The following is a 227,347-nucleotide window of genomic DNA, read 5'->3' as shown; positions in this document are numbered from 1 at the left end:
GTCGTACCGGCTGAGCAGCAACGACGCGAGCCCGGCCCGGGCCGCCTGACCGCCGGAGAGCCCGGTCGTCGGGTGGTCCAGGTCGACGGCGAGCCCCAGGTCGGCGCTCACCTGCTCGGCGCGTTCGTCCAGGTCCGCGCCGCCCAGGGCGAGCCAGCGCTCCAGCGCGTCGCCGTACGCGTCGTCGGCGCCCGCCGCCCCGGCGGTCAGTGCCTCGGTCGCCGCGTCCAACGCCGCCTGCGCGGCGGTCACCCCGGTCCGGCGGGCCAGGAAGTCCCGTACCGTCTCGCCCGGTCGCCGTTCCGGCTCCTGCGGCAGGTGGCCGACGCTCGCTGTGGGCGGGCTGAGCCGCACGCTGCCGGCCTCGACCGGCAACAACCCGGCGAGGGTACGCAGCAGCGTCGACTTGCCGGCCCCGTTCGGCCCGACCAGCCCAACCACGTCGCCGGGGGCGACCACCAGGTCCAATCCGGCGAAGAGGGGGCGGTCGCCGTGCCCGGCGGCCAGGTCCTTGACGATCATCGTGGCGCTCATCAGGACGGCAGCCTATCCGGCCGCCCGCATACCACCGGCTCCCAGCGGGCAGACTCAACGACGTGGTGACCACACTGGCGATCGACTGTGGCGGCGGGGGCATCAAGGCGTCCGTGCTCGACGAGGCGGGAACGATGCGGGCCCGGCCGTTGCGAGTGCCGACCCCGTACCCGTTGCCGCCTGCGCTGTTTGTCCGGACCCTGGTGGATCTGGGCGGTCGCCTGCCGACGGCGGACCGGCTCACGGTCGGCGTACCCGGGATGATCCGGCACGGTGTGGTGGTGAGCACGCCGCACTACGTGACCCGCAGCGGCCCCCGCAGCCGGGTCGACCCGGACCTGCAAGCCGAGTGGTCCGGCTGGGACGCGCGCGGCGCGCTGGCCGACGCGTTCGGGGTGCCGGCGCTGGTGCTCAACGACGCCGAGGTGCACGGCGCCGGAGTGGTCGCCGGCACCGGCTGCGAGCTGGTGCTGACCCTGGGGACGGGGCTGGGCAGCGCGCTCTTCGACGGCGGAGTGCTCGCACCGCACCTGGAGCTGTCGCACGCGCCGGTGCGCTGGGGCACCACCTACGACACGTACGTCGGCGAGCCGGAACGGCGGCGGCTCGGCGACGCCTTCTGGTCCCGTCGGATCCGGCAGGTGGTGGACGGGCTCCGCCCGGTGTTCCGCTGGGACCGGCTCTACCTGGGCGGGGGCAACTCCCGACTGATCCGGCCCGAGCAGCTGGCCCGGATGGGCGACGACGTGGTGGTGGTGCCGAACACCGCCGGAATCGTCGGTGGCGTCCGTGCCTGGGAACTCTCCGTCGGACGCCGGGACGCCCGCACCTGACCGGATCTCGTCTGATCTCGCCCCCGGGAACAGTCGCCAAACTCCCGGTGTTGTGCCAGCGTCGGAACAGGTGACGGTGCGACCCGAGGAGGTGGCAGATGGATCTTCTGGCGGACTACCGGCGGGCGACCATGTTCTTCGAAACCGGTGACCCCAGCGGGGCAGCCCGACTGCTGGAGCCGATCATCGACGCCGAACCCGGCAACGCGGCGGTACGGCAGTTGCTGGCCCGGGCGTACTTCCAGTCGGCCCAGCTCAACCGGGCCGAGGAGCATCTGCGCGAGCTGGTCGAACGGGACCCGAGCGACCACTACGCGCACCACGTGCTCGGTCGGACGCTTGAGCGGCTGAACCGGCACACCGACGCGCTGCGGCACCTGCGGATCGCCGCAGCGATGTACGCGGCCAACGACGACTACCGGGCCGCGCTGGAACGGGTGGAGACCCGCCTCGGCGGCCGGCGCTGAGCCTGACCCGGTGACAAGTGCGGGGGCGGTCCTTCGGGGCCGCCCCTTCGTCGTCTGGCGGGCGACCTGTCGGACGTGCCTAGGATGGCGACATGGGACCTGACCGGCCGGGGGCTGCGGCATGAAGCTCAAGCTGGACCTGCACGAGATCTTCAACAAGGGCCAGGACATCGACCGGGCGTTGCGCGGGATCATGGACGAGGCGGTGGCGAAGAAGGCCACCCTCGTCGAGATCATCCCCGGCAAGGGGTCCGGCCAGCTCAAGAAGCGTGTGCTGCGGTTCCTCGACCAGAAGGACGTCAAGCAGCTCTACCACCGGGTGGAGAAGGATTCGAAGAACTTCGGCCGCCTCTTCGTCCACTTCCGCTGGAAGTAATGACGGGACCGCCGTCCGCGACAGAGGTCGGATACTGGGCGGGTGACGGAGGAGCAGGTTACCGAGTCGACGCGGTGGACGATTCACGGTGAGCGGGTGGTGGATGGCAGCCGGCGGGCGCGGTTGAGCATCGCCGACGTCGAACTGCCGGATGGGGTCCGTTTCGAGCAGTACGTGATCCGGGCACCCCGGTCTGCCATGGTCGCGGTGCTTGACGAGCAGGAGCGCCTGCTGCTGATGCGGCGGCACCGGTTCGTGTTCGACCGGTGGGTGTGGGAGCTGCCTGGGGGTTACGTCGACGACGGTGAGCGGCCGGCGATATGTGCGGTCCGGGAGGTCGAGGAGGAGACCGGATGGCGTCCTGGTGCCGTGGAGCCGATGCTGTCGTTCCAGCCGTGGGTGGCGACCGCGGACGCGGAGAATCTGTTGTTCCTTGCGCGCGACGCGGTACATATTGGTTCGCCGGTGGACGTCAACGAGGCCGAGCGGGTGGCCTGGATGCCGTTGGCGGAAGCGCGGGATCTCGTGTCCCGGGGTGAGATCGTGGGATCTGGCACGGTGATCGCGGTGTTGGAGCTGGTAGCGCGCAAAGCCCGAGGTGAGCTGTAGTCAGCGGCGTTGACCGAGGGTCACGTCGACGCGGTTGATGAAGTGTCTGACGGCTGGCCGGCGGCGGTGCACTGTGAGGTCGGCTTGCAGGTCGCGTAGGTATCGGACGGCTCGGGCCGACCGCAGTTGAGAGGTCAGCGTGAGCGCATTGGTCCCGATGGCGCTGGCGCGATCGGGCTCGCCGCGGTGGGCGTGAATGGAGGCGAGGAGGGTGAGGTTGAAGGCCTTCCCGCGTACGTAGCGTTCGTCCATTTGCAGTGAGCGGACGGTGAAGCGTTCGGCCTGCTGGTGGTGGCCGAGGGCATGGAAGCAGTGGCCGAACTTGGCTGACAGGTATGCCTCGTCGAAGTAGCCGAGCCATTGCGGGTCGCTGCTGCGGTCGGCCCGGTCGAGAGTCTGTTCTGCCTGGTGCAGTGCAGTGGTGCAGGCGCGTTCGTCGCGCGCGGCGGCGTGGGCATGGGCTTCCATGACCAGCGCCTCGGCGGTCAGCACCGCGAGGCCGGCGCGTTGTGCCGTACGCCGGGCGGCGCGGGCGAGATCGACGCCGGTCGCATTGTGACCGAGGTAGGTGGCTTGGTGGCTCATCGCGGCGAGGATTTCGGCGCCGAGCCCAGCATCGTCGGCCGCTCGGGCGAGGTTGAGGGCGTGGGTGAGATAGCGCTGGGCGATGCCGTGTTCGGCCGTGTCGTATGCCTGCCAGCCGGCGAGCTGAGTCAGCTCGGCGACGGCTGCGAGTAGCTTTCGGCCGGTCTCCGGATCGTAGTGGCCCTTGGTCAGCAGGGGCGTGACCTCGTGGTTGAGGTAACGGGCGAGGGTTTCGCGGGAGTGGCCGCCACCGTGCTGGTTGTCGAGTCGCCGGTAGGTGGAGGTCATCTCGCGGATGGTGTCGATGTCGGGCTGACCGACTGATCGGTGACCTTTCTGTGTGACGGGTTGTGTGGTGGGGGCGGTGAACCAGCGCAGCGCGGGCAGGGTGTAGCCAGCGGAGCTGAACATTGTCTGACGGAGGATGTCTCGGCGGTTCACGTCGCCTTCCCACAGCTGCGTGGCGGCGCGGATGTCCTCGCGCCAGGATCGGTCGTTTGGCACATCACCCCGCGGGCTGCCTGGGGTGGGGCGACGTGCTTGACGGCGCGGTGCAAGGCCGAGCGACATCCGGGTCTCGTCGGGCATGCCGCAGCCGTCGGCGATCCGCTCCAGCACGTCGATGGAGGTCACCTTCCGGCCGGCGATCACCCGGCTGACGTAGCCCTGTTCCAGGCCGACCACCGCCCCGATACGCGTCTGACTCGCCCCCGTGTGCCGGGCAAGCAGCCGAAACAGAGTCCCGATGTCGCGGACACGTACAGCGGTCCTGACGTCCTCCCGCGCCCAGAAGCCGTCCGGAGTCCGAAGCTGGTCGAGCAACACAACCGCTCCCGCCGTCGTCGAGTGACTACGCATCGTGCTCAACCTGGAGCCTAGGTCCGGTGCCTGTGCAGGTCGAGCCTGCTCATGTCACCGTGACATGGCTAGCGGACATGGCCTCAGGACCGCAGCCGGCGGGACGGTCTTGGGCATGTTGTTCGATGTCGATAACCCACCGATCGAGCCGCCTGACGGCTGCCGCCACCGGCTGCTGTGGCGTCTGTGCCGAGCACTGTGGCAAGACCACCGCCCCGACCGAGCCAGCCACTACGCCATCGTCGGCTGCGTGCACGACGACCAGCTCGTGCCGTGTCGCCTGGCACGCCTTGCCGTAAAAGGTCTGCGAACCGCTAGCGGCGAGCAGGCCGTCGCGTCGCCGCTGTGGCTCGATGTTGCCCGGAGCCGCATCGCCAGGGGCGACATCAACCTCGCCGCCGCGCTGGCGGAGGCACGCTGGCACCGTCGCCGTGCAGGCCTGACGGGCTGAGGATGGCTGCCATTTACGGCCTAGAGGCCCTCATCGACCATGCCCAGGCTCAAGTCGACGCTGCCGACGAACTCCTGACCCGCCACGACGAGGTCGGCCTCGACCTGTGCCGGTGCGGCCGGCCCCACCCCTGCCCGGAGCGACTGCGGTGGCTCCAGAGGCGGGCGCACTTCGTACACCTTGTCGGCGACCCACGGTGACCACCCACGGCCCGGTGATGCCGATCTGGACCTGCGGAGGCTGCAACGCGCCTTGGCCCTGTCGGACCCGACAGCATGAACTACGCGCTGAGTACGAGGGCGCATCCGTTTCTCTGGCGCTCTACATGAGCGCTCAACTGGTCTGCGCCTCGCGGGACCTGACCTGGGTGCCGGCAGGGGTCCTGCACCTTCGCTTCCTCGGTTGGACCCGATGAGCATCCTCCGGCGGGGCGACGAAAAGTTCCACTACAGCGATGGCTCCCACAAATGGATTCCGCCGGGCCCGGAGTACGACCAAGCGGTCTGGGACGAACAGGTCCGCCAGCACAAGCAAGCCCACCTGAGAAACGAGCACCCGAAGGTACGCCTCCAGCGTCTCGTCTGAGCCCAGTGATTGTGCAACTCGTGCCAGCAGGAACGGACCGAGATGCGCCCGAACAGGCGGATGGCCTTGAGAGCTACAGCGCAACTCGGATCGGCGCACTCCGCGACATAGGCCACGACCCCAGACGGCCTGGCTGCCTGGCGCTGGCTGCCGCCCCTGCATGTGGGTTTCGATCGATGCCGGGTCTCAGGATCTGCGTGACAGATCGGTCTCAAGACGTGGGTGACAAGCCCGGATACATGATCTAGAGGTCCTGAGTCCAGACGCCCGCCGGATGGTCGTCGGGGCGGTTCCAGAGCTGAGGCTGACGTCGATGGAGTTGCGCGTCATTGTCGCTGTCCCAATGAAAGCGGCCCTGCCGATCGGGCCAGACGACTTGCAGGAAGGGAATGGGCGGCCGGCGGTAGAAGGCGATGGCACGACCGAAGAATGCCTTGTACCAGCGGTAGTCGATCGACTTGAGATGGACCTGGTATCCCTTGATGGCATCGTCGCGTGCCTGCTCGGCCTCCAGCGCGACGCCGTCGCTTGCCCTGTCTCCCAGTTCGTTGAGGCTCATCTGCGATAGCTCAACATCCAGGCCGAAGATGGCGAGTTCCGGCATCCGGTGCGTGTGCCAGAGTCCTATCGTGTAGGCCCAGCCAGGTCCCTTGTCGTCCTCAGGAATCGTCGTGACGCCCCAGCCGTGCTGCTGGACGTGCCTGATCGTGGTCAGTTCCATCGGGTGCCGATCGCCGGAGTCGCCGTAGTCGTGGCAGAGGATGCAGCGGCAGAGCGACCCGACTTGATTCACGCCGCGATCGTACGGGCTGCCCTCGTGGCACAGGTGTCATGAACGTCCTGATGCCAATCTGTCACGCAGGCCCCGAGACCGGGACAATCGCCGATCAAGTTGCCTGGTCTCGGATGATGTTTGACGGAACGGCGTCGGAGGATCCTTGACGCCAGATCGTGATCGATTAGGTCTACTGCCTATGGTCGATGGTAGGGCTGGTTACCCGCGTGAGGCGGAAGGGCTAGCGTGTTCGTGTGCCTGAGGAACCCGACGAATATTTTCTGATGCACGAGGAGCCGGTGTTGGCCAGTCTGGTCGAGCTGTCCGGCGTCGAGATTCTGTGGTGCGACGACTTCTACGATGGAGCGATCGACGGGCTGGCCCGGTGGGATGGACGAGAATTCTGGTTTGCGGGGGTCTATCCACTGGACCATCGCCCCCGGCGCTATGTCCTGCATGAGATCAGGGCCGTGGACGTCGAGGCGGCGTCAGCGCTGCACCGTCAGCTGGGCGCATACGCTGAGGCATCCCGCCACGGACGCTTGGACTCGACACAAAAGAGAGCGTGGGGCCAGGTGTGGGCGAGCCGGCCGGATTATCGCGGTGCCCCGGCTGTTGGGTGGTTCGCCGCCTAGCCTCAGGCTCAAGGTTCAGCCAGTGGTGCTGATGTTCGACGGTGGGCGTGGTGGCCGGTGGTGGGATCGGGGAGGCGGGTCGGGCGTCGCGGATGCGGCCGCAGGCGGTGGGCGGCAAGGGGCAGCGCAGGGTGCGGCGCAGCTGCGCCCGATTTGGCCGACTACGGTCCTGCCCTAGATCAATACCGCTGAAAACAGCAGCGCCTTGTCGATGGTGCGTAGGTGCGACACGGGCGGCGACAGGTCATGACGCGGCATCATCGGCAGGCGTTGGGGGTACAAACCGTCGATGCGTCTACATCCCGGTGAGACCGAGGCCGTTGGCTGGCGGCTGGTGACCTTGTTCGACGCCGTCCGGCAGCTACGCGACGCATCACCGGATGTCACCGGACGCCCGCGGGTGATCGCGATCGACGGCCGGGGTGGTGCAGGTAAAACGACCCTGGCTGAGAGGCTGTGCAAGGTGGAGCCCAACTCCGCCATCGTGCACACCGACGACGTCGCCTGGAATCACGCCTACTTCGACTGGGGCGGCGTGCTCGCCGAGCACATCCTGCAACCCCTGCACCGAGGGGAGTCGGTGAACTTCCGTCCCGATGCCTGGATCAGCCACGACCGAGCCGGATCGATCACCATCCCTGCCGGCGCTGACTTCGTCTGGGTCGAGGGCACCGGCGTCATCCGGGACGAACTCGGCCCGTGGTTGGACGCCTCGGTGTACCTACAGGGTGATCTTGATGAGCAAGAGCGCTTACTCGTCGCTCGCGACGGCGACTCTTCCGAACAGCAGGAGCACGTGACGAACTGGCTGCGGGAGGAACTGCCCTTCATGCTGCGAGAACGACCGTGGTCCCGAGCCACCCTGATCGTCGCCGGCCCTCCGCGGATTGACCACGACCCGGACACCGAACTCGTCGTAGCCGCGCCGATTCGATGAAGCTCGCGGCCATGGAGCGTTACCGGGTCCAGACAGGTTCCGAAGCTCGATTGCCGGTGGCCGGAAAGCCATACTCGGCGCGCTGCGGCCCGTCCTGCCAGCGGTAGAGGTCGCGCAGCAGGGAAATCTCGGCGCCGTGATGGATCAGCTCCCTGTTGATGTGCAGGACGATGCCCTCCATCGGAAACTGCTCGGGGCCCACAGTGGGCGGATTCTCCAGGTCAACGTCCGAGAGCTCGCGGACCCCCGTGTTCCACCTCCCATACATCTCGTCGAGCTGTCTCAGCGCCTCGTCAGCGGTCCCCGCGTAGGCGAACGTCTGGGAGTCGACGTCCTGGCCGCCGAAGTGCCATCCGACCCGATAGCCCAGGCAGGAGACGATGATGTGCGCCAGCCGCCAGGCAATCGTGGTCACCGGCGCCGGAACCGGGTCAGGGGACGCGAAGTCCATCGTCCATCCCCCCGAACCTGCCGACATCGGTGCGGCCGACGTGCCACGTGGGCGGATGCTCCAGCAGCCGCGCACCGGCTCCCAGAAGTACTCCTCATCGGCAAGACCGTCCAGCCGCGGCCGCAGGTTCTTGTGCCAGTGCCGGTCCAGCTGGTCCGCAATTCGCTCGCTCCTTGTCATCTCCCGCACGTTACCTACAGCGGGGCTGGTTCATGGCCCCGGGCGCATCAGGCCGCTATGCCGTCGTGTGCGTCGACGGTGGCCGTTGGCCCGTAGGGTGTCCTGATGTCGACGGTGAACCTGCGGCGATCGGCGCGTGCGGTCGTCGTCGATGAGGACGACAAGGTTCTGCTGCTCCGACTCGCCATTCCCGATCCGACTGGCACGATCGCCGTTTGGATCACTCCCGGGGGTGGCGTCGAAGACGGTGAGACGCCACTGGCCGCCCTGCGGCGGGAGCTGCGCGAAGAGGTCGGTCTTGCTCTCGATGTCGACCCGCCTCAGGTCTGGCGCCAGGAGATAGTCGCCGCCGGCTTCGCACCCAGCCACGATGGCGTCGTGAACGACTACTTCCTCGTTCGCACCGCGTCGTTCACGCCACGCGGTGCGATGAGCGATGAGGAGCTCGCCGCCGAGCACGTCATCGGCTGGCGTTGGTGGTCGCTGTCGGAGATCAGGGAACACCGCGGACCGGAACTGTTCTCGCCACGGGACCTCGCCACACCGTTGGCCGCATTGATCGGTGACGGAGTACCAACCCAACCCGTCGCGCTCGGCCTGTGAACCCACACCCCTGCCGGACGTAGCGCCCGGCGAGTGCGATCGATCCATGATCATGTGATGAAAAGTAGGTTCGAGGAGCGAGTTTGACCTACTTCTCATCACATGATCACCGCGCAGCCGAAGCGCTGCGGAAGCGCTGCGTCAGCCCGTGAGGGCGTCGGCGCGGGTGCCGTGGCCGGCGGGGCGTCGGGACCAGCACTGTGGGCGCTGCCGGACGGCGAGCTCCAGAGCCTGATGGTCGGACTCGATCATTTCCCGGGCTATTCGACGCGCCATTTCCAGGCGGTCGACGTGCATGTCAAGATCCGTCGGGCCGGCGCCTGCCATCTCGAACTCCTTGTCAGCGTTCGAACTAGTCGCATCATGCGTCACGCCGAGAATCGTCACCATTCCCCGATCGGTGGAAAGCTTCCGCCGTACGGTTCGGTGTCGCGTACCCCGGTTGCGCCGATGGTAGCGGTGGCCGCGCCAACTCGCCCGGAACTGCGGATACCTCGCCTTGCCTGCGGTTTGTACATTGCACGGTGCGCGGATCGGGGGGCGCGACAAGTCCGGTGAGGGATCTTCGTTACGGGAGGACCGCCGTGCAGCATTCGAGCACTACCGATCCCTTTTTCGTCGCCGTCGAATCCGAGTCGATCACCCGGGCGGATGTCGCCGGGCTCATCGCGGGGCGGCTTGCGGCCGTCCGGGTGCCGCGATTGCTCTCCGCGGCCCGCTGTCACGCGATCACCGCCGCCCTCGCCAACGCGCCGATGGACCGCTACGACGAGAGCCGGGTCTTTCCCGTCGTCGCCAAGTTCGGCCCGGCCATCAACGATCACCGGTCCGCCGGTGAACTCCGCGAGGACTACTGGGACGCGGCCCGCGCGGCCGAGAAGAGCTGGTCAACGCTGGGTCTGTCGGACTCTCCCCGGGCGCTGTGCCTGGCCGCGTTCGGAGGCGCCTGGCCGGACGTCGCACCCGGGCGGCGGCAGGGTCGGGAGATGCACGTCGGCATCGTCCGCGAGATCAACGCGGGGCTCCAGGTGCACTTCGACGACGCGGTCCGGGAGTACGCGGGTCGGTTGCTCGACAGCGAGGTGGTGGCGCAGTTGGCGTTCAACATCTACATCCGGGTGCCGCCGGCCGGTGGGGAGACCGTGCTGTGGCGGCGGCGCTGGCAGCCGGACGACGAGCCGCTGCGGATCCCCGGCGGGTACGGCTTCCAGGAGGCGGTGGGCGCCGACACGCAGTCGTTGACGCTGCGCCCCACGCTCGGGGAGGGCTTCCTGTTTGATCCGCGGCACTACCACACGGTGCGTCCCGCGTCGGATGGCCGACGGATCTCCATAGGATGTTTCGTCGGGCTCACCGACGATGGTCGACTGGCCCTCTGGTCGTAGTGAAGGGCGTTCCCCATGGTGGACAGAAGCGACGTCGAGGCGGCCGCAGCCCTCGTCGAGGGGCGGGTCCGGGAAACCCCGGTCATCGCCGTCGACGGTGCCGATCTGGGTGTGCCCGGGCAGCTCAGCCTCAAGTTGGAGTTGCACCAGCACACCGGCTCGTTCAAGCCGCGTGGCGCGTTCAACCGGATGCTCCAGGGTTCGTTGCCCTCGGCCGGGGTGATCGCCGCGTCGGGTGGCAACCACGGCCTCGCCGTCGCGTACGCGGCCCGGTCGCTGGGCGTGCCGGCGGAGGTCTTCGTGCCGGTCACCGCCTCACCGGTGAAGGTGCAGCGGTTGGCCGGGTTGGGCGCCCAGGTGCGCCAGGTGGGCCAGCACTACGCCGAGGCGTTGGCGGCGAGCACCCAGCGGGCCGGGGAGACCGGCGCGCTCGTCGTGCACGCGTACGACCAGCCGGAGGTGGTGGCCGGTCAGGGCACCGTCGGCCGGGAGCTGGAGCGGCAGGTGGACGGGATCGACACAGTGCTGGTGGCGGTCGGTGGCGGCGGGTTGGTCTCCGGTATCGCCAGTTGGTTCGGTGGGTCGGTACGCGTCGTCGCTGTCGAACCCGAGCAGATCCCCACCCTGCACTCGGCCCTCAAGGCGGGCCGGCCGGTCGACATCGAGGTGGGTGGCATCGCCACCGATTCGTTGGGTGCCCGGCGGATCGGCGAGATCGCCTTCGACACCGCCCGCCGCACCGAGGTGGTGTCCGTACTGGTTCGCGACGAGGACCTGGTGCGGGCGCGCCGGTTGCTCTGGTCGGAGCTGCGGGTGGCGGCCGAGTTGGGTGGTGCCGCCGCGTTGGCCGCGCTGGTCGGCGGCGCGTACGTGCCGCAGCCGGGGGAGCGGGTAGCCGTGATCATCTGCGGTGGCAACACCGACCCGAGCGACCTGGGCCCGGCCGCGCCGCACTGACCGTTCAGTCGCCGTTCCGCAGCCGGCGCAGCGCGTGCTCCACCTGGAGGGTGTCCAGGTGTGTGTCGCCGAGGAGCCGCCGGCGGTCGGCCAGCAACTGCTCGTACACCTCGATCGCCGCGTCGACCTGCTCCTCCAGCAGCAGCACCAGTCCCAGGGTGGACCGGATGGCGAGCACCTCGCTGCGGTCGGCGTGCCGGGGTTCCACTGTGGCCAGGGTGGCCCGCAGTTCGGCCTCCGCCTCGGCGAGCCGGCCCTGCGCCTGCATGCAGCGGGCCAGCGTGTGCCGGGCCTGCCAGGTCTCCGGTTGGTTGAGCGGCCACAACCGGTAGCGGACCTCCAGGATGGCGTGCAGCATCTCCTCTGCCTCGGGTGCCCGTTGCTGGGCGAGCACCGCCAGGGCCAGGCTGTGCCGCACGATCATGGTGTCCCAGTGTTCCGGGCCGCGTACCTGGTCCTCGGCGGCGACGATCTGACGCAGCTCCAACTCGGCCTCCGGCCACTGGCGCTGCGCCATGATCGCCTTGGTGAGCTTGTGTCGGCTGGCGAGGGTGTCGGCGTCGTCGCTGCCCAGCACCCTGGTGCGGTCCGCGATGACCTCGCGGAGCACCCGGTCGGCCATCTCCGGCTGGTTGCGCTCCAACCAGGTGCGGCCCAGCTCGTGGCGCAGCGCCAGCACCTGCGGCCGGTCCAGGTCGTGGTCGTACGCGGCGCAACCGCGCACGATCGGGTCGAGGATGTCGAAGGCCGAGCCGGGTAGGCCGACCGCGATGAGGTAGCGGGCGGTGAGCCGGGTCAGCTCCAGCGCCCGGCGTACCGTCTCGGGGTCGTGCTTGTGTTTCTGCGGCACGAGGTATTCCCGCACGGCCTCGACCAGGTGTGGCACCAGCACGTCCCAGTTGGTCCAGGCCGCCGAGTCGTCCGGGTTCTGCCCCTCGGTGGCGGCGAGCAGCAGCTTCATGACCAGCCCGTGGTATTCGGCGATCTGCTCACGCACCTCGTCGCGGTCGCGGAACATCGCGTGCACGAGTGGGTGCAGCGAGAGCACGTGCGCGAACGCGGGGTCGGTGACCTCCTCGTGGACGTCGAAGTCGACAAGTGCCAGGTTGCCGATGCCCTCCAGCACCTTCACCCGCTGCCGGCTGGTGAGCCCCTTGAAGAGCGGTGACCCGGCCAGGATGGCCGGCTTGAGCACCACCTCGTAGGGCACCGGGGAGGTGCTCAGGCAGGCCAGCACGTGGAGCAGTGGTCGGCTCTGTTGGAGCTGGCGGCGGGCCAGCAGGTCCAGTGAGATGTCGTCGACCTCGCGGACGATCTCCAGGCCGAGGGACTCGTCGAGGTCGACGTCGGCGGCGTCGCGCGGTGAGCGGAACCGACGCTGCACCGCCGTGCGGTAGTCGGCGAAGGTGGTGATGGTGGACGAGCCCTGCCAGACCGGGCTGGCGTTCACCGACCGCAGGTAGTTGCCGGCGGCGCGCAGGGCGAGGGGTAGCCCGCCCAGCTCGCGGGCGAGTTCCCGGGCGTCGGCCAGGCCCCCGGCCTGGGCGCCGGCCCGGTCGATCAGCACCTGCGCGCCGGCGTCGGCGTCGAGCGGGCGCACCTGGTGCAGCACCGACCAGGTGCCCCAGGTGGACCGGTTGCCGTCCCGGCTGGTCACGATGACCATGCCGTCATCGGCCTCCGGGCTGCGCAGCCAGCCGGTGCCGTCGGCGAGCACTCCGTCGGTGGGGCCCAGGCTGGCGGGCTCGTCCGCACTGTCGAAGATCAACAGCCAGGGTTGCGCGGCCTGGTTGAGGTAGCGCCACACCAGGTCGGTGGCGCTGATCATCCCGGCCCAGGCCTGGTCGACCTGGGTTTCCGACGCGCCGAGTTGGCTGACCACCTCCCGCATCCCGGAGTTGAGCCGCCCAGCCTGCACCCACCACACCGTCCGGCCGTCAGCCCGGGCGCGGCGGGCGATCTCCAGCGCGACGTGGCTCTTGCCGGAGCCACCCATGCCACACAGGATGTGCACCGAAGGGCGGCCCCCGGCGGTTTCCCCCGGTTGGACGATCTCGTCGATCAGGTCGTCGCGCCCGTGCAGCGGGCTGTCCAGTCGCCCGAGCGGTGGATCGACGGAGACACGACTCGGCCGGTCGTACGCGGGCCGGGGCGCGCCGGCATCCTCGGGTGGAACGTCCGCAGTCAATGCGGTCCCCCTTTGGTGGCGAATTTCGCAATGGGGCCGGCGGCGAAAGATCCTGTCCATCTGATGGACAGTCGGAGGGATTGCCACCCGCACCATGTCGACCGCAAGCGTATCCATCCCCGTACTGGGTTGCACACTCTCCGTTTAGGCCGCCGGGCTGACCGGAATCGGTGCCGGAATTCCCAATTCGCGGCTGATTCCAGCCGATCCGCCGGGCGCGGCACTCGACAGGTGCATCCACGATGGACCTATGAACTGGTCGCCAATCCAGGACGTCATCGACTGGGGTTCCGTGCCGGACTGGTTCGGCGCGGTCGGCTCGATCGCCAGCGTGCTCTTCGTCTATCTCGGATTGCGGCGGGAGATTCGCGCCCGTCGTAGCGACGACCTGCGGATCCGGGCCACCCAGGCCCGGTTGGTGTCGGCGGTGGCCGAGATCCGCGGCACCTCGGTGCTGCGGGTCGCCGTGGCCAACGAGAGTGACGCCCCGGTGCTGGACGTGGTGGCGCTGGCTCGACTGGTCCCGCCCGACGATCCGGACGCCCCGCCGGTCGGGTTGGCCCCGGCGAAACAGGTCCGTCGGATTCCTGGTCGCGATGTGCACGACCTCTTCGTCACCGTCGCGGCGGAGCACCGGCTCCGCCCGGGCGACACCGTTCTGGTGGACCTCACCTTCACCGATCACGACGGTAATCGCTGGCACCGGGTCGGTACCGGCCAACCGGAGCCGGTGGGCTGACCGGAAAGGGTGGTCCGGCGGAAGAACGCTCCCGCCGGACCACCCCGTTTCACCTCAGAGGGGATAGGTGCGCGCGACCGCCAACATCTCCGAGCTGTGCGACCCGACGACGCCGACAGCCGGCGGCCGGGGGCGGAAGCCGGGCAGCGCGTCCAATCCGTCACTGGCGTCCATCGCCCGCAGCGCGACCTGCCCGGCGATCGGGCGCACTGTCAACGTGACCTCGACGCCCTCCGCCGGCGGGGCGTGGAACACCAGCCCGAAGCCCCACTTCCCGGCGCGGGGCTCCACCGGCACCGACCGCCCCGCCACGTCGGCGCGCAGCACGGTGGCGGTCGACGTGTCGACGTGCAGGGTGGCGAGCCGGGCCGCCCGCTGTGGGGTGAGCCGCAGCCGCAGTGTGCGTTCGCCACCCGCGGTGGCGTCGGCCACCACCTCCAGCTTCGGCGCCGGCAGGTTCGCCGACTGCGCCGGGCCGGCCCGCAGCTCGCCGTCGCCGAGGCCGGGGAAGTCGTCGCCGACGTCGGTGACCCCGTCCACGTACCCGTCCGTCCACGGCTGCGGGTCGCTCTCGTGGCTGAGCCAACGGGCCTGGCCGGTGCCGGCGTCCATGGCGTACATCAGGTGGGTGGGCGCGGGGTGGGCGGCGTCGAAGCGGTCGACACCCAGGCCGACCCCGGCGAGCACCACCGCCGCGACGGCGGCGGCACCGGCCGGAAGCACCGCGAGCCGCCGGGCCCGCAGCGCGAGCAGGCCACGCTGGCCGCCGGCCTGCGGGTGCAGCAGGTCGACCACCGGCAGGGCGACCAGGCCGAGCAGCACCGCGACCAGCGCGGCCACGCCGCCCATGGCCATCCCCAGCGCGGGGAAGAGCAGCACCACTGTGGGCAACAGGATGACCACACCGACGGCCGCGGCGGCCGTCACCGCCACCACCGGCCACGGCCCGGTCTGCCGGGTACGCAGTGCGACCAGCCCGCCGAGGGCGCCGGCCAGCGCCGGCACTGTGGTGAGGTACGCCCCACCCGGCACTGCCACGGCGAGCAGCACCCCGAGCACTGCCAGCCAGGCCAGCCCGCCGACGGCGAGCGCGGCCGGGCCGATCCGGCGGCGGGTCAGCGCGTACCAGGTGAACACGATGGCGGTGGCGAGCGCCAGGACGGCCAGTCGGTACCAGATCGGCCGGTACGGGTCGAGCAGCTCCGCGTACCCCGGTCGGATCGTGGTGATGGCCAGCCAGAGCAGTTGGGCGGCGACCGGCGCGGCGACGATCGGCACCAGGGCCAGCGCGAAGCCGGCGGCCAGCCGGCCGGTGCTGGTCCGGCCGCTGCGGCGGGTCAGCCAGCCCAGGGCGGCCACCAGGGCCACCGCGAGCAGGGCCAGCGGCACCGTGAGCCAGCCCGGGTAGCGGACCAGCCCGCCGGGGACGGGGAAGTAGGTGGCGTCGTGCCCCGAGCGCAGGTCGGTCAGGTCGGTGCCACCGAACTCCCGGGCCAGGCCCAGCGCGTTGTCACCGTGCTGCTGGAGGCTGCCCCGGTCCATGGCTGCCGGAGTGTCCAACGGCGTGTGGTAGATCGCCCCGCCGTCGATGTACGCCGAGTTCAGCCCGACGAACTTCTCATCGAGGAAGGCGGTGAAATCGGTGTCGTTGGGCAGCGCGCGGTAGATCTCCACAGCGAACGAGGTGCCGACCGGGTGGGGGGCGGCCCGGCCGAAGATGTCCACCAGCTTCGCGTTGTTCCGGGACGTCTCGAACATGATCACCGGGCCGGTGGAGCCCCGCGCCTCCAGGTTGAGCACCACACCGCCGTCGGCGGCCAGCGGGTGGCTGGCGGCGAACGCGGCAGCGCCGCAGAGGCACGCCTCCTCGGCGTCGGTGAGCACGAAGACGATGTCGTTGCGGGGCCGGGGGCCGGTGGTCAGCGCGCGGGCCACCTCCAGGATGGTCGACGTGCCGGCCGCGTCGTCGTTGCCGCCCGGCCCGGTCTGTACCGAGTCGTAGTGGGAGACCAGGAAGACCCGGCCCGTCGAGTCGGTGCCGGGCAGCCGGGCCACCACGTTGCGGACCCGGGCCACTGTCGCCCCGCCCGCCGCCCCGCTGAGCTGACCGGCCTCCGGAGCCACAGTGTCCTGCACCTCGGTCTCCAGGCCCAGCCCCCGCAGCTGCTGCTCAAGGTGCGCGCGGACCTGCTCGTTGGCCGGGCTGCCAGCGACGTGCGGCCGGGCGGCGATCACCTGGACGTCCTGGTACGCCCGGCCGGCGCTGAACTCGTCCGCTGGCGCGTCGGCCGGCTTCGGAGCCGGGGTGCGCAGGTCGAGCAGGCTGCCGGCGCCGACAGCGGCCAGCGCGACCAGCGCCGCCGCGGCCGCCACGAGCCGCCGACGCGGCCGGGTCAGCGCGCGGTGGGCCGGGGGTACGCCCGGAATCGGACGGGGTGGCGTGCCCGTCGCGGCCGGGGTGGTGGGTGCGCCCACGGGGACTCCTCGGGGGGTGGTGGGGCCTGGGGTGGGATCATCCTGCCCGTCGGCGGCCGCGGACGGGATGGCCGGTAGGCCTGGGGTCCACCAGCCGCCCGGTTTGTCATCGGGCGGGCAGTGATGCGGCCCATCCCCGCCCGCGCCGCAGGCATCGTGTTGTGTGCGACCGTTGTCTAATACAGGATCAGCAGGGCACTCGGAAGGAGCCCGACATCACCAGCGAACTCCCGCGTCTCGCGGCGGTGACCCGGCCGCACCGGGGGACCGGCTCGGCCGGCTCCCCAGTCGTGCCGTATCCGCACGGTGGCCTGGCGCGGCATGCCAACCTGCCGCCGGGTGAGCGGCTGCGGGTGCTGCTGGTGGAGGACGACGAGGGCGACGCCTTCCTGGTCGGTGAGCTGCTCGCCGAGACGAACTCGATGATCGACCTGCTGGTCGCCACCAGCCTCCGGGAGGCGCGGCAGCGGATCGGCGGCGTCGACTGCGTCCTGCTCGATCTGGGCCTGCCCGACGCGCAGGGGCTGGACGGGCTGCGCCAGGTGTTGGAGATGTCCAGCGGTGCCGCGGTCTGTGTGCTGACCGGCCGCACGGACGAGCACCTGGGCGTGGTGGCGGTCGCCGAGGGTGCCCAGGACTACCTGGTCAAGGGCCAGGTCGACGGGGTGCTGCTGACCCGGGCGCTGCGTTACGCCGTGGAGCGTAAGCGGGCCGACGAGAACGCCCGCCGGCTGCGCGAGGTCGAGCTGCGCCAGGCCGAGTCGGCCCGACTCGAACGCGGTCTGCTGCCCCAACCGCTGATGACGACCGACCAGGTGGCGGTGCACACCTTCTACCGGCCCGGCCGGCACGCCGCGCTGATCGGCGGGGACTTCTTCGACGTGGTGCAGACCCATCCGGACCGCCTCGACCTGATCGTCGGCGACGTCTGTGGGCACGGGGTGGACGAGGCCGCGCTCGGGGTCGAGCTGCGGGTGGCCTGGCGGGCCCTGGTGCTCGCCCGGGTGCCGGACGACGAGGTGCTGCCCGCCCTGGAGCAGGTGCTGATGAGCGAGCGCCGTCTTCAGGAGATCTTCGCGACGGTGGCCACCATCAGACTGGACCTGGACGCCAACCGGGCCACCGTCCGCCTGGCCGGGCACCCGCCACCGCTGCTGCTCTCCGGCGGTCGGGTCGTCCCGGTGCCCGCGCCCGGCGGCCTGCTGCTGGGCGTACGACCGCGCCGGCCGATCGCCTACGACCTGGAGTTCGACACCGATGACTGGTCCCTGTTGATGTACACCGACGGCCTGATCGAGGGGCGGGTGGGCGCCGGCAACGAGCGGCTCGACGTGCCGGGCCTCAGCGGGTTGCTGGACGAGCCGGCGAACCGTTCGGTGTCGCTGCCCGAACTGCCGGCCTGGCTGGTCGGGCGGGCCGAGCGGCTCAACGGTGGCCCGCTCGCCGACGACGTGGCCATGCTGCTGGTCAGCCGGGGTGGTGGCCGGTGAAGCCGGTAATCGGCGGCTGGAGTCTGCGCCGCCGGGTGATCACTCTGCTCACCGTCGTGGGCGTGTTGCTGATCGGCCTGGCCGCCGCGGAGGCGGCGATGGCCGCCCGCAACCGCACCCAGATCGACGCCGTGCTGAACCAGACCGGCCCGTTGCGGGTGCAGTCGCAGGAACTGCTCAACGCGCTGCTCGACCAGGAGACGGCGATCCGGGGGTACGCGGTCAGCGGCGATCCGGCCGACCTCAGCCCTTACCGGGAGGGGTTGGAGCAGGAGAAGACCGTCGTCGCCTCGATGCGGACGCTGCTCGACGACTATCCACAGATCGGCCAGGAGCTGCGGATCGTCGAGGAACAGACGGCGCAGTGGCGGCAGTCGGTGGCGGAACCGGTGATCACCACCACCGAGCAGAGTGGCACCAGGGCCGGCCAGGCGTTGGTCACCGAAGCGGCCCGGCAGCAGTTCGACCAGGTGCGGTCGGCGGTGAACGACCTCCAGGAGGAGATCCTGACCGCCCGGGAGCAGGCCGCCTCCAACGTGCGCACCAGCAGCAACATCCTGGTCGTCCTTCTGATCGTCGCCGCGCTGGTGGTGGTCGTCGCCGGGGCGCTGCTGCTGCTCTCCCTGGACCGGATGGTCATCCGACCCCTGATCGGGCTCGCCGACCAGGTGCGCGAGGTCGCCGAGGGCGACTACCAGCACGGCATCGCCACCACCGGCCCACCGGAGTTCGTCCGGCTCGGCGAGGACGTGGACGCGATGCGGCAGAAGATCGCCGCCGACCTGGCCGAGGTCCGGGCCGCCCGCGAGCGCATCGAGTGGGTCAACAGTCAGCTCCAGAAGCAGGCCGAGGAGCTGACCCGGTCCAACCGTGACCTGGAGCAGTTCGCGTACGTGGCCTCACACGACCTGCAGGAACCGCTGCGTAAGGTCGCCAGTTTCTGCCAGCTGCTCCAGCGCCGTTACGCCGGGCAGCTCGACGAGCGGGCCGACCAGTACATCGCCTTCGCGGTGGACGGCGCGCAACGGATGCAACGCCTGATCAACGACCTGCTCGCGTTCTCCCGGATCGGGCGGCTCACCACCGGCTTCGTCGAGGTCGACCTCAACAAGGTGATGGGCGACGTGGCCGGCCAGACCGAGGCCGCCCGGCAGTACGCGGACGCCGAGTTGACCTGGACCGAGCTGCCGGTGATCTCGGGTGAGGAACCGCTGCTCACCAACCTGCTGGCAAACCTGGTCAGCAACTCGATCAAGTTCCGCCGTCCGGACGTTCCGTCGAAGGTGCACGTCTCGGCCCGGTTGGTGGGCTCCGAGTGGGAGATCACCTGCCAGGACAACGGCATCGGGATCGAGCCGGAGTTCGCCGACAAGATCTTCGTGATCTTCCAGCGGCTGCACTCGAAGGACGCGTACCCGGGCACCGGCATCGGGCTGGCGATCGTCAAGAAGATCGTCGAGTACCACGGCGGTCGCGTCTGGGTGGACACCGACGTGCCGGAGGGCACCGCGATCCGGTTCACCCTGCCGGCGCTTCCCCAGGACGTCGAGGCGGCTGCCGCCGCCGATCCCGCGGATGAGCCGAACGCCCCGACCGTTGGCGACCCGACGCCCTCGACCGAGGCGCCAGCGGCGCTGGAGGAGCAGGCCGACGGGGCGGACCAGCCGGACCGGGCCGACGAGAGGCCGGAAAGCGGTAGAACGGGTGACATGAGGGAGACGGTGGGATGACCGCGCCGGCGGATGGCAAGAGCCCGATCGAGGTCCTGCTCGTGGAGGACGACCCGGGTGACGTGCTGATGACCCAGGAGGCGTTCGAGGAACACAAGCTGCGTAACCGGCTGACCGTCGTCTCCGACGGGGCCGAGGCGCTCGCCTACCTGCGACGGGAGGGCCAGTACGCCGACGCGGTGGCGCCCGACCTGATCCTGCTCGACCTCAACCTGCCCCGCCGCGACGGCCGGGAGGTGCTGGAAGAGATCAAGAAGGACGAGAACCTGCGCCGGATCCCGGTGGTGGTGCTCACCACCTCCCAGGCCGACGAGGACATTCTGCGCAGCTACCAGCTGCACGCCAACGCCTACGTGACCAAGCCGGTGGACTTCGAGCGCTTCATCTCGGTGGTCCGTCAGATTGACGAGTTCTTCGTCAGCGTGGTCAAGCTGCCGCCGCGTGGCTGACACGCTGCTGGACGACGTCGGCGACCTGCTCTGGGAGGCCGCCGAGCAGGTCGTGCTGCCACTGTTCCGCAAGCTCGACGACGACGACGTGTCGGAGAAGGCGCCCGGCGAGGTGGTGACCGTCGCCGACCGCCGGGCCGAGGAACTGCTCTCGGCGGGGTTGCGACGGTTGCGGCCGGGCTCGATGGTGGTCGGCGAGGAGGGTGTCGCCGACGATCCGGGGTTGCTGCGGCACCTGCGCGACGGCGGGGACGTCTGGCTCGTCGACCCCGTCGACGGCACCGCCAACTTCGCCGCCGGTCGCCGGCCGTTCGCCCTGATGGTGTCGCTGTTGAGCGACGGGCGGCCGACCGCCGGCTGGATCCTCGACCCGCTCGCCGACACTCTCGCCGCCGGCTCGGCGGACGAGGGCACCCTGCTCAACGGTCGTCCGGTGGACGGCGCCGGTTCGGTGCCGCCGCTCGGCGAGCTGCGCGGCGTGGCGATGACCCGGTTCCTGCCGCCGGAGACCCGCGACCGGGTCCGCGCCGGCGGTCGGCGACTCGGTGAGCTGCTGCCCGGCCAGCACTGCGCAGGTCGGGAATACCTGGACATCCTCACCGGCGAGCAGCAGTTCGCCCTGTTCTGGCGCACCCTGCCCTGGGACCACGCCCCGGGCGCCGTGCTGGTCCGGGCCGCCGGTGGTGTCGCCCGCCGGTTCGACGGCGTCGACTACCACCCCGCCGACGAGGGCCACGGTCTGCTCGTCGCGGCCAACGAGCAGGTCTGGGCCGAGGTGCGCGACGCTCTGCTCAGCACCTGATCAGCGCGCTGAGCGACCGGGTTGGGACGCTCCGTCGACATCGGGGCAGCCCGAGGGTCATGGGGGTGGTCACCGGCCCGCAGTCCGGTATCGTGACCGGCGGTCTCCGCCAGCAGGCCGCCGACCGGCGCCGAAGTGCAATGTTCCTCGGGGGCCGGCGGTCGACGGAAGGACGCTTTCGTGCCCAGGACCAGGCTCAGCCCGCGGCTCGGTCGCCGCGCTCTGTTCGCCCTGCTCGCCGCAGTCGCGCTGGTGCTCGGCGGTGCCGCCGTGCCGGCGTACGCGGAGCCTGGCGAGGGGGGCAGCAAGAAGCTGCAGGACGCGCTGGAGCTGACCGCCAAGGGGCACATCGAGGCCAAGGCCAAACTCGACAACTCCAAGCGTCGCCAGACCGCGCTGACCGGCGAGCTGACGACGCTGGAGGGTCGGCTGGTCGGGCTCACCAGCCAGGTGGGCGAGGTGGCCGCCCAGTCGTACCGGGTTGGTCGGCTGAGCGCGGTCTCGATGCTGCTCAACACCGCCACGCCGGAGGCGTTCCTGCAACGCGCTGGCGACCTCGACCTGATGGCCCAACGGGACAGCAAGCGGCTGCGTGATCTCACCGAGGCCCGGCAGCAGGCGCAGCAGGCAAAGGTCGCCATCGACGCCGAGGTCCGCGAGCAGCAGAAGCAACTCGCCGTGATGGCGAAGAAGAAGAAAGAGGCCGAGGCGGCGCTCGCCGAGGTCAGTTCGGGCGGCAGCAACGGCTTCAGCGGTGGCAACTCCTCCTCGGCGAAGCCGGCGCCGCGTAACTCCGACGGGTCCTGGCCGTCGGAATCCTGCTCGGTGAACGACCCGACCACCTCCGGCTGCATCACCCCGCGCACGTTCCACGCGCTCAAGCAGACCCAGGCGGCCGGCTACAAGCGGCACGTCTCCTGCCACCGCAGCGGCGGTGGCGGCGAGCACCCGAAGGGCCGGGCCTGCGACTTCGCCGCTGCCACCAACGGCTTCGAGGATCGCAACGCGACCGGCGGCGACAAGGCGTACGGGGACAGCCTGGCCGCCTGGCACGTCCGCAACGCCGACCGGCTGGGCGTGCTCTACGTGATCTGGTACCGGCAGATCTGGCATCCCGGCACCGGTTGGCGCTCGTACAGTGGGAGCGGCAGTCCCGCCGCGACGCACACGAACCATGTTCATCTCTCGATGTACTGACCCGAAGCACCAGCTTCGCTGCGTACCATCGCGACGATGAGTTCCCCACCGTCCGACGTAGCGGCCCTGCCTGCGCCCCCGGCCCCGCCCGTGCCGATCACCGGCCGGGCGCTGCCCAACGGCCTGGCCGCCTTCCTGGTCTTCTTCTCCAGCGGTGCCGTGCTGGTGCTGGAGACCGTCGCCCTGCGCCTGGTCGGCCCGTACGTCGGGGTGACCCTCCAGGTGACCAGCTCGGTGATCGGCATCGCGCTGGCCGCCATCGCGTACGGGGCGTGGTTCGGCGGCTGGCTGGCCGACCGACGCAACCCGCGGGGTCTGCTGGCGCCGGCGTTGGTGCTGGCCGGCATCGCCACAGCGGTCACCCTGCCCGTCGTCCGGTACGCCGGTGAGGTGCTGCGCGGCGGTGCGGCCAGCGGCATCCTGCTGCTCGTCGCGCTGGCGGTGTTCGTGCCGGCCGCGCTGTTGGCCGCTGTCACCCCGTTGGTAGTGAAACTCCAGCTCGCCGACCTGCGTCGTACCGGCCAGGTGGTCGGTCGACTCTCCGGGATCGGCACCCTGGGCGGCATCACGGCAACCCTGCTCACCGGGTTCGTGCTGGTCGCCGCCCTGCGCAGCACCGTCATCCTGCTGACCCTGGCGGTCGCGCTCGGGCTGGTCGGCCTCGGCCTCGGCTGGTACCTGCGCCGGCAGGAGCCCACCGAACTGCCCGGTCCGGCTCGGGCCCGGGCCGCACTGGCAGTGCTCGGCCTGGCCGGGGCGGGGCTGACCACAGTGGCACCCAACCCGTGCGACATCGAGACGGCGTACCACTGCGCCCGGGTCACCTCGGACCCCGCCCGGCCCAGCGGGCGGACGCTGCTGCTCAACTCTGCCCAGCACTCGTACGTGGACCTCGCCGACCCGAAGCACCTGGAGTACGGGTACACGAAGTGGATCGGCGCGGTCGCCGACGTCGCCGCGCCGGCCGGTCGGCGGGTGGACGCGCTGCACCTGGGCGGCGGCGGGTTCACAGTGCCGCGTTACCTGACCGCCACCCGCCCCGGCACCGACAACCTGGTGTTCGAGATCGACGGCGGGCTGGTCGAGCTGGGCGAGCAGGAGCTGGACGTACGGCCGGGGCCGGAGCTTCGGGCGGTGGTGGGTGACGCACGGATGCTGGTGGCCGGTGAGCCGACCGACAGTCGTGACCTGGTGGTCGGTGACGCGTTCGGGCATCTTGTGGTGCCCTGGCACCTGGCCACCCGGGAGATGGCAGCCGACGTCCGGCGGGTGACCCGCCCCGGCGGCGTGTACGTGCAGAACGTCATCGACTACCCGCCGCTGCGGTTCATCCGCGCCGAGTTGGCCACGGTGGCCGCCGAGTTCGGGCACGTCGCGTTGATCGCGCCCCCGGAGGCGCTCGCCGAGGAGCAGGGCTCCAACTTCCTCATCGTCGGCTCCGACGCGCCGCTGCCGTTGGAGGCCGTTCGGGCCCGGCTGGCCGAGGTGGACCCGAAGGTCAGCCTGCTCTCCGGCGCGGCGCTGACGGACTTCGTCGGTGGGGCGATGGTGTTGACCGACGACTACGCCCCGGTGGACCAACTGCTGGCCACCGCCTGATCGGGTGACAATCGTGACCGATTCCGATACTCCAGGTGTAGGCCGGTTGATCCTGGGCAACAACGGTCACCATGGGTGGTGGGGACCGAAACGGCGCGCAGTTGCTCGATGAGCGGTACCGGCTGATCGAGCAGCTCGGCGCGGGTGGCATGTCGGTGGTCTGGCGTGGCTACGACGAGGTGCTCGGCCGCCAGGTCGCGGTGAAGGTGCTGGCGTCCCGGCTGGCCAGCGACCGAGCCTTCCGCCACCGCATCCGGATCGAGGCGCAGGCCGCCGCGCGGCTCTGCCACCCCAACATCACCAACGTGTACGACTACGGCGAGTCCGAGCAGGTCGGGCTGACCGTGCCGTACGTGGTGATGGAGCTGGTCGACGGCGCTTCGCTGGCCAGCCGGTTGGGCCGGGAGAGCCGGCTGCCGTGGCGGGAGGCGGTGACCATCGGCGCCGAGGTCAGCTCGGCGCTGGCCACCGCGCACGCCCGAGGTGTGGTGCACCGCGATGTCACCCCGGGCAACGTCATGCTCACCTCGACCGGGGTCAAGGTGGTCGACTTCGGCATCTCCGCGCTCGTCGGGGAGAGCGAGAAGGGGCCGGACGGCGCGCTGTTGGGCACTCCCGCGTACCTCGCCCCGGAGCGGCTGGACAACGGCCAGGTCTCCCCGGCCACCGACGTGTACGCCGTGGGGCTGCTGCTCTACCGGATGCTCACCGGCCGACTGCCGTGGCAGGCCAACACCACCACCCAGATGCTGCGTGCCCACATGTACAGCGACCCGGATCCGATGCCGGAGGTGCCGGGGCTGCCCGACGAGGTGACCGACCTGGTGCGGCGCTGCCTGGCCAAGCAACCCGCAGACCGGCCGGCGACCGCCGAGGTGGCCCGGACCCTCGCCGACGCGGCGGGGATGCTGGCGGCGGTGCCGGTCTCCCCGGCCGGAGGGCCGCTGGACGCGGCCGCGCTCGCCAGCGCGGGCACCACGATCCTGCCCTGGTCGGCGGAGACCGACGCGTTGCCGATCTCCCGTACCCGCCAACGGGACCGGAGGGTGCGCCAGCGGGTGAGCCGTCGTCGGCGTGTCGAGGCCGGGGTGGCCGCCGTGGGGCTGATCGCGGTCACCGGGGCGATGTGGGGATTCACCTCGCGCAGCCCGGCCAGCGGCGGCGACCGGCCGACGACCGAGGCCCGGATGGGTCTGCCGGCGGCGGCGCCCTGCGAGGTGGCGTACGCGCTGCGCACCGACTCCGGCACCGAGTTCGCCGCCGAGCTGACCCTCACCAACACCAGTGGCCGTGAGCTGCGGGACTGGACGATGAGCTTCACCTTCCCCGGGCAGCAGAAGGTGACGAAGGCGGAGCCCGCGCCGGTGCACCAGCAGGGGAGCACTGTGCTCGTCCGGCCGGCGGCCCAGCGCACCACGCTGGCGCCCGGTGCGGCCGAGAAGGTGACCCTCACGGGTAGGTACAGCGGGGCGAACCCGTTGCCTGTCGAGTTCCGGCTCGGCGAGGCGACCTGCGGGGTTCGGGTGTCCGGGGTGGCCGGCAGCGTGCCGTCCACGGCCCCGCCGAGCAAGGCCGCCACGACGAAGGCGCCGCCCAAGGCCGCGAAGGGGCCCAGCGGCTCCGGTTCGGGTGGCGGTGCGTCGAAGGCCAAGCCGCCGAAGCCTCCCAAGGCTCCCGCGAAGGCCAAGGCCGCGGGTGGTGGTCCGGGAAAAGCGGCAAGGTGACCAAGGGGCCGGGTGGTCACCGGAAGAAGTAGGCAGGCCACACCGAGGCCGGTCGGCGTGCGGCGGGTCAGCGCATGCCGGCGAATCGCTGCACCTGGTCGATCCCACCCTCGACGATGACCACCCCACCCCGGGGGAGTGCGATGTCGTCGGACGCGTACCGGAAGCGCTCGCCCGGCAGCTTGGCGCCGATCACGCGAATCCCGTAGCGCTCCTCCGGTCGCAGGTCGACCAGGGTGCGGCCGACCAGGGACTCCGGCACCCGGACGGTGGCGATCGCGAAGTCGTCGTCGAACTCGATGAAATCGAGCAACCGGCTCACGATCAGGTGCGCGACACGGTCCCCGGTCTCCGCCTCCGGGAAGATCACGTGATGCGCGCCCACCGACGCCAGGATCTTGGCGTGCTTCTGCGACGTCGCCCGCGCCCAGATCTGGGGCACACCCAGCTCGACCAGCGCCAACACGGTGAGGACACTCGCCTCCACCGAGGCCCCGATGGCCACCACCGCCCGCCCGAAACTGGTGATGCCCAGTTGCCGCAGCGCCCCATCCTCGGTCGCGTCGGCCTGAACCACACGGTCGAGCTGCGCCGACCAGCGCTGCACCTTCGCCGGGCTGCGGTCGATCGCCAACACCTCGCGGTTCATCCGGGTCAGCGACCCGGCCAGGTGACAACCGAATCGACCCAACCCGATCACCACGATGCCGCCGCTGTCCGCCCGTCTAGCCGACACCTCGGCCCTCCCTGCTTCCAAGGGCGGGTCTCCGACGCGCGGGCCGCCCGACACGTCCGAAACACGCCCTAGCCGACAATGGGTTGCTCCTGGGGATAGCGGTAGAGCCGGCGCCGGGTGTTCAGGGCGATCGCCGACCCCAGGGTGAGCGTCCCGACCCGGCCGATGAACATCAGCACGGTCAGCGCCAGTTGGCCGCCGGCCGGCAGTTCGGCGGCCAGACCGATGGTCAGACCGGTGGTGCTGAACGCCGAGGTGATCTCGAACAGGGCCGCGACGAAGCGGACGCCCTCGGTGAGCAGCAGCAACAGCATGGTTCCGGCCGCCACCAACGCGACACTCAGCAGCGCCACGGTGACCGCCTGCCGCTGGCTCGCGGTGGCCACCCGCCGGTGCCCGATCGTCACGTCGGGCTCACCCCGCAGCTCCGCCCAGATGGTGAACGCCAGCAGGAAGAACGTGGAGACCTTGATGCCCCCGGCCGTGCTGGCGCTGCCGCCGCCGATGAACATCAGCACGATCAGCAGGGGGTAGCTCTCCTCCTGAAGGGCGGCGATGTTCAGGACGCTGTAGCCGCCGGTGCGGCTCAGCGCGATCTGGGTGAACGACGCGAGGATCTTGCCGGGTACGTCGTACTGGCCGATCGTGCTCGCGTTGGTCCACTCGGCGGTGAGCAGGCCAACGAAGCCGATCACCAGCAGCACCACGCTGCCCCAGATGGTCAACTTCGTCGCCACCGCCCAGTGCACCGGCTGACGCCACTCGCGTACGGCCTCGAACAGCGCGGGAAACCCGAGCCCGCCGATGATCGCGCCGATCGCCAGCGGCAGCGACACCCACGGGTCACGGCTGAAGGCCAGCAGACCGTCGGTGTAGAGCGCGAAGCCACCGTTGTTGAACCCCTGTACGGCGTGGAAGGCACCGGACCAGAGGGCCCGCCCGAACGGATAGTCGTAGGCCAGCCAGAGCCGACCGGCGATCAGCACTGTCATCACCGCCTCGCAGGCGAAGACGGTCAGCGCGATCCGGCGGAGCAACCGGCCGACGTCACCGATGCCGAACTCCGCCGTCTCGGCCTGCACCAGCAACCGGTTGCGCAGCCCGAGCTGACTGGAGACCACCAGGATGACCAACGCCGCGACGGTGAGGATGCCGAGGCCGCCGAGCTGGGTGAGCAGGGTGATCACCACCAGTCCCCAGCCGGACCAGTAGTTCGGCGTGTCGGTGATCGCCATGCCGGTGACCGACACGGCCGAGGTGGCGGTGAAGAGCGCCGTGACCACGGGTGGGCGTACGTGTTCGACGGTCGCCCAGCGCGCCATGAGCAACCCGGTCCCGAGCAGGATCGGCACCAGGAACGCGAACGGCACCAGCCGCACGGGATTGCGGAAAAACCGGCGCACCAGACAATCTTCCTGGCCGCCCGCCACCCTGGAGGGGGAACGGGCATTCCGGAGATTCATCTGCCGGCCAGCCATCGACCAACTCCTGGCAAATCGCGGGCGGTCTGCTTACCCGGACCAACCGATGACAGGAGACGGCGTTGCGACGTACCCTCTCGACCCTCGGCGTGGCCGGCGTTCTGCTCGCCGCCGCCGTGGCCCTGCCGACCATCGCGGCCGCCGAACCGGCTACGAACGCTGACCACTCCCGGGCCAACGACCGACCAATCGTGATCGGTCACCGGGGCGCCAGCGGCTACCGCCCGGAGCACACGCTGGAGGCGTACCGGTTGGCGATCCGGATGGGTGCCGACTACATCGAGCCGGACCTTGTCTCCACCTCCGACGGCGTGCTGGTCGCCCGGCACGAGAACGAGATCTCCGGCACCACCGACGTGTCGACCCGCCCGGAGTTCGCATCCCGCAAGGCGACGAAGACCATCGACGGCGTCGCGGTGACCGGTTGGTTCACCGAGGACTTCACCCTCGCCGAGCTGAAGACGCTGCGGGCCAAGGAGCGGCTACCGCAGGTACGCGTGGCGAACACCGCCTTCGACGGCCGCTTCGAGGTGCCCACCCTCCAGGAAGTCATCGACCTGGCCCGGACCGAGGGGCGGGCACGGGGCCGCACCATCGGCATCTACCCGGAGACCAAGCACCCGAGCTACTTCGCCTCGATCAAACTGCCGTTGGAGGAGCCACTGCTCCGGGTGCTGCGGCAGAACAAGCTGGACCGGAAGAACTCGCCGGTCTTCATCCAGTCGTTCGAGACGGCCAACCTGCGTCGCCTGAGCCGGCTGACCGACGTGAAGCTGGTCCAACTGCTCGACGCGACCGGCCGCCCCTACGACTTCACCGTCGCCGGTGACGCCCGCACCTACCAGGATCTGGTCACGCCGGCCGGGCTGAAGTGGATCGCCGGGTACGCCGACGGCATCGGCGCGAACAAGAACCTGCTCGTCCCCCGGAACGCCGCCGGCGCCCTGCTCGCCCCCACCACAGTGGTACGCGACGCACACCGGGAGCACCTGCTCGTGCACTCGTGGACGTTCCGCGCCGAGAACCAGTTCCTTCCGGTGGACTTCCGGATCGGCACCGACCCGAACGCGCGCGGCGACATCACCGCCGAGTACGAACTCTTCCTCGGTCTGGGCCTCGACGGTGTCTTCAGCGACCACCCGGACACTGCCGTCGCCACCCTCGCCGGCCGCTGACCCACACTCGGCCCGGAGCTGATCCGCTCCGAGCCGACCACCGGGCCGACCATGCCCGGCCCACACGCTGGCCCGTCGTCCGTCACCCGGACGACGGGCCAGCGGCACGTCCGGGCGGGTCCGCCCCGCAAGATCACAGGATGACGGCCGCTCCTAGCGCGCCGTCCGCCGCAAGATCGTGCTCGATCCAGGAAGTAGTGGTGTCGTGCGCGGGGCGAGGCCCCTACATCCAGGATCGAGCACGATCTCGAGACCAAACCGCCGACTCGAAGGTGTTAAGGCAGCAACATCACCGTTGTTGCTGCTTCGACTCGCTCCGAGGCAGCAACAACGGTGAAGTTGCGGCGATCTTCGCCCGCTGCGGTCGGACGGGGAGTGCTACCGGCCGGGGTGTTCGGCGACGTAGGTGCCGCGGCCGGGCTGACCGGTAATCAGCTCGCGGTCGTGCAGCAGAGAGAGCGCCCGGGAGGCCGTGTTCATGTGCACGGCGTAAGCCTCGGCGAGTTCCCGGGTGGAGGGCAGCTTGTCGCCCGGCTTCAGGTCGCCGCTCTTGATCTTCGCGGCGATCTCATTGGCGATGCGGCGATATGGGGCTTCTGCTGTGGGCATGGTGAGGACTCCGGTCGGTTCGGCGTCCTCGATCATGCCGGCCTACACCAGTTACTGCAACAGGCTGTGGTGTCGCTGCTTCGAAGGGTCGACCTACACAAGCATTTGGGGTAGGTTGCTGATGTCCGGCTCCGGTTGGTTCGGCAAACCCTCGGGGGCGGGCGTGAGGTGGGCTCCGCGTTCGTACCGCCGCCGATGAGGGCTGCGGGCGTGGGGCCGGGCGGTCTGGTGGGCGTCCCCTACCCGCACACCGGACCGCCCACCAGATCGACGAGTCGAGGGTGATGGCTGTGCGCATGGAAAGAGAGCGTTTCGTGGTGCACCTGCCGGTGGTCGCGGTAGACCTGCCGGGGGCGCTGCGGTTCGCTCGGGTGATCACTCGGGCGCTGGGCTTCCTCGCCGACGTCGATCGGGCGGAGACGACGGTGTCCGAGGAGGACGCTCAGTGCGTACGTCATCGGGTCTTCTGCGACAGCTTGCTCGATGGTCGTCGGCGCTGCCCGCGCGCGGCGGCCCACGACGGACCCTGCGGGTGACCGAACCGGGCGAATGGCGCGGAGAGACACACGGCTCGGGTGGTCCGTGGGGGTTCGGGCCATCGAGGGCGTGGGCTCCCGGCTGGTAGTGCGGCCCGTTGTAACCCTCGGCCACCTCATTCCTGTTACTTGTGTGTTTCCGCCACATAGCTCGTGGGTGACGTCACTTCTAGCGTGAGCCGTCACGAAGAAGTTCTCTCCCTCTGAGTCCTCATGTGGAGTCGCAATGACGGTCCGGACGACGCGGCGGGCGTTCCTCTCCGCCGCCACGATGATGGCCGCGGCGCTGGCCGCCACGGCCTGTGGCAGCCCGCAGGACACCGCCACCGGCGGCGGCGACAGCGCCGCGCCGGTCAAGGTCGGCCTGGTGTACTCCCAGTCGGGAGCCCTGGCCAGCTACGGAAAGCAGTACATCGAGGGGTTCAAGGCGGGGCTGGACTTCGCCACCCAGGGCACCGGCAAGGTCGGTGACCGCAAGATCGAGCTGACCGAGGTCGACGACGCGGGCGATCCGGCCAAGGCGGTCTCCGCGGCGAAGGACCTGATCGGCAAGGGCACGAAGATCATCGCCGGCTCCACCGCCTCCGGTGTGGCGCTCCAGGTCGCGCCGATCGCGGCGCAGAACAAGGTCCTGTTCATCTCCGGCCCGGCCGCCACGGACGCGGTGACCGGCGCGAACAAGTACACCTTCCGCTCCGGTCGGCAGTCCTACCAGGATGTGGTGACCGCCAAGTCGTTCATCGGCGACCCGACAGGCAAGAAGGTGGTGGTCTTCGCCCAGGACGGCGCGTTCGGCGACGCCAATGAGGCGGCCGTCAAGGCCGTCATCGGCACCGCGGGCGCGACAGTGAGCAGTGTCCGGGCCCCGGCCAGCGCCACCGAGTTCACCCCGTTCGCCAGCCAGATCAAGGCCGCCAAGCCGGACCTGCTCTTCGTGGCGTGGGCGGGCACTACCGCCCCGGCCATGTGGCAGACCCTCGACCAGCAGGGCGTCCTCTCGTCCACCACTGTCGTCACCGGCCTGGACATCCGCGCCTCGTGGCCGACCTTCGGTGCTGCCGGCGCGAAGATCTCCTTCCTGTCGCACTACTTCGACGGTGCCAGCGACACCGAGGCCAGCAAGGCGCTGAAGGCCACTGTCAACACCATCGACCTGTTCCACCCGGACGGCTTCGCCGCCGCCCAGATGGTGGTCCGCGCCGCGCAGGAGGGTGGGGACGACGTCGACAAGATGGTCACCGCACTGGAGGGCTGGAGCTTCGACGGGGTCAAGGGCAAGATGACCATCCGGGCCGCCGACCACGCGCTGCTCCAGCCGATGTTCCAGGCCAAGCTGACCGGCAGCGGCACCGCGTTCACGGCGACCGCGCAGAAGAGCCTCACCGGTGACGAGACCGCGCCGCCGGCCGTGGCCATGAAGGGCTGACCATGCTCGCCACCCGCGGTCTGACCTGGCGGATCGGTGAGGTCGCCATCGTCGACAGCGTCTACCTCGACCTGGCGCCCGGGGAGTTCCTGGGCGTCATCGGGCCGAACGGCGCCGGTAAGACCTCACTGTTCAACCTGATCACCGGCCTGCGCCGGGCCACCGAGGGCCGGATCGTTCTGGACGGGCAGGACATCGGGGCGCTTCCGCCGCACCGGCGGGCCCGCCTCGGTCTGGGCCGTACCTTCCAGGCGTCCTCGGTCTTCGGCTCGCTGAGCGTGCGGGAGAACGTCCGGCTCGCCGTGCAGGCGCACCGCGGGGGCTCGATGGCGCTGTGGCGGCGGGCGGCGGCCGACCGGGAGGTCGCCGCCGCCGCCGACGCGGCGCTCGACCGGGTCGGTCTCGCCCACCGGGGTACGGCCCTCGCCGGCACCCTGGCCCACGGCGAGAAGCGCAAGTTGGAGATCGCCCTGCTGCTCGCCGGTGAACCGCGGGTGATGCTGCTGGACGAGCCGATGGCCGGGGTCAGCGCCGAGGACGTACCGGACCTGGTGGCGGTCATCAAGTCGTTGACCGGCGACAGCGGCCGGGCTGTGCTGATGGTCGAACACCACATGGACGTCATCCTGGAGTTGGCCGACCGCATCGCCGTCATGCACCACGGCGCGCTGCTGGCCTGCGACACCCCGGAGACGGTCATGGCCAACCCCACGGTGCAAGAGGCCTACCTGGGGGAGTCGCTGTGAGCGCGAGGAGTGAGCCGGGTTTGCGAGCCCCGCAGTCGCGAACGGAGGCAGCCCCGATGGAACCAGTTCTCAGTGTGGAGGAGTTGTCGGTCCGGATCTCCGGGCTGCACATCCTCCAGGGGGTGTCCTTCACTGTCGCCCCGACCGGCGTGACAGTCCTGCTCGGTCGCAACGGCGTCGGCAAGACCACCACGCTGCGCGCGATCGTCGGCCTCACCCCACCCGCCGGGGAGGTCCGCGGCACCATCCGGATGGGCGCGCAGAGCCTGCTGGCCCGGCCGACGCACCGGCTGGTCCGCGGCGGGCTCGGCTACGTGCCCGAGGACCGCTGCGTGTTCGCCGGGCTCACCGTCGCGGAGAACCTGCGGCTCGCCGAGCGGCGCGGCACCAGCCCGGCGTACGACAAGGTCTTCGCGCTCTTTCCGGAGTTGGACCGGCGCGGACGGCAACGGGCCGGTTCGCTCTCCGGCGGGCAGCAGCAGATGCTCGCGATCGGTCGGGTGCTGCTCAACGACAACCGGCTGCTGCTCGTCGACGAGCCGACCAAGGGGTTGGCGCCGAAGGTGGTGACCGAGGTGGCCGAGGTGTTGGAACGGGTCGCGGAGTCGGTGCCGGTGCTGCTGGTCGAGCAGAACCTGGCCGTCGTACGCCGACTGGCCCGCGACGCGGTCGTGCTGGCCGCCGGCAAGGTGGCCTGGACCGGCGACGCCCGTGAGCTGCTGTTGGAGACCGCGTTGACGAAGTCGCTGCTCGGGGTCGGCTCGGCGGAGGTGTCTCACTGATGGGGACCGTGATCCTGTTGGCGCTGACCGGGCTCGGCCTGGCGGCGCTGTACTTCCTGGTCGCCTCGGGCCTGTCCCTGGTCTTCGGCCTGGCCGACGTGCTCAACTTCGCGCACGGGCTGTTCCTCGGCGTCGGCGCGTACGGCACCTGGTGGGCGGCGGGCAACCTGCCGGGCGCCGGCCCGGACGGGTTGGGCTTCGTGTTCGCTGTCGCCTTCGGGGTCGCCGCCGGCACGCTGGTCGCGATCCTGGTCGAGCTGGTGCTGATCCGCCCGTTGTACTCCCGCACCATCGAGCAGGTGCTGGTCACCGTCGGGCTCTCGCTGGCCGGGGTGGCGTTGCTCCAGGCCACCTGGGGTGCGGACGCCCGGCCGTTCCCGCGTCCGGACTGGACCCGGCAGGTGACCGGGATCCTCGGCGCGCAGGTGCCCAACGGTGGTCTGCTGCTGATCATCGCGGCGGTGCTGGTGCTCGGCGCGATCCTGGCGTTCCTGCGCTGGACCCGGTACGGCCTGGTGATCCGGGCCGGGGTGGAGAACCGGGAGATGGTGACCGCGCTGGGCATCGACGTCCGCAAGGCGTTCACTCTGGTCTTCGCGATCGGTGGGGCGGCTGCCGCGCTCGCCGGCGCGCTCGGCGGGGTCTACTTCGGCACCGTCTCGCCCGGGCAGGGCGGCTCGCTGCTGATCTTCGCGTTCATCGTGGTGGTGATCGGCGGGATGGGCTCGGTGGTCGGCTCCGCGTACGCGGCGGTCGTGGTCGGGCTGGTGCAGCAGTTCGTCAACTACTACGGCACGTCCGGGCTGGGCGACATCTGCGTGGTCGGGCTGCTGGCCGTGGTGCTGCTGCTGCGCCCGCAGGGCATCGCCGGAAAGGTGGCAACGGCATGACGGTGATCGACGCGCCTCGCGCGCAGGTGCCCGACGAACTGAGCCCGCAGCGGGGGCGGTGGCACCGGGTCCGCCCGTTCCTGCCGCTGGTCGCGCTCGTCGTGCTGGCGATCCTGCCGTACTCGACGATCTCCCTGCCGGGGATCTTCGAGGGGCCGGTCAACTCGCCCGGCACCCTGCAACTGCTCGCCATCTGCCTGATCTTCGGCGGGTTGGCGGCCGGATACGACCTGCTCTTCGGCCGGACCGGGATGCTCTCCTTCGGGCACGCGTTGTACTTCGCCGCCGGTGTCTACGGCACCGACATCCTGGTCACCCGGGCCGGTCTGCCGCTGTGGCAGGCGGCGCTGCTGACCATCACCGGCGGCACCATCCTGGCGGCGCTGCTCGGCGCGGTGGCGCTGCGGACTGTGGGCATCGCGTTCGCCATGGTCACGTTGGCCTTCGCCCAGGTGGGCGCGATCCTGGTGGCCCGGGACTTCGGCGGCCTCACCGGTGGTGAGGAGGGCCTGCCGCTGGACGTGTCCGGGCTGCCCGCCGGGCTGGTGGGGGTGACCAACACGGTCAACCTGTACTGGTTGGCGCTGGCGTACCTGACCCTTGTGGTCTTCGTGGTGCACCGGGTGAGCGGGTCACCGACCGGTCGGGTGCTCGCCGGGCTGCGCGACGACGAGCGGCGGATCGGCGTGCTCGGGCTGGACCCGTACCGCTACAAGCTGGTGGCGTTCACCCTGGCCGGTGGCCTGGCGTCGGCGGGCGGGGTGGTCTACGTCCTGATCGTCGGTGGCGCGTCGCCGCACATCACGTCCTCCGAGCTGACCCTGTCGCTGCTGGTCATGGTGGTGCTCGGCGGGCCGGGCACCCGGTGGGGTCCGGTGCTCGGTGGTGTCCTCTACATGTACCTGGACCACCGGCTCACCGCCTTCGGCACGAGCGACGCGGTGGACAACCTGCCGGCCTTCCTCAGCCGTCCGCTGAGCCAGCCGCTGTTCGTACTGGGCACTGTCTTCATCCTGGCCGTCTACTTCTTCCCCGGAGGCCTGACCAGCCTGGCCCCCCGCCTGTCCCACCTGACCCGCGCCCTCCGCCCCCGCTCCCCCCGCTGACCCCGACCCCACCACCCCGTCGATGTCGACGGGGTGGTGGGGTCGGGGGGCGCGGCTCCCCGTGTGGCCGCGACCCCCTGGTGGTCAGCTGTTGAGCATGTCGTAGGCCACCTTTGGCGCCTCCTGCGCCGCGCTCCCGGTCGGCGCGGCGAGCTTTGGCGCCGAGCCGTAGTCGGCGTACTTCACCAGGTAGGTCCAGGCCTTCGCCTTGCCGGCGGCGGGGATGGCCAGGGTGAGCGAGGCGAGGTTGCCGTCGGGGCCGACGACGGCCGTGAACGGAACCTGCCCGGCCGCCGCACCCAGGGCCGCCACCTCCTCCTCGCCGACAGCCTCGCCAGCCTGGCCCTTGGTCAGGTCGACGACCCCGGTGTACGTCTTGTCGTCCTTCGCCTCGACCGAGGTGGCGGCCTCGATGATCGGGCCGGCGTTGCCGACGTCAGCACCGTCGTACGTCGGCGCGGTTTCCCCATCGGTCAGCTTGGCGCGGTCCAGTTCCATCCAGCGGCTTGGCAGCTTCGGCAGCCCGGTCAGCCCTTCGGTGCCGGTGAACTTGACCTTCACCCAGAGCTTCTCCTTGACCAGGAGGAACGACATCCGGGTGGTGAAGCCGTGCTCCGGGTCCTTGTACGCGGCAGTGAGGTCCATGCCCTTCGCGGCCGGGTCCACGACACCTGAGATGTCCGAGTCGGAGTCCTTTCCGGTGAACCGGAATGCTCCCTCGGTGCCGTCCGGCACCGCGGCGAGCAGCGCCTCCTTCGGCGTGGGGGTTGGGCTCGGGCTGCCGCCAGCGGCGGGACCGGACCCGTCCGGGCCGCAGCCGGCCAGCAGCGTGGTCGCGGCGATGACGCCAACCAGGGTGCTGACGGTTCGCCGGATGGTGCCGGTGTGGCCGGTTCCGTTCGTCATCACAGAATCTCTTTCCTTGACGGTGCTTGGCTCTTGCCGGGAGAGATGCTGCCGGGCGGTACGGCGGGACCACTGCCGATATGCTGCGGTCCGACGGCGGTGCACTCACGGGGCGCCGGCAGTGGGGTGTCAGGAGCGGAAACTCGCATGTCAGGTGAGCTGCGCTTCGAGGTTCTCGGGCCCCAGCGGGCCTGGCACGGCGACCGGGATCTCGACCTGGGGGCCGGCAAGCAGCGGGCCGTCCTGGCCGTGCTCCTGCTCTCCGGCGGCCGTCCGGTCACCACCACGCAGATCGTGGACGCCGTGTGGCCCGAGGAGCCGCCGGCCAACGGTGCGAACGTGGTGCAGAAATATGTCGCCGGGCTGCGTCGGGTGCTGGAGCCCGAGCGCACTCCGCGTAGCCCCGGTCAGGTGCTGACGCTCACCGACGCCGGTTACCAGCTCCGGGTCGGGCCGGACGCCGTCGACGCCATCAGATTCGAGCGGGGGATCCGTCGGGCCGAGCGGCTCCGCGCCGAGGATCGGGTGGCCGAGGCGGTGACCGAGCTGAAGACCACACTGGAGTTGTGGAAGGGCGAGCCGTTCAGCGGCTTCGCCGGGCCGTTCTTCGACTCCGCCCGACAGCGTTGGCTGGAGCTGCGGGCCACCGCGCTGGAGAGCTGGGCCGACCTGGAGCTACGTCTGGGCGGGCACGGAGAGATGGTCGGTGAGCTGCGCGAGTTGACCGCCGAGTTCCCGCTGCGGGAGCGGCTGCGACACCAGTTGATGCTGGCGCTGCATCGCAGCGGGCGGCAGGCCGAGGCGCTGGCCGAGTACCGGGACTTTCGCGGCCTGTTGCGCGACGAGTACGGCATCGAGCCGGGTGATGCTCTCCAGGACCTGCACCGCCGCGTCCTGCGGGCCGATCCGGCGCTACTGCCGCCCACTGCCGTGTCACTGCCGTCGACGACCGTCGAACCAGCCAGGCCCAGCTCCGGACCACCGGCCCCCGCCCGACCACCCACCGCCGGGCCACCCGCCGGGTTGCCGACGACAGTTCCCGCGCGACCGGATGAACCGTTGACCAGGGGACTACCGCCGCCGTCGACAGCGGAAGCCGCGGCCGTGCCGCCGCAGGCCGGCCCACCACCCGTCAGCTCGCCACCGCTGTCGACTCACGCCCCGGAGCCAAGCCCGGCGTACGGCCCCCCGCCGAACCTGTCGACCCTGGTGACCGCGCCGCCACCCCTGGATGGCGCGAAGCGCGCCAGGATGTCGCCGCCACGCTGGGCGAGCAGGGTTGCCACGATCGTCGGTACGGCACTCGTCCTGCTCTCCGGCGGCTGCCTCACCTGGGTCGTGATCCTCGCGTACGCGGTCTGGCGGCGTAGCTGGCGGCTCGCCATCGCCGGCGTCGGCTACCTGGTCCTGATCACCATCGAGGTGAACCTGCTCAACATCGAGGACCCGGAGGCCGAGGTTCCGGGCGTCACCGCGTTCTCGTTCTTCGGCCTGGCGCTGATCACCTGGGTTGTCGGGGCGGTGCACGTGATCCTGCTCAGTCGCGGCCTCTGGGCGGCGATCACCGGCAGCCAGCGGACGAACGCGGACGATCGGGTCGACGTCGAGCGGCGCGTCCGGCGGGAGCACGCCCGCTACCTGCTGTACCACTACCCGGCGGCGCGTGGTGAGCTCAGCATCGGCCGACCCGACCTGGCCCGGAGCTTCGACGACGGCGGCCTGATCGATGTCAACGCCGTCCCGGAGCAGGTGCTCGCCACACTGCCCGGCCTGACCGAGCACCAGTGCCGGCAGATCGTGGTGGACCGTTGGATGCGCGGCCCGTACGCCTCGATGGAAGAGTTCGCGGGTCGTTGTCTGCTACCTCCGAACACCACCGAACCGCTCCGTGAGCTGCTGGTCTTCCTGCCCCCGACGTCGGTGCCCGTCGCGGAGCAGCCGCCACCGGTCGGATCGTGACCGGAACCTCTCGCGCAGTCCGGGGCGTTGACGCACGGCGCTGGTAGAAATGCCGGGTGGAGACAGCAGAGCGGGCAGGCGTACGGGAGCGGGCCGAGGCGGTGCTGCGCCGGCTGGCCGGTGACCACGCCCGGCTGCGCGAGGACCAGTGGCGCGCCATCGAGGCACTGGTCGTCGACCGGCGGCGGGTGCTCTGCGTCCAGCGCACCGGTTGGGGCAAGTCGGCTGTCTACTTCGTGGCCACCGCCCTGCTCCGGGACCGTGAGCAGGGCCACCAGGCCGGGCCGACGGTCATCGTGTCGCCGCTGCTGGCGTTGATGCGCAACCAGGTCGAGGCGGCCGCTCGGGCCGGCATCCGGGCCCGCACGATCAACTCGGCGAACCTCGACGAGTGGGACGAGATCACCGCCGAGATCCAGACCGGCGCTGTGGACGTGCTGCTGATCAGCCCGGAACGCCTCAACAACCCGGACTTCCGCGACGGCGTCCTGCCGAAGTTGGCCGCCACCACCGGCCTGCTGGTGGTCGACGAGGCGCACTGCGTCTCCGACTGGGGGCACGATTTCCGGCCGGACTACCGGCGGCTGCGGACGTTCCTCGCCGAACTGCCCGAGCGCACCCCCGTGCTGGCGACCACCGCCACCGCCAACGCGCGGGTCACCCAGGACGTCGCCGAGCAGCTCGGCGACGCCCTCATCCTGCGCGGCACCCTGGACCGCGAGTCGCTGCGCCTCGGGGTGCTCGACCTGCCCAGCCCGGCGCACCGGCTGGCCTGGCTCGCCGACCACCTGGACCAGCTGCCCGGCTCAGGCATCGTCTACACGCTGACAGTGGCGGCAGCGGGCGAGACGGCCGAGTTCCTGCGCTCCCGGGGCTACCCGGTCGCCTCGTACAGCGGGCAGTCCGACGACGCCGACCGGCGGGCCGCCGAACAGGACCTGCTCGACAACAAGATCAAGGCGTTGGTCGCCACCAGCGCCCTCGGCATGGGCTTCGACAAGCCTGACCTGGGCTTCGTCGTCCACCTCGGCGCGCCACCCTCGCCGATCGCGTACTACCAGCAGGTCGGCCGCGCCGGCCGCGCCGTCGAGCACGCCGAGGTGCTGCTGCTGCCCGGCGTCGAGGACGCCGCGATCTGGCGCTACTTCGCCTCGCTGGCGTTCCCACCGGAGCAGCAGGTCCGGGCCGTGCTGGCAGCCCTGCACACCGACCGCCCGCTCTCCACCCAGGCACTCGAACCCCTCGTCGACCTGCGCCGGGCCCGGCTGGAGCTGATGCTCAAGGTGCTCGACGTGGACGGCGCGGTCCGCCGGGTGCGCGGTGGGTGGCTCGCCACCGGCGAGCCGTGGGTCTACGACGAGGCCCGGTTGCGCCGCGTCGCCGAGGCGCGCACCGTCGAGCAACAGGCCATGCGGGAGTACGCGACCACGTCCGACTGCCGGATGCGGTATCTACGGGAACGCCTGGACGACACCGAGGCGGTCGACTGCGGCCGGTGCGACAGGTGCGCCGACCCTCTCTTCGCCGCCGACGTGTCGACGGCCGCGCTCGCCGCCGCGCAGGCCTTCCTGGGCCGACCCGGCGTGGAGATCGCGCCGAAGAAGCTCTGGCCGACCGGGCTCGACGCGGTGGGCGTACCCCTCAAGGGCCGGATCGCCCCCGCGGACCAGGCGCTGCCGGGCCGGGCCGTCGGGCGGCTCTCCGACCTGGGTTGGGGTGGCCGGCTGCGTGCTCTCGTCGGCCCGGAAGCGCCGGACGCGCCGCTGCCCGACGACGTCGCCGGCGCGGTCGTGGAGGTGCTGAAGGCGTGGGCGCACGGCGACGACCCGTGGCCCCGCCGGCCGGTGGCGGTGGTCGCTGTCGGTTCCCGGAGTCGGCCCCGGCTGCTCGGCTCGCTCGCCGAGCGGATCGCCACAGTGGGCCGGCTGCCGCTGTTGGGTGAGGTCGCCGCATCCGGCCCCGGAGGCCCGGCCGGGCCGCGCGGCAACAGCGCCCAACGGGTACGCGCGCTGCACGACGCCTTCACCGTGCCGGCCGACCTGGCCGATGCGCTGGCCGGGCTGGACGGCCCGGTGCTGCTCGTCGACGACCTGATCGACTCGGGCTGGACGATGACGCTGGTGGCCCGGGCCCTACGCCGGGCCGGCGCGACGGACGTGCTCCCGCTCGCCCTCGCCGTGGCTGGCTGACCCGCCGCCGTCGCGCCGGTCGCGTGGCCGTTCGGGTCTGCGCCGTCGTCCGTGCTTGGTCCCGGTGCTGCGGCGCGGGTTGCGGCGGTCGGGTGGGAAAGTTCCCGGGCGGCGTCGAGTGCGACAGGCGCCACGCTGTCCGGGCGTCGGCCTGACGCGGCCGGACGCGGCGGTACCGTGGGCGGCATGACCGACCACCAGCCCGTCCGCCGCCCGTACCCCGGCGCGGACCTGACCGCCGGCGACGAGGCCGGCCAGGCGCTGGGCGTCGGTCGTGGCTGACGAGGTTCCCGCCGGGCCGGACAAGAGCACTCTCCGGCTGGCGCTGGTGGTCGGCGGGCTGGTGCTGGCGGTGCTGCTCGGCTTCGGCCTCGGCCGGCTGAACGCCAACGGTGCCGCCACCGGCAGTCCGTCGTTGGCCGCCGAGCACACCGACCCGCCGGGCGTCGCGCCGCACAACCACAGCTCCGCCACGGCCACCGATCAGGGCGCGGCCACCGAGCCGGGCGGTCTGGCGGTCAGCGCGGCCGGGTTCACCCTGGCCCCCCTGGCCACCGAGTTCGAGGCGGGTCGTCCCGGTCAACTCCGCTTCCAGGTGCGCGACGCGCAGCGCCGGCCGGTCACCCGGTTCGCCATCGTGCACGACAAGCCGCTGCACCTCATCGTCGTCCGGCGGGACCTGACCGGTTACCAGCACCTGCACCCGAGCATGGCGGCGGACGGCACCTGGTCGGTTGCGTTGACCCTCGCGCAGCCCGGCCTCTGGCGCGCGTACGCCGACTTCACTGTGGTCGCCGACAACGGCGCGCAAACCGCGGTGACCCTCGGCACGGACCTGGTGGCGCCCGGTGACTACCAGCCCAGCCCGCTGCCCGGGCCGGCCACCTCGACGACCGTGGACGGCTTCAGCGTCGGCTACCAGGGCACCCCGCAGGCCGGGGCGACAGTGCCGCTGACTTTCCGTGTCGACGGCGCTGGCGGTGCCGCCCCGCTGGAGCGGTACCTCGGGGCGTACGGGCACCTGGTGGCGTTGCGCGAGGGCGACCTCGGCTACCTGCACGTGCACCCGGAGACCGAGCTGGTGGACGGTCAGATCAAGTTCTGGTTGACCACTCCCGGTCCGGGCCGCTACCGCCTCTACCTCGACTTCCAGGTGAACGCCGAGGTCCGAACGGCGGAATTCACCCTCACCGTCCCCTAGGCTCGACCCCCATCCCTCCCGTTGATCATGAAGTTATTGCCACCCGCCGCAGCGTGTCGGGGCAATAACTTCATGATCAACGGCGCTTGAGCGGGAGTGGGAGCGGGAGCGGGACGGGGTTAGCCGGCTCGGCGGATGGGGCGGCGGGCCAGGTAGCGGAGCAGGTCGCGGATGTGGTGTTTCTCCTCGGCGGGGACCGTCGGGTCGGCCAGCCGGTCCAGGATGGCCCGGACGTCGGCCTCGACCGGGCCGTCGTCGTGGCGTCGGCGGGGCGTGGGACCGGCGTCGGGTAGCCCGAGCGCGCGGAACGCGGCGGCGACCGGCAGATCCAGTGCGGCGCAGAAGCCGCGCACCTTGGCCAACTCGGGGTAGTCGTGCCAATCGCCGGCCAGCCAGCGGAACACGGTGGAGCGACCCACGCCCGTGTGCGAGGCAAGATCAGTCACGGTCCAGCCACGTTCGTCACGAGCGTCATCGATGGCGCGCCGGACGAAGCGGGCGAAGGCCATCTGCGGTGATACGTCGGCGGATCCCATCCCTGTGTGTCTTCCCCTCCCGCCGGAGCACCGGGACGATGCGCCTTCCGAGGGTAGTACGCCCAGGGCCGGAAACAATTGACTGACCGCACAAACTGTCCCGTGGGTGAGACTTTTCTCTGGAAGCGTTTGTGCAGAACGAAAATTGCATCGAGCGATCATCATCGTTCTTCTATAAGCTCGGTGCCCGTCCCGACCTGGGGTCTGTCGCCTGCCGCGTCCGACCGGACCACCGCCGAGGAGCACCATGGCCGATTCGAGCCGCCCCCAGCCGTACCAGCCCGGTGCGGTGAGCCTCTTCTTCGTCGCCAAGGCCGGCGTCTTCGCGGCCGCGTTCTGGATCTGGTTGCTGGTCCTGGTGCTGCGCGCCGACTCCGCGACCGGCCTCCAGGTGCTGGCCGCCACTGGCACCATCACCACCACCCTGGTCGCGGTCCTGCTCGGTGCCCGGATGGCGTTGCAACACAACGCCGCCATCCGGCACGCCGAGGTGAAGAAGCTGCTTGTGGACATCTCCTGGAACGCCTTCGCGGCCGCCGGGAACGCCGAGACCGGGGGCAAGGTCGTACCATTCCCGACCGTCCCGGGCGACGCCCAGCGGCCCGGTGCCGAGCGGGTGTCGGTCCTCGACCGCGGTGTCAGCGAGCGCAACGGTGGCCGGGACCGCCGACGCTAGCCAGCTAGGAGGCGGGCGTCTCTCCGGCGGCCAGCAGGGCCTCCAGCCGGGGGGTGACCTGCCACTGGTCCACCAACTCGCGGTACTCCGCGCGCTGCGGTCCGGTCGCCTCGGCGCCGGTACGACGTGCGCGGATCAGCAGGTTGCGCGGTGTGTGCTGCGAGTCCACGAACTCCACCACCTCGGCCCGGTAGCCGTGCACCCGCAGCAGCCCGGCGCGCAGGGCGTCGGTGAGTACGTCGGCGAAGCGCTCGCGCAGGATGCCCTGCCGGGTCAGCAGCTCGTACGGGCCCGGGGCGGGGTGGGCGCGGAGCTGCTTCGCCAGATCGTGGTGGCAGCACGGCGCGGCCAGCACCCAGCGGGCCTCCCAACGCACCGCGCGGGCCAGCGCCTCGTCGGTGGCGGTGTCGCAGGCGTGCAGTGCCAGCACCAGGTCGGGGGCGGGGTCGACGACGGCGTCGGCGATCGTCCCGGCCACGAAGCTGACCTGGTCGGCCCAGCCCAGCCGCTGCGCCAGCTCGGTGTTGCGCCGCCGCTGGTCCTCTCGGACGTCCACGCCGATCAGCTGGACGTCGAGCCCCCGACCCGTCAGGTAGCGGTACGCGGCGAACGTCAGGTACGCGTTGCCGCAGCCCAGGTCGACCACCCGTAGCGGACCGGTCAGGTCGTCGGGCAGGGTCGCGGCCAGGGCCCGCAGGAACGCGTCCACCTGGCGGCGCTTGGCCGCCGAGCCGCCAATCTCGGCGAAGATCGGGTCACCGGGGTCGAGCAGGTATTCCTTGGCCCGGTCGTTTCCGCTGGGCGTCGCCGCCGGTCGGGACGTCGCGGCCCGGTGCACCTGCGCTTCGCCCGACTTGGTCACCCGCAGCTGGAGCGTCGCGTCGGCCGTCTCGACGTGCCAGTTGCCGAACGGCTCGGCGAGCAGTTCGTCGATCGCCGCTGTGGCCTCGGGACCGGAGGCGACGTTGCGGGTGTACGGGCGAGCGCCGTCGGACGTGGTGATCTGCATCCGAGGCCCGGCCTTGAGCGTCACCGGCCGCAGTTCGGCCCGCTCAACGGTGGGGCGGCGGCCGCGTCGACGTCCGGCGGCGACCGCCCGGGTCAGCGCGGGGTCGAGCAGCAGCGCCCGAACCTCGGTCAGGGCGGCGTCCAGTGGTTGCGGCATCGTTCCATCTTCGGCAGGTGGGGTGGGAGAAGGGAAACATCCCCCGCACCGCGCGAGGCGGTGCGGGGGATGTCAGGTGTGGCTGGTGGTCAGTCGGCTGTCGCCTCGGCCGGCGTACCCGCACCGGAACCGCCACCACGGCGGCGTCGGCGGCGGCGCGGCTTGGACGCCTCGCCGTCGGACGCGGCGGCCGGCTCGGCGGGGGCGTCGGCGGAGATCACCGCTGTCGCCTCGCCCGGGACCACCTCGCCGGCCCGGCGGCGACGCCGGCGGCGCGGGGTACGGCTGCCTTCGTCGGCGGCGTCGCCCGCAGGTGCCTCGGCGACGGCCGGCGTGCCGGCGTCGGAGCGGTCGCGGCGGCCATCGCTTCGACCACGGCGCTCGCCGCGGCCCTCGCCACGGCTCTCACCGCGTCGGGGGCCCCGACCACCGCTGTCGCCCCGACGGGAGCGGGTCGTTCCACCCAGATCCTCTTCGATCTCGGCGGACAGCCCGGCCCGGGTGCGCTCGGCCGTGGGCAGCGTGCCGCTGACGTCGGTGGAGATGTGCAGGTCGGTGTAGAGGTGCGGCGACGTGTGGTACGTCTCCGGCGGCTCCGGCATCTCCAGACCGAGGGTCTTGTCGATGATCCGCCAGCGCGGCATGTCGTCCCAGTCGACGAAGGTCACCGCGACACCCGTCGCGCCGGCCCGGCCGGTACGACCGATCCGGTGGGTGTAGGTGTCCTGGTCTTCCGGGCAGTCGTAGTTGATGACGTGGGTGACGCCGGTGACGTCCAGCCCGCGAGCCGCCACGTCGGTGGCGACCAGAATGTCGATCTTGCCGGCCCGGAAGGCCCGCAGAGCCCGCTCACGGGCGCCCTGGCCGAGGTCACCGTGCACCGCGGCGACCGCGAACCCGCGGAAGTCGAGGTCCTCGGCGACCCGGTCGGCGGCCCGCTTGGTCCGCGTGAAGATCATGGTCAGGCCACGCCCCTCCGCCTGGAGGATGCGCGCCACCACCTCGACCTTGTTCATCGAGTGGGTGCGGTAGACCAGCTGCTGGGTCTGCGGGGACGGGCCGGTCTCGGCGGTGTGCCCGGCGTGGATCGTCATCGGCTGGCGCAGGAAGCGCCGCGACAGGGTGACGATCGGATCCGGCATGGTGGCCGAGAAGAGCATCGTCTGCCGGTCTTCCGGCAGCATCGCCAGGATCTTCTCGACGTCGTCGAGGAAGCCCAGGTCGAGCATCCGGTCGGCCTCGTCGAGGACGAGTGCGTGCACCCGGTCCAGACGGAGGTGCTTCTGCTTCTGCAGGTCCATCAGGCGGCCGGGAGTGCCGACCAGGATCTCGACGCCCTTGCGCAGCGCGTCGATCTGCGGCTCGTACGCCACGCCGCCGTAGATCGGCAGCACCCGGACGCCACGCGTCCGGCCGGCGGCGGCCAGATCCTTGGCGACCTGGATGCCCAGCTCACGGGTGGGGACGACGACCAGCGCCTGAGGGACACCGTCGCTGCCCTCGCCCGGGGCGAAGACGCGGTCGAGCAGCGGTACGCCGAAGCCGAGGGTCTTGCCGGTGCCGGTGGGCGCCTGACCGATCAGGTCGACGCCGCGCAGCGCGATCGGGATCGCGTACTCCTGGATGGCGAAGGCGCGGGTGATGCCGGCCGAGGCCAGGGCCTCGACGGTCTCGGCGCGGGCGCCGAGTGCGGCGAACGTGGGGGCCTCCGGTCGAACCGGGGCGATGGGGGCCAGTTCCTGGCCGTCCAACAAATCTTGAGTCAGGTCGCTCATGTGGATGTGGGGGTGCCCTCTCGTGGGTGCGCCCGTCATGTCCTCAGGGCGCGTTCGGTATGACGCGGGCCACACGGTCGGCGGCAGATTGCCGAGCCGGACCGGGCCGCACGCGCGCCGCGGGCTGAGCTTCGATCAGATCGGCGCCCACGGCAACTGCTCCATGTTACCTGAACAGGCATGCCCCCGTCCCGATTCCCGGTCGGCCACCCGCCACGCGGGGCAAGTAAATGTGACCCACGCCACTTATTGCATGTCCGTCGAGTGGGGCTGGGGTGCGACGTGCGCGGGACGCGCCCGAGGGTCGGCGCGCGGTAACCTGCCGCTCGTGTCTGATTTCGCCGTCGCTGACCTGTTGGGTCTCGTCGCCTTCGGCGAGCTGCTCGCCTTCGAGCGGATGGCCGGGGACGCCCGGCTCGCTCCCGACCTGCGCCGCCGGGCCGCGCTGAACGAGATGGCCGCGGCCGAGATCGCCAACTACCGGCGCCTCGCCGACCGGCTCACCGTGCTGGGCGTACCGCCGGAGGATGCGATGGCGCCCTATGTCGAGCCGGTGCAGGCGTACCACGACTCGACCGAGCCACGGGACTGGGCGGAAGTGGTCACCAAGGCGTACGTCGGCGACGCGATCACCGACGACTTCGTTCGCGAGATCGCCGATGCGCTGGAGGAACCGGACCGGGCGTTGGTGCTGGACGTCCTGCACGACTCCCGGTACGCGGACTTCGCCGCGGCGGAGATCCGGGTGGCCGTCGCTGACGACCCCCGGGTGGCTGGTCGGCTCTCGATGTGGGCCCGGAGGCTGGTCGGAGAGGCGTTGTCCCAGGCCGGCCGCGTCGCCGCCGAGCGGGCCACCCTCACCGCGCTGATCGCGCGGGACGGCCGGGTCGACGTGCCTGGGCTGTTCGGCCGGCTCACCACCGCGCACACCGCGCGGATGGCCGCCGCCGGGCTGAACAACTGACCGCCCGGCTGGTCGGGCCGGTGCCGGCCTGCGGCAGGTGGGCCGAGTGCCGACCTGCCGCGATGGCCGGACCGGTCAGCGGACGGTGAACCCGACCGCCCGGGACGACGCCTCGGCGATCTCGACGTAGGCGACCTTCTCGATCGGAACGATGACCCGCCGGCCCTTCTCGTCGGTCAGGGACAGCGTGCCGCCGTTGCCGGCGAAGGCGTCGGTCACGATCTGCTCGATCTCGGCCGGCGACTGCGCGCTGTCCAGTACCAGCTCGCGCGGCGCGTACTGCACGCCGATCTTGACCTCCACTGTGCCTCCTCAACTGGGGCGAAAGAACCGCCCTGCGAAGGCTATCCGATCACGGGGTCGGCGGTCAGGCTGACTCACCTTGCAGCGGGAAGCTCGCGATGCCCCGCCACGACAGCGCGGCCACCAACGCCTCGGCCTCGGCCTTCGGCACCTGCCGGCCGCCGGCCAGCCAGAACTGCGCTGCCGTCTCCGCCGCGCCGACCAGCCCGGAGGCCAGCAACTCGGCGTGCGCCCGGCTCACCCCGGTGTCGGAGATGATGGTGTCGGTGATCGCCGCGATGCAGCCCTGCTCGACCCGCTCCACCCGCTGCCGCACCGCCGGGTCGTTGCGCAGATCCGACTCGAAGACGAGCCGGAACGCCTCGCTCTCGTGGTCGACGAAGTCGAAGTACGCCCGCACCGACGCGCTGACCCGCTCCTTGTTGTCGCTGGTGCCGCGCATCGCGTCCTGCACCTGAGCGACGATGGCGTCACAGTGCGTGTCGAGCAGCGCCAGGTAGAGATCCATCTTTCCGGGAAAGTGTTGGTAGAGCACCGGCTTCGAGACCCCGGCCCGCTCGGCGATGTCGTCCATCGCGGCGGCGTGGTAGCCCTGCGCGACGAACACCTCCTGCGCCGCAGCGAGAAGCTGCTTACGACGCGCGGAGCGGGGCAGGCGGGTGGGCCGGCCGGCGGTCTGTGCACCGTTCCCCGCAGCGGTCATGGGATCCTCCGAGTTCTCCGTACGAGCCGGCATTTTCCCCCCAGACCGGGCGAGGCCCGTGACCTCGGTCGTGGAAATGGCCCGCCGCTGTAACTTATCGCCACTCTCGGCACACGGTAGCCTCAGCGGGGGCGACCAAGGAGCGCGCGGTGAGTGAAACAGGGCAACCCGGAGCCGCCACCCCGGGAGAGCACGGTGACGGAACGGGTCAGCACGACGACCCGAGCCGTTCCGTCAGCGGGTGGGCACCTCCGGCGGGTGGGTGGCCCCGAGCCGCCGACCGTGAGGACGCCCGGGACGAGGCGCCGCGCTGGCAGCCCGACCCCGCGTCGGGCTGGCGGACCTCCTCGACACGGCACGGCGACCTGCCATCGCCGCTGGTCGGGCGGTCGGGCGACCCGGAGTCGCCGGCCCGCACCAACGGCCACCACGTCAACGGCACGCACCACCCGGATGACGTCAACGGCGTCCCGCACCCCGGTCTCGAACCGCCCGTGGGACGCACCACCCCGGTGAGCGCACCGCCGGGGCTACCCGCCGAGGGTCGCCCCGGGGCGGCCAGCGACCGGCTCGTGGTGCCCGCCCAACGTCCCGCCCCGCCAGCGGAGCAGGGTGCCGCCGAGCCCGACCCGGGCCCCGCCCCACAGTCCACCGTCGATCCGGCCGCCGCGCACCGTGCCCGCTGGGCCGAGCCCGGGTTGCCCACCTCGGCCCCACCGGCCGTCCAGGTGCCGCCGGTCGGCACCGCGGCGTCGGGCTTCGAGGTGCCGCCCGGCTTCCACGCGCCGACCGGCGAGCGGTTGGCCGCCGACGAGAACCCGACCGCACCGCGCGACTGGCGCGACCCGCTCGCACCCGAGCACGCGGCGACCTCGGGGCGCACCCCGGGCCCGGCCGGGCCCGCCGACGACGGTGAGCCCGGTCGCGCTGCCGAGGGTTCGCGCCCGGCAGAGACACACCGCACCGGGGACGCGCACCGGGCCGGTGACACGCACCGTGCCGGGGAGTCGCCGGCCATCGAGCCCGACTGGTCGGGGCCGAGCTGGAACCGTCCCAGTTGGGGAGGCGGGTGGGCCCCGCCCTGGTCCCGTCAGGACGATGAGCCGGCTGGGCCGGCAGCACGGGACGAGTCGGCACCGGGCTGGGTCGCCGAGCCCAACCAGCCGTACGAGCCGGTGCGCGCCGAGGTGCCCCGCCCGTACGAGCCGGTGCGCGCCGATCCGCCCCGGGCGTACGAACCCGGCCGGGGCGAGTCCGAGCCCGCGCCGGAGCGCAACGCCGAACCGACCAGCGCACCGCCCGCCGACCGGCCGTCCTGGGCCGGTGGTGCGACGCCGACCAGTGGCCCGCCCAGCGGCCGGCCGTCCTGGGCGGGGTCTGGGGCGACCGGCGCACCAGCCGACCGTCCGTCCTGGGTTGGCGGGGGCGACCCCGACCCCGCCAGCCCGTCGCCCGCGCGGCCGTCCTGGGCCGGGGGATCCGATCCGACGCCGCCCAGCGTGCCGCCGGCGCGGCCGTCCTGGGCTGGCGGGTCCGAGGCGGCGACAAGCGTGCCGCCGGTACGACCGTCCTGGGCTGGCGGGTCCGAACCGCCCGCGACCAGCGCGGCGCCGACGCGGCCGTCCTGGGCCGGCGGTTCCGATCCGGCGCCGATCAGTCCGGCGCCGCCCAGCTCCCCGCCGATGCGACCCTCCTGGGCCGCCAGCCCGGCACCGGCTGACCCGCCGGCATCGGCCGAGGCGACACCCCTGGCACCCGCAGGGCCGCCCCCGGCACCGGCCGGGCCACCTCCCACGCTGACCGACGCGCCACCGGCTCCGGCAGGCCCGTCGCTGGTGACGGAGCGACCGTCCTGGACCAGTGCTTCGCCCACGGCGAGCAGCAGTTCCCGGGCCGAGCGGCCGGACTGGTCCGAGGGCCGGCTCCCCGCCACCCCGGTCGAGCGCCCGTCCTGGCCGGCCAGCCGGTCGGCCAGCGCCGGTGGGGGTGACGGCGGCGAGACGCCCGGCCGGTCCCGGCCCGAGAGCCGGCCGATCGCACCGTTCCGGCTCCGGCCGGCGACACCCGAGCCGGGTCCGTCACCCGTCGAGTCATCCCAGCCGGCCGCGCCGGCCAACGAGTCACCATCGAATGACGTCACCCCGTCATCCACCGCGGCGGTCCCGCCCGCCGCCATGAACGGTCCCGGCCGCCGCGATCAACCCGCACCGACGTCCGCCTCGTCCTACGCGGCGCGCCGATCCGCCCCCGACCCGACGTCGCCGGTCGAGGATGGCCGGCAGTCGGCCCCGAGCGCCGTGGTGTTGCCGCAGCGCGTCCCCGCGGAACCGGACGTGCCCGTCGTGCCGGAGCCGCCAGCCGTGGAGCCGCCCGCCGAAACCCCGGAACTCGCCCGCATCGCCACCCACCTGCGTCGGGACGACGAGCCAGCCCCGCTGCGCGAGCGCCCCGAGGGGTTCGATGTCAACGCCATCCTGGACGCCGTCCGGGAGGTGGCCGGTGTCCGCGACGCGGCCCTGCGCCGTACACCGGCCGGGGCGCACAGCCTGCGACTGGACCTGGCCGACGGCGCCGACCCGGCCGAGGTGAGCCGGCAGGTCGCCCGGCTCCTCCAGGAGCGGATGGGGTTGGCCGCGGCCCCGCAGAACGTGCCCGGCCTGCCCACCACGCCACCTCCGCCGGTTCGCCGTCGCGCAGCCGACCGTCCCGCCGAGCGGCGTACCCCGGAAACTCGGAACGCGGCTTCGCGCGAGCCCGGCGAGGTTCGGGCGGCCGAACCGCCGACTGTCGTCCGCCCGCCCGGCGGCCGGGTCGAGGCCCCGCAGGCCGGCCCGGAGCAGCGGACCGGCCCGGACCCGACGCGCCGCCGGCGCACGAACGCTCCGCACCGGGGTCGCGCCACGGTGGAGGAACCCGGATCGGTCTCGTCCGCGCCGGCCGGCGCCGCGACCGGTAGCCCGGCGACGCTCGGCACGTCGTACTCCGGTGGTCAGGTGACCACGACGGAGTCGGCGCCGTCCCGGCCGCTGGAGACCGGCGGCACGCCGGGGCCTCGGGTGGTGATCGACCACGTGCAGGTCAGCACCTTCGGCCTGGACGCGAACGTGGAGGTCCGGCTGCTGGCCGGGGGCGACAGCGCCTCCGGGTACGCCACCGGGCCGGCGGTGGACGGCTACGTGCTGCGGCTCTGCGCGGTGGCGGCGGCGGCAGCGGTGGACGAGTTGCTGCGCGGCGCCGAGAACGCCGAGCGGGGGCGCTGCTTCGTCGAACACGCGGCCGTGGTGCCGTTCGGCAATTGCGAGGTGGCCACCGTGGTGGCGCTGCTGGTCTGTGAGGGTTGGGTCGAGCAGCTCGCCGGGTCGGCCCTGGTCGCGGGTGATCCGCGTCAGGCGGTGGTCCGGGCGACGCTGGCGGCGGTCAACCGTCGGCTGGAGGCGCTGCTGTCCTGAGTGGTTCGAGGCAGACTGGAGCGATGAGACGCGCCACTCTCTGGCCGGACCACCTGCTCCCCGACGACCGCGTTCCGCCGCCGTGGCCGGGCCGGGAGGTCCGCCTCGACGGCCGGGTCACGTACGTCCGGGACACCCCGGCCACCGCCGCTGGCGCGGAGCCGGCGCTGTACGTGCACGGGTTGGGCGGGTCGTCGCAGAACTGGACCGACCTGGCCGGGCTGCTCGCCGACCGGCTGGACGGTCAGGCCATCGACCTGCCCGGCTTCGGCCGGAGCGAGCCCGGCCCGCGCTACACGATTCCGGCCTTCGCGGATCTTGTCGTCCGCTGGATCGAGCATTCCGGTCGAGGCCCGGTGCACCTGTTCGGCAACTCGCTGGGCGGGTCGGTCGCGGTCCAGGTCGCCGGGCTCCGGCCGGATCTGGTCCGCACCCTCACCCTGATCTCCCCGGCGCTGCCGTTCCTGGATTTCCGGCGCTCGTTGCAGGGGCGGATGCTGCCGGTGCTCGCCATTCCCCGAGGTGAGCGGCTGGTCGCCCGGCACCTCACCCAGCTCGCGCCCGAGGTGATGGCCCAGCAGGTGCTGGAGGCGTGCGTCGCCGACCTCAGCCGGATCTGCGATCAGCGCCGGGCCGAGGCGCTGGAGGAGATCCGGGTGCGGTACGAGGCCGAGCACTACGCCGCCGCGTACGTCCGGACGTTCCGTGGGCTGGTCTCCAGCTTCCTGCGTTCGTACCTGCCCGGGCCGGGGTCGCTGTGGCGCCTCGCCGAGGCGGTACGCGCACCGACCCTGGTGGTGGGCGGTCTGCAGGACCGTCTGGTCGACGTGCGGGTCGCGCCGCAGACCGCCCGGGTCATTCCGGACAGCCGATTGATGATGCTCAAGGGCGTCGGCCACGTGGCGCAGTTGGAGGTTCCCCGGCTGGTTGCCCGCGCGGTGGTCGGCCTGCTCGCCGAAACGGAGGACGCCGCGGGGCGGTCTGATCTGGCAGGCTGACGTGGATGCCCAGCTCAGCCCGCCATCCTGCTCGCCGTCGGCGACGTTTCGCGCTGCTCGCCCAACTGGTGGCGGTGGTGGTGGCCGTCGGCGCGGCGGTGACCGTGATCGCCGAGGGGCCGGGTGGGCATCCCGGCGCCGACCGGTTGGCCGCCGAGGAGATCGGCCCGCCGCCGCTGGTAGCCGGGCCGCTGCCGCCGTCGGCTGAGCCCTCGCCCTCCGACCCGGTTCCGTCCAGCCGGCCCCCGGTGTTGCGGGTGCCCGGTGCGGTTCCGAGCGCCGGTACGGGAGGGTTCGGTTACGACGCCCGCTCCGGCCCGGTGCTGGGTCGGGCGGGTGAGCTGCGGCGTTACCGGGTCGCTGTGGAGTCGGGCAGTGCTGAGGATGCCGGCGAGTTCGCCGAGGCGGTTCAGGCGGCGCTCGCCGGGCCGGGCAGTTGGGTCGACAGCGGTCGGCTGCGGCTCCAGCAGGTGCCGGGGGCCGCGCCTCGTGACTTCACCGTCTACCTGGCCACCGCCCGCACCGCGGGTCGGATGTGTGCCAGGGGCGGGGTGGACATCCGGATCAACGGTCGGCCGTACACGTCCTGTCGGGCGCCCGGCCAGGTGATCATCAATCTGGATCGGTGGCGGTTGTCGGTGCCGCACTTCGTCTCGGCCGGTGTGCCGTTGACGGTCTACCGGACGTACGTGGTCAACCACGAGGTGGGTCACCAGCTTGGGCATCGGCATGAGCGCTGCCCCGGTGCGGGCCGGCCGGCGCCGGTGATGATGCAGCAGACGCTCTTCCTCAGTGGGTGCCGGGTCAATCCGTGGCCGTACCTGAACGGGCGGCGGTACACCGGCCCCGCCCTGTGAGCCGGCCGGTCCGACACGCCCACCATTGAGCCCTCATCAGGCGTCTTGCAGCAAAAGCGAAAAAACGGAGAAATGCCCGAATAATCTGGCAGGCTTGATGCCATGACGCCGTCGTCCCCTTACGGCCCGCCCCGGCCGCCCGGCCACCGGTCGGTACTGCGGGCTGTGCGTCCCGCGTTCGTCCGGATGCACCGGCGCCGGCGCCGCACCATGCTGCTCGGCCTGCTGGTCCTTGCCGCCGCCATCGGGGTGACGGTGAGCCGGGGCGGCGAGCCGTCAGCCGAGCCTCCGGCCACCACCCAGGGCGGAATGGGCCACGGAGGTGGCGTGGCCGCTCACCCGGCGCCCACCGGCTACCCGTCGGTCGGCGCGGGACGCTTCACCGCCGCCGACGGCGAGACTCCCGTGCACGGCACGGACGGGCCGCTGCACCGGTACCGGGTCGTCGTCGAACGCGGCGCCGGCCAGGACGCCGACGTGTTCGCCGCCACGGTGGACGAGGTGCTGGCCGACCCGCGCAGTTGGATCGCGTCCGACGAGCTGCGGGTGCAACGGGTGGCCGACGCCGGGGCCGCCGACTTCACCATCTACCTGGCCACCCCGGTCACGTCCGAGCAGATGTGCGCCGAGGGCGGCCTGACCACCGAGCGCTACACCTCCTGTCGCCTGCCCGGTCAGGTCATCATCAACCTGGCCCGCTGGATGGAGGCCGTCCCCGACTACGGCGCCTCGCTGGACACCTACCGGACCTACGTCATCAACCACGAGGTGGGCCACGAGTTCGGCGAGGACCACGAGGCGTGCCCCGGCCCGGGGGAGCCCGCCCCGGTGATGCAGCAGCAGACGTACGGCCTGCAAGGGTGCGTCGCCAACGCCTGGCCCTACCTCGACGGCCGTCGCTACGCGGGGGACATCGTCCCCTGATCGGCCGGGTCGTCGGTTATTCCCGCTCCCGCATACCGGACCACGTGTCGTCCCTCATGGCCGAGGGGGGCTCCCGCGAGCAACAATGGCGCGGTTCACACCGCCGATCCCGGGGAGTCCACCGTGTCGTTGCCCCCGCTCGTCGAGCCCGCCGCCGAGCTGACCGTAGACGAGATCCGCCGCTACTCACGCCACTTGATCATTCCGGACGTCGGGGTGACCGGCCAGAAGCGGCTGAAGAACGCCCGGGTGCTCTGTGTCGGCGCCGGTGGCCTAGGGTCGCCCGCCCTGATGTACCTCGCCGCGGCCGGGGTCGGCACGCTCGGCATCATCGACTTCGACACCGTCGACGAGTCCAACCTCCAGCGCCAGATCATCCACGGCGTCTCCGACATCGGCCGATCCAAGGCCGAGTCCGCCGCCGCGTCGATCCGCGAGATCAACCCCCTGGTCAACGTGGAGATCCACAACACCGCTCTGGACCGGGAGAACGTCCGCGAGATCTTCGCCCAGTACGACCTGATCGTCGACGGCACCGACAACTTCGCCACCCGCTACATGGTCAACGACGCGGCGGTGCTGCTGGGTAAGCCGTACGTCTGGGGCTCGATCTACCGCTTCGACGGCCAGGCGTCGGTGTTCTGGGCCGAGCACGGCCCCTGCTACCGCTGCCTCTACCCGGAGCCGCCGCCGCCCGGCATGGTCCCCTCCTGCGCCGAGGGTGGCGTGCTCGGTGTGCTCTGCGCGTCGATCGGCTCGATCCAGGTGAACGAGGCGATCAAGCTGCTCACCGGCATCGGTGAGCCGCTGGTCGGCCGCCTGATGGTCTACGACGCCCTGGAGATGGAATACCGCAAGATCAAGGTCCGCAAGGACCCGAACTGCGCGCTCTGCGGCGACAACCCGACGGTCACCGACCTGCTGGAAGACTACGAGGACTTCTGCGGCGCGGTCTCCGAGGAGGCCCAGGAGGCGACGCTCGACTCGACCATCACCGCGCTGGAGCTCAAGGAGTGGCAGGACGCCGGCAAGGACATCTTCCTCGTCGACGTGCGCGAGCCGGCCGAGTACGAGATCGTCCAGATCCCCGGCGCCACCCTGATCCCCAAGGGCGACATCATCTCCGGCGAGGCCCTCGCGAAGCTGCCGCAGGACCGGCAGATCGTGCTGCACTGCAAGTCCGGCGTCCGCTCGGCGGAGGCACTCGCCGCGCTCAAGGCGGCCGGCTTCAAGGACGCCGTGCACGTGCAGGGCGGCGTGCTCTCCTGGATCAAGCAGATCGACCCGTCGCTGCCCGCGTACTGACGATCGAGCCGGGGCGGCCCACAAGGCCGCCCCGGCCGGACTGGCAAGCTTCACGCCGCCGCCCCGGCGAATCGACGCAGATGACGCCGAGCGGTCGTCCGGCGGGAGCGACGCAGCCATTCCGGGCTGGCCGATTCCCTGAGGCGGCATCGCGTCTGCGCAGGTAGCGTCTCCGCCGTGGTCGACTTGGAAGCCGCGATCGGGTTCGTCGTGGCGCACGGGGATGCGGTGGAACGCGCCCGCCTCTCCTGGCTCCGCAACGGCACCCCCGTGCCCGCCGAGTTGCTCGAGACGGCCGAGGTCGGCCAGTCACCGGACGGCGGTTGGCCGGCCACCTGGGGCGGTGAGATCGCCTCGATCGACGCCACCTGTTTCCGGCTCGCCGAGCTGGACGACCTGGGTGCGCTCGGCCGCCCCGCCGCCCGCCGTGCCCTGGACTGGCTGGCGTCCCGGCAGCAGGCCGACGGCGGTTGGGAAGAGGACGCGTCGCTGGCCGACTCGGCGCCCGAGTGGGCCCGGCCCGGCGACCCGGAGGCCGGGTTCCTCGTGTCGGCGAACGCCGGTTTCTGGCTCACCGTCGCCGGCCTGGACGCGCGGGCCTCGGGTCCGCTCGACCACCGGGTGGGTGGGGCGTACGCCGGGGTGGTGCAGGCGGCGGCCCACTCGCTCGCCGCGCGGCTGCGCCCGGACGGCAGTTGGCCGTCGTACCTCGCCGCGGGCTGGTTGAGCGCGGCAGTGCTGCACCGGCAGGAGATGTTCCAGGAGTCGGCGCGGATCCAGGTGGTGCTCGCCGAGCGGATGCCGAAGATGTCCCCGGGGGACGTGGCGTGGCTGGCGGCCACGCTGCGCCGCGCCGGTGTCGACCCACAGGACTGGATCATGGTGCGGGCGCTGCGCCGGCTGACCGAGACCCAGCGCAGCGACGGCGGCTGGGAGAGCGACGACGGCCACCAGTTCGACGTGCACGCCACGCTGGCCGCGATCCGGGCGGCCCGCCCCACCCCACCGGGCTGAGCCCCGCGCCCCGCCCTCAGGCGGCGATCTTGCAGTTTCTGTCGCGGGTTTACGTCGAATGCCCCTTATGCCGGGGCAGTAAGTGCAAGATCGCGGGAGGGGGTAGGGCCGGTCTCTAGCGCACGTGCCCGTCTCCGGTGACTACGTACTTCGTGCTGGTCAGCTCGGGAAGGCCCATCGGGCCGCGGGCGTGCAGCTTCTGGGTGGAGATGCCGATCTCCGCGCCGAAGCCGAACTCGCCGCCGTCGGTGAACCGGGTCGAGGCGTTCACCATCACCGCCGCCGCGTCCACCCGCGCCACGAACTCGCGGGCAGCGCTCTGCGAGTCGGTGAGGATCGCCTCGGTGTGCCCGGTGCCGAAGCGTCGGATGTGCGCGACAGCCGCGTCCAGCGAGTCGACCACGGCCACCGAGATGTCCGCGGAGAGGTACTCGGTGGCGTAGTCCTCCTCGGTTGCAGGGACAACGGCGGCGGAGTAGGCGGCCACCTCGGGTGAGCCGTGCACCGTCACCCCCGCCTCGGCGAAGGCAGCCAGCACCGGCGGCAGGAACGCGTCGGCGATGCCCGCGTGCACCAGCAGCGACTCGGCGGTGTTGCAGGTGGACAGGCGCTGGGTCTTGGCGTTCAGGGTCACAGCGACGGCCTTGGCCAGGTCGGCGGCAGCATCGACGTAGACGTGGCAGTTGCCCACCCCGGTCTCGATCACCGGCACCGTCGACTCCTCGACCACGGTGCGGATCAGCGACGCCCCACCGCGCGGAATGAGCACGTCGACGAGACCCCGGGCGCGCATCAGCTCCTTTACCGAGTCACGGGAGCTGGCGTCGAGTAACTGCACCGCGTCGGCGGGCAGACCGGCCCCGGCGACCGCGTCGCGCAGCACCGCTACCAGCGCGGCGTTCGAGTGCGCGGCCGACGACGACCCGCGCAGCAGCGCCGCGTTGCCGGACTTGAGGCAGATCCCGGCGGCGTCCACTGTCACGTTGGGCCGCGCCTCGTAGATGATGCCGACCACCCCGAACGGCACCCGGATCTGACGCAGCTCCAGGCCGTTGGGCAGGGTGGACCCGCGGACCACCTCGCCGACCGGGTCGGGCAACGCGGCCATCTCGCGCAGCGCGTCGGCGATGCCGGCCACCCGGCCCGCGTCGAGCGCGAGCCGGTCCAGCACGGCCGCGCTCAGCCCGGCCTCGCGGCCGGCCGCCAGGTCCGCCTCGTTCGCGGTCAGGATCTCCGGGGTACGCGCCACCAGCGCCTCGGCCATCGCCACCAGCGCGGCGTCCTTGACCGTACGCGTGGCCACGGCCAACTCGGCGGCGGCGTCCCGTGCCCGTCGCGCCTGCTCGGTCACGCTCATCATCGACTCCTTAGAGCAGCACCAGGTCGTCGCGGTGGACGACCTCTCGTTCGTACGCCGGGCCGAGCGCCGCGGCGAGTTCGGACGTGGAGCGGCCGAGCAGCCCGGGCAACTCCACCGCGTCGTAGTTGACCAGCCCTCGGGCGACCGAGGCGCCGGCGGTGTCCACCAGGTCCACCGGGTCGCCGGCCGTGAACGTGCCGTCCACTGCGGTGATGCCGGCCGGGAGCAGCGACTTGCGCCGTCCGACGACGGCGGCGACCGCGCCCGGGTCGAGGTGCAGTCGCCCCCGGGGTGAGGTGGCGTGGGCCAGCCAGAACAGCCGGGCCGTCGGGCGTTGCCGCTGGGGGTGGAAGAGCGTGCCGACCGGTTCGCCGGCCAGCGCCTGCGTGGCCAGGTCGGCGGCGGTGAGTACCACCGGGATGCCGAAGCCGGTGGCGATCCGGGCGGCTTCGACCTTGGTCACCATGCCGCCGGTGCCGACGCCGGACCGGCCGGCCCCGCCGATGGTGATGCCGGCGAGGTCCGCGTCGTCGCGCACCTCGGCGATCCGGGTCGAGTCGGGTTTGGTGGGGTCGCCGGTCCAGAGGGCGTCCACGTCGGAGAGGAGCACCAGCAGGTCGGCGTGCACCAGCGCGGCCACCAGGGCGGCCAGCCGGTCGTTGTCGCCGAACCGGATCTCCTGGGTGGCGACCGTGTCGTTCTCGTTGACGATCGGCACGGCCCGCAGGTCGAGCAGTTTGCGCAGCGTCCGGTACGCGTTGCGGTAGTGCGCCCGCCGGGTCACGTCGTCGACGGTGAGCAGCACCTGCCCGACAGTGCGGCCGTGTCGGGCGAAGCTGGCCGCGTACCGGCCGATCAACAGCCCCTGCCCGACGCTGGCGGCGGCCTGCTGGGTGGCCAGGTCGCGCGGGCGTCGGGACAGCCCGAGTGGGGCGAGCCCGGCGGCGATGGCGCCGGAGGAGACCAGCACCACCTCGCGTCCTTCGGCGGTGAGCCGACCGAGGGTGTCGACGAGCGTGTCGACGCGCTCGTCGGCCAACCCGCCGGTGGCGGTGGTCAACGAGGAGGATCCGATCTTGACGACGACCCGCCGGGCCGTCGTGACTGCGTCGCGCACCCGACCATTCTGCGTGGTCACGGCCGCACCGCCCGGCGGCGTTCCCATATGGTGGCGGATTGTGACTCCTGACGAGTACGTCGAGGCGGTGCTCGACCTGGTGGAGCGGATCCCGGAGGGTCGGGTCATGTCGTACGGCGGGGTGGCCGACGCGTTGTCCGAGCGTTCGGGACGCGCCTCGGCCCGGTTGGTCGGCAACATCATGGCCCGGCACGGCGGCTCGGTGCCCTGGCATCGGGTGGTGACGGCGAGTGGTCGGCTGCCACCGGGGCACGAGCGGGAGGCGCGGGCCCGACTGCGGGCCGAGGGGGTGCCACTGCGCGGCGAGGGTGTGGACATCGCGGCGGCGGGTTGGTCGCCTGATGAGGGGATGTGACCTCCGTCCTAACGTGAGTAACATTCGGCCCCATGAAAACGCCGCCGGGCGCCGGCTCGTCAGCCACCGGCTCGCTGCCCCGCTCGGTGCACGCCGGATACGCGCTCGGTTCACTGGCGACCGGAGCGTTCGGCACAGTGCCCGGCCTGCTGCTGCTGCCGTACCTGACCGACACCCTGGGCGTGGCCGCAGGGCTGGCCGCCCTGCTGGTGTTGCTGCCCAAGGCATGGGACGTGCTGGTCAACCCGGTCGCCGGGCGGATCTCCGACCGCACCCGGTCACGGTGGGGCGCCCGCCGGCCGTACCTGCTCGTCGCCGGCCTCGCGCTCGCCGTCCTGTTCGCGTCGATCTTCGCCGCGCCGTTCGGTAGCGGCCCGGCCGCCGTGGCGTACGTGGCGTTCGCCTTCCTCGCCACCGCCACCGCGTTCGCCTTCTTCCAGGTGCCGTACGTGGCGATGCCGGCGGAGCTGACCGGCGACTACGCCGAGCGAACCCGGTTGATGACCTGGCGGATCGCGGTGCTGGCGCTGGCCATCCTGGTCTCCGGCGCGGTCGCGCCGCTGGTGGTGAGCGCCGGTGGTGACGGCGTGACCGGGCACCGCTGGATGGGCCTGTTCGTGGCGGCGCTGATCGCGCTCGGCGCCCTCGGCGCGTTCCTGGGCACCCGGTCGGCGCCGACCGGCACTGTGGGCGAGAGCGAGCCGACCCTGCGCGCCCAACTCGCCGTGGCCGGCGCCAACCGCCCGTTCCGGGCACTGCTGATCTGCTTCGTGGTGCAGTCCGCCGGGGTGGCGACGATCCTGGCCGGGGTCAACTACTTCGCGGGGCAGATCCTGCGCGACGAGGAGAGCGGGCCGACACTGCTCTTCGTCTGCTTCGTCGGGCCGGCGCTGCTGGTGATGCCGATCTGGACCCGGATCGGCGCCCGGCTGGGCAAACGGACCGCGCTGGTCGTCGCCTCGCTGATCCTCGCCGTCGGTGCGTTCGCCCTGGTCGCCGCGCCGGTGCTGCCGGCGGTCGCCGTCTATCTGATGGTCGCGCTGCTCGGCGTGGGGTACGCAGGGCAGCAGGTCTTCGCACTGGCGATGTTGCCGGACTGCATCGCGCACGAGACGGCGCGCACCGGTCGACGGCAGGCGGGCGTCTTCACCGGGCTGTGGACCGCCGGGGAGACCTTCGGCCTGGCGCTCGGCCCGGGCATCTACGGGCTGGTGCTTCAGCTCTCCGGTTACGTGTCGTCCGACACCGGCTCGGCGGCGGCCCAGTCCGACACGGCGAGACTGGGCGTCCTTCTCGGCTTCACGCTGATCCCGGCCCTGCTGATCGCCCCTCCGGTCCTCCTGCTCCGCCAGTACACCCTCACCGCCCAAGCCCTGACCGACGCCACGCCCGACGGACGGGTCGATCATGGAGTTGTGGTGGGGGACGAAAGCCGTTGACCGTCACGAGAAGGGCACCATAATTCCATGATCGACGAGAACAGGGTTCTACCTTCCGGGGTTGCCGCTGACGTTGCGCTTGCCGAGGTTCGAGGGCTTCGCGCGGGGGACCGGCCTACGCACGGGGGACGGCTGTTCGCGTACGTCTACGACCCGGCGGTGCCAGGGCTGGACGAGCTGACCGCCGCCGCCCACCGGGAGAGCGCGCACGTCAACGGGTTGGACCCGACCGCGTTCCCGTCCCTGCTGGCCATGGAGAACGCGCTGGTCGGCGCCGCCGGCCGGGTGCTGGGCGCCGGCCCGGGCACCACCGCCCCGGACGTCGTCGGCAGCGTCACCAGCGGCGGCACCGAGTCGCTGATCCTCGCCGTCAAGACCGCCCGGGACGCCCACCCGGAGATCGCCGCGCCCCGGATCGTGGTGCCGTCGAGCGCGCACGCCGCGTTCGCCAAGGCGGCGCACTACCTGCGGGTGGCGCTTGACGTCGTGCCGGTCTCCCAGGACACGCTGCGCCCCGACCCGGCCGCGATGGCCGCCGCGATCGGCCCGGAGACGGTGCTGGTCGCCTGCTCCGCGCCGTCGTACGCGCACGGGGTGGTGGACCCAGTCGCGGAGATCGCCGCCGCCGCGGCCGAGGCCGGGGTGCGCTGCCACGTGGACGCCTGCTTCGGCGGCTGGACCCTGCCGTACCTGCGCCGCCTCGGGGAGCCGGTGCCGCCGTTCGACTTCGCGGTGCCCGGGGTCACCTCCATCTCGGTCGACCTGCACAAGTACGCGTACGCGCCGAAGGGGGTGTCGGTGCTGCTGCACCGCGACGCCGCCCTGCGCGCCCCGCAGTACTTCGCGTACGCCGACTGGCCCGGCTACACGATGATCAACCCGGTGATCGCGTCCACCCGCTCGGGCGGTCCGATCGCCGCCGCGTACGCCACGGTGCGGCACCTCGGCGACGACGGTTACCTGCGGCTGGCCGCCGTCACCCGGGACGCCGTCGCCGGTCTGGCCGACGCGGTCCGCGCCGTCGACGGGCTGCGCCTGATGGCCGAGCCGGAGTCGACTGTCGTCTGCTTCACCGCCACCGCTGGCGGCCCCGACCTGTTCGTCCTGGTCGACGAGCTGACCGCGCGGGGCTGGCACACCCAACCCCAGCTGTCGTACGCCGGTCTGCCCGCCAGCGTGCACCTCACGGTGACCGCCGCTGTCGCGCCCCGGGTCGCCGAGTTCGGGCCGGACCTGGCCGAGGCGGTGGCCGCCGCCCTGGCCGCCGGCCCGGTGCGGCTGCCCGCCGAGCTGGCGGCCCTGGTCGGCGCACTGACCCCCGAGGCGCTGACCCCGGAACTGGTGCTGGGCCTGGCTGCCGCGCTGGGTCTCGGTAGCGGTTCGGGCACCGGGCCGCTGCCGGAGCGCATGGCACTGGTGAACACGCTGCTCGACGTCGCACCACCTTCCCTGCGCGAGCGGTTGTTGGTCGAGTTCGTCGGTCTGCTGCAACGACCCGCGTGGGGTTCGGACGGCTGAACCACTCTGGGAGAGGGCCGGTACCTCGTCCGATCAGCCGTAGTAGTGGGTGATGGTGGCGAAGTTGTCGTTCCGATCACGCTCCATCAGGCTGCCCCCGTCCGCAGCGGAGACGAGAAGTTCGATGGTCGCCTTGCCGCTGGCCAACGGCATTCCCTGCCCCCGGCGCAATTGAAGGTTGAGACGGATGTCAGCGTGCGGTGCCAGCCGCCCCAGGGTGCACTGGTATGGCGCTCGCGCCTCGAGCATGTTCTCGCGACACCGTTCCCAGCCATCCCCGAACGGCCGCAACTGCCATGGCAGGCCGAACGACAGCACGGCATTGGGCACTTCGCCCGCGCTGGCGTTGCGTACCCGGACCTGGATCGTGCCCGCGAAACTGTCGCCCGGTTCCCTACTGAGCGCCAGGTTCGAGGAGCTGACTGACACGTCGGCGGCGTACGGGTTGGGACCGAAGCTCGTCGGCCCCTCCACCTGCCGGAACCGCTCGCCGTCCCACCTGTACCCGCGCCACTGTCGCTGCGACTGCTCAAGCGGCCAGCCAACTCCCGGCGCCCGGTCGGCCATCGCCACCCGGATCACCCCGTCAGCGGCCCGCACCTGCAGCCCGATCAGCCACTCGGGAGTCGGGTCGGCGGTGGCGGCCACCCGGCCGAGCGTGACGACCCGGCCGGCGGCGTCTCGGTCGAAGGCGACCACCTGCGCCGGCCCACGAGTGCCGAACAGGCAGCGCACCAGGACGACGGTCTCCGTCGCCCCGTCCCGATCGACGTCCCCGTACGCCAGCTCGACGAGCAGGTTGGCGTCGTCACCTACCGGGTCACCGCTGAGCCGGATCCCACGGGAGTGACACTGCTTGCCGTCCGGGCGGTCCGGCAGGTCGTCCCAGCTCGGCAGGTCGACGGTGGCGGCGAGCAACTCGGCGCGTTCGATCCGTCCGTCCGGTGCCGCCGGGGAAGGGGAGGCGCTGGGCGTCGGCGACGGGGACTCGGACGGGGTCGGTGAAGCCGTCGTCGACGTCGCAGGCGGTCCCGGGTTCCGGCGCAGCCCGGCCTCCCCGGCCACCGGCACGGCCACCGCCACCACCAGCGCCGCGGCCACCGCCACCGCGGTGCGCCGCCGTCGGCGACGGACCGTCTGTCGGACCGAGGCTGGCCCGTCCGGCGCGATGGCCGGAAGCAATGCCGTCCGATACGCGGCGAACTCCGCGTCGAGCTGGACTTCGTCGAACTCAGCCATGGTCGGTCACCTCATTCCGCGGAGCCAGCTGGGCCGCCAGCGCGGCACGGCCCCGATGCAACCAGGACTTCACCGTGCCCTCCGGCACGTCTTCCTGCTGGGCGATCTCGGTGACAGAGAGGTCCGCGAGGTGGTGCAACACCACCACACGTCGATGGTTCGGCGGCAGTGCCGCCAGTGCCCGCGCCAACACGACCCGGTCCGGGCCGGGGCCGGGCACGTGCTCCTCCCGCTGACGTCGCAGGTATGCCTGGGCGGTCCGCAGCCGGCGCCAGCGGCTGGTGGCCAGGTTCCAGGCGACCCGCCGCACCCAGGCGACCGGGTCGTCGTAACGCGATACCTTCGCCCACCGGGCGAAGGCCCGGCAGAACGCCTCCTGAACCAGATCCTGAGCCTGGTTCAGGTCGCCGCAGTACGCGGCGAGCTGAATGGTCAGCGACCGAAAGTGAGCGTGGTACAGCTGATCGAAGTCGACGCTGTCGGTAGACGGCCGACCGGCCTGGCGGGCCAGGTCCTCTGGTGGAGGCTTGTCGAGCCTCGATTCGGTGCTCACCCTCACCTGGGTCCTCCCCGTCTCCGTCGCCCTCCCTCGTCGGGGCGACGCCGCTCGTTCGCCACACGTGGGAAAGCCGGATCAGGTTGCGGTCCTCCCGCAACGGTTCGGTGAACGCCCGATGAAGCCCGTGGCACCAGGCCCGGCCGGAAGTGCCGGCCGGGCCTGATCGGCGGGGTCAGGAAACCACCCGCACATCCACGTGGTTGTCGCGGTAGGTCAGGTCCATCCAGTGCCGGTCCTGGTCGTCGAAGTGCACGACCCGGACGCTGGGCTGGTCCAGCGACGTCGGATCTACCAGCAGGTGGAACGTGTAGGCCCGGCGCTCCCCGGACCGTAGGCCGGCCGTGCGGCAGCTGGCCCCCGACTCGTCGCCTTCCCGCCACGGCACGCAGATCGACGAGTCGGCCCTGATCAACGCGCCGATGAGGCTCAGTTCGGCGAAGCCGATGTGCGCCACGTCCACCGGCCCCTTGTTCGTCACGGTCACCGTCAGGGTGCCCGGACGCTTCCCGTCCGCGTCGGCCGGCCCGAGCACCAGGTCGCCGCCGGACAGCACCAGGTCGGTCAGCCGGGGGTCCCTGCCGAAGGACCTCGGCCCGTCGCTCTGGGTGAAACCGTCGCCGGTCCACCGGTACGTCCGCCACTGCTTCTGTGCCCAGTAGCTCCGCATCGAGCAGCAGGGCTGGATGTCCGCCACCTGTGCCCGTACCTTGCCGTCCTCCGTGACGTCGGCGTCCGTGATGTCGTCGAGCCCTTCGGCGGTGCCGACGACCCGGCCCATGGTCACGATTCGGCCGCGCCCGTCGCGGTCGAACGCCACGAGTTGCTTCGCCGAGGCCTCGCCGAACCGGCAGGTGACCAGGGCGACCGTCTCGGTCGCGCCATCGCCGTCCAGATCGGTGTAACCCAGGTCCAGGTCTGCCAGTGTCGGCACATCCTGGTTGCGCGCCGGAGGCTGCAACCGCACGTTCGAGGTGGCGCAACCCCTCGCGTACGAGGACCAGGCCGGTAGGAGAACGGGGGCGGCCAGCAACTGCGCCCGGCTGATCCGACCGTCCGGTGCGGCCGGGCTCGTGGACGTGGTGGTGCTGGGCGTGAGCGGGGTGGACGGCGTCGGTGCGGGAGCACTCGGCGGCGGCGTGGACGGCTCGCCGGTCTGCGCCGGCACCGGCACCGACCCGTCATCGCGCAGCGCGGCGTTGGCGACGATCGGTGCGACAGCCAGGACGATCGCCGTCACGGCCACCGCCACCGCCCTCGCCCGCCGCCGCCACCGAAGGGTTCGCCGGGCCTGGTCCGGTCCCGGACCCGCGATAGTGGAAACCGTCTCGGCGCGGTAAGCGGCGAACCGCTCCCGCAGCCGCGGGTCGATGTCAGACATTGCCCACCTCCTCGATGCTCTCGTCGAGCAGCCCCGCCAGCGCCAGCCGGCCGCGGTGCAGCCAGGACTTGACAGTGCCCTCGGCCACTCCCTCCTGGCTCGCGATCTCGTGGACCGGCAGGTCGGCGAGGTAGTGCAGGACGACAGCCCGCCGGTGGTTGGCGGGCAGTTGGGCCAGCGCGGCGTCGATCGCCACCCGATCGGGCGTCGGACCCGCCATCGTGACCTCCGTCCGGCGTTGCCGCAGCAGGTGGTTGCGCGCGGTCCGGAGCCGCCGCCAGCGGCTCCGGGCGAGGTTCCAGGCGACCTGACGGACCCAGGCGACCGGATCGTCGTACCGGGCCAACCGGTCCCAGCGTGCCAGCGCACGGCAGAACGCCTCCTGCGCGAGGTCCTGGGCCTGCGAGAGATCTCCGATGTACGCGCCGAGCTGGGTGGTCACGTTGCGGAAGTGCGCGTGGTAGAAGTCGTCGAAACTGATCGTCGCCGCGTCGTCAGTGGTCACCGCCGCTGTCGCACCCGGCGGCTCGTTGGCGCGGGCTCCCGTCATCGCTGTCACTGCCCCTCCCCGTTCGCCGTCGGGCCTCTGCCCGAGGCGGTCGTCACACGTGCCAGTCGGCAGGGGGTCGCCGTCCCGCCGCCGGGTCGGAACCGGTGCCAGCCGTGGCAGCCCGGTGGGGGTGAGATGCGAGGTCGGGGGCGTACGCCCCGCCTGGCGTCGCCGGCCGGACCCCCGTGCCGGCCGGCGACGCACCGCCCGGTCAGCTGTCGTCGGAAGCGGTCACTGTGACCCGGACGGTGTTGTCGGCCGGCGCGGCGTCGGCCACCTCGCCGGCGCCGTACCGGGTGCTCAGGACCAGGTCGACGGATCCCAGGTCACCGGCGACGGTGCCGGGCGACGTACGGAACAGCACCGCGAAGGTGCGCTCCTCTCCGGCGGCCATCCGTCCACCGGGGACCTCGAAGAACCCGCCGAAGCTCGGCGAGTCCTGCGGGTCGGTGCCGGCGATCTCCAACCCGGCGGGCACTGTCGCCTGCACCGCCAGGTAGTCGTGTGCAGCGTCGCCCGCATAACGAACGGTCACCGGCAGCCGGCCCGCGTACGTCCCGTCGGCCTGCCGGGTCACTGTGAGCGCGTCAGCTCCGGCGGCCAGCGAGGCGTTCGCCGAGGGGTCCTGGACGTACGGTCGCGGGTGCCGCAGTGATCCGTTGGTGGCCCGGAACAGGGTGGTGAAGTCCTTACCGGCAGCCACCTGCTGGGTGCGCCCGGGCATGACCTCGACCCGCCCACCCGCGGCGGACATCGCGTACGGGCGCGGCGCGGTCCGCACCGTGAAGGCGACTTCGAGGCTGCGCCGCTCGCCCGGCTCGAGGTCCGGTCCGTCCACCGAACAGGCGAAGACCCGCAGGTTGTCCACCGGGTCGGCCTGGATGCAGGCGCCGTTGGGCACCAACCCGTCGAAGGAGCCGGCGACCGGCTCGGTGACCAGGACGGTGTAGTAGTCGGCGGCCCGGCTGCGGTTGGTGATGGTCACCGGCAGGGTGCCCCGGTAGCCGTTCCCGGTGGGCTCCAGGACCAGCCGGCCCGCCGAGATGGCGGCCGGTGCGCCGGTCGACGCCAGCGCGGCGGTGCCCGGCAGCGTGGCCACCAGGGCCAGCGTCGAGCCCAACAGCACACCTGCGCGGAGCTTGATACGAGTGTTCATGGAACGGTCCTCCCGTGGTCCCCGTTGTCGACGGCCGTGCTCGGCGCGCCATACCCCGTTAGAAGCCCCGAACGGGCCTCGGGGTTGCAGCCGGACGTTGTGGTTGACTGTCGGGAGGGGGACAGGAGGGGGTCGTCGTGCAGCTGCCGGCAGTGCTCGGTGAGCCGATCCGGTTCGTGCTGAACTGGGGGCGCCGCTACTCGCTCTGGGTGTTCAACTTCGGCCTGGCCTGCTGCGCCATCGAGTTCATCGCCACCAGCATGGGTCGGCACGACTTCATCCGGCTCGGCGTGATCCCGTTCGCCCACGGCCCCCGCCAGGCCGACCTGATGGTGGTCTCCGGCACGGTGACCGACAAGATGGCCCCGGCGATCAAGCGGCTCTACGACCAGATGCCCGAGCCGAAGTACGTCATCTCGTTCGGCGCCTGCTCCAACTGCGGCGGCCCCTACTGGGATTCGTACTCGGTGACCAAGGGTGTCGACCAGCTCATCCCGGTCGACGTGTACGTGCCCGGCTGCCCGCCCCGGCCAGAGGCCCTGCTGCACGGCATCCTGCGCCTCCAGGAGAAGATCGCCGCCGAGCAGTCCGGCATCGGCGGTGTGCCACAGCGGGACGTGCTGGCCGCGCCGCTGGACGCCCCGCCCCGCGAGGCCGCCGCCCCCCGCTCGGTCGACTCGCTCAGCGCCCCGCCGGTGCGCCCGCCCGCCGCGACCTGAGGTCACGCCCGTCAGGACGGGGCCGTCGCGCAGCATGATCGATGGATGGTCGGTTCGCCACCCCCTCCTGGACCGGCCGCACTAGCCTGCGCACTATGAGCAGCTCAGTGGACCAGCGGTCCACCCACATCGTCGACGTGCTCACCGAGGAGTTCGGCGCGTCGATGGCGATCGACCCGGCCGCCTTCCGCCGCAAGTTCCGCAAGATGGCGGCTTCCCCGTTCGCCTTCTACCGGGGCAGCGCCGCGCTCTTCTACGCCGACCAGCGCGGCGACTTCGCCGACGACCGGTTCGCCGACGAGCGGACCAGCCGGGTGTGGATCCACGGGGACCTGCACGCGGAGAACTTCGGCACCTACATGAACGCCTCCGGGCAGCTGGTGTTCAACGTCAACGACTTCGACGAGGCGTACGTCGGGCCGTTCACCTGGGACCTGCGCCGGCTCGCGGCCAGCGTGGCGCTGCTCGGCTACGGCAAGGCGCTCTCCGACACGGCGATCGGGGAGCTGGTGGCCGGGTTCGCCCGGTCGTACCTGACCGAGCTGCGGGCCATCGCCGCCGGCGGTGACGACGCGATCGGTTCGATCACCCTGGACAACGCCGACGGGGTGCTGCGCCGGGTGCTCCAACGGGCCCGACTCAACACCCGCGTCGACCTGCTGGCCACGCAGACCACCATCGACAACTACGAGCGACGCTTCTCCATCGGCGACGGGGTCTTCGAGATCGACGACGCCACCCGGGACCTGGTCAGCGCCGCCTTCCAGGACTACCTGGGCACCCTGCCGACCGCGTCGACGCAGCTGCGCCCGGTGGCCGCGCGGATCAAGGACGTGGTGCTGCGCAAGGGGGTGGGCATCGGCTCGGCCGGGCTGCCGTCGTACAACCTGCTGCTGGAGGGGCACACCCAGGCACTGGAGAACGACGTCGTCATCTACATGAAGCAGGCGCAGGTGCCAGCCGTGGCGCGGTACGTCACCGACGAGACGGTCCGCGGCTACTTCCAGCACCAGGGGCACCGGACCGCCGAATCGCAGCGGGCGTTGCAGGCGCACGCCGACCCGTGGTTGGGCTTCACCGAGCTGAACGGGACCGGGCAGCTCGTCGCCGAGGTCTCCCCGTACGCCGCCGACCTGGACTGGTCGGACGTGAACGAGCCGGAGGAGCTGACCGGGGTTCTCGTCGACCTTGGCCGGGCGGTGGCCCGGATGCACTCGGTCGCCGACGACGAATCCAGTCACGACCTCGTGGACTACTCCACCGAGGAGGCGATCGTCGCGGCGGTGGATTCCGACGAGCCGGCCTTCGTCACCCACCTGGTGGACTTCGCCCACGCGTACGGGGTGCGCGCCCGCCAGGACCACCAGCTCTTCGTCGACCTGTTCCGCAACGGTCGGCTGCCGGGGATCTGACCGGGCGCGGCGTCGCTCAGGACGCGAACTCCAGCACCACCTTGATGTCGTCCGGCCCCGGGGTGTACGCGTCGGCGTACCGGTTCACCGGCACCCGCCGGGTGATCAGCGACTCGAGCCAGACCTGGTCGGCGCGGGCGAGGGCCTGTGCCGCCATGTTCCAGTGCCGCCGGTTGGCGTTCACCGAGCCGAACACCACGTTGTTCTCCAGCACCAGCGCCCGGTTGAGAGCCCCGGCGTCGAAGTCGATGGTGCGGCCACCGCTGGACACCCCGGCCAGGCAGACGATCCCGGTCGGGCCCGCCTTGCACATGACGTCGAGGACCACAGTCGGCGCGCCGGTGCACTCGATGACCACGTCCGGCTCGAAGGGCAGGTCGTTGACCGGCACCGCGTGGTAGGTGGCGCCGAGCCCGGCGACCAGTTCCGGCTTCGGCCCGTCGGTGGCCCGGTCCAGCACGTGCACGGAGAGCCCGCGTTGGGCGCCGAGCAACGCGGCCAGCAGCCCGATCGGCCCGGCCCCGGTCACCAGGACCGTCTGCGGCTGCCACTCGGCCCGGTGCCCGATCCGCTCGATGTGGTCCCACGCCTTCGCCACCACACTTGTCGGCTCCAACAGCACGCCGACCTGGGCCAGCGCCGGGTCGAGCGCAACCGCGAACCGCGGCTCGACCCGCCAGCGGTCGCGGGCGAACCCGGGTAGCGCCTTGATGCCGTGTTCGGTGTACTGACCGTTGCGGCACATGTCCCACTCGCCGACAGCGCAGTTGGGGCAGGGCACCGGGTCGGGATGCCGGACGATCCCGGCCACCAGATCACCGGGTTGCAGGGTGCCGCTCGCGTCCTCGATCACCCGGCCCAGTGACTCGTGGCCGATGACCAGGCGGTCGGCACCCGGCGGCGCCTCGCCATACTCCCCGGCGATGATCTCGTGGTCGGTGCCGCAGATTCCCACCGCCAACGCCTCGACGAGGACAGAGCCCTCCTCGGCAGCCGGCTCGGGCTGATCCTCGACGAGGCTCAGCGAGTTGGCGACCCCAGGTCTCACCGTCACAGCGCGCACGCCCCTCATCTTTCCCCGCCGCAGCGCGCGCCGCGCCCAAAGTCGGCAGATCGCCTGGCATCGACGGCGGGCAGGCGTGGACCGGGCCGGCACCAGGGCCTGTTTCATAAGAACTGGCCGGCCTGCGGCGGGCCCGGACGACGACCGGCGGCGTTGCGGTTTCGTCCGGATACGACACCGGTATCCGGACGAAACCGCGCCTTGCCGGATCGCCGCCCGGACTCCGCCTCGGCTCGACCGCCCTTATTAAACAGGCCCTAGGATCAGCGGCATGACTCCCGAAGAGGTCGGCGCTCGACTGGTCGCGCTGCTCGCGCCGGTTGAGGCGACCCCGTCGGTCTCCGGCGGGCAACGGTTCGCCCGGGCCACAGTCGACGTGCCGCCCGCGAGTTGGCTGACCGCGGTCACCGCCGCCCGTGACGACACCGAGCTGGCCTGCGACTTCTTCGACTGGCTCTCCGCAGTCGACGAGTTGGCCGAGGGCTTCGACGTGGTGGCGCACCTCTGGTCGACGCGACTGCGCCACGGCCTGCTGCTGCGCACCCGGTTGCCGCGCGAAGCGCCCACCGTCGCCTCGGTCGTCGACGTCTACCCCGGGGCCGCCTGGCACGAGCGGGAGACGCACGAGATGTTCGGCATCGACTTCGCCGGGCACGGGGAACTGCTGCCGCTGCTGCTGCCCCCGGAGTTCGAGGGCCACCCGCTGCGTAAGGAGTTCGTGCTCGCCTCCCGCGTGGCCAAGCCCTGGCCGGGTGCGAAGGAGCCGGGCGAGTCCGAGGCCGGCGGCGGGCGTCGACCGATCCGCCCGCCGGGCGTTCCCGCTCCGGGCGAGTGGGGGCCCACGCCCACCCCGGCTGGTGCCGGTGGGGTGGGGGAGGGCCCGCGCGGCGGCACTCCGGCCAGACCGGCCCGTGAGCGTCCGGCGCGGCCCGCCCCGGGGACCCGTCCGGCGCGTACACCCCGGCCTGCCGGCGCCGCCGACGGCCCGACCCCCGCCGACCAGCCCGCGCCCGACGCAGGCCCGGCCGCCGAGTCTGTGCCCGCGCCGGGCATCGGCCAGGCCGACCAGTCCGCGCGCGGCGCGGCCGGGTCAGACACGCCTGGCGCAGGCCCGGCCGCGCCGGGCGGCGAGCCGATCGCGGACCCGCCGGGCCGCGCTGGCCGGAGCGACCACGACGGGGGTACGGCCTGATGCCGCTCTGGGTGGAGTTGGTGCTCCGGATCGGCGGCGTGGTGGTCGCGTTCCTCACCCTGCCGTTGCTCGTCGGTCAGGCCGAGCACAAGGTGATGGCGCACATGCAGGGCCGGCTCGGCCCGATGTACGCGGGTGGTTTCCACGGCTGGGCGCAGCTGGTGGCCGACGGGGTCAAGTTCGTGCAGAAGGAGGACATCACGCCGCGCGAGGCGGACCGGGCGGTGTTCCGGCTGGCCCCGGCGGTGGCGCTGGTGCCCTACCTGCTGGTGCTGCTGGTCATTCCGCTCGGTCCGAACGACCTGGTCGGGCAGCCGTTGGACATCGGCCTCTTCTTCGTGCTGGCCGTGGTCGGCGTCGGGGTGGTGGCGGTGCTGATGTCGGCGTGGGCGTCGGCCAACAAGTACAGCCTGCTGGGCGGGCTGCGCGGGGCGGCCCAGTTGCTCGGTTACGAGCTGCCGCTGGTGCTGGCCGCCGCGTCGGTGGCGATGGCGGCCGGCACGCTCAGCCTGTCGGGCATCGTCGAGGCGTGGCAGCCGTGGTGGCTGCTCTGGCAGGCACCCGCGATGATCATCTTCTTCGTCGCCGGGCTGGCCGAGATCCGTCGGCCCCCATTCGACATGCCGGTGGCCGACTCGGAGCTGGTCTTCGGCTACATGACCGAATACACCGGTCTGCGGTTCGCGTTCTTCCTGCTCGCCGAGTACGTCGGGATCGTGGTGATCGCCGCGCTGACCACTGTGCTGTTCCTCGGCGGTTGGCAGGGCCCGTTCGCCGACGACCAGCTGGGCTGGCTCTGGACGCTGCTCAAGATCTTCGCGGTGTCCTTCGTGATCATCTGGCTCCGGGTGTCCTACCCCCGGCTACGCGAGGACCAACTGCAACGCCTCTGCTGGCTGGTCCTCGTGCCCGCATCCCTGGCCCAACTGGTCCTCACCGCAGCAGTCCGCATAGCCCTGTAGAACCCCCAACCTCCCGCGTCGATCTTGCACTTCCTGTCCCGGCAAAAGCGACTGAACGCGGCATTCCGGCGTCAGAATGTGCAAGATCGACGGCGCAAGCGGCGGGTAGGTGCCCCCGGGGTCAGCGCAGCGGGGTGTGTTCCGGGTCCACCGGCTCGGCCGGGGGTGGGGGCGGGGTGCCGTCGCCGAAGGGGCGGCCACCGAGCGCTTCCCGGCCGTGCGGGATGAGCCAGTTGGACAGGTCGGGGCCGAGCGGAACGATCCCGGTCGGGTTGATGTCGCGGTGCACCTCGTAGTAGTGCCGCTTGATGTGGTCGAAGTCGATGGTGTCGCCGAACCCGGGAGTCTGGAACAGGTCCCGGGCGTACGCCCACAGCACCGGCATCTCGCTCAGCTTCTGCCTGTTGCACTTGAAGTGCCCGTGGTAGACCGGATCGAAGCGGACCAGCGTGGTGAACAGCCGCACATCGGCCTCGGTGATGGTGTCACCCACCAGGTAACGCTGGTCGGTCAACCGCTCGGTGAGCCAGTCCAGCCGGTCGAAGAGCTGGTGGTACGCCTTGTCGTACGCCTCCTGGCTGCCCGCGAACCCGCACCGGTAGACGCCGTTGTTGACGTCCCGGAACACCACTGCGTTGACCTCGTCGATCTGCTCCCGCAGGTGCGCGGGGTAGAGCTGCGGGGCACCCTCGCGGTGGTACGCCCGCCACTGCGTGGACAGGTCCAGGCTCATCTGCGCGTAGTCGTTGGTCACCACCTGCCCGGTCGGCACGTCCACGATCGCCGGCACTGTGATGCCGCGCTCGTAGCCGGGGAAGCGCTTGAAGTACGCCTCCTGGATGCGCTCGATGCCGAGCACCGGGTCCCGGCCGTCCGGGTCGAGGTCGAAGGTCCAGCTCCGGGCGTCGTGGGTCGGGCCGGCCACCGCCATCGAGATGGCGTCCTCCAGACCGAGCAACCGCCGCACGATGATCAGTCGGTTGGCCCACGGGCAGGCCCGGCTGACCGCCAGCCGGTACCGGCCCGGCTCGACCGGATATCCGTCGCGCCCGTCCTCGGTGATCCGGGTGGCGATGTACCGCTGGTCGCGGGTGAACTCGCCGCCCGGCTCGACGTACTTGCCGCCTTTTTCCTCGCCCACGTCGCCCTCCCGGTCTGGTCTGTGTCTCTACCCAATCCTCGCGGATCTACGGCGCACAGTGGTCCCGGATACCCTGCCGGCATGACGGATGTGGAGGCGGCGGCCCGGCGGTTCATCGCCGATGTGTGGAATGCCCGCCGGGAGGAGTCGGCGTACGAGCTGGTCGCCGAGGAGTGCCCGGGGCTGGGCGGCACCGGGCCGGAGGCGACGTTGGCCTGGCACCGTGAGCGCCGGGCGGCCTTCCCGGACCTGCGCTACAAGATCGTTGACGTGGTCGCGGCCGGCGAGCGGGTGGCAGTGCACTGGCGGGCCGCCGGCACCCACGTCGGGCAGTTCGGGCCGGTGCCGCCGACCGGGCAGGTGGTCAGCTACTCGGGGGCGACGTTCCTGCGCTTCGACGCTGCGGGCCGGATCGTCGAGGTGTGGAGCTGCAACGAGCTGTTCCAGTTGCTGCAACAACTCGGCGTCGAGATGCTCCCCCCGGCAGTCGTCAGCGGACCCGGGGCGTGATCCGACTGATCGGCAGATTGATCGGAAAGGGCTCGCCGGTGTCGACGAACTTCGTCCACCGCCCGGTCTCGGTGTAGACCTCGTTCACCGCGTCGATCCGGTAGGTCACGACCTCAAGCGCACCCTCCGTCTCGATCCGCCAGTAGAAGGGGATGCCGGCCTGGGCGTACAGCGCCGGCTTCAACACCCGGTCAATCGAGCGGGTGCTCGGTGAGACGATCTCGATGGCGAGCACCACCTCGTGCGGTTCGTACTTCGACGGCTCGCGGGCGGCGGCGACCGACGTGGTCACCAGAACGTCGGGGATGAACGAGCGGGTGCGGTTGATACGCACCGCTACCGCCTGGGTCACGTCGTAGCCGTCGGGGCACTCTTCGTCGAGCGCGGCACCAAGACGCATCGCGATGGTCTGGTGGGTGCGGGTGGGGGAGGGGGACATCAGCAGCACTCCATCGAGCAGTTCCCGGCGACGGCCATCCTCGGGCAGCGCATCCAGATCGTCAGTCGTCCACTCGCTCTCGGGCGGGTAGTCGCTCTGCAGCGCGGCGGTCATGGCAGGTCCTTCCAGGTGCGTTCGTTCTCCCCACGGCCACGGTACCGCCCCCGACCTGTGGGTGGTGGTCGCGCGCGCCGTGGCCACAGGGCAGGATGGTCGACATGAGCGACCCCAGCGAGCGCGGTGACACCGGCGAACGCGGCCTTCCCGGCGCGGGCCTGGTGAAAGGGCTGGCGGTCACCCTCAAGACGATGACCAGCCGTTCGACCACCCAGCAGTACCCGGACACGGCCCCCGACCTGCCGCCGCGCTCGCGCGGTGTGATCGCCCTGTCGGAGGAGAACTGCACGGTCTGCATGCTCTGCGCCCGCGAGTGTCCGGACTGGTGCATCTACATCGACTCGCACAAGGAGGAGGTGGCGGTGCCCGGCGCAGCCCGCCCCCGCCAGCGCAACGTGCTCGACAAGTTCGACATCGACTTCTCGCTCTGCATGTACTGCGGCATCTGCATCGAGGTCTGCCCGTTCGACGCGCTCTACTGGTCACCGGAGTTCGAGTACGCCGAGTACGACATCAAGGACCTGCTGCACGACAAGGACCACCTCGGTCAGTGGATGGCCACCGTTCCGCCGCCGCCCGCGCACGACCCGAACGGCGAGCCGGCCAAGGAGGAGACGTCCGCCGCGCGTAAGGCGGCCGCCGCACGTCCCGTTCCGCCAGCGGTACGCCCCGACGCCGACCAGGACCCGGCGTCGTGACCGCCCGAGCCGGAGGGGTGGCCCGGTGACCGGGGCGGATGTGCTGCTGCTCGCCCTCGGCGCGGTGGCGGTCGGTGCCGGCGTGTTGGTGGTGACCACGAAGCACCTGGTCCGGGCCGGGCTCTACCTGGTGGTGTGCCTGGGCGCGTTGGCCGGTGACTTCCTGGTGCTCAGCGCCGAGCTGGTGGCCTGGGTGCAGGTGTTGATCTACGTGGGCGCGGTGGTGGTCCTGCTGCTGTTCGCGATGATGCTGACCCGGGCCCCGATCGGTGTCTCCGACGACCTGGACCGGCCGGGCTGGCCAGCCGCGCTGATCGGTGGCGGCGCCGGGCTGGGGCTGACCGCCCTGCTCGTCGACGCGTACCGCTGGAGCACCGTCACGCTGCCCAGCGCCGGCACCGCCGAGCGGTTGGGTGAGCAGATCTTCCAATCCTGGGTGCTGCCGTTCGAGGTGCTCTCGGTGCTGCTGCTCTCCGCCCTGGTGGGCGCGATCGTGCTGTCCCGGCCGGACATCGGCCGAGCCGCCCCGCACCGCGACGGCACGGCAGGCGACCTGGTCGACAGTGAGCCCGGGGGGCGTCGGTGAGGCCGGTCATCCCGTACGTCACCGCCGCGCTGCTGTTCGGCCTCGGCGTGTACGGCGTACTGCGCCGCCGCAACGCGGTGCTGGTGCTGATGTCGGTCGAGTTGATGCTCAACGCGGTCAACCTGATCCTGGTCACCGCGGACACCACAGCCCGCGCCGTGCTCCCGCACTCGGGGCAGGTGTTCGCGCTGTTCGTCATCGTCCTCGCCGCCGCCGAGATCGGGGTGGGGCTGGCGATCGTCCTCCAGCTCTACCGGCTGCGGGCGACGGTCGCCGTGGATGACGTGCCGCTGACCGAGTCGCCGGATGCCATCGGCGGGCGTGAGCCGGCCGTGGTGGACTCGGAGGCGGGCCGGTGAGCGGGTTCCTCGGGGCGCTGCTGCCCGCCGTACCCCTGGTCGCCGGGCTCCTCGGCCTGTTGCTGCCACCGGCCCCTCGGCGCGACAGCGCGACCGGCGGCGACCGGGCCCGGACGATCGCCGTGACGCTCGGCGTCACCGGCGCGGCCGGCGCGTTGGCGCTGGCCGTCGCGCTGCTGCTCACCGTCGACGGGCCGACGGAGACGTCGAGCACCTGGGTCGACTTCGGCGGTCTGGTGGTGACCCTCGGCGTACGGCTGGACGGCGCCGCCGCGCTTGTCGCGGTGGCGGTCACCACGGTCGCCCTGGCCGTGCAGGTCTACTCGATCGGCTACCTGCGGCGCGGTCCACACGACGACGTCGACGTGGACCACCGTTACCCGCCCTACGCCGCCCAGATCAGCCTCTTCACCGGTGCCATGCTGCTGGTGGTGGTCGCCGGTGACCTGATCATGCTGTTGGTCGGCTGGGAGGTGATGGGCCTCTGCTCGTACCTTCTGATCGCCCACGACCGCCGACTGGCCGGCGCCCCCGCCGCCGCCATGAAGGCGTTCCTGGTGACCCGGGTCGGTGACGTCGGGTTCCTGCTCGGCATCGCGCTGCTGGGTGTGTCGACGGGCAGCTTCCGCATCGCCGACGTGCTCGCCCACGACCACTCCGGCGCCACGTTGACCGCCGCCGGCCTGCTGCTGCTCGCCGGTGTGGCCGGCAAGAGCGCCCAGTTCCCGCTGCACACCTGGCTGCCGGACGCGATGGCCGGCCCGACCCCGATCTCCGCGCTGATCCACGCCGCGACGATGGTCGCCGCCGGGGTGTACGCGGTGGCCCGGCTCTACCCGCTGTTCACGGCCGCGCCGGTGACGCTGACAGTGCTGGGGGTGCTCGGCGCGATCACGCTGCTGCTCGGCGCGCTCGCCGCCACCGCCCAGGACGACATCAAGCGGGTGCTGGCCTGGTCGACGGTGTCCCAGTTGGGTTACATGACCGGCGCGCTGGCGGTCGGCTCACCGTCGGCGGCACTGTTCCACCTGCTCACCCACGCCGCCTTCAAGGCGCTGCTGTTCCTCGCCGCCGGCGCGGTGATCCACGCCGTGGGCACCACACTGATGTCGGAGATGGGCGGGCTGCGACGCAGCATGCCGGTGACGTTCTGGTGCACTGTGGTGGGCCTGGGCGCGCTGGCCGGGGTGCCACCGTTGGCCGGCTTCTGGAGCAAGGACGGCGTACTCACTGTCGCCGAGTCGGCCGCCCTGGAGGGCACCGGCCCGGCCCCGTCCTGGGTGGGCTGGATCGTCTGGATCGCCGGGCTGGTCGGTGTGGCGGTCACCGCCTGGTACGCGGGCCGGCTGCTGCTGCGCGCCTTCTTCGGCGCCCCGCGCCTGCCGCTGGTTCAGCCGCACGACCCACCGGCGGTGCTGCGCTGGCCGGTGTTGCTGCTGGCCGTGCCGGCCGCACTGCTCGGTCTGGCCGGGTTCGTCGGGGCGTTCGCCGACCGCCTGCGGTTCCCCACCGTCCCGGTGGCGGGCTCCGAGGACGGCCTGGTCCACCTGGGGCCGGGGGTGCTGCTGCCGCTGGCGTTCCTGCTGCTCGGCGCCGCGCTGGTGACTCTGGGCTGGCGGCGTGACAGGGCCGCCGACCCGGCGGCCGCGCTGGGTCCGCTGCGGCCGGTCTTCGCCCGCGCGTTCCGGCTCGACGACGTCCAGCACACAGTCGTGGTACGCCCCGTCCGCGCGCTCGCCCGCGCCGCGCGCACCGGCGACGAGGTGGTGGTGGACGGCGCGGTCGAGGGCAGCGGGCGAGCGACGTCCGGTCTGGGCGCGGGGCTGGCCACGCTGCACCGCGCGGCGCTGCCCCGGGCCGCCGCCGGCGTACTGGCCGGCGCGCTGCTGATCGGCCTGGCCGCCGCCCTGATCGGAGGAGTCTGATGAGCCTCGGCCAGGTGTTGCTGGTCGCTGTCCTGGCGCTGCCGGCGCTGGGTGCGGTCGCGGTGGCGGCGACGCCCCGGGACCGGGCGGCCCGGTTGGTCGGCACGATCGCGGCGGCGTTGACCCTGCTGGCGGCGGTGCCGCTGGTGTTCGGCGGTCGAGGCTGGGTCGCCTGGTCGGCCGGCGCCCCGGCGGTGCGCCCGTGGCACCAACTGGATCTGCCCTGGGTGCCCGGTCTGGAGTTGCGCTTCCACCTCGGCGTCGACGGCATCTCCTGGCCGCTCGTGGTGTTGACCGCGCTGCTCACGTTGCTCTGCTGCGCGTACACGATGTGGCGGGTTCCGGACGGCGGCAGCGGCCGGGCGCTCGTCGCGCTGCTGTTGGTGGTCGAGGTGGGCATCCTGGGCACCTTCCTCGCCCTGGACCTGGTGCTGTTCTTCCTCTTCTTCGAGGTCGTCCTGCTGCCGATGTACGCGATCATCGCCGGCTGGGGTGGCGCGGACCGGCGTCGGGCGGCCCGGAAGTTCGCCCTCTACACGCTGTTCGGCTCGGTGCTGCTGCTGGTCGGCGTGTACGTGGTGGTGGCCGCCGCGGGCACCGCCGACCTGGTGACGCTGACCGGTGGCGCGGGGATGTCCCGGGGCACCCAGTTGGCCGCGTTCACACTGCTCGCGGTGGCGTTCGCTGTGAAGAGCCCGCTGTGGCCGTTGCACTCCTGGCTGCCCGACGCGCACACCCAGGCACCCACTGTGGGCAGTGTCGTGTTGGCCGGTGTGCTGCTCAAGATGGGCACGTACGGCCTGATCCGGGTCGCGGTGGGGGTGGCGCCGGAGGGCGCCCACTGGGCGGCGCCGGTGCTCGGCGTGCTGGCGGTCGCCGCGATCCTGATCGGTTCGCTGGTCTGCCTGGCCCAGTCGGAGGTGAAGCGGCTCATCGCGTACTCCAGCGTGGGGCACATGGGCTTCGTGCTCCTGGGCGTCGCCACGCTGACCGCCACCGGCATCCAGGCGGCGTTGATCGGCAACGTCGCACACGGCGTGATCACCGGCCTGCTGTTCTTCCTGGCCGGGGCCGTGAAGGACCGTACCGGCACGGGCACCCTCGCCGAGCTGTCCGGGCTGCGGGAGACCGCGCCCCGGCTGGCGGGCCTGCTCGCGTTCGCGGCGATCGCGTCGCTGGGCCTGCCCGGGCTGGCCGGCTTCTGGGGCGAGGCGTTCGCGGTGATCGCCGCCGTGCAGGTCGGCGGCCCGCTCTGGACCACCCTCGGGGTGCTGGCGGCGGTCGGCGGGGCGCTCACCGCCGCGTACTTCCTGCGGTTGCTGCGCCAGGTAACCCACAACCGGCCGAGCCCGGCGGTTGGGCAGGTCGGCCCCGGGCTGGCCGGTGCGGAGCTGACCGCGTGGGTGCCGCTGGTGCTGCTCGCGTTGGCCATCGGGCTGGCGCCGACGCTGGTCCTCGGCGTCGCCGAGGCTCCCGTCGACGCCCTGATCGGTGTGGTCAAACCATGAACGTCGTGCAGAGCGTGGACAGCGTCGCGTTGCTGCCGGCCTATCTGGCCGCCGGCACTGCCGTACTCGTGCTCATCACCGATCTGGTCGTGGCCCGACCGCGGGCCACCATCGCGGTGGCCGCGCTCGGCGCGCTCGGCACCGCCGTCGGTACCGCGCTGGTCGGGGCGGGCGCCGAACGGCGGACGTTCTGCGTGGGCGCCGACTGCTCCTGGATCTTCGGTGGTCGCGCGGCCCTGGTCGGGGTGGTGGTCGCGCTGCTCACCCTTGGCGTGCTCGGGCTGTCGGTGCCGGCGCTGCGGGCTGGTCGGTCTCCGGTCGGGGAGTACGCCTTCCTGCTGGCCTGCTCGATGACCGGCGGCGTGGTGCTCGGCGCGGCCGGCGACCTGATCACGTTGATCGTGGCCCTGGAGACGCTGACCCTGCCGCTGTACGTGCTGGTCGGCCTGCGCCGGGGGAGCCTCGCGAGCGCCGAGGCGGCGGTGACCTTCTTCGTGGTCAGCGTGGTGGCGACCACGCTGACCCTGCTCGGCGCGGCGCTGCTGTACGCGGTGACCGGTGGGCTGCACCTGGACCGGCTCGGCACGTTGCTCGCCGAACAGCCCGAGCTGCGGGACCTGCCGTTGACCACCGCCGCGGTGGCGGTGCTGCTGGTCGGGTTGGCGTTCAAGGTGGCGGCGGTGCCGTTCCACGCCTGGGCGCCGGCCACCTACGACGGCGCGCCACTGCCGGTGGCCGCGTACCTGTCCACCGCGTCGAAGCTGGGCGGCCTGGTCGCTCTGCTCGCCGTGGTGCAGCGGGCGCTACCGGCGGACCAGACCGGTCCGGTGCTCGCCCTGCTGGCCGTGCTCACCATGACCGTCGGCAACCTGGTAGCCCTGCGTCAACGGCGGACCGTCCGGCTGCTCGCCTGGTCGTCCGTCGCGCAGGCCGGGTACATCCTCGCCCCGCTGGGAGCGTTGGCGCTGGCCGCCGGACGCACGGACGAGGCACGGTCCGCCGCGTACGCGGCCGCCGTGGCGTACGCCGTCTTCTTCGTGGTGTTGGAGCTGGCCGCCTTCGCCGGACTGACGGCCCTGCGGCCGCCGGGTGCGGACGGCGGCACGCTTGACGACCTGCGCGGGGCGGCCCGGCGGCACCCCTGGCGGGCAGCGGCGTTCGGTCTCGCGCTGGTGGGTCTGGCTGGTCTGCCGCCCGGGCTGGCCGGCCTGTTCGCGAAGGTGACGGTGGTCCGGGCGCTGCTGGACGGCGGCGCGGCCTGGCTGGCGCTGGTGGTGGCGCTGAACGCCGTGATCGGCCTTGCCTACTACCTGCGGGTGACGGCCGCGCTCTGGGCGCCGCCGACGACGCCCGGTCCGGCCGCGGCGCTCGCCGGCGACGGAGCGTCGGGCGTACCCGTGGTGGGTGTGGTGGGTGTGGTGCTGGCGGTGGCGACGGTGGCCGCCGTGGTGCTCGGCGTCGCCCCGCAGTTGGTGCTTGACCTGGCCGCCCGCTGACCCCACCCGGCTCCGGTCTCAGTCAACTCTCAGCGTTGAGACGGATGGTTGGCGGGTACGGGGTTGTTACACCGGTCAGCGGATCCCGGCGATCCGTGCACCGAAGGAGACATCGTGCACCACAACCGTCTGAAGACCGCAGCGCTGCTCGGCCTGCTCAGCGCCCTGATCCTGGCGGTGGGCTACTGGTTCGGCGGCAGCGGCGGCCTGGTCATCGCCGTCGTCGTGTCTCTGGTCATGAACGGCGTCACCTACTTCTACTCCGACAAGCTCGCACTGCGCTCGATGGGGGCGCAACCGGTCACCGAGGCGCAGTTCCCCGAGTTGTACCGGATGGTCCGGGAGTTGGCCACCGACGCCCGGCAGCCGATGCCGCGGCTCTACGTCAGCCCGACCTCGCAGCCCAACGCGTTCGCCACCGGTCGCAACCCGCAGCACGCGGCCGTCTGCGTGACCCAGGGCATCACCGAGATCCTCGACTACCGTGAGCTGCGCGGCGTGATCGGGCACGAGTTGTCCCACGTCTACAACCGGGACATCCTGATCTCCAGCGTGGCGGCCGGCCTGGCCAGCATCATCACCCTGCTGGCGAACCTCGCCTTCTTCATCCCGCTGGGTGGCGGGGACGACGAGGACCGACCCAACCCGGCTGTGCTGCTGCTCACTCTGATCCTGGGCCCGATCGCGGCCACGGTGATCCAGTTGGCGATCAGCCGGAGCCGCGAGTTCCAGGCGGACGCCTCCGGCGCCGAGCTGAGCCGCGACCCGCTGGCCCTGGCCAGCGCGCTCCGCAAGATCGACGCGGTGGCCCGACGTCGGCCGTTGCCGGCCCAGGGCCAACTCACCAGCACCGCCCACCTCATGATCGCCAACCCATTCCGGGGCGGCGGCATGGCGGCGCTCTTCTCCACCCACCCGAAGATGGAGGACCGCGTCGCCCGGCTGGAGCAGATGGCCCGCAACGCCGGGCCGGTGCAGTTCCAGCGCTGACCCGTTCCCACCTCCACCCGCGTCCCATGTGGGCGCGGGTGGAGTCACGTCCGGGGGTGCCCGGGCGTCACTGCGGGGAGACCGGCAACCGGTCCGGGCGGGTCAGCAGCACGACGACCAGCAGGACGACGCCCGCCGTCAGGTACGCGGCGGCGGGCGAGACCGCCGCGGCCACGCCACCCAGCAGGAAGATCCCGCACCCCGAGGCGACGATGTTGGCCGCCACGATGGTCGCCTCGACCTGCCCCATCCGTTCCGGAGGGGCCAACCGGGCGAAGGTCGCCTGCGCCCCGATCAGCCAGCCACCGCCCGCGCCGATGAACGCGTTGCCCACCGCCAGCGCCCACAGCGGCGCATCCACCGCGACCAGGACGCCGGCCAGCAGCAGGGCGCCGGCCAGCGCGGCGGCCACTGCCACCTGACCGGCCACCCGACCCAACCAGCGGGACCGGGCCACCAACAGGACGAAGAACGCGCCTCCCAACGCCGAGGCCGCCAGCACGACAGGACGCCAGGCGCCGCGCGCGAGTTCCGGGGCGAGGGTCTCCGGCAGCGCGCCGGAGAGCACCGTGGCCAGGGTGAGCAGAGCGACGCTGCGGAGCACGGGATGGCCGGCGATGATGCGTACACCCGCGGTCGCCGGCGGACGCGGTCCCCGCCGACGGTGCGGATGCCTCGGCAGCCCGGCCAGGACGATCGCGGCGATCAGGAACGAGACGAGATCGATCAGGAGCGCCACCCGGGCTCCGAGGGCCACGGTCAGGCTGGCGCCGGCGAGCAGACCGATCACCTGACCCGCCTGGTTGGCGAAGGCGGAGAGACCGAACAGCGGCAGCCGCAGCGGGGCGTCCACCGCCTCGGCGGCGACCGCCACGTTGACGCTCGCGTAGGCGGCCCGCACCGCCCCGAGCAGGCCGGCCGCCACGATCGCCGGCACCGGCTGGGGGACCGCCGCGGGCACGGCGATCAGCACGGCGCCGGCCACCGACAGCCAGACCAGGAGGGTACGCCGGGCCGGAACGTCCAACCAGCCGCTGAAGACGGTCGCGACCAGCAGGGCGGGCAGGGTACGGGCGGCGTAGACGGCGGCCGGGCCGAGCACGGAGTTCGTCTGGTCGAAGGCCAGCAGCAGCAGGGCCGCCAACCCGACGAAGTCACCCAGCTCCGAGATGCCCCGGGCGATGACCAGTCGGGAGGCGACCGGATGCCGGAACAGGGCCCGGTAGCCGGGCCGCTCGTCGGTGTTGGACATCAATTCGACTGGTCCGGTTCCGCCACCCCGATTGGTTGGTAGGTGGCGTTCTCCCGGACCCGGCGGGCCTGTTCCTGCCGGTAGCTGCCTTGGATCTCCGGGTCCTGGCGGCGACGGCGCAGGGCCACGAAGTCCGACCAGACGTCCTCCGGCCACGCCGCCAACCCCTGCCCGGTGGTCAACTCGGCGTGGCGGAACGCCTCCAGCGTCGAACGGTGCACCGGCTGCAGGCACATGAGCGGGATGTTCCGGTAGAAGCGCACCACCTGCCCAGCCTCGGTCAGTCGCAGGATGGTGGGCAGGAGCGAGGTGTACCAGTCGGTCTCCACCACCCCCTCATAGAGCTGCAGGCCGCGCTGGACGGGCCAGTTCGGCACCCCGCGGGCGAGCAGACACCAACCCGGGGACGTACGGGCCACCACGCCGGTGACCAACTCGATCGTGTTGGCGGCGCGCGGGTCGGCATCGAGGAACGGGATGCTGGCGCCGTACCGGTCGAAGATGTCCAGGTCGCCCCGGAACTGCTCCGGTGCCGCCGCCAACTGGGCGGCCGCGTCCGGCAGCTTGCCGTCGTACCCGCCGGCGAGGGAACGCCAGCCTGTCGGCTCGTTCTCCTCCAGCAGGGTCCACTCGGTGTCCTGCCCGTCCCACCGGAGCGCGAAGTCGGCCGGCGGGTAGACGTACCAGCCGAACCCGGAGCCGGCGGCGACCGGCGGGCAGCGTTGCACGGCCCGCGCCGGCAGGGAGCCGCGCAGACTGGGCGAGGCGGCTTCGGTGGCCCGGGCGTCACCGTACAGCGAATAGATCTCGACCCGCAGCGGTGCGTTGGCAGTCCCGGTCATCGGACCTCCTGGCTTTCGTGCGGCCTCAGCGCATGGATCCAATTCGATCAACAACTTACTCGTTTCGACCGTTCCGGTCAGCCCCGCCAGCAGCGCCACTGTGAGCGGCCCGACCATCCGCGGTGCCGACCTCGGGGTTAGGGTCGAAAGAGCTTCTACCCGTTACCTGTCCCAGAGCCGGAGGTGTCCGTGACCGCACTGCGCCAGTACCTGGGCGTCTGGCGGATCCCCGGCGCGCCCATGCTGCTGGTCACCGGCATCATCGGGCGGCTCGGCATCGGCATGACCCCGCTGGCGCTGCTCCTGGTGGTCGAGCAGGTGACCGGGCGGTACTCACTGGCCGCCATCGCGGGCGGGATCTACGCCCTCGCCGGCGCCGCGCTCAGCCCGATAGCCGGACGGATCGCCGACCGGGTCGGCCCCAGCCCCGTCCTGCTGCTCACCGCCGTGGCCCACCCGCTGGCGCTCATCGGGTTGCTGCTGGCCAGCCGCTCCGGCGACGACGCTCTCCCCGTCATCTACCTCGCCGCGGGTGTGGCCGGTGCCACCTACCCGCCGCTCACCGCCGCCATCCGAGGCGCCTGGAACGACCTGACCAGCCCCAACTCCGGCCGATACCCGCTCCGCAACACCGCCCTGGCTGCCGAGACCACGCTGTTCGAAATCGTCTTCGTGCTCGGCCCGCTGCTCGTCGCCGGCTTCGTCCTCGTCGCCGACGCAGCCGCCGCGCTGATCGGCGCCGCAGTGGTCACCCTGGTCGGCACGACCGCCGTGGCCCTCGGCCGGGTCATGCGCGGCTGGCGCCCACACCCGCGGGAACACCATGCCCGCGGGCTCGGCCCGCTGCGGGTCCCCGGCTTCCCAGCCCTGCTGATCTGCGTGGCCGGTCTGGGCATCGCGTTCGGGGCCGCCGGGGTGATCGTGCCGGCGTTCGCCAGCGACCACGCCACCGACGACCCGGAGAGCCTCGCCGGCCTGCTGCTCGCCGTCTGGGGGGTCGGCAGCGCCATCGGTGGGCTCTGGTTCGGCGTCCGCAAGCCGGCACCGAACATGACCCGGCAGTTCGCCCTGCTGCTCGGCGCGCTGGCCGCCACCTTCGCCGTCTTCGCGGTGATGCCCACCCCACTTGCGCTGGGTGTCGCACTGGTCGCCGGCGGAGCCACCATCGCGCCCGCGCTGACCCTGGAGAACACCCTGGTCGGCCGGATCGCCCCCACCGGCATGTTGAACGAGGCGTACACCTGGGTGGTCACCGTCGCGGTGGCGTCGAGCGCCGCCGGCGGCTCGGTGGCCGGCGTGATCGTGGACCACGCCGGCGGCGTCCGCTGGGCGTTCCTGTTCGCCGGGGCGGCAGTCGCCGTCGGGGCCGCGGTCGCCGCCCTACCCGCCGGGCCCATCGCCCGCGCGGAAACCACAGCGGTACGCGCCGAACACCCCGTCACCGTCTGACCGCGCGCTTTGGTCGGGTTGTGCTTGATCGACTCGGGTTTCTGAATGCCGCGGTGTCCCGGTCGCCCGGATGCCCCGACTTCCAGGAGCCCGAGTCGATCTCAGCCGGGCGGGTGAGAGCGGTGACGATCTCAGTAGGATGCGCCAATGTCTCGGCCAGTGATCTTCGATCTCTTCCATACCCTGGTTCACGGTGCCGATGACGAGCGTGACCGGGTAGTTGGCGAGATGGCGCTCGTGGTCGGGGTGGCTCCGGCCGCGCTGGTCGCTGCGTACCACGCCACCTGGCGTGACCGGCTGGTCCGGTGGGACGTGGAGGAGACCGTCCGCATTCTCGCCGGACGCCTCGGCGGCACGCCAACCGACGAGCAGGTGACACAGGCCGGTGGGCATCGGCGGGCCCTCGCGCGCCGGGTGCTGGGCACTGTCTCGACCGCCACCCTGGACGTGCTCGACGCGCTGCGCGACGACGGGCATCCGCTGGCCCTCATCAGCAACGCCACCTCGGAGACCGCCGAAGCATGGCCGCAGAGTCCGCTTGCCCGCTGCTTCGACGTCGCGGTCTTCTCCTGCGACGTCGGGCTGGCCAAGCCCAACCCGGCGATCTACCGCATTGCCGCCCAGCGGTTGGGCATCGCGCCGGCAGAGTGCGTCTTCGTCGGTGACGGCGCAGACGGCGAGCTCGCCGGCGCGGCAGCGGTCGGCATGACCGTGTTTCGTACCACTGAGCACAACGACACCGACCCGAGCTGGGGCGGACGTGCGTTCGCCACCCTTGACGACCTGCCCGCCCTGCTGCACGAGTCGGCCGGTCTACGTTCCGCTTCAACGTCCGACGGTCGGGCCGGGTGGCCTACTGAGTGACGACGGCCGCGACCGGGGCCGCCTTACCTGTAGTTGTTGAACTGGAGGGCTACGCCGAAGTCCTCGCCCTTGAGCAGCGAGATGACAGCCTGAAGGTCGTCGCGCTTCTTGCCGGTGACGCGCAGCTGGTCACCCTGGATCTGCGCCTGCACGCCCTTGGGGCCCTCGTCGCGGATCTTCTTGCTGATGGCCTTGGCCTTGTCCGTCTCGATGCCCTGGATCACCTTGCAGTCGATCTTGAAGATTTTGCCCGACGGGCGCGGCTCCCCAGCATCCAGCGACTTCAGCGAGATGTTCCGCTTGACGAGCTTCTCCTTGAACACGTCCAGCGCGGCGCGGACGCGCTCCTCGGTCTCCGCCTGGAGGCCGATCGCCTCCTCACCAGACCAGGAGATCTCAGCGCCGGTGCCGCGGAAGTCGAACCGCGTCGCAAGCTCCTTCTCCGCCTGCCGAAGGGCGTTGTCGACCTCCTGACGGTCAACCTTGCTCACGATGTCGAACGACGGGTTCGCTGCCATGTTTCTGCTCCTGCTGTCCGGCGGTCTGGGCCTGCCGTCGGCCGCCGACCAGCGGCACGACCCCCTGACGGTACCCGGTTGCGTCGGTACCGGGGGAAGCCGCTATTCTTGCTTCCGCCGCCGCGTTGCGACGCGGTGGGGTGCCCTGGCGGGTTGCCCGAGCGGCCAATGGGAGCGGACTGTAAATCCGTCGCGAAAGCTTCAGAGGTTCGAATCCTCTACCCGCCACCAGGTGCAGACGCGGCCCCTGACCAGCAGAGATGCTGATCGGGGGCCGCTGTCGTTTGTCTGGCCGAGTCCGGCTGAGTCCAGCCGTTGACGACTGGTTGTGGGCAGATGGTGGGCAGGTCGATCTTGCCTCTCAGGGCTTCTCTGACTCTGCGGATGCTCTTGCCTCGGAGAGTTCCGGCCTGGCGTGAGCAGCACCTGGAGCGACCGGCTGAGGCTGCCGTGGGCTTACCTGGCTGCGTGGTTAGCCCGAGGGCAAGCCAGTCCTGGGGTTGGACTGGCGCGGCAGTCGGAAGCCCTGGCCCTCGATCAGGTCGATCTGCCGGCTTCCGTACTGCTTGGCCTGGTCGTCCTGTGTCTGGATCAGTGGAGTTCGGGGCGGCGGTCCGGCGGCAGTCGGTGGCTTTCCGTCCCGGCGCCGGAGGCGACCGGGGCGGCTTGCCGCCGGCCGGCTCACCGCCCGCGTCGCGCGGAGCGCGGCGCCTTGATCCAGAACAGAAGAAGTCGGCAGCAGCGTGGGGGTGGCACGTGGGGGTGGCACGTGAGGGCGGTAGTGCCGGACGGATGTGAGCCAGCCCGTCTCGGATCACGGAGACCAGGATCTCCCCGATGGCTGCCAGCCGCGCACCCTCGACCCAGGCGGCCTAGATCATCGCGTGGGTGGCTGAGTGCGGTTGCCGTCCGTACGGGCGCTCCGGCCCTGACTGATGGCGATGTTCTCAGCGGTCGCAAGCTATGACGCCCAAGTGGTCGGACTGCATTTCTCAACCGCAAGTACTGGCCTGCCCGGGTTGCGGGAAGCGATCGGCAGGGCGGCAGTTGGCCCCAGACGTCTCACCGCTCTCGCATCTGCATCGCACGTAGCTTGCAGGGTTATCTCACACCACCCGCTGGCACGGAAGTAGACAGGGGGCAAGTCGGGACGGGATGGCCGGGACCGGACGGTAGTGTTGCGGCGTGACAGCGATGGTGACCAGCGCCCCAACCGCCAGCCCGGCTAGCACCCGGGAATGGCTGCTAGAGCGGTCAAAGCGGGACTTTGTGCCGATAAGACGCGTCTTCGTGCAGCGTCCTCCCGGGGTGGAACCGCGGGAGGGCCCACTCGCCGAGTTCGTCCGCCGGAGACAGAAGCGGGCGCTGTTGGCATACCTCATTATTTCGGCAGGTATCAGTGCCGAACATCCGGAGGCCGGTTGGAGCGTCACGCTCCCCAGCGGGGCTTGGGCCAGGCTGATGGATACGACACTCGCAGCTCAGCCGGCGTCGGCACTCACTGCCGTCTCAAAGACTCTGACATGGCTGGAGCGGCGAGAGCTGATTGCCCGCCAGCGAGTTGGACGCTCTCGCCAGGTCCGGGTAACTCGCCTCCATGAGGACGGCAGCGGCGACCCGTACACACGTCCGGGCACCGGCGGCAACCGAGACCCGTACATCAAGCTGCCCCACGAGTTCTGGCTGAAGGATTGGAGCAGCCGCCTGTCGCTGCCCGCGATTGCGATGCTGCTGGTCGCCAGCGCCGAGAAGCCGGGCTTCGAGCTGCCGACCGAGCGGGTGCCGGGCTGGTACGGCTGGTCAGCCGACACAGCCGAGGACGGGTTCCGCGAGCTGCGAGAGGCCGGACTTCTGCACGTGGAGACGAGACGGATGGAAGCTCCCCAGAGTCACACCGGCTGGGCCATGGTCAACCGGTACACGCTCGAATCGCCCTTCTCGCACCGGTCACAGCCGACCCCGCCGAAGTCGCCGAAGCGAAAGGCCGCCAAAAAGGTGCCGGCTGGCGGGAAGAGATCGAGCCCGAAGACGGTCGTCACGAAGAAGTCTCGCCGGACCTCCAGCGGCGGTGCCTGATGCACGTCTTCGTGGACGAGTCCCGGCGCGCCCGGTACATGGTCGCTGCCGCGATAGTCCCCATGGCCGACCTGGCGGGCATGCGAGCCACCCTGAAAGGGCTGAGGCTCCCCGGCCAGCACCGGATCCACTTCCGGACAGAGTCCGACCCGCGCCGTCGACGAATCCTGAGCCAGGTAGTCCAGATGTCTCCAACAGTGTGGATCTTCGAAGCTCCGGGCCCAGACGAAGCGGCGCGAGCGACCTGTATCACCGCGCTGGTGGAGGAGTTGACCGTCTTGCGGCCGCAGCATCTGATACTCGAGAGCCGTAACGACCACTGCGACCGTGTTGATCGGCGGATCATCCGAGCGGCACTGGCGAAGAACGGCCACGAGGTTCAGTACCGGCACCTCGCAGGTCGGCAGGAGCCGCTGCTCTGGATCCCAGACGCCGTCGCCTGGGCACACGGTGCCGGGGGCGACTGGTCTCGCCGCGCTCGGCCGTTGGTCGCGAGGACGCTAATTTTGCAGTGACGAACGACACCGTAGGAGACGCGAAACCCGGATGCCCACCGTCCGGTGGGGATCCGGGTCCACTTCCGCAGGCTACTGCCGTTGGCATGCACATAATTACACGTCGGTGGCGGACTCGACAGGCACCCCTTTTCTCGCCTGACCGGTGAGCCTGCTCGCGCAGCCCTCCAGGAGGCTTCGGTCACGGCCCAGCCCTTGCCTTCGCCGCCCTGACCGCTAACGCTAACCCCGGTACCCGCCTGCGAGCCGTCAATGTCATCGTGGAGCCGACCGGGTAGCAGTTCCCGACCTGCCGATCGCCATGAAGCGGCTGCTGACGGCTCTGTGGCAGGCCGTGAACGTCAGCGGTGAGTCGGGGATGGACGACGTCCTGTGGCTTGCCGCTTCCCCCAGCACGGGAACAGGCCGGGGCCTAGGTGTGAATCCATCGAGGGATGTGGATAGAAGCTTCCGAGGGCGCGTCGCCGCTGCCTTGCGCAAGCTCAGAGTGCTGGCCCCGAAGGTCAGGTGTGTAGCCTGTCCCCGGTACCTCTCCAGGACCCTCCACCCGATAAGGTCCCAAGACAGTACCCGAAGCGGGCGAGGGGCAAGGGTGGATTACGACCTTTACGATTACCAAGAGCAGGCTAAGCAGGTCGTGGTCCGCGCCCTCATGTCGATGACGCGCGCATACGAGGCTGACCCTACCGACACCGGTGCCGTCGTTTTGGCGGCGCCCACCGGTGCTGGTAAGACGGTGATCGCTACGGCCGTGATTGAGGCTGCGCTCGATGGGGATCCCACCACACCAGGAATCGACGACTCGACATTCCTGTGGGTTACGGATGACCCGTCGCTGAACAACCAGACGCTAAACAAGATGTTCGCCGCATCCTCCGCCCTGTCAATCAACCGGCTACGGACGATTGAGAACGACTTCGATCAAGAGACGCTCGACCCGGGAAGGGTCTACTTCCTCAATATTCAGAAGCTGAGCGCGAACGCGACCCTGTCAAAGGGTGGCGGCGCGTACGGTCGCCAATGGTCGCTGTGGGACACCATCTCGAACACAGTCAAGCAGCGGCCGTACGGATTTGTTGTCGTCGTCGACGAGGCGCACAGGGGCATGGGCACGGCCCGCACCACTCGCGACACCATCGTGTCGCAAATCATCGGTGGTGGTACGACTAACCGCCCGGCGGTGCCTGTCGTGTGGGGAATCTCCGCCACCCCGAAACGGTTCCGCGACCAGATGAACGACCGCGACAGAACAGTGAAGTCCCACACGATCCCGATTGAAGACGTTCGTTCGTCCGGCCTGCTAAAGGACCAGATCGTCCTGGGACATACCCGCGGCGTGGACGCCGCCGAGACGACCCTTGTCAGGCACGCGGTTGCGAAGGTTCTCGACTACGAGGCCCGCTGGAACGCGTACTGCAATCGAACAGGCGAACCTCGAGTGAACCCGGTCCTCGTCGTCCAAGTCGAGGACAAGCCGAACTCGAAGAGCCTCGGTGAGGTTGTGGATACGATTCTCTCGGAATGGCCCGGCATCACTCCGGTGAACATCGTCCACGTCTTCGGAAACCATTCGACCGTGAAGGCCGGAGGACACGACATTCGTTGGTGCCCACCCGAAGACGTGCAGGATCGTCAGAGTGTCAGAGTGGTCCTCTGCATGACGGCGATCACGACTGGTTGGGACTGCCCTAGGGCCGAAGTCCTCGTGTCGATGCGTGTGGCGCAGGATCAGGGCCTCATTACTCAGATCATGGGTCGCATGGTCCGTACACCTCTGGCACGGCGAGTCGAGTCGGACGTTACTCTCAACGCGGTCCATTGCATTTTGCCGAAGTTCAACGAGGCAGCCGTTGACGCGATTGCGGTGCAGTTCGAGCAGGGCGACGAGGGAATCGCGGGTGGCACCGAGATCATCACGGACGAGGTGCAACTCATCCGCAACCCCGAGTTCACCGGCGCCGGTCCTGTGTCGAAGCCACCCAACGACCTGGACGGGCCAGTTGACGCGTCCGATGACTTGGACACGTCCTGGTTCGGGCCCGATAAGCCCACACAAGGTGCGCCCACCACGAGCCCGTCGCACGTCCCGTACCGCCCCGACCGGCGATCGTCGCAGACTGGCCCGGACTTGTGGGAAGGCAGTGAACCGGACCCCGAGCCCGACGCGGTGGATGCGTCGGCAAGCGCCAACGTATTCGCCTTGCTGGAGTCCCTCCCGTCGTACACGATCCCGAGCCGGTGCCCTGGGTCTGCAATTTCCCGCGCCTTTCGTCTCGCTGCACTGCTGGCTCAAAAGTACGACGGAAAAGCGCTTGAGCCCGCTGCACGGAAGCTCGTCCTAAACGCCTTTCTTGGCGAAATAGATACGTTCCGCGCTGATTTGGATGCGAAGGGCGAACTCGCTGACCGCGTCGCTAAGGTTGCAAACACTCGTCTGTACGAACGGTCCGTGACTTATGGCTCGCCGACGATGTTCCCCGAGGGGGAAACCGAATCCGATCTTGCCTTGGACGACCGCGGCATTCGCATTCTCATGGCACGCGCCCGCCGCGCTCTCCCCGAAGGTCTCGTCGATGCGTACGTCGAGCGGATGGCCCCGAACGACGACGACGTGACCGACGCGATGATCCTTGCGATCGCGTTAGCGCAGGACGCAGCCCTGCCGGAGAAGGTGGAAGCCCGCGCCGCCAATCTGGTCACCTCGTGGCTGCAGCAGTACCACTCGGCCATCACTCGGCTTCCCGAGACCGCCCGCGAGGATTTCGACCGGGTCCGCCGCCAGTCGAGCCGGCCAGAGGCCACAACGTTTCGTATTCCCCCACGTGCCAGTGGCGACGCCCGTGGCGGCCTATGGGACAAGCATGTCCTGTCCGATGCCGACGGCAAGTACCGCGCGGACCTAAGGCCCCTAGAGCGACACGTACTGCTCACTGAACTCGATCACGGTGCTGTCGCTTGGTACCGCAACCCAGCTAACAGGGCGAAGAACGCCCTCGTCATTCCGTGGCAAAAGTGGGACGGATGGCACGGACTATACGTGGATTTCTTATTCGTCCATTATGTCGGAGGGCAAGCCCGCCCATCAATTATCGATCCGCATGGCGCCTTCATGGCGGATGCGGTCGGGAAGCTCAAGGGCCTGGCCGACTACATTGGCAAGCACCCAGGTGTGTACCACCGAGTCCAGGTGGTTGACCTGATTAACGGTAAGTATCGCCTGCTTGACCTGCTTGACCCTGCCGTCAGGAGCGCCGTCGCTGATAGCAATGCCGACGATGCGGGGGAACTGTACGCCGAGCTTGGGCATGACTACTGAAGGGGCGGGATAAATGGCACATATCGACAACCTTGTCGCGAGCATCGCCGACCCGGCCCTCCGAGAAGCCCTCCAGGCCGAGATCCGCAAACTCGCAGGAAACCGTCAGCTCGGGCTCGTGTTCAACGAGCACAAGCCCGAGTCCGTGCTGCTCTACGGGCAGACGCGCGTCCGCAAAGGCGACAAGGTCCAAGTCATGGCCGACGGCTCCCGTGATCGGACAAGAGTCGACGACACGGGCATCTGGAGGGTCGCCGCGATCAGTGGTGATACGGCCACCCTTGTACACAAGGCAGACCCAGCTCAGCTGCGTCAGGTGCCGCGCGAAAGGTGCGTCGTTACCCGTGAATTCGGCGACCCCGTCTTTCCGGGTCTCCGCTCCACTGGCAAGGTCGAACGAGGTGGCGACAAGACCTACCACACCGTTATTAACGGAGAGAACTTCCACGTATTGCAGGCACTTCAGTATCCGTATGCCGGCAAGGTGGACGCGATCTACATCGACCCGCCCTATAACACGGGTGCGCGGGACTGGAAATACAACAATGACTACGTGGACGACATGGACCCGTACCGTCATTCCAAATGGCTTAGCTTCATGCAGAAACGCCTAGAACTCGCTAAAGAGTTGCTCAACCCCGAGTCGTCGGTCCTGATTGTCACCATCGACGAGAAGGAGGTGAACAGACTTGGGATGCTCTTAGACCAGGTCTTCCCGCGAGTTACTAAACAGCTGATCACGATCGTCATCAACCCCAACGGAAGCGCGAGGCGCAACGAACTAGCACGCGTGGAGGAGTACGCCTACTTCCTCTCCATCGGAAATGTCGCACCGTCGAGTATTGGAGTAGATACTCTGGCCGACGCGCCGGCCAATTCCTCGAATAACGAGCCAGTTCGTTGGGAGCGGCTACTGCGTGGTGGCGACACTGCCCGGCGAGCGGATCGCCCTAACCTCTTCTACCCGGTATTCGTGGACGTACAAGCCAGGAAGATCGTCGAAGTCGGCGATCCACTTGCCGCAACGACTCCGCGAGCGTCGGTAGAATCCCGCCCCGGGTGCGTAGCGGTGTGGCCTCTCCGGACCAACGGCGATGAAGGGCGCTGGCGCGTCTCGGCTTCGACCCTCCGTTCCTTGCTCGAACAAGGGCACGCCAGGCTTGGCGCGTATGACGCTAGGGCGGATCGCTGGTCTGTGCTCTATCTCGGCAGGGCCCAGATCCGCCGAATCCAAGAAGGTGAGCTGCTCGTTGTCGGTCGGGATGACCAAGGCGCTGTCGTCGTGGAACGAGGGGATCAGCAGCAGGTCCGTCCTAGCCCCAAAACTGTCTGGAACCTTAACCGCCACCGCGCTGGCGAGTTCGGCAGTAGCCTGCTGAGGCGACTGCTTCCCGACCGCTCCTTTCCATTCCCGAAGAGCCTCTATGCAGTGGAGGACTGCCTGCGCATGGCCGTGGCGGAGAAGCCGGAGGCGCTGGTGGTCGACTTTTTTGCCGGTTCTGGCACTACCACTCATGCCCTCATGCGCTTGAACAAGCAGGATGGCGGTAAGAGGCGATCCATATCGGTAACCAACAACGAAGTATCGCCGGAGGAGGCTACCTCATTGCGGGCAGCCGGACACTTCCCGGGCGACCCGGAATGGGAAGCCCTTGGCATCTGCGAATACATCACGGTACCGCGCATTACCGCAGCTGTTACGGGAATGACTAGCGCGGGTGAAGCCGTCAAGGGTGAGTACAAATTCGTAGACGAGTTCCCGATGGCTGAGGGTCTTGCCGAGAACGTGGAATTTTTCGAACTTACCTACGAGGACCCGAACCTCGTGTCGCTGGGCCGCAAGTTCCAGGCTGTCGCACCACTGCTGTGGCTAATGGCGTGCGCGCAGGGCGAGCGGATCGACTCCGTTGCCGACGCCGGTTGGGCGGTGCCCGACGACGCCGTGTACGGTGTGCTGTTTGCGCCCGAGGTGTGGTCCGACTTCGTGGAGGCGGTCAACGCGCGAGCGGGAACCAGCAATCCTCTTACGCACGCGTTCGTTGTGACGGACTCGGAGACTGAGTACCGACAAATAATTGCGAAGCTCCCAAGCGGCATTGTTTCGCAGCAACTGTATCGCGATTATCTGCGCAACTTTGAGATCAACGCAGGGCGCTGAGACGACCGCGCTGAGCGATGTGGAGAGATGTTCGGCCGCACTGGCGACCGGCGGCGAGAAGCCGACAGCCTGCGTAACTCGGGCGTTCGCGTACAACCCTATGCGGCCGACCGGCCCTCCTGGGGGCGGGTCGCAGCCTGGACCGCCATGTCAAGCCGACCTTGATCCAAGTTCGGACGCTGGCTCGGGCGGGTGGTCTACTCGGCTTGCTCTAGTCGCTGGCGGGCTGGACGCGCCACCGCAACCTCTACGAACCGTGACCGGGCGGCGAGCCCGGCCGTCCTGGAGCCTTGCCCCGCCGGAGGCGCAGCAGACGCGAGATTGTCCGGTCGCAAGCTAGACCGACGCGGCCGGCGTGCGCTCCCTTACGGCTGGCGGGCTCGTGCCCGCGCGGCCCGGTCGGCTGCCGGCCCACGACGCCGCCGGTCAACGGTCTGTCGTTCTGCGTTGGCCCTCTGGGCTTCCCAGTTGTCCGCCAGCCGTCAGGCGTGAGGGCCGCAGAGCGACAGCAGCAGCGCCCGGCGCGCGCCCAGGCGGTGCGGCGCGTGCGACCCGTTACGGGCCGCCTCGAGAACGTATTGAAGGTGCGAACTGTTCTATCGCTCTGTCTGAAGGAGTCGGTAGGTTCTGACGACTGTTCCGACGGCTCCGTTTGCCCGGGTGAGGCTTTGTTGTTCCACCAGGGCTGCACCCACCTCGACAGCGAAAAGGGCTGCAAGCTCTGCGTCAGCGGCGACCTGACGCTGTTGCGTTTCCGTCTCGGAACCCTCGTCTAGCCCACACACGTGCCGGCGCGGCGTTGCATAGGTTCCGCGGCCGTGTTCGGTAGCCACCAAGCCTGCCTCGCGTAACGCGGCTATTGCCTGACGAACCGTGCCGCGCGCTGCGTCGAATTCCGCGGTCAGTGCGCTCTCAGCCGGCAGGAGGGCTCCGGGAGGGATGACGCCACTCTCGATGCGCTCTCTTAACTCTTCGGCGATGGCGCGGTAGCGGGGCTGTCCGTAGTGCGGGGTGGGCACCCGCTCACCGTACCTGGCACTTGTCTTACCAAGTGCCAACCAAGTGACCTGTTTCAGCATCTAGACAACTCGTCCACTTTTAGATACGTTTCCTGGTGTGCAGCTGGGGTGACGGCCCGTATCAGGGGTGGTTTCGCGCCCGCCCTGGTCGCACCTGATGCGCGGCGTCCTGTCGGACCGGTTGCGGTAGCCGCGCGTACAAGTTGGCTCGGCGATACCCGACCCGTCCGGTCGGACGGTGCGCCGTGCCTTCATCCGGGCCGGTGGCCGGCCGCATTCCCCCTGCGGCTGGCCACCGGTCCCCGTCTACCTGTGGAGGTGCGATGTCCGGCTCTCATCGTCGGCACCATTGGCTCTCGTCCTGGTGGCCTCGGAGACGCCCATCTGCCCGGAGTACCAGCAGCAACGGTCGGTCGAGTCCTCGCGCGGCTTCTACAACCTCCTCGCCTCGGTGGTCGACGGGCGCCACCCGTGAATTGCCTGTGCTCCGGTATGCGCCCTTGATGACGCAAGCCCAGCTTTTCCGAGGCAACGGCGGGCGGTGGCCGCGATGAGTCGTACGAACAAGCCGGCTGCCGTCACGAGCCACCCGGACTGGTGCGCCCCGGATCGCTGCGGCTACCTGGTGCCGCCGGTGATGACGCATATGGCCCGTCGTCATCGCGGCCCAATGCAGAGGGCCGGCGACAGCCGAGCGGGCGGGCTCGTCGTCACGTATCTCATCAGCAGTGAGGCTCTGGCCGGTCCCATGGTCGGTGTTCATGTGACGTGCCGCGCCGGGAACGCCTGGGCGGAGTTGTCGTTGCCGCAGGCAGCCCAACTGGTCGAGCAACTTCGCGGATCGCTGGCCCAGGCCACCGGTCAGCAGGGGGCCGGCGATGAGTGAGGGTGCTGCCACCCCAGAGAGGCCGTCGCCGTCGTCAATCGCGCCGGTCGTGTGCCCGGTCTGGTGTCGAGGCTGTGGACCGAACGACCCGATGCACCGCGGGCTTCTCTCCACCATCGGACGGGAGCGGACCGGCTGGGTCACCGTCCAACTGATCGTCGACCGGTTCGCCCGCCGGGACCTGGCCGTGAAGCTCGACGCGACCCGATACGGCGCGACGCAGACCGTGCTTCTGTCGTCCGCACAGGTGGACCGGCTCATCGACGAGCTGGTGTACGCCCAGCTGGAGATGCTGACACCGGCAGAAGGCGGCGAGCAGGCCGGAGAGACGCGGTGAACGTCAATACCCGTCGGGGCTCAGCCGTTCCTCGTACTCCTGGCCTGCGCCCTGCGGGGTCACCGCGAGCAGTGGTGGCGGTGCCTCCGGTTCCCGAGCGGCCTGCCGGCGGGACCACCTGGCAGACGTTGGAACGTCTAGGGGGTACGGTGACCGGTGTGCAAGGCCGGGACTGGCGCCCTCGCTACCTGCAACTCGCGGAAGAGTTGCGGGCGAAGATTGTGAGTGGCGAACTGGCTCCCGGCACCCTGATGCCCAGCGAGACCGAGCTGGCCGACACCTCGGGCCTGTCGCGCACGAGCGTCCGCAACGCCATCCGGCAGCTCCGGGAATGGGGCTTGGTCCGCGCGGAGCAGGGTCGCGGCACCTACGTTCGGGCACCCCGCCAGCGGGTACGCCGTCGCAACACCGAGCGGTACCAGTGGGAGAAGGATCGCGTCCTGCTCGACGAGGACGAGCGGCTGAAGACTGGCGCCACCGAGCACGACACCGGCCTGACCGTCGACGACCTGAAGTTCCACGCCGAATACTCCCGGGTGGAGGCAGATGCGGAGATGGCGGCGGCCTTGCAGGTCGAGCCGGGTACTTCGCTGCTGCGTCGGGTCTACTGGACGTCCTCACGGCACGAGAACGCGCCGCTAACCGTGTCGTACTCCTACCTGCCCTACGACCTGGTGGCCGCGAACCCCGACCTGCTCGACGCGGGCAAGGAACCGTGGCCGGGCGGCACACAGCACCAGCTCTACACGCTCGGCATCGAGCTGGACCGGATCGACGACGAGATTCGGGCCCGCCCACCGTCGCCCGATGAGGCCGAACTGCTGGACATCGACCCTGGGGTCTCCGTACTCACCGTGCGGAAGACCTCGACCGACACCACCGGCCGGGTCGTTGAGGTCGCCGACGTGGTGATGCCGGGGGATCGCACCGAGCTTGTCTACTCCCATCACTTGCTAAGGTGGCCAACTTGACGCAGGTCGTCTCGGTCATCACTCCGGTCCACCCGCCCAGCATCGAGTACCTGCCTGGCGCCTACGAGTCGTTGGCCAAGCAGGAGATGCCTGACGGCTGGGACTGGGAATTGCTCGTCCAGGAGGACGGGCAGACCGGCGCCCTGGTCGACGCGCTGCCCGACGATCCTCGGATCAGTTTGGGCACCGGCCGTCCCGGCGGGCCTGGTGTTGCCCGTACCCTCGCTCTTTCCCGCGTCTCCGGGCAGCTCATCAAGGTGCTGGACGCCGACGACCAGCTGACCCCCGGTGTGCTCGCCCGGGACATCGCCGCGTTCACCGCGCACCCGCAGATCGGCTGGACCACCTCGCGGGTACTCGACCTGCTCCCCGACGGGTCGACCGCCGGATGGGACAAGGATCCGGCCGGCGGAGTAATCGACCGTGGTGCGGTCCTGACGTTCTGGAAGGCCAACGACTACCGGGCCTCGGTGCACCCCGCGACCCTGTGCCTGCGGCGGGATCTCGTCTTCGCCCTGGGCGGCTGGATGGCCCTGCCCGCCTCCGAGGACACCGGCCTCTTGCTCGCCGCCAACGCGGTCATGCCGGGCTACTTCACCGGGGAGTACGGCCTGCTCTACCGCAAGTGGCCCGGCCAGGTCACCAGCCAGGCCGCACACCGGGAACCAGCCGAGTACCTGGCACGGATGCGGATCATCGAGGCCCGAGCCAACGCCCTGACCTCGATGATCCCAAACGGCTTTGACGGCACCGCTACGGCGTAGCCTCGTGCCCCGGCATCCCGTGGGTACGCCGCCGCTCCTTCATCTCCGCCTCGAAGATGTGCCGCCGGCCGCCGGCCAGCTTCTCCCGCGCGTCCCGCTCGATCTCCTGGAACGCGGCGTAGTAGCCGTCGTCGAACTCCTCCACGATCTGGAACGTCCACCGCCCGGGTAGCACGTTGCGCCCCAACAGCTCGTGCTCGACTCGGTCGGCCATCTCGTCGTGCCCGGCCTCGCGGAGCAGCTTCACCACCCGGTCAAGGGTGAGATCTGCGCCGCCGACGAGCTGGTGCGCCGAGTACAGGTGACCACGCACGCGGTGGATTGTCTCCAACGCTTTGCTCAGTTCGCCCAACGCCTCGATCGTCTTGTTGTCTAGCCCGTCAGGCCTTGAATGCTTCTCGTCAACTGCGGGAAGCTCTGGATGGGATGCCATAAGGTGCTTATACCCCCATCCAGAGCTTCCAGCCTACTTGTGGATCTGGTCAAGAGCAGGATGCGCTCGCGTCATGCCTGGTTGCCAACGCGAGCTGCTATGCATCCACCAATTCTTGCAGATAAGACGACCTTGAAACGAATCCTGATAATGATGACTATGGTCAGGACCGCCAGGCCGCCTGTTGGAAGGCTGACCATAAGGTCGAGGGCGAAGCGAATAATGGAAATTAGGAATGTGTCCCAGTTGCTTAGAAAGTAGGGCATAGTAATTACGGATCTCCTTGATGTGATCTTCGGGAAACGCGGACATGCGTCCGTCGATGCGTAAAGCCTAGCCTCGGAAGAGAGCTGGTGACAACGGTGGCGCAAGCCCGCTCAGGGGGAGGTAGAGGGCTGGAGGAGGGCTTGGAATAGGGGGGTGCCGGTCAATTCATTCCAGGGCCTTGTACTTCAATTAATTTTGAAATCCCACGCTTTCTCTATTAAGCGCGTGGCTCGATGCAGTTTCCGGGACTTGTAATTAGGACTTAACGGACTGCCCGTCTCGGCCGCGGGCGACCTCGCAGGCGCCGAGGTGGCGGCGGGTGGATGCCTCTGGGCTGCTGCGCCTGGTCGCTGGCCGCGCATCGGCCAGCACCTCGCTGTGCGGCACTACGGCACTCGGGCCTACCAGCATTCGCCTCACTGCGGTTGTTGACTTGTCTGCCAAGTGCCGTCTAACTTGGACGCAACTTGGCAGACAAGTTAACAAGTTGGAGGTTGAGCGATGGCTCTGCGTGGCGGCACGAGGTTCGCGGTGCGGTGTGAGGACGTGTTCCCGGCGGGGTGCGCGCTGGTGCCCGAGTCTCTGGGCGAGGTCGAGGACTACGACGAGAAGACCGGTCGGCGTAGCCCGGCGAAGGACAAGTTGACCGGCCAGCGGGTGTGGCAGGTCCGGGTGATGGACCTGGATCCGGAGCTGGGGAAGCGGTCGCGGGAGACGACGGTGAAGATCTCGGCGGACTACCAGCCGGTGCCGCCGACGGGTGGCCTGTTCGAGGCGGTGGAGTTTGACGGCATGACCGTCACGCCGTACGTGGGCAACAACGGTCGGATGGCGTATTCGCTGCGGGCGACCGGGATGCGTGCCCCGGCGGGCGTGGCGACGAAGGCGGCGCAGTAGCCGCATTTGGTGGGGGCGGGGCTGTCAGGTCTTGGCGGACGGCAGCCCCGCCCTCTGTCTCTTTCCCCTGCTCTGTTGAGAGAGGTAGTGACATGTCCAAGCGTATGCCTGCCGTCCTGCGGCGGCCCACAGTGGCGGGTGGGCGATGATCCGCCGGCCGCGGGGTGAGGTCGTGATGACCACCGCCGGGGACCTGATGGTGATCCGCCCACGCAGGCTGGAGCTGCCGGTCTGGCTGATCGCGCTCGGCCTGGTGCTGCGGTGGATGTGGCGGGGCCTGTGGTGGTGTCTTCGTCACCCGGTTGCCGTCGGCCTGGTCGTGGTCGGGGTGAGCCTCTTCCGCGAGTTCGGTCGGGCCGGCGTGATCGTGCCCGTGGTCCTGGCCGCTGCCGTGTCGGCGCTGTGGCGGTGGCGGCACCAGTCGTCCTGGTGGACCTGGTGCGCAGGCCCGATCCTCGGCCGGTTCCGCCAACTCTTCGTCTACCGGCGGGCCTGGCGCGAGGCCATGACGCTCTGCGGTCTGGCCAAGGTCTACGACCATCGCACCGTCCTGCCGGAGCTGCTGCGGGTCCGCTCGGATCAGGCGCTCGACGTGCTGACCATCCGCATGGTCCGCGGCCAGACACCGGAGGAGTTCCAGAAGGCAACGGCGAACCTGGCGTACGCCTTCGGCCGGCGGCACGCCCGGGTCTACTCCGAGCGACCCGATGACCCGCCGATCCGGTCGGGCTACTGGGCGCTGGTCCTGGGCGCGGTGGACCGGCTGCGGTTCCGGGACCGGCCGTCGGTGGTCTACCTGGTGGTGGTCCGCACGGATGCGCTGCGCACCCTGGTCGACCCGTTCGACGTCCCGTCGGTGCCCGACTTCACCGCGCTACCTCTGGCGCGGCGGGAGGACCTGCGGCACTGGTGCCTGCACCTGCTCGCCACACACGTCCTCATCGGCGGCGCCACCCGCTCCGGTAAAGGCTCGGTGCTGTGGTCGCTGGTCCGGGTTCTCGCTGGTGGGATCTCGTCCGGGCTGGTCCGGCTCTGGGTGATCGATCCCAAGGGCGGCATGGAGTTCGCGATGGGCCGGCCGTTGTTCGCCCGGTTCGCCTGTAAGTCGTTCGAGGCCATGGCCGACCTGCTCGACGAGGCCGTGACTGTGATGCGGGAGCGGCAGACCCGCCTTGCCGGCGCGGTGCGGGTGCACACTCCGACCCTGGTTGACCCCCTGGTCGTGGTCGTCATCGACGAGATGGCGGCACTGACCGCGTACCTCCAGGACGTCGACCTCCGCAAGCGCATCGCCGGCTCACTCGGGCTGCTGCTGTCGCAGGGGGCCGGCGTCGGCGTCCTCGTGGTGGCCGCGTTGCAGGACCCCCGCAAGGAGGTGCTGCCGTTCCGGGACCTGTTCCCGACCCGGATTGCGCTCGGCCTGACCGAGGCCACTCAGGTCGACCTCGTGTTGGGCGACGGTGCCCGCAACCGGGGTGCCCTCGCCGACCAGATGCCCCGCTGGGCCAAGGGCGTCGGCTACGTGATCCTCGACGGCACCCCCGAGCCGGCCCGGGTCCGCTTCTCCTACATCTCCGACGACCACATCCGGGAGCTGGCCGCCGAGTACCCGGCACCGGCCGACGCGGCGGACATCCTCGCCCAGGTCGGCCGGGAAACCGCCACCGAACCGGCCCGGCCGCCTCTGCCCCGGCAGCGTCGCGGACCACTGCTGCCCGACTCGCTGCTGAACATCCTCGACCGGGACACCGACGGCGGTGAGCCGCGGTGACCGCCCCGATCGACGGCCGCACCTTCTACCGGCTCCGCGCACCCGGCACCGACGGCGCTACCAGCACGGCCGTGTCCGTGCGCGTCGACCCCGCCCGGCCCGACGCGTACCCGGTCTATCTCGCCGTCGGTGGCGGCCGGCGCCGCATGTACCTGACCCCCGACGAGGCATGGGCGCTGTGGCGCTGCCTCTCCGAAGCGGTGGCCTCCCTCGGCGAGCCGCCCGACCACATCCGTACCCGCGTCGCCCCGGCCCGGAGGTAACCGATGTCCCTCAAGAGCTTCTTCCTCGGCACCCACCGCCTCAAGCCGCTGCACATCGAACTCAACGGCTCCCCGGACCGCCTCGCCGGTGCCCTGCACGGCCTGGCGCACATGGTCAACCGCCGCCGCGACCTCAACGGTCAACAGATCTGCATCACCCTGACCGTCCGCGACACCAGGGGCGGCCGATGATCCGCGAACGCGCCGAGTCCGGCGTCCGGGTGCTGATCCTGCTCGCCATCGGCACCATGGCCGGCGCCGCTGCCTTTACCCACGTCCATGACCTGACCGTCGCTCACGGGCAGCCCGACTGGATCGGCTGGGCCAACGCCGTAGCCGTCGAGCTGATGGCCATCTACCTCGGCCTGGAAATCCGTGCCCGCCGTCGCACCGGTCGACCCGTCGGCCTGGTCGGCGTCCTCCTGATCGCGTTCGCGCTGCTTTCCCTCGCCGCCCAGGTCGCCGAAGCCGAACCCTCCGTCTGGGGCTGGATCGTCGCGGCCGTGCCGTCGCTGGCCTTCCTCGCCTTGGTGAAGGTCGTCCTGTCCAGCGAACCCAGCACCATGCAGGCGCCCGAGCCCGATCAGCCGCAGAGCGATTGGTACGACGAACCGCAGCCTGTCGAACCCGCGCCGCCGGCTCCGGTGATGCCGCCGGCACCAGCCGCGGTGCTGCCTCCGGTTGGCGTTGTCCAGCACAACCGGCCCCAGGTCGTCGGGATCATTCGATGACGGCTCCGACCCTGCCCGGTCTCGAACCCGCCCCGACCCCGGTTGCTCCTCGGCCGGGGTCGCGGGCGGCCCGCATGGCGCTACCCCGTTCGATCGACGTGCTCAGGGACATCGCCATCGAGTACGGCGTCTGCGTCCGCCCGCTCGCGATGCGCCGCACCGACCTCGACACCGGCTTGACCGAGGTCATTGACCTGCCCTGCGGCGCGACCCGTGAGGACAAGTGCCCGCCGTGCGCCAAGAAGAATCGCCGGCTACGGCAGGCCCAGATCCGAGAGGGCTGGCACCGCGATGACGAGCCGCTACCTGGCCCGGAACCCGCAACCGAGGCGCAGAAGTCCCTGATCCTGTTCCGCGCACACCTGGAGTTCGCCCGCGACGAGGCGGTGAGGGCGGCCCAGTGGGACCAGGTGAGCGACCTCGACGAGGCGATCCGCGAGGTAGAGGAAGCCATCGCCGCTGAGGGCCTGCGCGGGCGCGTCGGACCACCGCACACCAGCGACGACGAGGACCAGGACGACGAGCCCGGCCAGCGACGCAAGCGCTCCACCAAACGGCGCCAAGATGCCCCCGAACTGCCCCGGCGCAAGGTCGAGCGCCGCACCGTCGGCAAGACCTACACCGCCCCGGACGGCTCCACCTACCAACCGTCGATGTGGCTGACCCTCACCCTCGACTCGTACGGCCCGGTCCGCCCCGACGGCACCCCCGTCAACCCGGCCAGGTACGACTACCGCCGCGCAGCCTGGGACGCCGTGCACTTCCCCCGGCTGCTCGACCGGTTCTGGCAGAACCTCCGAAGGTGCGAGGGCTGGAACGTCCAGTACGCCGGCTGCGTCGAGCCGCAACGCCGTCTCGCCCCGCACGCCCACTTCGCCATCCGGGGCACCATCCCCCGGGACGTACTCCGCACCGTGGCGGCGGCGACCTACCACCAGGTGTGGTGGCCCTCGGTCGACGTCCAGCGCTACACCCTCGACCGGCTCCCGCTCTGGGACGAGCAGGCGGCGGCCTGGGTCGACCCCGACTCCCGCTACCTGCTGACCACCTGGACCGAAGCCCTCGACGCCATCGACGACAACCCGGACGCAGAGGCGGTGCACGTCGTGCGCTTCGGCGCCCAGGTCGACGCCCGCGGCGTCATGCCCGGCACCGAGGACGCCGAACGAACCATCCGGTACGTCACGAAATACATCACCAAGCACACCGGCGACTGCCACAAGGCAACCACCGACCGGCAACGCAAGCACCTCGACCGGCTCTGGCAGCAACTCCAGGTCACTCCCTGCACCGACCGGTGCGCCAACTGGCTGCTCTACGGCGTCCAGCCGAAAAAGGCCCACGCCAAGCTCAAGCCCGGCCGGTGCAAGGGCAAAGTCCACCAGCGCGACACCCTCGGCATCGGCGGCCGGCGCATCCTCATCTCCCGCGACTGGTCTGGCAAGACCCTCGCCGACCACAAGCACGACGCGCGGGCCTGGGTCCGGGCACTGCTCGGCGTCACCACCGACGGCACGCAGCTCGTCGACGACCAGGGCGACACGGCCGAGCGGGTCCGCCACGCCTGGGAACTCGCCCGACCCGACGACCCGGACGTCGGCCCGATGACCCACCGGCTCATGCGGTCGATCAGCGAACGCGCCCGCTGGCGATCCGAACTACTCGCCGCCAAGGACCGGGCCGCGCAGGAGTCTCCAGATCTTTCGGCAACTCAGCACAGCGCACAGCACGACGGGGAGGAAACGCAGTGAACGAGGAGTTGTTGACCGTGCCGGAAGTGCTCGCCGAGCTGCGCGTACCGCGCTCGACCTGGTTCTACTGGCGGCAGACCGGCAAGGGGCCGCGGGTGATCAAGCTCCCGAACGGGCAACTGCGGGTCCGCCGGTCGGCGCTCGGTCGGTGGCTCGGCGACCTGGAGCAGGACGCCGCATGAAGAGCTACGAAGTCCAGATCTGGGAGATCGGCAAGCGCGCTGACCGGAAGGCTCGGCCGTGGCGGGTCCGCTGGGCGGTGAGCGGCCAACGCTTCGAGGACATGTTCCGTACCAAGGCCCTGGCGCACTCGTTCCGCGCCGAGCTGGTCCAGGCGGCCAACGCGGGGGAGCCCTTCGACCCGGCCACCGGCCGCCCGGTCTCCGAGGCCAGAACCAAGAACCCCACCACCTGGTACGCCCACACCCGCGCGTACGTCGAGATGAAGTGGCCCCGGGCGGCTGCCAAGACCCGGCGCTCGATCGTCGAAGCGCTGACCTCGATCACGGTGACACTGACCCGCCCGGCGAAGCGGGGCCGGCCGACTGACGCCCTGCTCCGTGAAGCGCTGTACCTCTACGGCCTCAACCCACGCCGCTGGTCCGACGAGATCCCCGCCGAACACGCGGCGGCGCTCGCCTGGCTGGAAACGGCGTCGCTCCCGGTCGTCGAGCTGGACTCGCCCGCGGTGGTCCGCCGAGTCCTGGACAGCCTGTGCGTACGCCTCGACGGCAAGCCCGCAGCTGCCTCCACCGTCCAGCGGAAACGGGCCACCTTCTACAACGTGCTCGGGTACGCGGTCGAGCTGGAGCTGATCGCCTCTAACCCGGTCGACCGGGTCCAGTGGACCGCCCCCGAGGTGGCGCAGTCCATCGACCGGCGGGTGGTGGCGAACCCGGCCCAGGTCGCCACGCTGCTGGAGGCGGTGAAATCTCTCGGCAAACGCGCCGACAAGGTCACCGCGTTCTTCGGCTGTCTCTACTACGCGGGGATGCGACCCTCGGAAGCCGCGGACCTACGGCGCGAAGACTGCGACCTTGCCGGCCGGTGCGCCGACTGCGGGGCGGACTTCGACGACCTGGCGGCGGTGAAGCCTTCCCGGTCCTGCGACCACGAGAAGATCGAATATCGCTGGGGCCGCCTGGTGCTCGCCGGCACCTCGCCGCGCGCCGGGTCGCACTGGACCGATGATGGCGGTTCCCACGAGCGGCGCGGACTCAAGCACCGGGGGAGGGCTGAGACTCGTACGGTCCCGATCCCGCCCCGGCTCGTCGAGCTGCTGTGCGCGCACGTCGAGAATCACGGGGTTGGCCCAGACGGTCGATTCTTCCGGGGCCTGCACGGTGGGCCGCTGTCCGAGTCGGTCTACGACCGGTGGTGGAAGCTCGCCCGCGAGAAGGCGCTGACCGAATCGCAGGTCGCCTCGCCACTCGTCCGGCGACCCTACGACCTGCGGCACGCGGCAGCCTCGCTCTGGCTGAATGCCGGCGTCCCGCCGACCGAGGTCGCCCGGCGCCTGGGCCACGGCGTCGCCGTCCTGCTCCGCGTCTACGCCAACTGCATCGACGGCGGCGACGACACCATGAACGACAAGATCGGCGACGCACTCGGATAAGCAATTCCGTTTACCGCTTACGCGTCAAATTGAAGGAAAGACCGTTTTATCCGCTAGCGGCATAGACCTGCCATGTCGTAGCCTAGTTCATTCTCCTGTCCTGCTCGGTGGTTGTGGGTGATTTGGTGTCTGGCCTGAGTGAAGGTTTCGAGCAGTACCTTGTTCCAGATACCGATGAGATCAAGGCGGGTATCACCAGGGGCCTCGTTGTGCTGGATAGCAATGTCTTGCTTGAGCTGTATCGCTTTGCTGCCCCGGCAAGGTCAGAGCTTTTCGAGGTGTTGGAGAAGATCGGTGAGAGAATTTGGATACCCCACCAGGTTCGCGTTGAGTTTCACCGGAACCGGCTCAAGGTCATGTCAAGCCAGGAGGAAAGCTACCAGGAAGTCTTGAAGGCTATCGGCGAGGTGCGCCAATCGCAAAACTCGGTGGTTGCGAGGATTCGTGAACTAGCCAAGCGGGTGCTCCTCCCTGAGGAAGCACGTGACGAATTGGTTCAGCTAGTGTCACGAGGGCTGGATGACGCTGAACGTGTAATGACTCAGCTGCGCGCCGCTCATTCCTCCCCTGGTGGGTTTGCCAAGGACCCGATTCTTCAGAGGCTCCAAAGTCTATTCGAGGGCCGGGTTGGTGAGCCGCTTGATGAGGGAGAATTGTCCGTCGCTCGGGAGGAGGCGTTGAGGCGTGTCGAGGCGCAGGAGCCGCCTGGCTATAAAGACGGTGGCAAAGAAGACCCCACTGGTGACTATCTAGTCTGGTATCAAACGCTGAAGGAAGCAGCCATGCGGAACCAACCGCTGCTGTTCGTGACCAGAGATGCGAAGGAGGACTGGTTTCTCCGGCTAAAGGGTCAGACCATCTGTGGCCATCCAGACCTCATCGCTGAGGCACGGGACGTCGCGGGCGTACCTGCAATAATTATGCAAACACAATCATTACTCCACCATGCGCGGGCCTTCCTTGATACAGACGTCAGTGAGGAAACCATCCGTCAGGCGGAGAGTGCTGCAGCGCAGGCATCGAGGGATGCTAGCCGGACTTTTCTCGTCAAGGAATCGTTGCTGGAGACGATGACCGATATTGCCTCTCGCCAAGCGGAAGACCTGCGATCGGAGAGTGAGCGCCTTCAGAGGTCGATCGATCGGATGGTATATGAGCTTGATGCCCGAGACCAAGAAGGAAAAATAAGAGACTTCCGTGAACGTCGCCTCAGCGACCTGCGTTCGCAGGCGGAGGAGGTGGCCGTGGAGCTTGCGGATCTCCAGGCAGCGGTAGACATGCTACGAGCTAAGGATTATTCAACGATCAGGGACTCGGCTCGCTTGAGTTGGCGCGGGCGTCCTTCTAGGACGAGGATGTTGTCCCTTGCGAAATCTGCGATGCGTCAAGTCGAAATGCTCCAGGACTGGGCGCTGCGGCCCAGCAGTCCGGCCTCTGAAGAAGCTACCGAAGTAAGTGTTGGCGCGATGCGCGTGGGATCTCGGGTCTCTCACGACGAGCACGGTGAGGCGAGGGTAGCGGATATCCGGCAAACAAATGAGGAGAACTCTGAGGTGCAGGTAGAGCTGCTGCTTCCCGACGGCACCACGACGTGGGTCAGATTCAGCGAGCTGCGAGTCGATGGACTTCCCGGCCTGGAGTAAGAGAGCCGTATCCGCGGGCGCAGAGTGCTGTGGTGGGCAGACTCATGGAGTGTGGGCAGATGGTGGGCGGTCGAGCGGCTGGTTTGTGGCAAGGAGGTCGGAACGCCACTTCAGAGCATCTGAGCCAGAGGAGATCACGGACGCCCTGTAAATCCGTCGCGAAAGCTTCAGAGGTTCGAATCCTCTACCCGCCACCAGGTGCAGACACGGCCCCTGACCAGCAGAGATGCTGATCGGGGGCCGTTTTCGTTTGTCCGGCCGGGTTCGGCCGTTGACGCCTGGTTCTGGGCAGAAGGCGGGCGGGTCGGCCATGCTCCTGCCGGTCGACGTCGAGTGGCCGATCGCAGGTTCCTGGATTCGGCTTCGGAGTCGGATCCCTCCGGGCCTGGATCGTCGACGGAGCGGCAGGATGGCCCGGTGGAGCGAGACACCCTGATCGTCCTTCTCGGCGCTGAGGACGGCGACGTCTACAGGTCATGTCGCGACGCTCTGCGAGCGGGCTACGACTTCAAGGTCTTCGACGGGGCGGCACCGGTTGGGGCTCTGATCACCACCTACCGGCGTCGAGAGCGTCACACCCGTATGCGCGGCATCCGGACGCTCGGGTTCGTCCAGGCGGTGGATCGGCTGGTCTCGGCCGAAGAACTGGGAGAGTTGCTGATCGGTCAGGTTGGCGGCGCCGGGACGACCTGGTTCTACCAACTCTTCTTCGCACCTGACGGCTCCCGCGTCGTTGCCTGCTTCGCGGTCAGTCAGGACGGGGGCGACGCTCAACGCCCGTAGCCGGCGGGTCGCTGCCCCCACCCGGATGCGGGGGCGACGAAACCATGAACGACAAGTTCGGCGACGCACTGCGGTGAGAGCAGCCGGCTCGGACCGTGCCTTGGCGGCTCATGAACTGAATCTTGAGCGTGCTCGACCGGTCGTAATGCCCGAAACGCCTGCGGGCCATGGGCGCCCGGTCGCGTCTTGTGCCCGCTCGTGCCCGTTGGAGGCCCTGGTTACCGGCTCATGGGGACCCTGAGTCCAGAGATCACCTAGCTTGGAAACGGCCGGTCAGGCGATACGCGTTGTGCATTTCCAGGACAACTCGGGTCTGTGGCTGCAGCGGGCCGGGTGGGGTTGCGGGATCAGCGAAAGCTACTTCGAGCACCTCTGTGCTCTCCGGCTCGATCACTCCTGACCATCGTCGCGCTTCGAAGCACATGGCGAAGCAGTGCATCCGGTCCCCGTTGGGATAGGTGATGACGTGAGCATCCGGCTCAGACAGGCAACCGAAGGCAACGAGATCGGAGCCGTCGACTATGAGTCCGGTTTCCTCTCGGACCTCATCGATTGCGGTACCGACGAAGCTTCCTCCTGGCTCGGCGGCCCCTGCCGGTATCTCCCACAAACCAGAATCACTACGTCGCTGGAACAGGACATGCTCGGCCGAGTCGAGGAGAACGACCTGCGCTCCGGGCATGAGCAGCAGTCGAGACCCGACCAACTGTCGGAGTTGCCAGGTGTAGGAACCGACATAACCCATCCGATGATCAAACCAGGAGCGTGGCGTTGCCGCGCTAGTGCTCGTCCGCCGACCCTGCGACCTACGGCACGCGGCTGCCTCGCTCTGGCTGAATGCCGGCGTCCCGCCGACGAGGTCGCCCGGCGAATGGGCCACGGCGTCGCCGGCCAGTTCCGCGTCTACGCCAACTGCATCGACGGCGGCGACGACACCATGCCTGACAAGATCGGCCACGCTCTCACATGAGCGTCCGCGCGTTAGTCCTCATCGCCGAGGATGCCGCGCGGGAACTGGTCAGCCGAGAACTGCCAGCCGTGGGTGGTGATCGGCAACTCGCGTTTCGGCCCGCGAGACGTTGGCGCGCTGTGAGACTGGGGGAGTACCAGCACCGCCGGTGTTTCGGCGGTGGTCGAGTCGACCCGGCGGGTGGGGAAGATGTCCAACGACAACGAGATCCGACCGTTCCGGCTCGACACGCCGGAGGACGCGATCGCCGACCTGCGTCGCCGGATCGCGGCTACCCGCTGGCCCACCCGCGAGTTGGTCACCGACCGCTCGCAGGGGGTGCAGCTGGCGACGATCCAGGAGCTGGCCCGCTACTGGATGACCGATCACGACTGGCGTGCGTGCGAGATGAAGCTGAACGCCCTGCCGCAGTACACGACGAACATCGACGGCGTCGAGATTCACTTCATCCATGTGCGCTCGCCGCATGAGAACGCCCTGCCGCTGATCATGACGCACGGCTGGCCGGGCTCGGTCGTCGAGCTGCTCGGGGTCGTCGGCCCAATGACCGACCCGACGGCGCACGGCGGCACCCCTGAGGACGCGTTCCACCTGGTGCTGCCGTCGTTGCCGGGCTACGGCTTCTCCGGCGAGCCGACCGAGCCTGGCTGGAATTCAGCGCGGATGGCACAGGCGTGGGCGAAACTCATGGACCGCCTCGGTTACCCGCGCTACGTCGCACAGGGCGGCGACGTCGGCGCGGCCGTCACGGACGCCATGGGGCGCCAGGCACCCGCAGGGCTGCTCGGCATCCACGTCAACCTGCTCGCCGGGGCGGTCGGCATCAAGGACAAGTTGCCGGCCAATTCGGAGCAGGAACGCGCCGCGCTCGACGCGCTCAAGCTGTTCTCGATGGACGGTTTCGGCTACTTCCTGGAGCAGTCCACCCGGCCGCAGACGATCGGCTATTCGCTGCTGGACTCACCTGTCGGGTTGGCAGCCTGGATGCTCGACCACGACACGGACAGCTACTACAAGATCTCCCGCGCGTTCCTTGACGGTGATCCGGCCGGCGGTCTCACCCGGGACAGCATCCTCGACAACATCACGCTGTACTGGTTGACGGGCACCGGCGCGTCGTCCGCCCGGTGGTACTGGGAGCAGGGGCGGTTTCAAGCCGCGGCCCAGGCGGCCGGTCAGGCTCCGCCGCCGGTCACGGTTCCGGTTGGCTTCACCACGTTCCCCGGGGAGATCTGGGCCGCTCCGCGTAGCTGGGCCGAGGCGGTCTACCCCGGCATCGCGTACTTCAACGAGGCTGAGCGCGGCGGCCACTTCGCGGCCTGGGAGGAGCCGGAGCTCTTCACGGCCGAGGTGCGGGCCGCATTCCGGCCGCTACGCAGTTCCTGAGCTCGCGCCCGGATATCGGTCCGGGCAGCGACCGCACGTCCAGGGTCGCCCCTGAGTGGGGGAGAGGCGCTCGTCGTGAATCGTCCCGAGCCGACCTCGCGCATGGGAAAGGATCCGTCGGGGTACTGGCGCGTGCGCGAAGACCAGGTATGGTGGTCGATGGCTGGCGCAGAGCGCAGCACAGGCGCACCCCTTCGAGGCGTCACGGACAGTGACCGACACGTCAGATTTGACAGCTCCGTTGTGGCTGCGCCGAATTGCGTTGAAGGTCGTATTCAACGCTGTGTGAAGCGGTGATCTGCCCCCCAGGCTCGTGATCTGGCCCAGTGTGACCCGGGCGGTGGGCCGAACGGCGGGAAGTCACAGACGGTGGGGCCAGTCGGGGCCTCCACGACTTCTCTGGCTGTCTGCACTGTGGCACGATCGTGGAACCTCCACTATCCCCACGACACTTTCCGACAGGAGCAATCATGTCTGGTCGTAGGTTGGGCCGGCTGCTTGGCTCACTTCTACTCGTCGCCGCACTCGTGAGCGGCATCGGCAGTGTCAATCTCTTCGGCAATGCAGGGGGCAGCTCGCAGGCTGGCGACATCGTCTGGCAGCGCGTGCAGGCTGGCGACATCGTCTGGCAGACTGCGCAGGACGGCGACATCGTCTGGCAGACTCCGGGGACTGACGACATCGTCTGGCAGTGAGCTGGGCGCCTTGGGTCGGTCATCCAAGTTGGCTGTTGGGGATGCCGCGCGCCATTGACGGAATGCTCCGTGGCGGTGTCGTGACCGCTCGGCGTCAATCCGAAGGAGCGGCATGATCGGTCGCGGTCAACCCCGGCGCAGGTCGTCCGAGGACGCGTGGATCATCACCGCGCCTCTCGCTCTGATTGCAGTCACCTGCGCCACCATCACGGGTCTGGTCGCCAAGGAGCCAATCGGTGACTGGCCGGAGGCAGCCCTTCTTCTCGTCCTCATGATCGCGGCCGGTCTGCCGCTGCTCAGCCTGGTTGTTCGGCGGCAGACGATCGGTGTCACGCTCACCGAGCTGCCGATGGTCCTCGCGCTCTACTTCCTGCCGCCGCTGACGGTGGTGGTCATCTACACCCTGAGTTCGCTCATCACCCACACCCGGCAGCGGTTTTCGGCGCCCAAGGTGTGGTTCAACGTGGCGCGGGCCGCGGCCGGGACGTCACTGGCCGTCCTGGTCCTCCAGGCGCTCCCGCCCATCGAGGGAGTGGGGCCAAGCACCTGGGGCAGCATCTTCGCCGCCGTGAGCATGGTGATCCTGGTCAGTTACGCCAGCGTGGCAGCGGTGCACACGCTGCTGCACGGCTGGCAGACCGGGCGTGGGACCTTGCGGACCGCAACTCCGGCGGTGCTCACCGCAGCGATCAACGTGTCGGTTGGCCTGATCGTTCTGATCCTGGTCGAGAACACATGGTGGTCGCTGCTCCTGCTCGCTGCCCTCGGCGCCGGCCTTGCCCTGGTCTACCGGGCCTACGCCCAGTTCTTCCGTCAGCACCGCACCCTCACCGACCTGTACGACCTGACCCGCGCGGTGGTGGAGAGCGGTCACAGCGGCACGCTCGCGGACGCCCTGCTCGGCCGGGTCCGCGCTCTCATGCAGGTGGAGTACGCGACGCTGTGGCTGCCGGCCCAGGGGTGGCACCCGGAGACCTTGCTGACCGCCCGAGTCGACGACCGCGGTCTGCTCGACCTTGCCCTCACTCCGCCGACCATCCGGGAGCGGGCCCGCGACACCCGGCGCACCGTTGCCGTCGGCCGCGGCGTGACCACCGACGGAGAGTTCCGCGCCGACCTGGCCGAACGGCGGATCAAGGACGCGGTGGTGGTGCCGCTGCGGTCGGGTCAGGTGGTCATCGGCACCCTTGAGGTGGCCAACCGTCTCGGCGACGGCAACCATTTCACGCCCGCCGACATAGCGGTCCTGGAGACGGTGGCCGCGCACGCGGCGGTGGCCCTGGAAAACTCACGGCTGGTCGATCGGCTGCGACACGACGCGTACCACGACGCCCTGACCAAGCTGCCCAACCGGCGGCGGATCACCGCCGCCCTGGAGGAATCGGTCAAGTTCCGTACCGACGGCGAAGTGGTGGCCCTGCTGCTCTTCGACGTCGGCGGGCTGCGCCAGGTCAACGAGTCCCTGGGGCACGCGGCGGGGGACAAGGTCCTCACCGAGGTCGCCAACCGGTTGCGGGCCAGCGCGCCGTCGTCGGCTCTGGTCGGCCGTGCCGGCGGGGACGAGTTCCTGGTGACGCTGCGGTTGGAGAGCGCCGAGGCCGCGCTTGAGCTGGCCGCTCAACTGCGCGACCAGATCCGCGACGAGATGGTCTTCGACGCGCTCACCCTCGACGTGAACACCGCCGTCGGGGTGGCCCTGCATCCGGATCACGGCAGCGACGCGGCCACCCTGCTGCTGCGGGTCGACCTCGCCGCCACCGCGGCCAAGTCGGTGCCGGGCAGCGTGCAGCTGTTCAACCCGGGCCTGGAATCCCGGTCGCTGCGCCGGCTGGGTCTCGCCGGCGATCTGCGGCGAGCACTGGACCAGGACGAGCTGGAGGTCTACTTCCAGCCCAAGGTGACCCTGCGGGACCGGCGCCTGGTCGGTGTGGAGTGTCTGGCCCGGTGGGAGCACCCGGCGCACGGCACTGTCGCTCCGGAGGACTTCGTGGCGGTGGCCGAGCACACCGGCCAGTTGAGTCGGCTCACCGAGGTGGTGCTCCGCGAGGGCCTGCGCCGTAGCCGGGACTGGGCGCTGGCCGACCAGCCGCTGCCCATCGCTGTCAACCTCTCCGCTCGTACGCTGATCGACCAGCACTTCCCGGACCGGGTCCAGGAGTTGCTGACCGAGTACAAGGTGCCGGCGCAGCGCCTCACCCTGGAGATCACCGAGTCGGGGGTGCTGGACGGCACGGACCGGCCCATCCCCACTCTGCAACGGTTGCGGGACCTCGGCGTACGGCTGTCGGTGGACGACTTCGGCACCGGTGACTCGTCCCTGGCGCACCTGCGCCGGCTGCCGGTGCACGAGGTGAAGGTGGACCGCTCCTTCGTGCAGGGCATGGCGACCGATCCGGGGGACCTGGCGATCGTCAACGCGGTGGTGACCCTCTCCCAGCAGTTCGGCCTGGCCGTTGTGGCCGAGGGTGTGGAGAGCGAGCTGACCCTGGAGCTTCTCCAGGACATCGGCTGTGAGATCGGGCAGGGCTTCCTGTTCAGCCGGCCGCTGCCGTACGAGCGGTTGGCCGCCTGGTTCGGCGCCCAGGTTGAGCCGGAGACGGCCTCCAACGGGGAGCTGCCGCGCCTTCGTGTCGTGCCCTGAGCAGGGTGCGGACGATCACCGGGGATCCGATTTCACCTGTCGAGCCGGGCCGTGTACTCTTACTCCTGCGCGCCCCACGGGGAGATCGCGCAGGCCCCCTTAGCTCAGTCGGCAGAGCGTCTCCATGGTAAGGAGAAGGTCTACGGTTCGATTCCGTAAGGGGGCTCGAGGGTTCAGCTGGACCCATCGCAGCGGTGTAGCTCAGATGGTAGAGCAAGCGGCTCATAATCGCTGTGTCGCCGGTTCAAGTCCGGCCACCGCTACTCTCGTCTTCCGGGCTCGTTGCCGGTGGTCGTAAGAAAATGGGCGCTTCTGGCGCCCACTTTGCATGTCCGCGCTGTCAGCGTCTAGGCTGGCGCGTCGTAGTTGTTTCCGTTAGCGAGGAAGGCACTCCGCCGTGGCGAAGGCTACCGATGTCCGGCCGAAGATCACTTTGGCGTGTGTGGAGTGCAAGGAGCGCAACTACATCACGCGCAAGAACCGCCGCAACGACCCCGACCGCATCGAGCTGAAGAAGTTCTGCCCGCGCGACGGTCGGCACACGGTCCACCGCGAGACCCGCTGATTGCTGGCCGGCCTCAGGGCCGGCCGCTGTCGAGGCTTTTCCATCGCCGATCTGACCGGTTTGGCGCGGCTCTGCCGCCGCCTACCGATCAGGTCGGCGATTGGGCTTTCCGTGTAGGTTCGCGGAATGCCTCTGGACCCTTCCTTCGTCGGCCGGACCTATCCGCCGACCGCCCCCTACCAGGTGGGCCGAGAAAAGATCCGCGAGTTCGCCGGCGCCATCGGCGCCACCGACCCGGCCCACCATGACCCGGAGGCCGCGCGGGCGCTGGGCCACCCCGATGTGGTGGCCCCGCCGACCTTTCCGGTGATCGTGACGATGGCCGCGAGCAGCCAGATCATCGAGGATCCGGCCCTGGGTGTCGACTACAGCCGCCTGGTGCACGGCGACCAGCGGTTCGCGTACACCCGGCCGGTGTTCGCAGGCGACGAGCTGGTCTGCACCAACACCATCGAGGACGTCAGCACCCGGGGTGGGCACGGCTTCCTGACCACGCGCACCGACGTGAGCACCGTCGGCGGGGAACCCGTGGTCGCCGTCTGGGCCCGGTATGTCATTCGCGGGGAGGCGTGAGATGGAGTTGCCAGCACAGACGTTTCGGGTGACGCGCGCGGACCTGGTCCGCTACGCCGGCGCCTCGGGCGACTTCAACCCGATCCACTGGAGCGACCGGGTCGCCACCAAGGTAGGTCTGCCCGGGGTGATCGCCCACGGCATGTTCACCATGGCGTTGGTCGGCCGGGCGGTCACCGAGTGGGCCGGGTCGGCGGACGCGGTGGTCGAGTACGGCGTGCGGTTCACCCGGCCGGTGGTGGTCCCGGACGACGACCAGGGGACCGAGATCGAGGTGACCGCGCGGGTCCGCGAGGTGACCGAGGACGGTCTCACCCGGCTTGAGGTGACCGCCACCTGCCTGGGTGAGAAGGTGCTGTCGCAGGCGCGGGCAACCATCCGGACGGCACGCTGAACCGAGCCCGCCACGCGTGGCGGAGAGACCGGTTGGGAAAGTCGGGCGGCTACCCGTACACTGGTCCGCCGTGGGGCAAGTGACCCCTGCTCGGTCGTCTGTGGCCGCGTGGGGCGAGTGTTGCCGCATAGGGGTGTAGCTCAATTGGCAGAGCAGCGGTCTCCAAAACCGCAGGCTGCAGGTTCAAGTCCTGTCACCCCTGCGCCTCAGGCCTGACCGTTCCCGTGGGTCGCGCCGCCAGCTTGGCGGCGTCCGGCCCGTGGTGGTGGCATCGGCGGTGTGGCTCCGAGGCAATCGGGGCCCTCCGGGTGATCCACCGGCCGCGGCCCGTCGCGGGACGGTTGGGTCCGGCCGGCGTGACCAGCGCCGCGTACGCCACTCGGCGTGCGACCCCAGATTCCGCGACGGAGGGCGAAGTGGCCGACAACAAGCGGCGCGACGACGACGGCGACGATCGTCTGGACGACGAGGTCGTCGACGACGTGGCCGACGACGACGCCTCCGGCGCGGACGAGCCGGTTTCCCGGGGAGGCACCGCCACGCGGTCCCGTGCCCGGGCGGAGTCGGCGGACAGCCGGCCGACCACCCGGTCGGAAACGGGTCGGGTGGGCGTCTTCGGCCGCATCGCGCGGTTCTTCCGCGAGGTCGTAGCCGAACTGCGTAAGGTCATCTGGCCGACCCGCAAGGAGTTGCTGACCTACACCGCCGTGGTGGTGGCGTTCGTCGCGGTGATGCTGACGATCGTGGGTGTGCTGGACTTCGGCTTCGCCAAGGTCGTGTTGTTTGTCTTTGGCAACTCGGACTGACCGGCTGCCTCCAGCCATAGTGACGGAAGTGAGCGAGCGTGCCTGAGTACGACGAGACCGCCGGACCGGTGGACGAGCAGTCCACGGTCGCGACGGCGGCTGGTGACGAGTCGGTTGAGGCCGCCAGCGAGCCGGAGTTCCCAACGACCGAGCCCGCACCGGACGAGGACTACGACCCTGTCGCGGAGCTGAGGCAGAAGCTGCGCTACGCGCCGGGCGACTGGTACGTGGTGCACTCGTACGCCGGCTACGAGAACAAGGTCAAGACCAACCTCGAGACCCGGATCACGAGCCTCGACATGGAGGACTTCATCTACCAGGTCGAGGTGCCGACCCGGGAAGAGGTCGAGGTCAAGAACGGTAAGCGTTCGCAGATCCAGGCCAAGGTCTTCCCGGGCTACATCCTGGTCCGGATGGAGCTGACCGCCGAGTCCTACTCCTGCGTCCGGAACACCCCGGGTGTGACCGGCTTCGTCGGCGCGACCGACCGGGCCGACCGGCCCGCTCCGCTCTCGCTCGACGAGGTGCTGAAGTGGCTGGCGCCGGCTGTCGAGACCGAGCAGAAGAAGGCGAAGCCGGAGATCAAGGTCCTCGACTTCGAGGTGGGCGACTCCGTCACCGTCACCGACGGCGCGTTCGCGTCGCTGCCGGCCACGATCAGCGAGATCAACGCCGACCAGCAGAAGCTCAAGGTGCTGGTGTCGATCTTCGGTCGCGAGACTCCGGTGGAGCTCAACTTCAACCAGGTCGCCAAGATCTGATTGGTCGTCGGCGGCGGGCCCGACCCGCCGCCGACGTCGGCGTACGCGCTCGCTCGACCTCGGCGGACGAGTGGGCTGCGACCTGCGCTACTCTTGAATGTCGCCGCTGTCGCACCGCGCTGACCGTGCGCGCCCGAGGGCGGCGACAGCCGCATTTTCCCAGCTCCAAGCCCCAGGAAGTGACATGCCTCCGAAGAAGAAGCTCGTCAAGACGTTCACGCTTCAGCTGCCGGCGGGCCAGGCCACGCCGGCGCCGCCGGTCGGCCCCGCGCTCGGCCAGCACGGCGTGAACATCATGGAGTTCTGCAAGTCCTACAACGCGCAGACCGAGTCTCAGCGGGGCGACATCGTCCCCGCCGAGATCAGCGTGTACGAGGACCGGTCCTTCACGTTCGTGCTGAAGACCCCGCCCGCTGCCCGGCTGCTGATCAAGGCCGCCGGTGTGCAGAAGGGTTCGGGTGTTCCGCAGTCCGAGAAGGTCGGCTCGGTCAGCCGCGCACAGCTGCGTGAGATCGCCGAGAAGAAGATGGCCGACCTCAACGCCAACGACATCGCCCAGGCCGAGAAGATCATCGCCGGCACCGCCCGGTCGATGGGCATCACCGTCAACGACTGACGTCGGCCCCGGCCTTCGACCCGACCGTGGGAGGGCTCGCGCCGAGCGGCCCGCCAGAGACCACAGGAGTAATCAGCAATGCAGCGCAGCAAGAGCTACCGCAAGGCCGCCGATGTCATCGACCGGTCGAAGCTCTACACCCCCACCGAGGCCGTGAAGCTGGCCAAGGAGACCACCAACGTCAAGTTCGACGCCACGGTCGAGGTCGCCATGCGCCTCGGCGTCGACCCCCGCAAGGCGGACCAGATGGTCCGCGGCACGGTCAACCTGCCGCACGGCACCGGTAAGACCGCCCGCGTGATCGTGTTCGCCAGTGGCGCGAAGGCCGAAGAGGCCGCCGCCGCGGGTGCGGACGAGGTGGGCACCGATGAGCTGGTCGCCCGGATCCAGGGTGGTTGGCTCGACTTCGACGCGGCGATCGCCACGCCGGACCAGATGGCCAAGATCGGCCGGATCGCGCGGATCCTGGGCCCGCGCGGTCTCATGCCGAACCCGAAGACCGGCACGGTGACCATGGACGTCACCAAGGCGGTGCAGGACATCAAGGGCGGCAAGATCACCTTCCGGGTGGACAAGCACTCCAACCTGCACCTGATCATCGGCAAGGCCTCCTTCACGGAGACCCAGCTGGTGGACAACTACGCTGCGGTGCTCGACGAGGTGCTGCGTGCCAAGCCGTCGGCGGCCAAGGGCAAGTACCTCCGCAAGGTCATCCTGACCACCACGATGGGCCCGGGCGTCCCGGTCGACCCGAACCTGGTGAAGAACCTTCGGGAGGACCAGGCCGACGCCTGAGTCGACAGTTCGCTCCACCGGGGCGCCGCCACGATCGTGGCGGCGCCCCGTCGCGTTCGAGGTGTGGCAGGCTCGACCCCATGCGGCTGGAGAACGTCTGGTTGCGGTACCACCGGCGGGGGCCGTGGGTGCTGCAGGGCATCGACGTGCGGATCGGTCCCGGCGAGGTGGCGATCGTGCTGGGCCGCAACGGGGTGGGGAAGTCGACACTGCTCCAGGTGGCCGCGGGGGTCCTCCGGCCGGGCCGGGGCCGGGTCACCGACCGGCCGGCGCGGGTGGGCTGGGTGCCGGAGCGTTTCCCCGCCGACCAACCGTTCACTGTGACCCGTTACCTGACCGGGATGGCCCGGGTGGCGGGGCTGGGCAGGGCTGCGGCCGACGAGGCGGTGACCTCCTGGACGGACCGGCTCGGGCTGTCGGCGTTCCGCTCGGTCCGGCTGCCGGAGTTGTCCAAGGGCACCGCGCAGAAGGTGGGCCTCGCCCAGGCGATGCTGCGCCCGCCGGGCCTGCTGGTCCTCGACGAGCCGTGGGAGGGGTTGGACGCCGCCACCCGCGAGTTGGTGCCCGAGCTGATCGCCGAGGTGCTCGCCGCCGACGGTTCCGTCCTGGTCAGCGACCACCGTGGCGAGACGGTCCGGCTGCCGGCCGCGCGCCGCTGGTTGGTGGCCGACGGCTCGCTCACCGAGGAGGCGTCGTCGACGGACGAGACGTTCGCTGTGGTCGAGGTCGCGGTGCCGGCCGCGCGGGTCGCCGGCACCGTCGCCCGGTTGCGCGCCGAGGGCCACCAGGTGCTGCGGGTACGCTCCGACGCCGCCACCGCCGCACCCCAGGCTCGACCCGTCGAACCGTTCCGGGCCGCCGGTGCCGCCCGACCCGCCGAGCCGTCGCTCGAGATGACCGGGGAACTGGCAGCGGAGCAGCCGGGGGCCGCCGGCGCCGCGGTCGAGCCGGCAGCGGGGGAGGCCCGGTGAGCGCCCTGGTCCGGATGCGGCTGGCCGGTTTCCTGCGAACCGGTCGGGCGGTGGCACCGTTGCTCGCCGGCCTGATCACGCTCGGCACGCTCTATGGCGGTGGCCGCGCCCAGCCGGCGGAGGCGTACGGCGTCTCCGCGGTGGTGCTCTTCCCGGTGCTCGCCTGGCAGACCAAGATCCTGTTGGACGTCGAGCCGGACGTGCAGCGTCGGCTGGCGCAGGTGACGGTCGGGGTGGTGCGGGAGCGGTGGGCCGGGCTGCTCGCCGCCGCGGTGGCGGCGCTGGTGACGGTGGCCGTCGCGCTGCTCTTTCCGTGGCTGGTCGGCGGGGTGTCCGGCCCGGTCGACCCGGGGGACCGGTCGATTCCGGTCGGGCTCGCGCTGGGGTTGTGGGCGCACCTGCTCGTCGTACCCGCTGCGGTTGCTCTTGGGGCGCTGGCCAGCCGGGCGTCGGTGGGCGGCGCCGCGTACGGCGTCGCGGTGTTGGCCCTCGGCGGGGTCGGCGCTGTGGTGCTCGGCCTGACCGGCTCGGTGGCCCCCTGGCTGGCACCGCCGATCATGGCCGCCGCTCGCACCACCGCCGGCGACGCCGCCGCGCTGACAGTGCTGGGGCTGAGCGGGTGGGCGCTGGCCTGGAGTGCGGCGGTCGTCGGGGGTTACCTGTGGCGGCGGCGGGCCCAGGGCTGACCTGGCCGGGGCTGGTGGCACGGCTCACAGGCAGCGATTTGGTGCTGGTGACCCGGGCGCGTACTCTTCAAACGTCATCCGTGTTCTCATGGATGAGGAACCACCCAAAGACCGCTGGTCACCGTGCTTCGGCACGGTCGAAGGTCCCGCGACAACGGGCGACCCGCGTAGGGCGGCAAGCGTAACTCGGCAGTGAACGTGGTCCGCCGACCACGATGATCCGCCGGCCCTCGCCCCGTGCGCCCTGCGCCGGGGCTTTTCGTTGTCGTGCTGCCCTCCGCCCCCGTTCCGGCTTCGGCCGAGACGGGGACCAGCCTCGAGTAACGAGAGAGGAGGGACATGGCGGACAAGCCGATCCGGGCCGACAAGGCCACGGCCGTCGCTGAGCTGACCGAAAGCTTCCGCAGCTCGGGCGCCACCGTGCTGACCGAGTACCGCGGTCTGACGGTTTCCCAGCTCACCCAGCTTCGGCGCTCGCTCGGCGCCGATACCAGCTACACGGTCGCGAAGAACACGCTGGCCAAGCGTGCTGCGACGGACGCGGGCATCACCGGCCTCGACGAGCTGTTCACCGGTCCTACCGCGCTGACTTTCGTTTCGGGCGACGTCGTCGAGGCGGCGAAGGGGCTTCGCGACTTCGCGAAGGCCAACCCGAAGCTCGTCATCAAGGGCGGTGTCTTCGAGGGCAAGGCCATTTCCGCGGCCGAGGTCACGAAGCTCGCCGACCTGGAGTCCCGCGAGGTGCTGCTGGCCAAGCTGGCCGGCGCGATGAAGGGCAACCTGAGCAAGGCCGCGGCCCTGTTCCAGGCCCCGCTGTCGAAGACCGCCCGTCTGGCGGCTGCACTGCAGGACAAGCGCGAGAAGGAGGGCGCCGAGGCGGCCTGAGGCCCCCACGGCGCACCAGTTCTTACTTAACAGAATCAGGAAAGGACGCCAGATATGGCGAAGCTCAGCACCGGCGAGCTGCTCGACGCGTTCAAGGAGATGACGCTGATCGAGCTCTCTGAGTTCGTGAAGCAGTTCGAGGAGACCTTCGAGGTCACCGCCGCGGCTCCGGTCGCGATCGCGGGCCCGGGTGGCGGCGGCGGCACCGCTGCTCCGGTCGAGGAGGAGAAGGACGAGTTCGACGTCATCCTCGAGGCCGACGGCGGCAAGAAGATCCAGGTCATCAAGGTCGTGCGTGAGCTGACCGGCCTGGGCCTCAAGGAGGCCAAGGACGCGGTTGAGTCCGCGCCGAAGGCCATCCTGGAGAAGGTCAACAAGGAGACCGCCGACAAGGCGAAGGCCAAGCTCGAGGGCGAGGGCGCCAAGGTCACCCTCAAGTGACCTGACGTTCCACCAACGCGTACCCGGCTCGTGAGCCGGGACACCATCGCGTCGCGGCGGGCGGTGATCCGACACGGATCACCGCCCGCCGTATTGGTGGAGCCGGCTCCGATCGGCTCTGAGCTGGGCTCCGACCAGCGGCTGGGTGGGCCGGAACGAGGGCGGCGGGTCGCTCTCCAGAGGGAAACACGCAGCAAGGGCAATACCGGCCCTTGACGCGGCCCGGGGCTGCCAGGCACGCTGACACCAGCAAGACACCGCGCTTGCGACGGCCACGACGTGGGTATGACAGCGGCGGCACCATCGGCCGCGGTAACCCGAGCGGCCCAGTGGGGAGTTGCGTTCTGAGCGGCCCGGCAGACCCCGGTTGACGGGGGCCGCGGCGCGCTCCGCAAACAACCTGCGGGGTGGGCTGGACAGCGGTTAGCCTCTCGGCTACACTGCTAGTTTGCGCTGCCTTCCGACTTGACCCCTGCTCGGAAATGTCCGTTTACGGATATTTCTGGTGGGGTCATTGGAGTGCACGCGTACCAGCCGTTCTGCAGCACCGGTCCTCGGAAGGACGCATCTTGGCAGCTTCCCGCCCTGCGAAGACCAGTCGTACGTCGAGCGCATTCGCTCCCCGCCGAGTTTCATTCGGCAGGATCACCGAACACCTCGAGGTCCCCAACCTCCTTGCCATTCAGAACGAGTCCTTCGACTGGCTCGTCGGCAACGAGGCTTGGCAGGGCCGGTCGGCGGACGACCCGCACGCACGCTCGGGTCTCGCGGAGATCCTTGAAGAGATCAGTCCCATTGAGGACTTCTCCGGCACCATGTCGCTCTCCTTCTCAGCGCCGCGCTTCGACGAGGTCAAGGCCTCGATCGAGGAGTGCAAGGAGAAGGACCTGACCTACTGCGCTCCGCTCTTCGTGACCGCGGAGTTCACCAACAACACCACTGGCGAGATCAAGAGCCAGACGGTGTTCATGGGTGACTTCCCGATGATGACGCCCAAGGGCACCTTCGTCATCAACGGCACCGAGCGTGTCGTGGTCAGCCAGCTCGTCCGGTCTCCGGGCGTGTACTTCGACAAGCAGCCGGACAAGACCTCCGACCGCGACCTCTCCAGCGTCAAGGTCATCCCGAGTCGGGGTGCCTGGCTGGAGTTCGACATCGACAAGCGCGACACGGTCGGCGTACGCATCGACCGTAAGCGTCGGCAGGCCGTCACCGTCCTGCTCAAGGCCATCGGATGGTCGGCCGAGCGGATCCGTGAGAAGTTCGGCTGGTCCGAGCTGATGATGACCACGCTCGAGAAGGACCACATCGCCGGCGCCGACGAGGCACTGCTCGACATCTACCGCAAGCTGCGCCCTGGCGAGCCGCCGACGCGCGAGAACGCCCAGACCCTGCTCGACAACCTCTTCTTCAACCCGAAGAGGTACGACGTCGCCAAGGTCGGGCGCTACAAGTTCAACAAGAAGCTCGAAGTCGACGTGCCGATCACCACCGGCACGCTGACCGAGGACGACATCGTCGCCACCGTGGAGTACCTGTGCCGGCTGCACGCCGGTGAGGACGGCTACGAGGCCGACGACATCGACCACTTCGGTAACCGGCGTCTCCGTACCGTGGGCGAGCTGATCCAGAACCAGGTTCGGGTCGGTCTGTCCCGGATGGAGCGGGTCGTCCGCGAGCGGATGACCACGCAGGACGTCGAGGCGATCACCCCGCAGACCCTGATCAACATCCGCCCGGTGGTGGCGGCGATCAAGGAGTTCTTCGGGACGTCCCAGCTGTCCCAGTTCATGGACCAGACCAACCCGCTGGCGGGTCTTACCCACCGGCGTCGGCTGAGCGCGCTCGGCCCGGGTGGTCTGTCCCGGGAGCGGGCCGGCTTCGAGGTCCGCGACGTGCACCCGTCCCACTACGGCCGGATGTGCCCGATCGAGACGCCGGAAGGCCCGAACATCGGCCTGATCGGCGCGCTGTCCACCTTCGCCCGGGTCAACCCGTTCGGCTTCATCGAGACGCCGTACCGGAAGGTCGTCGAGGGTCGGGTCACCGACCAGATCGACTACCTGACCGCGGACGAGGAGGACCGGTTCGTCAAGGCCCAGGCCAACGCGCGCCTGAAGGCTGACGGCACGTTCGCCGAGGACCGGGTGCTCTGCCGTCGTAAGGGCGGCGAGACCGAGGACGTCGTCCCCGGTGCCGTCGACTACATGGACGTCTCGCCCCGGCAGATGACCTCGGTCGCGACCGCCATGATCCCGTTCCTCGAGCACGACGACGCCAACCGGGCACTGATGGGCGCGAACATGCAGCGCCAGGCGGTGCCGCTGGTCAAGGCCGAGGCGCCGCTCGTGGGTACGGGCATGGAGTACCGGGCCGCTGTCGACGCTGGCGACGTGGTTGTCGCCGAGGTCGGCGGTGTGATCGAGGATCTCTGCGCCGACTACGTCACCATCCACCAGGATGACGGCCACCGCCGGACGTACCTGCTGCACAAGTTCCGCCGCTCCAACGCCGGCTCCTGCGTCAACCAGAAGCCGGTGGTCTTCGAGGGCGACCGCGTCGAGGCCGGTCAGGTCATCGCCGACGGTCCGTGCACCGACGAGGGCGAGATGGCGCTCGGACGCAACCTGCTGGTGGCGTTCATGTGCTGGGAGGGCCACAACTACGAGGACGCGATCATCCTGTCGCAGCGCCTCGTGCAGCAGGACGTGCTCACCTCGATCCACATCGAGGAGCACGAGGTCGACGCCCGGGACACCAAGCTCGGCCCGGAGGAGATCACCCGCGACATCCCGAACGTCAGCGAGGAAATGCTCGCTGACCTCGACGAGCGCGGCATCATCCGGATCGGCGCCGAGGTCGTCCCCGGTGACATCCTGGTCGGCAAGGTCACGCCCAAGGGCGAGACCGAGCTGACCCCGGAGGAGCGGCTGCTCCGCGCGATCTTCGGTGAGAAGGCGCGTGAGGTTCGGGACACCTCGCTGAAGGTGCCGCACGGCGAGACCGGCACGGTCATCGGTGTGCGCACGTTCTCCCGCGAGGACGGCGACGAGTTGCCGCCGGGTGTCAACGAGCTGGTCCGGGTCTACGTCGCCCAGAAGCGCAAGATCCAGGACGGCGACAAGCTCGCCGGCCGGCACGGCAACAAGGGTGTCATCTCGAAGATCCTGCCGATCGAGGACATGCCGTTCCTCGAGGACGGCACCCCGGTCGACATCGTGCTCAACCCGCTCGGTGTGCCGAGCCGGATGAACATCGGCCAGGTGCTGGAGACCCACCTCGGTTGGGTCGCCAAGACCGGTTGGAAGGTCGAGGGTGACGACGCCGACTGGAAGCGCCAGCTCCGTTCGATCGATGCGCACGAGTCCGAGGGCGACACCAACGTGGCCACCCCGGTCTTCGACGGTGCCCGCGAGGAGGAGATCTCCGGTCTGCTCGAGTCGACCCTGCCCAACCGGGACGGCAAGCAGCTGATCGGGCGTACCGGCAAGGCGCAGCTGTTCGACGGTCGTTCCGGCGAGCCGCTGCCGGACCCGATCGCGGTCGGCTACGTCTACATCCTGAAGCTCAACCACCTGGTCGACGACAAGATCCACGCTCGTTCGACCGGCCCGTACTCGATGATCACGCAGCAGCCGCTGGGTGGTAAGGCGCAGTTCGGTGGTCAGCGTTTCGGTGAGATGGAGTGCTGGGCGATGCAGGCGTACGGCGCTGCCTACGCCCTGCAGGAGCTGCTCACGATCAAGTCCGACGACGTGCTCGGCCGAGTGAAGGTCTACGAGGCCATCGTCAAGGGCGAGAACATCCCGGAGCCGGGCATCCCGGAGTCGTTCAAGGTGCTGCTCAAGGAGCTGCAGTCGCTGTGCCTCAACGTTGAGGTGCTCTCCAGCGACGGTGTGGCCCTGGAAATGCGCGAGACCGACGACGAGGTGTTCCGGGCCGCTGAGGAGCTGGGCATCGACCTGTCCCGGCGCGAGCCGAGCTCGGTCGAAGAGGTCTGAGGTGAGCGGTCGGGGGCCGGCTCGCCGGCCCCCGACCCCACCCGAGAATTAGCAGTACAGACGACGACATAGGGGACATAGTGCTCGACGTCAACTTCTTCGACGAGCTGCGCATTGGTCTCGCCACCGCCGACGACATCCGTCAGTGGTCGCACGGCGAGGTCAAGAAGCCTGAGACGATCAACTACCGCACCCTGAAGCCGGAAAAGGACGGGCTCTTCTGCGAGAAGATCTTCGGTCCGCAGCGGGACTGGGAGTGCTACTGCGGTAAGTACAAGCGCGTTCGGTTCAAGGGCATCATCTGTGAGCGCTGCGGCGTCGAGGTGACTCGCTCCAAGGTCCGTCGTGAGCGGATGGGGCACATCGAGCTCGCCGCTCCGGTGACCCACATCTGGTACTTCAAGGGCGTTCCGAGCCGGCTGGGCTACCTGCTGGACCTCGCCCCCAAGGACCTCGAAAAGATCATCTACTTCGCCTCGTACGTCGTGACGAGCGTTGACGCGGAGTCGCGTCACCGTGACCTCTCGACGATCGAGAACGAGATCCTGGCCGAGAAGCGGCAGTCCGAGAACAGCCGCGACTCGGAGATCGAGAAGCGGGCCGCCAAGCTCGAGGCCGACCTGGCCGAGCTGGAGGCCGAGGGTGCCAAGGCGGACGTCCGGCGCAAGGTCAAGGAGGGCGGAGAGCGCGAGATGCGCCAGATCCGCGACCGGGCCCAGCGCGAGATCGACCGCCTGGACGAGGTGCTGGACACCTTCCGCAAGCTGGAGCCGAAGCAGCTGGTCACCGACGAGCTGCTCTACCGCGAGCTGCGCGACCGGTTCGGTGAGTACTTCACCGGTTCCATGGGCGCCGAGGCGATCAAGGCGCTGGTCCAGAACATGGACCTCGACGCCGAGGCCGAGAGCCTGCGGGAGACCATCCGGTCCGGCAAGGGCCAGCGGAAGATCCGGGCGCTGAAGCGACTCAAGGTCGTCGCGGCGTTCCTGAACACCCGCAACTCGCCGCTCGGCATGGTGCTGGACTGCGTCCCGGTCATCCCGCCGGACCTGCGCCCGATGGTGCAGCTCGACGGTGGCCGCTTCGCGACCTCGGACCTGAACGACCTGTACCGCCGCGTGATCAACCGGAACAACCGCCTCAAGCGGCTGATCGACCTCGGCGCGCCCGAGATCATCGTCAACAACGAGAAGCGGATGCTCCAGGAGGCCGTCGACGCGCTGTTCGACAACGGCCGTCGCGGCCGGCCGGTCACCGGTCCGGGTAACCGCCCGCTCAAGTCGCTGTCCGACATGCTCAAGGGCAAGCAGGGCCGGTTCCGCCAGAACCTGCTGGGCAAGCGCGTCGACTACTCCGGCCGTTCGGTCATCGTGGTCGGCCCGAAGCTCAAGCTGCACCAGTGCGGTCTGCCCAAGCAGATGGCGCTGGAGCTGTTCAAGCCGTTCGTGATGAAGCGGCTGGTCGACCTCAACCACGCACAGAACATCAAGTCCGCCAAGCGGATGGTCGAGCGTCAGCGCCCGGTCGTGTGGGACGTGCTGGAAGAGGTCATCGGCGAGCACCCGGTGCTGCTCAACCGGGCACCGACCCTGCACCGCCTGGGCATCCAGGCCTTCGAGCCGCAGCTGGTCGAGGGCAAGGCGATCCAGATCCACCCGCTGGTCTGCACCGCGTTCAACGCCGACTTCGACGGTGACCAGATGGCGGTGCACGTGCCGCTGTCCGCCGAGGCTCAGGCCGAGGCGCGGATCCTGATGCTGTCGTCGAACAACATCCTCAAGCCGGCCGACGGTAAGCCGGTCACCATGCCCACCCAGGACATGGTCATCGGTCTGTACCACCTCACCCACCTCACCGCCGGTGAGAAGGGCGAGGGCCGGGCGTTCAGCTCGGACGCCGAGGCGCGGATGGCCTTCGACAACGGCGAGCTGCACCTGCAGGCGCCGGTGAAGATCCGCCTGCGTGGCGTGGTCGGTGTCGACAACGGCAACGGCTCCGAGGCGTGGGCCGCCCCGGAGGGCTGGGTCGAGGGTGACCCGCTGACCGTGGAGACCACGCTGGGTCGCGTGCTGTTCAACGAGACGCTGCCGCAGGGCTACCGCTTCGTGAACTACGAGATCCGCAAGGGTCAGCTCTCCGCGATCGTCAACGACCTCGCCGAGCGCTTCCCCAAGGTGGCGCTGGCCGCCACCCTGGACGGGCTCAAGGAGGCCGGTTTCCACTGGGCCACCTGGTCCGGCGTGACGATCGGCATGGAGGACGTCATCGCGCCGCCGCGCAAGGCGGAGATCCTGGCGCGGTACGAGAAGGACGCCGACCAGATCGACAAGCAGTACCAGCGTGGTCTGATGACCGCCGAGGAGCGTCGCGGCGAGCTCATCGAGATCTGGACCAAGGCGACCAACGAGGTCGCCAAGGAGATGGACACCGCGCTTCCGCAGGAGAACCCACTGTGGAAGATGATCAACTCGGGTGCTCGCGGTAACCTGCTGCAGCTCCGGCAGATCGCGGCGATCCGTGGTCTGGTGGCCAACCCCAAGGGCGAGATCATCCCGCGGCCGATCAAGGCCAGCTACCGGGAGGGTCTGTCCGTGCTGGAGTACTTCATCTCCACGCACGGTGCCCGTAAGGGTCTCGCCGACACCGCGCTGCGGACCGCTGACTCGGGTTACCTGACCCGTCGTCTGGTGGACGTCTCGCAGGACGTCATCATCCGCGAAGAGGACTGCGGCACCGACCGGGCGATCCCGATGCAGATCGGCGAGAAGCTCGACGGCAAGCTCGTCGTCCACACCCACGCCGAGACCAGCGTGCACGCCCGTACCCTCGCCGACGACATCAAGGGGCCGGACGGCACCGTGGTCGCCGAGCGCGGTCAGGACATCAACTCCATCGGGGTCGACAAGATCGTCGCCGCTGGTGTGGAGACGGTCCGGGTTCGCAGCGTGCTCACCTGCGAGTCGAAGCTGGGTGTCTGCGCGGCCTGCTACGGCCGGTCGCTGCCGACCGGTAAGTCGGTCGACATCGGCGAGGCGGTCGGCATCATCGCCGCCCAGTCCATCGGTGAGCCCGGTACGCAGCTGACGATGCGTACCTTCCACACCGGTGGTGTCGCGGGTGAGGACATCACCCAGGGTCTGCCGCGTGTTCAGGAAATCTTCGAGGCTCGGGTCCCGAAGGGTAAGGCGCCCATCGCCGACACCCCGGGTCGGATCCGGATCGAGGACGGCGAGCGCTCGCGCAAGATCATCGTGGTGCCGGACGACGGCAGCGAAGAGATCGTCTACGACAAGATCTCGAAGCGGGTCAAGCTCCGTACCCACGACGGCGGTCACGTCGCTGTCGGCGAGAAGCTGACCGAGGGCACCATCGACCCGCACGAGCTGCTGCGGATCATGGGTCCGCGGGCGGTCCAGGTCCACCTGACCAGTGAGGTCCAGGAGGTCTACCGCTCGCAGGGTGTGCTCATCCACGACAAGCACATCGAGATCATCATCCGCCAGATGCTCAAGCGGGTGACGGTCATCGACTCCGGCTCGACCGAGTTCCTGCCGGGTGTGCTCGTCGACCGGGCGCTGTTCGAGTCGGAGAACCGCCGGCTCGTCTCGGAGGGCGGCGAGCCCGCCGCCGGTCGTCCGGTGCTGATGGGTATCACCAAGGCCTCGCTGGCCACCGACTCCTGGCTCTCGGCGGCCTCCTTCCAGGAGACCACCCGGGTGCTGACCGACGCTGCGATCAACTCGCGCAGCGACTCGCTGGTCGGCCTCAAGGAGAACGTGATCATCGGAAAGCTCATCCCGGCGGGTACCGGCATCAGCAAGTACCGCAACGTCCGGGTCGAGCCGACCGAGGAGGCCAAGGCCAAGGTCTACTCGATGACCGGTTACCCGGAGACCGACTACGGGTTCGGGCCGGCCAGCGGGCAGGCAGTGCCCCTGGACGACTTCGACTTCGGGTCGTACCGCTAAGCACCAGTCACACGACGAGGCCCCCGGTGAAAGCCGGGGGCCTCGTCGTGTCCGTGCCCACCCACCCTCGGGCCGGGTTCGGCATGATGGGGGGATGACGACCGCACCCGGGCAGGTGTCCCTCGCCCAACCGGGCCTGCGCCACCCGCTGGACCCGGACCCGGCCCGCGCCACGAAGGCACGGGCGGTCTTCGCGCTGGGCCTGCTCGGCATGCTGACCGGGCTGTTCATCGGTGGCGTGGTGCCGGCGACGGTGGCCCTGCAACTGGCCCGCCAGGCACGCCGCGAGGCGTACGCCTCGGGGGGTTTCCTGACCGGCAGCGTCTGGCTGCGGCGGGGGGAGTGGATGGCCTGGACCGGCCTGGTGCTTGTCGCGGTCAGCCTGGTGGCCGCTGTGGTCATCGGGGTGGTCCGGTTGGCCGGCGCCCCGTTCGGTCACGACTACCCGGCGAACATGGACTGAGCCGCCGGCGCCCGCGCCCGGCGCGGGCGCCGGCGCCTGCGGCGGTAGCCTGGCCGATGTCCGCCGTGTGGCGGTGGCGGCCTTTCGACTGGAGGACCTCGTGACGGAACCGGCGCGGCCCCCTGCGGACGAACCGGCCGGCGTGCCGGACCCGCCGGTTCCTCCGTCCGAGCCGAGTGACTGGGCGCGACCCGGCCCGGGTGACGAACCACAGCCACCGGTGTCCACCCCGAGCCCGCCGCCGCACTCCGGCTGGGGTACGAGCACGGCACCCGACTCCGCGCAGCCGTACCCGGTCTCCAGCGCGCCGGCCTCGATGCCGCCGCAGGGCTGGGGTCCGCCCCCGTCGGGGCCGGGTGTGCCGCCCCCGGGCTGGGGTCCGCCCTCGTCCGGGCCCGGCATGCCGCCGCCCGGCTGGGGTCCACCCCCATCTGGGCCCGGTGTGCCGCCCGGCTGGGGCCCGCCGGCAGTTGGGCCGGGTGTGCCGTACGGGTGGGGTCCGCCGCCGTCCGGGCCTGGAGCGCATCCCGGGTGGGGTCCGCCGCCGTCCGGGCTCGGGGCGCCGCCCGGCTGGGGTCCGCCGGGGCACGGCCCCGGGTGGGGTGGCATGCACGAGCGTTCGGTGCCGCCGCCCACCGACGACCAACGCCGACCGCCGAAGCGGGTGGAGACGGTCTCCGGTACGCCGTTCGGCGTCGTGCACCTGGACGTGGCGCCGGTCACCTCCGGGTTGGCCATCGGGGCGCTGGTGGCGGGGGTCGCGTCGGTCCTGGTCTCGCTGCTGGTGATCTGTTTCGGAGTGGCCTTCAAGAACGACGGCGGGGCGTGGGCCTCCGGAGCGTTCGCCGCGCTGGGTGTGCTGGCCGGCGGCGCGGCGGTCGTCGTCGGGCTGCTCGGCCGGCGGCAGATCCGCCGGCCAGCCGCGCCCTCCGCGGTCCAATTCACCGGGCGCGGGCTGGCGATGGCCGGGATCAGCTGCGGCGCGGTGGGGGCACTGCTCAGCCTGCTGGGCCTGGGCCTGGCCCTGCTTCTCGCCCTGACCTGAGGGTGACCACCGACAGTTCCGGCACCTGACGGGGCTTTCCCGCGGAAGGGTTCGGTCCCTCCGGGGGCGATGGGTGCTTCTGCGGGGAAGCCGGTACACTTGTATTCGTAGGTGCCCATCGCGGGCGACGGGGCAGGACGAGATCCGGCCGGCGGGTTGTGAGACGGTCGCCGGGCCATTCCGTTTTGACCTGGGCGGTTGTGGTAGGTACTCTTTCCCCTTGTGCCCGGGCATGCCCGGGCAACTCGTGCGTGCGCTGTTTCCGGCTTACGGGCGGCGGCACGACAAGTCAAGGATCCGGGGCGGGGCGACCCGCGCGCCGGTGACACAAACCCGGTACGCACGCGAGAGCGTCGCAACGGGGCCGTGACGAGGGCGACACGCCCGACCGCGGGTGCCGGGGTCTCCGCAAGGCGACCCTGGTCGGAATGTAGGAGAGCCGGTCATCAGGCCGGTTAACGAGCAGACGGCGCGGTCGCTAACGCGGCCGAAGGGAGCGGAGAAACCCGGTGCCCACGATCCAGCAGCTGGTCCGAAAGGGCCGCCAGGCGAAGACGACCAAGACCAAGACCCCGGCGCTGAAGGGTTCTCCTCAGCGGCGCGGCGTGTGCACCCGCGTGTACACCACCACCCCTAAGAAGCCGAACTCGGCGCTGCGCAAGGTCGCTCGCGTGAAGCTCAGCAGCCAGATCGAGGTGACCGCCTACATCCCCGGCGTCGGTCACAACCTGCAGGAGCACTCGATCGTGCTCGTTCGCGGTGGCCGGGTGAAGGACCTCCCCGGCGTGCGTTACAAGATCGTTCGCGGCTCGCTGGACACCCAGGGTGTCCGTAACCGCAAGCAGGCGCGCAGCCGTTACGGCGCGAAGAAGGAGAAGAGCTGACATGCCGCGTAAGGGACCCGCTCCGCGGCGGCCACTGGTCGCTGACCCGGTGTACAACTCGCCGCTGGTCACCCAGCTGGTGAACAAGATCCTGCTCCGCGGCAAGCGTCAGCTCGCCGAGTCGATCGTGTACGCGGCCCTCGAGGGCTGCCGCGAGAAGTCCGGCACCGACCCGGTCGTCACCCTCAAGCGGGCGATGGACAACGTCAAGCCGACCCTCGAGGTGCGTAGCCGTCGTGTCGGTGGCGCCACCTACCAGGTTCCGGTCGAGGTCCGCCCGACCCGGGCGACCACCCTGGGCCTGCGCTGGCTGGTCACGTACTCCCGCGCCCGTCGCGAGAAGACCATGGTCGAGCGGCTGATGAACGAGCTGCTGGACGCGAGCAACGGCCTCGGTGCCGCCGTCAAGCGGCGCGAGGACACGCACAAGATGGCCGAGTCGAACAAGGCCTTCGCGCACTACCGCTGGTAACACCCTGGTTCCGGCGCCTCCGGGCGCCGGAACCGCCACCAGTTGAGTCGAGACGACGATAAGTAGGGATTGAAGTGGCCGCCGCAGACGCGCTCGCCAAGGTACGCAACATCGGCATCATGGCGCACATCGATGCTGGTAAGACCACGACCACCGAGCGAATCCTGTTCTACACCGGCATCACGTACAAGATCGGTGAGGTCCACGAGGGCGCTGCCGTCATGGACTGGATGGAGCAGGAGCAGGAGCGTGGTATCACCATCACCTCCGCTGCTACCAAGTGTGAGTGGAAAGACCACACGATCCAGATCATCGACACGCCTGGTCACGTCGACTTCACGGTCGAGGTCGAGCGGTCGCTGCGGGTCCTGGATGGTGCGGTCGCGGTTTACGACGGTGTCGCCGGCGTGGAGCCGCAGACGGAGAACGTCTGGCGGCAGGCCGACAAGTACAACGTCCCGCGCATGTGCTTCGTCAACAAGCTCGACCGGACCGGCGCCGACTTCTTCCGCTGCGTGCAGATGATGATCGACCGGCTGAACGCCACCCCGCTGGTGCTCCAGATCCCGATCGGGCTCGAGGGCGACCACATCGGTGTCGTCGACCTGATCGGCATGCGCGCCCTCACCTGGCGCGGGGAGACCCAGAAGGGTGAGGACTACGCGGTCGAGGAGATCCCGGCCGACCTGGCCGACTCCGCTGCCGAGTGGCGCGAGAAGCTGATGGAGACCCTCGCCGACGTCGACGACTCGGTGATGGAGAAGTACCTGGAAGGCGAAGAGGTCTCCGTCGAGGAGATCAAGGCCGCCATCCGGCGTGCCACCATCGCCGGCAAGGCCAACCCGGTGCTGTGCGGCTCGGCGTTCAAGAACAAGGGCGTCCAGCCCATGCTCGACGCCGTTGTCGACTTCCTGCCGTCGCCGCTGGACGTTCCGGCGATCGAGGGTACGGCCACCGACGGCGAGACCCCGCTGCTGCGTAAGCCGTCCAACTCGGAGCCCTTCTCCGGCCTGGCCTTCAAGATCCAGACCGACAAGCACCTGGGCAAGCTCACCTACGTGCGGGTCTACTCCGGCACGCTCGATTCCGGTTCTCAGGTGGTCAACTCCACCAAGGACCGCAAGGAGCGGATCGGCAAGATCTACCAGATGCACGCCAACAAGCGGGAAGAGCGTCCGTCGGCGCAGGCCGGCGACATCATCGCCGTGCAGGGTCTCAAGCAGACCACCACCGGCGACACTCTCTCCGACCCGGCGAACCCGGTCATCCTGGAGTCGATGACGTTCCCGGAGCCGGTCATCTCGGTGGCGATCGAGCCGAAGACCAAGTCCGACCAGGAGAAGCTGGGTACTGCCATCCAGCGCCTGGCCGAGGAGGACCCGACCTTCCGCGTCCAGCTGGACGAGGAGACCGGTCAGACGGTCATCTCCGGCATGGGTGAGCTGCACCTGGACATCCTGGTCGACCGGATGCGCCGCGAGTTCAACGTCGAGGCCAACGTCGGCAAGCCGCAGGTGGCGTACCGCGAGACCATCCGCCGCAAGGTGGACAAGGTCGAGTACACCCACAAGAAGCAGACCGGTGGTTCCGGCCAGTACGCCCGCGTGATCGTGAGCGTCGAGCCGCTTCCGCTGGACAACGACTCGCCGACCTACGAGTTCGCCAACGCCGTCAGCGGCGGCCGCATCCCCCGGGAGTTCATCCCCTCGGTGGACGCCGGTGCGCAGGACGCGCTGCAGTACGGCATCCTGGCGGGCTTCCCGCTGGTCGGCGTCAAGCTGACCCTGCTGGACGGCCAGTACCACGAGGTCGACTCGTCGGAAATGGCATTCAAGATCGCCGGCTCGATGGTGATGAAGGACGCGGCCCGCAAGGCCGACCCTGCGTTGCTCGAGCCGATGATGGCCGTTGAAGTCACCACTCCTGAGGAGAACATGGGTGACGTCATCGGTGACCTCAACTCCCGCCGCGGCATCATCCAGGCGATGGAGGAGCGCAGCGGCGCCCGCATCGTCCGGGCCCTGGTGCCGTTGTCGGAGATGTTCGGCTACGTCGGCGACCTGCGGTCGAAGACCCAGGGCCGGGCTAGCTACAGCATGCAGTTCGACTCCTACGCCGAGGTTCCGCAGAGCGTCGCGAAGGAGATCATCGCCAAGGCAACGGGCGAGTAAAGCCCTGAGCTGGTGATTCGTGGTTGGTCGCGGGAGGGTTCACCCGCCCGCGGCCACCACGATCGGATCGCGTGAGACCGGGCCTGTAGGCTTCATCGCCGCAGAACCCACAAAGGCTCTCCGGCCGTCAGGCCGGAAAGGCTGTCGACAGAGTCCTAAGCGCCGACCGGCGCGCCGGGCGTACGAACCAAGAAGTCCACAGGAGGACACCAGTGGCGAAGGCTAAGTTCGAGCGGACTAAGCCGCACGTCAACATCGGCACCATTGGTCACATCGACCACGGTAAGACGACGCTGACGGCGGCCATCACCAAGGTCCTGCACGACCAGTACCCGGACCTGAACCCCTACACGCCGTTCGACGAGATCGACAAGGCGCCGGAGGAGAAGGCCCGCGGCATCACGATCTCGATCGCGCACGTCGAGTACCAGACCGAGTCGCGGCACTACGCGCACGTCGACTGCCCTGGTCACGCCGACTACATCAAGAACATGATCACCGGTGCCGCGCAGATGGACGGCGCGATCCTGGTGGTCGCGGCGACCGACGGCCCGATGCCGCAGACCCGCGAGCACGTGCTGCTGGCCCGTCAGGTCGGTGTGCCGTACATCGTCGTGGCGCTCAACAAGAGCGACATGGTCGATGACGAGGAGCTCCTGGAGCTCGTCGAGCTCGAGGTCCGTGAGCTGCTCTCCTCGCAGGAGTACCCGGGTGACGACCTGCCGGTCGTTCGGGTTTCGGCGCTGAAGGCCCTCGAGGGTGACCCCGAGTGGACCGGCAAGCTGCTGGACCTGATGACCGCTGTCGACACCTCGATCCCGCAGCCGGAGCGCGAGGTTGACAAGCCGTTCCTGATGCCGGTTGAGGACGTCTTCACGATCACCGGTCGTGGCACCGTCGTCACCGGTCGCGTGGAGCGCGGCGTTCTCCTGCCGAACGAGGATGTCGAGCTCGTCGGTATCAAGGAGAAGAGCTTCAAGACCAAGGTCACCGCGATCGAGATGTTCCGGAAGACCCTGGACGACGCCCGCGCAGGCGAGAACGTCGGCCTGCTGCTGCGTGGTACCAAGCGCGACGAGGTCGAGCGCGGCATGGTCGTCGTGAAGCCGGGCTCGAACACCCCGCACACGGAGTTCGAGGCGACGGTCTACATCCTCTCCAAGGAGGAGGGCGGCCGGCACACCCCGTTCTTCCAGAACTACCGTCCGCAGTTCTACTTCCGGACCACGGACGTCACCGGTGTCGTCACCCTCCCCGAGGGCACCGAGATGGTCATGCCGGGTGACAACACGTCCATGTCGGTGAAGCTGATCCAGCCCATCGCCATGGAGGAGAACCTCAAGTTCGCGATCCGCGAGGGTGGCCGCACCGTCGGCGCCGGGTTCGTCACCAAGATCAACAAGTGAGCTAGGTAACCCCGATTAGACCCGCCGCCGGTCGTGCGGCATACTAGTCAGGTTGCGTAACGACAGTTCGTCGCCTGTGTTCGGCTTTCGCTGAACCTCCGGGTGGCGAGGCAGTCGAGCGTAGGGTGGTTGGCGGCCCAGTCGCCAACCACCCTCGCACGGCGTTCAGGTCGCGGTAATGCGATCGGCGCCTTGACCCACCGCGCGGTCAGCACCACTCCGGAACCACGGGGCGGAGCCCGGCCCGAGGGCGCGACACGCCCGACCGCGGGGGTCGGCGAAGTGGGCCTGTGCCAGCCGGTACAGGCGCCCGCAACACAGCGGCATCGAGAGAAGGAACAGAAGCCACCATGGCGGGACAGAAGATCCGCATCCGGCTCAAGGCCTATGACCACGAGGTCGTCGACTCCTCGGCTCGGAAGATCGTCGAGACGGTGACGCGCACCGGGGCGCAGGTCGCGGGCCCGGTGCCGCTGCCCACGGAGATCAACCGTTTCTGCGTTATCCGCTCGCCGCACAAGTACAAGGACTCGCGCGAGCACTTCGAGATGCGCACGCACAAGCGGCTGATCGACATCATCGACCCGACCCCGAAGACGGTCGACTCGCTCATGCGCCTCGACCTGCCGGCTGGCGTCGACATCGAGATCAAGCTGTAGGGACCGGACAAATGGACAGGCAAGTCAAGGGGATCCTGGGCGCCAAGCTCGGCATGACCCAGGTCTGGGACAACAACCGTGTTGTTCCCGTGACCGTGGTCGAGGCCGGCCCGTGCGTCATCAGCCAGGTTCGTAGCGCCGAGAAGGACGGTTACTCAGCGGTCCAGCTGGCATACGGCACCATCGACCCGCGCAAGGTCAAGAAGCCGATCAGCGGGCACTACGCCAAGGCGGACGTGGCGCCGCGCCGGCACATCGTCGAGCTGCGCACCACGGACGCTGGGGAATACTCGCTCGGCCAGGAAGTCACTGTCGAGGAGTTCCCGGCCGGCGTCACCATCGACGTCACCGGCAAGACCAAGGGCAAGGGCTACGCCGGCCCGATGAAGCGGCACGGCTTCCACGGTCTGCGCGCCAGCCACGGTGTCGAGCGCAAGCACCGCTCGCCCGGCTCCATCGGCGCCTGCGCCACTCCGGGTCGTGTCTTCAAGGGCACCCGGATGGCCGGCCGGATGGGTGGCGTGCGGTACACCGTGCAGAACCTCACCGTCCAGGCGGTCGACACCGAGAACAACCTGCTGCTCGTCCGGGGTGCCATCCCTGGTCCGAAGGGCGCGCTCGTTCTGGTCCGTACCGCGGCCAAGAGCAAGGTGAAGAAGGGCGGTGCGGCCAAGTGACCACCGTTGACGTGCGCACCGTCGAAGGCACCACCAGCGGCTCGGTCGAGCTGCCGGAGGACATCTTCGACGTGCAGGCCAACGTCGCGCTGATGCACCAGGTCGTGGTGGCCCAGCTCGCGGCGGCCCGACAGGGCACGCACAAGGCCAAGACCCGCGGCGAGGTCGCCGGTGGCGGCAAGAAGCCGTACAAGCAGAAGGGCACCGGTCGCGCCCGGCAGGGCTCGATCCGCGCGCCGCAGTTCGCCGGCGGTGGCGTCGTGCACGGTCCCGTGCCGCGCGACTACAGCCAGCGGACCCCGAAGAAGATGAAGGCCGCCGCTCTGCGCGGTGCCCTCTCCGACCGGGCCCGCGCCGGGCAGGTGCACGTCGTCGAGGCGTTCGTCTCGGGCGAGAAGCCGTCGACCAAGGCGGCCCTGGCCACGCTGACCAAGCTCACCGAGGCCCGTCGGGTCCTGGTCGTGCTGAGCAGCACCGACGAGCTGAACTGGGTGTCGCTGCGCAACGAGCCGCGGGTGCACCTGATCGAGTCCGGCCAGCTGAACACGTACGACGTGCTGGTGGCCGACGACGTGGTCTTCACCAAGGACGCCCTGGACGAGTTCCTGGGCGTGCCCGCCGAGACCACCGAGGAGGGTGGCAAGTGAGCACGATCGCCGACCCGCGCGACATCATCGTGGCGCCGGTCGTCTCGGAGAAGAGCTACAGCGAGCTGAACCGGAACTGGTACACCTTCCTGGTGCACCCGGACGCGAACAAGACCGAGATCAAGATCGCTATCCAGCAGATCTTCAACGTCCGCGTCCTGACGGTCAACACGCTCAACCGCCAGGGTAAGCGCAAGCGCACCAAGACCGGCTTCGGTCAGCGCAAGGCGACCAAGCGGGCGATCGTGAAGCTGGCTGACGGTGACCGCATCGAGGCCTTCGGCGGCCCGGTCAGCTGAGGGGTGTAGACAATGGCTATCCGTAAGTACAAGCCGACGACGCCGGGCCGACGTGGCTCGAGTGTCGCTGACTTCGCCGAGATCACCCGGTCCACGCCGGAAAAGTCGCTGCTGGCTCCGTTGCCGAAGAAGGGCGGGCGTAACGCCCACGGCCGGATCACCACGCGGCACCACGGTGGCGGTCACAAGCGCCAGTACCGTCTGATCGACTTCAAGCGGGTCGACAAGGACGGCGTGCCGGCGAAGGTCGCTCACATCGAGTACGACCCGAACCGCACGGCGCGTATCGCGCTGCTGCACTACGCCGACGGCGAGAAGCGGTACATCATCGCGCCGAAGGACATGAAGCAGGGCGACCGCGTCGAGTCCGGCCCGGGCGCCGACATCAAGCCGGGTAACAACCTGCCGCTGCGCAACATCCCGGTCGGTACCACGATCCACAACGTGGAGCTGCGTCCGGGTGGCGGGGCCAAGCTGGCCCGTTCCGCCGGCGTCGGCATCCAGCTGCTCGGCCGCGAGGGCGCGTACGCGACCCTGCGTATGCCGTCCGGTGAGATCCGGCGTGTGGACGTGCGCTGCCGCGCCAGCATCGGCGAGATCGGCAACGCCGACCAGTCGAACATCAACTGGGGTAAGGCCGGCCGGATGCGGTGGAAGGGCAAGCGCCCGACCGTCCGTGGTGTCGCCATGAACCCGGTCGACCACCCGCACGGTGGTGGTGAGGGTAAGACCTCCGGTGGTCGCCACCCGGTCAACCCGCAGGGTAAGCCCGAGGGCCGCACCCGCCGTAAGGGCCAGCCGAGTGACCGGCTGATCGTCCGCCGCCGCTACGCCACGCGTAAGCGCGGCTGAGGGAGATAAGACATGCCTCGCAGCCTGAAGAAGGGCCCGTTCGTAGACGACCACCTGCTCAAGAAGGTGGAAGTTCAGAACGACAAGGGCTCCAAGAACGTGATCAAGACCTGGTCGCGGCGCTCGACGATCATCCCCGAGATGCTGGGGCACACGATCGCCGTGCATGACGGACGCAAGCACGTCCCGGTGTTCGTGACCGAGGCGATGGTCGGGCACAAGCTCGGCGAGTTCGCGCTGACCCGCACGTTCAAGGGTCACGAGAAGGACGACCGGAAGAGCCGTCGGCGCTGACGCCGCGGGCATACGGATAGAGGGAACAAGGGGTTACAGCGATGCCAGGAAAGGGCGACGCTCCGGTGCTTCCGGGCGCGCGGGCGGTTGCGCGGCACGTGCGCATCTCGCCGATGAAGGCGCGCCGGGTGGTCAACCTCGTCCGCGGCCTGCCCGCGAAGGAGGCGCTCACGGTGCTGCAGTTCGCGCCGCAGGCTGCGAGCGAGCAGGTGTACAAGGTGCTCGCTAGCGCGATCGCCAACGCGGAGAACAACGAGCGGCTGGACCCCGACGCGCTGCTCGTCAGCGAGGCCTTCGTGGACGAGGGCCCGACGATGAAGCGGTTCCAGCCGCGGGCGCAGGGTCGGGCGTACCGAATCCGCAAGCGCACCTGCCACATCACCGTGGCGGTCGAAGCGGTCGCGCCGGCAGCGCCGAGGAAGGCCGCGGCGAAGAAGGCCGCCCCGGCCACGGAGGCCGCACCGGCCGAAGCGCAGAGCAAGACGGAGGACGCCGAGTAATGGGTCAGAAGGTTCACCCCACTGGGTTCCGGCTCGGCATCTCGACCGACTGGAAGTCCCGCTGGTTCGCGGACAAGCTCTACAAGGACTACATCGGCGAGGATGTCAAGATCCGCCGCATGATGTCCAAGGGCCTCGAGCGTGCCGGGATTTCCAAGGTCGACATCGAGCGCACCCGCGACCGGGTCCGGGTCGACATCCACACCGCCCGGCCGGGCATCGTCATCGGCCGTAAGGGTGCGGAGGCCGACCGGATCCGCGGAGAGCTTGAGAAGCTCACCGGCAAGCAGGTTCAGCTGAACATCATCGAGGTGAAGAACCCCGAGTCGGACGCTCAGCTGGTCGCGCAGGGCGTGGCCGAGCAGCTGTCCAGCCGGGTCAGCTTCCGTCGGGCGATGCGCAAGGCCATGCAGTCGGCGATGAAGAACCCGGTCTGCAAGGGCATCCGGGTTCAGGTTTCGGGTCGCCTCGGCGGCGCCGAGATGAGCCGGACCGAGTTCTACCGTGAGGGCCGGGTTCCGCTGCACACGCTGCGGGCCAACATCGAGTACGGCTTCTTCGAGGCCCGTACCACGTTCGGTCGGATCGGTGTGAAGGTCTGGATCTACAAGGGCGACGCCGTCCCGGGCCGGGAGGCTCCGGCCGAGGCCGGTCCGTCCCGCCCGCGTCGTGGTGAGCGCGGCGACCGTCCCGAGCGTCCGCGCCGTGGCCGGTCGGGTTCGTCCGGCACCACGGCTGGTGGCACCGAGGCCGGTCGGGCTGCTGCGACCACCATCGCGCAGCAGGCCGAGACGCCGAGCGGCGAGCCGGTGGACAGCGCAGCTGTCGCCGCCGCTGCTGCTCCGGCAGAAACGCAGCAGGAGGGCTGACAGATGCTGATGCCGCGCAAGCCCCCGAAGGGCTTCCGCAAGCCGCACCACCCGGACCGCAGTGGCGCGTCCAAGGGTGGTAACCGGGTGGTGTTCGGCGAGTTCGGAATCCAGGCTCTCGAGCCGGCGTACGTGACGAACCGACAGATCGAGTCGGCACGTATCGCGATGACTCGCCACATCAAGCGTGGTGGCAAGGTCTGGATCACGATCTTCCCGGACCAGGCCCTCACCAAGAAGCCTGCCGAGACCCGGATGGGTTCCGGTAAGGGTTCGCCCGAGTGGTGGGTCGCCAACGTCAAGCCGGGGCGGGTTCTCTTCGAGATGTCCTTCCCCAACGAGCAGACCGCGCGAGAGGCCATGCGTCGCGCGATCCACAAGCTCCCGATGAAGTGCCGCATTGTTACGCGCGAAGTGGGTGAATCCTGATGGCAGCGGGCGTTAAGGCGACCGAGCTGCGTGAGCTCTCCGAAGAGGAGCTGGTCACGAAGCTGCGGGAGGCCAAGGCGGAGCTGTTCAACCTCCGCGTGCAGGCCGCAACCGGGCAGCTGGACAACAACCGGCGGTTGCAGGTCATCCGTCGGGAGATCGCCCGGATCTACACGATCATGCGTGAGCGCGAGCTGGGGCTCTCGGCCGCGCCGACTGAGGTGACTGCATCATGACCGAAGAGACCGCCACCGCCGCCGCGCGGTCGCGCCGCAAGGTCCGCGAGGGCCTGGTGATCAGCGACAAGATGGACAAGACCGTCGTTGTCGAGGTCGAGGACCGGGTTCGGCACGCGCTGTACGGCAAGATCATGCGCCGTACGGCCAAGCTGAAGGTGCACGACGAGCAGAACGCCGCTGGCACCGGTGACCGGGTTCTCATCATGGAGACCCGGCCGCTGAGCGCCACCAAGCGTTGGCGGATCGTGGAGATCCTGGAAAAGGCCAAGTAGCGAAGGCTCGAGCTCGCCCGGCGTTGCGTCGGGCGTAGGTTCCGCCAGGCTCCGGCCGCTACGGCGGCCGGAGAACCGGCAGACATAGGAGATAGACGTGATTCAGCAGGAGTCGCGACTGCGCGTCGCCGACAACACGGGTGCTCGGGAGATCCTGTGCATCCGGGTTCTCGGCGGCTCGGGTCGGCGCTACGCGAGCATCGGCGACGTCATCGTGGCCACGGTCAAGGACGCGATCCCGGGTGCCGGTGTGAAGAAGGGCGACGTCGTCAAGGCTGTCGTCGTTCGCACGGCCAAGGAGAGGCGTCGTCCGGACGGCTCGTACATCCGCTTCGACGAGAACGCCGCCGTCATCATCAAGGACGGCGGGGACCCGCGTGGAACCCGTATCTTCGGCCCGGTGGGCCGGGAGCTGCGGGACAAGCGGTTCATGAAGATTATTTCCCTCGCGCCGGAGGTGTTGTGACCGTGAAGGTCAAGAAGGGCGACACGGTCGTCGTCATCGCCGGCAAGGACAAGGGTGCCAAGGGCAAGGTCATCCAGGCCTACCCGCGGCAGGACAAGGTCCTGGTCGAGGGCGTGAACCGGGTCAAGAAGCACACTCGCATCAGCACCACCCAGCGTGGCGCCAAGACCGGCGGCATCGTCACTCAGGAGGCCCCGATCCACGTCTCGAACGTGCAGGTCCTGGACTCCGACGGCAAGCCGACCCGCGTCGGTTACCGGATCGACGACAACGGCCAGAAGGTCCGCATCGCGCGTAGCACCGGTAAGGACCTGTGATGACCACGGCTACCGAAAAGACCCTGCCGCGCCTCAAGGAGCGGTACCGCAACGAGATCGTGGCCCAGCTGCGTGAGCAGCACAGCTACGGCAACCCCATGCAGGTGCCGCGGCTGGTCAAGATCGTCGTCAACATGGGTGTCGGCGAGGCTGCTCGCGACGCCAAGCTGATCGACGGTGCGGTCCGCGACCTCGCCACGATCACCGGCCAGAAGCCGCAGGTGCGGCGGGCGACCAAGTCCATCGCGCAGTTCAAGCTCCGCGAGGGCATGCCGATCGGCGCGAAGGTCACCCTTCGCGGCGACCGGATGTGGGAGTTCATGGACCGGCTGCTCTCCATCGCGCTGCCGCGTATCCGCGACTTCCGCGGCCTGGACGGGCGCAAGCTGGACGGGCACGGCAACTACACGTTCGGTCTGACCGAGCAGTCGGTGTTCCACGAGATCGACCAGGACCGGATCGATCGCCAGCGGGGCATGGACATCACGGTGGTCACGACCGCCACGACCGACGACGAGGGCCGGGCGCTGCTCAAGCTCCTGGGCTTCCCGTTCAAGGAGAACTGAGATGGCCAAGAAGGCGCTGATCATCAAGGCGGCCGCGAAGCCGAAGTTCTCGGTTCGCGCGTACACCCGCTGCCAGCGGTGCGGGCGTCCGAAGGCGGTCTACCGCAAGTTCGGGCTCTGCCGGGTCTGCATCCGGGAGATGGCTCACCGCGGTGAGCTGCCGGGCGTGTCCAAGGCTTCCTGGTAAGGGCGACCGCGTCCCGGCCGTCGGCCGGGAACTCCTGCACCGATTAGGTATTGCTCTTCGCCGTAGGCCCGGGGCTGATGCCCCGGGAACCCCGGCGAGAAAGGCTGACGAAATCCATGACGATGACCGACCCGATCGCAGACATGCTCACGCGTCTGCGTAACGCCAACCAGGCGTACCACGATCAGGTGAAGATGCCCTACTCCAAGATCAAGGCGAACATCGCCGAGGTCCTGAAGGCCGAGGGTTACATCGCCACCTGGTCGGTCGAGGAGCCCGAGGAGGGTGCCGTCGGCAAGCGACTGGTCGTCGAGCTGAAGTACGGCCAGAACCGCGAGCGGAGCCTGGCCGGCATCAAGCGCGTGTCCAAGCCCGGTCTCCGGGTGTACGCCAAGTCGGACGGGCTCCCGCGGGTGCTCGGTGGGCTGGGCGTGGCGATCATTTCGACGTCCCAGGGGCTGCTGACCGACCGGCAGGCCCGCAAGCGGAGTGTTGGCGGGGAAGTCCTCGCCTTCGTCTGGTAACGGGAGACAGGTAGAAATGTCGCGAATTGGACGTAAGTCGATCCCGGTACCAGCCGGCGTCGACATCACGATCGACGGGCAGACCGTCAAGGTCAAGGGCCCCAAGGGCCAGCTTGAGCACACCCTCGCCGAGCCGATCACGATCGAGCGCGCCGAGGGTGGGGAGCTGAGCGTCAACCGGCCGAACGACGAGCGCAAGGCCAAGGAACTCCACGGCCTGAGCCGTACGCTGGTTGCCAACATGATCGTCGGGGTCACCGAGGGCTACCGCAAGAGCCTGGAGATCGCCGGCACCGGTTACCGGGTCACCGCCAAGGGTTCGGACCTCGAGTTCGCGCTCGGGTTCTCGCACCCGGTGGTCGTCCCCGCCCCGGCGGGCATCACCTTCACGGTGGAGCGGCCGACCCTGTTCCACGTGGCTGGCATCGACAAGCAGCAGGTCGGTGAGGTCGCCGCCAACATCCGGAAGATCCGCCCGCCGGAGCCCTACAAGGGCAAGGGCGTCAAGTACCAGGGCGAGGTCATCCGCCGCAAGGCTGGAAAGGCAGGTAAGAAGTGAGCGCCACGCTGCTCAAGCGCCGCCGCGGTGTCGCCGCCAAGCGCGCCGTTGGGCGTGCGCGTCGACACTTCCGCGTCCGCAAGAACGTCAGCGGTACGGCCGAGCGTCCGCGCCTGGTCGTCACCCGCTCGCTGCGGCACATGGTCGCCCAGATCGTCGACGACACCAAGGGTCACACCCTGGCGTCGGCGTCGACCCTGGACGCCTCGCTGCGCGGTGCGGAGGGCGACAAGAGCGCCCTGGCTGGCAAGGTGGGCGCGCTGCTCGCCGAGCGGGCCAAGGCCGCCGGCGTCTCCAAGGTCGTCTTCGACCGCGGCGGCAACCGGTACGCGGGGCGAGTCGCCGCGCTTGCCGACGCCGCCCGCGAAGCCGGGCTCGAGTTCTAACAACCCCGTCACGAGAGAGAAGGAAGGCTGCTGATGCCAGGTCAACAGCGCCGTGGCGGCGGGTCCGGTGGCAACGAGGGTGGTCGCCGCGACAACCGCCGTGAGGGCGGCCGCGGAAACGCGCCCGTCGAGAAGACCCCGCACCTTGAGCGGGTCGTCGCGATCAACCGCGTCGCCAAGGTCGTGAAGGGTGGTCGTCGCTTCAGCTTCACCGCCCTGGTGATCGTGGGCGACGGCGACGGCACGGTCGGCGTGGGCTACGGAAAGGCCAAGGAGGTGCCCGCGGCCATCGCCAAGGGTGTCGAGGAGGCCAAGAAGCACTTCTTCAAGGTCCCGCGGATCGGTCAGTCGATCCCGCACCCGGTGACGGGTGAGGACGCCGCTGGTGTGGTGCTGCTCAAGCCGGCCTCGGCCGGTACGGGTGTCATCGCCGGTGGGCCGGTGCGTGCCGTGCTGGAGTGCGCTGGGATCCACGACGTGCTCTCCAAGAGCCTCGGCTCGTCGAACCCGATCAACATCGTGCACGCCACCGTGGCGGCCCTGAAGGGGCTTGAGTCCCCCGAGCAGGTCGCGGCGCGTCGTGGTCTGCCGGTGGAGGACGTCGCGCCGGCCGCCATGCTGGCGTCGCGTGCGGGGGTGGCGCACTGATGGCACGCCTGAAGGTCACCCAGCTCCGGTCCGGTATCGGGACCAAGCACAACCAGCGTGAGTCGCTGCGTTCGCTCGGTCTCAAGCGGATCAACGACGTGGTGGTCAAGGAGGACCGGCCCGAGATCCGCGGCATGATCTTCACTGTGAGCCACCTCGTGAAGGTCGAGGAGGTCGAGTAATGACGATCAAGGTGCATCACCTGCGCCCGGCGCCCGGTTCCAAGACCGCGAAGACCCGTGTGGGTCGCGGTGAGGGTTCCAAGGGCAAGACCGCTGGTCGCGGTACGAAGGGCTCCAAGGCCCGCAAGAACATCTCGGCGGCGTTCGAGGGTGGGCAGATGCCCATCCACATGCGCCTGCCGAAGATGAAGGGCTTCAAGAACAAGTTCAAGGTCGTCTTCCAGGTGGTCAACCTGGACCGGCTCGCTGAGCTGTTCCCGAACGGTGGTCAGGTCGGCCCGCTGGAGCTGGTTGAGTCCGGCGCGGTCCGCAAGGGTCACCCGGTCAAGGTCCTCGGCACCGGGGATCTCGGCGGTGTGGCGCTCCAGGTGTCGGCGCACGCGTTCAGCGCGTCGGCCAAGGAGAAGATCGCTGCCGCCGGTGGCTCCGTCACCGAGCTGTAAGGCGTACGACCATGGCGCCCGTCCAGTTGAGAGCAACTGGCGGGCGCCATGGTCTGCCTGGGGCGTGAGCGCCCGGTAATATCGGAATCGATTTATGTAGTCGGGCGCATCTGCCCGGACCGGGGTGAGGCTGTTAGAGTCCCATCCCAGCCATGGATTGCGGGCACTCGCCCGTGATCCACCCCGACCCGCCAGGGATCACCGGCGGCCCGCCTCGCGCAGGAGGAAGAAGTTGCTGTCCGCCTTTCTCAGTGCGTTCCGTACGCCTGACCTGCGCAAGAAGCTGCTGTTCACAGTAGGCATCATCGCGGTCTACCGGCTGGGTGCAACGCTCCCCAGCCCGGGCGTCTCGTACGGCAACGTGCAGAAGTGCCTCGACACCATCCAGGGTGACACCACCGGGGTGGTGAACCTGCTCAACCTCTTCTCCGGCGGAGCGCTGCTACAGCTCTCGGTCTTCGCGCTGGGCATCATGCCCTACATCACCGCGTCGATCATCCTGCAGCTGCTGACCGTCGTGATCCCCCGCCTGGAGCAGCTCCGCAAGGAGGGCCAGGCCGGTCAGGCGAAGATCACCCAGTACACGCGCTACCTGACCCTCGGTCTCGGTGTGCTGCAGGCCTCGGCGTTCGTGGCGCTGGCCCGCTCGGGCCAGCTGTTCCAGAACCGCTGCGACCAGTTCCCGATCATCCCCACCGGCACCGGTATCCCGGACTGGCTGACCCTGGCCATCCTGGTGATGACGATGACCGCCGGCACCGGCATGGTCATGTGGCTCGGCGAGCTGATCACCGACCGCGGCGTCGGCAACGGCATGTCCGTCCTGATCTTCACCTCGATCGCGGCGCGGCTGCCCAGCGAGGGTTGGCAGATCAAGACCAGCAAGGGCTGGGACATGTTCGCCCTGGTCATCGCGCTGGTCCTGGTGGTCATCACCGCTGTCACGTTCATCGAGCAGGCGCAGCGCCGGATCCCGGTGCAGTACGCCAAGCGGATGATCGGCCGGCGGATGTACGGCGGCACCTCGACCTACATCCCGCTCAAGGTCAACCAGGCGGGTGTGATCCCGGTCATCTTCGGCTCGTCGCTGCTCTACCTGCCGCAGTTGGCACTGCAGTTCTTCGACCAGACCGACCCGGGCAAGACCCAGTCGTGGATCCAGAACAACCTGGTCAACCCGAGCAGCCCGATCTACATCTCGGTCTACTTCCTGCTGATCATCTTCTTCACGTACTTCTACGTCTCGATCACGTTCAACCCGACCGAGGTCGCGGACAACATGAAGAAGTACGGCGGGTTCGTGCCGGGTATCCGCCCGGGCAAGCCGACGGCCGACTACCTCGACTTCATCCTCAGCCGGATCACCCTGCCGGGCGCGCTCTACCTCGGCGTCATCTCGATCCTGCCGAACTTCTTCTTCATCTGGCTGGACAACCAGCAGTACCAGAACTTCCCGTTCGGCGGCACCGCTGTGCTCATCATGGTCGGCGTCGGTCTGGAGACCGTGAAGCAGATCGAGAGCCAACTCATGCAGCGGAACTACGAAGGGTTCCTGCGGTAGATGAGACTCGTTCTGGTTGGCCCGCCGGGCGCGGGCAAGGGCACACAGGCCGAGTTCATCGCCGCGCACCTCTCGGTGCCGAAGATTTCGACCGGAGACATCTTCCGGTCGAACGTCACCCAGGGCACTCCGCTCGGTGTCGAGGCGAAGCGGTACATGGACGCGGGCGAGCTGGTCCCGGACGAGGTCACCATCAACATGGTCCGGGACCGGCTGGCCGAGCCCGACGCCAGCGAGGGTTTCCTGCTCGACGGCTTCCCGCGGACCACTCCGCAGGCGGCCGCTCTGGACAAGCTCCTCGCCGATCTGGGCACCGCCCTGGATCTGGTCCTGGAGTTGGTCGTGGACGACGACGAGGTGATCCGGCGGCTCTCCGGTCGGCGTACCTGCCGGGGCTGCGGCAAGATCTGGCACGTCGAGTTCGACGCCACCACCCGGCCGGGCATCTGTGACCGGTGCGGCGCCGAGCTGTTCCAGCGCGACGACGACAAGCCGGAGACGATCGCCACGCGGCTCCGCGAATACAGCGAGAAGACCGCACCCCTGGTCGACTACTACGGCGCTCAGGGCAAGCTGGTCGGGATCGACGCCACCGGGCCGGTGGAGGACGTCACCACCCGGGCCATCGACGCGTTGCGGTCGTACGGCGGCTGAGGTCCGGCCGGGCCACGGCGGATAGAGTGCGAACAGCGGGGTACGCGTTATGTGCCCCGCTGTTCGGCAACGAAAGGTAACCGCTCCATGCGTCGTCCCCAGCTGGACATCCAGCTGAAGACCCCTGACCAGATCGAGAAGATGCGGGCCGCCGGGTTGGTGGTGGCCGAGGCGCTGCGCCGGATGCGGGAGGCTGTCGCCCCCGGTGTGAGCACCGCCGATCTGGACGCCATCGCCGAGGCGACCATCCGCGAGGCGGGTGCCGTTCCGTCGTTCAAGGGTTACCACGGTTTTCCGGCGTCGATCTGCTCCTCGGTCAACGAGCAGGTCGTGCACGCCATCCCGTCGCCGAAGCAGGTGCTCCAGGCCGGTGACCTGATCTCCATCGACTGCGGCGCGGTGCTGGACGGGTGGCACGGCGACTCCGCGATCACGGTCGGGGTCGGTGACGTCGACCCGGCGCTGCTGAAGATGGCCGAGGTCGCCGAGGACGCGATGTGGGCCGGCATCGCCGCCGCCGCGCGTGGCGCGGCCAGCGGCAAGGGCCGCCTCACCGACATCTCGCACGCAGTGGAGACCGCTGTCCGCAAGGGCGGCCGGTACGGCATCGTCGACGGCTACGGCGGCCACGGCATCGGCACCGAGATGCACCAGGACCCGCACGTGCTCAACCACGGTCGACCGGGCAAGGGCCCGCGGCTGGTCCCGGGAATGGCGCTGGCCATCGAGCCGATGATCACGATGGCGTCCCCGCGTACGGCCGAGTTGGCCGACGGGTGGACTGTCGTCACCCGGGACGGCTCGGTGGCTGCGCACGTCGAGCACTCGATGGCGCTGCTGCCGGACGGCGTGTGGGTGCTCACCGCCTTCGACGGCGGCCGAGCCCGCCTGGGCGACCTGGTAACGGCACGCCAGCCCGCAGCGACAAAGACCCCCTGACCCCCGCCCCACCCGTTGATCATGAAGTTGTTGCGCTGACACGCCGGCGAGGCCGGCAACAACTTCATGATCGACCGATGTTCGAGGTAGGGCGGGACTGGCGCGGCGGTGGCATGCTTGCCGGCATGGACGGGCGCGACGGGATGCGAGCCGCGGACTCGGACCGTGCGGCGGTGGCCGACCGGTTGCGGGTCGCCCTCGACGAGGGCCGACTGGATCTGCATGAGTACGACGAGCGGTTGCAGCGGGCCTACGCGGCACGCACGTACGCCGACCTGAAGGCCCTGCTCACCGACCTGCCGCCGGTGACGCCGACGCAGCGGTCGGGCCTGGCGCCGACCGCCGGGCCGACGGTGAGCCTGTTGGGTGACCAGCTCGGCCCCGCCTCCACCAGCGGTGTCACGGCCCGCTGGTTGGCCGAGGTGTGGTTCCCGTACCTGCGGGTGATCGCCATCGTGGTGACCATTTGGGCGGTGACGTCGCTGCTCAGCCAGGATCTGCTCTACTTCTGGCCGGCCTGGGTGGCGGGGCCGTGGGGCGCGGTGCTGGTGGTCCGCACGGTCTCCGGCATGGCCGCCAAGGAGCCCCAGCGTCAGGCCATCAAGCGCCAACGCCGCCGAGAGCGCAGGCAGGCCAAACGCGCCATCAAACCGGACGACGCCCCACCAACCCCCTGACCCCACCCTCACCTCGTTGATCATGAAGTTGTTGCCACCGATGCCGGTGTGTCCTGACGATTACTTCATGATCAACCGCGCTGGGGGCGGGGTTGTGAGGGCGCCGCGCGGGTTGGTGGGTGGTCGGTTTGGCGGGGGAGTGCAGGCCGGCGTACACTTTCAGATCGGCGCACAGCGTCCACTCCGGCATGCCCACCCTGCGCTTCGGTGGGAGCTGGAGCCGCGGCTGGCGCGGGCTTCTGATTCTGATCAGATTTCCGTGTAAGACGTTGTGGGCCGCCCGGAGCAATCGACGTCAGGACAGCGGAGGACATGCCGAAAAAAGACGGAGCCATTGAGATCGAGGGTCGGGTCATCGAGCCCCTGCCGAACGCCATGTTCCGGGTGGAGCTCGCGAACGGCCACAAGGTGTTGGCTCACATCAGCGGCAAGATGCGGCAGCACTACATCCGCATCCTTCCGGAGGACCGGGTCGTCGTCGAACTCTCGCCGTACGACCTGACCCGCGGGCGCATCGTCTACCGCTACAAGTAGTCCTGACGACGGCCGGGAAGTCCCGTGTCCGTCTTCGACGTCCGGTGTCGCGCAGAGCGCGTCCCCGGGCCAGATGGGAAGTAAGGCAACCGTGAAGGTCAAGCCGAGCGTCAAGAGGATCTGCAACAAGTGCCGGGTTATCCGCCGGCACGGCCGGGTCATGGTCATCTGCAGCGACCCGCGCCACAAGCAGCGCCAGGGCTGACTCAGCCCGTCCGGCCGGAACACGGCCGGGTGGCGTTGGTCCGGGCAGATCCCCAGCGACACACACATCACACATGCTCGTCCCAGCCGCGAGCGGTACGCCAGACGTACCTCTGCGTGGCTGACCCCCGGTCGGAGGCCGGGGCCCGCTCGGGCAGCGACCGATCCCGGTCGCCGGCGCTCACCGCGTCGGAAGGACGGGACGGCCGGTAGCGGGGTGGGACGGGTCCACACCTCCGCCACACATCACGAGGAGTACGCCCGCACATGGCACGTCTAGTCGGCGTGGATCTCCCCCGCGAAAAGCGGTTGGAGATCGCGCTCACCTACATCTTCGGGGTCGGTCGCACCCGCGCCCTGGAGACACTCGCCGCCACTGGCATCTCGCCGGACAAGCGCGCTCGGGACCTCACGGACGAGGAGCTCGTGCAGCTCCGCGACCACATCGAGGGCAACTACAAGGTTGAAGGCGACCTGCGCCGCGAGGTCGCCGCTGACATCCGCCGCAAGGTTGAGATCGGCTGCTACGCCGGCATCCGGCACCGCCGGGGCCTGCCCGTGCGTGGCCAGCGGACCAAGACCAATGCACGGACCCGCAAGGGCCCGAAGCGGACCGTCGCCGGCAAGAAGAAGCCCGGCAAGAAGTAGATTTTGACCGGAATTCGGGTCGATGTCGGGTCCAGGAAGACCGGCCCGCCCGGCCCGATCCGGAAAGTCAACTAGGAGCGCACAGACTTATGCCACCGAAGGCTCGTGCCGGAGCCGCTGTAAAGAAGGTCCGGCGCAAGGAACGCAAGAACGTCGCCCACGGGCAGGCGCACATCAAGAGCACGTTCAACAACACCATCGTGTCCATCACGGACCCGACCGGTGCGGTCATCTCCTGGGCCTCCGCTGGCCAGGTCGGCTTCAAGGGCTCCCGCAAGTCGACTCCGTTCGCCGCGCAGCTGGCCGCCGAGGCTGCCGCGCGTCGCGCCATGGAGCACGGCATGCGCAAGGTCGACGTGTTCGTCAAGGGCCCCGGCTCCGGCCGGGAGACCGCCATCCGTTCGCTGCAGGCAGTGGGCCTCGAGGTCGGGCAGATCGCCGACGTCACCCCGCAGCCGCACAACGGGTGCCGTCCGCCGAAGCGTCGCCGGGTCTGAGAGGTAGAGAGAGATGGCTCGTTACACCGGTGCAGACTGCCGCCGTTGCCGGCGGGAGAAGATGAAGCTGTTCCTCAAGGGCAGCAAGTGCGATGGGCCGAAGTGCCCGTTCGAGTCCCGGCCGTTCCCGCCCGGGCAGCACGGCCGCGGCCGTACCAAGGAGACGGAGTACCTGCTCCAGCTCCGTGAGAAGCAGAAGGCCCGTCGTGTCTACGGCGTGCTGGAGAAGCAGTTCCGCGGTTACTACGAGGAAGCCGTTGGCAAGCAGGCCAAGACCGGTGAGGTCCTCCTGCAGATCCTCGAGTCGCGGCTGGACAACGTCGTTTACCGGGCCGGCTACGCCCACTCGCGGGACATGGCCCGCCAGCTGGTCAAGCACGGTCACTTCACGGTGAACGGCAAGAAGGTCGACATCCCGTCGTACCGCGTCAAGGAGCACGACATCATCGAGGTTCGGGGCAAGAGCAAGGAGCTCACCCCGTTCATCGTCGCGCAGGCTCAGGCCGGCTCGAAGACGGTTCCGGCGTGGCTTGAGGCCATCCCGAGCCAGATGAAGGTGCTCGTGCACTCCCTCCCGGCCCGGCAGGTCATCGACACGCAGGTCCAGGAGCAGTTGATCGTCGAGCTCTACTCCAAGTAGTCCGAGCTCGTTCGGTGGCCCGCCCCTCGGGGCGGGCCACCGGAACAGTTTGTGTCGTGGGCGTCAAATAGCGGGCGCCCCGGAAGAGAAGAGAAAAGATGCTCATCAGCCAGCGACCCTCCCTCTCCGAGGAGTCGATCAACGAGACCCGGTCGCGGTTCGCCATCGAGCCGCTGGAGCCGGGCTTCGGCTACACCCTGGGCAACTCGCTGCGGCGTACGCTGCTGTCGTCGATCCCGGGCGCGGCCGTCACCTCGATCAAGATCGACGGTGTGCTGCACGAGTTCACCACGATCCCCGGTGTCAAGGAGGACGTGGTCGAGCTCGTCATGAACATCAAGGAGCTGTGCGTCAGCTCCGAGCACGACGAGCCGGTCAGCATGTACCTGCGTAAGCAGGGCCCGGGCGACGTGACCGCGGGCGACATCCAGCCGCCGGCCGGCGTCTCGGTGCACAACCCGGATCTCAAGCTCGCCACCCTGAACGGCAAGGGCCGGCTCGACATGGAGCTGACCGTCGAGCGGGGCCGGGGCTACGTGACGGCGGCGCAGAACAAGCAGTCCGGCGCGGAGATCGGCCGGATCCCGGTCGACTCGATCTACTCGCCGGTGCTGAAGGTGACCTACCGCGTCGAGGCGACCCGTGTCGAGCAGCGCACCGACTTCGACCGGCTGATCATCGACGTCGAGACCAAGCCGTCGATGGGTCCGCGTACCGCGCTGGCCTCCGCCGGTTCGACGCTGGTGGAGCTGTTCGGGCTCGCCCGGGAGCTGGACGAGACCGCCGAGGGCATCGACATCGGGCCGTCCCCGCAGGACGCCCAGCTGGCGGCGGACCTTGCCCTGCCGATCGAGGAGCTGGACCTCACCGTCCGCTCCTACAACTGCCTCAAGCGCGAGGGCATCAACTCCGTTGGTGAGCTCATCGGGCGTACCGAGGCCGACCTCCTCGACATTCGCAACTTCGGTCAGAAGTCGATCGACGAGGTCAAGATGAAGCTCGCCGGGATGGGTCTCGGGCTGAAGGACTCGGCTCCGAACTTCGACCCGGCGCACGTCGTGGACACCTTCGGCGAGGCCGACTACGACACCGACGACTACCGCGAGACCGAGCAGCTCTAGTCCGCGCTGCCGCCACAACTGAGGAGCACCAAAAATGCCCACGCCCACCAAGGGCCCCCGCCTCGGCGGCAGCCCCTCGCACGAGCGGCTGATGCTCGCCAACCTGGCGACCGCGCTGTTCCAGCACGGCAAGATCCAGACCACCGAGACGAAGGCCCGGCGGCTGCGCCCGCTGGCCGAGCAGCTCATCACCAAGGCCAAGCGCGGTGACCTCGCCTCGCGGCGTCGGGTGCTGGGTGTCGTCAAGGACAAGGACGTCGTCTACGCCCTGTTCGACCAGATCGCGCCCCGGTACTCCAACCGCCCCGGCGGTTACACCCGGATCGTGAAGACCGGTCCGCGCAAGGGTGACAACGCGCCGATGGCCATCATCGAGCTGGTGGAGGAGCTTCAGGTCGCCGAGCCGAAGGTGAACAAGAAGACCGCCGCCCGCAAGGCCGCGCAGCAGGACAAGGTCGAGGCGCTCGCCCCGGCCGACGAGGCCCCGAAGTCGGCTCCGGCCGACCAGGATTCCGAGGCGCCGGTGTCGGCGTCCGGTGACACCGCCGCCGCCCGCGAGGACAGCGACGAGGCCACCGAGAACAAGGCCTGATCAAGGGCATTATCGGGCCCGGCACCCCATCGGGGGTGCCGGGCCCGACCCGTAACAGGAGGTACGAGGTGGACGAGCGGATCCGGCTGCGGCTGGACGTCTCGTACGACGGCACCGACTTTTCCGGCTGGGCACCCCAGCCGACCCGGCGCACCGTCGCGGGGGTGCTCGTCGAGACCCTGGACCTGGTCCTCGGCGTTGGTACGGCCACCGGGCTGACGGTGGCCGGACGGACCGACGCGGGGGTGCACGCCACGGGGCAGGTGTGCCACCTGGACCTGCCGGTGGACGTGTGGCGGCAGCATGAGGGACGGCTGCTGCGTCGGCTGGCCCGGCTGCTCCCCACCGACGTGCGCGTACGGGCGATGACCGAGGTGCCGGCCGACTTCGACGCCCGGTTCTCGGCAACCTTCCGACGCTACGAGTACCGGGTCACCGATGCGCCCTTCGGCACCGAGCCGCTGCGCCGGCACGAGGTGCTGGCCTGGCCGAAGCCGTTGGACCTGGCCGCGCTGAACGCCGCAGCGACCGGGCTGGTGGGGGAGCACGACTTCGCCGCGTACTGCCGGCGCAAGGAGCACGCGACCACGCTGCGCGAGGTGACCCGGCTGGACTGGCGTCGCGACCCGGACGGCATCCTGGTCGCCACCGTGCAGGCCGACGCGTTCTGCCAGGCGATGGTGCGCAGCCTGGTGGGGGCCATGCTGGTGGCCGGGGACGGCCGCCGCCCGGTCGAGTGGCCGGGCACTCTACTCACCCGGCGCGAGCGGTCCAGCGAGGTGACGGTGGCCCCCGCGCACGGGCTGACGCTGGTCGCCGTCGGCTACCCGGCCGATCCGGCCGAGTACGCCCACCGCGCCACGCTCACCCGCCGGTTGCGGGTCCCGATCGAGGGTTGACCGCGCCTGCGGGTCAGTCGCCCGGCAGGCCACCCTGGTTCGCGTTGCTGCCGGTCGGGGCCGCCGTCGGTTGTCCGGCGGTGCCACCGTCCGCGCGGCTCTGCAGCACGCCCCGGCTGAGGTGCAGCTCGATCATGTCGAACAGGATTTCGCGGACCTTGGCGTCACCCGCCTTGATCGCCGCCCCGTCCTTGCGGACCACCAGCGCGTAGGCCAGGTAGTGGCCACGGACCTGCCAACCGACCCGGGCCGGGGCGCTGGTCAGGACGTCGGTGTCGGTGTCGTCGCCCTCGTCGCCGGTGAGGCCACGGAATCGGCCCTGCCGTTCGTCGAGCAGTTGCCGGAGTCGGTCGCGGGCTCGTTCCGCGCTGACCTTGTCGGTGAGGTTGAACAGGCCGGCGGTGACCAGGTGGTTGCCGTCGGGCGTGCTCAGCGTGGCCCGGACGACCTGGTTGCAGCCGAGCCGGACCAGCAGGTCGGCGACCTCGTCGGTGGCGGCGACGGCACAACTGCCGCTGGACTGCGTCTTGAGCACCTGGTAGCTCGGTTGGCCATCGGTGAGCTTCAGCTCCTTGCCGGGGAAGAGTTCCTTGGCGGTGAGCGGGGCCTGGTCGGTGTCCCGGGAGTCGAGGGCCAGCCGTTCCGGCGTTGCCGACGTCGGTGCGGCGGCGTTCGGCTGGTAGGTCGGGTTGCTCTGCGGCTGCTCGTTGCGGTCCATGAGCAGCGCGGCGGCACCGAGGCCGCAGAGGGCGAGCAGCACGAGGACGGCTGCGCCGCCGATCAGTACCTGCCACAGTCGGCCGCCGCCGCGCCGGGCGGACGGCTCCACCGGTGTCGCCGAGGTGTAGATCTGGCTGCGGGGCGGGGCGGGCGGGATGTCGGCACGCGTCGGCAGTGGCTGCGGCGCATCGGCACGATTCGGCGCGGGCTGCGGTACTGCGGCACGAGTCGGCGCGGGCTGCGACGAGGGCAGCGAGAGCTGGTTCGGCCGGGGCAGCGACGGCGTGGGGAAGCGCGACGGAGACGGCCCGGCCGGCGGGGGCGGACCGGCGCCGAGCACCGACAGGTCGGACCCGGGCTCCGGGTACTCCTCGAAAGCGTCCTCATCGGACTCGTACCGATACACCATGTCGCCCAGAGTAGGAGCCATTGTCCCTTTAGGGGGTAATATCGGGGAAATGTGCGTGTGGGCCGTGTCAGGTCCGCCCCGGACCGGTGCGAGAATTGCCAGGTGACCGGCGACCACTACTTCACCGCTCAGCCCACCAGCGACGCCCCGACGCGCGAGGTCGAGTTCTCCGTCGCCGACCGCGACTACCGGCTCACCTCGGCCGGCGGGGTCTTCTCCGCCAGCCGGCTCGACCCGGGCACCGCGGTGCTGCTGCGAAAGGCCGAGCTGCCCGCCGCCGACACCACAGGCGACCTGCTCGACCTCGGCTGCGGATTCGGGCCGATCAGCTGCGTGCTGGCCGACCTCGCGCCCGCCAGCACCATCTGGGCCGTCGACGTCAACGCCCGCGCCCGCGAGCTGACCGCCGCCAACGCGGCCCGGATCGGCGCCGCCGACCGGGTCCGGGTCAGCGCGCCGGACGACGTTCCGGACGGCGTCCGCTTCACCCAGCTCTGGTCGAACCCACCCATCCGGATCGGCAAGGACGGGCTGCACGACCTGCTGCTGCGCTGGCTGCCCCGACTCGCCCCGGACGGCGTCGGGTGGTTGGTCGTCGCCCGGCACCTCGGCGGCGACTCGCTGCAACGCTGGCTCACCGAGCAGAGCTGGCAGGTCGAGCGGTACGCCAGCCAAAAGGGCTTCCGGGTGCTGCGCGTCACCCGGTAATTGGATGTACCCCCCGACCCTCACTGGGGCAGGATCCCGGCGTGGGATACGTGGACGTGGCAGCGGTCGGGCACATCCTGCCCGACGGTCGGGAACTCTTCGCCGACGTGTCGTTCCGAGTCGGTGAGGGCAGCAAGGTCGCCCTGGTCGGGCCGAACGGCGCGGGAAAGACGACGCTGCTGAGGATGGTCGCCGGCGACCTGCCGGTACGCAGCGGCGTCGTCGCGCGGGCCGGCGGGCTGGGCGTGATGCGCCAGTTCATCGGCATGATCGGCGACGAGTCGACACTCGCCGACCTGGCGTTGTCGCTGGCCCCGCCGGCGCTGCGCGGCGCCGGCCGGCGACTCGGCGAGACCGAGGCGGCCATGCGGGCGGCCGAGGCCCACGGCAAGTTCAGCAACGCCGCGGGCAAGGCCCAACTGGCGTACGCCGATGCGCTCGGCGCCTGGGGCGAAGCCGGCGGGTACGACGCCGAGGTGCTCTTCGACACCGTCGCGACCATCGTGCTCAGCCAGCCCTGGGACGCCGTACGGGACCGGCCGGTGCGTACCCTCTCCGGCGGCCAGCAGAAGCGCTTCGCCCTGGAGTTGCTGCTGCGCGGCCCGGACGAGGTGCTGCTGCTCGACGAACCCGACAACTTCCTCGACGTGCCCGGCAAACGCTGGCTGGAGGCACGACTGCGCGAGTCGACGAAGTCGGTGCTCTACGTCTCGCACGACCGCGAGCTGCTGGCTCAGAGCGCCGACCGGGTGGTTGCCGTCGAGGGTGGCAGCGCCTGGGTGCACCCCGGCGGCTTCGCCAGCTGGCACGAGGCTCGGGTGGCCCGGCACGCCCGCCTCGACGAGCTGCGCCGGCGCTGGGACGAGGAGCATCAGAAGCTGCGCGAGCTGATGCTGATGTACAAGCAGAAGGCCGCGTACAACGACGGGTTGGCCTCGCGCTACCAGGCCGCGCAGACCCGGCTGCGCAAGTTCGAGGAGGCCGGGCCGCCGCCCGTACCGCCGAAGGACCAGGACATCCGGATGCGGCTCAGCGGGGGGCGGACCGGCAAGCGCGCGGTCGTCTGCGAGCAGCTGGAGCTCGACGGCCTGACATTCCCCTTCGACCTGGAGATCTGGTACGGCGACAGGGTGGCGGTGCTCGGTGCCAACGGCACCGGCAAGTCGCACTTCCTGCGGCTGCTGGCCCGCGGCGGCACCGACCCGGACCCGGCGAACGGGCCTGTCGACGGCGCGGGCGCGCTGGCGCCGGTGACGCACGACGGCGTGGCCCGCCTCGGTGCCCGGGTCCGGCCCGGGCACTTCTCCCAGACCCACGACCGGCCGGAGCTGATGTCGAAGACGCTCGTCGAGATCCTCTGGCGGGGCGACGAGCACCGCACCGGGATGGACCGGCACGCGGCGATGGGGGTGCTCAGCCGCTACGAGCTGGCCGCGCAGGGCGACCAGCGCTTCGGCACGCTCTCCGGCGGGCAGCAGGCCCGGTTCCTGGTGCTGCTGCTGGAGCTGTCCGGGGCGACCCTGCTGCTGCTCGACGAGCCCACCGACAACCTCGACCTGGCCAGCGCGGAAGCTCTCGAAGCGGGTCTGAACGCCTTCGAGGGAACGGTGATCGCTGTCACCCACGACCGTTGGTTCACCCGCTCCTTCGACCGGTTCGTGCTGTTCCGGGGCGACAGTGAGGTGGTGGAGACCCCGGAGCCGGTCTGGGACGTCGGGTGATCCCCGCCGACCTGCCCGACCGGCTCTGCGGCGTCGAGGGGGTGGTCGCCGTGGCGCTCGGCGGTAGTCGGGCACGCGGCGAGCAACGCCCGGACTCCGACTGGGACCTGGGCCTCTACTACCGGGGTGAGCTGGACGTGCCGGCGCTGCGTGCGGTCGCCGCGACGGTCGCCGACGACACCGACGTCGCGCTCACCGCCCCCGGTGGTTGGGGCCCCTGGGTCGACGGGGGTGGCTGGCTGCGGATCGGCGGGGTCGCCGTGGACTGGATCTACCGGGACCTCGACCGGGTGCACAGCGTCTGGGCGGACTGTCGGGCCGGCCGGTACGAGGTCGGGGTGCAGGCCGGGCACCCGCTCGGGTTCTACTCGTCCGCCTATGCCGGCGAGGTGGCGTTGTGCCAGGTGCTGGCGGACCCGACCGGCCAGCTGACCCGCCTGCGGGACCGGACTCGGGAGTATCCGCCCGCGCTGGCCGACGCACTGGTGGCTGGCGGCTGGGAGGCCGGGTTTCTGCTGACCGGAGCGGCCAAGGCCGCCGTCGGCGGGGACAGCGGGTACGTCGCCGGCTGCCTGTTCCGGGTGGTCGGCGTCCTCGCCCAGGTGCTGCACGCCCGAGCCGGCCGGTGGTTGGTCAACGAGAAGGGGATGATCGCCGCCGCGGGGCGACTGCCCGGTGCTCCGCCGAACTTCACCCAGCGGGCGCAGGCGTTGCTCGGCGCCGTCGGACGTAGCCCCGCCGAGCTGGCCGCGACCATCGGAGCCGCCCGTGAGCTGGTCACCGAGGTGGTCGGCTGAGCCGCCCCCGAGGTGGTCCGCACCGAGCCGGCATAGGGTGGATCTCGTGACTGAGATGACCTATCGCCGGCTGGGCGACTCCGGGCTCGTGGTGTCAGTGGTCGGCATCGGCTGCAACAACTTCGGCCGCAAGCTCGACCTCGACGGCACCCGGGCGGTGGTGGACGCCGCCCTGGACGCCGGCATCAACCTCTTCGACACCGCCGACATCTACGGCGAGCCGCAGGGCGGTTCCGAGGAGCTGCTCGGGCAGGCGCTCAAGGGACGCCGGGACGACGTGGTGGTGGCCACCAAGTTCGGCATGGACATGAACGGCCTTAACGGGCCGGACTACGGCGCCCGGGGTGCGCGGCGCTACATCGCCCGCGCTGTGGAGGCGTCGCTGCGCCGGCTCGGCACCGACCACATCGACCTGTACCAGATGCACGAGCCCGACCCGGGCACCCCGATCGACGAGACCCTCGCTGCCCTGGACGACCTGGTCCGGGACGGAAAGGTCCGCTACCTGGGCAACTCGAACTTCGCCGGCTGGCAGATCGCCGACGCGGACTGGGTCGCCTCGTCCAACGGTCGGTCCCGCTTCATCAGCGCCCAGAACCACTACAGCCTGCTGGAGCGCTCGGTGGAGGCCGAGGTGATCCCGGCGTGCGAGCGGTTCGGCCTCGGCATGCTGCCGTTCTTCCCGCTCGCCAACGGTCTGCTCACCGGCAAGTACAAGCGCGAGGCTCAGCCGCCCGCCGGCAGCCGACTCTCCGGCGGTGGCCGGTACGCGGAGCGGCTCGCCGCGGCCGACTGGGACACCATCGAGGCAATCCAGGCGTACGCGGGCGAGCGGGGTCTGACGATGCTCCAGGTGGCCATCGGTGGTCTGGCCGCCCAGCCGGCGGTGACCTCGGTGATCGCCGGTGCCACCACCCCCGAGCAGGTACGCGCCAACGCGGCCGCCGGCACCTGGGAGCCCAGCGACGAGGACCTGGCGGCACTGCGCGCTGTCCTCTGAGCGCGGCGAGGCTTGCGCGGGCGTGCGCTGCTTCGTGCGCCACGCATGATCCACTCGCGTTCCTTGAAGTCGGGGTGACCTGCGGTCCGGGAAGCCCCGACTTCAAGGATGCCGAGTCGATCACCAGCCGATCGAACGACACCGGGCCGGGCCGCTCGTCGCGGCCCGGCCCGGTCGTTGAATGCTGTTGGTCAGTCGGTGCGGCGGCGGCCGAAGAGCATGGCCACCCCCATCGCGGCGGCGACGAGCACGAGACCGGCCGCCGCGAACGGCCACCAACCGGTGCCCGACCCGTCGTCCACCGGCTTGGTCACCGCGACCGGCGCGGGCGCCGGCGGTGACTGCGCCGCCTTCGCCTGCACCGTGGCGGTGGCCTTGCTCTCAAGTGGAGCGGGGGAGTTCACCGACACCTTCCACGTGCCGGTGGAGAGCACTGGGCCGCTGCTGTAGAAACCCTGCCCCTCGGGCTGCGGTTCGAGCTGCATCGGCCCGACCCGCTGCCCGTCCGGGCCCGTGGCGGTGAGGACCAACCGCACCACCTGCTCCAGCCGGCGGCCATCGGCGTGGGTGGCCTGGATGGTGACGCCCTGAGCCCCGTCACCGGCCACCGTGAGTTTGAGCTTGTCGGCCTTCGCCGCCGGGGCGGCCTGAGCGGCCTGAGCGGCCTGAGCCGCCGCCGGGGCGGCGGCGGACAGGGTCAGGGCCAGTCCGACGAACACGGCGGCCAAAACCTTGCGGATACCCGTCACGGACATCTCCTCCCTACCGATGAGGGAGGCCCCTCCCCGACGCCGTAGCGCCGGGGAGGGGCCTCGTCGGATCAGAGCTGGCGACCGGGTGCCAGCCGGGTGGCATCGCCACCGAGTCGCCCGGTGCCCTTGACCGGGTCACCGTCGTTCGCCTTGACCCCGGCCTTGCTGGCCGCGCCGCCGAGCCGAACGATCATGGCGTCGGCGTCCCGGATCAGGACGTCCCGAACCTCCGCCTCGGGCACCAGGGTGGCGTCGGAGGCGAGCGTCCGGAACGCGGTCAGCTGCCGGACGGCCGCCTTGTCGTCGCCGGCCGCCTCCGACGCGCGAACAGCGTCGAGCTTGTTCGACAGCTGCTTGTGCGCCTTGGTGGAGAGCCGCCCCGTCGCCTTGAACCGGTCCAGCAGACTCTGCATGTCCCGGAACGAGGTGGTGACGAAGAACCGGACCGTCGAGGTGGTCTTGTTGCCCGCCTTGTCGGTCGCGGTCACGGTCAGCTCGTGCAGACCGAGCGACAGGTCGTACATGGCCTGCAGCGTGCCGCTGGTGTACGCCTGACCGTCGAGCTGGCCGACCACGCTCGCGATGCCCGAGGTCGGGTCGACGGCCTGCCAGGACACCCGAACGTCCTGGCTGTCGCCGTAGAGCTGTCCGTCGGCGAGACCGGACACCAGCAGCGTCGGCTTGGTGCCGTCGATGCGCAGCACCGCCGACTTCAGCGTCTCGACGTTGCCCGCCTTGTCCGTCGAGCGGAACAGCAGCTCGTGCTGCCCGTCGCCGGTCACCTCGACCGGCGTCGAGTACGGCGTCCACGCGCCACCGTCCAGCGACCACTCCACAGTCTTGACGCCGGAACCAGCGTCGGTCGCGGCCAGCACGACCGGGATGGTCCCGTTGTGCCAACCGGCGTCGTTCGCCGGAGCGAACGTCGCCGAGGTCACCGGCGCGGTGGCGTCGATCTTGACCGAGACGGTCTTGGTCGCCTCCACGTTGCCGGCCTTGTCCGTCGAGCGGAACCGAAGCTCGTGCTCGCCGTCCCCGCTGACCGCCACCGGAGCGGTGTACGCCGTCCAGGTGGTGGCCCCGTCCAACTGGTACTCGGTGCTGGCGAGCCCGCTACCGCCGGCCTCGTCGGCGCCGGTGAGCGTGATCGTCACCGGTCCGGTGTGCCACCCGTCGGTCGGGGTGCCGGAAACCGCCGCCGTGGTCACCGGCGCGGTCTCGTCGGCCACCTCCGTGCTGAGCCGGAAGTAGTCGAACGAGGCGGTCTTCGACGCCGTCTGGTTGGCGCCGAGGGTGAACAGCCCCACCTTCGGGGTGGCCCCGACCGCGCTGTTGGTCAGCGCCGTCAACGCGGTCCAGGTCGTCCCGTCGGCCGAGTACGACGCGGTGAACGTGTCGCCCGTGCGGGCCAGCCGCAGGTGCCACACCGCCGAGGTCAGGTTGCCCGCCTCGGGTTGCGGGTTCTGGACCACCCCGGCGATCTCGCTGCGGAACTCGATCCGCCGCGTCACCGCCTGGCCGGCCTGGTTGTCCGCGATGAAGTCGAACTTCAGGTAGTTGTCGTCGTCGGCCTGCACGAGCAGACCGGCCTGCTGGTACTGCTCGTTCAGCAGACTGCCGTCGACCTTCGTCTCCAGGGTCCAGTCGCCAGACGGCGCGGTCTGGAGGATGAAGTTCTTCGGCCCGGTGTTGTCGGTGCCGTAGATGTCACCGTTGGGCACGTCGATCCGCAGCGCGCCATCGGTGACCCGGTAACCGCTCGGGTCCTCCCGCGTGATGGCGTCCCACCGGCACTTGTCCAGCGTGCTGCCGGTGAACTCGTCCGACGGGTCGACCGGGCCGGCCGGAGCGTCCGGCGTGACCTGGAACGAGTCGAACGCGGCGTCGACAACCGGCGCCTCGGTGCCTCCGTTGAGCGCGAAGACCCCGATCCGCGGGTTGGTGATGCCGGCGAGCGCTGCCGAACGGCCGACCGGGGTGAAGGTCTGCCCATCGGCCGAGACGGCCGCGGTCAGGTTCGTCCCGTCGCTGGTGATCCGCAGGTACACGGTGTCACCCGCCGGTGCGGCGGTCCTGTCGTCGGCCTCGTTGCGAGGCGTGGCCGCCGTTTCCCGGATGAACTCCACCGCCCGGCTGCCGTTGTACAGCAGGTCCAGCTTGGCGTAGTTGTCGTCGTCGCCGTACACCAGAAGGCCAGCCTGCTGGTAGTTGGCCGTCACCGGCAGGGTGACCTTGGTGGTCATCTCCCACGCGCCGGTCGGGGCCGCCTGGAGCACCAGGTTGGTGGCGTCGTTGCGTGCGCCGTAGAGGTCACCCACGCCGGTGGGCAGCCGCAGCGCGCCGCCACTGAGCGAGTAGAGCTGGTTCTCCCGGATCACGCTGGTCCAGCGGTCCTTGTCGAGGCTGTTGCCGTTGAAGTCGTCCGAACGCGCCCCGAAGCAGGACGTGTCCGGAGCGTCGACCCGCACCGGCACCGTGGCGTACGACTTGGCACCCTTGCTGTCGGTCACCGTGAGGGTGGCCGTGAAGGTACCCGGGCTGGTGTAGGTGTGGCTGGCGTCCAGTGTGGTCGCCGAGCCTCCGTCACCGAAGTCCCAGGCGTACGTCAGCGGGGTGTCGCCCTCGGCGTCGGTGGCCGTGCCGTCGAAGGCGACGGTGACCGGCGCGGTGCCGGTGGCCGGGGTGGCCGTGGCGCTGACCGTCGGCGGCCCGTTCTCGGTGACACCGCGGCCGACGAAGTCCATCCAGTTGACGTTGAACAGCGAACCCGTTCCGCCGTTCGGGTCGCGGGCCAGGAAGTACAGCGAGCCGCTCGCCGCGCCGGTGACCGGTGCGCTCACGTCCGTGTACGTCTGCCACGCGCCGGTCGACGGTACGACGGCCGTGGCGACCACCGGTCCGTCCACCGCACCCGCGCGGACCTCGATCCGACCGCCAGCGGCGGCGGAGGCGGCCCGGAACCGGATCTCGGTGATGTTGGTCAGGTCCGCCGGGGCGAGCGACCACCAGTCGCCGTCCTCGATGAACGCGACGCTCTGGCCGCCGCCGGCGGTGTCGGCGCCGGCCTCCCGCTGCACGCCGGCGTCGCCGCCGCCGGTGCTCACCGGTGCGCGCCCGGTGGCGGTGAAGAACTCGGCCTGCTTGCGCTTGGGCTGGAGCACCTCGATCGCGCGGCCGGTGAGCGGGCTGGCCCCGCCGGTCCCGCCACCGTCGGTGTAGGTGGCCTCGAAGACCGCGAAGACGTTCGCCTCGGCGCCGTGCCCGGAGGCGAGCGACGTCTGCACGGTGCCGCTGCAGCCGGTGTGCTGCTCCAGTGGGTGGGCGTGCTCGTCGTGGCCGAGCAGCACCTGGAGGTTGACCTTGGCGCAGTCGATCTGCCCGTCCTCCGGGTCGGTCACCTTGATTGAGTAGCGGACCTGGTCACCCCACTCGAAGAACCCACCGTCCGGCGGGAACTCGATGGTCACCGTCGGGGACGTGTTGCCCACTGTGACCGGCACGTTGGCCACCGCGGTACGGCCCTTGGGGTTGGTGACGGTGAGCTGGGCGGTGTAGTTGCCCGCCGTGGCGTACGTGTGGGTCGGGTTCGCCTCGGTGGAGGTCTGCCCGTCGCCGAAGGCCCAGGCGTAGGTGAGAGTGCCACCGTCCGGGTCCCGGGATCCGGCGCTGGAGAATTCGACAGTCAACGGCGCGGCGCCCGACGTCGGGGTCGCGGACGCCGCCGCGATCGGCGCGCGGTCACCGGCGGTGTAGTCGATCCGGTAGACGCCGGAGTTGTCGTTGTTGCCGCCGAAGCCGCTGCCCCACTCGATCAGGTACAGCGCGCCGTCCGGGCCGAACTCGAAGTCCATCGGCCGGACCATGCTCATGCCGGTGAGCAGCTGGTTGATGTCCACCAACGACTTGCCGTCGGGGGTCACCTGCATGGTGTACATCTTGTTCTGGTTCCACTCACCGAGCAGAGCCTTGCCGTCGTAGTACGCCGGCCACTTGCGGTTGGAGTTGAGGTCGGCGTCGTACCGGTAGACCGGGCCGCCCATCGGGGCGCCGCCGCCGCCGATCTCCGGGTAACGCGCGTCACCGGCGTACCCGTAGTCGACGGTCGCAGGGACCACCGGCGGGAGGTTGGTCAGGCCCGTGTTGTTGGGCGAGTTGTTCACCGGCGCGGCGCAGTCGAACTTCGCGCCGCTCGGCCCGGACGGGAACGTGTAGTCGTTGTACGCCTCGTTCGTGCCCGTGCAGTACGGCCAGCCGTAGTTGCCCGGGGTGACGATGTTCCACTCGACCAGACCGCGCGGGCCCCGGTTCGGGTTGTCCGCGTTGGCGTCCGGCCCGTAGTCCGCGACGTACAGCGTGTTGGTCTTCGGGTCGGTGCCGATCCGGAACGGGTTGCGGAAGCCCATCGCGTAGATCTCGGGACGGGTCTTCTCGGTGCCCGGCGCGAAGAGGTTACCGGCCGGAACGGTGTACGTCCCGTCGTCCTCCGGGTGGATCCGGATCACCTTGCCGCGCAGGTCGTTCGTGTTGGCCGAGGTGCGCTGCGCGTCGTAGTCCTGGCGCCCCGCCCGCTCGTCGATCGGCGTGTACGAGTTCGACTCGAACGGGTTGGTGTTGTCACCGGTGGCCAGGTAGAGGTTGCCTGCGCCGTCGAAGGTCATGCTGCCGCCGGCGTGGCAGCAGGTGTTGCGCTGGGTGTCGACCCTCAGCACCTGCTTCTCGCTTGCCGGGTCGATGGTGTCACCGGTCACCGTGAACCGGGACAGCAGGTTGCGGGTGACCCCGTCGTTCGGGGCGTAGTACAGGTACACCCACTTGTTGGTGGCGAAGTCCGGGTCGAGCCGGATGCCGATGAGGCCGTCCTCGTTGCCGGTGAAGACGTCCAGGTCGACGGCGGTGACGGTGTTGCCGGTGTCCGGCTTCACGATCTGCACGCGACCGTCGCGCTCGATGTAGAAGACCCGCCCGTCGGGGGCGATGTCCAACTCCATCGGGTTGCTGGTGTTGCTGTCCAGCGTGACCTTCTCGAAGTTCGAGGTCTTCGAGGCGCCGCAGTCGGCGTTCTCGACACCGGCTGCGGTGCGGATGCCGCCGAGCAGGTGGGAGAGGAACTCGGGCTCCGCGTACGACTCCCGGGTGTGCCCGCCTCCCGTGTACCAGGAGCGGCCACCGTCGTAGTCCTGGCACCAGGCGATCGGGTGGTCCGCACCCATCGCACCGGCGCCGGCGGTGTAGCTCTTCTCGTCCAGGCTGGCCAGCACGTGCACGTCCGGCCGGGGGTTGGTCTGGTAGTTGTACCACTCGTCGAACCGGGACCAGCGGTCCGGCAGTCCGGCCGTGGACGGGTGGGCGTGGTCCTCCACCTTGACCGTGGCCTGCTGGTTCTGCGGGTGGTTGGCGAAGTACGCGCCGACCAGGTCGCCGTACCAGGCCCAGCTGTACTCGGTGTCCGACGCGGCGTGGATGCCGACGTAACCGCCGCCGGCCTTCACGTAGCGCTCGAACGCTGCCTGCTGGTCGGCGTTGAGCACGTCACCGGTGGTGGAGAGCCAGATCACCGCCTTGTACTTCGCCAGGTTGGCGTCGTTGAATGCGGCGCCGTCCTCGGAGTTGTCCACTGTGAATCCGTTGTCGACGCCGAGCTGCTGGATGGCGGCGATGCCGGTGGGGATGGAGTCGTGCCGGAAGCCGGCGGTCTTGGAGAAGACGAGGACGGAGAAGGGATCGGCTGCGGCCTTTGGCGCCTTCGGCGCCACCTGGCTGACCGGGGCTGCGGCCTTCGCATCCCGTGGGGGGACCTGGGCGGCCGCCTGGGCGGGCGCGCCGAACAGGGTGGTCGAGGCCATGGCCAGGGAGATCAGGGTTGCGGTGATGGGTACGCGGGCACGACGAGAACGGGACACGCCGCCTCCTGTGTCGTAGTTGACAGGGCTCGCGGGAGTCGGCTCGCCGAAGGCCGTCCCTGATGGAGTCGGTGGTCACACCGTGCCAGGGTGTCCCCACCGACATTTTGTCGAATCGCTGAACAAATTAATTCGGCTGGTTCGATGTCGGGCAAGATGCGGACGGGTAACGGTTCTGCAACGGCGTGCGACATTCCGAACAGGACCGCATGAAGTGCCCCATGGATCTTGATCGTTGTGGCGTGGTCCGGCCCGCCGGCTGCCGTCGACCCCGCGCCTTGGCAGGCCGGCGGATCTGTCGTACGGTGACACGCAAGTAACCCACGGGAGCCCGGTGTACCGGGCTGAGAGGGGGGCTGACAGCCCCCGACCGTTGAACCTGATCCGGGTAATGCCGGCGCAGGGAGGAGCGTTGCCGTGCCGTCCCTGGGGCGATTGCATCTCATCACCGACACCCGACCCGGCCGCGACCCACTCGCAGTGGTTCGCGCCGCCCTCACCGTGGCCCACGCCGACCTGGTGGTGCAGGTCCGGGTCGAGGATTCCGCCACCGACCGCGAGGCGTACGACCTGACCCGGCGGGTGCTGGCGCTCTGCACGCCGTACGGTGCGACCTGCCTGGTCAACGACCGGTTGCACGTGGCGCTGGCGGTGGGCGCCGCCGGTGGGCACGTCGGCGCCGACGACCTGCCGGTCGCCGCCGCTCGCCGGGTGCTCGGCCCCACCGGCGTGCTGGGCGCCACCGCCCGCGCGCCCGACCCGGCGCGCCAGGCCGTCGCGGCGGGCGCCAGCTACCTCGGCGTCGGGCCGTGCCACACCACCAGCACCAAGACCGGCCTGCCGGACCCCATCGGACCCGCCGGGGTACGCGCCGTCGTCGACGCCGTCGACGTCCCGGTCATCGCGATCGGCGGAGTGACAGCCGCCCGGGTACCGGCGCTGCGGGCCGCCGGGGCGTACGGGGTGGCGGTGGTCGGTGCGGTCTCCGCCGCCGCCGACCCGGCACTGGCGACCGCCGAGCTGATCGAGGCCCTGACGTGCTGACCGGCCGGTCCCCGTCATCGCCGTCGAGCGACCGGGCCCGGCCGGACGTGGCAGTGGTGGGGGCGGGGCCGATCGGGCTGGCCATTGCCTGGCGCTGCGCCGCGCGGGGGCTGCGGGTGGTGGTGCACGATCCGGCACCCGGCTCGGGGGCGTCGGCGGTCGCCGCCGGCATGCTCTCCCCGGTCGCCGAGGCGTACTTCGGTGAGCGGCAGCTGACCGGCTTGCTGCTGGCGTCCGCCGCCCGCTGGCCGGCGTTCGCCGCCGAGCTGACCGAGGCGACCGGGGTCGAGATCGGCTACCGGACCGAGGGCACCCTGATGGTCGGGCTCACCGGCGACGACCTGGCCGAGGCGCGCCGGCTGTGGGCGTACCAGCAGGGGTTGGGCCTGCCCGTGACGCCGCTGCGCCCCAGTGAGCTGCGCGACCGCGAACCGGCGCTCGCCCCGCGGGTGCGTGGTGGCGCGTTCGCGCCCACCGACCACCAGGTCGACCCCCGGCTGCTGGTGCCGGCGCTGCGCACGGCCGCGCAGCGGGCCGGCGCGGTGCTCGTGCCACAGCCGGTCCGGCAGCTGTCCGACGTGGACGCGCAGGTCACAGTGGTCGCCGCCGGCCGCGGGGCCGCCGCGCTCACCGGCCTGCCCGTGCGGCCGGTGAAGGGCCAGATCCTCCGACTCCGCGCGTCCGACGGCGTCGCGCCGGGCTTCCGGCACGTGATCCGGGGGTACGCCGACGGCGAGCACGTCTACCTGGTGCCCCGCACCGACGGTGAGGTAGTGCTCGGCGCGACTGTCGAGGAGCGCTCCGACACCACTGTCACCGCCGGCGCCGTGCAGCGGCTGCTGCGCGCCGGGATCGACCTGCTGCCCGAACTGGCCGAGTACGACCTGGTCGAGGCGGTCGCCGGCCTGCGCCCGGGCACCCCGGACAACGCGCCGGTCCTCGGGCCGCTGCCCGACCGACCCGACGTCCTGGCCGCCACCGGACACCACCGGCACGGCATCGTGCTCACCCCGATCACCGCCGACCTGATCGCCGACCTGGTGCTCGGCGGCGTACCCGACCCGCTGCTCGCGCCCTTTCGCGCCGACCGCTTCGGCGCTGCCGCGTTGGGCCGAACTGAACCGACGATGGAGGGGGACCTGTGGAGTTGACGGTGAACGGGACCGGGCGCAGCGTCGCCGCTGGCGCGTCAGTGGCGGACCTGGTCCGCGACCTCGTGCCGCACCCCCGTGGGGTGGCGGTCGCTGTCAACGGCGAGGTGGTGCCCCGGACCGGCTGGCCGGCCCGGTCGCTGCGCGACGGTGACCGGGTCGAGGTGCTCACCGCGGCGCAGGGCGGGTGAGCGCCGTGCCGTTCGAACTGGGTGGGCAGACCTTCACCTCGCGGCTGATCCTCGGCACCGGCGGCGCCGCGAACCTGCACATGTTGGAGCAGGCGATCCGGGCGTCCGGTACCGAGCTGGTCACACTGGCGCTGCGCCGGGTGGGCACGGCGCCGGGCTCCACCGGCGGTCTGCTGGAGCTGCTGGACCGGTGCGGAGTACGCCTGCTGCCGAACACCGCCGGCTGCCACACCGCCACCGAGGCGGTGAAGGTGGCCCGGCTGGCCCGGGACGCGTTCGACACCGACTGGGTCAAGCTGGAGGTGATCGGCGACGAGCGGACCCTCCTGCCCGACGGGGTGGAGTTGCTCCGCGCCGCCGAGGAGTTGGTCGCCGACGGGTTCACAGTGCTGCCGTACACCAGCGACGACCCGGTGCTCGCCCGTCGCCTCGCCGACGTGGGCTGCGCCGCGGTGATGCCAGCCGGCTCGCCGATCGGTTCGGGGCTCGGCATCGGCAACCCGCACCACATCCGACTCATCCGGCAGGGTGTGGACGTGCCGGTGATCCTCGACGCCGGGATCGGCACCGCGTCCGACGCGGCCCTGGCCATGGAGCTGGGCTGTGACGGGGTGCTGCTGGCGAGCGCTGTCACCCGGGCGGCCGACCCGGTGGCGATGGCCACCGCGATGCGGTTGGCGGTCGAGGCCGGCCGACTGGCCGCCGGCGCGGGCCGGATCGCCCGCCGCTTCCACGCGCTCGCCTCCACCCCCGACGAGGGAAGACCCGAGCTGTGACCGGGTTGGTGCCGCCCGCAGATCTTGGAAGCAGTCTGCCCCTGGAGAGGCCCATTCCTTCCAAGATTCCGTCTGGGGTAGTTGTTCTTACCGATCGGCTGGTCGCTCGCGCTCGGCTCGACCGGGCTATCGCGGGAGCTGTGGCCGGGGGAGTGCGCTGGGTGGTGCTGCGGGAGAAGGACCTGCCGCGCGCCGAACGTGCCGCCCTCGCCGCCGAACTGCGGGCGATCCTCGCCGACGTCGACGGGACCCTCATCGTGGCCGGCCCCGACCCGCTCGGCGGCGACGCCGTGCACCTGCCCGCCGCCGGCCCGTACCCGCCGCCGACCCACGGTCTGGTCGGCCGCTCCTGCCACCACCAGACCGAGCTGAACCGCCTGACCACCGAGCACTACGCCACCGTCTCCCCAATCTGGCCCACAAGGACAAAACCCGGTTACGGCCCACCCCTGGGACCGGACGGCCTGCGAAAGCTTGTCGACTCCAGCCCCGTGCCGCTGCTGGCGCTGGGCGGAGTCGAAACCCCGGACCAGGTAACCGCCTGCGTCCAAGCAGGAGCCACCGGAGTAGCCGTACTGGGCGCACTCATGCGCGCCACGAACCCGGCAGAGACAGCCGCCACCCTGACCAGCGCCTTCAAAGAGGCGGTCACCCCTGTGCTGACCCAAACCCGGCGCGGGGTCACCCAGGTCTCCACGTCAGGGCTGCGGCCGACCGTGCCCACGCAGGGATCAAGCCTGACCGCCCGGAGTGGGCACGGTCGGCCGCAGCCCCAAACCGCAACCAAGGAGGAGAAGTGACCCCGAGCACCATCCTCACCATCGCCGGCTCGGACTCCGGCGGCGGCGCAGGCATCCAGGCCGACCTCAAGGTCTTCGCCGCGCTGGGCGCGTACGGCACCAGCGTCCTCACGGCGGTCACCGCGCAGAACACCAGGGGTGTCGACGCGGTGCTGCCGCTACCCCCGCGCACCGTCACCGAGCAGTTGGACAGCGTGCTCACCGATTTCACGGTCTGCGCGGTGAAGACGGGGATGCTCGGCACCCCGGCGATCGCGGACGTGGTTGCCGAGGCGGCCCGGGACGGTCGGCTGCCTCAGCTCGTCGTCGACCCGGTGCTGGTCGCCACGAGTGGTCACCGGCTCGGCGTGGTGGGCGCGGTGGAGCGGCTGCTGCCGTACGCCACTGTCGCGACCCCGAACTGCGCGGAGGCGGCGGCGATCACCGGACGCCCGGTGGACGACGTGGCCGCGATGGTCGTGGCCGCCGAGGCCCTGGTGGCCGGCGGCCCGGAGTACGTGGTGGTCACGGGCGGTGACCTGGACGGGGGCGAAGCGGTCGACGTGCTGCACGGCGGCGGGGTCACCACGGTGTTGCGCGCACCCCGGGTGCCCACCCGGCACACCCACGGCACCGGGTGCTCGTTCTCGGCGGCGATCGCGGTGCGGCTCGGTCTGGGCGATCCGGTGCCGGCCGCGGTGGGGGCCGCCAAGGAGTACGTGCTCCGTGCGCTGACCGGCGCGCGGGGTTGGGAGCTGGGAGCGGGGCGCGGACCGCTGAACCACTTCGGCTGGTCCGCTTGATCACCAGGGAGGCTGTCATGCACGCACGAGGCAAGGTGTACGTCGAGGGTTCGCGGCCGGATGTCCGGGTGCCGTTCGCGGAGGTGGGGCTGACCGGGGACCTGCCGCCGGTGCGGCTCTACGACACGTCAGGTCCCGGGTCGGACCCGGAGGTGGGGCTGCCGCCGCTGCGCGGGCCGTGGATCGCCGAGCGGGGTGACGTGGCACCGGTGCGGGGTGCGGGCACGCCGTTGGCAGGGGTGGACGGTCGCCGGCCCACCCAGCTCGCGTACGCGCGGGCCGGGGTGGTGACGCCGGAGATGGAGTTCGTGGCGATCCGGGAGAACGTCGACCCGGAGCTCGTGCGAGCCGAGATCGCCGCCGGTCGGGCGGTCCTCCCGCTCAACGTCAACCACCCGGAGTGCGAGCCGGCGATCATCGGCAAGGCGTTCCTGGTCAAGGTGAACGCCAACATCGGCACCTCGGCGGTCAGCTCGTCGGTCGCCGAGGAGGTGGAGAAGCTGACCTGGGCCACCCGCTGGGGCGCGGACACCGTGATGGACCTGTCCACGGGCAAGCGGATCCACGAGACCCGTGAGGCGATCGTGCGGAACTCCCCGGTACCGATTGGAACGGTGCCGATCTACCAGGCGCTGGAGAAGGTCGGCGGCGACCCGGTGAAGCTGAGCTGGGAGGTGTTCCGGGAGACCGTGATCGAGCAGGCCGAGCAGGGCGTGGACTACATGACGGTGCACGCCGGGGTGCTCCTGCCGTACGTGCCGCTGGCAGTGGACCGGGTCACCGGGATCGTTTCCCGCGGCGGTTCGATCATGGCGGCGTGGTGCCTGGCGCACCACGAGGAGAACTTCCTCTACACCAACTTCGAGGAGCTGTGCGCGCTGCTCGCGCGCTACGACGTGACGTTCTCCCTCGGTGACGGGCTGCGCCCCGGCTCGATCGCCGACGCCAACGACGAGGCGCAGTTCGCCGAGCTGCGCACCCTCGGCGAGCTGACGAAGATCGCCTGGGCGTACGACGTCCAGGTGATGATCGAGGGCCCCGGCCACGTGCCGATGCACAAGATCAAGGAGAACGTGGACCTTCAGCAGGAGTGGTGCCACGAGGCGCCCTTCTACACGCTCGGTCCGCTGACCACCGACATCGCGCCCGCGTACGACCACATCACCTCGGCGATCGGCGCCGCGATGATCGGCATGTTCGGCACCGCGATGCTCTGCTACGTCACGCCGAAGGAACACCTCGGCCTGCCGGACCGGGACGACGTGAAGGCGGGTGTGATCGCGTACAAGATCGCGGCGCACGCGGCGGACCTGGCCAAGGGACACCCCGGCGCGCAGGCCTGGGACGACGCCCTGTCGAAGGCGCGATTCGAATTCCGCTGGGAGGATCAGTTCAACCTCTCACTGGACCCGGAGACGGCGCGCTCGTACCACGACGCGACCCTGCCCGCGGAGCCGGCGAAGACCGCGCACTTCTGCTCGATGTGCGGCCCGAAGTTCTGCTCCATGAAGATCACCCAAGAGCTCAAGGAGTACGCGGCACGTGGCATGAAGGACAAGTCGGAGGAGTTCGTCTCCGGCGGCAGTCGGGTCTACCTACCGCTCGCCTGACCCTCGCCAGGGTGCGACGCCCCCGTGGCGCCCCGGTGTTGCGGGGGTGTCGCGGGGTGATCGACTCGGGTTCATTGATGTCGCGGTGTCCGGCTGCGTGGGATAGCCCGATATCAGTGAACCCGAGTCGATCAGCGGCGACCGGTCAGTGCGTGTGTGCGCTACGTGGTGAAGTCAGTGACGGTGGGTCACTCGCGGTGGTGTCGACCGGTGGAGCGCAACGACCGGCGGCCATTCTCCTGCTCGGGCTCGTTGTCCGACACCGGCTTGCTCAGGCCGGCGACCCAGTCGACGAATTCCTCGTCCTGGGTCGCCAGCGGCTCCGCTTCGTCCGACGTCTTCGGGCTCTCCTCGTCCGCGCGGGACCGGTTGCGGCGGAACAACCCGCCGAGCCGCCCTCGCCGAGAGGACTGCTCGGCCACCTTCGGCGGCGTCGCCGCTGCGGCGTCGTCAGGCGCCGGATCGCCGCTGCCGGTATCGGCGCTGGTGGTGGCGGCACCCGAGGGTGCGTCCACCGTGGCCGGGAACTCCGACGGGCCCGGGCGTTCGGCGGGAGCGGTCGTCTCGCTGGCTTCGGTCGGCGCTGTGCGTGCCGTCGAGCTGTCCGGTGACCCCGCCGAACCGCCGCGCCGAGAGGTGTCGAATGCGTTCCAGGTGCCGGCTCGGCTCAGGTCCGGCAACGGTGCCCGGTGCCGGGGCCTGGGCGTCGGCCCGGTGGGCTCGTCGGAACTGCTCGGCCCCTCCGGTGCCGGTGCCCCCGGCTCGGAGGCCTGCGGTGGCACCGTCCAGGTCGAGGTGACCGGCCAACCCGACGGCGCGGGCGTCCAGCGGCCGGCGTCCGGGTCACTGGCGGCGGTGGACTCGAACAATCCGGCGGTGGGAACGCCCTCGGCGGCGGGCCGCGCACTGTCGGTGTCACCAGCCCCGGCGATTGCAGAATCACTGGTCGCGTCGGCCGCTGTTGCCTTGCTGCCGGTCTTCCGGGCGCGCGGGGTGGCTTCCGCGCCAGTGTGGCCGGTCGCCGTGGTCGGTACCGCCGGTGCTCGCGTCGCCCCGGTTGTGGTGGTCGGTGCTTGTGTCGCCCCGGTTCCGGTTCCGGTCTCAGTGGTCGGGGTCGGGGTGGCGTCGGTTGCCGTGGCCGGGGACTCCGGGTTGGCCGGCACCTGCGTCGCGCCGGCTTCGGCGGTCACCGAGGCGGCCGGCGCTTGCTTCGAGCCGGCGGCGGGCGTGGCCGGTGCTCGCTTCGCGCCGGTAGCGGTGGTGCGGGCTGCTGGCGTGCCGGCGGCAGCAGTCGAGGTGACCTCGGAGGTCGAGCTCGACCGCCCACCCTGGCCCCCCTGAGTGGGTACCGGAGTGTCGGTCGCCGCGTCGGAGCTGCTGCTGTCGGCGGACCCGCCCGGCTTGGTGCCCTTCGTGGCGCGGCCGGTGGTCGTCTCGCGGCTGACCGTCTCGTCGGCGGTCGTCTCGCGGGTGGTCGTCTCGTCGGCGGTTGCCGAATCGACAGGGGGCGTGTCGTCGGCCACGTCGGAGGCGGCGGCGTCCGGGGTGGCTTTCGACTTACGGGTCCGTCGCGGTTTGATCGTCGGCGGTGCCTCGGGCGTGCCGTGGTCGGCCGTGCCCGTGCTGGTCGGGCCCGTGGCCGTGCTGGTCGGGCCCTTGCTCGTGCTGGTCGGGCCCGTGTCCGTCGGGGTCGTGCCCTTGGCGGCGGTGACAGGGCTGGGAGCGCCAGTGCCGGTGGGGGATGCGCTGGCCTCCGTGCCGCTGCCCGTGCTGGTCGCGGCTGGGCTGGTCCGGGCCGCGCCGGCCCGTGCCGTGCTGCCGGTGGTGGGGATCGGCTCGGCCGAGCTGATCGGCGCGCCGGACGCGGCCGAGCTGGTGGTGCCAGTACCGAGTGCATCCGTGCTGCTCGGGACTGCGGTGCTGGCGGACTTGCGGGTGGTGCGCCCACCGGTCGACCTCGCGCTCGTGTCCGTCGCCGCGCTGCCGCTCGTGTCCGTCGCCGCGCTGCCGCTCGGTTCGTCGGCCGCACGGCCACCCGTCGGGGTCGCGGCGTCGGCGCGTCCGGCCGTGGCGCTGGCCGAGGTGACGTCGGCGCTGGCCGAGGGCTCGGTCGTGGCCGGGACATCATCCCGTTGCGCCGGGGGAGTCTGCCCCGCAGAGGTGAACTCACCGGTCGGCGCGGTCAGCCAGGCCGCCGGCTGAGTCGACGCGGCGGGAGTCGAAGCGGTGGGAGTGGACGCGGTGGGAGCCGGGCCGTGCTGGCCGCTCGCTGTGGTCTCCGGCCAGTCCCAGTGGGCCGGGACGGTGCGTACGCCATCGGGGTTGCCCGCTGCCCACGGACCCGCAACGACGCCGCCGGGCTGCGCGGTGGCCAGCTCGGCGTTCGTCGTCTCCGTGTCGGTGCGCTCGGCGGTGTCCCGGTCGTTCGCCGCGCCGGGCAGCGGCGGGCCGGCGGGCAGCGGGCGCAGGATGGCGGTGGGCTCTATCGCCTGCGGATCGGCGGTACGGGTGCCCGTCGGCCACCGCAGCAGCGCGGCGGCGGCCGCGCCGAGAGCTCCGGCGAGGATCGCGATCAACGAGCCGTAGTAGGGGGTGGCCTGGTAGCGGTCCACCGCGTCGCCGGGACCGGCGGTCAGGTAGGCGAACGCCACCAGCACCGGACCGGCCACCCCGGTGGCCCCGCTGACCAGTGCGGCCTGGCCCCGCCACCGGGCCAGCCCGGCGGTCGCCGCGCCGGCCAGTAGCGCCACTGTGGGCAGCAGGAGCGGCGCCAGCCGCTGTGCGGCGGCGGCATCGAGCCAGCTCGGCTCCAGTACGCCGAGGCGGACGGTCGGCAGTGGGCCGGCCGTGCCGAGCGACGGCAGGACGGAGATCAGGGCCAGCAGCCAGACCGCGCCGGCCACGACCGCGACGTTCCAGCCCAGCTCGGGCCGGAACAGGACGGCGATCGCCGCGCCCGCCCCGATCACCGCACCGACCATGGCGCAGATGCCCACCGCCCAGACCGGGTCGACGGAGATCAGCTCTGCGGCGCGGGCGGGCTGCATGCAGAGCGGGGCGATGACTGTGGCGCCGAGCGCCGCCGCGGCCCCGACCGCCAACTGCCGGGCGGTGCTGGCTGCCGGGACGTCGCGGCGGGCGAGACGTCCGGTCAGGACCGCACCGGCGACGGCGGCGTTCGCGGCGAACCAGCCCACCCAGACGAGCTGGGCCGGCCACTGGTTGACGGTCGTGCCGGTGAATGCGCCGGTCAGGCGGACGATGCCGAAACCGTATGCGACGCCGAGCTGGCCGGCTCCGGCCAGCACGCTCACCCCGAGCGCCGTGAGCAGCAGTCTGCCCCAGGTCCGAAAGGCCATGTCCGGCACGTTACGCACCTGGTACACCCGATCGCCAACGGCGCGCCGCGCGGCACGCCGGTGGCCATCGGCGGGTCTACTTGAGTTCGACCAGCCGGGCGAGGTAAGTCGTATCCCCGACATTGGTCAGCATGTGCACCGCGCCCGGGTCCCGGTAGACCACTCCGCCGGTGGGCTCGTCGGCGTCGATCCGGGTGCCGTCGACGGTCTGTACGACGTTCTTGGCGCCCTCGATCGCCACCACCAGGTAGGGGTGGTCGTGCCGGTGCAGCGGCTGCCGCTCGCCCGGTTCGAGCCGGATGTGCCAGACCCGGACCCGGTCGTTCTCGTACACGATCTCCTGACCCACCGGTCCGAGTTCGGTTCCGTCGATCACGTCGGTCATCGTGCTCCGTCCAGTTGGGGCAGCACCTCGGCGGCGATCAGCTCAAGGTGGTCGAGATCGTCGAAGTCGATCAGGCGTAGGTGGACCCGGGTGGTGCCGATCGCGGCGAACTCACCGATCCGCTGCGCGAGTTGCGCGGGGGAGCCGACCACCGGGTCCTCCGGTGGCAGCGCGCTCTTCTCGTGCAGGGGCGCGGCCCGACGCTGGGCCTCGGCGTCGGTCCGGCCGATGGCGACGACGATCCCGGCGGAGAGCACCAGCGGGTCGCGCCCGGACTCCGTCCGTCCGGTGCGCTCACACGCCTCGCGCACCCGGTCGTACGCCTCGGCGGTGGCCGCCACGGACTTGAACGGCATGTTGAACTCGTCGGCGTACCGGGCGGCCAGTTCCGGTGTGCGCTTGGGCCCGCGCCCGCCCACGATGATCGGCGGGCCGGGCACCTGCACGGGCTTGGGCAGGGCGGGAGCGTCCACCAGCCGGTAGTGGTCGCCGGTGTAGCTGTAGGTCTCGCCGGGCGGGGTTCCCCACAACCCGGTGATCACCTCAAGCTGTTCGGCGAGCCGGTCGAAGCGCTCGCCGACCGGCGGGAACGGGATGCCGTACGAGGTGTGCTCGCGCTCGTACCAGCCGGCCCCGATGCCCAGGTCGACCCGTCCACCGCTCATCTGGTCGACCTGCGCGACCATCACGGCGAGGGGACCGGGCAGGCGGAACGTGGCCGACGTCACCAGGGTGCCGAGCCGGATCCGCTCGGTCTCCCGGGCCAGCGCGGCGAGGGTCAACCAGGCGTCCGTCGGGCCGGGCAGGCCCGGGTCCGCGCCCATCGACTGGTAGTGGTCGGCGCGGAGGAAGCCCTCGTAGCCGCAGGCCTCGACCAGCCGGGCGAACCGGAGCTGGGTGTCGTAGCTGGCGCCACGGTTCGGCTCGGTGAAGACCGACACCCGCATGGTCAGTGTCCTTCCGCGCCGGCGGTCGCCGGCTGCTCGCGTTCCATCAGCAGTTCGTGCAGGTCGGCGCTGACCTGGGCGACGTCGGCCAGGTGGGCGTTGCGGCCCAGGGTGCGGGGCCGGGGGATGGTCACGTCGACGACCTTGCGGATCCGGCCGGGGCGGGGGCTCAGCACGACCACCCGGTCGGCGAGCAGCACCGCCTCGTCGATCGAGTGGGTGACGAAGACGATCGTCGGCTTGTTCTCCATGTGGACCCGCTGGAGCTCGCCGGAGAGTTCCTCGCGGGTGAGCGCGTCCAGCGCGGAGAACGGCTCGTCCATCAGCATCACCCGGGGCTCACCGATCAACGACCGGCACAGCGACACCCGCTGCTGCATGCCGCCGGAGAGTTCGTGCGGCAGCCGCTTCTCGAAGCCGGCCAACCCGGCCACGTCGAGCAGTTGCCGGGCCCGCTCCCGGTGCTTGGCGCGGCCCCAGCCGAAGACCTCCACGGGCAGCAGGACGTTGTCCAGCACGCTGCGCCAGGGCAGCAGCGCCGGCTTCTGGAACAGCATCGCGATGTCCTGGCGAGGGCGGGTGATCGGCGTACCGGCGACGGTGATCTCACCGGCGGTCAGTGGGAGCAGCCCGGCGATCAGTCGCAGCAGCGTGGACTTGCCACAGCCGGAGCGGCCCAGCACGGCGACGAACTCGCCCTCGGCGACGTCGAGGTCGATGCCGCGCAGCGCTTCCACCCGGCCGGATCGGCCCTCGAAGGTACGGGACACCCCGGACAGTCGGATCATCTCCGGCGTACCTCCGCTGAGTCGACGGTCAGGAATCCGACAAAGGCTAACCGCCCGGTTGAGGTATGGCACCGGCTGGGGTGGTCGTCAGGTTGTTTCCGTTCCGCAACCCGATACGCCTGGCGTCGCAACTGTGGGTTTCTCGTACGCTGTGCCCGCGAAGAGTCCCCCCACGACGGCGGCGTCCGGCTTCCACCCCTCCCGCCGGCCCGTCACGACAACCCCCTCCGGTGGCCTGCCGGCCCCGGTCGGAAAGGACATGGTGCACTGATGAGAAGGCTGACCCGTACGGTCGCTACGGCCGCGCTGGCCACCGCCCTCGCCCTTGTCTCCGCCTGCAGCAGCGGGTCGGATTCGGCCGACGATGCCAAGGGCGGCGACGGCAAGACGCTGGAGAAGGTGACCTACCTCACCTCGTTCGGTAACTTCGGCCGTGACTCCTACGCCTGGGTGGCGAAGGACAAGGGCTTCTTCAAGGAAGCCGGCTTCGAGGTCGAGATCAAGGCCGGTCAGGGCACCGGTGGCGTGATCCAGACCGTCGTCGGCGGTCAGGCCGACTTCGGCCCGATCGACCTCACCGGCGGCCTGCTCCAGCTCGGCAACGGCCAGGCGAAGGACTTCACCGCGGTGGCCGCGATCCAGCAGCGCACCATGGCGGGCATCGCCACCGTCGAGGGCAAGAACATCAGCTCTCCGAAGGACCTGGAGGGCAAGAAGCTCGCCGACACCCCCGGTTCCGTGGTCCGCAACCTCTTCCCGACGTACGCCCGGCTCGCCGGCGTGGACGCGACCAAGGTGACCTGGGTCAACGGTGAGGCGCAGAACCTGATCGGCACGCTGGCCTCCGGGTCGGTGGACGGCATCGGTCAGTTCGTCGTCGGTCAGCCGACGATCGAGGCGGCGGCCAAGAAGAAGGCCGTCATGCTGCCGTACAGCAACGTGATGCAGGACCTCTACGGCAACGTGCTGATCACCTCCTCGAAGACCGCCAAGGAGAAGCCCGAGATGGTGAAGCGGTTCACCGCGGCGCTGCTCAAGGGCCTGGAGTACAGCCTGGCGAACTCCAAGGAGGCCGCCGACATCCTGAAGAAGAACGTCGACGCCACCAACCCGGTCTCCGCCGCCGCCGAGCTGGAGCTGATGGCCGCGTACGTCCGTTCCGGCAACACCGGCACCGCGATCGGCACCCTGGACAGCGGTCGGGTCGCCAAGAGCATCGCCATCCTGCAGGGCGCCGGTGCGCTGAAGCAGAACATCACCCCCGAGCAGATCATCGACTTCAGCCTCGCGCCGAAGGCCTGATCGTCCGGTCGTCATCAGGGGGTACGTCCCGCCGGTTCCGGTGGGGCGTACCCCCGTCGCTCGTCGGCCCCCGGCGGGCCGTGGGATTTCGAGGAGGACAGAGATGACCGACGTCCGGTCAGCGGACCCGGCGGTGGCGGAACCCCCGCCCCCGAGTGCCGGCCCCGAGGCGGGGCGCACGGGTCGAGGTGCCGGTCTTCGGGCCGGGGCCGAGGCGGCGCTTCCCGCGGTCGGCATCCTGGTCGCGCTGGCGGCGTGGTGGCTGGTCGCCCGACTGGAACTGGTCCACCCTGTCGCCCTGCCGCCGCCCGGCGACGTGCTCAGCGCGTTCGTCGAGAAGCCCGCCCAGATGCTGGAGCACACCTGGGACACCACGTTGGAGATCCTGACCGGCTTCGCCCTCTCGGTGGCCGCCGGTGTGCTGATCGGGCTGTCCCTGGCCAGCTCCCGCACCGTGGAGCGGATGTTCACGCCGCTGCTGGTCGCGGTGAACGCGGTGCCGAAGATCACGCTGGGCCCGCTGTTGGTGGTGGCGCTCGGCTGGGGCCAGAAGCCGATCCTGACCATGGTGTTCCTGCTCTGCTTCTTCCCGATCGTGTTGTCCACAGCGACCGGGCTGACCACCACGCCGGCCGACCTGGCCGAACTGGTGCGGTCCTGGAACGCGTCCCGCTGGCAGGCGTTCCGCAAGGTGCGCTTCCCTGCAGCGCTGCCGCAGATCTTCGTCGGGCTCAAGGTGGCCATGCCACTGGCCGCGATCGGCGCGGTGATCGGTGAGTTCCAGGCCGGCGAGAGCGGCCTCGGTTACGTCATCACGCAGTACGCCGGTATCGGCGACGCCGCCACCGCCTGGGCGGCGATCATGCTGGTGGCGTTGGTGAGCATCCTGCTCTACTCGGCGCTCCTGCTGATCGAGCGGATCGCCCTCCCCTGGGTGCGAGAAACCACCAGCAGCCGCTAACCCAACAGAAGAAATAAACCCCAGAAACGCGAAGGGCCGGCCTCCACATGGAGGCCGGCCCGTTCCGTCGAAGCCGCAGGCGAGTCAGGTGTGGCCGACCGTGCCCGGCGGAGGGATCAAGCCTGACCGCCCGGAGCCGGGGACGGTCGGCCACACCCCACCCGGCACTCGACGAAGGGCCGGGAAACGAACCCGCCAAATAAAGGCCCCAGCGTTACCCCGCCAACCGCCAGCGACCATTGCGGGCGACAAGCGTGGTGAGCGCCTGCGGCATCAGGCCGCTGTGGTTGTCCGGCGTCATGCGGATCGGGCCGGAGAGGCCGTCCATCTGGGACGTTTCCAGCACGTCCCGGATGCCGTTGCGGTCGACCTTCCCGATCTCACCACCGGCGCGCAGTTCGGCGTCGGCGATCAGCTGGACGGCGTCGGCGGCGAACGACGAGGACCCGTTGTAGCCGCCGAAGCGTGCCGTGTAGTCCTGGAACCACTGCCGTCGCGCCGCCTTGGCCGGGGTGGTCGCGATCACGTCGTCGATCACCATGGTCTGCGTGAAGATCAGCGTGGCCTTCTCGGTCGCCTTGGCCGCCGCGCCGAGGAAGAGGTCCCCGGCCGCCCCCGCGTCGAAGTAGATCGACCCACGGAAGCTGATCTGCTGGGCGCTGGTGGCGGCCAGCGTGGCCTGCTCCGGCGGGGTCCAGAAGACCATCGCGTCGGGCTTGCCCGAGGCGAGCTGCTGGACCTGCTGGCTGACGTCGGTGTCGGTGGTCTTGATCCGCTGCTGCCGGAGCGAGATGTTGGCCTTGTCCAGCTCGTTCTTGAGTGCGGTCGCGCCCTCCTGGCCGTAGTCGTCGTCGCTGACCAGCATCCCCACCTTGCGGATGTTGTTGCGCCGCAGCTCGGTGGTCAGTGCGGCGGCGCTGTCCGGGGCGTTGGGGCCCAGCTTGAACACGTAGCGCCGTTGGGCGGCCGGCGCGGCGATCGCGCCGGAAGCGGCTAGCGCAATGGTGGGAATCCGCTTCTCGTTGATGGTCCCGACCGCTCCGACCGCGCATTCGTTGCAGCCGCCCATGATGATGGCGCTGACCTTCGAATCGCTGCTGAAGTCGACGATGTTGCGAAGTGACTCGGCCGAGTCGGAACGGTTGTCCTTCACCTTCAGGTCGATCTTCCGGCCGTTCAGTGCTCCGGAGGAGTTCAACTGCTCGACCTTGAGTTCGAGGGCGCGCTGGTATGTCCGACCAACCGTGGCGGCGGCGCCGGAGAGTTCGAGATCGGCGGCGATCACGATCGGACTCGTGTCCTGTTCCGCCTCGCCAAACTGGCAGCCGGTGAGCGTGGTGGCCACTACGGCCGATGCGAGCGCCGCGATGGTCGCGGAGCGGATGGGGCTCAACTCAGTCCTCCAGGTGCGGGCGCGGGCGCTGCCCGGTCACCGCCGCTAATCCGTCCTCAGTGGAGGACGGGATCTCCTCTGCCGTACGGTGTGCGCGAAGCCTGCAAAACCTTGCCAATGGCCGGCGCTGTGGTCAAGCGCGGACCCCGGCAGCATTTTCGGGACGGCCATCCCACATGCTGGGGTAACGCAATGTTTGCAAAAGCTCACTTTGCATACACGCGTGACCACTCTGGAGTTACATGCCCTGTTCAGGGGCTTGCGGAAATGAAGGTATCAGTTGCCCGGATCACGGGATGCGCTCCGTCCGACCGTTTCCTACCTCACTGCGGCTTCCCAAGCAGGATCATCTCTGATGAAATCGCGGCCGTGCCGCGCGTGGTCCCCTCCGCTTACGGCATGGCTCGGCGGCTCAGGCGGGGAAGAAACGACGGAGGCGATGTCGTGAGCACCGGACCGACGACCCTGCCCGCGCTCGGCGATAGCGCTCGGCCTGCGCGCCGACGGATGCCGAGACTGCGTGACGCCCGGATCCGGTCCAAGTTGGCACTGATCCTGGTGGTCCCGGTGGCGGCGGTGATCGCGCTCGCCACGGTCCGCCTGATCTCCGTCGGCGAGGGCGCCTTCGACGCCACCCGGGCCCGGTCACTGACGGCCCTCTCCATCGACGTCAGCGCCCTCACCCAGGACCTCCAGGCCGAACGGATGGCCGCGGCCGCCTACCTCGCCAATCCGCAGCAGCCGGCCGACGCGTACAACCTGCGGGTCCGCCAGACGCAGCAGCAGGTGGACCAGTACCGCACCGAACGGGGCCGGATCGGCGAGGTGCCGGCCGCCCTTCGCGACCGGCTGGCAGCCATCGACGACCACCTGGCCACCCTGGACGGCACCCGTCAGGAGGTGCTGGACCGCCGGCAGATGGCGGTCGCCGAGGCGGTGCTCCGCTACGGAGTCATCCTCACCGACCTGGTCTCGTACGGCGACGGCCTGGCCCAGCTGCCCGGCGACGAGAGCCTGGCGGACAGCCGCCGCGCGGTCTCCGCCTTCGCCCGCGCCAAGGCTTCCGTCGCCGAGGAAGAGGCCGTCGCCTTCACCGCGCTGTCGGCCGGCCAGCTCGACTCGGAGCAGTTCTCCTCCTTCGTGGCAACGTTGACCGGCCAGCAGGAGGCCCTGGTCGCCTTCTCGCTGGCCGCCGACCCGGTGCAGCGCGCCCTGGTCGACAGCACCGTCTCCGGCGATGCGGTCGGCCTGGCCGACCGGGTGGCCACCGACATCACCCGCTCGGTCGGGCAGCGTCCCCTGGTCACCGCGCAGGACGCCACAGCGGCCATCGGCGCCGTGAACGACCTGATGCGCTGGGCCGAGATCCAACTGCAGGACCGGCTGCTCCAGCAGGCCGACCAGGCGCGCTCGGACGTCATCCGGCAGGCCGTGGTCGAGTCGACCCTGGTGCTGCTGACCCTGATCATCGCCGTGTCGCTGGCCGTGGTGCTGGCCCGCTCGCTCAACCACTCGCTGCGCCGGCTGCGTGAGGGCGCCCTCTCGGTGGCCAACCACGACCTGCCCGACGCCGTGCAGCGCCTGCAGAACATGGGCAGCGTGGGTGACGGCGGGGTGGACGAGATCGTCCGCCAGGTCCGGGACCCCATCCAGCTCAACACCCGCGACGAGGTCGGCCAGGTGGCGTTGGCCTTCAACGTCGTCCACCGGGAGGCGGTGCGGGTCGCCGCCGAGCAGGCGGCACTGCGTACCAGCGTCTCGGCGATGTTCCTCAACCTGGCCCGCCGCAGTCAGACCCTGGTCGACCGGATGATCGGCGAGCTGGACGCGATCGAGCGCGGCGAGGAGGACCCGAAGCGGCTCGCGCAGCTCTTCGAACTGGACCACCTGGCCACCCGAATGCGGCGCAACGACGAGAACCTGCTGGTCCTGGCCGGCGCCGACTCCGCCGTACCGCGTCGTGACGACGCGTTGGTGGTGGATGTCCTGCGCGCCGCCCAGTCCGAGGTGGAGCTGTACAACCGCATCGAGTTCGGGACGGTGGACACCGACATCTCGGTGTCCGCGCACGCGGTCAACGACGTGGTACGTCTCGTCGCCGAACTCCTCGACAACGCCACCCGGTTCTCGCCGCCGAACACCACTGTGGTGGCCGACGGTCGGCGGATCCGCGACTACGTCCTGATCCAGATCGAGGACCGGGGTCTCGGCCTCACCGACGAGCAGCTCGACTCGCTCAACCGGCGGCTGGCCGCGCCGCCGAGCGTCGACGTCGCCGCGTTCCGGCTGATGGGTCTGGCCGTGGTGAGTCGGCTCGCCTCCCGCTACGGCATCCGTGTGGAGCTGCGCCGCAACGTCGAGGGTGGCACCGTCGCCCAGGTGACGCTGCCCGCCGCCACAGTGCTGCTGCCCACCAACCGGGGCCGCGAGCAGGTGCTCACCCGGCCGCGTCAGCCGATGGCAGTGGAGCAGAACCCGCTCACCCCGGTCGGTCACGCCGAGCAGTTCGCCGGCGCCGCCACGACGGCGGCGACGCTGCCCGACCAGTGGCGGACCAGCACGCCGGCACCGGCCCAGTGGCAGTCGCCGCTGGACTCGCGGGACACCACCCCGGCCGTACAGGCGGGTGGCTACACCGGTCCGCGCTCGCCCATGCCGCCCGCCCCCGCCGCCCCCGCCACTCCGGCACCCGCCGCCCCGCTCCCGCCGGCCCGGCCGGCCTACAGCAACGGCGCGGGCGCCTCGCTGGGCAGCCCGACAGTGGCCTACCCGACCGTCGACCCGCTGCCTCGCCGCGGTTCCATGGCGGACGCCGCGGACGGGCGCGGTGCTCAGGGCGGCCTCCCGGTCGGGCCGGTCGCCGGGCCGGGCGCGGTGGCACCGCCGGCCGCCCCACCGGCCTCCCCGCTGGCCGCGCCGCCGGTGCCGGCCGCGCCGGTGAGCACCCGGCCCGACTTCCCCGCCGAAGCTCCGATCTTCCGGGAGATGGAGGCGGTCTGGTTCCGGTCGCACGGCGACGACGCCACAGCGATCTTCACCCGGCCCAACTTCGACGAGCCTCCCTCGCCCGCCACCAGGGCGGCCGACGCCGGCCTGCGCACCGGTAACGGCGGCCAGCCGAGCGCCGCGCCCGTGCCGGCCGCGCCGCCGGCCCGACCGAAGCTGCCGACCCGCACCCCGGGCAGTTCCGGCACCGACGGCACGGCCACCCCGGGCGCCGAGGGCCTCGGCACCACAATGGACGGATTCGGAGCACGGCCGACGGCACCACCGTCGTACAACCCGCCCCTGGCCAGCCGGACGGCTCCGGCCGCGCCCGCCCCCGACCCGGAGGCCTGGCGTACGGCGGCGGACGAGGGCTGGTCCCGGGCCAGCCGGGCTGCCGAGCCGGCTCCCGCGGGGACCACCCGCTCCGGGTTGCCCAAGCGGGTGCCGCAGGCACAGCTCGTGCCGGGTGGCATCGAACCGAAGAGCGGCCGGGACCGCAGCCGGCGGACTCCGGATGAAGTACGTGGTCTGCTGTCGGCCTACCACCGCGGTGTGCAGCGCGGTCGGACGGCCGGAACGGACCTGAACAGCACCTCGACCAAGGAGAGCCGATGAACAGGCCAGCTGCCATGCAGGACATGGGTTGGCTGCTCACCAACTTCGCCGACAGCGTGGCGGGCATCGCCCACGTGGTGGCGGTGTCCGCCGACGGGCTGCTGCTCGCGTCCTCCCGGGATCTGCCGGGGGACCGGGCCGACCAGCTCGCCGCGATCACCTCCGGGGTGGTGAGCCTGACCGAGGGCGCGGCCCGGATGTTCAGCGCGGGCGGGGTGTTGCAGACAGTCATCGAGATGGACAGCGGGTACCTCTTCCTGATGTCGATCAGCGACGGCTCCTCGATGGCCGTGCTGGCCGCGCGCAGCTGCGACGTGGGCCAGGTGGGCTACGAGATGGCGCTGCTGGTCGAGCGGGTGGGTGCCGCGCTGGTGCCGCTGCCGCGCGACGCGGTGCGCTCTTAGCACCGGAAGGCGGCGCTCGTTCCGAGCGCCGGACCAGGGACGAGAGGCGGCACAGTCCGGCTCAGCGAGGGACGGGGAGGTGATCGGGGATGGACCAACGACGCGCTGACCCGCGCGGCGCACTGGTACGTCCGTACGCGGTCACCCGTGGTCGTACCGAGCCCCGGCAGGACATCGCCCTCGAGGCCGTCCTCACCGCCTCTCCCACCCAGGTCGCCGAGTCCCGCTTCGCCGGGCATGACAAACACCGCATCGCCACGGTCTGTGAGGGCCGAGCACAGTCGCTGGCGGAGATCGCCGCGTATACCCGGATGCCGCTGGGCGTCGCCCGGGTGTTGGTCGCCGACATGGTGGCCGAGAGCCTGCTGACGTTACACACTGCTGCTCCCGCCGAGGGGTTCGAGGAGCGGATGGAACTGCTTGGAAGGGTGCTAAGTGGACTTCGCAGGCTATGACCCCGCAGGGGGGCGGCCGGGCCGGGGAATCGTATCCGCGAAGATCGTCGTCGCGGGCGGCTTCGGCGTCGGTAAGACGACACTGGTCGGGGCGATCTCCGAGATCACACCGCTGACCACCGAGGCGTTGATGACCGCGGCGGGTGTCGGCATCGACGATCCGTCCAAGGTGCCGGGCAAGGAGACCACCACGGTCGCCATGGACTTCGGCCGGATCACCATGGCCCAGGACCTGATCCTGTACCTCTTCGGTACACCGGGTCAGACGCGGTTCTGGTTCATGTGGGACGAGATCATCCGTGGGGCGGTGGGTGCCGCCGTGCTGGTGGACACCCGCCGGATCACCGACGCGTTCGCCCCGCTGGACTACTTCGAGAACCGCAACCTGCCGTACGTGGTGGCGCTGAACAAGTTCGACGGCGCACCGCAGTACGAGCCGGAGGAGGTCCGCGAGGCGCTGGCCATCTCGCCGCAGGTGCCGCTGGTGATGACCGACGCCCGGCAGCGGGACTCGGTCAAGCAGGTGCTGGTGACTGTTGTCGAGCACGCCATGCTCCGGCTCCAGTCCGAGCACGGGCGGGGCTTCCCGACGCCGGTCGGCTGAACCGTCGCGTCACGGCCGGCACGCGACGGCCGGCCGTGACGCCCTTCAGTCGACCCGGAGCCGGTAGCCGCGCTTCACCACGGTCTGCACCACGCGGGGCGCGCGCAAGCCGGCCCGTAGCCGGGCCACTGCCATCTCCACTGCGTGCTCGTCCGCGCCCCGGGGCAGTGTCCGCAGCAACGCCGTGCGGGACAGCACCCGGCCCGGGGACTGGGCCAGCGCCCGCAGCACCGCCATCGGCGCGGGCGCGAGTGGCCGCAGCTCACCGTCGATCACCGCGGCGTGCCCGCGCAACGTGAGCAGATGCCCACCGGCCTTGAACGTCACGGTCCGGCGGGGCAGTTCGTCGACGATGGTCCGCACCAGCGCCCCCAACCGGGCCCGGCCGGGCGCGCTCACCGGCACCCCGCGTCGCAGCAACGGCTCGGCGGTCACCGCGCCGACGCAACTGGCCAACACGTCGCTGCGCAACGCGGACAGCACCGCGTCGGTGCGGTCACCGGCGGCCCGCAGCAACGCCTCGGCCGCTGGCGCCGAGGTGAACGTCACAGCGTCCACCAGCCGGCCGGCGATCAGGTCGATCAACCGGTGCAGCGGCGCCGGGTCGGTCGGCGGCGCCCAGCGGTAGACCGGCACCTCGATGACCGTGGCCCCGGCCGCCTCCAGCGCGAGCGTGCACTCGGGCTGCCGCTCGCCGTGCAGCTGCATGGCGATCACCTGCCCGGCCACCCCACGCCGGCGCAGGTGGTCGACCACCTCGTCGCAGCTCTCCGAGGCGGGCGACCACTGGTCGTGCAGCCCGGCCGCCCGGATCGCGCCGCGCGCCTTCGGCCCGCGCGCCACCACGTACGAGCTGGCCAGCACGGAGCGCAGCGGCTCGGCCAGCCCCCAGCCCTCGGCCGCCTCCAGCCAGCCGCGCATGCCGATGCCGGTGTTGGCCATCAGGATGTCCGGCGGTTGGTCGAGGCAGGCGCGGGTCGCCTCGCGCAGCTCGGTGTCGTCGGACAGCGGCACGATCCGCAGCGCCGGGGCGAGCACCACCCGCGCACCCCGTCGTTCGAGCAGCGCGGCCAACTCGTCGCGCCGCCGGTCGGCGGTCACCCCGATGGTGAAGCCCGCCAGTTCTTCCCGCATCAACCCTCCTGTCGCAGCCGCACCTCGACCAGCCCGTTGCGGCAACGTGCGTCGTGTCGGGCCACTGCCACCCCGGGCAGGTCGAGGCAGTGCCCGCTGCGCAGGTCGTACACCTGCTTGTGCAGCGGTGAGGCGACCGTCGGCACTCCGCCGCGGCTGCCGACGATGCCCCGGGACAGCACGTACGCCCCGGAGACCGGATCGCGGTTGTCGATCGCGAACAGCCCGTCGACCGTCCGGAAGAGTGCGATCTGCACCCCGTCGACCAGGGCGGCGACTCCCCGGTCCGGTTCCAACCGGTCGAGGAGGCAGACGGTGGTCCAGGTCAGCGTGAGGGTCTGGGTCATCGCCGTACCTCCGGTAGGCCGAGGGTGACCGGTTGCCGACGGTGACCGTTTGTCGGCTCGGATCCGGTCGGGGACTGGTCGCGTACGGGCACTGGCTGGCCGCGTTCCCGGGTGAAGGTGATCGACGGGTCGGGTACGTCGGGGGCGTTGACGAAGGAGGTGTAGCGGCGCAGCCGGTCCGGGTCGTCCAGGACGTCGCGCCACTCGTCGGAGTACGACGACACGTGCCGGGCCATCGCCGCGTCGAGGTCCTCGCAGAGCCCGAGCGAGTCGTCCACGATCACCGAGCGCAGGTGGTCGAGGCCGCCGTCCATGGCCTCGATCCAGCCGGCGGTGCGTTGCAGCCGGTCGGCGGTGCGGATGTAGTAGATCAGGAATCTGTCGATCAGCCTGATCAGCGCGTCCGTGGACAGATCGGTGGCGAACAGGTCGGCGTGCCGGGGTCGGAAACCACCGTTGCCGCCGACGTAGAGGTTCCAGCCGGTCTCGGTGGCGATGATGCCGAAGTCCTTGCTGCGCGCCTCCGCGCACTCCCGGGCGCAACCGGAGACCGCCGACTTGAGCTTGTGCGGCGCCCGCAACCCGCGATAGCGCAGCTCCAGCGCGACGGCCAGCCCCACCGAGTCCTGCACCCCGTACCGGCACCAGGTCTCGCCCACGCACGACTTCACAGTGCGCAACGCCTTGCCGTACGCGTGACCGGACTCGAAGCCAGCGTCGACCAGCCGCCGCCAGATCTGCGGCAGCTGCTCCACCCGTGCCCCGAACAGGTCGATCCGCTGCCCTCCGGTGATCTTCGTGTAGAGCTGGAAGTCCCGGGCGACCTCGCCGATCACGATCAGCTTCTCCGGGGTGATCTCGCCGCCGGGGATCCGGGGCACCACCGAGTAGCTGCCGTCGCGTTGCAGGTTTGCCAGGAAGTGGTCGTTGGTGTCCTGCAACGACGCCTGTTCGCCGTCGAGCACGTGCCCGCCGCCCAGCGAGGCGAGGATGGACGCCACCACCGGCTTGCAGATGTCGCAGCCGCGGCCCCGACCGTGCTCGGCGACCAGCCGGGAGAAGGTGCGGATGCCGCGGACGCGGACGATCTCGAACAGCTCCCGCCGGCTGACGTCGAAGTGCTCGCAGAGCGCGCTGGACTGCGCCACCCCTGCCGCGTCCAGGAGCTGCTTCAGCATCGGCACGCAGGAGCCGCAGCTGGTGCCGGCCCGGGTGCACGCCTTCAACGCCGGCACGTCCGCGCACCCGTCGGCGATGGCGGCGTCCACGTCGCCCCGGGTCACCGCGTTGCAGGAGCAGACCTGCGCGGTGGCGGGCAGCGCCCCGGCGTCCGCGCCGCCGCCGTCGGGGGCGAGCAGCGCCAGCGGCGCGGCCGGCAGCGGGCCGCCCACACTGGCGCGCAGCGTCGGGTAGGCGCTGGCGTCACCGACCAGCACCCCACCGAGCAGTGTGTGTGCGTCGTCGGAGAGGACCAGCTTCGCGTAGACCCTGGTGGCCGGGTCGGTGAACGTGACGTCCAGGCAGCCCTCGGTCGTGCCGTGGGCGTCGCCGAACGATGCCACGTCGACGCCGAGCAGCTTGAGTTTGGTGGCGGTGTCCGCGCCCGGGAAGGTCGCCGCGCCGCCGACCAGCCGATCGGCCACCACCTCGGCCGTCGCGTACCCCGGTGCGACCAGACCGTGGCAGGTGCCGTCGACCGCGGCGCACTCGCCGACGGCCCAGATCCGCTCGTCGGCGGTGCGGCAGGTCTCGTCGACGAGCACCCCGCCGCGCGGACCCAACGGCAGGCCCGCGTCCCGGGCCAACTGGTCCCGGGGCCGGATGCCGGCGGCCACCACCACCAGCTCGGCGTCGAGGGCGGTGCCGTCGGAGAGTTCCAGGGCCGCGACGCCGCCGTCCGGGCCCTGACGGATCGCTGTGGTCGCCACCCCGAGGTGGGTCCGTACGCCCAACTCGTCGACGTAGCGGCGGAGCATCGCGCCGCCGGCCTGGTCCACCTGCACCGGCATCAACCGGGGCGCGAACTCGACAACGTCGGTGCTCAGGCCGAGCAGTCGCAGGGCATTGGCGGCCTCCAGACCGAGCAGCCCACCACCGATCACCGCCCCGGCCCGCCGGCCCCGTGCGTACTCCCGGATCGCCGCCAGGTCGTCCAGGGTCCGGTAGACGAAGACCCCGGGCAGCTCCGTACCGGCCACCGGCGGCACGAAGGCGTACGACCCGGTGGCGAACACCAGCGCGTCGTAGCGGTATTCGCCGACCGCGGTGGTCACCACCTGCCGGTCCCGGTCGACGGCGGTGGCCGGCTCGCCGAGTCGCAGCCGCACCCCGTCGTGCGGGGTGTGCAGGTTGAGTTCGCTCTCACTCACCCCGTCGAAGTACGCCGAGAGCCGCACCCGGTCGTACGCCGGACGCCCCTCCTCGGCCAGCACCGTCACCCGCCAGCTGCCCTGTGGGTCGCGGGCGTGCAACGCGTCCACGAAACGCTGCCCGACCATGCCGTTGCCGATGACGATCAGATCGCCGCCGCTCATCGCGTCACCTCCACCGATTCCGCCTGGCTCAGCCAGTCGACGATGCCGCTCACCGCGTCCCGGCATCCGCCGCATCCGGTGCCGGCCCGGGTCGCGGCCACCACCGCATCGACAGTCCGGGCGCCGGAGCGCCAGCTTCTGACCAGTGCGCCCTTGCTCACCGTGTTGCACTGACAGACAGTGGCCGCGTCCGGCATCAGCGCCGGTGAGGCGGCCGGGGTCGCGCCGACCGCGCCGAGTGCCCGGCCGAGCAGCAGCGCCCGCCGGTCACTCGGCACCGGCTGACCACGGTCGAAGAGTTGGATCACAGTGCCGACCGCCGGGTTGTCGCCGAGCAGGATCGCGCCGATCAACCGCTCGTCCCGGATCCGCAACCGGGCGTACGTGCCCCGGGTCGGGTCGGCGAAGGTCAGCTCCTCGCCCGGCCCGCCACTTGCCGCGTCACCCATCGACGCCAGGTCGATGCCGGCGGCCTTCAGCCGGGTCACCACCGGCCGGGGCCGGTACCGGGCCAGTGGGTCCGTCCCGGTCAGCACGTCGGCGAGCACCTGGGCCTGGGCCCAGGCGGGCGCGACCAGCCCGGTGAGCACGCCGTCGTGCTCGGCGCAGTCGCCGATCGCCGAGATGGACCGGTCGGTGGTGCGGAGCCTGTCGTCCACCACCACGCCGCGCCGCACCGTCAGGCCGGCGGCCTGCGCGAGGGCGGTGTCCGGGCGTACGCCGCAGGAGAGCACCAGCAGATCGGCGCGGAGCGATCGGCCGTCGGCCAGGTCGAGGCGGACACCACTGGCGTCCGCGGCCACGCCGGTCGCCGACACCCCCAGTTGGACGGTGACGCCGAAACCGGCGAGCGTGCCCGCGAGCACCGCGCCGGCCGCCGGGTCCAGTTGCCGTTCCATCAGGTGCTCTCTCGGGTGCACCACTGTGGTGGCCAGCCCCCGGGTGGCCAGCCCCCGCGCGGCCTCCAGACCGAGCAGCCCGCCGCCGAGGACCAGCGCGCTGCGGGCGCCGTCCGCGGCGGCGAGGATCCGCCGGCAGTCGTCAAGGGTCCGGAAGGGGACCACCCGCTCCGGCAGGTTCGCCGGGTCGAGGCCGGGAAGCGTCGGCACCACCGCCCGCGCGCCGGTGGCCAGCACCAGGTGGTCGTACCCGATTCGTTCGCCGTCGTCGGTACGGACCTCCCGGGCGGACCGGTCGACGGCGACCACCGGTACGCCGCTGCGCAGGTCGACGCCGTGCCCGGCGGCTTCGGTCAGCTCCACGTCCGGCTCGTCGATCCGGCCGGCCAGCAGGGTGGAGAGCAGGATCCGGTTGTACGCGCGGTGCGGCTCGGCCCCGAGCACTGTGACCTTCCGGTCTCCCTCCCGGGCGTGCAGCTCGCCGGCGAGGCGCGCGCCCGCCATCCCGTTGCCGACGATGACCACCCGGGCGGTCATGCCTTCTCCACCCGGACGGCGCAGATCTTGAACTCGGGCATCCCGGAGATCGGGTCCACCGCGTCGTTTGTCACCGAGTTGGCGCGTCCCGCTCCCGCGTAGTGGAACGGGGCGAACACGGTGTCGGGTCGGATTCCGGCGCTGAGCCGGGCCGGAGCGCGGAACTCTCCCCGGCGTGAGGTGACCCGGACCGGGTCGCCGTCGTCGATGCCCAGCCGGGCGGCCAGGTCGGGGTGCAGTTCGACGAACGCCTCCGGGGCGGCGCGCCGCAGCGCTGCCACCCGTCGGGTCTGGGTGCCCGACTGGTACTGGGCCAGCACCCGCCCGGTGGTGAAGTGCAGTGGGTACGTGGCGCAGACCTGCTCGGCGGCTGGCCGGTGGTCGACGGGGTGGAAGCGGGCCCGGCCGTCCGGGGTGGCGAACCGGTCGGCGAACAGTCGTGGCGTGTCCGGCCCGTCCTCGGTCGGGCAGGGCCAGTAGACCCCGTCGTCGGCGTCGATCCGGTCCCAGCTGATGCCGGCGTAGTCGGCGGCCCCACCGGCGGAGGCGCGGCGCAGCTCGGCGAAGACGGTGGCCGGGTCGGCCGGGAACCGGGCCGCCGCGACGGCGGCCGGTCGCACGCCGGCCGGGTCGGCGTCCGTCGCTTCGGTGGCGGCCAGCCGCGCCGCCAGGTCGGAGATGATGGCGAGGTCGGTTCGGACGCCGGGCGGGGGCGGACGTAGTGCGCGCCGACGCAGCACCCGACCCTCCAGGTTGGTCATGGTGCCGTCCTCCTCGGCCCACTGAGCGGTGGGCAGCACCACGTCCGCCAGCGCGGCCGTCTCGGAGAGCATCAGGTCGGCGACGACCAGCAGGTCGAGGTCGCGCAGTCGGCCCTCGATCCGGGCCGCGCGGGGTGCCGAGACCACCGGGTTCGACCCGAACACCAGCATCGCGCGCGGGCCACCCGGAGTGCCGAGCGAGTCGAGCAGTTGGTAGGCGGGCACTCCCGGGCCGGGCAGATCGTCGGCCGGCACGCCCCACACCCCGGCCACGTGCTCCCGGGCGGCCGGGTCGTCGATCTTCCGGTAGCCGGGAAGCTGGTCGGCCTTCTGCCCGTGCTCCCGTCCGCCCTGGCCGTTGCCCTGGCCGGTGAGGCAGCCGTACCCCGAACCGTCGCGGCCGGGCAGGCCGAGGGCGAGGGCGAGATTGACGTACGCGGTGACGGTGTCCACCCCCTTGGCGTGCTGCTCCGCGCCGCGCGCGGTCAGGATGATCACGCGACCCCCGGTGCCCAGCGCGCGGGCGGTCGCCTCCAGGTCGGCCACCGGCACCCCGGAGAGCTGTTCGGCGCGGGCCGGCCACCAGGCGGCGACGCCGCGGCGGACCGCGTCGAAGCCGGTGGTGCGGTCGGCCACGTAGGCCCGGTCGACCCAACCCTCGGTGAGGGCGATGTGCAGCAGCGCGTTGGCCACCGCGAGGTCGGTGCCGGGCAGCGGTTGCAGGTGCAGGTCGGCCTGACGGGCGGTGGCGGTGACCCGGGGGTCGATGACGATCAGTTTTCCGCCGTTGCGGCGCTGCTCGGTGAGCCAGCGCACCAGCGGCGGCATGGTCTCCGCCGGGTTCGCGCCGACCAGCAGCAGGGTGTCGGCCCGGCCCAGGTCGGCGAGGGGGAACGGCAGCCCGCGGTCGATGCCGAAGGCGCGCATCCCGGCGGCTGCCGCCGAGGACATGCAGAACCGTCCGTTGTAGTCGATGTGCCGGGTGCGCAGCCCGATCCGGGCGAACTTTCCCAACGCGTACGCCTTCTCGTTGGTCAGGCCACCACCGCCGAACACGGCGACGGCGTCCCGGCCGGCGTCGTGCTGAACGGCGCGGATGCCGGCGACCACCCGGTCGAGCGCGGTGTCCCAGCTCGCCGGTTGCAGCGCGCCGGTGACCAGGTCGCGCACCAGCGGGGTGGTCAGCCGCTCCGGGTGGTCGAGCAGTTCGGCGGCGGTCCAACCCTTCTGGCAGAGCCCGCCCCGGTTGGTGGGGAACTGGCGCGGGTGGACCGTCACCCCGGCGTCGTCCGCGCGCAGTGTCATCCCGCACTGCAGGGCGCAGTACGGGCAGTGCGTCGCCACCTCCCGGGGCGTCCGCCCCGGTGTAGTTGCCGACCGTGCACCGTCTGTCATGTCGGGAAAGCGTGCCGCCGGGCGGTTTCCGGTCCGGGTCCCTTCTGTTTCGGTCCTGTCAAGTGGGGCTCACACCGCACGGGGGCAGCGGGTGTGACGGATGGGTGGTGGCGTCCGACCTGCCACCCCCCGGCCGCGACCAGCGCCGCTCGTGTCCCACGGAGCGGTCGGTGCCGTGCTCGACCGAACGCCATCGCTTACTATGTGGGAAAATTGTCTCACTAAATGGGAGATAGCGATGAGCGTGACGGACGTGTTCGACGCGGTGGCCGGCACCTACGACGAGGCGCGCAGGCGGCTGATCCCGTGCTTCGACGCCTTCTACGGCACCGCCGTCCAGGTGGCCACACCGCCGCTGCGCGCCGCGCTCGCCGCCGGGCGTACCCCGGAGGTGTTGGATCTGGGAGCCGGCACCGGCCTGCTCTCGCTGCTGCTGTCCGCCGCGGTGCCCGGAGTCCGGCTGACCCTGGTGGACGGAGCACCGGCGATGCTCGCCCGCGCCACCGACCAGTTGGACGCGCGGTCCGTGCCGCACCGGACGGTCCACGCCGACCTGGCCGACGAGTTGCCGCCGGGCCGGTACGACGCGGTGGTCAGCGCGCTGGCGATCCACCACCTGGACGACGCCGGCAAGCGGGCGCTCTACCGGCGGGCCGCCGCCGCGCTGGCGCCGGGCGGGGTGTTCGTCAACGCCGAGCAGGTCGCCGGCCCGACCCCGGAGCTGGACCGGCGCTACGACGAGGTGTGGCTGGCGGGGATCACCGAGCGGGGCGCGTCCCCCGACGAGATCGCGGGCTCCCGGGAACGGATGCGCCACGACCGCCCGGCGACAGTGGCCGACCAGTGCCGGTGGCTCGCCGAGGCGGGCCTGGCCGACGTCGACTGCTACTTCAAGGAGTGGCGTTTCGCGGTGTTCGGCGGTCGGGCCCGGTAGGCCCGCCGGAATGTGCGTTTCGCCGCCCGGGGGTGAGCCGCTGATCGCGGGGATGACTGTTGGTCACACCGGTGGGTAATCTGCTCGGCATGACTGCCAAGGTGACTCTCTCGTTCACGGACGAGACGATCGAGGAAGCGCGGCGGTTCGCCAAGCGCGAGGGGCTGTCGCTCTCCGCGTGGATGGACCAGGCCGCCCGGGAGAAGGCGCTGCGCGAGGTCTTCACCGCGCATGCCGCCGCCGTGGGCCGCGCCAGCCTTGATCTGGAGTCCGCCGCCCTCGCCGACGCCCGCGAGGTGGGCATGGTCAACGACCTGTTCTCCGGCGGACGGCCGCGTGCTGCGTAGGGGTGAGATCTGGCGCATCGAGGGCGCCCGGGAACGCCTCGGCCTCGTGATCAGCTCGGACGTCTACAACTCCACAGACGTGCCCATCGTGATCGTGGTCGAGGTGGTCGAGGAGTCGCTGCTGCGGGACTCGCCGCTCGCCGTCGCGATGGGCAGGTACGGGGTGATGCCCGACCGGATCTCCTCGCCCATGAAGAAGTGGTTCACCGAGTGCGTGGACGTCGCCGACACCGACACGATGCTGAGGGTCGGCCGCGCGCTGCGCATCCTCCAGCAGCTCTGACCGCGCCGCCGCGGTGGAGTGCTCACCATCGCCGTCGGCCGGTGGTGCGATCCCCGTTTCCGGCCCGACCCGCGACGGGCACTGCCAGGTAACCGGGCGTTCCTAGCGTTTGCCCTCGTCACATCGACGAGGAGGAGCCGCCGTGAGCACGCTCACCAGCACCGCAGTCACCGCCGAGCCGCCTGCCGTCACCGGTCGCCGGCAACCGTTGCACGACTGGCGCCCCGAGGACCCGGACTTCTGGCAGGCCACCGGCGCGCCGATCGCGCGCCGCAACCTCTGGGTCTCGATCTTCGCGGAGCACGTCGGCTTCTCGGTGTGGAGTCTCTGGTCGGTCACCGTGCTCTTCCTCGGCCCCGCGTACGGCATCGATCCGGCCGGGAAGTTCCTGCTCACCGCCGTGCCGGCCGCGTTGGGCGCGGTGCTGCGGCTGCCGTACACGCTGGCGGTGGCCCGCTTCGGCGGGCGACGCTGGACGATCATCAGCGCCCTGCTGTTGCTGGTGCCCGCGGTGCCGATGACGGTGCTGCTGGAACCCGGGGTGTCCTACTCCACCCTGATGGTGCTCGCCTGCCTCACCGGGGTCGGTGGCGGCAACTTCGCCTCCTCGATGGCGAACATCAACCTGTTCTATCCGCAGCGGCTCAAGGGGCGGGCGCTCGGGCTCAACGCCGGTGGCGGCAACCTGGGCGTACCCGCCGTGCAGCTGGTCGGCCTGGCGGTCCTCGCCACCGCGGGCGCCGCGTACCCCCGGTTGGTGCCGGCGGTCTACCTGCCGCTGATCGTGTTGGCCGCGCTGGCGGCGGCCCGCTGGTTGGACACGGTGCCCGGGGCGCGCAACGAGCCGGGCGCGCTGCGTGAGGCGGCCCGCGACCCGCACACCTGGGTGATGTCGCTGCTCTACATCGGCACCTTCGGCTCGTTCATCGGCTTCGGGTTCGCCTTCGGTCAGGTGCTCCAGCTCCAGTTCGCCGAGCGGTTCCCCACCCCGGTCGACGCCGCCTGGCTGACCTTCCTGGGCCCGCTTGTCGGTTCGCTGATCCGGCCGCTGGGCGGGCACCTCGCCGACCGGTTGGGCGGGGCCCGGGTGACCTTCTGGAACTTCGTGGCGATGGCGGCCGGCGCGAGCACCGTGCTCTACGCGGCCCGGGAGCGATCGTTCGAGCTCTACCTGGCCGGGTTCCTGGCCCTCTTCGTCTTCTCCGGCGTCGGCAACGGCTCCACGTACAAGATGATCCCGGCGATCTTCCGGGCCCGGTCGGCGGACGCGGTGGCGACGGGTCAGCGTGATCCGGAGGCTGCCGCCCGGTGGGCGCGGCGGATGACCGGCGCGTTGATCGGCATCGCGGGTGCGATCGGCGCCTTCGGCGGGGTGCTTGTCAACATCGCGTTCCGCCAGTCGTTCCTCAGCTCGGGCAACGCCGACGCCGCCTACCTGGCCTTCATCGGCTGGTACGCGTTGTGCTTCGCGGTCACCTGGGTCGTCTACCGTCGTCCGAGGGCCGGTCGACTCGCCAACGTGTGAGCTGAGCCACCCTCGGCGCGTCGCCGCGCGGGACCGCACCCCCGTTTTGACCTGCGGACGGGGCGCCGGGTATCGTTGCCTGCTGTTGTACGACATCCAGAGGCGTGCCCCATCAGGTACGCTTGGTCGTTCGTGCGCGCTGGTCCGGCCTGCTAGATCTGGTCACCTCGGCGCGCGACCCCAGACCGACGACGAGACAAGGTAGACCTGTGCGTACGTACAGCCCGAAGCCGGGTGAGATCGAGCGTCAGTGGCACGTCATCGACGCCTCTGATGTCGTGCTGGGCCGCCTGGCCACCCACGCCGCCACGTTGCTGCGTGGTAAGCACAAGCCGACTTTCGCGCCGCACGTCGACACGGGCGACTTCGTCGTCATCGTGAACGCGGGCAAGGTTGCGCTGACCGGCAACAAGCGCCAGACCAAGGTCGCTTACCGCCACTCCGGTTACCCGGGTGGTCTGAAGCAGATCGGCTACGACGAGCTGCTGACCAAGCGTCCCGAGCGAGCCATCGAGCTGGCTGTGAAGGGGATGCTCCCGCACAACAAGCTCGGCCGTCAGCTGATCAAGAAGCTGAAGGTCTACGCCGGTGCCGAGCACCCGCACCTCGCGCAGCAGCCGGTGCCGTTCGAGATCAAGCAGATCGCGCAGTGAGCGCGGGCGAAGGAAGCAGCATGACCGACATCATCGAGACCGAGGTCGCCCCGGAAGCCCCTGAGGCCACCGAGGCGCCGGCGCCCGTTGCCCGCGCGCCTCGTGGTGACCGGCCGATCCAGACCGTGGGCCGCCGCAAGGAGGCCATCGTCCGGGTCCGCATCGTCCCGGGCACCGGCAAGATCACCTGCAACGGCCAGGACCTCGAGGCCTACTTCCCGAGCAAGGTGCACCAGCAGCTCATCAAGGACCCGCTGGTCACCGCCGAGAAGCTCGAGCAGTTCGACGTCATCGCGAACCTGCGTGGCGGCGGCACCACCGGCCAGGCCGGTGCGCTGCGGCTGGGCATCGCCCGCGCGCTGATCATCAACGAGCCGGACGACCGCCCGGCCCTGAAGAAGGCCGGCTTCCTCACCCGTGACGCCCGGGTCAAGGAGAGCAAGAAGTACGGCCTCAAGAAGGCCCGTAAGGCTCCCCAGTACTCGAAGCGCTGATCTTTCCCAGCGCGTTGTACTTCTGACGGACGGCCGGTCCGCCTCCCCCTCGTCGGGGGGAGGTGGGTCGGCCGTTCCGCTTTCTCCTCACTGGCAGTGCTCTTTCGGAGGTTGGCGGGTATGGGTCGGTTGTTCGGCACTGACGGCGTACGCGGGCGGGCGAACGCGGATCTCACCCCGGAGCTGGCGTTGGCGCTCGCGGTGGCTGCCGCGCACACTCTCGCCGAGACGGACCGCAGCCATCCGCCGCTCGCCGTCGTCGGCCGGGACACCCGCGCCAGCGGCGAGATGCTGGAGGCCGCCGTGGTCGCCGGGCTGACCAGTGCCGGCGCCAACGTGGTGCGGGTCGGCGTGCTGCCTACCCCCGCGGTGGCGTTCCTCACCGCCGAGGCCAAGGCCGACCTGGGTGTGATGCTCTCCGCGTCACACAACCCGATGCCGGACAACGGCATCAAGCTCTTCGCCGCCGGTGGGCACAAGCTGCCCGACGAGATCGAGATGCAGATCGAGGCGGCCGTCGAGACGAACGCCACCACCGCCTGGGACCGCCCGATCGGTGCCGGCGTCGGCCGGGTGCACGACCTGCTCGACGGTGCCGACCACTACGTCCAGCACCTGGTGGGCACCGTTCCGCACCGGCTCGACGGGATCAAGGTCGTTGTCGACTGCGCCAACGGCGCCGCCGCCGAGGTCGCCCCCGTCGCCTACCGGGAGGCCGGCGCGGAGGTCATCGCCATCCACGCGGAGCCCGACGGGCTGAACATCAACGACGACTGTGGCTCCAACCACATCGAGGCGCTGCGCGCCGCAGTGGTCGAGCACGGCGCCCACCTGGGCATCGCCCACGACGGCGACGCCGACCGCTGCCTGGCGGTCACCGCCGACGGCGACGAGGTCGACGGCGACCAGGTCATGGCGATCCTCGCGCTGGCCATGCGGGACGCCGGCACGCTCACCCAGGACACCCTGGTGGCCACCGTGATGAGCAACCTCGGGCTGCGGCTCGCGATGTCCGCGCAGGGCATCCGCCTGATCGAGACCAAGGTCGGCGACCGGTACGTGCTGGAGGAGCTGCGCGCCTCCGGGCTGGCGCTCGGCGGTGAGCAGAGCGGCCACATCGTCATGCCCGCGCACGCCACCACCGGCGACGGGGTGCTCACCGGCCTACACCTGATGGCTCGGATGGCGGCCACCGGCCAGTCCCTCGCCGAGCTGGCCTCGGTGGTCACCAAGCTGCCCCAGGTGCTGATCAACGTGCCGGTCGGTGACCGGACCGTCGGCGCCGCCGCACCCGTCGTGCGAGCAGAGGTCGAGCGGGCCGAGGCGGAGCTGGGGGAGACCGGCCGGGTGCTGCTGCGCCCGTCGGGCACCGAGCCGCTGGTCCGGGTGATGGTCGAGGCGGCCACCGAGGCGACCGCCCGTGAGGTGGCCGAGCGGATCGCCGAGCTGGTCCGCACCGCGAGCCCGGTCGCCTAGGGCCTGTTTCATAAGGGCGGTCGAGCCGAGGCGGAGTCCGGGCGGCGATCCGGCAAGGCGCGGTTCCGGCCGGATACCGGTGTTGTATCCGGCCGAAACCGCAACGCCGCCGGTCGTCGTCCGGGCCCGCCGCAGGCCGGCCAGTTCTTATGAAACAGGCCCTAGGTCAATTGGACGCTGTGGAGCTGAACCGTTGACGGCATCAGCTCCACAGCTCGACGTCAGCCGCTCGGGGTCAGGGCGCGCAGCCGGGTGACCGCCTCGGTCAGCACCTCGGGGCGCTTGCAGAAGGCGAACCGGACGAGCCGCCGACCCGCGTCGACGTCGTCGTAGAAGACCTGGGTCGGCACCGCCACCACACCGCAGCGCTCCGGCAACGAGCGGCAGAACTCCACCCCGTCCCGGCCGCCGAGGGCGGTGATGTCGGCGGTGACGAAGTACGTCCCCTCCGAGTCGAGCACCTCGAACCCGGCGTCGGTCAGACCACCGACGAGCTGGTCACGCCGCTGCTGGAGACTGTCCCGGAAGCCGGTGTAGTAGTCGTCCGGCAGGGCCAGCGCCACGGCCACCGCCGGTTGCAGCGGCGCGGCGTTGACATAGGTGAGGAACTGCTTCACCCGGAGCACCGCCGAGACCAGCGCCGCCGGGCCGCTCGCCCAGCCGACCTTCCACCCCGTGCAGGAGAACGTCTTGCCGGCCGACGAGATGCGCAGCGTCCGCTCCCGCATCCCGGGCAGGCTGGCCAGCGGCACGTGCGGGCTCGCCGCGTCCGTGAAGACCAGGTGCTCGTACACCTCGTCGGTGACCGCGTACGCGCCGAACTCCTGGCACAACTCGGCGACCTGCGCCAACTCGGCCGGAGTGAAGACCTTCCCGGTCGGATTGTGCGGAGAGTTCAGCAGCACCAGCCGGGTGCGCGGACCGAACGCCGCACGCAACGCCGCCGGGTCGAAGTCGTACCGGCCGTCGGCAGTGGGACGCAGCGTCACCGGTCGGCGGACCGCGCCGGCCAGCGCGATCGAGGCGGCGTACGAGTCGTAGTACGGCTCGAAGCACACCACCTCGTCGCCCGGTTCGCAGAGCGCGAGGATGCTCGCCGCCACCGCCTCGGTCGCGCCCGCCGTGATCACGATCTCGCCGTCCGGGTCGTACTCCAGGTCGTGGAAGCGCCGCTGATGGGCCGCGACGGCCGCGCGCAGGGCGGGGATCCCCGGGCCGGGCGGGTACTGGTTCTGCCCGCCGCGCAGCGCCTCGGCAGCGGCGGCCAGCATCTCCGGCGGGCCGTCGGTGTCGGGGAAGCCCTGCCCGAGGTTGACCGCGCCGGTGCGTACGGCGAGGGCGGACATCTCGGCGAAGATCGTCGTGCCGAACGGCCGCATCCGGGCCACCAGCGGGTCGACATCGGTGCTCGTCGTCACACCCGCCAGCCTACGGGCCAGCCGGGTCAACTCGACCCCGGCGGTTCAGCCGAAGCAGCTGGCCCGCCACGCCGCTCCGCTGACCCGTTCCGTCACCGGCGTGCCACCGTCGACGGTGACGGAGCAGGCCATCGAATCTCCGGTGCCGACGGTCCTGCTGACCTGCACCAACACCTGGTCCCGTCGGTCCGTGCGAATGTTCGTGCGCCACGGCAGCTGCACCGCGTCCAGCCAGATTTTTTCGCCGTTCGCGTCGTCGTAGAGGATGTCGGCCCGCCCCTGTCCGGTCACCTCGTAGACCACCTGCACCTGACCGGGGCCGGTGGACGGCGTGGTCGCGGGTCGAGCCGAGGCGTTCTGCGTCGGCTCCGGGGTGGTGACCGTCGGAGCCGCAGTCTGCCGGGGATCGGCGGTGAGCGACTCGGCCGGGGGCTGGTCGTCGGGCCGGAGCAGCGCGTACCCGCCGAGACCGCCGAGCAGGAGCGCCACCGCGATGGCCGCGCTGGTCAGCACCCGCCGGTGGGGGTGTGGGTCGCCGGGCTGGGGCTCGACGCCGGTGGGCGGAACCGGGGCGGCATCGGGCCGCGCCGACGGATCGGGCGATGACGGATCGGAGGGTGGGGTTCCCTCGGGCATGACTGCTCCAGTCGGGATGAGCGGACAACCGCACAAGCGGTTCGCCCGGGCTTCGCAGGGGCGCGGCAGAGCCTACCCAAGGGAGGTGACGCACCTTCCGTCACTTTCGCCTCGGCAGCCACTGTGCCTGGGGGTGGCGTGGACGCGGGTGGGTCACCGGTGAGCCGGTGCCCGCCCCGCTGCTTGCGGCCTCGCTGTACGGGTAGACGGGAGCCGCGGCCCGAGTCGTGGCACCTCAGGCCGGGCTTCCACGCCGGTCGTCGTCGCTCGGCGGTTCGCTCAAACTAGATGTTCGTTTACCCGACTTTCGAGCACCCATCATGAGTGAAACTGGGTTAGGCTGCGGGCCATGTGTGGAATCGTGGGATACGCGGGCGCGCGCCCCGCACTCGGCATCGTCCTCGACGGGCTGCGGCGGCTGGAATACCGCGGCTACGACTCGGCAGGCGTCGCGATCGTCTGCGACGACCAACTGCTGACCGAGAAGAAGGCCGGCAAGCTGGCCAACCTGGAGAAGGTGCTGTCCGAGCGGGCCGCCGACGACCCGACCTCCTGCGCGGCCAGCCCGATCGGCATCGGCGACGGCACCACAGGCATCGGGCACACCCGGTGGGCCACCCACGGCGGCCCGACCGACCGCAACGCCCACCCACACGTCGCCCCCGACGGGCGGGTCGCGGTGATCCACAACGGCATCATCGAGAACTTCGCCAAGCTCCGCGCCGAGCTGGAGGCCGACGGCGTCCAGTTCACCAGCGACACCGACACCGAGTGCGCCGCGCACCTGCTCGCCGCCGCGCTGGCCGACCTGCGCGCCGCCGGCCAACCGGACAGCCCGCAGCTGCTCGCCGCCGGCATGCGCGTGGTCTGCCAGCGGCTGGAGGGCGCGTTCACCCTGCTCGCGGTGGACGCCGCCGTGCCCGGTGCCGTCGTCGGCGCCCGGCGCAACTCGCCGCTGGTGGTCGGCCGCGGCGACGGCGAGAACTACCTGGCCAGCGACGTGGCCGCGTTCATCGAGCACACCCGGGAAGCGGTCGAGCTGGGCCAGGACCAGATCGTGCTGATCACCGGTGACAGCATCGAGATCACCGACTTCGACGGCCAGCCCGCCGCCGGCAAGGACTTCCACATCGACTGGGACTCCTCGGCCGCGGAGAAGGGCGGCTACGACTGGTTCATGCTCAAGGAGATCGAGGAGCAGCCGCAGGCCATCGCCGACACGCTGCTGGGCCGGCTCACCGAGAGCGGCGAGATCGCCCTCGACGAGGTTCGCCTCAGCGACCAGGATCTGCGCGACGTCGACAAGATCTTCATCGTGGCCTGCGGCACGGCGTACCACGCCGGCATGGTCGCCAAGTACGCCATCGAGCACTGGACCCGGATCCCGTGCGAGGTGGAGCTGGCCAGCGAGTTCCGCTACCGCGACCCGGTGCTCGACCGGTCCACGCTGATCGTGGTCATCTCGCAGTCCGGCGAGACGATGGACACCCTGATGGCGCTGCGCCACGCCAAGGAGCAGAAGGCCCGGGTGCTGGCGATCTGCAACACCAACGGCTCCACCATCCCCCGCGAGTCGGACGCCGTGCTCTACACCCACGGCGGGCCGGAGATCGCCGTCGCCTCCACCAAGGCGTTCCTCACCCAGGTCGTCGCCTGCTACCTGATCGGCCTGCACCTGGCCCAGGTGCGCGGCATCAAGTTCGCCGACGAGGTGGGCGCGGTCGTCGCGCAGTTGCAGGAGATTCCCGGCAAGCTGCGTGAGCTGCTCGACCGGATCGAGCCCGTCCGCGAGCTGGCCCGGGAGCTGAAGTCCGAGCCGACAGTGCTCTTCATCGGCCGGCACGTCGGCTACCCGGTGGCCCTGGAGGGCGCGCTGAAGCTCAAGGAGTTGGCGTACATGCACGCCGAGGGCTTCGCCGCCGGTGAGCTGAAGCACGGCCCGATCGCACTGATCGACAAGGGCACCCCGGTGATCTGCGTGGTGCCCTCGCCGGTGGGCCGGGGCATGCTGCACGACAAGGTCGTCTCCAACATCCAGGAGGTGCGGGCTCGTGGCGCGCGGACCATCGTCATCGCGGAGGAGGGTGACGAGGCGGTCGTCCGGTACGCCGACCACCTGATCTACGTGCCGCGTACGCCCACCCTGCTGGCGCCGCTCGTCACCACTGTGCCGTTGCAGGTGCTCGCCGCCGAGATCGCCGCCGCCCGGGGGCACGACGTGGACCAGCCCCGCAACCTGGCCAAGTCGGTCACCGTCGAGTAGCCCTCAGCGGCCCAGCACGACCCGGGCCATCCCGTCCAGCGCGGGATTGCCCGGGTCCCAGTAACCGGTGTGCCCGCCCCGCCCACTGCCGAAGACCCGACCGCCGAACCCGGGGTCGGACGGGTCGTGCCCGAACCACAGCTCGTGCCCGGTCCGGCCCGGCCAGCCCAGCACGGCAGCCAGCGGCGCCGTACGCAGCAGGGCCCGTCGGGCCAGCTCGTCCGGTGACTGGGCCGCCCGGATCACGTCGTCGGGGGCGCTGCTCGCCCAGACCTCCCCGGGTGGCACGCCCAACTCGGCGGCGTGCGACGCGCCGACACCGGGCGAGCCGACGAAGACCAGCGCGTCGGCGGCCAGCCCGTGCTCCCGGGCGGCCACACCCACCACCAGCGACCCGTAGCTGTGCCCGAGCACTGTCTGCCGGGCCGGGGGCCCTTCGTGGCTGGCGCGCAGCCCCTCCTGGAAGCGGTGCAACGCCGGGCCGGCGTCCCGGGCCTGGCCCGCCGAGGCGGCCTCGGTCAGGAAATCCGGCGCGTCGTAGTCCAACCAGAGCACCGCCGCGCTGCGCTCACCCGGGGCGAGCGCCGCGCACCGGTCCAGCACCCGTGCCGCCCTACCCAACTCGCCGGGGGCGTCGTTCAGGCCGGCGGTCATCCCCGGCACGTAGGTGAGCACCCGGTCGGCGTGGTCCGGGTCGCCGAGCGCCACCACCACCCGGCCCTCACCGGCCGGATCCAACCCGAGCAGGTACGCCCGTGGTGCCCCGTCGGCCGTCAACCGCCCGACCAGCGCGTCCAGGCCGGCCAACCGCCCGGCCACCCCACGCAGCCGGATCGACGCGAGCGTCCCCGGCGGCACCCCTGACAGCAACCGTCGCCGCTCGGCCAGCAGCTCCGCACGCCAGACGTCGAGCCGTAACCGGTTGGCCTGGTCGCGGGCGGCCACCGGAACCCCGTCCAACCGACCGACGAGGGCCGGCTCGCGCCCGATCAGCCACCGACGCTGCGCCGGGGTCAACCCGGACCACCAGGCGCTGACCAGCGCGGGCGCGGCACCGAGGGCCGGTCGGCCCGGCGGAGGCGGGGAGGCCCAGCCGGTGCCGGCGGCCCTCGCCAGCTCATCCAACCGGTCGGCGGCGACCCGGTCCGCGACTGCTGCCCCGTCGAGCGCGGCCCGCAGGGCCGCTGCCACCCCAGCCGCCGCCATCCCCGCCGCTGCCGCAGCGGCCCGGTCGGTGGGCCGAACCCGGGCGGGATCGACCCGCACCCCGCCCGAGCGGTCCACCAGCAGGCCGGCCGCGTCGGCCTGGGCGACCGCCTCGGCGAGCCGTGCCTTCGCCACCGTCAGCCGGCCGGCCAACTCGGCCAGCACCTGGTCGACCTCGATCAGCGCGGGTGCCACCGAGGCCAGCTCGTCCCGGAGGCCGGCGAGCCGGGCGTCCGCCGCCGCAGAGGCCGCACCCGACCAACCGCCCCGCAACCGCCCGCCGGACGCGCGCAACCCGCCGACCCGCCGATCGACCGGCCCGACCAACCCCGCCCACGCCGCCCCGGCGGCCCGCCACCCTTCCGGATCGACAGCCCACAGCTGCCGATAGCCGACGCCGCTCACCGGGGCAGGGTGGCGAAGCGGTCGGCGGCACGGTCGTCCACCGTCTCGTACGCCTCGGCCGCCGCCCGGACCCCGCCGGAGGTCGCCGCGACCCGGCCACCGAGCCGGCAGAACCAGGCGTGCCCGGCCGCCTCCAACCCGGCCAGGGCCGCTCCAGCTCGCCACTCGGGCGCCGCCACCACCAACCCCGGCAGCCCTGCGAGGCCCAACGCCAACCGGCGCGCCTCGTCGTCGAGCAGGACGGCGACCGCCCGCAACTCCTCCGGTCGGACGGCGAACGGCTCGTCGGTCATGACCCCACCCCCGTGGACGATCGGCATCGACGCGCTGACGCTAGGCCCGTACCGGAGGTTGCGCCGTGCCCTGTGGACAGCCGGCGTCGAGGCGTACCCCGGGGTGTCCACAGGCGTTGCCCAGCGCGAGCCCGACGGCTAATCTGCGGCCCCGACCGCCGGTAGGGTGAAGTGGTGATCGTCGCTGTCGGCATCGACGTCGTCCTGGTCGACCGGTTCGCCCGGGCCCTGGCCCGGACGCCGCTGCTCGCCGACCGGCTCTTCACCGAGGCCGAGCGGCACACCCGCGCCGGCAACCCGCGCTCGCCCGAGTCGCTCGCCGCCCGGTTCGCCGCCAAGGAGGCGGTGGCCAAGGCACTCGGCGCACCGGCCGGGCTCAACTGGCACGACTGCGAGATCGTGCCCGACCCGGATGGCCGCCCCTGGCTGGCCGTCTCCGGCACTGTCGCGGCGGTGGCCGACGCGCGTGGGGTCAACCACTGGCACCTCTCGTTGTCGCACGACGGCGGGATCGCGTCGGCGATGGTGGTCGCGGAACGATGACGTCGGGCGGGAGGGCCGGTCGGGCCCGCCCGCGAACGGGATGGGACACGGTGGCATGAGAGCGGTGTGGCGGGTGGCCGACGTACGGGCGGCCGAGGCGGGGTTGATGGGCACGCTGCCGGAGGGGACGCTGATGCAGCGGGCCGCCGCAGGCCTGGCCCGCCGCGCCGCGCTCCTGCTCGCCGAGCGGGGCGGGGTCTACGGGGCCCGGGTGCTGCTGCTCGTCGGGTCCGGTGACAACGGCGGCGACGCGCTGTACGCGGGGGAGCGGCTGGCCCGCCGGGGTGTCCAGGTGTCCGCCCTGCTGCTCACCCCCGGGCGGGCGCACGCCGCCGGCCTGGCCGCGCTGCGAGCCGCCGGCGGCCGGCTGGTGCCGGATCCGGCCGGCCCGGTCGACCTGGTCCTCGACGGCATCGTCGGCATCGGCGGCACCGGTGGGCTACGGGCGAACGCGGACGAGGTGGTCCAGCGCCTCTGCGAACTGCGCGGACGCGACGGGGAGCGGGCCACAGTGCTGGCGGTCGACGTGCCCAGCGGGGTCGCTGTCGACACCGGCCACGTGCCGCTGTCCGCGTCCGGCCGGCCCACAGCGGTCCGCGCCGACGTGACGGTGGCCTTCGGCGCACTGAAGCCCGCCCTGGTGGTCGGGCCGGCCGCCGCCCTGGCCGGGCAGGTCGAGGTGGTCGACATCGGGCTGCGGCCGTGGCTGCGTGGCACCCCGGCGCTGCGGGTCACCGAGTGGTCCGACGTGGTCGACTGGTGGCCCCAGCTGGGCCCGGCCTCGGAGAAGTACACCCGGGGCGTGGTGGGTGTGGCCACCGGGTCGGCGACCTACCCCGGCGCGGCGGTGCTCTCCGTGGGCGGCGCCCTGGCCGGGCCGACCGGCCTGGTCCGCTACGCCGGCAGCGCCCGCGCCGAGGTGCTGCACCAGCATCCGTCGGTGATCGCCAGCGGGCGGGTCGCCGACGCGGGCCGGGTGCAGGCCTGGGTCTGCGGCTCCGGGCTGGGCACCGGCGCCGACGCGGCGGCCGAGCTGCGCGCCGTACTGGCCGCCCCGGTGCCGGTGGTGCTCGACGCCGACGCGCTGACCCTGCTGGTGGACGGCTCGCTCGCCGACCGGCTGCGGGGTCGGGACGCGCCCATCGTGGTCACCCCGCACGACCGGGAGTTCACCCGTCTCTGCGGGGAGGAGCCGGGCACCGACCGGGTCGGCGCCGCGCTGCGGCTCGCCGCCTGGATGAACGCTGTGGTGCTGCTCAAGGGCGACCGCACGGTGATCGGCACGCCGGACGGTCGGGCGTACGTCAACCCGACCGGCACCCCGGCGCTGGCCACCGGCGGCACCGGCGACGTGTTGGCCGGGCTGCTCGGCTCGCTGCTGGCGGCCGGGGTGCCGGCCGATCGGGCCGCCGCCTCGGCCGCGTACCTGCACGGGCTCGCCGGGCGGGAGGCGGCCCGGAGCGGGCCGGTGACCGCGCCGGACGTGGCGACCGCGTTGCGCCCGGTGCTGGCCCGGCTGGGCTGAACCGGGCGGTTCCGGGTGCGGTGACCGGATCGCCGCACCGGGACGTGCGTCGCCGCCCGCGGTGATCACGGCGGAAAGTAGGCTGGGCGCATGTGGCAGGCCGAGGTACGCGTCGATCTTGACGCCATCCGCGAGAACGTGAGCAGGCTCCGCTCCGGCACCACCGCCGAGTTGATGGCGGTGGTGAAGGCCGACGGGTACGGCCACGGCATGCTTCCGGCCGCCCGCGCGGCGCTCGACGCCGGGGCTGACTGGCTCGGTGTCTGCACCCTCGACGAGGCGCTCACCCTGCGCCGGGGCGGGGTGACAGTGCCGGTACTGGCCTGGCTGCTCGCGCCCGGGTTGCCGCTGCACGAGGGCGTCACCGCCGGGGTTGACCTGGGCGCGGCCAGCCTGGCGCAACTGGACGAGATGGTCGAGGCGAGTCGCCTGGCCGGGCGTCCCGCCCGCCTGCACCTCAAGATCGATACGGGGCTGTCCCGGGGTGGCGCGACAGTCGCCGACTGGCCCGCGCTGCTGGACGCCGCCGCGAAGGCGCAGGCAGACGGCCTGGTCGAGGTGGTCGGCGTGTGGAGCCACTTCGTGTACGCGGACTCGCCCGGCCACCCCACCACCGACCGTCAACTGGCCGTCTTCCACGAAGGGCTGGCCATGGTCGAGCGAGCCGGGCTGCGACCGCGCTGGCGGCACCTCGCCAACTCGGCCGCCACCCTCACCCGCCCGGACACCCACTTCGACCTGGTCCGCCCCGGCCTGGCCATCTACGGGCTCTCCCCGGTGGCCGGCGAGACGTACGGGTTGCGGCCGGCGATGACCGCCCGCGCCCGGGTGATGCTCACCAAGCGGGTGCCCGCCGGCACCGGTATCTCCTACGGGCACGCCTACACCACGGAAACCGACGCGAACCTCGCCGTGGTGCCACTCGGGTACGCCGACGGGGTTCCCCGGCACGCGTCCAACACCGGCCCGGTGCAGCTCGGCGGCGTACGCCGGACCATCTCGGGGCGGGTCTGCATGGACCAGTTCGTGCTCGACTGCGGTGACGACCCGGTGGCCGACGGCGACGTGGCGACGCTCTTCGGCAGCGGTGCCGACGGCGAACCGACAGCGGACGACTGGGCCGAGGCGGTCGGCACGATCAACTACGAGATCGTCACCCGGTTCGGCGGCACGCGGGTGCCCCGGGTCTACGACGGCGAGAAACCGTGAGCGTGAGGAGTGAGCCGGGGTTGCGAGCCCCGCAGTCGCGAACCAAGGTGGCGCCGTGAACTACCGCATTCCACGTCCGCGGACGGCCGCGGGCCGGGTCGCGGGGATCGTCGGCGCGGCGGTGGGGGTGGCCGCGGCGGGTCTGGCGGCCGGGGTCGCGACCGAACGGACCCTGGTCCGCCGACTCAAGGCCGACCCGGCCGACCGCTACGCGCACGAGACGTTCGACCAGCAGCGGTACGACGAGGCGTTCCGCCTGGAGTTGCCGGACGGCACGGACATCCACGTCGAGGTGGTCGAGCCGACCCGACCGGTGCCGGGGCGCCCGACTGTGGTGCTGGTGCACGGCTTCTGCCTGGACATGGGGACGTTCCACTTCCAGCGCCAGATGCTCGCCGCCCGCGGTGACTACCGGATCGTGGCGTACGACCAGCCCGGTCACGGCCGGTCCGGCCGGTTGGAGACCGGGGAGTACGACCTCACGGTGCTCGGCCGGACGTTGCGCCAGGTGATCGACCGGACCGCCCCGGACGGGCCGCTGGTGCTGGTCGGCCACTCGATGGGCGGCATGACAATCATGGCGTTCGCCGAGCTGTTCCCGGAGCTGTTCGGTGACCGGGTGGTGGGCACCGTGCTGATGGCCACGTCGGGCGGGCTCATCGCGGAGACCAAGCTGGTCGCACCCGCGCTGCTCGGCCGGGTCGGTGGCCCGGTGCTCTACATGGTCAGCAACGCCACCCGGTACGGCGGGCCGGTGATCGACAAGGCTCGCAAGTCCACGTCGAACGTGGCCTGGCTGCTGACCCGCAAGTACGGTTTCGGCACCCGCAAGCCCAGCCCGTCGCTGGTGTCCTACGTGGAGACGATGAACTCCCGGACGTCTGCCGACACGGTGACCCGCTACCTGCGGACCCTGGCCACCCATTCGCGCTTCCCGGCGCTGGCGGCGCTGGCGGCGACTCCGGTGCTGGTGGTGGTCGGCGACAAAGACATGATCACTCCGGTGACACACTCCGAGGAGATCGTCCGCCGGTTGCCGCACGCCGAGTTCGTGAAGATCAAGGACAGCGGTCACGTGGTGATGTTGGAGCACGCGGACGAGGTCAACGCCGCGCTGGCGCGGTTCCTGGAGTCATTGCAGAGCGTGGAGGAACGGTGAGTCACGTCGTCAAGCTGCCGACCGTCGAGGACACTCGGGACTTCGGCCAGCGGCTGGCCGGGCTGCTACGCGCCGGCGACCTGGTGCTGTTGACCGGCCCGTTGGGCGCCGGAAAGACCGCACTCACCCAGGGCATCGGCGCCGGGCTCGGCGTCCTCGGTGACATCACCTCGCCGACCTTCGTGATCGCCCGGGTGCACCGCCCCGACCCGGCCCGGGGCGGCCGGGTGGCACTGGTGCACGCCGACGCGTACCGGTTGGGTGACGCCACCGACCCGCGCGCCGAGATCGACGACCTGGACCTCGACGCGTCGGTGGACGACTCGGTGACAGTGGTGGAGTGGGGCGAGGGCCTGGTGGAGCAGCTGGTGGACGCGCACCTGCGGGTACGCATCGACCGCCGCGACGACGACACCCGCATCGTCGAGCTGGACCCGGTCGGCGGCGACTGGGCCCGGCGGCTCGCCGACCTGGGCTAGGTCGGCGGTTGTCGTAGCCGGTGCCTAGAGTGCGGGGGACCGACCCGCGCTGTGAGAGGTTTCTGATGCCCGACGACGCTCCCGCCCTGGATCTACTGGCCCTCCTGCCGGAGCAGTGGCGTGCCGTGCTCACCCCGCACCTCGACCCGGCACGCACCGCCGCCCTGGGCGAGTTCGTCGCCCGCGAATACGCGACGCAGACCGTCTTCCCGCCGTTGGAGGACCTGTTCTCGGCATACCGGCTCTGCCCGCCGCAGGGCACCCGGGTGCTCATCCTCGGGCAGGATCCTTACCACCGGGCCGGGCAGGCACACGGGCTGAGCTTCAGTGTCCGCGACGGTGTGACGGTGCCGCCGTCGTTGCGCAACGTCTTCAAGGAGCTGGGCGAGGACGTGGGCGTGCCCAAGCCGCGCAGCGGCAACCTCGATGGTTGGGCCGCCCAGGGTGTGCTGCTGCTCAACGCGGTGCTGACCGTCCGTCAGGCCACCCCGGGCTCGCACGCCAACGCCGGCTGGGAAGAGTTCACCGACGCGACCATCCGGGCACTGGACGCGGCACCGGAGCGGGTGGTCTTCCTGCTCTGGGGTGGCTACGCCCGCAAGAAGGCCGCGCTGGTCACCAACCCGCAGCACGTGGTGCTGGAGGCGGGGCACCCCAGCCCGATGAACCCGCGCGGCTTCCTCGGCAGCCGCCCGTTCAGCGCCGCCAACAAGGCACTCGCCGACGCCGGCCTGCCCACCATCGACTGGGAGCGCACCGCCGGCTGAGCCGGCACCTCGGGCCGGCAGTTGGCTCAGCTGTTGCTGGCCGGCTGCCGGTTCCGGTAGCGGCGTAACAGTGCGGCGGCGCGAGGCTCGCTGAGTTCCAGCTCGACGAGCGGCACCACCTGGTAACTCCGCCCGCCGTGGCGCACCTCGATCGTCTCGGGCAGCTCGTCGCACATGGTGGCCCTTATCTCCCCGTACCGGGTCGACCACAGGTGTTCGCCCGGCTCTTCGGGCTCCAACCACACCCCGCCGAACTCACCCCAGCGGGCGTTCCACCGCTGGCCGTAGTTCGTCTCCAGCCAGCGGGTGAACAGCTTGGCGTCCTGCCAGCGCAGGGCGATCTCCAGCGTGTCGGCCGGCACCGGTGCACCCTGTAGCAGCGCCGCGGCGCATCCGGTGATCACCTGCGGGAAGTCGGTGAGCCGGTCCAGCAGCCGATCCAGGCCAAGCTCGTCGATTCGCTCGGCGATCGGCCGGGCGGCCAAGCCATCGATCCGGGCGTCGAGGTGTGCGTCCAACGGCTCAACCCCGACGACCAACTGCACATCCATCGCGGCAAGCAACCGCTCCAGCACGGCGATGGTCGGCGCTCGCTCACCGCGTTCGAACCGGGCCACCGCTGCCTGGTCGACCTCGGCCAGCGCGGCCAACTGACGCTGACTCAGGTCGCGCAGATGTCGTTGCTGCCGTACGGCAGCGCCGAGAAGGGTGACAAGGCGAGTGGATGACATCCCGGCATGGTGGACCAAGGGCGAGACGTCCGCGATCCTGCTGCGGCAGATCGGCGGATGGCGGGCCTTACTTTAATGAGCGTGATGTCTGTGAGTCATCACGATGACTCAGAGACATCACGCTCACTGGGGCGATGTGGCCTGTTGCCGTCCGTCCGTCCGTCCGTCGGTTGGGCGGTGCGGGCGGGCCGTCGGTCAGCTGAGGCCGTGCGATGGGTGGGACCGTGCGGGACGGCTGGGGGCCGCCCCCGGTAGGGCCCCTGACGACCGGCTGTGGGCGTGGTGGCACCCAGGGCGAGGCGGCGGGGCAGCAGGACGAGGCGGCGGGGCAGCAGGACGAGGCGGCGGGGCGAGGTCCGCGGCCGGTGGCGGGGCGGGGCGTGACCGAGGTCTGCGGCGGGGCGGCTAGGCTGGCTTACCGTGCTCGTACTCGTGGTGGACAGCTCGACCCCCGCGGTCACCGCGGCGCTGGTGGACGTCTCGGCAGATGGCGTGGCGTCGCGGGCGCACCGGTGCACGGTCGACGCCCGCGCGCACGGTGAGCTGCTCGCGCCCCAGGTGGATGCGGTCCTCGCCGACGCCGACGCGCGCCCACGGGACCTGACCGCCATCGTCGCCGGGCTCGGCCCGGGGCCGTTCACCGGGCTGCGGGTCGGCCTGGTCACCGCCGCGACAATGGGTCAGGTGCTCGGCATCCCCACGTACGGCGTCTGTTCGCTGGACGCCATCGGCTACCCGGCGGCGTCCGGCGCGCCGGTCCTGGCCGCCAGCGACGCACGGCGCAAGGAGCTCTACTGGGCCGTCTACGACGGCGCCGGCCAGCGGATCGTCGGGCCTGAGGTGTCCGCACCGGCGGTCGCCGCCGCGCGCGCCCGGGAACTGGGCGCGACGATCGCGGTCGGTGACGGGGCGCACCGATACGCCGAGGTCCTGGACCTGCCCGTTCGAGTCGAGCCGCGCTACCCGGACGCGACAGTGCTGGCGCTGCTCGCCGCCGAACGGATCCGGGCCGGCGCGTCCAGTGAGCGGCTCACCCCGCTCTACCTGCGCCGCCCCGACGCGGTGGCGGCGGCCGGCCGCAAACCGGTCCTGCCATGACGGCGGTACGGCTCGAACCGTTCCGCTGGTGGCACATCGATGACGTGCTGCCGATCGAGGCGGACCTCTTCGGCGCCGAGCAGTGGTCGCCGGCCATGTTCTGGAGCGAGTTGGCAAACGGGCACCACTACCGGGTCGCCGTCGACGCGGACGGTTCGGTGCTCGGCTACGCCGGACTCGCCGGCGCTCCGCCGGACGAGGTGTGGGTGCAGAACATCGCCGTCCGCCGGGACGCCCAGCGGCGCGGCGTGGGCCGCACCCTGCTGGAGGAGTTGCTCGCCGAGGCGGTCCGGCGCGACGCCCGCAGCACCCTGCTGGAGGTCGCCGTGGACAACGCCGCAGCCCAACGGCTCTACGCGACGTACGGGTTCGAGCCGATCGGGGTGCGGCGCGGCTACTACCAACCGAGCAACACCGACGCGCTGGTCATGCGGCGCGACGCCGAGCCGACCGGGGACGGACCACACGACCATGGCTGACGAACCACTGATCCTGGGTATCGAAACCTCCTGCGACGAGACCGGCGTCGGCATCGTGCGGGGGCACACCCTGCTGGCCGACGCGCTCGCCTCCAGCGTCGAGGAACACGCCCGGTTCGGGGGTGTGGTCCCGGAGGTGGCCAGCCGGGCACACCTGGAGGCCATCGTGCCGACCATGGACCGGGCACTGACCGAGGCCGGCGTCACGCTGGCCGACATCGACGCCATCGCTGTCACCTCCGGCCCGGGGCTGGCCGGTGCGCTGCTGGTCGGCGTCGCCGCCGCCAAGGGGTACGCGGTCGCCGCCGAGAAACCCATCTACGGCGTCAACCACCTCGCCGCCCACGTCGCGGTGGACACCCTTGAGCACGGCCCACTGCCCGAACCCGCCATCGCGCTCCTGGTATCTGGCGGCCACTCGTCCCTGCTGCTCGTCGACGACCTGGCCCGCGGTGTCACCCCGCTGGGCGCCACCATCGACGACGCGGCCGGGGAGGCGTTCGACAAGGTCGCCCGGCTGCTCGGGTTGCCGTTCCCCGGCGGTCCGCCCATCGACCGGGAGGCGCGGGCCGGCGATGCCGCCTCTATCGCCTTCCCTCGCGGTCTGACCGCCGCCAAGGATCTGGCCGCCCACCGGTACGACTTCTCGTTCTCCGGCCTGAAGACGGCGGTGGCCCGGTGGGTCGAGGCCCGTCAGCGTGCCGGCGAGCCGGTGCCGGTGGCCGACGTGGCCGCGTCCTTCCAGGAGGCGGTCTGCGACGTGCTGACCAGCAAGGCGCTCGCCGCCTGCCGCGCGCAGGGCATCGAGACCCTGGTCATCGGCGGGGGAGTGGCGGCGAACTCGCGGCTGCGGGCGATGGCCGAGCAGCGGGCCGAGAAGTACGGCATCCAGGTCCGGGTACCCCGGCCAAAGCTGTGCACCGACAACGGTGCGATGGTGGCCGCGCTCGGTTCGCACCTGGTCGCCGCCGGGGTCGCTCCCAGTCGACTGGACCTGCCAGCCGATTCGGCGCTGCCGTTGACCACGGTCAGCGTGTGACGGGAGCGGCGGACATGATCGTGCGGATGTGGGAGGCGCGCGCCGAGGCGTACGGAGTCGCCGACCTGATCACCTGGGTGTGCGACACCGCCCTGCCCGAGTTGGAGCACGACCCGCTCCACGTCTCCAGCGAGGTCTTCTCCTCCACCGACCACCGGGTGGTGGTCATCTCCAAGTGGCGCAGCAGCCCGCGCCCACTACCAGACCCGCCAGCACTGCTGGTGGCCCGCGCCCCGCACTCCTGGGACTTCACCCAGGTCGACCGCTGACGCGAGCCACCATCCAGGCCGCTGGCTGACTGGTCAGCTACGGCGCAACATCCGGTAGGTGGCGATTCCGCCTGTGCCCAGCGCGGCGAGGAAGACCAGCCAGACGACGGTGCTGCTGACTCCGACCTGCGGGCCGGAGTTGGCGGAGGCGGCGGCCAGGAGCCCGTCCTCACCCGGGGCGGGCAGCGCGGCCGGCGGCAGCTCCGGCCAACGGACCAGGCCGGTGCTCTCCAGCATCTGCATGTGGTGCTGGACGAACGCGTTGGCGTCCTCGCAGAGCTTGCGGACGGTGGCGTCCCGGGTGCTGGCCCGGACCGCGCCGATCACCGGGAAGATCTTGCCGTGGGCAACCCGGAGCCGGGTGACGAAGATCTGGTCGAACCGGGCGCCGGATGCCTTCTGCATCTCGGCCAGCCAGCCCTTCTGCTCGGCGGTCGGCTCGCTGGGGATCGTCGCGCCCAACTTGTTGGCCGCGTCGACCACGAGCTGGTCGAGCTTCTGGTGCTCGTCGGCGATGCCGGCGCCGATCTCCCGGACCTTCGCCGACTGTCCCTTCTCGGCGGCCATCTGGCCGGCTGGCATCTCCCACAGCCCGGCCAGCCGCACCCCGTTGAGCAGTGTCATGTCGGCGGCGTTGAGCTGCTGGCCACCGGCGGGCGCGGCGACGGCCACGCCGGGCAGGACACCGACCCCCGCGATGACCGCGATGAGCAGCATCACCGCTCGGTGGGTCCGGGTGCCCAGTCGGCGATGGGCGGATCTGAGCGGTGCCATGTCTGTGGTGCCTCCTCGGTCCGGACCGGAACGCGTCTGGACCGGGCAGCCGTACCTGCCGGTTGCCCGTCCGCCCACTGGTACGGACTGATCGCGCGATCAGTTCATCGCGGAGCGACAGGGATCAGCGGGTGACGGCGAGCAGGCCGCCGAGCAGCAGCAGGGTGAGCGCCGCGGCGGCGAAGACCATCAGCAACTCCTGACGCCCGCGCCCGACCGGGCCGGCGTCGACGACCGAGTTGGGCAGTGCCGGTAGGTCGCGGGTCAGCGCGGCCAGGTCACCGAGGGTGCGCGCCGTCCACACCGCACCGGCGCGATCGGAGAACTCGTCGAGCGTCAGCCGGCCCGCCGCGGTGTGCTGGTGCAGCGCGGCGACCACCCGGTTGCGGTCGTCGTCGGAGGCGCGTAGCTCGACATCCACGCCGGACAGCGTACGCGGATCAGCCCACGTCGAGGGGGTCGGCGAGGAGCCGTTCGAAGGCCAGTTCAGCGGCACCGATCAGGGGCGCGTCCTCACCCAGTTTCGGGGTGCGCAGCCGGACGTGCTCCAGGCAGGCGCCGAGCGCGTTGGAGTTGAGCCGGCTGCGGATCTGGGCCGCCGCCGCGAGGTAGAGGTCGCGCATGGTCCCGCCGAAGATGACCATCTCGGGGTTGAAGACGTTGACCAGGTTGGCCACCCCGAAGCCGAGCCAGTCGCCGGCCTGGCGGACCGCCGTCTGGGCCCGGGCGTCTCCCCGGTCGGCGGCGTCGAAGACCGCCAGCAGCGCTTCGCGGCCCCGGGCGTCGGAGCGTCCGGCCGCGCGCAGGAGGCCGTGCTCGCCGATCTCGGTCTCCCAACAGCCCCGGGAGCCGCACTCACAGGGTCTGCCGTCGCGGGCCACCTTCATGTGGCCGACCTCGCCGCCGTACCCACCGTGCCCGGTCAGTCGACGGCCACCGGCGATGATGCCGGCGCCCACGCCGACGTCGCCGTACAGGTAGAGGACGTTGTCGCACCCCGCCGCCACACCCCGTGCGTGCTCGGCGAACGCGGCGACGTCGGCCACGTTGCCCACTGTGATCGGTACGTCGATGCCCAACTCGTCGGCGAGGGCAGCGCCGATCGGCTCGTCCACCCAACCGGTGGTGGGGCCGAGTCGGACCAGGCCGTCGTCCCGGCGGACCATGCCGCAGACAGCGACGCCGGCACCGACACAGATCGCGTCCGCCGGCACCAACTGCTGCATCTCCTTGACCGCGCCGGCCAGCAGTGGCGCGGCCTCGGCGGCCAGCAGGCCGCGTGGCCGGTCCAGATCCCGGCGGTCCAGGACCGCGCCACCCAGCCCGATCCGGGCTGCGCGCAGCCGGTCCACCTCCACCGAGTACGCGTACGCGTAGACCCGGGCCGACTCGGGCCGGACGACAAGTGACGGTCGTCCGGCCCGGCCGGTCTCCTTCGGTGCTCCTTCGCTGACCAGCCCCACTGCGGACAGGTCGGCGGTGAGCGCGCCGATGGTGCTGCGGTTGAGACCCAGCGTGGTCGTCAGCTCGGCACGCGTGGTCGCCCCGTGGACGTGCACGTGCCGCAGCAGGGCCCCGAGGTTCTGCCGTCGGACATCATCCTGGCTCGGTCCTGGGCGCATGCTGGTGCTACCTCCCGCGGTCAGCGGGTGCCGGTGGCTGCCGCGCGGCGGCGGGAGAGCGCGTCGACGCTGGCGGCGAGCAGCAGCACGACGCCGGTGACCACGTACTTGACTCCCGCGCTGTACCCCATCAGGCCCATTCCGTTTTCGATGACCGCGACCACCGCGCCGCCGAGTACGGCGTCGAGGACGCGGCCCTTGCCACCGAAGAGGCTGGTGCCGCCGATAACCGCTGCGCCGACCGCGTAGAGCAGTACGTTACTGCCCCCGGTGTTGGGGTCGACCGAGTTGGCCCGGCTGGCCGCCACGATGCCACCGATGGCGGCCATGGACGAGCAGATCACGAAGACGGAAATCCGGATCCGGTCGACTCCGATGCCGGCCCGGCGGGCGGCTTCCCGGTTGCCGCCGACGGCGTAGATGTGCCGGCCGTAGCTGGTGCGTTGCAGCACGAAGGTCCAGATGACGAGCAGTACCGCGATGATCGGCACCACGATCGGCACGCCCTTGAGCGAGACGATGAGGACGTTGCGGCTGCGCTCCAGGTTGAGCACGTACACGGCGGTGCCGAGGATGACGGCGAGGCCGCCGATCCGTAGCGCCACCACCGCGATCGGGTCGGTGATCAGACCGCGGGTCACCCGGTTGCGGTGGCGCAGCAGTTGCACCGCCGCGTAGCCGATGACCGCGAGGGCGGTCAGCGCCCAGCCCAGCGTGGGGGCGAGGTTGCGGTTGGCGATGGCGACCAGCACCTCGTCGCGGACGGAGATGTTGGTGCCCTCCTTGACGAGCAGCAACACGACGCCCTGGAAGGCGAGGAAACCGGCGAGGGTGACCACAAAGGACGGGATGCCGATCTTCGCGACGAGCATGCCGAGAGTGGTGCCGATGACCACACCGGTGGCGACCGCGGCGAGCACGGCGACCCACCACGGGTAGCCGAGCACGGTGACCACATTGGCCAGCACCGCGGCGCAGACGCCGCTGGCGAAGCCTGCGGAGAGGTCGATCTCCCCGAGCAGCAGCACGAAGACCAGGCCCATCGCGATCAGCGTGACCGCCGCGCCCTGGGTGAAGAGGTTGGCGAAGTTGCCGGCCGACAGGAACGACGACGGCCGCATGATCGCGAAGACGGTGCAGAGCACGATCAGCCCGAGCACGGCCGGTAGCGCGCCGACGTCGCCACCACGTACGCGACTGAAGTAGTTGCGGACGTGGCCTCCGACGGTCGGCGCCGGTGTGACGGCCGCGGGGCCGCCCTTCCGCACGGCGGTGGTGGTCATCGGACGCCTCCTGAGATCGAGTCGGCCGGCTGCGGGCCGTCGCCGTTGCTGCCCGGGTCGGTGGCGAGGCCGAGCCCGCCCGAGCGCCCGGCGGTGATCAGCTCGACCACCTGGGCGTGGGTGATGTCGGTGGTCTTCACCTGGGCGACCATCTGGCCGAGGTACAGCGCGGCGATCCGGTCGGAGACGGCGAAGACGTCGTTCATGTTGTGCGAGATGAGCACCACGGCCAGGCCGTTGTCGGCGAGGCGGCGGACCAGTTCGAGAACCTGGGCGGTCTGTGCCACGCCGAGCGCCGCGGTCGGCTCGTCCAGGATGACGAGCTTGCTGTTCCAGAGCACCGCCTTGGCGATGGCCACGGTCTGGCGTTGGCCACCGGAGAGGCTGGACACGTGCTGGCGTAGTGAGGTGACGGTGCGGATGGAGAGCCCCGCCAGCGTTTCGGCGGCGAGCTGTTCCATGGTCGGCTCGTCGAGGACGATGCCGCTGCGCTTCTCCCGGCCGAGGAACATGTTCTGCACGATGTCCAGGTTGTCGCAGAGCGCGAGGTCCTGGTAGACGACCTCGATGCCGAGCGTGGCGGCGTCGCGGGGGCTGCCGATGTGCACCGGTTCACCGTTGAACAGGAACTCTCCGGCGTCGGTGGGGTGGATGCCGCTGATGCACTTCACCAGGGTCGACTTGCCGGCGCCGTTGTCACCGACCAGTGCGGTCACTTCGCCCGGGTGGACGGTCAGGGCGACGTCGCGGAGCACCTGGACGGGACCGAAGCTCTTGTCGATCCCGCGGAGTTCCAGCAGGGGGGTCGCGGACACGGGGGTCTCCTTCTTAAGGGAGGGTCGGGGCCCGTCCGGCGGGCGCCGCCCGGCACGGGAGGGTGCTCCCGTGCCGGGCGGCGATGGTCGTTCCGGCGGGTACTGCGGCGTCGGTCAGCTGATGCCGGCTTCGGCGCAGAACTTGGTGTACGCCGCGGTGCAGACCTCTTCCTTGGTCACGTAGCCGTCGGCGATGACGTCCTTGACGGTCTCCTTGGTGATGGCCTTCGGGGTGAGCAGCACCGAGGGAACGTCCCGGTCACCGTCCTTGACCGTCTGGCCGGTGTCCTTCGTCTCGCCCTTGGCGAGGGCGATGGCCAGGTCGGAGGCGGCCTTGGCCTCTTCCCGGACCGCCTTGTAGACGGTCATGCACTGGTCACCGGCGAGGATGTTCTGCAGGCCCTCGGTGCTGGCGTCCTGCCCGGTCACCGGCACCTTGCCGTTGAGCTTGTTCTTCTTCAGGATCGAGATGGCCGCGTTGCCGAGACCGTCGTTGGCGGCGAGCACGCCGTCGATCTTGCCGTTGGCCTTGGTGAGCTGCTGCTCGAAGATCGTCGCGGCCTGCGCGTTGTCCCACGCGGGCACCGCGTCCTCAGGACCCTTGACGTACTCCTTGGCGTCGAACTTCGGCTTGAGCACGGAGTCGTAGCCGGCCTTGAAGAGGGTGGCGTTGTTGTCGGTGGGGGAGCCGTTCAGGTACGCCACGACGGGGTTCTTGACGCCCTTCTCGGTCAGGCACTTCGACAGACCCTCGCCCTGGAGCTTGCCGACGGTCTCGTTGTCGAAGCTGACGTAGTACTGGGCGGAGCCGCCGAGGGTGAGCCGGTCGTAGTCGATGGTGGCGACGCCCTGCGACTTGGCCTTGTCGAGTACGGCCTTGCCGGTGCCGGAGTCCAGGTTGACGATCATCAGGGCGGTCACGCCGCCCGTGATCATCTGGTCGGCGATGGTCTGGAAGGCGGTCTTGTCGTTCTGGGCGTTCTGGATGTCGTACTGGACGCCGGCGGCCTTGAACGCCTCCTCCAGGAACCGACGGTCCGCGGTCTCCCAGCGGGCCGAGGACTTGCTGTCCGGCAGGATCACGCCGATCTTGGGGGTCTTGTCGGAGCCGGCCTTGTCGCCGGAGTCGTCGCTACAGGCGGTCAAGCCGCCGGTCGTGAGCAGGCCCACGGCGGCGATGGTGAGGATCCCCTTACGCATGTGCAGGGTCCTTTCGGAGGTGGGGGAGGTGTTGTTTTGTTGTGTCCGGCAACGTATTTCGCGTCACACCGGCTCCACAAGACCGCGCAGGTGCATAGTTTGTTGGGAGCGATAACAATTCAGCAACGCGACTGTTACTCCCCGGGTATCCCACGGAGGAGTCGACGTAACGAAGGCCGTCAGTGGGTCTGCAACGGCGCGGTGCGGGCGTCGGTCAACGCCACCAGATCCGCCGCTGCCAGTTCGAGTTGCAGACCGCGCCGACCAGCCGAGACGTAGATCGTCGGGAGATCCAGCGCGGATTCGTCCAGCACTGTGGGCAACCGTCGACGCTGCCCGAGCGGGCTGATCCCACCGCGTACGTAACCGGTGGCCCGCTCGGCGACCGCCCGGTCGGCCAACGCCGCCCGCTTGCCGCCGACCGCCGCAGCGAGCGCCTTGAGATCCAGCTCGCCGGTGACCGGCACGACCGCCACGGTGAGCGCGCCGTCGACAGCGGTCACCAGCGACTTGAACACGCGCTCCGGTGCCACGCCGAGGGCCACCGCCACCAACGCGCCGTAGTTCGGGGCGTCCGGCGACACCCGGTACGGATGGGTGCGATGCGCGATGCCGCGCTTGACCAACAGTGCCGTTGCCGGCGTGCCCTGTCCCGCCACAGCGACGAGGCTAGTCGAGATGGCGCTGGTCGGCCGGCCGGCCACAGCGACACTGGTCGGCCGGCCGGCCACGGGGACGCTAGTCGGCCGGGCGGCCGACCAGCACCGTCGGTGCGCCGTCGACCCGGGTGAGCACCAGACTCGCCGCCGCGTCCCCGGACAGCCGCAGATCCCGCCGAAGCTGCTCCGGGGTGAGCGCCGAACCCCGCTTGAGGATCTCCACGCGGCCCACCCGACGGTCGCGCAACAGTGCCCGCAGGCGCTTGAGCGAGAACGGCAGCACGTCGGTGATCTCCAGGCACCGCGCGTACGGGGTGCGGATCGGCTCGTCGGCGTAGAGGTAGGCGATGCTCGGATCCCCCAGGGTGGCGTCCAGTTCGGTGGCCAGTTCGGCGACGAGGTGCGCGCGGACCACTGCCGGGTCCGGGTCGTACAGGTAGCGGCGCGGCGGCCCGACCGGCGCCTCGGTGGCACCCGAGCCGGTGAGCTGGTGGCAGTGCGCCTCGGCGCCCCGCTGGCGGTAGAGGGTGGCGCGACGGGGCACCTCCGCCAGCTCGCCGCACCAGAGCGCGGCCTCGACCAGGTCGCCGTCCACGCCGACCCACTCGGCCTCCGCGCCGGCCGGGATGAGCGCGTGGTCCAGGCCCGGCGCCACCTTCACCACGGTCCGCGGCACCCGCTCGGCCAGACCGGTGACGAAGTCCCACGGCGGCGAGTAGGCGCGCGGGTCGAAGATCCGCCGCCCGGTGCCGGTGCTGCGGCGGGCCGGATCGCAGAAGACCCCGTCGACCCGTGACACGTCGAACCCGGTCGCGTCGCCGCACTCGACGGTGAACAGCTCGGCCAGCCCGGCCGCCGCGGCGTTGGCGGCTGCCATCGCCGCGGTCACCGGATCGGCCTCCACCCCGTACACCCGGATGCCGGCCCGGGCGGCGGCCAGCGCGTCGGCACCGAGCCCGCACCCGAGGTCGGCCAGGGTGCGCACGCCGGCCGCGGACAACCGGGCGGCCCGCCGGTCGGCGACCACCCGGCGGGTGGCCTGCTCCAGGCCGGGGCGCGTGAGGAACATCCCAGCGGCGGCCGGGCCGAACTTGCCGACCGCCCGATGGCGCAGCTCGGCCTGGGTGAGGGCCGCCGCCGCCAACGCCGGCGGCACCCCGGTCGCGCGCAGCGCCGACGCCGCGACCAGTGGATCACCGCCGGCCAGCTCGGCCGCCGCCGTGAGCGCGGCCGACCCCTCGGGGGTACGCAGCGCCGCCAGCTGATCGAGATCCACCCGGCCATTGTCCCGGCCGACAGGGAAATCCTGGCTGGCGGGGCGCGACGCGCTGGCACTCTCCTTGACGGAGTGCTAGCCACGGAATAACCTGCGATTAGCACTCTCACCCTGAGGGTGCCAGCTTCCGGGTCTCGCGACCCGGGTGCGCACGCCAGGCGGACCGGCACCCGCGACGACGGCACCGCCCGGTGGCATGAGGCAGATTGACGCTGGTCAGCCCCGCTGGTCAGCAACGAAACCAGTACCCCAGGAGGGTATGCCCGTGACTACCGCGACCAAGGTTGCGATCAAGCCGCTCGAGGACCGCATCGTGGTCCAGGCGAACGAGGCTGAGACCACCACGGCGTCGGGCATCGTGATCCCCGACACCGCCAAGGAGAAGCCGCAGGAGGGCACCGTCCTCGCTGTGGGCCCGGGGCGCGTCGACGACAACGGCAACCGGGTTCCGGTTGACGTGCAGGTCGGCGACACCGTCCTCTACTCGAAGTACGGCGGCACCGAGGTCAAGTACGCCGGCGAGGAGTACCTGGTGCTCTCCGCCCGCGACGTCCTCGCGGTCATCGAGAAGTAAGCAACCGATCAGTGCCACTGCCCCGGTCCGGCTCGCCGGGCCGGGGCAATGGCGCTTCGAAGGGACATTAATGGCGAAGATCCTGAGCTTCTCGGACGACGCCCGGCACCTGCTGGAGCACGGTGTCAACGCCCTCGCGGACGCGGTCAAGGTCACCCTCGGCCCGCGCGGGCGCAACGTCGTCCTGGACAAGAAATTCGGTGCGCCGACGATCACCAACGATGGTGTGACCATCGCCAAGGAGATCGAGCTCACCAACCCGTACGAGAACCTTGGCGCGCAGTTGGTCAAGGAGGTGGCGACCAAGACCAACGACGTCGCCGGCGACGGGACCACCACCGCGACCGTGCTGGCCCAGGCGATGGTTCGCGAGGGTCTGCGCAACGTGACCGCCGGGACCAACCCGGCCGGCCTCAAGCGGGGCATCGACGCGGCGGCCACCAAGGTCTCCGAGGCGCTGCTCGGCCGTGCCGCCGAGGTCACCAGCAAGGAGTCGATCGCGAACGTGGCGACGATCTCCGCGCAGGACTCCACGATCGGCGACCTCATCGCCGAGGCGATGGAGCGCGTCGGCCGCGACGGTGTCATCACCGTCGAGGAAGGCTCGATGCTCACCACCGAACTGGACGTGACCGAGGGTCTCCAGTTCGACAAGGGCTTCATCTCGCCGAACTTCGTCACCGACCTGGAGAGCCAGGAGTCCGTCCTCGAGGACGCGTACATCCTGGTCACCACCCAGAAGATCTCGGCGATCGAGGAGCTGCTGCCGCTGCTGGAGAAGGTCCTGCAGAACAGCAAGCCCCTGCTGATCATCGCCGAGGACGTGGACGGCCAGGCGCTCTCCACCCTGGTGGTCAACTCGCTGCGCAAGACCCTCAAGGTCTGCGCGGTCAAGGCCCCGGGCTTCGGTGACCGGCGCAAGGCGATGCTCCAGGACATCGCGATCTCCACGGGCGCCGAGCTGGTCGCCCCGGAGCTGGGCTACAAGCTCGACCAGGTCGGCCTGGAGGTGCTCGGCACCGCCCGGCGCGTCGTGGTCGACAAGGAGAACACCACGATCGTCGACGGCGGTGGCCAGAAGGCCGACGTCGCCGACCGGGTCTCCCAGATCCGCAAGGAGATCGAGGCCTCCGACTCCGACTGGGACCGGGAGAAGCTGGCCGAGCGGCTGGCGAAGCTCTCCGGTGGCATCGCCGTCATCAAGGCCGGCGCGGCGACCGAGGTCGAGATGAAGGAGCGCAAGCACCGCATCGAGGACGCCATCGCGGCGACCAAGGCAGCGGTCGAGGAGGGCACTGTGCCCGGCGGCGGCGCCGCCCTGGTGCAGATCCTCTCGGTGCTCGACGACGACCTGGGCTTCACCGGTGACGAGAAGGTCGGCGTCTCGGTCGTGCGCAAGGCGCTCGTCGAGCCGCTGCGCTGGATCGCCCAGAACGCCGGTCACGACGGCTACGTCGTGACCCAGAAGGTCGCCGACCTCAAGTGGGGCAACGGCCTCGACGCCGCCAAGGGCGAGTACGTCGACCTGGTCAAGGCCGGCATCATCGACCCGGTGAAGGTGACCCGCAACGCGGTCACCAACGCCGCCTCGATCGCCGGTCTGCTGCTCACCACGGAGAGCCTCGTGGTGGAGAAGCCGGAGCAGGCCGAGCCGGCCGCCGCCGGCGGCCACGGCCACGGTCACGGCCACCAGCACGGCCCGGGCTTCTGATCCGGTAGCGACACCCGGGGCACACCGCCGTACGGCGGTGTGCCCCGCTTCGTTCGGTGGGCCGGCAGGTCATTACCGAACGCTGACGTTGTTGGCGACCGGACGAGATGATCGCGCACACTGGGCCGATGAGCACCACGTCACGGCGGTACGCCGCGCTGGCCGGAATCACCGCCGCCGCCGTCGCGATCGGGATCGCCGAACCGGTCGCGGTGTTGACCGGCCCCCGGTCGGCGCCCCTGGTCGCTGTCGGCGGGGTCATCGTCGACGCCGTCCCCGAGTCGCTGAAGCAACTCGCCATCGACCTCTTCGGCACCGCCGACAAGATCGCGCTGCTGGTCGGCACGGCCGTGTTGCTGGGAGCCTTCGCCGCGCTTTTCGGCGTACTGGCGATCCGCCGGCTGGCACTCGGCCTGGCCGGCATCGCCGCGTTCGGCGCCATCGGCGTCGCGGCCGCGTTGACCCGTCCCGGCGCGGACCTCGCCGACGCACTGCCGTCCCT

General features: G+C 70.5%; 223 protein-coding genes, 4 tRNA genes, 1 pseudogene and 1 riboswitch (2 of these 229 cut by a window edge). Of the genes and pseudogenes, 168 read left to right on the top strand and 60 right to left on the bottom strand.

Translation table 11 applies throughout. From position 1 onward, the window contains the following. A protein-coding gene (locus IW249_RS06350) for an ABC-F family ATP-binding cassette domain-containing protein (RefSeq protein ID WP_196919906.1) crosses the window boundary here: on the bottom strand, positions 1–534 show its start. It extends 1,104 nt beyond the left edge of the window; the window shows 534 of its 1,638 coding nt (coding positions 1–534); it begins with the start codon at positions 532–534; its stop codon lies off the left edge, out of view. Between the two features lie 62 nt (positions 535–596). Between IW249_RS06350 and IW249_RS06345 the strand changes: the two genes are divergently transcribed. The 4 genes from IW249_RS06345 (at position 597) to IW249_RS06330 (ending at position 2,819) form a co-directional block, all read left to right on the top strand. Next, on the top strand, positions 597–1,367 hold the full coding sequence (locus tag IW249_RS06345; RefSeq protein WP_196919905.1) for an ROK family protein: 771 nt from the start codon (positions 597–599) through the stop codon (positions 1,365–1,367). Positions 1,368–1,465: 98 nt separating this feature from the next. Further along, positions 1,466–1,834, top strand: coding sequence for a tetratricopeptide repeat protein (locus IW249_RS06340; protein ID WP_196919904.1), 369 nt, complete (start codon positions 1,466–1,468; stop codon positions 1,832–1,834). 121 nt (positions 1,835–1,955) lie between these two features. Further along, entirely contained in the window at positions 1,956–2,210 is a 255-nt protein-coding gene (locus IW249_RS06335; RefSeq protein WP_007465523.1) for a Smr/MutS family protein, read from the top strand. A 42-nt stretch (positions 2,211–2,252) separates the two neighbouring features. After that, complete coding sequence (locus tag IW249_RS06330; RefSeq protein WP_196919903.1) at positions 2,253–2,819, top strand: NUDIX hydrolase; 567 nt, start codon at positions 2,253–2,255, stop codon at positions 2,817–2,819. Here the strand turns inward: IW249_RS06330 and IW249_RS06325 are convergent, their stop codons facing one another. Continuing rightward, a complete protein-coding gene (locus tag IW249_RS06325) occupies positions 2,820–4,229 on the bottom strand; it encodes a helix-turn-helix domain-containing protein (RefSeq protein WP_196919902.1) in 1,410 nt (469 codons plus the stop codon). It lies immediately after the preceding gene. 148 nt (positions 4,230–4,377) lie between these two features. Between IW249_RS06325 and IW249_RS06320 the strand changes: the two genes are divergently transcribed. Continuing rightward, entirely contained in the window at positions 4,378–4,713 is a 336-nt protein-coding gene (locus IW249_RS06320; protein ID WP_196919901.1) for a hypothetical protein, read from the top strand. A gap of 20 nt (positions 4,714–4,733) precedes the next feature. Here IW249_RS06320 and IW249_RS06315 read toward each other — a convergent pair whose 3' ends face one another. Further along, the gene (locus IW249_RS06315; protein ID WP_196919900.1) at positions 4,734–4,883 is read right to left on the bottom strand and encodes a hypothetical protein; all 150 of its coding nucleotides are present in this window, start codon (positions 4,881–4,883) and stop codon (positions 4,734–4,736) included. A 26-nt stretch (positions 4,884–4,909) separates the two neighbouring features. Here IW249_RS06315 and IW249_RS34945 point away from each other — a divergent pair, with 26 nt between their 5' ends. Continuing rightward, positions 4,910–5,128, top strand: a complete 219-nt coding sequence (locus IW249_RS34945) for a hypothetical protein (protein WP_307788536.1) — start codon at positions 4,910–4,912, stop codon at positions 5,126–5,128. 414 nt (positions 5,129–5,542) lie between these two features. Here the strand turns inward: IW249_RS34945 and IW249_RS06310 are convergent, their stop codons facing one another. Next, positions 5,543–6,091 (bottom strand): DUF4262 domain-containing protein, encoded by a 549-nt coding sequence (locus IW249_RS06310; RefSeq protein ID WP_196919899.1) that lies wholly within the window; start codon positions 6,089–6,091, stop codon positions 5,543–5,545. 236 nt (positions 6,092–6,327) lie between these two features. Between IW249_RS06310 and IW249_RS06305 the strand changes: the two genes are divergently transcribed. Both IW249_RS06305 and IW249_RS06300 read left to right on the top strand, forming a co-directional pair. After that, positions 6,328–6,708, top strand: a complete 381-nt coding sequence (locus IW249_RS06305) for a hypothetical protein (protein WP_196919898.1) — start codon at positions 6,328–6,330, stop codon at positions 6,706–6,708. 334 nt (positions 6,709–7,042) lie between these two features. Continuing rightward, a complete protein-coding gene (locus IW249_RS06300; RefSeq protein WP_307788535.1) occupies positions 7,043–7,645 on the top strand; it encodes a uridine kinase family protein in 603 nt (200 codons plus the stop codon). 19 nt (positions 7,646–7,664) lie between these two features. On the opposite strand, the gene IW249_RS06295 is transcribed toward IW249_RS06300, so the two are convergent. Then, on the bottom strand, positions 7,665–8,276 hold the full coding sequence (locus IW249_RS06295) for a DinB family protein (RefSeq protein WP_231392423.1): 612 nt from the start codon (positions 8,274–8,276) through the stop codon (positions 7,665–7,667). A 105-nt stretch (positions 8,277–8,381) separates the two neighbouring features. Here IW249_RS06295 and IW249_RS06290 point away from each other — a divergent pair, with 105 nt between their 5' ends. Further along, on the top strand, positions 8,382–8,879 hold the full coding sequence (locus IW249_RS06290) for an NUDIX hydrolase (RefSeq protein ID WP_196919897.1): 498 nt from the start codon (positions 8,382–8,384) through the stop codon (positions 8,877–8,879). 141 nt (positions 8,880–9,020) lie between these two features. Here IW249_RS06290 and IW249_RS06285 read toward each other — a convergent pair whose 3' ends face one another. Continuing rightward, positions 9,021–9,269 carry a hypothetical protein gene (locus IW249_RS06285; protein WP_196919896.1) on the bottom strand — a complete coding sequence of 83 codons (249 nt, stop codon included), beginning with the start codon at positions 9,267–9,269 and terminating at the stop codon, positions 9,021–9,023. A gap of 194 nt (positions 9,270–9,463) precedes the next feature. On the opposite strand from IW249_RS06285, the gene IW249_RS06280 reads away from it, so the two are divergent. Together IW249_RS06280 and IW249_RS06275 are read left to right on the top strand one after the other, a co-directional pair. Next, positions 9,464–10,264, top strand: a complete 801-nt coding sequence (locus tag IW249_RS06280; RefSeq protein WP_196919895.1) for a 2OG-Fe(II)-dependent halogenase WelO5 family protein — start codon at positions 9,464–9,466, stop codon at positions 10,262–10,264. A 15-nt stretch (positions 10,265–10,279) separates the two neighbouring features. Beyond that, a complete protein-coding gene (locus IW249_RS06275; RefSeq protein WP_196919894.1) occupies positions 10,280–11,221 on the top strand; it encodes a threonine/serine dehydratase in 942 nt (313 codons plus the stop codon). A gap of 4 nt (positions 11,222–11,225) precedes the next feature. Here the strand turns inward: IW249_RS06275 and IW249_RS06270 are convergent, their stop codons facing one another. After that, positions 11,226–13,409 carry a tetratricopeptide repeat protein gene (locus IW249_RS06270; protein WP_196919893.1) on the bottom strand — a complete coding sequence of 728 codons (2,184 nt, stop codon included), beginning with the start codon at positions 13,407–13,409 and terminating at the stop codon, positions 11,226–11,228. A 250-nt stretch (positions 13,410–13,659) separates the two neighbouring features. Here IW249_RS06270 and IW249_RS06265 point away from each other — a divergent pair, with 250 nt between their 5' ends. Continuing rightward, entirely contained in the window at positions 13,660–14,148 is a 489-nt protein-coding gene (locus IW249_RS06265) for a hypothetical protein (protein ID WP_196919892.1), read from the top strand. A 54-nt stretch (positions 14,149–14,202) separates the two neighbouring features. On the opposite strand, the gene IW249_RS06260 is transcribed toward IW249_RS06265, so the two are convergent. Then, entirely contained in the window at positions 14,203–16,623 is a 2,421-nt protein-coding gene (locus IW249_RS06260) for a M28 family peptidase (RefSeq protein WP_372432936.1), read from the bottom strand. Positions 16,624–16,913: 290 nt separating this feature from the next. Between IW249_RS06260 and IW249_RS06255 the strand changes: the two genes are divergently transcribed. The 7 genes from IW249_RS06255 (at position 16,914) to IW249_RS06225 (ending at position 25,614) form a co-directional block, all read left to right on the top strand. Continuing rightward, a complete protein-coding gene (locus IW249_RS06255; protein WP_196919891.1) occupies positions 16,914–18,113 on the top strand; it encodes a PP2C family protein-serine/threonine phosphatase in 1,200 nt (399 codons plus the stop codon). Continuing rightward, a complete protein-coding gene (locus IW249_RS06250; protein WP_307788534.1) occupies positions 18,110–19,843 on the top strand; it encodes a sensor histidine kinase in 1,734 nt (577 codons plus the stop codon). Before IW249_RS06255 ends, IW249_RS06250 begins: the two co-directional genes overlap by 4 nt. Beyond that, positions 19,840–20,292 carry a response regulator gene (locus tag IW249_RS06245; protein WP_196919890.1) on the top strand — a complete coding sequence of 151 codons (453 nt, stop codon included), beginning with the start codon at positions 19,840–19,842 and terminating at the stop codon, positions 20,290–20,292. The genes IW249_RS06250 and IW249_RS06245 overlap by 4 nt, the downstream gene beginning before the upstream one ends. Further along, positions 20,285–21,094, top strand: coding sequence for an inositol monophosphatase family protein (locus tag IW249_RS06240; protein ID WP_196919889.1), 810 nt, complete (start codon positions 20,285–20,287; stop codon positions 21,092–21,094). The genes IW249_RS06245 and IW249_RS06240 overlap by 8 nt, the downstream gene beginning before the upstream one ends. Before the next feature lie 180 nt (positions 21,095–21,274). Further along, entirely contained in the window at positions 21,275–22,291 is a 1,017-nt protein-coding gene (locus IW249_RS06235) for a coiled-coil domain-containing protein (RefSeq protein WP_196919888.1), read from the top strand. A gap of 36 nt (positions 22,292–22,327) precedes the next feature. Further along, positions 22,328–23,890, top strand: coding sequence for a fused MFS/spermidine synthase (locus tag IW249_RS06230; protein ID WP_231392421.1), 1,563 nt, complete (start codon positions 22,328–22,330; stop codon positions 23,888–23,890). Positions 23,891–23,961: 71 nt separating this feature from the next. Beyond that, the gene (locus IW249_RS06225) at positions 23,962–25,614 is read left to right on the top strand and encodes a serine/threonine-protein kinase (RefSeq protein WP_196919887.1); all 1,653 of its coding nucleotides are present in this window, start codon (positions 23,962–23,964) and stop codon (positions 25,612–25,614) included. A 67-nt stretch (positions 25,615–25,681) separates the two neighbouring features. Here IW249_RS06225 and IW249_RS06220 read toward each other — a convergent pair whose 3' ends face one another. Beyond that, on the bottom strand, positions 25,682–26,350 hold the full coding sequence (locus IW249_RS06220; RefSeq protein WP_196919886.1) for a potassium channel family protein: 669 nt from the start codon (positions 26,348–26,350) through the stop codon (positions 25,682–25,684). Between the two features lie 68 nt (positions 26,351–26,418). Beyond that, positions 26,419–27,753 carry a TrkH family potassium uptake protein gene (locus IW249_RS06215; protein WP_307788533.1) on the bottom strand — a complete coding sequence of 445 codons (1,335 nt, stop codon included), beginning with the start codon at positions 27,751–27,753 and terminating at the stop codon, positions 26,419–26,421. 140 nt (positions 27,754–27,893) lie between these two features. On the opposite strand from IW249_RS06215, the gene IW249_RS06210 reads away from it, so the two are divergent. Beyond that, positions 27,894–29,006: a glycerophosphodiester phosphodiesterase gene (locus tag IW249_RS06210; RefSeq protein ID WP_196919884.1), complete on the top strand. Its 1,113-nt coding sequence runs from the start codon at positions 27,894–27,896 to the stop codon at positions 29,004–29,006. Positions 29,007–29,384: 378 nt separating this feature from the next. Here the strand turns inward: IW249_RS06210 and IW249_RS06205 are convergent, their stop codons facing one another. Continuing rightward, positions 29,385–29,651 carry a GntR family transcriptional regulator gene (locus IW249_RS06205; protein WP_231392420.1) on the bottom strand — a complete coding sequence of 89 codons (267 nt, stop codon included), beginning with the start codon at positions 29,649–29,651 and terminating at the stop codon, positions 29,385–29,387. A 260-nt stretch (positions 29,652–29,911) separates the two neighbouring features. Between IW249_RS06205 and IW249_RS06200 the strand changes: the two genes are divergently transcribed. The 6 genes from IW249_RS06200 (at position 29,912) to IW249_RS06175 (ending at position 35,101) form a co-directional block, all read left to right on the top strand. Beyond that, on the top strand, positions 29,912–30,151 hold the full coding sequence (locus tag IW249_RS06200) for a hypothetical protein (RefSeq protein ID WP_196924651.1): 240 nt from the start codon (positions 29,912–29,914) through the stop codon (positions 30,149–30,151). A gap of 226 nt (positions 30,152–30,377) precedes the next feature. After that, complete coding sequence (locus IW249_RS06195) at positions 30,378–31,577, top strand: substrate-binding domain-containing protein (protein ID WP_196919883.1); 1,200 nt, start codon at positions 30,378–30,380, stop codon at positions 31,575–31,577. Between the two features lie 2 nt (positions 31,578–31,579). Next, positions 31,580–32,323, top strand: a complete 744-nt coding sequence (locus tag IW249_RS06190; protein WP_196919882.1) for an ABC transporter ATP-binding protein — start codon at positions 31,580–31,582, stop codon at positions 32,321–32,323. Between the two features lie 56 nt (positions 32,324–32,379). Continuing rightward, positions 32,380–33,105, top strand: coding sequence for an ABC transporter ATP-binding protein (locus IW249_RS06185; protein WP_196919881.1), 726 nt, complete (start codon positions 32,380–32,382; stop codon positions 33,103–33,105). Then, positions 33,105–33,995: a branched-chain amino acid ABC transporter permease gene (locus tag IW249_RS06180; protein WP_196919880.1), complete on the top strand. Its 891-nt coding sequence runs from the start codon at positions 33,105–33,107 to the stop codon at positions 33,993–33,995. Before IW249_RS06185 ends, IW249_RS06180 begins: the two co-directional genes overlap by 1 nt. Next, complete coding sequence (locus IW249_RS06175; RefSeq protein ID WP_196919879.1) at positions 33,992–35,101, top strand: branched-chain amino acid ABC transporter permease; 1,110 nt, start codon at positions 33,992–33,994, stop codon at positions 35,099–35,101. The genes IW249_RS06180 and IW249_RS06175 overlap by 4 nt, the downstream gene beginning before the upstream one ends. An 84-nt stretch (positions 35,102–35,185) precedes the next feature. Here IW249_RS06175 and IW249_RS06170 read toward each other — a convergent pair whose 3' ends face one another. Continuing rightward, entirely contained in the window at positions 35,186–36,007 is an 822-nt protein-coding gene (locus IW249_RS06170; RefSeq protein WP_196919878.1) for a hypothetical protein, read from the bottom strand. Between the two features lie 147 nt (positions 36,008–36,154). On the opposite strand from IW249_RS06170, the gene IW249_RS06165 reads away from it, so the two are divergent. The 3 genes from IW249_RS06165 to IW249_RS06155 all read left to right on the top strand — a co-directional run bounded on the left by IW249_RS06165 (position 36,155) and on the right by IW249_RS06155 (position 41,356). Then, complete coding sequence (locus IW249_RS06165) at positions 36,155–37,966, top strand: AfsR/SARP family transcriptional regulator (protein WP_196919877.1); 1,812 nt, start codon at positions 36,155–36,157, stop codon at positions 37,964–37,966. A 56-nt stretch (positions 37,967–38,022) separates the two neighbouring features. Beyond that, a complete protein-coding gene (locus IW249_RS06160; RefSeq protein ID WP_196919876.1) occupies positions 38,023–40,155 on the top strand; it encodes a DEAD/DEAH box helicase in 2,133 nt (710 codons plus the stop codon). Between the two features lie 274 nt (positions 40,156–40,429). Continuing rightward, the gene (locus tag IW249_RS06155; RefSeq protein WP_196919875.1) at positions 40,430–41,356 is read left to right on the top strand and encodes a DUF8832 domain-containing protein; all 927 of its coding nucleotides are present in this window, start codon (positions 40,430–40,432) and stop codon (positions 41,354–41,356) included. Between the two features lie 119 nt (positions 41,357–41,475). Here IW249_RS06155 and IW249_RS06150 read toward each other — a convergent pair whose 3' ends face one another. Next, a complete protein-coding gene (locus IW249_RS06150) occupies positions 41,476–41,892 on the bottom strand; it encodes a helix-turn-helix domain-containing protein (protein ID WP_196919874.1) in 417 nt (138 codons plus the stop codon). A 247-nt stretch (positions 41,893–42,139) separates the two neighbouring features. Here IW249_RS06150 and IW249_RS06145 point away from each other — a divergent pair, with 247 nt between their 5' ends. Continuing rightward, positions 42,140–42,568, top strand: a complete 429-nt coding sequence (locus IW249_RS06145; RefSeq protein ID WP_196919873.1) for a hypothetical protein — start codon at positions 42,140–42,142, stop codon at positions 42,566–42,568. Positions 42,569–42,572: 4 nt separating this feature from the next. On the opposite strand, the gene IW249_RS06140 is transcribed toward IW249_RS06145, so the two are convergent. Further along, a complete protein-coding gene (locus tag IW249_RS06140) occupies positions 42,573–43,733 on the bottom strand; it encodes a class I SAM-dependent methyltransferase (RefSeq protein WP_196919872.1) in 1,161 nt (386 codons plus the stop codon). Positions 43,734–43,822: 89 nt separating this feature from the next. Then, on the bottom strand, positions 43,823–45,508 hold the full coding sequence (locus IW249_RS06135; protein ID WP_196919871.1) for a DEAD/DEAH box helicase: 1,686 nt from the start codon (positions 45,506–45,508) through the stop codon (positions 43,823–43,825). A gap of 328 nt (positions 45,509–45,836) precedes the next feature. Between IW249_RS06135 and IW249_RS06130 the strand changes: the two genes are divergently transcribed. After that, on the top strand, positions 45,837–46,472 hold the full coding sequence (locus IW249_RS06130) for a ferritin-like fold-containing protein (RefSeq protein WP_307788532.1): 636 nt from the start codon (positions 45,837–45,839) through the stop codon (positions 46,470–46,472). A gap of 75 nt (positions 46,473–46,547) precedes the next feature. Here the strand turns inward: IW249_RS06130 and IW249_RS06125 are convergent, their stop codons facing one another. Both IW249_RS06125 and IW249_RS06120 read right to left on the bottom strand, forming a co-directional pair. Beyond that, the gene (locus IW249_RS06125) at positions 46,548–46,775 is read right to left on the bottom strand and encodes a DUF3107 domain-containing protein (protein WP_196919870.1); all 228 of its coding nucleotides are present in this window, start codon (positions 46,773–46,775) and stop codon (positions 46,548–46,550) included. Between the two features lie 64 nt (positions 46,776–46,839). After that, entirely contained in the window at positions 46,840–47,478 is a 639-nt protein-coding gene (locus tag IW249_RS06120; protein WP_030489514.1) for a TetR/AcrR family transcriptional regulator, read from the bottom strand. Positions 47,479–48,686: 1,208 nt separating this feature from the next. Here IW249_RS06120 and IW249_RS34940 point away from each other — a divergent pair. The 6 genes from IW249_RS34940 (at position 48,687) to IW249_RS06090 (ending at position 56,025) form a co-directional block, all read left to right on the top strand. Continuing rightward, positions 48,687–50,927, top strand: a complete 2,241-nt coding sequence (locus IW249_RS34940; RefSeq protein ID WP_372433027.1) for a hypothetical protein — start codon at positions 48,687–48,689, stop codon at positions 50,925–50,927. A 23-nt stretch (positions 50,928–50,950) separates the two neighbouring features. After that, on the top strand, positions 50,951–51,925 hold the full coding sequence (locus IW249_RS06110; protein WP_196919869.1) for an alpha/beta fold hydrolase: 975 nt from the start codon (positions 50,951–50,953) through the stop codon (positions 51,923–51,925). Positions 51,926–51,930: 5 nt separating this feature from the next. Then, the gene (locus IW249_RS06105) at positions 51,931–52,782 is read left to right on the top strand and encodes a DUF3152 domain-containing protein (protein ID WP_196919868.1); all 852 of its coding nucleotides are present in this window, start codon (positions 51,931–51,933) and stop codon (positions 52,780–52,782) included. A 165-nt stretch (positions 52,783–52,947) separates the two neighbouring features. Beyond that, positions 52,948–53,706: a DUF3152 domain-containing protein gene (locus tag IW249_RS06100; RefSeq protein WP_307788531.1), complete on the top strand. Its 759-nt coding sequence runs from the start codon at positions 52,948–52,950 to the stop codon at positions 53,704–53,706. 123 nt (positions 53,707–53,829) lie between these two features. Then, on the top strand, positions 53,830–55,011 hold the full coding sequence (gene moeZ, locus IW249_RS06095; RefSeq protein WP_196919866.1) for an adenylyltransferase/sulfurtransferase MoeZ: 1,182 nt from the start codon (positions 53,830–53,832) through the stop codon (positions 55,009–55,011). A gap of 126 nt (positions 55,012–55,137) precedes the next feature. Then, positions 55,138–56,025, top strand: a complete 888-nt coding sequence (locus IW249_RS06090; RefSeq protein ID WP_196924648.1) for a prenyltransferase/squalene oxidase repeat-containing protein — start codon at positions 55,138–55,140, stop codon at positions 56,023–56,025. Positions 56,026–56,140: 115 nt separating this feature from the next. On the opposite strand, the gene IW249_RS06085 is transcribed toward IW249_RS06090, so the two are convergent. Together IW249_RS06085 and proB are read right to left on the bottom strand one after the other, a co-directional pair. After that, a complete protein-coding gene (locus IW249_RS06085; protein ID WP_196919865.1) occupies positions 56,141–57,382 on the bottom strand; it encodes a glutamate-5-semialdehyde dehydrogenase in 1,242 nt (413 codons plus the stop codon). 10 nt (positions 57,383–57,392) lie between these two features. After that, positions 57,393–58,550 carry a glutamate 5-kinase gene (gene proB, locus IW249_RS06080; RefSeq protein WP_196919864.1) on the bottom strand — a complete coding sequence of 386 codons (1,158 nt, stop codon included), beginning with the start codon at positions 58,548–58,550 and terminating at the stop codon, positions 57,393–57,395. Between the two features lie 13 nt (positions 58,551–58,563). On the opposite strand from proB, the gene IW249_RS06075 reads away from it, so the two are divergent. Genes IW249_RS06075 through IW249_RS06065 form a run of 3 tightly spaced genes read left to right on the top strand, consistent with a single transcriptional unit; the run spans position 58,564 to position 61,835 of the window. After that, entirely contained in the window at positions 58,564–58,878 is a 315-nt protein-coding gene (locus IW249_RS06075; RefSeq protein ID WP_196919863.1) for an MGMT family protein, read from the top strand. Positions 58,879–58,910: 32 nt separating this feature from the next. After that, complete coding sequence (locus tag IW249_RS06070) at positions 58,911–60,317, top strand: MFS transporter (protein WP_196919862.1); 1,407 nt, start codon at positions 58,911–58,913, stop codon at positions 60,315–60,317. A 27-nt stretch (positions 60,318–60,344) separates the two neighbouring features. Continuing rightward, the gene (locus IW249_RS06065) at positions 60,345–61,835 is read left to right on the top strand and encodes a pyridoxal phosphate-dependent decarboxylase family protein (RefSeq protein WP_196919861.1); all 1,491 of its coding nucleotides are present in this window, start codon (positions 60,345–60,347) and stop codon (positions 61,833–61,835) included. A 33-nt stretch (positions 61,836–61,868) separates the two neighbouring features. Here IW249_RS06065 and IW249_RS06060 read toward each other — a convergent pair whose 3' ends face one another. From IW249_RS06060 to IW249_RS06040, 5 genes are all read right to left on the bottom strand, one after another. Then, positions 61,869–63,074, bottom strand: coding sequence for a hypothetical protein (locus IW249_RS06060; protein WP_196919860.1), 1,206 nt, complete (start codon positions 63,072–63,074; stop codon positions 61,869–61,871). Next, positions 63,067–63,633, bottom strand: a complete 567-nt coding sequence (locus IW249_RS06055; RefSeq protein ID WP_196919859.1) for a SigE family RNA polymerase sigma factor — start codon at positions 63,631–63,633, stop codon at positions 63,067–63,069. The genes IW249_RS06060 and IW249_RS06055 overlap by 8 nt, the downstream gene beginning before the upstream one ends. Before the next feature lie 172 nt (positions 63,634–63,805). Beyond that, on the bottom strand, positions 63,806–65,011 hold the full coding sequence (locus tag IW249_RS06050; protein WP_196919858.1) for a hypothetical protein: 1,206 nt from the start codon (positions 65,009–65,011) through the stop codon (positions 63,806–63,808). Continuing rightward, positions 65,004–65,570, bottom strand: coding sequence for a sigma-70 family RNA polymerase sigma factor (locus IW249_RS06045; RefSeq protein ID WP_307788530.1), 567 nt, complete (start codon positions 65,568–65,570; stop codon positions 65,004–65,006). Before IW249_RS06045 ends, IW249_RS06050 begins: the two co-directional genes overlap by 8 nt. A 202-nt stretch (positions 65,571–65,772) precedes the next feature. Further along, entirely contained in the window at positions 65,773–66,717 is a 945-nt protein-coding gene (locus IW249_RS06040; protein ID WP_196919857.1) for a hypothetical protein, read from the bottom strand. 137 nt (positions 66,718–66,854) lie between these two features. Here IW249_RS06040 and IW249_RS06035 point away from each other — a divergent pair, with 137 nt between their 5' ends. After that, entirely contained in the window at positions 66,855–67,436 is a 582-nt protein-coding gene (locus IW249_RS06035; RefSeq protein ID WP_196919856.1) for an NADH-quinone oxidoreductase subunit B, read from the top strand. A gap of 95 nt (positions 67,437–67,531) precedes the next feature. Further along, the gene (locus IW249_RS06030) at positions 67,532–68,848 is read left to right on the top strand and encodes a DUF2252 domain-containing protein (protein WP_196919855.1); all 1,317 of its coding nucleotides are present in this window, start codon (positions 67,532–67,534) and stop codon (positions 68,846–68,848) included. A gap of 16 nt (positions 68,849–68,864) precedes the next feature. On the opposite strand, the gene IW249_RS06025 is transcribed toward IW249_RS06030, so the two are convergent. Continuing rightward, positions 68,865–69,911, bottom strand: a complete 1,047-nt coding sequence (locus IW249_RS06025; RefSeq protein ID WP_196919854.1) for a glucose 1-dehydrogenase — start codon at positions 69,909–69,911, stop codon at positions 68,865–68,867. Positions 69,912–70,182: 271 nt separating this feature from the next. On the opposite strand from IW249_RS06025, the pseudogene IW249_RS34130 reads away from it, so the two are divergent. Then, a pseudogene (locus IW249_RS34130) lies at positions 70,183–70,806 on the top strand (NADH-quinone oxidoreductase subunit C); the annotation flags it as partial. A gap of 296 nt (positions 70,807–71,102) precedes the next feature. Next, positions 71,103–72,065, top strand: coding sequence for a complex I subunit 1/NuoH family protein (locus tag IW249_RS06015; protein ID WP_030329816.1), 963 nt, complete (start codon positions 71,103–71,105; stop codon positions 72,063–72,065). Between the two features lie 121 nt (positions 72,066–72,186). Here IW249_RS06015 and IW249_RS06010 read toward each other — a convergent pair whose 3' ends face one another. After that, a complete protein-coding gene (locus IW249_RS06010; RefSeq protein ID WP_196919852.1) occupies positions 72,187–73,206 on the bottom strand; it encodes a glutathione S-transferase family protein in 1,020 nt (339 codons plus the stop codon). An 81-nt stretch (positions 73,207–73,287) separates the two neighbouring features. On the opposite strand from IW249_RS06010, the gene IW249_RS06005 reads away from it, so the two are divergent. Further along, on the top strand, positions 73,288–73,716 hold the full coding sequence (locus IW249_RS06005) for an ester cyclase (RefSeq protein ID WP_196919851.1): 429 nt from the start codon (positions 73,288–73,290) through the stop codon (positions 73,714–73,716). Here IW249_RS06005 and IW249_RS06000 read toward each other — a convergent pair. Continuing rightward, complete coding sequence (locus IW249_RS06000) at positions 73,697–74,269, bottom strand: Uma2 family endonuclease (protein WP_196919850.1); 573 nt, start codon at positions 74,267–74,269, stop codon at positions 73,697–73,699. The genes IW249_RS06005 and IW249_RS06000 overlap by 20 nt on opposite strands. Positions 74,270–74,373: 104 nt before the next feature. On the opposite strand from IW249_RS06000, the gene IW249_RS05995 reads away from it, so the two are divergent. The 7 genes from IW249_RS05995 to htpX all read left to right on the top strand — a co-directional run bounded on the left by IW249_RS05995 (position 74,374) and on the right by htpX (position 81,834). Beyond that, the gene (locus IW249_RS05995) at positions 74,374–74,970 is read left to right on the top strand and encodes a NuoI/complex I 23 kDa subunit family protein (RefSeq protein WP_196919849.1); all 597 of its coding nucleotides are present in this window, start codon (positions 74,374–74,376) and stop codon (positions 74,968–74,970) included. Between the two features lie 25 nt (positions 74,971–74,995). After that, positions 74,996–75,556, top strand: coding sequence for an NADH-quinone oxidoreductase subunit J family protein (locus IW249_RS05990; RefSeq protein WP_196919848.1), 561 nt, complete (start codon positions 74,996–74,998; stop codon positions 75,554–75,556). After that, positions 75,553–75,915, top strand: a complete 363-nt coding sequence (gene nuoK, locus IW249_RS05985) for an NADH-quinone oxidoreductase subunit NuoK (RefSeq protein WP_196919847.1) — start codon at positions 75,553–75,555, stop codon at positions 75,913–75,915. Before IW249_RS05990 ends, nuoK begins: the two co-directional genes overlap by 4 nt. Further along, positions 75,912–77,840: an NADH-quinone oxidoreductase subunit 5 family protein gene (locus IW249_RS05980; RefSeq protein ID WP_196919846.1), complete on the top strand. Its 1,929-nt coding sequence runs from the start codon at positions 75,912–75,914 to the stop codon at positions 77,838–77,840. Before nuoK ends, IW249_RS05980 begins: the two co-directional genes overlap by 4 nt. Then, positions 77,840–79,348: a complex I subunit 4 family protein gene (locus IW249_RS05975; RefSeq protein ID WP_196919845.1), complete on the top strand. Its 1,509-nt coding sequence runs from the start codon at positions 77,840–77,842 to the stop codon at positions 79,346–79,348. The genes IW249_RS05980 and IW249_RS05975 overlap by 1 nt, the downstream gene beginning before the upstream one ends. Next, positions 79,345–80,844: an NADH-quinone oxidoreductase subunit N gene (locus IW249_RS05970; protein WP_196919844.1), complete on the top strand. Its 1,500-nt coding sequence runs from the start codon at positions 79,345–79,347 to the stop codon at positions 80,842–80,844. Before IW249_RS05975 ends, IW249_RS05970 begins: the two co-directional genes overlap by 4 nt. Positions 80,845–80,958: 114 nt before the next feature. Further along, positions 80,959–81,834: a zinc metalloprotease HtpX gene (gene htpX / locus IW249_RS05965; RefSeq protein WP_196919843.1), complete on the top strand. Its 876-nt coding sequence runs from the start codon at positions 80,959–80,961 to the stop codon at positions 81,832–81,834. A 67-nt stretch (positions 81,835–81,901) separates the two neighbouring features. On the opposite strand, the gene IW249_RS05960 is transcribed toward htpX, so the two are convergent. Further along, complete coding sequence (locus tag IW249_RS05960; protein ID WP_196919842.1) at positions 81,902–83,086, bottom strand: MFS transporter; 1,185 nt, start codon at positions 83,084–83,086, stop codon at positions 81,902–81,904. Beyond that, positions 83,086–83,928, bottom strand: coding sequence for a DUF6065 family protein (locus tag IW249_RS05955; RefSeq protein WP_196919841.1), 843 nt, complete (start codon positions 83,926–83,928; stop codon positions 83,086–83,088). The genes IW249_RS05960 and IW249_RS05955 overlap by 1 nt, the downstream gene beginning before the upstream one ends. 189 nt (positions 83,929–84,117) lie before the next feature. Between IW249_RS05955 and IW249_RS05950 the strand changes: the two genes are divergently transcribed. Together IW249_RS05950 and IW249_RS05945 are read left to right on the top strand one after the other, a co-directional pair. After that, positions 84,118–85,377 carry an MFS transporter gene (locus IW249_RS05950; RefSeq protein WP_196919840.1) on the top strand — a complete coding sequence of 420 codons (1,260 nt, stop codon included), beginning with the start codon at positions 84,118–84,120 and terminating at the stop codon, positions 85,375–85,377. 147 nt (positions 85,378–85,524) lie between these two features. Continuing rightward, positions 85,525–86,241: an HAD family hydrolase gene (locus tag IW249_RS05945; protein ID WP_196919839.1), complete on the top strand. Its 717-nt coding sequence runs from the start codon at positions 85,525–85,527 to the stop codon at positions 86,239–86,241. A 23-nt stretch (positions 86,242–86,264) separates the two neighbouring features. Here IW249_RS05945 and IW249_RS05940 read toward each other — a convergent pair whose 3' ends face one another. Continuing rightward, positions 86,265–86,759, bottom strand: coding sequence for a YajQ family cyclic di-GMP-binding protein (locus tag IW249_RS05940; RefSeq protein ID WP_124774541.1), 495 nt, complete (start codon positions 86,757–86,759; stop codon positions 86,265–86,267). Positions 86,760–86,906: 147 nt separating this feature from the next. Here IW249_RS05940 and IW249_RS05935 point away from each other — a divergent pair. Then, positions 86,907–86,990: transfer RNA gene (locus tag IW249_RS05935), tRNA-Tyr, on the top strand. A gap of 1,658 nt (positions 86,991–88,648) precedes the next feature. Here IW249_RS05935 and IW249_RS05930 read toward each other — a convergent pair. Beyond that, entirely contained in the window at positions 88,649–89,227 is a 579-nt protein-coding gene (locus IW249_RS05930) for a hypothetical protein (RefSeq protein WP_196919838.1), read from the bottom strand. Positions 89,228–89,942: 715 nt separating this feature from the next. On the opposite strand from IW249_RS05930, the gene IW249_RS05925 reads away from it, so the two are divergent. Together IW249_RS05925 and IW249_RS05920 are read left to right on the top strand one after the other, a co-directional pair. Beyond that, on the top strand, positions 89,943–92,666 hold the full coding sequence (locus IW249_RS05925; RefSeq protein WP_196919837.1) for a DEAD/DEAH box helicase: 2,724 nt from the start codon (positions 89,943–89,945) through the stop codon (positions 92,664–92,666). Positions 92,667–92,679: 13 nt separating this feature from the next. Continuing rightward, entirely contained in the window at positions 92,680–94,824 is a 2,145-nt protein-coding gene (locus IW249_RS05920; protein ID WP_196919836.1) for a site-specific DNA-methyltransferase, read from the top strand. 596 nt (positions 94,825–95,420) lie between these two features. Here IW249_RS05920 and IW249_RS05915 read toward each other — a convergent pair. Further along, positions 95,421–95,843 carry a GntR family transcriptional regulator gene (locus tag IW249_RS05915; RefSeq protein WP_196919835.1) on the bottom strand — a complete coding sequence of 141 codons (423 nt, stop codon included), beginning with the start codon at positions 95,841–95,843 and terminating at the stop codon, positions 95,421–95,423. Between the two features lie 349 nt (positions 95,844–96,192). Here IW249_RS05915 and IW249_RS34700 point away from each other — a divergent pair, with 349 nt between their 5' ends. From IW249_RS34700 to IW249_RS05895, 5 genes are all read left to right on the top strand, one after another. Beyond that, positions 96,193–96,318, top strand: a complete 126-nt coding sequence (locus IW249_RS34700; RefSeq protein ID WP_269215240.1) for a hypothetical protein — start codon at positions 96,193–96,195, stop codon at positions 96,316–96,318. A gap of 75 nt (positions 96,319–96,393) precedes the next feature. Then, the gene (locus tag IW249_RS34125) at positions 96,394–96,729 is read left to right on the top strand and encodes a hypothetical protein (RefSeq protein ID WP_231392415.1); all 336 of its coding nucleotides are present in this window, start codon (positions 96,394–96,396) and stop codon (positions 96,727–96,729) included. 91 nt (positions 96,730–96,820) lie between these two features. Beyond that, positions 96,821–97,066, top strand: coding sequence for a precorrin-4 C11-methyltransferase (locus IW249_RS05905; protein WP_196919834.1), 246 nt, complete (start codon positions 96,821–96,823; stop codon positions 97,064–97,066). Positions 97,067–97,215: 149 nt separating this feature from the next. Beyond that, positions 97,216–98,037, top strand: coding sequence for a GntR family transcriptional regulator (locus tag IW249_RS05900; RefSeq protein ID WP_196919833.1), 822 nt, complete (start codon positions 97,216–97,218; stop codon positions 98,035–98,037). Then, a complete protein-coding gene (locus tag IW249_RS05895) occupies positions 98,025–98,801 on the top strand; it encodes a glycosyltransferase family 2 protein (RefSeq protein WP_307788529.1) in 777 nt (258 codons plus the stop codon). The genes IW249_RS05900 and IW249_RS05895 overlap by 13 nt, the downstream gene beginning before the upstream one ends. Here IW249_RS05895 and IW249_RS05890 read toward each other — a convergent pair. Continuing rightward, a complete protein-coding gene (locus IW249_RS05890) occupies positions 98,791–99,234 on the bottom strand; it encodes a hypothetical protein (protein ID WP_196919831.1) in 444 nt (147 codons plus the stop codon). The two genes, IW249_RS05895 and IW249_RS05890, sit on opposite strands and share 11 nt — an antisense overlap. Positions 99,235–100,002: 768 nt before the next feature. Between IW249_RS05890 and IW249_RS05885 the strand changes: the two genes are divergently transcribed. The 10 genes from IW249_RS05885 (at position 100,003) to IW249_RS05840 (ending at position 108,955) form a co-directional block, all read left to right on the top strand. Then, complete coding sequence (locus IW249_RS05885) at positions 100,003–100,398, top strand: transcriptional regulator (RefSeq protein ID WP_091402451.1); 396 nt, start codon at positions 100,003–100,005, stop codon at positions 100,396–100,398. Between the two features lie 175 nt (positions 100,399–100,573). After that, on the top strand, positions 100,574–102,169 hold the full coding sequence (locus IW249_RS05880) for an FtsK/SpoIIIE domain-containing protein (protein ID WP_196919830.1): 1,596 nt from the start codon (positions 100,574–100,576) through the stop codon (positions 102,167–102,169). Continuing rightward, the gene (locus IW249_RS05875; RefSeq protein WP_196919829.1) at positions 102,166–102,432 is read left to right on the top strand and encodes a hypothetical protein; all 267 of its coding nucleotides are present in this window, start codon (positions 102,166–102,168) and stop codon (positions 102,430–102,432) included. The genes IW249_RS05880 and IW249_RS05875 overlap by 4 nt, the downstream gene beginning before the upstream one ends. A gap of 3 nt (positions 102,433–102,435) precedes the next feature. Continuing rightward, entirely contained in the window at positions 102,436–102,624 is a 189-nt protein-coding gene (locus tag IW249_RS05870; protein ID WP_196919828.1) for a hypothetical protein, read from the top strand. Beyond that, on the top strand, positions 102,621–103,163 hold the full coding sequence (locus tag IW249_RS05865) for a DUF2637 domain-containing protein (protein ID WP_196919827.1): 543 nt from the start codon (positions 102,621–102,623) through the stop codon (positions 103,161–103,163). Before IW249_RS05870 ends, IW249_RS05865 begins: the two co-directional genes overlap by 4 nt. After that, entirely contained in the window at positions 103,160–104,914 is a 1,755-nt protein-coding gene (locus tag IW249_RS05860) for a replication initiator (protein WP_196919826.1), read from the top strand. Before IW249_RS05865 ends, IW249_RS05860 begins: the two co-directional genes overlap by 4 nt. Then, positions 104,911–105,096, top strand: coding sequence for a helix-turn-helix transcriptional regulator (locus IW249_RS05855; RefSeq protein ID WP_030329852.1), 186 nt, complete (start codon positions 104,911–104,913; stop codon positions 105,094–105,096). Before IW249_RS05860 ends, IW249_RS05855 begins: the two co-directional genes overlap by 4 nt. Then, positions 105,093–106,529: a tyrosine-type recombinase/integrase gene (locus IW249_RS05850; protein WP_196919825.1), complete on the top strand. Its 1,437-nt coding sequence runs from the start codon at positions 105,093–105,095 to the stop codon at positions 106,527–106,529. Before IW249_RS05855 ends, IW249_RS05850 begins: the two co-directional genes overlap by 4 nt. A 125-nt stretch (positions 106,530–106,654) precedes the next feature. Then, a complete protein-coding gene (locus tag IW249_RS05845; RefSeq protein ID WP_196919824.1) occupies positions 106,655–108,172 on the top strand; it encodes a PIN-like domain-containing protein in 1,518 nt (505 codons plus the stop codon). A 417-nt stretch (positions 108,173–108,589) separates the two neighbouring features. Continuing rightward, on the top strand, positions 108,590–108,955 hold the full coding sequence (locus IW249_RS05840; protein WP_196919823.1) for a hypothetical protein: 366 nt from the start codon (positions 108,590–108,592) through the stop codon (positions 108,953–108,955). A 250-nt stretch (positions 108,956–109,205) separates the two neighbouring features. Here IW249_RS05840 and IW249_RS05835 read toward each other — a convergent pair whose 3' ends face one another. Then, positions 109,206–109,637: an NUDIX domain-containing protein gene (locus IW249_RS05835; protein WP_231393079.1), complete on the bottom strand. Its 432-nt coding sequence runs from the start codon at positions 109,635–109,637 to the stop codon at positions 109,206–109,208. Positions 109,638–110,114: 477 nt separating this feature from the next. Between IW249_RS05835 and IW249_RS05825 the strand changes: the two genes are divergently transcribed. The 58 genes from IW249_RS05825 (at position 110,115) to truA (ending at position 155,531) form a co-directional block, all read left to right on the top strand. Continuing rightward, a complete protein-coding gene (locus tag IW249_RS05825) occupies positions 110,115–111,311 on the top strand; it encodes an epoxide hydrolase family protein (protein WP_196919821.1) in 1,197 nt (398 codons plus the stop codon). A 470-nt stretch (positions 111,312–111,781) separates the two neighbouring features. Beyond that, positions 111,782–112,006 carry a hypothetical protein gene (locus tag IW249_RS05820; protein ID WP_196919820.1) on the top strand — a complete coding sequence of 75 codons (225 nt, stop codon included), beginning with the start codon at positions 111,782–111,784 and terminating at the stop codon, positions 112,004–112,006. 112 nt (positions 112,007–112,118) lie between these two features. Further along, positions 112,119–114,647 (top strand): putative bifunctional diguanylate cyclase/phosphodiesterase, encoded by a 2,529-nt coding sequence (locus IW249_RS05815; RefSeq protein ID WP_196919819.1) that lies wholly within the window; start codon positions 112,119–112,121, stop codon positions 114,645–114,647. A gap of 93 nt (positions 114,648–114,740) precedes the next feature. After that, positions 114,741–114,813 (top strand) — tRNA-Thr (locus tag IW249_RS05810). Positions 114,814–114,837: 24 nt separating this feature from the next. Further along, positions 114,838–114,910 (top strand) — tRNA-Met (locus tag IW249_RS05805). 134 nt (positions 114,911–115,044) lie between these two features. Then, positions 115,045–115,212, top strand: a complete 168-nt coding sequence (gene rpmG, locus IW249_RS05800; RefSeq protein WP_007073056.1) for a 50S ribosomal protein L33 — start codon at positions 115,045–115,047, stop codon at positions 115,210–115,212. Between the two features lie 126 nt (positions 115,213–115,338). Then, the gene (locus IW249_RS05795) at positions 115,339–115,785 is read left to right on the top strand and encodes a MaoC family dehydratase N-terminal domain-containing protein (protein ID WP_196919818.1); all 447 of its coding nucleotides are present in this window, start codon (positions 115,339–115,341) and stop codon (positions 115,783–115,785) included. 1 nt (position 115,786) lies between these two features. After that, on the top strand, positions 115,787–116,179 hold the full coding sequence (locus IW249_RS05790; RefSeq protein WP_196919817.1) for a MaoC family dehydratase: 393 nt from the start codon (positions 115,787–115,789) through the stop codon (positions 116,177–116,179). A gap of 129 nt (positions 116,180–116,308) precedes the next feature. After that, positions 116,309–116,381 (top strand) — tRNA-Trp (locus tag IW249_RS05785). Positions 116,382–116,595: 214 nt separating this feature from the next. Then, positions 116,596–116,985, top strand: coding sequence for a preprotein translocase subunit SecE (gene secE / locus IW249_RS05780; protein ID WP_091403530.1), 390 nt, complete (start codon positions 116,596–116,598; stop codon positions 116,983–116,985). A 38-nt stretch (positions 116,986–117,023) separates the two neighbouring features. After that, positions 117,024–117,746, top strand: coding sequence for a transcription termination/antitermination protein NusG (gene nusG, locus IW249_RS05775; RefSeq protein WP_112584800.1), 723 nt, complete (start codon positions 117,024–117,026; stop codon positions 117,744–117,746). Positions 117,747–117,930: 184 nt separating this feature from the next. Next, positions 117,931–118,362 carry a 50S ribosomal protein L11 gene (gene rplK, locus IW249_RS05770; RefSeq protein WP_124820953.1) on the top strand — a complete coding sequence of 144 codons (432 nt, stop codon included), beginning with the start codon at positions 117,931–117,933 and terminating at the stop codon, positions 118,360–118,362. A 78-nt stretch (positions 118,363–118,440) separates the two neighbouring features. Further along, a complete protein-coding gene (gene rplA / locus IW249_RS05765; RefSeq protein ID WP_091402424.1) occupies positions 118,441–119,157 on the top strand; it encodes a 50S ribosomal protein L1 in 717 nt (238 codons plus the stop codon). An 80-nt stretch (positions 119,158–119,237) separates the two neighbouring features. Continuing rightward, positions 119,238–120,128 carry an ABC transporter ATP-binding protein gene (locus IW249_RS05760; RefSeq protein WP_196919816.1) on the top strand — a complete coding sequence of 297 codons (891 nt, stop codon included), beginning with the start codon at positions 119,238–119,240 and terminating at the stop codon, positions 120,126–120,128. Beyond that, complete coding sequence (locus tag IW249_RS05755; protein ID WP_196919815.1) at positions 120,125–120,814, top strand: hypothetical protein; 690 nt, start codon at positions 120,125–120,127, stop codon at positions 120,812–120,814. The genes IW249_RS05760 and IW249_RS05755 overlap by 4 nt, the downstream gene beginning before the upstream one ends. 339 nt (positions 120,815–121,153) lie before the next feature. Next, complete coding sequence (gene rplJ / locus IW249_RS05750; RefSeq protein WP_030329872.1) at positions 121,154–121,699, top strand: 50S ribosomal protein L10; 546 nt, start codon at positions 121,154–121,156, stop codon at positions 121,697–121,699. 54 nt (positions 121,700–121,753) lie between these two features. Beyond that, positions 121,754–122,140, top strand: coding sequence for a 50S ribosomal protein L7/L12 (gene rplL, locus IW249_RS05745; protein ID WP_196919814.1), 387 nt, complete (start codon positions 121,754–121,756; stop codon positions 122,138–122,140). A 569-nt stretch (positions 122,141–122,709) separates the two neighbouring features. Further along, on the top strand, positions 122,710–126,141 hold the full coding sequence (rpoB, locus tag IW249_RS05740) for a DNA-directed RNA polymerase subunit beta (protein WP_196919813.1): 3,432 nt from the start codon (positions 122,710–122,712) through the stop codon (positions 126,139–126,141). Positions 126,142–126,221: 80 nt separating this feature from the next. Then, positions 126,222–130,109 carry a DNA-directed RNA polymerase subunit beta' gene (locus IW249_RS05735; protein WP_196919812.1) on the top strand — a complete coding sequence of 1,296 codons (3,888 nt, stop codon included), beginning with the start codon at positions 126,222–126,224 and terminating at the stop codon, positions 130,107–130,109. Between the two features lie 94 nt (positions 130,110–130,203). Continuing rightward, positions 130,204–130,572: a hypothetical protein gene (locus tag IW249_RS05730; protein ID WP_196919811.1), complete on the top strand. Its 369-nt coding sequence runs from the start codon at positions 130,204–130,206 to the stop codon at positions 130,570–130,572. A 664-nt stretch (positions 130,573–131,236) separates the two neighbouring features. Beyond that, complete coding sequence (locus IW249_RS05725) at positions 131,237–131,617, top strand: hypothetical protein (RefSeq protein WP_196924645.1); 381 nt, start codon at positions 131,237–131,239, stop codon at positions 131,615–131,617. A gap of 509 nt (positions 131,618–132,126) precedes the next feature. Next, a complete protein-coding gene (gene rpsL / locus IW249_RS05720; protein ID WP_007465318.1) occupies positions 132,127–132,501 on the top strand; it encodes a 30S ribosomal protein S12 in 375 nt (124 codons plus the stop codon). A gap of 1 nt (position 132,502) precedes the next feature. Continuing rightward, positions 132,503–132,973: a 30S ribosomal protein S7 gene (gene rpsG, locus IW249_RS05715; RefSeq protein ID WP_007465317.1), complete on the top strand. Its 471-nt coding sequence runs from the start codon at positions 132,503–132,505 to the stop codon at positions 132,971–132,973. Positions 132,974–133,047: 74 nt separating this feature from the next. Continuing rightward, on the top strand, positions 133,048–135,144 hold the full coding sequence (gene fusA, locus IW249_RS05710; protein ID WP_196919810.1) for an elongation factor G: 2,097 nt from the start codon (positions 133,048–133,050) through the stop codon (positions 135,142–135,144). A 212-nt stretch (positions 135,145–135,356) separates the two neighbouring features. Then, positions 135,357–136,550, top strand: coding sequence for an elongation factor Tu (gene tuf / locus IW249_RS05705; RefSeq protein ID WP_030489585.1), 1,194 nt, complete (start codon positions 135,357–135,359; stop codon positions 136,548–136,550). Between the two features lie 350 nt (positions 136,551–136,900). Then, positions 136,901–137,209 (top strand): 30S ribosomal protein S10, encoded by a 309-nt coding sequence (rpsJ, locus tag IW249_RS05700; protein WP_007073037.1) that lies wholly within the window; start codon positions 136,901–136,903, stop codon positions 137,207–137,209. Positions 137,210–137,220: 11 nt separating this feature from the next. Continuing rightward, positions 137,221–137,886, top strand: a complete 666-nt coding sequence (gene rplC, locus IW249_RS05695) for a 50S ribosomal protein L3 (protein WP_030329888.1) — start codon at positions 137,221–137,223, stop codon at positions 137,884–137,886. After that, the gene (gene rplD, locus IW249_RS05690) at positions 137,883–138,533 is read left to right on the top strand and encodes a 50S ribosomal protein L4 (protein ID WP_030489587.1); all 651 of its coding nucleotides are present in this window, start codon (positions 137,883–137,885) and stop codon (positions 138,531–138,533) included. Before rplC ends, rplD begins: the two co-directional genes overlap by 4 nt. Next, on the top strand, positions 138,530–138,832 hold the full coding sequence (rplW, locus tag IW249_RS05685; protein WP_007465304.1) for a 50S ribosomal protein L23: 303 nt from the start codon (positions 138,530–138,532) through the stop codon (positions 138,830–138,832). Before rplD ends, rplW begins: the two co-directional genes overlap by 4 nt. A 12-nt stretch (positions 138,833–138,844) precedes the next feature. Next, entirely contained in the window at positions 138,845–139,684 is an 840-nt protein-coding gene (gene rplB, locus IW249_RS05680; RefSeq protein ID WP_030329891.1) for a 50S ribosomal protein L2, read from the top strand. Positions 139,685–139,696: 12 nt separating this feature from the next. After that, positions 139,697–139,978 (top strand): 30S ribosomal protein S19, encoded by a 282-nt coding sequence (rpsS, locus tag IW249_RS05675; RefSeq protein ID WP_007465299.1) that lies wholly within the window; start codon positions 139,697–139,699, stop codon positions 139,976–139,978. 41 nt (positions 139,979–140,019) lie between these two features. Next, entirely contained in the window at positions 140,020–140,478 is a 459-nt protein-coding gene (rplV, locus tag IW249_RS05670) for a 50S ribosomal protein L22 (protein ID WP_007465297.1), read from the top strand. After that, positions 140,478–141,347, top strand: a complete 870-nt coding sequence (rpsC, locus tag IW249_RS05665) for a 30S ribosomal protein S3 (protein WP_007465294.1) — start codon at positions 140,478–140,480, stop codon at positions 141,345–141,347. Before rplV ends, rpsC begins: the two co-directional genes overlap by 1 nt. A 3-nt stretch (positions 141,348–141,350) precedes the next feature. Further along, positions 141,351–141,776 carry a 50S ribosomal protein L16 gene (gene rplP, locus IW249_RS05660; protein ID WP_053653940.1) on the top strand — a complete coding sequence of 142 codons (426 nt, stop codon included), beginning with the start codon at positions 141,351–141,353 and terminating at the stop codon, positions 141,774–141,776. Next, positions 141,776–142,012 carry a 50S ribosomal protein L29 gene (rpmC, locus tag IW249_RS05655; RefSeq protein WP_007465283.1) on the top strand — a complete coding sequence of 79 codons (237 nt, stop codon included), beginning with the start codon at positions 141,776–141,778 and terminating at the stop codon, positions 142,010–142,012. The genes rplP and rpmC overlap by 1 nt, the downstream gene beginning before the upstream one ends. Further along, the gene (gene rpsQ / locus IW249_RS05650; protein ID WP_030489590.1) at positions 142,009–142,287 is read left to right on the top strand and encodes a 30S ribosomal protein S17; all 279 of its coding nucleotides are present in this window, start codon (positions 142,009–142,011) and stop codon (positions 142,285–142,287) included. The genes rpmC and rpsQ overlap by 4 nt, the downstream gene beginning before the upstream one ends. 97 nt (positions 142,288–142,384) lie before the next feature. Further along, entirely contained in the window at positions 142,385–142,753 is a 369-nt protein-coding gene (gene rplN, locus IW249_RS05645; protein ID WP_007465279.1) for a 50S ribosomal protein L14, read from the top strand. Next, on the top strand, positions 142,750–143,070 hold the full coding sequence (rplX, locus tag IW249_RS05640; protein ID WP_172899047.1) for a 50S ribosomal protein L24: 321 nt from the start codon (positions 142,750–142,752) through the stop codon (positions 143,068–143,070). The genes rplN and rplX overlap by 4 nt, the downstream gene beginning before the upstream one ends. Further along, a complete protein-coding gene (gene rplE / locus IW249_RS05635; RefSeq protein WP_196919809.1) occupies positions 143,070–143,636 on the top strand; it encodes a 50S ribosomal protein L5 in 567 nt (188 codons plus the stop codon). The genes rplX and rplE overlap by 1 nt, the downstream gene beginning before the upstream one ends. Before the next feature lies 1 nt (position 143,637). Further along, a complete protein-coding gene (locus IW249_RS05630; RefSeq protein WP_007465272.1) occupies positions 143,638–143,823 on the top strand; it encodes a type Z 30S ribosomal protein S14 in 186 nt (61 codons plus the stop codon). A gap of 116 nt (positions 143,824–143,939) precedes the next feature. Continuing rightward, positions 143,940–144,347 (top strand): 30S ribosomal protein S8, encoded by a 408-nt coding sequence (gene rpsH / locus IW249_RS05625; protein ID WP_007465270.1) that lies wholly within the window; start codon positions 143,940–143,942, stop codon positions 144,345–144,347. 16 nt (positions 144,348–144,363) lie between these two features. After that, the gene (gene rplF, locus IW249_RS05620; protein ID WP_196919808.1) at positions 144,364–144,906 is read left to right on the top strand and encodes a 50S ribosomal protein L6; all 543 of its coding nucleotides are present in this window, start codon (positions 144,364–144,366) and stop codon (positions 144,904–144,906) included. Continuing rightward, entirely contained in the window at positions 144,903–145,292 is a 390-nt protein-coding gene (rplR, locus tag IW249_RS05615; RefSeq protein ID WP_030329901.1) for a 50S ribosomal protein L18, read from the top strand. Before rplF ends, rplR begins: the two co-directional genes overlap by 4 nt. 33 nt (positions 145,293–145,325) lie before the next feature. Next, complete coding sequence (gene rpsE, locus IW249_RS05610) at positions 145,326–145,940, top strand: 30S ribosomal protein S5 (protein WP_074314587.1); 615 nt, start codon at positions 145,326–145,328, stop codon at positions 145,938–145,940. Further along, on the top strand, positions 145,940–146,122 hold the full coding sequence (gene rpmD / locus IW249_RS05605; protein ID WP_007465262.1) for a 50S ribosomal protein L30: 183 nt from the start codon (positions 145,940–145,942) through the stop codon (positions 146,120–146,122). The genes rpsE and rpmD overlap by 1 nt, the downstream gene beginning before the upstream one ends. Next, a complete protein-coding gene (gene rplO, locus IW249_RS05600; protein ID WP_030329906.1) occupies positions 146,122–146,565 on the top strand; it encodes a 50S ribosomal protein L15 in 444 nt (147 codons plus the stop codon). The genes rpmD and rplO overlap by 1 nt, the downstream gene beginning before the upstream one ends. 232 nt (positions 146,566–146,797) lie before the next feature. Beyond that, entirely contained in the window at positions 146,798–148,126 is a 1,329-nt protein-coding gene (secY, locus tag IW249_RS05595) for a preprotein translocase subunit SecY (protein WP_112584818.1), read from the top strand. Further along, positions 148,127–148,780, top strand: a complete 654-nt coding sequence (locus IW249_RS05590; protein WP_088950228.1) for an adenylate kinase — start codon at positions 148,127–148,129, stop codon at positions 148,778–148,780. Between the two features lie 87 nt (positions 148,781–148,867). Beyond that, positions 148,868–149,719 carry a type I methionyl aminopeptidase gene (gene map, locus IW249_RS05585; protein ID WP_196919807.1) on the top strand — a complete coding sequence of 284 codons (852 nt, stop codon included), beginning with the start codon at positions 148,868–148,870 and terminating at the stop codon, positions 149,717–149,719. A 125-nt stretch (positions 149,720–149,844) separates the two neighbouring features. Next, positions 149,845–150,396, top strand: a complete 552-nt coding sequence (locus IW249_RS05580) for a DUF1707 SHOCT-like domain-containing protein (protein WP_196924644.1) — start codon at positions 149,845–149,847, stop codon at positions 150,394–150,396. Positions 150,397–150,708: 312 nt separating this feature from the next. Continuing rightward, on the top strand, positions 150,709–150,930 hold the full coding sequence (gene infA, locus IW249_RS05575; RefSeq protein WP_007073013.1) for a translation initiation factor IF-1: 222 nt from the start codon (positions 150,709–150,711) through the stop codon (positions 150,928–150,930). Between the two features lie 91 nt (positions 150,931–151,021). Then, complete coding sequence (gene rpmJ / locus IW249_RS05570) at positions 151,022–151,135, top strand: 50S ribosomal protein L36 (RefSeq protein ID WP_043965539.1); 114 nt, start codon at positions 151,022–151,024, stop codon at positions 151,133–151,135. Positions 151,136–151,401: 266 nt separating this feature from the next. Continuing rightward, positions 151,402–151,782: a 30S ribosomal protein S13 gene (rpsM, locus tag IW249_RS05565; protein WP_030329917.1), complete on the top strand. Its 381-nt coding sequence runs from the start codon at positions 151,402–151,404 to the stop codon at positions 151,780–151,782. Between the two features lie 89 nt (positions 151,783–151,871). Then, positions 151,872–152,279, top strand: coding sequence for a 30S ribosomal protein S11 (gene rpsK / locus IW249_RS05560; RefSeq protein WP_030329919.1), 408 nt, complete (start codon positions 151,872–151,874; stop codon positions 152,277–152,279). A 13-nt stretch (positions 152,280–152,292) separates the two neighbouring features. Next, on the top strand, positions 152,293–152,919 hold the full coding sequence (gene rpsD / locus IW249_RS05555; protein ID WP_030489600.1) for a 30S ribosomal protein S4: 627 nt from the start codon (positions 152,293–152,295) through the stop codon (positions 152,917–152,919). A 98-nt stretch (positions 152,920–153,017) separates the two neighbouring features. Further along, the gene (locus IW249_RS05550) at positions 153,018–154,040 is read left to right on the top strand and encodes a DNA-directed RNA polymerase subunit alpha (protein WP_007465227.1); all 1,023 of its coding nucleotides are present in this window, start codon (positions 153,018–153,020) and stop codon (positions 154,038–154,040) included. Between the two features lie 34 nt (positions 154,041–154,074). Beyond that, positions 154,075–154,632 carry a 50S ribosomal protein L17 gene (gene rplQ / locus IW249_RS05545; RefSeq protein WP_196919806.1) on the top strand — a complete coding sequence of 186 codons (558 nt, stop codon included), beginning with the start codon at positions 154,075–154,077 and terminating at the stop codon, positions 154,630–154,632. Positions 154,633–154,700: 68 nt separating this feature from the next. Further along, positions 154,701–155,531 carry a tRNA pseudouridine(38-40) synthase TruA gene (gene truA / locus IW249_RS05540; protein ID WP_196919805.1) on the top strand — a complete coding sequence of 277 codons (831 nt, stop codon included), beginning with the start codon at positions 154,701–154,703 and terminating at the stop codon, positions 155,529–155,531. Between the two features lie 13 nt (positions 155,532–155,544). Here truA and IW249_RS05535 read toward each other — a convergent pair whose 3' ends face one another. Next, positions 155,545–156,660, bottom strand: coding sequence for a hypothetical protein (locus IW249_RS05535; RefSeq protein ID WP_231392414.1), 1,116 nt, complete (start codon positions 156,658–156,660; stop codon positions 155,545–155,547). 102 nt (positions 156,661–156,762) lie between these two features. Here IW249_RS05535 and IW249_RS05530 point away from each other — a divergent pair, with 102 nt between their 5' ends. Genes IW249_RS05530 through IW249_RS05515 form a run of 4 tightly spaced genes read left to right on the top strand, consistent with a single transcriptional unit; the run spans position 156,763 to position 160,886 of the window. After that, entirely contained in the window at positions 156,763–157,368 is a 606-nt protein-coding gene (locus IW249_RS05530; protein ID WP_196919803.1) for a class I SAM-dependent methyltransferase, read from the top strand. Between the two features lie 41 nt (positions 157,369–157,409). Next, entirely contained in the window at positions 157,410–159,089 is a 1,680-nt protein-coding gene (locus IW249_RS05525) for an ABC-F family ATP-binding cassette domain-containing protein (protein ID WP_196919802.1), read from the top strand. After that, positions 159,086–159,886, top strand: a complete 801-nt coding sequence (locus IW249_RS05520; protein WP_196919801.1) for a nucleotidyltransferase domain-containing protein — start codon at positions 159,086–159,088, stop codon at positions 159,884–159,886. Before IW249_RS05525 ends, IW249_RS05520 begins: the two co-directional genes overlap by 4 nt. A 37-nt stretch (positions 159,887–159,923) precedes the next feature. Further along, the gene (locus IW249_RS05515; RefSeq protein WP_196919800.1) at positions 159,924–160,886 is read left to right on the top strand and encodes an aldo/keto reductase; all 963 of its coding nucleotides are present in this window, start codon (positions 159,924–159,926) and stop codon (positions 160,884–160,886) included. Between the two features lie 191 nt (positions 160,887–161,077). On the opposite strand, the gene IW249_RS05510 is transcribed toward IW249_RS05515, so the two are convergent. Together IW249_RS05510 and IW249_RS05505 are read right to left on the bottom strand one after the other, a co-directional pair. After that, positions 161,078–161,635, bottom strand: a complete 558-nt coding sequence (locus IW249_RS05510) for a hypothetical protein (protein WP_196919799.1) — start codon at positions 161,633–161,635, stop codon at positions 161,078–161,080. 71 nt (positions 161,636–161,706) lie between these two features. Beyond that, positions 161,707–167,538 carry a ThuA domain-containing protein gene (locus IW249_RS05505; RefSeq protein WP_196919798.1) on the bottom strand — a complete coding sequence of 1,944 codons (5,832 nt, stop codon included), beginning with the start codon at positions 167,536–167,538 and terminating at the stop codon, positions 161,707–161,709. Positions 167,539–167,851: 313 nt separating this feature from the next. After that, a riboswitch (TPP riboswitch) is annotated at positions 167,852–167,961 on the top strand. On the opposite strand from IW249_RS05505, the gene thiE reads away from it, so the two are divergent. From thiE to thiC, 7 genes are all read left to right on the top strand, one after another. After that, a complete protein-coding gene (thiE, locus tag IW249_RS05500) occupies positions 167,956–168,582 on the top strand; it encodes a thiamine phosphate synthase (RefSeq protein WP_196919797.1) in 627 nt (208 codons plus the stop codon). (Overlaps the previous riboswitch by 6 nt.) After that, the gene (thiO, locus tag IW249_RS05495; protein WP_372432934.1) at positions 168,576–169,733 is read left to right on the top strand and encodes a glycine oxidase ThiO; all 1,158 of its coding nucleotides are present in this window, start codon (positions 168,576–168,578) and stop codon (positions 169,731–169,733) included. The genes thiE and thiO overlap by 7 nt, the downstream gene beginning before the upstream one ends. Next, complete coding sequence (gene thiS / locus IW249_RS05490; RefSeq protein WP_196919796.1) at positions 169,724–169,924, top strand: sulfur carrier protein ThiS; 201 nt, start codon at positions 169,724–169,726, stop codon at positions 169,922–169,924. Before thiO ends, thiS begins: the two co-directional genes overlap by 10 nt. Further along, complete coding sequence (locus tag IW249_RS05485; RefSeq protein WP_196919795.1) at positions 169,921–170,700, top strand: thiazole synthase; 780 nt, start codon at positions 169,921–169,923, stop codon at positions 170,698–170,700. Before thiS ends, IW249_RS05485 begins: the two co-directional genes overlap by 4 nt. A 65-nt stretch (positions 170,701–170,765) precedes the next feature. Beyond that, positions 170,766–171,500 (top strand): thiamine phosphate synthase, encoded by a 735-nt coding sequence (locus IW249_RS05480; protein ID WP_196924642.1) that lies wholly within the window; start codon positions 170,766–170,768, stop codon positions 171,498–171,500. Then, positions 171,497–172,282, top strand: a complete 786-nt coding sequence (thiD, locus tag IW249_RS05475) for a bifunctional hydroxymethylpyrimidine kinase/phosphomethylpyrimidine kinase (RefSeq protein WP_196919794.1) — start codon at positions 171,497–171,499, stop codon at positions 172,280–172,282. The genes IW249_RS05480 and thiD overlap by 4 nt, the downstream gene beginning before the upstream one ends. 17 nt (positions 172,283–172,299) lie before the next feature. After that, positions 172,300–173,892: a phosphomethylpyrimidine synthase ThiC gene (thiC, locus tag IW249_RS05470; RefSeq protein ID WP_145790332.1), complete on the top strand. Its 1,593-nt coding sequence runs from the start codon at positions 172,300–172,302 to the stop codon at positions 173,890–173,892. Positions 173,893–174,080: 188 nt separating this feature from the next. Here the strand turns inward: thiC and IW249_RS05465 are convergent, their stop codons facing one another. From IW249_RS05465 to IW249_RS05450, 4 genes are all read right to left on the bottom strand, one after another. After that, entirely contained in the window at positions 174,081–177,251 is a 3,171-nt protein-coding gene (locus IW249_RS05465; protein ID WP_196919793.1) for a hypothetical protein, read from the bottom strand. Positions 177,252–177,327: 76 nt separating this feature from the next. After that, positions 177,328–177,636 (bottom strand): cupin domain-containing protein, encoded by a 309-nt coding sequence (locus IW249_RS05460; RefSeq protein WP_030329959.1) that lies wholly within the window; start codon positions 177,634–177,636, stop codon positions 177,328–177,330. Beyond that, complete coding sequence (locus IW249_RS05455) at positions 177,633–178,583, bottom strand: LLM class F420-dependent oxidoreductase (RefSeq protein WP_196919792.1); 951 nt, start codon at positions 178,581–178,583, stop codon at positions 177,633–177,635. The genes IW249_RS05460 and IW249_RS05455 overlap by 4 nt, the downstream gene beginning before the upstream one ends. 2 nt (positions 178,584–178,585) lie before the next feature. Then, the gene (locus IW249_RS05450; protein WP_196919791.1) at positions 178,586–179,371 is read right to left on the bottom strand and encodes an ABC transporter ATP-binding protein; all 786 of its coding nucleotides are present in this window, start codon (positions 179,369–179,371) and stop codon (positions 178,586–178,588) included. A gap of 270 nt (positions 179,372–179,641) precedes the next feature. Between IW249_RS05450 and IW249_RS05445 the strand changes: the two genes are divergently transcribed. Continuing rightward, the gene (locus tag IW249_RS05445) at positions 179,642–180,673 is read left to right on the top strand and encodes an ABC transporter substrate-binding protein (RefSeq protein ID WP_196919790.1); all 1,032 of its coding nucleotides are present in this window, start codon (positions 179,642–179,644) and stop codon (positions 180,671–180,673) included. 103 nt (positions 180,674–180,776) lie between these two features. Then, positions 180,777–181,634, top strand: coding sequence for an ABC transporter permease (locus tag IW249_RS05440; protein ID WP_196919789.1), 858 nt, complete (start codon positions 180,777–180,779; stop codon positions 181,632–181,634). Between the two features lie 214 nt (positions 181,635–181,848). On the opposite strand, the gene IW249_RS05435 is transcribed toward IW249_RS05440, so the two are convergent. Continuing rightward, positions 181,849–183,027, bottom strand: coding sequence for an ABC transporter substrate-binding protein (locus IW249_RS05435; protein ID WP_196919788.1), 1,179 nt, complete (start codon positions 183,025–183,027; stop codon positions 181,849–181,851). Between the two features lie 444 nt (positions 183,028–183,471). On the opposite strand from IW249_RS05435, the gene IW249_RS05430 reads away from it, so the two are divergent. The 4 genes from IW249_RS05430 (at position 183,472) to IW249_RS05415 (ending at position 188,093) form a co-directional block, all read left to right on the top strand. Continuing rightward, positions 183,472–186,630, top strand: coding sequence for a sensor histidine kinase (locus IW249_RS05430; RefSeq protein WP_196919787.1), 3,159 nt, complete (start codon positions 183,472–183,474; stop codon positions 186,628–186,630). After that, positions 186,627–187,034 carry a roadblock/LC7 domain-containing protein gene (locus IW249_RS05425; protein ID WP_007465177.1) on the top strand — a complete coding sequence of 136 codons (408 nt, stop codon included), beginning with the start codon at positions 186,627–186,629 and terminating at the stop codon, positions 187,032–187,034. Before IW249_RS05430 ends, IW249_RS05425 begins: the two co-directional genes overlap by 4 nt. Before the next feature lie 89 nt (positions 187,035–187,123). Then, positions 187,124–187,489, top strand: a complete 366-nt coding sequence (locus tag IW249_RS05420; RefSeq protein ID WP_007465174.1) for a DUF742 domain-containing protein — start codon at positions 187,124–187,126, stop codon at positions 187,487–187,489. Then, positions 187,470–188,093, top strand: a complete 624-nt coding sequence (locus IW249_RS05415; protein WP_124821294.1) for a GTP-binding protein — start codon at positions 187,470–187,472, stop codon at positions 188,091–188,093. The genes IW249_RS05420 and IW249_RS05415 overlap by 20 nt, the downstream gene beginning before the upstream one ends. 45 nt (positions 188,094–188,138) lie before the next feature. Here IW249_RS05415 and IW249_RS05410 read toward each other — a convergent pair whose 3' ends face one another. Genes IW249_RS05410 through IW249_RS05390 form a run of 5 tightly spaced genes read right to left on the bottom strand, consistent with a single transcriptional unit; the run spans position 188,139 to position 195,700 of the window. Continuing rightward, positions 188,139–189,227, bottom strand: a complete 1,089-nt coding sequence (locus IW249_RS05410) for a uroporphyrinogen-III synthase (protein WP_091402337.1) — start codon at positions 189,225–189,227, stop codon at positions 188,139–188,141. Then, a complete protein-coding gene (nirD, locus tag IW249_RS05405) occupies positions 189,227–189,574 on the bottom strand; it encodes a nitrite reductase small subunit NirD (RefSeq protein ID WP_196919786.1) in 348 nt (115 codons plus the stop codon). Before nirD ends, IW249_RS05410 begins: the two co-directional genes overlap by 1 nt. Beyond that, the gene (gene nirB, locus IW249_RS05400; RefSeq protein ID WP_196919785.1) at positions 189,571–192,108 is read right to left on the bottom strand and encodes a nitrite reductase large subunit NirB; all 2,538 of its coding nucleotides are present in this window, start codon (positions 192,106–192,108) and stop codon (positions 189,571–189,573) included. Before nirB ends, nirD begins: the two co-directional genes overlap by 4 nt. Beyond that, complete coding sequence (locus IW249_RS05395; RefSeq protein WP_196919784.1) at positions 192,105–193,544, bottom strand: FAD-dependent oxidoreductase; 1,440 nt, start codon at positions 193,542–193,544, stop codon at positions 192,105–192,107. Before IW249_RS05395 ends, nirB begins: the two co-directional genes overlap by 4 nt. Continuing rightward, positions 193,541–195,700 (bottom strand): molybdopterin oxidoreductase family protein, encoded by a 2,160-nt coding sequence (locus IW249_RS05390; RefSeq protein ID WP_196919783.1) that lies wholly within the window; start codon positions 195,698–195,700, stop codon positions 193,541–193,543. Before IW249_RS05390 ends, IW249_RS05395 begins: the two co-directional genes overlap by 4 nt. Positions 195,701–195,938: 238 nt before the next feature. Here IW249_RS05390 and IW249_RS05385 point away from each other — a divergent pair, with 238 nt between their 5' ends. From IW249_RS05385 to glmM, 7 genes are all read left to right on the top strand, one after another. Beyond that, on the top strand, positions 195,939–196,634 hold the full coding sequence (locus tag IW249_RS05385) for a class I SAM-dependent methyltransferase (protein ID WP_196919782.1): 696 nt from the start codon (positions 195,939–195,941) through the stop codon (positions 196,632–196,634). A gap of 89 nt (positions 196,635–196,723) precedes the next feature. Further along, positions 196,724–196,981 carry a DUF6364 family protein gene (locus IW249_RS05380; RefSeq protein ID WP_091403518.1) on the top strand — a complete coding sequence of 86 codons (258 nt, stop codon included), beginning with the start codon at positions 196,724–196,726 and terminating at the stop codon, positions 196,979–196,981. Continuing rightward, complete coding sequence (locus IW249_RS05375; RefSeq protein WP_196919781.1) at positions 196,971–197,264, top strand: hypothetical protein; 294 nt, start codon at positions 196,971–196,973, stop codon at positions 197,262–197,264. The genes IW249_RS05380 and IW249_RS05375 overlap by 11 nt, the downstream gene beginning before the upstream one ends. Before the next feature lie 142 nt (positions 197,265–197,406). Next, positions 197,407–198,789 carry a nitrate/nitrite transporter gene (locus IW249_RS05370; RefSeq protein ID WP_196919780.1) on the top strand — a complete coding sequence of 461 codons (1,383 nt, stop codon included), beginning with the start codon at positions 197,407–197,409 and terminating at the stop codon, positions 198,787–198,789. A gap of 209 nt (positions 198,790–198,998) precedes the next feature. Beyond that, positions 198,999–199,442, top strand: a complete 444-nt coding sequence (rplM, locus tag IW249_RS05365) for a 50S ribosomal protein L13 (protein WP_053653864.1) — start codon at positions 198,999–199,001, stop codon at positions 199,440–199,442. A gap of 20 nt (positions 199,443–199,462) precedes the next feature. Further along, positions 199,463–199,936: a 30S ribosomal protein S9 gene (gene rpsI, locus IW249_RS05360; protein ID WP_112626216.1), complete on the top strand. Its 474-nt coding sequence runs from the start codon at positions 199,463–199,465 to the stop codon at positions 199,934–199,936. A gap of 120 nt (positions 199,937–200,056) precedes the next feature. Then, positions 200,057–201,412, top strand: a complete 1,356-nt coding sequence (glmM, locus tag IW249_RS05355) for a phosphoglucosamine mutase (protein WP_196919779.1) — start codon at positions 200,057–200,059, stop codon at positions 201,410–201,412. Positions 201,413–201,633: 221 nt separating this feature from the next. Here glmM and IW249_RS05350 read toward each other — a convergent pair whose 3' ends face one another. Further along, positions 201,634–202,830 carry a pyridoxal phosphate-dependent aminotransferase gene (locus tag IW249_RS05350; RefSeq protein ID WP_196919778.1) on the bottom strand — a complete coding sequence of 399 codons (1,197 nt, stop codon included), beginning with the start codon at positions 202,828–202,830 and terminating at the stop codon, positions 201,634–201,636. Between the two features lie 45 nt (positions 202,831–202,875). After that, positions 202,876–203,466, bottom strand: coding sequence for an MmpS family transport accessory protein (locus IW249_RS05345; protein WP_196919777.1), 591 nt, complete (start codon positions 203,464–203,466; stop codon positions 202,876–202,878). Positions 203,467–203,815: 349 nt separating this feature from the next. Between IW249_RS05345 and glmS the strand changes: the two genes are divergently transcribed. Then, on the top strand, positions 203,816–205,729 hold the full coding sequence (gene glmS, locus IW249_RS05340; protein ID WP_196919776.1) for a glutamine--fructose-6-phosphate transaminase (isomerizing): 1,914 nt from the start codon (positions 203,816–203,818) through the stop codon (positions 205,727–205,729). A 3-nt stretch (positions 205,730–205,732) separates the two neighbouring features. Here glmS and IW249_RS05335 read toward each other — a convergent pair whose 3' ends face one another. Both IW249_RS05335 and IW249_RS05330 read right to left on the bottom strand, forming a co-directional pair. Continuing rightward, positions 205,733–207,340, bottom strand: coding sequence for an alpha/beta hydrolase (locus IW249_RS05335; protein ID WP_196919775.1), 1,608 nt, complete (start codon positions 207,338–207,340; stop codon positions 205,733–205,735). Beyond that, entirely contained in the window at positions 207,337–207,633 is a 297-nt protein-coding gene (locus IW249_RS05330) for a hypothetical protein (RefSeq protein WP_196919774.1), read from the bottom strand. Before IW249_RS05330 ends, IW249_RS05335 begins: the two co-directional genes overlap by 4 nt. A gap of 174 nt (positions 207,634–207,807) precedes the next feature. Between IW249_RS05330 and IW249_RS05325 the strand changes: the two genes are divergently transcribed. From IW249_RS05325 to ung, 6 genes are all read left to right on the top strand, one after another. Then, entirely contained in the window at positions 207,808–208,176 is a 369-nt protein-coding gene (locus IW249_RS05325) for a holo-ACP synthase (protein ID WP_196919773.1), read from the top strand. A 55-nt stretch (positions 208,177–208,231) separates the two neighbouring features. Then, positions 208,232–209,701, top strand: coding sequence for an NAD(P)H-hydrate dehydratase (locus IW249_RS05320; RefSeq protein WP_196919772.1), 1,470 nt, complete (start codon positions 208,232–208,234; stop codon positions 209,699–209,701). 90 nt (positions 209,702–209,791) lie between these two features. Next, positions 209,792–210,910 carry an alanine racemase gene (gene alr, locus IW249_RS05315; protein ID WP_196919771.1) on the top strand — a complete coding sequence of 373 codons (1,119 nt, stop codon included), beginning with the start codon at positions 209,792–209,794 and terminating at the stop codon, positions 210,908–210,910. Positions 210,911–210,965: 55 nt separating this feature from the next. Beyond that, a complete protein-coding gene (locus tag IW249_RS05310; RefSeq protein ID WP_196919770.1) occupies positions 210,966–212,069 on the top strand; it encodes an alpha/beta fold hydrolase in 1,104 nt (367 codons plus the stop codon). Then, positions 212,066–212,548, top strand: a complete 483-nt coding sequence (tsaE, locus tag IW249_RS05305) for a tRNA (adenosine(37)-N6)-threonylcarbamoyltransferase complex ATPase subunit type 1 TsaE (protein WP_196919769.1) — start codon at positions 212,066–212,068, stop codon at positions 212,546–212,548. The genes IW249_RS05310 and tsaE overlap by 4 nt, the downstream gene beginning before the upstream one ends. A gap of 65 nt (positions 212,549–212,613) precedes the next feature. Then, on the top strand, positions 212,614–213,315 hold the full coding sequence (gene ung, locus IW249_RS05300; protein ID WP_030489653.1) for a uracil-DNA glycosylase: 702 nt from the start codon (positions 212,614–212,616) through the stop codon (positions 213,313–213,315). A 26-nt stretch (positions 213,316–213,341) separates the two neighbouring features. Here ung and IW249_RS05295 read toward each other — a convergent pair whose 3' ends face one another. Continuing rightward, the gene (locus IW249_RS05295; protein WP_196919768.1) at positions 213,342–214,046 is read right to left on the bottom strand and encodes a helix-turn-helix domain-containing protein; all 705 of its coding nucleotides are present in this window, start codon (positions 214,044–214,046) and stop codon (positions 213,342–213,344) included. Between the two features lie 420 nt (positions 214,047–214,466). On the opposite strand from IW249_RS05295, the gene tsaB reads away from it, so the two are divergent. From tsaB to IW249_RS05275, 4 genes are read left to right on the top strand one after another with little or no spacing between them, the layout of a single operon-like run. After that, positions 214,467–215,144 (top strand): tRNA (adenosine(37)-N6)-threonylcarbamoyltransferase complex dimerization subunit type 1 TsaB, encoded by a 678-nt coding sequence (tsaB, locus tag IW249_RS05290; protein WP_196919767.1) that lies wholly within the window; start codon positions 214,467–214,469, stop codon positions 215,142–215,144. Continuing rightward, a complete protein-coding gene (gene rimI / locus IW249_RS05285) occupies positions 215,141–215,623 on the top strand; it encodes a ribosomal protein S18-alanine N-acetyltransferase (protein ID WP_196919766.1) in 483 nt (160 codons plus the stop codon). Before tsaB ends, rimI begins: the two co-directional genes overlap by 4 nt. Further along, positions 215,616–216,662 carry a tRNA (adenosine(37)-N6)-threonylcarbamoyltransferase complex transferase subunit TsaD gene (gene tsaD, locus IW249_RS05280; protein ID WP_196919765.1) on the top strand — a complete coding sequence of 349 codons (1,047 nt, stop codon included), beginning with the start codon at positions 215,616–215,618 and terminating at the stop codon, positions 216,660–216,662. Before rimI ends, tsaD begins: the two co-directional genes overlap by 8 nt. 14 nt (positions 216,663–216,676) lie before the next feature. Then, the gene (locus IW249_RS05275; RefSeq protein WP_039906914.1) at positions 216,677–216,931 is read left to right on the top strand and encodes a hypothetical protein; all 255 of its coding nucleotides are present in this window, start codon (positions 216,677–216,679) and stop codon (positions 216,929–216,931) included. Positions 216,932–216,964: 33 nt separating this feature from the next. Here IW249_RS05275 and IW249_RS05270 read toward each other — a convergent pair whose 3' ends face one another. The 8 genes from IW249_RS05270 to IW249_RS05235 all read right to left on the bottom strand — a co-directional run bounded on the left by IW249_RS05270 (position 216,965) and on the right by IW249_RS05235 (position 224,560). Beyond that, positions 216,965–217,705, bottom strand: a complete 741-nt coding sequence (locus IW249_RS05270; protein WP_196919764.1) for a DUF4142 domain-containing protein — start codon at positions 217,703–217,705, stop codon at positions 216,965–216,967. A gap of 124 nt (positions 217,706–217,829) precedes the next feature. Continuing rightward, positions 217,830–218,126, bottom strand: coding sequence for a DUF1707 SHOCT-like domain-containing protein (locus IW249_RS05265; RefSeq protein ID WP_112586487.1), 297 nt, complete (start codon positions 218,124–218,126; stop codon positions 217,830–217,832). A gap of 19 nt (positions 218,127–218,145) precedes the next feature. Beyond that, entirely contained in the window at positions 218,146–219,327 is a 1,182-nt protein-coding gene (locus tag IW249_RS05260) for an ROK family protein (RefSeq protein ID WP_196919763.1), read from the bottom strand. Between the two features lie 20 nt (positions 219,328–219,347). Then, complete coding sequence (locus IW249_RS05255; RefSeq protein WP_196919762.1) at positions 219,348–220,610, bottom strand: sugar ABC transporter permease; 1,263 nt, start codon at positions 220,608–220,610, stop codon at positions 219,348–219,350. Next, positions 220,607–221,425, bottom strand: coding sequence for an ATP-binding cassette domain-containing protein (locus IW249_RS05250; RefSeq protein WP_196919761.1), 819 nt, complete (start codon positions 221,423–221,425; stop codon positions 220,607–220,609). The genes IW249_RS05255 and IW249_RS05250 overlap by 4 nt, the downstream gene beginning before the upstream one ends. A gap of 114 nt (positions 221,426–221,539) precedes the next feature. Continuing rightward, complete coding sequence (locus IW249_RS05245) at positions 221,540–222,625, bottom strand: sugar ABC transporter substrate-binding protein (protein ID WP_196919760.1); 1,086 nt, start codon at positions 222,623–222,625, stop codon at positions 221,540–221,542. 179 nt (positions 222,626–222,804) lie between these two features. Then, positions 222,805–223,284, bottom strand: coding sequence for a Cys-tRNA(Pro) deacylase (ybaK, locus tag IW249_RS05240; RefSeq protein ID WP_112732885.1), 480 nt, complete (start codon positions 223,282–223,284; stop codon positions 222,805–222,807). A gap of 79 nt (positions 223,285–223,363) precedes the next feature. Further along, positions 223,364–224,560: a THUMP-like domain-containing protein gene (locus tag IW249_RS05235; RefSeq protein WP_196919759.1), complete on the bottom strand. Its 1,197-nt coding sequence runs from the start codon at positions 224,558–224,560 to the stop codon at positions 223,364–223,366. A gap of 265 nt (positions 224,561–224,825) precedes the next feature. Between IW249_RS05235 and groES the strand changes: the two genes are divergently transcribed. The 3 genes from groES to IW249_RS05220 form a co-directional block, all read left to right on the top strand. Continuing rightward, a complete protein-coding gene (groES, locus tag IW249_RS05230) occupies positions 224,826–225,134 on the top strand; it encodes a co-chaperone GroES (RefSeq protein WP_007465101.1) in 309 nt (102 codons plus the stop codon). 70 nt (positions 225,135–225,204) lie between these two features. After that, the gene (gene groL / locus IW249_RS05225) at positions 225,205–226,845 is read left to right on the top strand and encodes a chaperonin GroEL (RefSeq protein ID WP_196919758.1); all 1,641 of its coding nucleotides are present in this window, start codon (positions 225,205–225,207) and stop codon (positions 226,843–226,845) included. Between the two features lie 128 nt (positions 226,846–226,973). Further along, positions 226,974–227,347: the start of a molybdopterin-dependent oxidoreductase gene (locus IW249_RS05220; RefSeq protein ID WP_196919757.1), read on the top strand. Its footprint extends 1,309 nt past the window's final position; the window shows 374 of its 1,683 coding nt (coding positions 1–374); the start codon lies at positions 226,974–226,976; its stop codon lies beyond the right edge, outside the window.

This window comes from Micromonospora vinacea (assembly GCF_015751785.1).
In the GTDB taxonomy this organism is placed as follows: domain Bacteria; phylum Actinomycetota; class Actinomycetes; order Mycobacteriales; family Micromonosporaceae; genus Micromonospora; species Micromonospora vinacea.
Note: the sequence above shows the minus strand (reverse complement) of the source record. Positions and strands in the feature narration are given on the sequence as shown.

What these genes read in the sequence shown, in the direction of transcription:
- IW249_RS06140 (WP_196919872.1), bottom strand. Translation starts at nt 43,733, where the DNA reads ATGCCGCAACCACTGGACGCCGCCCTGACCGAGGTTCGGGCGCTGCTG.
- IW249_RS05450 (WP_196919791.1), bottom strand. Translation starts at nt 179,371, where the DNA reads ATGATCCGACTGTCCGGGGTGTCCCGTACCTTCGAGGGCCGATCCGGC.
- IW249_RS06230 (WP_231392421.1), top strand. Translation starts at nt 22,328, where the DNA reads ATGAGTTCCCCACCGTCCGACGTAGCGGCCCTGCCTGCGCCCCCGGCC.
- rpsQ (WP_030489590.1), top strand. Translation starts at nt 142,009, where the DNA reads ATGACCGAAGAGACCGCCACCGCCGCCGCGCGGTCGCGCCGCAAGGTC.
- IW249_RS06200 (WP_196924651.1), top strand. Translation starts at nt 29,912, where the DNA reads ATGGAAAGAGAGCGTTTCGTGGTGCACCTGCCGGTGGTCGCGGTAGAC.
- IW249_RS05255 (WP_196919762.1), bottom strand. Translation starts at nt 220,610, where the DNA reads ATGACCACCACCGCCGTGCGGAAGGGCGGCCCCGCGGCCGTCACACCG.
- IW249_RS05425 (WP_007465177.1), top strand. Translation starts at nt 186,627, where the DNA reads ATGAACAGGCCAGCTGCCATGCAGGACATGGGTTGGCTGCTCACCAAC.
- IW249_RS05870 (WP_196919828.1), top strand. Translation starts at nt 102,436, where the DNA reads ATGTCCCTCAAGAGCTTCTTCCTCGGCACCCACCGCCTCAAGCCGCTG.
- IW249_RS06005 (WP_196919851.1), top strand. Translation starts at nt 73,288, where the DNA reads ATGACGGATGTGGAGGCGGCGGCCCGGCGGTTCATCGCCGATGTGTGG.
- thiC (WP_145790332.1), top strand. Translation starts at nt 172,300, where the DNA reads ATGCACGCACGAGGCAAGGTGTACGTCGAGGGTTCGCGGCCGGATGTC.
- IW249_RS05795 (WP_196919818.1), top strand. Translation starts at nt 115,339, where the DNA reads ATGCCTCTGGACCCTTCCTTCGTCGGCCGGACCTATCCGCCGACCGCC.
- ung (WP_030489653.1), top strand. Translation starts at nt 212,614, where the DNA reads ATGCCCGACGACGCTCCCGCCCTGGATCTACTGGCCCTCCTGCCGGAG.
- IW249_RS05850 (WP_196919825.1), top strand. Translation starts at nt 105,093, where the DNA reads ATGAAGAGCTACGAAGTCCAGATCTGGGAGATCGGCAAGCGCGCTGAC.
- IW249_RS05245 (WP_196919760.1), bottom strand. Translation starts at nt 222,625, where the DNA reads ATGCGTAAGGGGATCCTCACCATCGCCGCCGTGGGCCTGCTCACGACC.
- IW249_RS05455 (WP_196919792.1), bottom strand. Translation starts at nt 178,583, where the DNA reads ATGCGGGTGTCGGTCTTCACCGAGCCGAACCGTGGCGCCAGCTACGAC.
- IW249_RS05270 (WP_196919764.1), bottom strand. Translation starts at nt 217,705, where the DNA reads ATGGCACCGCTCAGATCCGCCCATCGCCGACTGGGCACCCGGACCCAC.
- IW249_RS05590 (WP_088950228.1), top strand. Translation starts at nt 148,127, where the DNA reads ATGAGACTCGTTCTGGTTGGCCCGCCGGGCGCGGGCAAGGGCACACAG.
- rplE (WP_196919809.1), top strand. Translation starts at nt 143,070, where the DNA reads ATGACCACGGCTACCGAAAAGACCCTGCCGCGCCTCAAGGAGCGGTAC.
- IW249_RS05385 (WP_196919782.1), top strand. Translation starts at nt 195,939, where the DNA reads ATGAGCGTGACGGACGTGTTCGACGCGGTGGCCGGCACCTACGACGAG.
- rplP (WP_053653940.1), top strand. Translation starts at nt 141,351, where the DNA reads ATGCTGATGCCGCGCAAGCCCCCGAAGGGCTTCCGCAAGCCGCACCAC.
- rpsI (WP_112626216.1), top strand. Translation starts at nt 199,463, where the DNA reads ATGACCGACATCATCGAGACCGAGGTCGCCCCGGAAGCCCCTGAGGCC.
- rplB (WP_030329891.1), top strand. Translation starts at nt 138,845, where the DNA reads ATGGCTATCCGTAAGTACAAGCCGACGACGCCGGGCCGACGTGGCTCG.
- glmM (WP_196919779.1), top strand. Translation starts at nt 200,057, where the DNA reads ATGGGTCGGTTGTTCGGCACTGACGGCGTACGCGGGCGGGCGAACGCG.
- rplJ (WP_030329872.1), top strand. Translation starts at nt 121,154, where the DNA reads ATGGCGGACAAGCCGATCCGGGCCGACAAGGCCACGGCCGTCGCTGAG.
- IW249_RS06150 (WP_196919874.1), bottom strand. Translation starts at nt 41,892, where the DNA reads ATGGGATCCGCCGACGTATCACCGCAGATGGCCTTCGCCCGCTTCGTC.
- IW249_RS06335 (WP_007465523.1), top strand. Translation starts at nt 1,956, where the DNA reads ATGAAGCTCAAGCTGGACCTGCACGAGATCTTCAACAAGGGCCAGGAC.
- IW249_RS05885 (WP_091402451.1), top strand. Translation starts at nt 100,003, where the DNA reads ATGGCTCTGCGTGGCGGCACGAGGTTCGCGGTGCGGTGTGAGGACGTG.
- IW249_RS05865 (WP_196919827.1), top strand. Translation starts at nt 102,621, where the DNA reads ATGATCCGCGAACGCGCCGAGTCCGGCGTCCGGGTGCTGATCCTGCTC.
- rpsG (WP_007465317.1), top strand. Translation starts at nt 132,503, where the DNA reads ATGCCGCGTAAGGGACCCGCTCCGCGGCGGCCACTGGTCGCTGACCCG.
- IW249_RS05940 (WP_124774541.1), bottom strand. Translation starts at nt 86,759, where the DNA reads ATGGCAGCGAACCCGTCGTTCGACATCGTGAGCAAGGTTGACCGTCAG.
- IW249_RS05825 (WP_196919821.1), top strand. Translation starts at nt 110,115, where the DNA reads ATGTCCAACGACAACGAGATCCGACCGTTCCGGCTCGACACGCCGGAG.
- rpsJ (WP_007073037.1), top strand. Translation starts at nt 136,901, where the DNA reads ATGGCGGGACAGAAGATCCGCATCCGGCTCAAGGCCTATGACCACGAG.
- rimI (WP_196919766.1), top strand. Translation starts at nt 215,141, where the DNA reads ATGACGGCGGTACGGCTCGAACCGTTCCGCTGGTGGCACATCGATGAC.
- IW249_RS05445 (WP_196919790.1), top strand. Translation starts at nt 179,642, where the DNA reads ATGAGAAGGCTGACCCGTACGGTCGCTACGGCCGCGCTGGCCACCGCC.
- IW249_RS05395 (WP_196919784.1), bottom strand. Translation starts at nt 193,544, where the DNA reads ATGACCGCCCGGGTGGTCATCGTCGGCAACGGGATGGCGGGCGCGCGC.
- IW249_RS06295 (WP_231392423.1), bottom strand. Translation starts at nt 8,276, where the DNA reads ATGACAAGGAGCGAGCGAATTGCGGACCAGCTGGACCGGCACTGGCAC.
- rpsD (WP_030489600.1), top strand. Translation starts at nt 152,293, where the DNA reads ATGGCTCGTTACACCGGTGCAGACTGCCGCCGTTGCCGGCGGGAGAAG.
- IW249_RS05955 (WP_196919841.1), bottom strand. Translation starts at nt 83,928, where the DNA reads ATGACCGGGACTGCCAACGCACCGCTGCGGGTCGAGATCTATTCGCTG.
- IW249_RS06225 (WP_196919887.1), top strand. Translation starts at nt 23,962, where the DNA reads ATGGGTGGTGGGGACCGAAACGGCGCGCAGTTGCTCGATGAGCGGTAC.
- IW249_RS06275 (WP_196919894.1), top strand. Translation starts at nt 10,280, where the DNA reads ATGGTGGACAGAAGCGACGTCGAGGCGGCCGCAGCCCTCGTCGAGGGG.
- IW249_RS06015 (WP_030329816.1), top strand. Translation starts at nt 71,103, where the DNA reads ATGCCGCTCTGGGTGGAGTTGGTGCTCCGGATCGGCGGCGTGGTGGTC.
- IW249_RS05295 (WP_196919768.1), bottom strand. Translation starts at nt 214,046, where the DNA reads ATGTCATCCACTCGCCTTGTCACCCTTCTCGGCGCTGCCGTACGGCAG.
- rpsM (WP_030329917.1), top strand. Translation starts at nt 151,402, where the DNA reads ATGGCACGTCTAGTCGGCGTGGATCTCCCCCGCGAAAAGCGGTTGGAG.
- infA (WP_007073013.1), top strand. Translation starts at nt 150,709, where the DNA reads ATGCCGAAAAAAGACGGAGCCATTGAGATCGAGGGTCGGGTCATCGAG.
- IW249_RS06340 (WP_196919904.1), top strand. Translation starts at nt 1,466, where the DNA reads ATGGATCTTCTGGCGGACTACCGGCGGGCGACCATGTTCTTCGAAACC.
- IW249_RS06065 (WP_196919861.1), top strand. Translation starts at nt 60,345, where the DNA reads ATGATCGACGAGAACAGGGTTCTACCTTCCGGGGTTGCCGCTGACGTT.
- IW249_RS06120 (WP_030489514.1), bottom strand. Translation starts at nt 47,478, where the DNA reads ATGACCGCTGCGGGGAACGGTGCACAGACCGCCGGCCGGCCCACCCGC.
- IW249_RS05330 (WP_196919774.1), bottom strand. Translation starts at nt 207,633, where the DNA reads ATGACCGACGAGCCGTTCGCCGTCCGACCGGAGGAGTTGCGGGCGGTC.
- IW249_RS05535 (WP_231392414.1), bottom strand. Translation starts at nt 156,660, where the DNA reads ATGGTGTATCGGTACGAGTCCGATGAGGACGCTTTCGAGGAGTACCCG.
- nirD (WP_196919786.1), bottom strand. Translation starts at nt 189,574, where the DNA reads ATGACCCAGACCCTCACGCTGACCTGGACCACCGTCTGCCTCCTCGAC.
- IW249_RS06050 (WP_196919858.1), bottom strand. Translation starts at nt 65,011, where the DNA reads ATGTCTGACATCGACCCGCGGCTGCGGGAGCGGTTCGCCGCTTACCGC.
- IW249_RS05465 (WP_196919793.1), bottom strand. Translation starts at nt 177,251, where the DNA reads ATGGCCTTTCGGACCTGGGGCAGACTGCTGCTCACGGCGCTCGGGGTG.
- IW249_RS05390 (WP_196919783.1), bottom strand. Translation starts at nt 195,700, where the DNA reads ATGACAGACGGTGCACGGTCGGCAACTACACCGGGGCGGACGCCCCGG.
- IW249_RS05760 (WP_196919816.1), top strand. Translation starts at nt 119,238, where the DNA reads ATGCGGCTGGAGAACGTCTGGTTGCGGTACCACCGGCGGGGGCCGTGG.
- IW249_RS05550 (WP_007465227.1), top strand. Translation starts at nt 153,018, where the DNA reads ATGCTCATCAGCCAGCGACCCTCCCTCTCCGAGGAGTCGATCAACGAG.
- glmS (WP_196919776.1), top strand. Translation starts at nt 203,816, where the DNA reads ATGTGTGGAATCGTGGGATACGCGGGCGCGCGCCCCGCACTCGGCATC.
- IW249_RS05380 (WP_091403518.1), top strand. Translation starts at nt 196,724, where the DNA reads ATGACTGCCAAGGTGACTCTCTCGTTCACGGACGAGACGATCGAGGAA.
- IW249_RS06070 (WP_196919862.1), top strand. Translation starts at nt 58,911, where the DNA reads ATGAAAACGCCGCCGGGCGCCGGCTCGTCAGCCACCGGCTCGCTGCCC.
- alr (WP_196919771.1), top strand. Translation starts at nt 209,792, where the DNA reads ATGTGGCAGGCCGAGGTACGCGTCGATCTTGACGCCATCCGCGAGAAC.
- IW249_RS06165 (WP_196919877.1), top strand. Translation starts at nt 36,155, where the DNA reads ATGTCAGGTGAGCTGCGCTTCGAGGTTCTCGGGCCCCAGCGGGCCTGG.
- IW249_RS06060 (WP_196919860.1), bottom strand. Translation starts at nt 63,074, where the DNA reads ATGGCTGAGTTCGACGAAGTCCAGCTCGACGCGGAGTTCGCCGCGTAT.
- rplC (WP_030329888.1), top strand. Translation starts at nt 137,221, where the DNA reads ATGGACAGGCAAGTCAAGGGGATCCTGGGCGCCAAGCTCGGCATGACC.
- IW249_RS05260 (WP_196919763.1), bottom strand. Translation starts at nt 219,327, where the DNA reads ATGCGCCCAGGACCGAGCCAGGATGATGTCCGACGGCAGAACCTCGGG.
- rpsC (WP_007465294.1), top strand. Translation starts at nt 140,478, where the DNA reads ATGGGTCAGAAGGTTCACCCCACTGGGTTCCGGCTCGGCATCTCGACC.
- IW249_RS05460 (WP_030329959.1), bottom strand. Translation starts at nt 177,636, where the DNA reads ATGACCGACGTGATCGACGGAACCGAACTCGGACCGGTGGGTCAGGAG.
- IW249_RS06180 (WP_196919880.1), top strand. Translation starts at nt 33,105, where the DNA reads ATGGGGACCGTGATCCTGTTGGCGCTGACCGGGCTCGGCCTGGCGGCG.
- IW249_RS05275 (WP_039906914.1), top strand. Translation starts at nt 216,677, where the DNA reads ATGATCGTGCGGATGTGGGAGGCGCGCGCCGAGGCGTACGGAGTCGCC.
- IW249_RS06105 (WP_196919868.1), top strand. Translation starts at nt 51,931, where the DNA reads ATGCCCAGCTCAGCCCGCCATCCTGCTCGCCGTCGGCGACGTTTCGCG.
- IW249_RS05835 (WP_231393079.1), bottom strand. Translation starts at nt 109,637, where the DNA reads ATGCCCGGAGCGCAGGTCGTTCTCCTCGACTCGGCCGAGCATGTCCTG.
- IW249_RS05630 (WP_007465272.1), top strand. Translation starts at nt 143,638, where the DNA reads ATGGCCAAGAAGGCGCTGATCATCAAGGCGGCCGCGAAGCCGAAGTTC.
- IW249_RS05905 (WP_196919834.1), top strand. Translation starts at nt 96,821, where the DNA reads ATGCACCGCGGGCTTCTCTCCACCATCGGACGGGAGCGGACCGGCTGG.
- IW249_RS05995 (WP_196919849.1), top strand. Translation starts at nt 74,374, where the DNA reads ATGAGCGACCCCAGCGAGCGCGGTGACACCGGCGAACGCGGCCTTCCC.
- IW249_RS06000 (WP_196919850.1), bottom strand. Translation starts at nt 74,269, where the DNA reads ATGACCGCCGCGCTGCAGAGCGACTACCCGCCCGAGAGCGAGTGGACG.
- IW249_RS05890 (WP_196919831.1), bottom strand. Translation starts at nt 99,234, where the DNA reads ATGGCATCCCATCCAGAGCTTCCCGCAGTTGACGAGAAGCATTCAAGG.
- rplF (WP_196919808.1), top strand. Translation starts at nt 144,364, where the DNA reads ATGTCGCGAATTGGACGTAAGTCGATCCCGGTACCAGCCGGCGTCGAC.
- IW249_RS06110 (WP_196919869.1), top strand. Translation starts at nt 50,951, where the DNA reads ATGAGACGCGCCACTCTCTGGCCGGACCACCTGCTCCCCGACGACCGC.
- rplA (WP_091402424.1), top strand. Translation starts at nt 118,441, where the DNA reads ATGCAGCGCAGCAAGAGCTACCGCAAGGCCGCCGATGTCATCGACCGG.
- IW249_RS06185 (WP_196919881.1), top strand. Translation starts at nt 32,380, where the DNA reads ATGGAACCAGTTCTCAGTGTGGAGGAGTTGTCGGTCCGGATCTCCGGG.
- IW249_RS06245 (WP_196919890.1), top strand. Translation starts at nt 19,840, where the DNA reads ATGACCGCGCCGGCGGATGGCAAGAGCCCGATCGAGGTCCTGCTCGTG.
- IW249_RS05815 (WP_196919819.1), top strand. Translation starts at nt 112,119, where the DNA reads ATGATCGGTCGCGGTCAACCCCGGCGCAGGTCGTCCGAGGACGCGTGG.
- IW249_RS05880 (WP_196919830.1), top strand. Translation starts at nt 100,574, where the DNA reads ATGACCACCGCCGGGGACCTGATGGTGATCCGCCCACGCAGGCTGGAG.
- rplL (WP_196919814.1), top strand. Translation starts at nt 121,754, where the DNA reads ATGGCGAAGCTCAGCACCGGCGAGCTGCTCGACGCGTTCAAGGAGATG.
- rplK (WP_124820953.1), top strand. Translation starts at nt 117,931, where the DNA reads ATGCCTCCGAAGAAGAAGCTCGTCAAGACGTTCACGCTTCAGCTGCCG.
- IW249_RS05970 (WP_196919844.1), top strand. Translation starts at nt 79,345, where the DNA reads ATGAACGTCGTGCAGAGCGTGGACAGCGTCGCGTTGCTGCCGGCCTAT.
- IW249_RS05420 (WP_007465174.1), top strand. Translation starts at nt 187,124, where the DNA reads ATGGACCAACGACGCGCTGACCCGCGCGGCGCACTGGTACGTCCGTAC.
- IW249_RS06265 (WP_196919892.1), top strand. Translation starts at nt 13,660, where the DNA reads ATGAACTGGTCGCCAATCCAGGACGTCATCGACTGGGGTTCCGTGCCG.
- rplO (WP_030329906.1), top strand. Translation starts at nt 146,122, where the DNA reads ATGACGATCAAGGTGCATCACCTGCGCCCGGCGCCCGGTTCCAAGACC.
- IW249_RS06085 (WP_196919865.1), bottom strand. Translation starts at nt 57,382, where the DNA reads ATGAGCGTGACCGAGCAGGCGCGACGGGCACGGGACGCCGCCGCCGAG.
- IW249_RS06290 (WP_196919897.1), top strand. Translation starts at nt 8,382, where the DNA reads ATGTCGACGGTGAACCTGCGGCGATCGGCGCGTGCGGTCGTCGTCGAT.
- IW249_RS05975 (WP_196919845.1), top strand. Translation starts at nt 77,840, where the DNA reads ATGAGCCTCGGCCAGGTGTTGCTGGTCGCTGTCCTGGCGCTGCCGGCG.
- IW249_RS05945 (WP_196919839.1), top strand. Translation starts at nt 85,525, where the DNA reads ATGTCTCGGCCAGTGATCTTCGATCTCTTCCATACCCTGGTTCACGGT.
- IW249_RS34125 (WP_231392415.1), top strand. Translation starts at nt 96,394, where the DNA reads ATGAGTCGTACGAACAAGCCGGCTGCCGTCACGAGCCACCCGGACTGG.
- IW249_RS05860 (WP_196919826.1), top strand. Translation starts at nt 103,160, where the DNA reads ATGACGGCTCCGACCCTGCCCGGTCTCGAACCCGCCCCGACCCCGGTT.
- rpmC (WP_007465283.1), top strand. Translation starts at nt 141,776, where the DNA reads ATGGCAGCGGGCGTTAAGGCGACCGAGCTGCGTGAGCTCTCCGAAGAG.
- tsaD (WP_196919765.1), top strand. Translation starts at nt 215,616, where the DNA reads ATGGCTGACGAACCACTGATCCTGGGTATCGAAACCTCCTGCGACGAG.
- IW249_RS06195 (WP_196919883.1), top strand. Translation starts at nt 30,378, where the DNA reads ATGACGGTCCGGACGACGCGGCGGGCGTTCCTCTCCGCCGCCACGATG.
- IW249_RS06170 (WP_196919878.1), bottom strand. Translation starts at nt 36,007, where the DNA reads ATGACGAACGGAACCGGCCACACCGGCACCATCCGGCGAACCGTCAGC.
- IW249_RS06175 (WP_196919879.1), top strand. Translation starts at nt 33,992, where the DNA reads ATGACGGTGATCGACGCGCCTCGCGCGCAGGTGCCCGACGAACTGAGC.
- IW249_RS05820 (WP_196919820.1), top strand. Translation starts at nt 111,782, where the DNA reads ATGTCTGGTCGTAGGTTGGGCCGGCTGCTTGGCTCACTTCTACTCGTC.
- IW249_RS05960 (WP_196919842.1), bottom strand. Translation starts at nt 83,086, where the DNA reads ATGTCCAACACCGACGAGCGGCCCGGCTACCGGGCCCTGTTCCGGCAT.
- rpsK (WP_030329919.1), top strand. Translation starts at nt 151,872, where the DNA reads ATGCCACCGAAGGCTCGTGCCGGAGCCGCTGTAAAGAAGGTCCGGCGC.
- rplQ (WP_196919806.1), top strand. Translation starts at nt 154,075, where the DNA reads ATGCCCACGCCCACCAAGGGCCCCCGCCTCGGCGGCAGCCCCTCGCAC.
- proB (WP_196919864.1), bottom strand. Translation starts at nt 58,550, where the DNA reads ATGGGAACGCCGCCGGGCGGTGCGGCCGTGACCACGCAGAATGGTCGG.
- IW249_RS05440 (WP_196919789.1), top strand. Translation starts at nt 180,777, where the DNA reads ATGACCGACGTCCGGTCAGCGGACCCGGCGGTGGCGGAACCCCCGCCC.
- IW249_RS06135 (WP_196919871.1), bottom strand. Translation starts at nt 45,508, where the DNA reads ATGAGCGACCTGACTCAAGATTTGTTGGACGGCCAGGAACTGGCCCCC.
- IW249_RS06320 (WP_196919901.1), top strand. Translation starts at nt 4,378, where the DNA reads ATGTTGTTCGATGTCGATAACCCACCGATCGAGCCGCCTGACGGCTGC.
- nirB (WP_196919785.1), bottom strand. Translation starts at nt 192,108, where the DNA reads ATGAGCGGCGGCGATCTGATCGTCATCGGCAACGGCATGGTCGGGCAG.
- IW249_RS05790 (WP_196919817.1), top strand. Translation starts at nt 115,787, where the DNA reads ATGGAGTTGCCAGCACAGACGTTTCGGGTGACGCGCGCGGACCTGGTC.
- IW249_RS05920 (WP_196919836.1), top strand. Translation starts at nt 92,680, where the DNA reads ATGGCACATATCGACAACCTTGTCGCGAGCATCGCCGACCCGGCCCTC.
- rpsE (WP_074314587.1), top strand. Translation starts at nt 145,326, where the DNA reads ATGCCAGGTCAACAGCGCCGTGGCGGCGGGTCCGGTGGCAACGAGGGT.
- IW249_RS06145 (WP_196919873.1), top strand. Translation starts at nt 42,140, where the DNA reads ATGGCCGATTCGAGCCGCCCCCAGCCGTACCAGCCCGGTGCGGTGAGC.
- IW249_RS06040 (WP_196919857.1), bottom strand. Translation starts at nt 66,717, where the DNA reads ATGAACACTCGTATCAAGCTCCGCGCAGGTGTGCTGTTGGGCTCGACG.
- IW249_RS06030 (WP_196919855.1), top strand. Translation starts at nt 67,532, where the DNA reads ATGAGCAGCTCAGTGGACCAGCGGTCCACCCACATCGTCGACGTGCTC.
- IW249_RS05730 (WP_196919811.1), top strand. Translation starts at nt 130,204, where the DNA reads ATGACGACCGCACCCGGGCAGGTGTCCCTCGCCCAACCGGGCCTGCGC.
- groL (WP_196919758.1), top strand. Translation starts at nt 225,205, where the DNA reads ATGGCGAAGATCCTGAGCTTCTCGGACGACGCCCGGCACCTGCTGGAG.
- IW249_RS05580 (WP_196924644.1), top strand. Translation starts at nt 149,845, where the DNA reads ATGGACGGGCGCGACGGGATGCGAGCCGCGGACTCGGACCGTGCGGCG.
- rpsH (WP_007465270.1), top strand. Translation starts at nt 143,940, where the DNA reads ATGACGATGACCGACCCGATCGCAGACATGCTCACGCGTCTGCGTAAC.
- IW249_RS06190 (WP_196919882.1), top strand. Translation starts at nt 31,580, where the DNA reads ATGCTCGCCACCCGCGGTCTGACCTGGCGGATCGGTGAGGTCGCCATC.
- IW249_RS05320 (WP_196919772.1), top strand. Translation starts at nt 208,232, where the DNA reads ATGAGAGCGGTGTGGCGGGTGGCCGACGTACGGGCGGCCGAGGCGGGG.
- IW249_RS06285 (WP_196919896.1), bottom strand. Translation starts at nt 9,269, where the DNA reads ATGGTGACGATTCTCGGCGTGACGCATGATGCGACTAGTTCGAACGCT.
- map (WP_196919807.1), top strand. Translation starts at nt 148,868, where the DNA reads ATGCGTCGTCCCCAGCTGGACATCCAGCTGAAGACCCCTGACCAGATC.
- rpmD (WP_007465262.1), top strand. Translation starts at nt 145,940, where the DNA reads ATGGCACGCCTGAAGGTCACCCAGCTCCGGTCCGGTATCGGGACCAAG.
- IW249_RS05345 (WP_196919777.1), bottom strand. Translation starts at nt 203,466, where the DNA reads ATGCCCGAGGGAACCCCACCCTCCGATCCGTCATCGCCCGATCCGTCG.
- rplV (WP_007465297.1), top strand. Translation starts at nt 140,020, where the DNA reads ATGCCAGGAAAGGGCGACGCTCCGGTGCTTCCGGGCGCGCGGGCGGTT.
- rpsS (WP_007465299.1), top strand. Translation starts at nt 139,697, where the DNA reads ATGCCTCGCAGCCTGAAGAAGGGCCCGTTCGTAGACGACCACCTGCTC.
- IW249_RS06205 (WP_231392420.1), bottom strand. Translation starts at nt 29,651, where the DNA reads ATGATCGAGGACGCCGAACCGACCGGAGTCCTCACCATGCCCACAGCA.
- IW249_RS05410 (WP_091402337.1), bottom strand. Translation starts at nt 189,227, where the DNA reads ATGCGGGAAGAACTGGCGGGCTTCACCATCGGGGTGACCGCCGACCGG.